This window comes from Serratia sp. AKBS12, from assembly GCF_024793895.1.
Taxonomy (GTDB): Bacteria; Pseudomonadota; Gammaproteobacteria; order Enterobacterales; family Enterobacteriaceae; genus Serratia_F.
Genome location: NZ_JANUSB010000015.1, coordinates 1660943 through 1891628 on the forward strand (window position 1 = coordinate 1660943; position 230686 = coordinate 1891628).

217 protein-coding genes and 5 tRNA genes (2 of these 222 cut by a window edge) are annotated in these 230686 nt (G+C 55.3%); 108 read left to right on the plus strand and 114 right to left on the minus strand.

The annotated features are described in order from the left end of the window. The 3 genes from mnmA to purB form a co-directional block, all read left to right on the plus strand. On the plus strand, positions 1 to 242 hold the end of the coding sequence (mnmA, locus tag NYE85_RS17685) for a tRNA 2-thiouridine(34) synthase MnmA (RefSeq protein WP_259006023.1). The gene continues 871 nt to the left of window position 1, outside the view; the window shows 242 of its 1113 coding nt (coding positions 872–1113); its start codon lies off the left edge, out of view; its stop codon occupies positions 240 to 242. A gap of 262 nt (positions 243 to 504) precedes the next feature. Continuing rightward, entirely contained in the window at positions 505 to 1131 is a 627-nt protein-coding gene (hflD, locus tag NYE85_RS17690) for a high frequency lysogenization protein HflD (protein WP_259006024.1), read from the plus strand. A 22-nt stretch (positions 1132 to 1153) separates the two neighbouring features. Continuing rightward, positions 1154 to 2524, plus strand: a complete 1371-nt coding sequence (gene purB, locus NYE85_RS17695; protein WP_259006025.1) for an adenylosuccinate lyase — start codon at positions 1154 to 1156, stop codon at positions 2522 to 2524. Positions 2525 to 2637: 113 nt separating this feature from the next. On the opposite strand, the gene NYE85_RS17700 is transcribed toward purB, so the two are convergent. The 3 genes from NYE85_RS17700 to NYE85_RS17710 form a co-directional block, all read right to left on the minus strand. Beyond that, positions 2638 to 3339 (minus strand): GNAT family N-acetyltransferase, encoded by a 702-nt coding sequence (locus tag NYE85_RS17700; protein WP_259006026.1) that lies wholly within the window; start codon positions 3337 to 3339, stop codon positions 2638 to 2640. A gap of 20 nt (positions 3340 to 3359) precedes the next feature. Next, on the minus strand, positions 3360 to 3812 hold the full coding sequence (locus tag NYE85_RS17705; protein ID WP_259006027.1) for a GNAT family N-acetyltransferase: 453 nt from the start codon (positions 3810 to 3812) through the stop codon (positions 3360 to 3362). A 98-nt stretch (positions 3813 to 3910) separates the two neighbouring features. After that, a complete protein-coding gene (locus tag NYE85_RS17710) occupies positions 3911 to 5452 on the minus strand; it encodes a PLP-dependent aminotransferase family protein (RefSeq protein ID WP_405050682.1) in 1542 nt (513 codons plus the stop codon). Positions 5453 to 5656: 204 nt separating this feature from the next. Here NYE85_RS17710 and NYE85_RS17715 point away from each other — a divergent pair, with 204 nt between their 5' ends. Beyond that, complete coding sequence (locus tag NYE85_RS17715) at positions 5657 to 6421, plus strand: GntR family transcriptional regulator (protein WP_259006028.1); 765 nt, start codon at positions 5657 to 5659, stop codon at positions 6419 to 6421. On the opposite strand, the gene NYE85_RS17720 is transcribed toward NYE85_RS17715, so the two are convergent. The 3 genes from NYE85_RS17720 to NYE85_RS17730 are packed head-to-tail and all read right to left on the minus strand — an operon-like array spanning position 6418 to position 9704. Further along, on the minus strand, positions 6418 to 7383 hold the full coding sequence (locus NYE85_RS17720; RefSeq protein WP_259006029.1) for a PfkB family carbohydrate kinase: 966 nt from the start codon (positions 7381 to 7383) through the stop codon (positions 6418 to 6420). The two genes, NYE85_RS17715 and NYE85_RS17720, sit on opposite strands and share 4 nt — an antisense overlap. Next, a complete protein-coding gene (locus NYE85_RS17725) occupies positions 7380 to 8399 on the minus strand; it encodes an ADP-ribosylglycohydrolase family protein (RefSeq protein ID WP_259006030.1) in 1020 nt (339 codons plus the stop codon). Before NYE85_RS17725 ends, NYE85_RS17720 begins: the two co-directional genes overlap by 4 nt. 54 nt (positions 8400 to 8453) lie before the next feature. Continuing rightward, a complete protein-coding gene (locus NYE85_RS17730) occupies positions 8454 to 9704 on the minus strand; it encodes a nucleoside permease (protein WP_259006031.1) in 1251 nt (416 codons plus the stop codon). 307 nt (positions 9705 to 10011) lie between these two features. Between NYE85_RS17730 and phoP the strand changes: the two genes are divergently transcribed. The 3 genes from phoP to NYE85_RS17745 all read left to right on the plus strand — a co-directional run bounded on the left by phoP (position 10012) and on the right by NYE85_RS17745 (position 13352). Continuing rightward, on the plus strand, positions 10012 to 10683 hold the full coding sequence (gene phoP / locus NYE85_RS17735) for a two-component system response regulator PhoP (RefSeq protein ID WP_259006032.1): 672 nt from the start codon (positions 10012 to 10014) through the stop codon (positions 10681 to 10683). A 5-nt stretch (positions 10684 to 10688) separates the two neighbouring features. Beyond that, a complete protein-coding gene (gene phoQ, locus NYE85_RS17740; RefSeq protein ID WP_259006033.1) occupies positions 10689 to 12146 on the plus strand; it encodes a two-component system sensor histidine kinase PhoQ in 1458 nt (485 codons plus the stop codon). A gap of 84 nt (positions 12147 to 12230) precedes the next feature. After that, positions 12231 to 13352, plus strand: coding sequence for a cupin domain-containing protein (locus NYE85_RS17745; RefSeq protein WP_259006034.1), 1122 nt, complete (start codon positions 12231 to 12233; stop codon positions 13350 to 13352). A 44-nt stretch (positions 13353 to 13396) separates the two neighbouring features. Here NYE85_RS17745 and NYE85_RS17750 read toward each other — a convergent pair whose 3' ends face one another. After that, positions 13397 to 14494, minus strand: coding sequence for a malate/lactate/ureidoglycolate dehydrogenase (locus NYE85_RS17750; RefSeq protein ID WP_259006035.1), 1098 nt, complete (start codon positions 14492 to 14494; stop codon positions 13397 to 13399). Positions 14495 to 14569: 75 nt separating this feature from the next. Then, positions 14570 to 15802: a peptidase T gene (pepT, locus tag NYE85_RS17755; protein WP_259006036.1), complete on the minus strand. Its 1233-nt coding sequence runs from the start codon at positions 15800 to 15802 to the stop codon at positions 14570 to 14572. 439 nt (positions 15803 to 16241) lie between these two features. Between pepT and potA the strand changes: the two genes are divergently transcribed. The 5 genes from potA (at position 16242) to NYE85_RS17780 (ending at position 22257) form a co-directional block, all read left to right on the plus strand. After that, positions 16242 to 17357 carry a spermidine/putrescine ABC transporter ATP-binding protein PotA gene (gene potA, locus NYE85_RS17760; protein WP_259006037.1) on the plus strand — a complete coding sequence of 372 codons (1116 nt, stop codon included), beginning with the start codon at positions 16242 to 16244 and terminating at the stop codon, positions 17355 to 17357. Beyond that, positions 17341 to 18201: a spermidine/putrescine ABC transporter permease PotB gene (potB, locus tag NYE85_RS17765; RefSeq protein ID WP_259006038.1), complete on the plus strand. Its 861-nt coding sequence runs from the start codon at positions 17341 to 17343 to the stop codon at positions 18199 to 18201. Before potA ends, potB begins: the two co-directional genes overlap by 17 nt. Next, entirely contained in the window at positions 18198 to 18980 is a 783-nt protein-coding gene (gene potC, locus NYE85_RS17770) for a spermidine/putrescine ABC transporter permease PotC (protein WP_259006039.1), read from the plus strand. The genes potB and potC overlap by 4 nt, the downstream gene beginning before the upstream one ends. A 310-nt stretch (positions 18981 to 19290) precedes the next feature. Beyond that, positions 19291 to 20850, plus strand: coding sequence for a PTS transporter subunit EIIC (locus tag NYE85_RS17775; RefSeq protein ID WP_259006040.1), 1560 nt, complete (start codon positions 19291 to 19293; stop codon positions 20848 to 20850). A 21-nt stretch (positions 20851 to 20871) separates the two neighbouring features. Beyond that, positions 20872 to 22257 (plus strand): glycoside hydrolase, encoded by a 1386-nt coding sequence (locus tag NYE85_RS17780; RefSeq protein ID WP_259006041.1) that lies wholly within the window; start codon positions 20872 to 20874, stop codon positions 22255 to 22257. 18 nt (positions 22258 to 22275) lie between these two features. Here NYE85_RS17780 and NYE85_RS17785 read toward each other — a convergent pair whose 3' ends face one another. Next, complete coding sequence (locus NYE85_RS17785; protein WP_259006042.1) at positions 22276 to 22989, minus strand: MurR/RpiR family transcriptional regulator; 714 nt, start codon at positions 22987 to 22989, stop codon at positions 22276 to 22278. Positions 22990 to 23198: 209 nt separating this feature from the next. On the opposite strand from NYE85_RS17785, the gene potD reads away from it, so the two are divergent. Beyond that, the gene (potD, locus tag NYE85_RS17790; RefSeq protein WP_259006043.1) at positions 23199 to 24245 is read left to right on the plus strand and encodes a spermidine/putrescine ABC transporter substrate-binding protein PotD; all 1047 of its coding nucleotides are present in this window, start codon (positions 23199 to 23201) and stop codon (positions 24243 to 24245) included. A gap of 79 nt (positions 24246 to 24324) precedes the next feature. Here the strand turns inward: potD and cobB are convergent, their stop codons facing one another. Genes cobB through lolC form a run of 5 tightly spaced genes read right to left on the minus strand, consistent with a single transcriptional unit; the run spans position 24325 to position 29294 of the window. Next, the gene (cobB, locus tag NYE85_RS17795; protein ID WP_259006044.1) at positions 24325 to 25161 is read right to left on the minus strand and encodes a Sir2 family NAD+-dependent deacetylase; all 837 of its coding nucleotides are present in this window, start codon (positions 25159 to 25161) and stop codon (positions 24325 to 24327) included. Between the two features lie 9 nt (positions 25162 to 25170). After that, positions 25171 to 26091, minus strand: coding sequence for an N-acetylglucosamine kinase (gene nagK / locus NYE85_RS17800; RefSeq protein ID WP_259006045.1), 921 nt, complete (start codon positions 26089 to 26091; stop codon positions 25171 to 25173). Between the two features lie 56 nt (positions 26092 to 26147). After that, on the minus strand, positions 26148 to 27395 hold the full coding sequence (gene lolE / locus NYE85_RS17805; RefSeq protein ID WP_259006046.1) for a lipoprotein-releasing ABC transporter permease subunit LolE: 1248 nt from the start codon (positions 27393 to 27395) through the stop codon (positions 26148 to 26150). After that, positions 27395 to 28099, minus strand: a complete 705-nt coding sequence (gene lolD / locus NYE85_RS17810; RefSeq protein ID WP_259006047.1) for a lipoprotein-releasing ABC transporter ATP-binding protein LolD — start codon at positions 28097 to 28099, stop codon at positions 27395 to 27397. Before lolD ends, lolE begins: the two co-directional genes overlap by 1 nt. Further along, complete coding sequence (gene lolC / locus NYE85_RS17815; protein ID WP_259006048.1) at positions 28092 to 29294, minus strand: lipoprotein-releasing ABC transporter permease subunit LolC; 1203 nt, start codon at positions 29292 to 29294, stop codon at positions 28092 to 28094. The genes lolD and lolC overlap by 8 nt, the downstream gene beginning before the upstream one ends. Positions 29295 to 29531: 237 nt before the next feature. Between lolC and mfd the strand changes: the two genes are divergently transcribed. Next, complete coding sequence (gene mfd / locus NYE85_RS17820) at positions 29532 to 33011, plus strand: transcription-repair coupling factor (protein ID WP_259006049.1); 3480 nt, start codon at positions 29532 to 29534, stop codon at positions 33009 to 33011. Positions 33012 to 33218: 207 nt separating this feature from the next. Here the strand turns inward: mfd and NYE85_RS17825 are convergent, their stop codons facing one another. From NYE85_RS17825 to NYE85_RS17865, 9 genes are all read right to left on the minus strand, one after another. Next, positions 33219 to 33773: a glycine zipper 2TM domain-containing protein gene (locus NYE85_RS17825; protein WP_167535636.1), complete on the minus strand. Its 555-nt coding sequence runs from the start codon at positions 33771 to 33773 to the stop codon at positions 33219 to 33221. A 516-nt stretch (positions 33774 to 34289) separates the two neighbouring features. Next, positions 34290 to 35594, minus strand: coding sequence for an NAD(P)/FAD-dependent oxidoreductase (locus NYE85_RS17830; protein WP_259006050.1), 1305 nt, complete (start codon positions 35592 to 35594; stop codon positions 34290 to 34292). 331 nt (positions 35595 to 35925) lie between these two features. Next, the gene (gene ycfP, locus NYE85_RS17835; protein ID WP_259006051.1) at positions 35926 to 36468 is read right to left on the minus strand and encodes an alpha/beta hydrolase YcfP; all 543 of its coding nucleotides are present in this window, start codon (positions 36466 to 36468) and stop codon (positions 35926 to 35928) included. Between the two features lie 68 nt (positions 36469 to 36536). Then, on the minus strand, positions 36537 to 37562 hold the full coding sequence (gene nagZ, locus NYE85_RS17840) for a beta-N-acetylhexosaminidase (protein ID WP_259006052.1): 1026 nt from the start codon (positions 37560 to 37562) through the stop codon (positions 36537 to 36539). Between the two features lie 32 nt (positions 37563 to 37594). Further along, entirely contained in the window at positions 37595 to 38464 is an 870-nt protein-coding gene (locus NYE85_RS17845; protein ID WP_259006053.1) for a phosphotransferase, read from the minus strand. Beyond that, on the minus strand, positions 38445 to 39032 hold the full coding sequence (lpoB, locus tag NYE85_RS17850) for a penicillin-binding protein activator LpoB (RefSeq protein ID WP_259006054.1): 588 nt from the start codon (positions 39030 to 39032) through the stop codon (positions 38445 to 38447). The genes NYE85_RS17845 and lpoB overlap by 20 nt, the downstream gene beginning before the upstream one ends. Before the next feature lie 30 nt (positions 39033 to 39062). After that, entirely contained in the window at positions 39063 to 39452 is a 390-nt protein-coding gene (locus NYE85_RS17855; RefSeq protein ID WP_259006055.1) for a YcfL family protein, read from the minus strand. A gap of 17 nt (positions 39453 to 39469) precedes the next feature. Next, the gene (gene hinT / locus NYE85_RS17860; protein WP_004964244.1) at positions 39470 to 39820 is read right to left on the minus strand and encodes a purine nucleoside phosphoramidase; all 351 of its coding nucleotides are present in this window, start codon (positions 39818 to 39820) and stop codon (positions 39470 to 39472) included. Between the two features lie 194 nt (positions 39821 to 40014). Next, positions 40015 to 40326 (minus strand): helix-turn-helix domain-containing protein, encoded by a 312-nt coding sequence (locus NYE85_RS17865; protein WP_259006366.1) that lies wholly within the window; start codon positions 40324 to 40326, stop codon positions 40015 to 40017. 174 nt (positions 40327 to 40500) lie between these two features. Between NYE85_RS17865 and NYE85_RS17870 the strand changes: the two genes are divergently transcribed. After that, complete coding sequence (locus NYE85_RS17870; protein WP_259006056.1) at positions 40501 to 41247, plus strand: SDR family oxidoreductase; 747 nt, start codon at positions 40501 to 40503, stop codon at positions 41245 to 41247. 67 nt (positions 41248 to 41314) lie between these two features. Here NYE85_RS17870 and ptsG read toward each other — a convergent pair whose 3' ends face one another. From ptsG to yceD, 14 genes are all read right to left on the minus strand, one after another. Further along, positions 41315 to 42748: a PTS glucose transporter subunit IIBC gene (gene ptsG / locus NYE85_RS17875; protein WP_004964251.1), complete on the minus strand. Its 1434-nt coding sequence runs from the start codon at positions 42746 to 42748 to the stop codon at positions 41315 to 41317. A gap of 328 nt (positions 42749 to 43076) precedes the next feature. After that, entirely contained in the window at positions 43077 to 43865 is a 789-nt protein-coding gene (locus tag NYE85_RS17880) for a metal-dependent hydrolase (protein ID WP_259006057.1), read from the minus strand. Between the two features lie 14 nt (positions 43866 to 43879). Further along, positions 43880 to 44887, minus strand: a complete 1008-nt coding sequence (gene holB, locus NYE85_RS17885) for a DNA polymerase III subunit delta' (RefSeq protein ID WP_259006058.1) — start codon at positions 44885 to 44887, stop codon at positions 43880 to 43882. Further along, complete coding sequence (gene tmk, locus NYE85_RS17890) at positions 44887 to 45525, minus strand: dTMP kinase (RefSeq protein ID WP_259006059.1); 639 nt, start codon at positions 45523 to 45525, stop codon at positions 44887 to 44889. The genes holB and tmk overlap by 1 nt, the downstream gene beginning before the upstream one ends. Continuing rightward, complete coding sequence (gene mltG, locus NYE85_RS17895) at positions 45515 to 46540, minus strand: endolytic transglycosylase MltG (RefSeq protein WP_259006060.1); 1026 nt, start codon at positions 46538 to 46540, stop codon at positions 45515 to 45517. Before mltG ends, tmk begins: the two co-directional genes overlap by 11 nt. 13 nt (positions 46541 to 46553) lie before the next feature. Next, the gene (gene pabC, locus NYE85_RS17900) at positions 46554 to 47351 is read right to left on the minus strand and encodes an aminodeoxychorismate lyase (RefSeq protein ID WP_259006061.1); all 798 of its coding nucleotides are present in this window, start codon (positions 47349 to 47351) and stop codon (positions 46554 to 46556) included. A 121-nt stretch (positions 47352 to 47472) separates the two neighbouring features. Then, positions 47473 to 48714 (minus strand): beta-ketoacyl-ACP synthase II, encoded by a 1242-nt coding sequence (gene fabF / locus NYE85_RS17905; RefSeq protein ID WP_259006062.1) that lies wholly within the window; start codon positions 48712 to 48714, stop codon positions 47473 to 47475. A gap of 81 nt (positions 48715 to 48795) precedes the next feature. Further along, on the minus strand, positions 48796 to 49032 hold the full coding sequence (acpP, locus tag NYE85_RS17910; RefSeq protein ID WP_259006063.1) for an acyl carrier protein: 237 nt from the start codon (positions 49030 to 49032) through the stop codon (positions 48796 to 48798). 154 nt (positions 49033 to 49186) lie between these two features. After that, positions 49187 to 49921, minus strand: a complete 735-nt coding sequence (fabG, locus tag NYE85_RS17915) for a 3-oxoacyl-ACP reductase FabG (RefSeq protein ID WP_259006064.1) — start codon at positions 49919 to 49921, stop codon at positions 49187 to 49189. Between the two features lie 11 nt (positions 49922 to 49932). Next, positions 49933 to 50862: an ACP S-malonyltransferase gene (gene fabD, locus NYE85_RS17920; RefSeq protein WP_259006065.1), complete on the minus strand. Its 930-nt coding sequence runs from the start codon at positions 50860 to 50862 to the stop codon at positions 49933 to 49935. A gap of 17 nt (positions 50863 to 50879) precedes the next feature. Next, positions 50880 to 51833 carry a beta-ketoacyl-ACP synthase III gene (locus NYE85_RS17925; RefSeq protein ID WP_259006066.1) on the minus strand — a complete coding sequence of 318 codons (954 nt, stop codon included), beginning with the start codon at positions 51831 to 51833 and terminating at the stop codon, positions 50880 to 50882. Positions 51834 to 51839: 6 nt separating this feature from the next. Then, entirely contained in the window at positions 51840 to 52874 is a 1035-nt protein-coding gene (gene plsX / locus NYE85_RS17930; RefSeq protein ID WP_259006067.1) for a phosphate acyltransferase PlsX, read from the minus strand. 11 nt (positions 52875 to 52885) lie between these two features. After that, the gene (gene rpmF / locus NYE85_RS17935) at positions 52886 to 53053 is read right to left on the minus strand and encodes a 50S ribosomal protein L32 (RefSeq protein WP_004927778.1); all 168 of its coding nucleotides are present in this window, start codon (positions 53051 to 53053) and stop codon (positions 52886 to 52888) included. Positions 53054 to 53065: 12 nt separating this feature from the next. Beyond that, a complete protein-coding gene (yceD, locus tag NYE85_RS17940; RefSeq protein WP_259006068.1) occupies positions 53066 to 53590 on the minus strand; it encodes a 23S rRNA accumulation protein YceD in 525 nt (174 codons plus the stop codon). A 141-nt stretch (positions 53591 to 53731) separates the two neighbouring features. On the opposite strand from yceD, the gene NYE85_RS17945 reads away from it, so the two are divergent. Further along, positions 53732 to 54313, plus strand: coding sequence for a nucleoside triphosphate pyrophosphatase (locus tag NYE85_RS17945; protein WP_259006069.1), 582 nt, complete (start codon positions 53732 to 53734; stop codon positions 54311 to 54313). Between the two features lie 9 nt (positions 54314 to 54322). Here the strand turns inward: NYE85_RS17945 and rluC are convergent, their stop codons facing one another. After that, on the minus strand, positions 54323 to 55282 hold the full coding sequence (rluC, locus tag NYE85_RS17950; protein WP_004964280.1) for a 23S rRNA pseudouridine(955/2504/2580) synthase RluC: 960 nt from the start codon (positions 55280 to 55282) through the stop codon (positions 54323 to 54325). Positions 55283 to 55960: 678 nt separating this feature from the next. Between rluC and rne the strand changes: the two genes are divergently transcribed. Continuing rightward, a complete protein-coding gene (gene rne / locus NYE85_RS17955) occupies positions 55961 to 59407 on the plus strand; it encodes a ribonuclease E (RefSeq protein WP_259006070.1) in 3447 nt (1148 codons plus the stop codon). 62 nt (positions 59408 to 59469) lie between these two features. Here the strand turns inward: rne and NYE85_RS17960 are convergent, their stop codons facing one another. Then, positions 59470 to 59757: a putative quinol monooxygenase gene (locus NYE85_RS17960; protein ID WP_259006071.1), complete on the minus strand. Its 288-nt coding sequence runs from the start codon at positions 59755 to 59757 to the stop codon at positions 59470 to 59472. A gap of 223 nt (positions 59758 to 59980) precedes the next feature. Here NYE85_RS17960 and pyrC point away from each other — a divergent pair, with 223 nt between their 5' ends. The 6 genes from pyrC to NYE85_RS17990 all read left to right on the plus strand — a co-directional run bounded on the left by pyrC (position 59981) and on the right by NYE85_RS17990 (position 64342). After that, positions 59981 to 61030, plus strand: a complete 1050-nt coding sequence (gene pyrC / locus NYE85_RS17965) for a dihydroorotase (RefSeq protein ID WP_259006072.1) — start codon at positions 59981 to 59983, stop codon at positions 61028 to 61030. 75 nt (positions 61031 to 61105) lie between these two features. Next, positions 61106 to 61345: a DNA damage-inducible protein I gene (gene dinI / locus NYE85_RS17970; protein ID WP_039992209.1), complete on the plus strand. Its 240-nt coding sequence runs from the start codon at positions 61106 to 61108 to the stop codon at positions 61343 to 61345. A 148-nt stretch (positions 61346 to 61493) separates the two neighbouring features. Further along, positions 61494 to 61778 (plus strand): hypothetical protein, encoded by a 285-nt coding sequence (locus NYE85_RS17975; protein WP_259006073.1) that lies wholly within the window; start codon positions 61494 to 61496, stop codon positions 61776 to 61778. A gap of 214 nt (positions 61779 to 61992) precedes the next feature. Then, complete coding sequence (gene bssS, locus NYE85_RS17980) at positions 61993 to 62247, plus strand: biofilm formation regulator BssS (RefSeq protein ID WP_259006074.1); 255 nt, start codon at positions 61993 to 61995, stop codon at positions 62245 to 62247. Positions 62248 to 62389: 142 nt separating this feature from the next. Next, complete coding sequence (gene solA / locus NYE85_RS17985) at positions 62390 to 63511, plus strand: N-methyl-L-tryptophan oxidase (RefSeq protein WP_259006075.1); 1122 nt, start codon at positions 62390 to 62392, stop codon at positions 63509 to 63511. A gap of 207 nt (positions 63512 to 63718) precedes the next feature. Then, positions 63719 to 64342, plus strand: coding sequence for a LuxR C-terminal-related transcriptional regulator (locus tag NYE85_RS17990; RefSeq protein ID WP_259006076.1), 624 nt, complete (start codon positions 63719 to 63721; stop codon positions 64340 to 64342). Positions 64343 to 64352: 10 nt separating this feature from the next. Here the strand turns inward: NYE85_RS17990 and NYE85_RS17995 are convergent, their stop codons facing one another. Continuing rightward, the gene (locus tag NYE85_RS17995; RefSeq protein ID WP_259006077.1) at positions 64353 to 65414 is read right to left on the minus strand and encodes an AI-2E family transporter; all 1062 of its coding nucleotides are present in this window, start codon (positions 65412 to 65414) and stop codon (positions 64353 to 64355) included. A 454-nt stretch (positions 65415 to 65868) separates the two neighbouring features. Between NYE85_RS17995 and NYE85_RS18000 the strand changes: the two genes are divergently transcribed. Beyond that, the gene (locus tag NYE85_RS18000) at positions 65869 to 66423 is read left to right on the plus strand and encodes a cytochrome b (protein WP_259006078.1); all 555 of its coding nucleotides are present in this window, start codon (positions 65869 to 65871) and stop codon (positions 66421 to 66423) included. A 24-nt stretch (positions 66424 to 66447) separates the two neighbouring features. Then, on the plus strand, positions 66448 to 67026 hold the full coding sequence (locus tag NYE85_RS18005; RefSeq protein WP_259006079.1) for a YceI family protein: 579 nt from the start codon (positions 66448 to 66450) through the stop codon (positions 67024 to 67026). A 53-nt stretch (positions 67027 to 67079) separates the two neighbouring features. Here the strand turns inward: NYE85_RS18005 and NYE85_RS18010 are convergent, their stop codons facing one another. Further along, entirely contained in the window at positions 67080 to 68135 is a 1056-nt protein-coding gene (locus NYE85_RS18010) for a rhodanese-related sulfurtransferase (protein ID WP_259006080.1), read from the minus strand. 207 nt (positions 68136 to 68342) lie between these two features. Between NYE85_RS18010 and NYE85_RS18015 the strand changes: the two genes are divergently transcribed. Continuing rightward, entirely contained in the window at positions 68343 to 69440 is a 1098-nt protein-coding gene (locus tag NYE85_RS18015; RefSeq protein ID WP_259006081.1) for an NADH:flavin oxidoreductase/NADH oxidase, read from the plus strand. Positions 69441 to 69459: 19 nt separating this feature from the next. Here the strand turns inward: NYE85_RS18015 and NYE85_RS18020 are convergent, their stop codons facing one another. Then, on the minus strand, positions 69460 to 69621 hold the full coding sequence (locus tag NYE85_RS18020) for a histidine kinase (RefSeq protein ID WP_259006082.1): 162 nt from the start codon (positions 69619 to 69621) through the stop codon (positions 69460 to 69462). 282 nt (positions 69622 to 69903) lie between these two features. Between NYE85_RS18020 and NYE85_RS18025 the strand changes: the two genes are divergently transcribed. From NYE85_RS18025 to NYE85_RS18040, 4 genes are all read left to right on the plus strand, one after another. Beyond that, positions 69904 to 70824, plus strand: coding sequence for a Kdo(2)-lipid IV(A) acyltransferase (locus NYE85_RS18025; protein ID WP_259006083.1), 921 nt, complete (start codon positions 69904 to 69906; stop codon positions 70822 to 70824). A gap of 100 nt (positions 70825 to 70924) precedes the next feature. Further along, on the plus strand, positions 70925 to 71209 hold the full coding sequence (locus tag NYE85_RS18030) for a YciI family protein (RefSeq protein WP_259006084.1): 285 nt from the start codon (positions 70925 to 70927) through the stop codon (positions 71207 to 71209). 188 nt (positions 71210 to 71397) lie between these two features. After that, complete coding sequence (mdtG, locus tag NYE85_RS18035; RefSeq protein WP_259006085.1) at positions 71398 to 72639, plus strand: multidrug efflux MFS transporter MdtG; 1242 nt, start codon at positions 71398 to 71400, stop codon at positions 72637 to 72639. A 469-nt stretch (positions 72640 to 73108) separates the two neighbouring features. Beyond that, complete coding sequence (locus tag NYE85_RS18040) at positions 73109 to 74659, plus strand: peptide MFS transporter (protein WP_259006086.1); 1551 nt, start codon at positions 73109 to 73111, stop codon at positions 74657 to 74659. A 47-nt stretch (positions 74660 to 74706) separates the two neighbouring features. On the opposite strand, the gene NYE85_RS18045 is transcribed toward NYE85_RS18040, so the two are convergent. Beyond that, entirely contained in the window at positions 74707 to 75105 is a 399-nt protein-coding gene (locus tag NYE85_RS18045; protein ID WP_259006087.1) for a VOC family protein, read from the minus strand. Between the two features lie 175 nt (positions 75106 to 75280). Here NYE85_RS18045 and NYE85_RS18050 point away from each other — a divergent pair, with 175 nt between their 5' ends. Next, positions 75281 to 76081, plus strand: coding sequence for a helix-turn-helix transcriptional regulator (locus NYE85_RS18050; protein WP_259006088.1), 801 nt, complete (start codon positions 75281 to 75283; stop codon positions 76079 to 76081). On the opposite strand, the gene leuA is transcribed toward NYE85_RS18050, so the two are convergent. After that, positions 76032 to 77720 carry a 2-isopropylmalate synthase gene (gene leuA, locus NYE85_RS18055; protein WP_259006367.1) on the minus strand — a complete coding sequence of 563 codons (1689 nt, stop codon included), beginning with the start codon at positions 77718 to 77720 and terminating at the stop codon, positions 76032 to 76034. The genes NYE85_RS18050 and leuA overlap by 50 nt on opposite strands. Positions 77721 to 77930: 210 nt before the next feature. On the opposite strand from leuA, the gene NYE85_RS18060 reads away from it, so the two are divergent. Beyond that, positions 77931 to 78308: a MysB family protein gene (locus NYE85_RS18060; protein ID WP_259006089.1), complete on the plus strand. Its 378-nt coding sequence runs from the start codon at positions 77931 to 77933 to the stop codon at positions 78306 to 78308. Between the two features lie 83 nt (positions 78309 to 78391). Continuing rightward, positions 78392 to 78940 carry a GNAT family N-acetyltransferase gene (locus NYE85_RS18065; protein WP_259006368.1) on the plus strand — a complete coding sequence of 183 codons (549 nt, stop codon included), beginning with the start codon at positions 78392 to 78394 and terminating at the stop codon, positions 78938 to 78940. Between the two features lie 4 nt (positions 78941 to 78944). Here the strand turns inward: NYE85_RS18065 and NYE85_RS18070 are convergent, their stop codons facing one another. From NYE85_RS18070 to NYE85_RS18080, 3 genes are all read right to left on the minus strand, one after another. Next, complete coding sequence (locus NYE85_RS18070; protein ID WP_259006090.1) at positions 78945 to 79190, minus strand: YceK/YidQ family lipoprotein; 246 nt, start codon at positions 79188 to 79190, stop codon at positions 78945 to 78947. A gap of 149 nt (positions 79191 to 79339) precedes the next feature. Further along, positions 79340 to 81901, minus strand: coding sequence for a glucans biosynthesis glucosyltransferase MdoH (mdoH, locus tag NYE85_RS18075; RefSeq protein ID WP_259006091.1), 2562 nt, complete (start codon positions 81899 to 81901; stop codon positions 79340 to 79342). Beyond that, complete coding sequence (locus tag NYE85_RS18080) at positions 81894 to 83465, minus strand: glucan biosynthesis protein G (RefSeq protein WP_259006092.1); 1572 nt, start codon at positions 83463 to 83465, stop codon at positions 81894 to 81896. Before NYE85_RS18080 ends, mdoH begins: the two co-directional genes overlap by 8 nt. Positions 83466 to 83725: 260 nt before the next feature. Between NYE85_RS18080 and mdoC the strand changes: the two genes are divergently transcribed. From mdoC to NYE85_RS18095, 3 genes are all read left to right on the plus strand, one after another. Next, positions 83726 to 84856, plus strand: coding sequence for a glucans biosynthesis protein MdoC (gene mdoC / locus NYE85_RS18085; RefSeq protein WP_259006093.1), 1131 nt, complete (start codon positions 83726 to 83728; stop codon positions 84854 to 84856). 529 nt (positions 84857 to 85385) lie between these two features. Next, positions 85386 to 85610 carry a hypothetical protein gene (locus NYE85_RS18090; protein WP_259006094.1) on the plus strand — a complete coding sequence of 75 codons (225 nt, stop codon included), beginning with the start codon at positions 85386 to 85388 and terminating at the stop codon, positions 85608 to 85610. Between the two features lie 288 nt (positions 85611 to 85898). Next, positions 85899 to 87620 carry a potassium/proton antiporter gene (locus tag NYE85_RS18095; protein ID WP_259006095.1) on the plus strand — a complete coding sequence of 574 codons (1722 nt, stop codon included), beginning with the start codon at positions 85899 to 85901 and terminating at the stop codon, positions 87618 to 87620. Between the two features lie 567 nt (positions 87621 to 88187). On the opposite strand, the gene NYE85_RS18100 is transcribed toward NYE85_RS18095, so the two are convergent. The 6 genes from NYE85_RS18100 to NYE85_RS18125 all read right to left on the minus strand — a co-directional run bounded on the left by NYE85_RS18100 (position 88188) and on the right by NYE85_RS18125 (position 91245). Then, positions 88188 to 88319, minus strand: a complete 132-nt coding sequence (locus tag NYE85_RS18100) for a hypothetical protein (RefSeq protein ID WP_004964351.1) — start codon at positions 88317 to 88319, stop codon at positions 88188 to 88190. A 70-nt stretch (positions 88320 to 88389) separates the two neighbouring features. Next, positions 88390 to 88893 carry a YlaC family protein gene (locus NYE85_RS18105; RefSeq protein WP_259006096.1) on the minus strand — a complete coding sequence of 168 codons (504 nt, stop codon included), beginning with the start codon at positions 88891 to 88893 and terminating at the stop codon, positions 88390 to 88392. A gap of 119 nt (positions 88894 to 89012) precedes the next feature. Next, the gene (locus NYE85_RS18110) at positions 89013 to 89312 is read right to left on the minus strand and encodes a sigma-S stabilization anti-adapter protein IraP (RefSeq protein ID WP_004964355.1); all 300 of its coding nucleotides are present in this window, start codon (positions 89310 to 89312) and stop codon (positions 89013 to 89015) included. A gap of 176 nt (positions 89313 to 89488) precedes the next feature. Beyond that, positions 89489 to 89583, minus strand: a tRNA-OTHER gene (locus NYE85_RS18115). Between the two features lie 113 nt (positions 89584 to 89696). Continuing rightward, positions 89697 to 90548, minus strand: a complete 852-nt coding sequence (gene cho, locus NYE85_RS18120) for an excinuclease Cho (protein ID WP_259006097.1) — start codon at positions 90546 to 90548, stop codon at positions 89697 to 89699. Between the two features lie 88 nt (positions 90549 to 90636). Further along, the gene (locus tag NYE85_RS18125) at positions 90637 to 91245 is read right to left on the minus strand and encodes a hypothetical protein (RefSeq protein WP_259006098.1); all 609 of its coding nucleotides are present in this window, start codon (positions 91243 to 91245) and stop codon (positions 90637 to 90639) included. Between the two features lie 365 nt (positions 91246 to 91610). On the opposite strand from NYE85_RS18125, the gene proP reads away from it, so the two are divergent. After that, on the plus strand, positions 91611 to 93134 hold the full coding sequence (proP, locus tag NYE85_RS18130; RefSeq protein ID WP_259006099.1) for a glycine betaine/L-proline transporter ProP: 1524 nt from the start codon (positions 91611 to 91613) through the stop codon (positions 93132 to 93134). A gap of 118 nt (positions 93135 to 93252) precedes the next feature. Here the strand turns inward: proP and NYE85_RS18135 are convergent, their stop codons facing one another. Further along, entirely contained in the window at positions 93253 to 93747 is a 495-nt protein-coding gene (locus NYE85_RS18135; protein WP_259006100.1) for a CinA family protein, read from the minus strand. Between the two features lie 301 nt (positions 93748 to 94048). Between NYE85_RS18135 and NYE85_RS18140 the strand changes: the two genes are divergently transcribed. Continuing rightward, positions 94049 to 94489 (plus strand): hypothetical protein, encoded by a 441-nt coding sequence (locus NYE85_RS18140; protein ID WP_259006101.1) that lies wholly within the window; start codon positions 94049 to 94051, stop codon positions 94487 to 94489. 94 nt (positions 94490 to 94583) lie between these two features. Here the strand turns inward: NYE85_RS18140 and NYE85_RS18145 are convergent, their stop codons facing one another. Beyond that, positions 94584 to 94811: a biofilm development regulator YmgB/AriR family protein gene (locus NYE85_RS18145; protein WP_259006102.1), complete on the minus strand. Its 228-nt coding sequence runs from the start codon at positions 94809 to 94811 to the stop codon at positions 94584 to 94586. A 399-nt stretch (positions 94812 to 95210) separates the two neighbouring features. On the opposite strand from NYE85_RS18145, the gene NYE85_RS18150 reads away from it, so the two are divergent. Continuing rightward, positions 95211 to 95429 carry a hypothetical protein gene (locus NYE85_RS18150; protein ID WP_259006103.1) on the plus strand — a complete coding sequence of 73 codons (219 nt, stop codon included), beginning with the start codon at positions 95211 to 95213 and terminating at the stop codon, positions 95427 to 95429. Positions 95430 to 95594: 165 nt separating this feature from the next. Continuing rightward, on the plus strand, positions 95595 to 97280 hold the full coding sequence (dgcQ, locus tag NYE85_RS18155) for a cellulose biosynthesis regulator diguanylate cyclase DgcQ (protein ID WP_259006104.1): 1686 nt from the start codon (positions 95595 to 95597) through the stop codon (positions 97278 to 97280). A gap of 5 nt (positions 97281 to 97285) precedes the next feature. On the opposite strand, the gene narI is transcribed toward dgcQ, so the two are convergent. From narI to NYE85_RS18175, 4 genes are read right to left on the minus strand one after another with little or no spacing between them, the layout of a single operon-like run. Continuing rightward, complete coding sequence (gene narI, locus NYE85_RS18160; protein WP_259006369.1) at positions 97286 to 97966, minus strand: respiratory nitrate reductase subunit gamma; 681 nt, start codon at positions 97964 to 97966, stop codon at positions 97286 to 97288. Then, the gene (gene narJ / locus NYE85_RS18165; RefSeq protein ID WP_259006105.1) at positions 97966 to 98694 is read right to left on the minus strand and encodes a nitrate reductase molybdenum cofactor assembly chaperone; all 729 of its coding nucleotides are present in this window, start codon (positions 98692 to 98694) and stop codon (positions 97966 to 97968) included. The genes narI and narJ overlap by 1 nt, the downstream gene beginning before the upstream one ends. Then, a complete protein-coding gene (gene narH / locus NYE85_RS18170) occupies positions 98691 to 100229 on the minus strand; it encodes a nitrate reductase subunit beta (protein WP_259006106.1) in 1539 nt (512 codons plus the stop codon). The genes narJ and narH overlap by 4 nt, the downstream gene beginning before the upstream one ends. Continuing rightward, positions 100226 to 104014 carry a nitrate reductase subunit alpha gene (locus NYE85_RS18175; protein ID WP_259006107.1) on the minus strand — a complete coding sequence of 1263 codons (3789 nt, stop codon included), beginning with the start codon at positions 104012 to 104014 and terminating at the stop codon, positions 100226 to 100228. Before NYE85_RS18175 ends, narH begins: the two co-directional genes overlap by 4 nt. A gap of 260 nt (positions 104015 to 104274) precedes the next feature. Here NYE85_RS18175 and NYE85_RS18180 point away from each other — a divergent pair, with 260 nt between their 5' ends. Further along, entirely contained in the window at positions 104275 to 105678 is a 1404-nt protein-coding gene (locus NYE85_RS18180) for a NarK family nitrate/nitrite MFS transporter (RefSeq protein ID WP_259006108.1), read from the plus strand. 47 nt (positions 105679 to 105725) lie between these two features. On the opposite strand, the gene NYE85_RS18185 is transcribed toward NYE85_RS18180, so the two are convergent. From NYE85_RS18185 to norV, 3 genes are read right to left on the minus strand one after another with little or no spacing between them, the layout of a single operon-like run. Beyond that, positions 105726 to 106079, minus strand: coding sequence for a DUF1971 domain-containing protein (locus NYE85_RS18185; protein ID WP_259006370.1), 354 nt, complete (start codon positions 106077 to 106079; stop codon positions 105726 to 105728). Between the two features lie 45 nt (positions 106080 to 106124). Further along, positions 106125 to 107258: an NADH:flavorubredoxin reductase NorW gene (norW, locus tag NYE85_RS18190; protein ID WP_259006109.1), complete on the minus strand. Its 1134-nt coding sequence runs from the start codon at positions 107256 to 107258 to the stop codon at positions 106125 to 106127. Continuing rightward, positions 107255 to 108733 (minus strand): anaerobic nitric oxide reductase flavorubredoxin, encoded by a 1479-nt coding sequence (norV, locus tag NYE85_RS18195; RefSeq protein ID WP_259006110.1) that lies wholly within the window; start codon positions 108731 to 108733, stop codon positions 107255 to 107257. The genes norW and norV overlap by 4 nt, the downstream gene beginning before the upstream one ends. A 164-nt stretch (positions 108734 to 108897) precedes the next feature. On the opposite strand from norV, the gene norR reads away from it, so the two are divergent. The 11 genes from norR to NYE85_RS18250 all read left to right on the plus strand — a co-directional run bounded on the left by norR (position 108898) and on the right by NYE85_RS18250 (position 122158). Next, positions 108898 to 110418, plus strand: a complete 1521-nt coding sequence (gene norR, locus NYE85_RS18200) for a nitric oxide reductase transcriptional regulator NorR (protein WP_259006111.1) — start codon at positions 108898 to 108900, stop codon at positions 110416 to 110418. A 375-nt stretch (positions 110419 to 110793) separates the two neighbouring features. Next, on the plus strand, positions 110794 to 111984 hold the full coding sequence (locus NYE85_RS18205) for an OmpP1/FadL family transporter (RefSeq protein WP_259006112.1): 1191 nt from the start codon (positions 110794 to 110796) through the stop codon (positions 111982 to 111984). A 408-nt stretch (positions 111985 to 112392) separates the two neighbouring features. Beyond that, on the plus strand, positions 112393 to 113970 hold the full coding sequence (locus NYE85_RS18210) for an arylsulfatase (RefSeq protein WP_259006113.1): 1578 nt from the start codon (positions 112393 to 112395) through the stop codon (positions 113968 to 113970). 50 nt (positions 113971 to 114020) lie between these two features. Then, complete coding sequence (locus NYE85_RS18215) at positions 114021 to 115316, plus strand: anaerobic sulfatase maturase (protein WP_259006114.1); 1296 nt, start codon at positions 114021 to 114023, stop codon at positions 115314 to 115316. After that, positions 115313 to 116311: a MoxR family ATPase gene (locus tag NYE85_RS18220; RefSeq protein ID WP_259006115.1), complete on the plus strand. Its 999-nt coding sequence runs from the start codon at positions 115313 to 115315 to the stop codon at positions 116309 to 116311. The genes NYE85_RS18215 and NYE85_RS18220 overlap by 4 nt, the downstream gene beginning before the upstream one ends. Further along, entirely contained in the window at positions 116311 to 117216 is a 906-nt protein-coding gene (locus NYE85_RS18225; RefSeq protein ID WP_259006116.1) for a DUF58 domain-containing protein, read from the plus strand. The genes NYE85_RS18220 and NYE85_RS18225 overlap by 1 nt, the downstream gene beginning before the upstream one ends. Then, on the plus strand, positions 117217 to 117657 hold the full coding sequence (locus tag NYE85_RS18230; protein WP_259006117.1) for a DUF4381 domain-containing protein: 441 nt from the start codon (positions 117217 to 117219) through the stop codon (positions 117655 to 117657). Then, entirely contained in the window at positions 117650 to 118627 is a 978-nt protein-coding gene (locus NYE85_RS18235; RefSeq protein ID WP_259006118.1) for a VWA domain-containing protein, read from the plus strand. The genes NYE85_RS18230 and NYE85_RS18235 overlap by 8 nt, the downstream gene beginning before the upstream one ends. Beyond that, positions 118624 to 120147: a tetratricopeptide repeat protein gene (locus tag NYE85_RS18240; protein ID WP_259006119.1), complete on the plus strand. Its 1524-nt coding sequence runs from the start codon at positions 118624 to 118626 to the stop codon at positions 120145 to 120147. Before NYE85_RS18235 ends, NYE85_RS18240 begins: the two co-directional genes overlap by 4 nt. Further along, positions 120144 to 121160: an oxygen tolerance domain protein gene (locus NYE85_RS18245; RefSeq protein ID WP_259006120.1), complete on the plus strand. Its 1017-nt coding sequence runs from the start codon at positions 120144 to 120146 to the stop codon at positions 121158 to 121160. The genes NYE85_RS18240 and NYE85_RS18245 overlap by 4 nt, the downstream gene beginning before the upstream one ends. Beyond that, the gene (locus NYE85_RS18250; RefSeq protein WP_259006121.1) at positions 121157 to 122158 is read left to right on the plus strand and encodes an HAD family phosphatase; all 1002 of its coding nucleotides are present in this window, start codon (positions 121157 to 121159) and stop codon (positions 122156 to 122158) included. The genes NYE85_RS18245 and NYE85_RS18250 overlap by 4 nt, the downstream gene beginning before the upstream one ends. A gap of 28 nt (positions 122159 to 122186) precedes the next feature. Here the strand turns inward: NYE85_RS18250 and NYE85_RS18255 are convergent, their stop codons facing one another. Next, positions 122187 to 122387 carry a hypothetical protein gene (locus NYE85_RS18255; RefSeq protein ID WP_039992224.1) on the minus strand — a complete coding sequence of 67 codons (201 nt, stop codon included), beginning with the start codon at positions 122385 to 122387 and terminating at the stop codon, positions 122187 to 122189. A gap of 725 nt (positions 122388 to 123112) precedes the next feature. On the opposite strand from NYE85_RS18255, the gene NYE85_RS18260 reads away from it, so the two are divergent. The 3 genes from NYE85_RS18260 to NYE85_RS18270 all read left to right on the plus strand — a co-directional run bounded on the left by NYE85_RS18260 (position 123113) and on the right by NYE85_RS18270 (position 126928). Beyond that, entirely contained in the window at positions 123113 to 124447 is a 1335-nt protein-coding gene (locus NYE85_RS18260) for a glycoside-pentoside-hexuronide (GPH):cation symporter (protein WP_259006122.1), read from the plus strand. A 15-nt stretch (positions 124448 to 124462) separates the two neighbouring features. Beyond that, positions 124463 to 126502 carry a TIM-barrel domain-containing protein gene (locus tag NYE85_RS18265; protein ID WP_259006123.1) on the plus strand — a complete coding sequence of 680 codons (2040 nt, stop codon included), beginning with the start codon at positions 124463 to 124465 and terminating at the stop codon, positions 126500 to 126502. A 177-nt stretch (positions 126503 to 126679) separates the two neighbouring features. After that, positions 126680 to 126928 (plus strand): hypothetical protein, encoded by a 249-nt coding sequence (locus NYE85_RS18270; RefSeq protein WP_259006124.1) that lies wholly within the window; start codon positions 126680 to 126682, stop codon positions 126926 to 126928. A 40-nt stretch (positions 126929 to 126968) separates the two neighbouring features. On the opposite strand, the gene NYE85_RS18275 is transcribed toward NYE85_RS18270, so the two are convergent. The 9 genes from NYE85_RS18275 to uvrY all read right to left on the minus strand — a co-directional run bounded on the left by NYE85_RS18275 (position 126969) and on the right by uvrY (position 133224). Beyond that, positions 126969 to 127280: a cupin gene (locus NYE85_RS18275; protein ID WP_259006125.1), complete on the minus strand. Its 312-nt coding sequence runs from the start codon at positions 127278 to 127280 to the stop codon at positions 126969 to 126971. 172 nt (positions 127281 to 127452) lie between these two features. Then, entirely contained in the window at positions 127453 to 127590 is a 138-nt protein-coding gene (locus NYE85_RS18280) for a hypothetical protein (RefSeq protein ID WP_259006126.1), read from the minus strand. A gap of 842 nt (positions 127591 to 128432) precedes the next feature. Next, a complete protein-coding gene (locus NYE85_RS18285; protein ID WP_259006127.1) occupies positions 128433 to 128663 on the minus strand; it encodes a hypothetical protein in 231 nt (76 codons plus the stop codon). A gap of 1026 nt (positions 128664 to 129689) precedes the next feature. Further along, positions 129690 to 129775, minus strand: a tRNA-Leu gene (locus NYE85_RS18290). Between the two features lie 10 nt (positions 129776 to 129785). Then, a tRNA-Cys gene (locus NYE85_RS18295) sits at positions 129786 to 129859 on the minus strand. A 56-nt stretch (positions 129860 to 129915) separates the two neighbouring features. Next, positions 129916 to 129991 (minus strand) — tRNA-Gly (locus NYE85_RS18300). A 144-nt stretch (positions 129992 to 130135) separates the two neighbouring features. Further along, a complete protein-coding gene (gene pgsA, locus NYE85_RS18305) occupies positions 130136 to 130684 on the minus strand; it encodes a CDP-diacylglycerol--glycerol-3-phosphate 3-phosphatidyltransferase (RefSeq protein ID WP_004964461.1) in 549 nt (182 codons plus the stop codon). Between the two features lie 58 nt (positions 130685 to 130742). Beyond that, entirely contained in the window at positions 130743 to 132575 is a 1833-nt protein-coding gene (gene uvrC, locus NYE85_RS18310; protein ID WP_259006128.1) for an excinuclease ABC subunit UvrC, read from the minus strand. Further along, positions 132568 to 133224, minus strand: a complete 657-nt coding sequence (gene uvrY / locus NYE85_RS18315) for a UvrY/SirA/GacA family response regulator transcription factor (protein WP_039992225.1) — start codon at positions 133222 to 133224, stop codon at positions 132568 to 132570. The genes uvrC and uvrY overlap by 8 nt, the downstream gene beginning before the upstream one ends. Positions 133225 to 133825: 601 nt before the next feature. Here uvrY and NYE85_RS18320 point away from each other — a divergent pair. Next, positions 133826 to 134050, plus strand: coding sequence for a DUF2594 family protein (locus NYE85_RS18320; RefSeq protein ID WP_004964465.1), 225 nt, complete (start codon positions 133826 to 133828; stop codon positions 134048 to 134050). Between the two features lie 76 nt (positions 134051 to 134126). Here NYE85_RS18320 and NYE85_RS18325 read toward each other — a convergent pair whose 3' ends face one another. Both NYE85_RS18325 and NYE85_RS18330 read right to left on the minus strand, forming a co-directional pair. Beyond that, positions 134127 to 134558, minus strand: coding sequence for a hypothetical protein (locus NYE85_RS18325; RefSeq protein ID WP_259006129.1), 432 nt, complete (start codon positions 134556 to 134558; stop codon positions 134127 to 134129). A gap of 276 nt (positions 134559 to 134834) precedes the next feature. After that, complete coding sequence (locus tag NYE85_RS18330; protein WP_259006130.1) at positions 134835 to 135533, minus strand: extensin family protein; 699 nt, start codon at positions 135531 to 135533, stop codon at positions 134835 to 134837. 182 nt (positions 135534 to 135715) lie between these two features. Between NYE85_RS18330 and NYE85_RS18335 the strand changes: the two genes are divergently transcribed. Continuing rightward, positions 135716 to 136075: a hypothetical protein gene (locus NYE85_RS18335; RefSeq protein ID WP_259006131.1), complete on the plus strand. Its 360-nt coding sequence runs from the start codon at positions 135716 to 135718 to the stop codon at positions 136073 to 136075. Positions 136076 to 136089: 14 nt separating this feature from the next. Here NYE85_RS18335 and NYE85_RS18340 read toward each other — a convergent pair whose 3' ends face one another. Further along, positions 136090 to 136245 carry a hypothetical protein gene (locus tag NYE85_RS18340; RefSeq protein ID WP_259006132.1) on the minus strand — a complete coding sequence of 52 codons (156 nt, stop codon included), beginning with the start codon at positions 136243 to 136245 and terminating at the stop codon, positions 136090 to 136092. A 109-nt stretch (positions 136246 to 136354) separates the two neighbouring features. Continuing rightward, the gene (locus NYE85_RS18345) at positions 136355 to 136783 is read right to left on the minus strand and encodes a universal stress protein (RefSeq protein ID WP_259006133.1); all 429 of its coding nucleotides are present in this window, start codon (positions 136781 to 136783) and stop codon (positions 136355 to 136357) included. Positions 136784 to 137016: 233 nt separating this feature from the next. On the opposite strand from NYE85_RS18345, the gene NYE85_RS18350 reads away from it, so the two are divergent. After that, entirely contained in the window at positions 137017 to 137238 is a 222-nt protein-coding gene (locus tag NYE85_RS18350; RefSeq protein WP_004964500.1) for a hypothetical protein, read from the plus strand. Between the two features lie 59 nt (positions 137239 to 137297). Here the strand turns inward: NYE85_RS18350 and NYE85_RS18355 are convergent, their stop codons facing one another. After that, the gene (locus NYE85_RS18355) at positions 137298 to 138128 is read right to left on the minus strand and encodes an alpha/beta fold hydrolase (protein WP_259006134.1); all 831 of its coding nucleotides are present in this window, start codon (positions 138126 to 138128) and stop codon (positions 137298 to 137300) included. Between the two features lie 766 nt (positions 138129 to 138894). Here NYE85_RS18355 and cycA point away from each other — a divergent pair. Continuing rightward, positions 138895 to 140295: a D-serine/D-alanine/glycine transporter gene (cycA, locus tag NYE85_RS18360; RefSeq protein ID WP_259006135.1), complete on the plus strand. Its 1401-nt coding sequence runs from the start codon at positions 138895 to 138897 to the stop codon at positions 140293 to 140295. A 50-nt stretch (positions 140296 to 140345) separates the two neighbouring features. Here cycA and NYE85_RS18365 read toward each other — a convergent pair whose 3' ends face one another. Further along, positions 140346 to 141266, minus strand: coding sequence for a DMT family transporter (locus NYE85_RS18365; RefSeq protein ID WP_259006371.1), 921 nt, complete (start codon positions 141264 to 141266; stop codon positions 140346 to 140348). Between the two features lie 67 nt (positions 141267 to 141333). Between NYE85_RS18365 and NYE85_RS18370 the strand changes: the two genes are divergently transcribed. Then, on the plus strand, positions 141334 to 141909 hold the full coding sequence (locus tag NYE85_RS18370) for a helix-turn-helix domain-containing protein (protein ID WP_259006136.1): 576 nt from the start codon (positions 141334 to 141336) through the stop codon (positions 141907 to 141909). On the opposite strand, the gene NYE85_RS18375 is transcribed toward NYE85_RS18370, so the two are convergent. Then, positions 141906 to 142082: a hypothetical protein gene (locus NYE85_RS18375; protein ID WP_259006137.1), complete on the minus strand. Its 177-nt coding sequence runs from the start codon at positions 142080 to 142082 to the stop codon at positions 141906 to 141908. The genes NYE85_RS18370 and NYE85_RS18375 overlap by 4 nt on opposite strands. An 85-nt stretch (positions 142083 to 142167) precedes the next feature. Next, positions 142168 to 143082, minus strand: a complete 915-nt coding sequence (locus NYE85_RS18380) for a LysR family transcriptional regulator (protein WP_259006138.1) — start codon at positions 143080 to 143082, stop codon at positions 142168 to 142170. 66 nt (positions 143083 to 143148) lie between these two features. Here NYE85_RS18380 and NYE85_RS18385 point away from each other — a divergent pair, with 66 nt between their 5' ends. The 6 genes from NYE85_RS18385 to NYE85_RS18410 all read left to right on the plus strand — a co-directional run bounded on the left by NYE85_RS18385 (position 143149) and on the right by NYE85_RS18410 (position 149868). Beyond that, positions 143149 to 143766, plus strand: a complete 618-nt coding sequence (locus tag NYE85_RS18385) for a LysE family transporter (protein WP_259006139.1) — start codon at positions 143149 to 143151, stop codon at positions 143764 to 143766. A gap of 76 nt (positions 143767 to 143842) precedes the next feature. Then, complete coding sequence (gene wrbA / locus NYE85_RS18390; protein ID WP_259006140.1) at positions 143843 to 144442, plus strand: NAD(P)H:quinone oxidoreductase; 600 nt, start codon at positions 143843 to 143845, stop codon at positions 144440 to 144442. 234 nt (positions 144443 to 144676) lie between these two features. Next, the gene (locus tag NYE85_RS18395) at positions 144677 to 144988 is read left to right on the plus strand and encodes a hypothetical protein (RefSeq protein WP_259006372.1); all 312 of its coding nucleotides are present in this window, start codon (positions 144677 to 144679) and stop codon (positions 144986 to 144988) included. 127 nt (positions 144989 to 145115) lie between these two features. Next, positions 145116 to 146576, plus strand: coding sequence for a TrkH family potassium uptake protein (locus NYE85_RS18400; RefSeq protein WP_259006141.1), 1461 nt, complete (start codon positions 145116 to 145118; stop codon positions 146574 to 146576). 273 nt (positions 146577 to 146849) lie between these two features. Then, positions 146850 to 148844 (plus strand): choline BCCT transporter BetT, encoded by a 1995-nt coding sequence (locus NYE85_RS18405; RefSeq protein ID WP_259006142.1) that lies wholly within the window; start codon positions 146850 to 146852, stop codon positions 148842 to 148844. A gap of 226 nt (positions 148845 to 149070) precedes the next feature. Beyond that, complete coding sequence (locus NYE85_RS18410; RefSeq protein WP_259006143.1) at positions 149071 to 149868, plus strand: DNA/RNA non-specific endonuclease; 798 nt, start codon at positions 149071 to 149073, stop codon at positions 149866 to 149868. Between the two features lie 44 nt (positions 149869 to 149912). Here NYE85_RS18410 and rhaM read toward each other — a convergent pair whose 3' ends face one another. The 4 genes from rhaM to rhaB form a co-directional block, all read right to left on the minus strand. After that, positions 149913 to 150227 (minus strand): L-rhamnose mutarotase, encoded by a 315-nt coding sequence (rhaM, locus tag NYE85_RS18415; protein WP_259006144.1) that lies wholly within the window; start codon positions 150225 to 150227, stop codon positions 149913 to 149915. A 64-nt stretch (positions 150228 to 150291) separates the two neighbouring features. Beyond that, positions 150292 to 151119, minus strand: coding sequence for a rhamnulose-1-phosphate aldolase (gene rhaD, locus NYE85_RS18420; protein WP_259006145.1), 828 nt, complete (start codon positions 151117 to 151119; stop codon positions 150292 to 150294). Positions 151120 to 151130: 11 nt separating this feature from the next. Continuing rightward, positions 151131 to 152387 (minus strand): L-rhamnose isomerase, encoded by a 1257-nt coding sequence (locus tag NYE85_RS18425; RefSeq protein ID WP_259006146.1) that lies wholly within the window; start codon positions 152385 to 152387, stop codon positions 151131 to 151133. Next, positions 152384 to 153853 carry a rhamnulokinase gene (gene rhaB / locus NYE85_RS18430; RefSeq protein WP_259006147.1) on the minus strand — a complete coding sequence of 490 codons (1470 nt, stop codon included), beginning with the start codon at positions 153851 to 153853 and terminating at the stop codon, positions 152384 to 152386. The genes NYE85_RS18425 and rhaB overlap by 4 nt, the downstream gene beginning before the upstream one ends. A 221-nt stretch (positions 153854 to 154074) precedes the next feature. Here rhaB and NYE85_RS18435 point away from each other — a divergent pair, with 221 nt between their 5' ends. Beyond that, the gene (locus tag NYE85_RS18435; protein ID WP_259006148.1) at positions 154075 to 154242 is read left to right on the plus strand and encodes a hypothetical protein; all 168 of its coding nucleotides are present in this window, start codon (positions 154075 to 154077) and stop codon (positions 154240 to 154242) included. A gap of 22 nt (positions 154243 to 154264) precedes the next feature. Here NYE85_RS18435 and cbl read toward each other — a convergent pair whose 3' ends face one another. The 3 genes from cbl to chaB form a co-directional block, all read right to left on the minus strand. After that, positions 154265 to 155218 carry an HTH-type transcriptional regulator Cbl gene (gene cbl / locus NYE85_RS18440; protein ID WP_259006149.1) on the minus strand — a complete coding sequence of 318 codons (954 nt, stop codon included), beginning with the start codon at positions 155216 to 155218 and terminating at the stop codon, positions 154265 to 154267. A gap of 332 nt (positions 155219 to 155550) precedes the next feature. Continuing rightward, positions 155551 to 156246: a gamma-glutamylcyclotransferase gene (locus tag NYE85_RS18445; protein ID WP_259006150.1), complete on the minus strand. Its 696-nt coding sequence runs from the start codon at positions 156244 to 156246 to the stop codon at positions 155551 to 155553. A gap of 295 nt (positions 156247 to 156541) precedes the next feature. Next, positions 156542 to 156769: a putative cation transport regulator ChaB gene (chaB, locus tag NYE85_RS18450; RefSeq protein ID WP_259006151.1), complete on the minus strand. Its 228-nt coding sequence runs from the start codon at positions 156767 to 156769 to the stop codon at positions 156542 to 156544. 128 nt (positions 156770 to 156897) lie between these two features. Here chaB and NYE85_RS18455 point away from each other — a divergent pair, with 128 nt between their 5' ends. Continuing rightward, a complete protein-coding gene (locus NYE85_RS18455) occupies positions 156898 to 157716 on the plus strand; it encodes a siderophore-interacting protein (RefSeq protein ID WP_259006152.1) in 819 nt (272 codons plus the stop codon). A gap of 311 nt (positions 157717 to 158027) precedes the next feature. Beyond that, entirely contained in the window at positions 158028 to 159128 is a 1101-nt protein-coding gene (chaA, locus tag NYE85_RS18460; RefSeq protein ID WP_259006153.1) for a sodium-potassium/proton antiporter ChaA, read from the plus strand. 43 nt (positions 159129 to 159171) lie between these two features. Here the strand turns inward: chaA and lpxO are convergent, their stop codons facing one another. The 3 genes from lpxO to pqqU form a co-directional block, all read right to left on the minus strand. Continuing rightward, positions 159172 to 160074 (minus strand): lipid A hydroxylase LpxO, encoded by a 903-nt coding sequence (gene lpxO / locus NYE85_RS18465; protein WP_259006154.1) that lies wholly within the window; start codon positions 160072 to 160074, stop codon positions 159172 to 159174. A gap of 197 nt (positions 160075 to 160271) precedes the next feature. Beyond that, positions 160272 to 161060 (minus strand): phosphate starvation-inducible protein PhoH, encoded by a 789-nt coding sequence (phoH, locus tag NYE85_RS18470; protein ID WP_259006155.1) that lies wholly within the window; start codon positions 161058 to 161060, stop codon positions 160272 to 160274. 648 nt (positions 161061 to 161708) lie between these two features. Next, entirely contained in the window at positions 161709 to 163853 is a 2145-nt protein-coding gene (gene pqqU / locus NYE85_RS18475) for a TonB-dependent receptor PqqU (protein WP_259006156.1), read from the minus strand. A gap of 324 nt (positions 163854 to 164177) precedes the next feature. Here pqqU and rhaS point away from each other — a divergent pair, with 324 nt between their 5' ends. Further along, the gene (gene rhaS, locus NYE85_RS18480; RefSeq protein ID WP_259006157.1) at positions 164178 to 164999 is read left to right on the plus strand and encodes an HTH-type transcriptional activator RhaS; all 822 of its coding nucleotides are present in this window, start codon (positions 164178 to 164180) and stop codon (positions 164997 to 164999) included. 84 nt (positions 165000 to 165083) lie between these two features. After that, the gene (gene rhaR / locus NYE85_RS18485; RefSeq protein ID WP_259006373.1) at positions 165084 to 165941 is read left to right on the plus strand and encodes an HTH-type transcriptional activator RhaR; all 858 of its coding nucleotides are present in this window, start codon (positions 165084 to 165086) and stop codon (positions 165939 to 165941) included. 20 nt (positions 165942 to 165961) lie between these two features. On the opposite strand, the gene rhaT is transcribed toward rhaR, so the two are convergent. The 3 genes from rhaT to NYE85_RS18500 all read right to left on the minus strand — a co-directional run bounded on the left by rhaT (position 165962) and on the right by NYE85_RS18500 (position 169969). After that, the gene (gene rhaT, locus NYE85_RS18490; RefSeq protein WP_259006158.1) at positions 165962 to 166996 is read right to left on the minus strand and encodes an L-rhamnose/proton symporter RhaT; all 1035 of its coding nucleotides are present in this window, start codon (positions 166994 to 166996) and stop codon (positions 165962 to 165964) included. A 223-nt stretch (positions 166997 to 167219) separates the two neighbouring features. After that, positions 167220 to 168359, minus strand: a complete 1140-nt coding sequence (locus NYE85_RS18495; protein ID WP_259006159.1) for a glycoside hydrolase family 105 protein — start codon at positions 168357 to 168359, stop codon at positions 167220 to 167222. 23 nt (positions 168360 to 168382) lie between these two features. Further along, positions 168383 to 169969, minus strand: coding sequence for an MFS transporter (locus tag NYE85_RS18500; RefSeq protein ID WP_259006160.1), 1587 nt, complete (start codon positions 169967 to 169969; stop codon positions 168383 to 168385). A gap of 545 nt (positions 169970 to 170514) precedes the next feature. Here NYE85_RS18500 and NYE85_RS18505 point away from each other — a divergent pair. Then, positions 170515 to 172707, plus strand: a complete 2193-nt coding sequence (locus NYE85_RS18505) for a DUF4401 domain-containing protein (RefSeq protein WP_259006161.1) — start codon at positions 170515 to 170517, stop codon at positions 172705 to 172707. After that, complete coding sequence (locus NYE85_RS18510) at positions 172694 to 173236, plus strand: GDYXXLXY domain-containing protein (RefSeq protein WP_259006162.1); 543 nt, start codon at positions 172694 to 172696, stop codon at positions 173234 to 173236. Before NYE85_RS18505 ends, NYE85_RS18510 begins: the two co-directional genes overlap by 14 nt. A 70-nt stretch (positions 173237 to 173306) precedes the next feature. Here the strand turns inward: NYE85_RS18510 and gspS are convergent, their stop codons facing one another. After that, a complete protein-coding gene (gene gspS, locus NYE85_RS18515) occupies positions 173307 to 173690 on the minus strand; it encodes a type II secretion system pilot lipoprotein GspS (RefSeq protein WP_259006374.1) in 384 nt (127 codons plus the stop codon). 405 nt (positions 173691 to 174095) lie between these two features. Here gspS and NYE85_RS18520 point away from each other — a divergent pair, with 405 nt between their 5' ends. Continuing rightward, positions 174096 to 175577 carry a lytic polysaccharide monooxygenase gene (locus NYE85_RS18520; RefSeq protein WP_259006163.1) on the plus strand — a complete coding sequence of 494 codons (1482 nt, stop codon included), beginning with the start codon at positions 174096 to 174098 and terminating at the stop codon, positions 175575 to 175577. A 316-nt stretch (positions 175578 to 175893) separates the two neighbouring features. Here NYE85_RS18520 and NYE85_RS18525 read toward each other — a convergent pair whose 3' ends face one another. The 5 genes from NYE85_RS18525 to NYE85_RS18545 all read right to left on the minus strand — a co-directional run bounded on the left by NYE85_RS18525 (position 175894) and on the right by NYE85_RS18545 (position 182028). Next, complete coding sequence (locus NYE85_RS18525) at positions 175894 to 177438, minus strand: DUF1996 domain-containing protein (RefSeq protein ID WP_259006164.1); 1545 nt, start codon at positions 177436 to 177438, stop codon at positions 175894 to 175896. A 487-nt stretch (positions 177439 to 177925) separates the two neighbouring features. Continuing rightward, positions 177926 to 178204, minus strand: a complete 279-nt coding sequence (locus NYE85_RS18530; protein ID WP_259006165.1) for an Hpt domain-containing protein — start codon at positions 178202 to 178204, stop codon at positions 177926 to 177928. Then, the gene (locus tag NYE85_RS18535; RefSeq protein ID WP_309600879.1) at positions 178197 to 180581 is read right to left on the minus strand and encodes an ATP-binding protein; all 2385 of its coding nucleotides are present in this window, start codon (positions 180579 to 180581) and stop codon (positions 178197 to 178199) included. The genes NYE85_RS18530 and NYE85_RS18535 overlap by 8 nt, the downstream gene beginning before the upstream one ends. Further along, positions 180541 to 181236: a response regulator transcription factor gene (locus tag NYE85_RS18540; protein WP_259006166.1), complete on the minus strand. Its 696-nt coding sequence runs from the start codon at positions 181234 to 181236 to the stop codon at positions 180541 to 180543. Before NYE85_RS18540 ends, NYE85_RS18535 begins: the two co-directional genes overlap by 41 nt. Before the next feature lie 321 nt (positions 181237 to 181557). Further along, positions 181558 to 182028, minus strand: coding sequence for a hypothetical protein (locus NYE85_RS18545; protein WP_259006167.1), 471 nt, complete (start codon positions 182026 to 182028; stop codon positions 181558 to 181560). Between the two features lie 585 nt (positions 182029 to 182613). Between NYE85_RS18545 and NYE85_RS18550 the strand changes: the two genes are divergently transcribed. Genes NYE85_RS18550 through NYE85_RS18615 form a run of 14 tightly spaced genes read left to right on the plus strand, consistent with a single transcriptional unit; the run spans position 182614 to position 194228 of the window. Then, positions 182614 to 183129: a cytochrome b gene (locus NYE85_RS18550; RefSeq protein WP_259006168.1), complete on the plus strand. Its 516-nt coding sequence runs from the start codon at positions 182614 to 182616 to the stop codon at positions 183127 to 183129. Between the two features lie 34 nt (positions 183130 to 183163). Beyond that, positions 183164 to 183673: a hypothetical protein gene (locus tag NYE85_RS18555; RefSeq protein ID WP_259006169.1), complete on the plus strand. Its 510-nt coding sequence runs from the start codon at positions 183164 to 183166 to the stop codon at positions 183671 to 183673. A gap of 41 nt (positions 183674 to 183714) precedes the next feature. Continuing rightward, entirely contained in the window at positions 183715 to 184182 is a 468-nt protein-coding gene (locus NYE85_RS18560) for a type II secretion system protein N (protein ID WP_259006170.1), read from the plus strand. Positions 184183 to 184213: 31 nt separating this feature from the next. After that, positions 184214 to 186160: a type II secretion system secretin GspD gene (gene gspD / locus NYE85_RS18565; protein ID WP_259006171.1), complete on the plus strand. Its 1947-nt coding sequence runs from the start codon at positions 184214 to 184216 to the stop codon at positions 186158 to 186160. After that, positions 186157 to 187632, plus strand: a complete 1476-nt coding sequence (gene gspE, locus NYE85_RS18570; protein ID WP_259006172.1) for a type II secretion system ATPase GspE — start codon at positions 186157 to 186159, stop codon at positions 187630 to 187632. Before gspD ends, gspE begins: the two co-directional genes overlap by 4 nt. Continuing rightward, positions 187629 to 188843: a type II secretion system inner membrane protein GspF gene (gene gspF, locus NYE85_RS18575; RefSeq protein WP_259006173.1), complete on the plus strand. Its 1215-nt coding sequence runs from the start codon at positions 187629 to 187631 to the stop codon at positions 188841 to 188843. Before gspE ends, gspF begins: the two co-directional genes overlap by 4 nt. Before the next feature lie 28 nt (positions 188844 to 188871). Continuing rightward, positions 188872 to 189342, plus strand: coding sequence for a type II secretion system major pseudopilin GspG (gene gspG / locus NYE85_RS18580; RefSeq protein WP_259006174.1), 471 nt, complete (start codon positions 188872 to 188874; stop codon positions 189340 to 189342). After that, positions 189342 to 189872: a prepilin-type N-terminal cleavage/methylation domain-containing protein gene (locus tag NYE85_RS18585; protein ID WP_259006175.1), complete on the plus strand. Its 531-nt coding sequence runs from the start codon at positions 189342 to 189344 to the stop codon at positions 189870 to 189872. The genes gspG and NYE85_RS18585 overlap by 1 nt, the downstream gene beginning before the upstream one ends. Continuing rightward, positions 189869 to 190246 (plus strand): type II secretion system minor pseudopilin GspI, encoded by a 378-nt coding sequence (gene gspI, locus NYE85_RS18590; RefSeq protein WP_259006176.1) that lies wholly within the window; start codon positions 189869 to 189871, stop codon positions 190244 to 190246. The genes NYE85_RS18585 and gspI overlap by 4 nt, the downstream gene beginning before the upstream one ends. After that, the gene (gene gspJ / locus NYE85_RS18595; RefSeq protein ID WP_259006177.1) at positions 190239 to 190814 is read left to right on the plus strand and encodes a type II secretion system minor pseudopilin GspJ; all 576 of its coding nucleotides are present in this window, start codon (positions 190239 to 190241) and stop codon (positions 190812 to 190814) included. Before gspI ends, gspJ begins: the two co-directional genes overlap by 8 nt. Beyond that, positions 190811 to 191758, plus strand: a complete 948-nt coding sequence (gene gspK, locus NYE85_RS18600; protein WP_259006178.1) for a type II secretion system minor pseudopilin GspK — start codon at positions 190811 to 190813, stop codon at positions 191756 to 191758. The genes gspJ and gspK overlap by 4 nt, the downstream gene beginning before the upstream one ends. A gap of 7 nt (positions 191759 to 191765) precedes the next feature. Further along, on the plus strand, positions 191766 to 192938 hold the full coding sequence (gene gspL / locus NYE85_RS18605; protein WP_259006179.1) for a type II secretion system protein GspL: 1173 nt from the start codon (positions 191766 to 191768) through the stop codon (positions 192936 to 192938). Further along, entirely contained in the window at positions 192935 to 193414 is a 480-nt protein-coding gene (locus NYE85_RS18610; RefSeq protein ID WP_259006180.1) for a type II secretion system protein M, read from the plus strand. Before gspL ends, NYE85_RS18610 begins: the two co-directional genes overlap by 4 nt. Before the next feature lie 40 nt (positions 193415 to 193454). After that, a complete protein-coding gene (locus NYE85_RS18615) occupies positions 193455 to 194228 on the plus strand; it encodes an A24 family peptidase (RefSeq protein WP_309600880.1) in 774 nt (257 codons plus the stop codon). Between the two features lie 217 nt (positions 194229 to 194445). On the opposite strand, the gene NYE85_RS18620 is transcribed toward NYE85_RS18615, so the two are convergent. Further along, positions 194446 to 194533, minus strand: a tRNA-Ser gene (locus tag NYE85_RS18620). A 226-nt stretch (positions 194534 to 194759) separates the two neighbouring features. Here NYE85_RS18620 and yccA point away from each other — a divergent pair. Together yccA and tusE are read left to right on the plus strand one after the other, a co-directional pair. Next, positions 194760 to 195416, plus strand: coding sequence for an FtsH protease modulator YccA (gene yccA / locus NYE85_RS18625; RefSeq protein WP_004964637.1), 657 nt, complete (start codon positions 194760 to 194762; stop codon positions 195414 to 195416). Between the two features lie 112 nt (positions 195417 to 195528). Then, entirely contained in the window at positions 195529 to 195858 is a 330-nt protein-coding gene (gene tusE, locus NYE85_RS18630) for a sulfurtransferase TusE (protein WP_004964640.1), read from the plus strand. A 4-nt stretch (positions 195859 to 195862) separates the two neighbouring features. Here tusE and yccX read toward each other — a convergent pair whose 3' ends face one another. Continuing rightward, the gene (gene yccX / locus NYE85_RS18635) at positions 195863 to 196141 is read right to left on the minus strand and encodes an acylphosphatase (protein WP_259006181.1); all 279 of its coding nucleotides are present in this window, start codon (positions 196139 to 196141) and stop codon (positions 195863 to 195865) included. Between the two features lie 92 nt (positions 196142 to 196233). On the opposite strand from yccX, the gene rlmI reads away from it, so the two are divergent. Both rlmI and hspQ read left to right on the plus strand, forming a co-directional pair. Continuing rightward, complete coding sequence (gene rlmI / locus NYE85_RS18640) at positions 196234 to 197424, plus strand: 23S rRNA (cytosine(1962)-C(5))-methyltransferase RlmI (protein ID WP_259006182.1); 1191 nt, start codon at positions 196234 to 196236, stop codon at positions 197422 to 197424. A gap of 70 nt (positions 197425 to 197494) precedes the next feature. After that, positions 197495 to 197812, plus strand: a complete 318-nt coding sequence (hspQ, locus tag NYE85_RS18645) for a heat shock protein HspQ (protein ID WP_039992239.1) — start codon at positions 197495 to 197497, stop codon at positions 197810 to 197812. 51 nt (positions 197813 to 197863) lie between these two features. Here the strand turns inward: hspQ and NYE85_RS18650 are convergent, their stop codons facing one another. Continuing rightward, positions 197864 to 198277 (minus strand): CoA-binding protein, encoded by a 414-nt coding sequence (locus NYE85_RS18650; protein ID WP_259006183.1) that lies wholly within the window; start codon positions 198275 to 198277, stop codon positions 197864 to 197866. Positions 198278 to 198519: 242 nt separating this feature from the next. Between NYE85_RS18650 and NYE85_RS18655 the strand changes: the two genes are divergently transcribed. Continuing rightward, positions 198520 to 199185, plus strand: a complete 666-nt coding sequence (locus NYE85_RS18655) for a DUF2057 family protein (RefSeq protein WP_259006184.1) — start codon at positions 198520 to 198522, stop codon at positions 199183 to 199185. Positions 199186 to 199301: 116 nt separating this feature from the next. Beyond that, positions 199302 to 199760, plus strand: a complete 459-nt coding sequence (locus tag NYE85_RS18660; RefSeq protein WP_259006185.1) for a methylglyoxal synthase — start codon at positions 199302 to 199304, stop codon at positions 199758 to 199760. Between the two features lie 34 nt (positions 199761 to 199794). Here NYE85_RS18660 and helD read toward each other — a convergent pair whose 3' ends face one another. Continuing rightward, positions 199795 to 201849, minus strand: coding sequence for a DNA helicase IV (helD, locus tag NYE85_RS18665; RefSeq protein ID WP_259006186.1), 2055 nt, complete (start codon positions 201847 to 201849; stop codon positions 199795 to 199797). A 159-nt stretch (positions 201850 to 202008) separates the two neighbouring features. Between helD and NYE85_RS18670 the strand changes: the two genes are divergently transcribed. Further along, entirely contained in the window at positions 202009 to 202461 is a 453-nt protein-coding gene (locus NYE85_RS18670; RefSeq protein WP_259006187.1) for a YccF domain-containing protein, read from the plus strand. Between the two features lie 25 nt (positions 202462 to 202486). Then, the gene (gene yccS, locus NYE85_RS18675) at positions 202487 to 204622 is read left to right on the plus strand and encodes a YccS family putative transporter (protein WP_259006188.1); all 2136 of its coding nucleotides are present in this window, start codon (positions 202487 to 202489) and stop codon (positions 204620 to 204622) included. Between the two features lie 9 nt (positions 204623 to 204631). On the opposite strand, the gene NYE85_RS18680 is transcribed toward yccS, so the two are convergent. After that, positions 204632 to 205276: a TfoX/Sxy family DNA transformation protein gene (locus NYE85_RS18680; RefSeq protein ID WP_259006189.1), complete on the minus strand. Its 645-nt coding sequence runs from the start codon at positions 205274 to 205276 to the stop codon at positions 204632 to 204634. Positions 205277 to 205507: 231 nt separating this feature from the next. Here NYE85_RS18680 and sulA point away from each other — a divergent pair, with 231 nt between their 5' ends. Together sulA and ompA are read left to right on the plus strand one after the other, a co-directional pair. Next, a complete protein-coding gene (gene sulA, locus NYE85_RS18685) occupies positions 205508 to 206014 on the plus strand; it encodes an SOS-induced cell division inhibitor SulA (RefSeq protein WP_259006190.1) in 507 nt (168 codons plus the stop codon). A gap of 360 nt (positions 206015 to 206374) precedes the next feature. Then, positions 206375 to 207451, plus strand: coding sequence for a porin OmpA (ompA, locus tag NYE85_RS18690; protein WP_039992242.1), 1077 nt, complete (start codon positions 206375 to 206377; stop codon positions 207449 to 207451). A gap of 123 nt (positions 207452 to 207574) precedes the next feature. On the opposite strand, the gene matP is transcribed toward ompA, so the two are convergent. Next, complete coding sequence (gene matP, locus NYE85_RS18695; RefSeq protein ID WP_259006191.1) at positions 207575 to 208033, minus strand: macrodomain Ter protein MatP; 459 nt, start codon at positions 208031 to 208033, stop codon at positions 207575 to 207577. A 209-nt stretch (positions 208034 to 208242) separates the two neighbouring features. Here matP and NYE85_RS18700 point away from each other — a divergent pair, with 209 nt between their 5' ends. The 4 genes from NYE85_RS18700 (at position 208243) to fabF (NYE85_RS18715) (ending at position 212495) form a co-directional block, all read left to right on the plus strand. Further along, positions 208243 to 209988, plus strand: coding sequence for a Lon protease family protein (locus NYE85_RS18700; RefSeq protein ID WP_259006192.1), 1746 nt, complete (start codon positions 208243 to 208245; stop codon positions 209986 to 209988). 68 nt (positions 209989 to 210056) lie between these two features. Then, positions 210057 to 210575 carry a bifunctional 3-hydroxydecanoyl-ACP dehydratase/trans-2-decenoyl-ACP isomerase gene (gene fabA, locus NYE85_RS18705; protein ID WP_004964696.1) on the plus strand — a complete coding sequence of 173 codons (519 nt, stop codon included), beginning with the start codon at positions 210057 to 210059 and terminating at the stop codon, positions 210573 to 210575. A 124-nt stretch (positions 210576 to 210699) separates the two neighbouring features. Then, on the plus strand, positions 210700 to 211227 hold the full coding sequence (locus NYE85_RS18710; RefSeq protein ID WP_259006193.1) for a helix-turn-helix domain-containing protein: 528 nt from the start codon (positions 210700 to 210702) through the stop codon (positions 211225 to 211227). After that, complete coding sequence (gene fabF, locus NYE85_RS18715) at positions 211224 to 212495, plus strand: beta-ketoacyl-ACP synthase II (protein ID WP_259006194.1); 1272 nt, start codon at positions 211224 to 211226, stop codon at positions 212493 to 212495. Before NYE85_RS18710 ends, fabF (NYE85_RS18715) begins: the two co-directional genes overlap by 4 nt. Before the next feature lie 68 nt (positions 212496 to 212563). Here the strand turns inward: fabF (NYE85_RS18715) and rmf are convergent, their stop codons facing one another. The 6 genes from rmf to rlmKL all read right to left on the minus strand — a co-directional run bounded on the left by rmf (position 212564) and on the right by rlmKL (position 220654). Continuing rightward, the gene (gene rmf / locus NYE85_RS18720; RefSeq protein WP_004964703.1) at positions 212564 to 212731 is read right to left on the minus strand and encodes a ribosome modulation factor; all 168 of its coding nucleotides are present in this window, start codon (positions 212729 to 212731) and stop codon (positions 212564 to 212566) included. A 319-nt stretch (positions 212732 to 213050) separates the two neighbouring features. Further along, positions 213051 to 213608, minus strand: a complete 558-nt coding sequence (gene pqiC, locus NYE85_RS18725) for a membrane integrity-associated transporter subunit PqiC (protein WP_259006195.1) — start codon at positions 213606 to 213608, stop codon at positions 213051 to 213053. Beyond that, on the minus strand, positions 213605 to 215251 hold the full coding sequence (gene pqiB / locus NYE85_RS18730) for an intermembrane transport protein PqiB (protein WP_259006196.1): 1647 nt from the start codon (positions 215249 to 215251) through the stop codon (positions 213605 to 213607). Before pqiB ends, pqiC begins: the two co-directional genes overlap by 4 nt. Further along, complete coding sequence (pqiA, locus tag NYE85_RS18735; protein ID WP_259006197.1) at positions 215238 to 216530, minus strand: membrane integrity-associated transporter subunit PqiA; 1293 nt, start codon at positions 216528 to 216530, stop codon at positions 215238 to 215240. Before pqiA ends, pqiB begins: the two co-directional genes overlap by 14 nt. A gap of 93 nt (positions 216531 to 216623) precedes the next feature. Next, positions 216624 to 218528 carry an ABC transporter ATP-binding protein gene (locus tag NYE85_RS18740; RefSeq protein WP_259006198.1) on the minus strand — a complete coding sequence of 635 codons (1905 nt, stop codon included), beginning with the start codon at positions 218526 to 218528 and terminating at the stop codon, positions 216624 to 216626. Between the two features lie 5 nt (positions 218529 to 218533). Beyond that, entirely contained in the window at positions 218534 to 220654 is a 2121-nt protein-coding gene (rlmKL, locus tag NYE85_RS18745; protein ID WP_259006199.1) for a bifunctional 23S rRNA (guanine(2069)-N(7))-methyltransferase RlmK/23S rRNA (guanine(2445)-N(2))-methyltransferase RlmL, read from the minus strand. A 235-nt stretch (positions 220655 to 220889) separates the two neighbouring features. On the opposite strand from rlmKL, the gene NYE85_RS18750 reads away from it, so the two are divergent. Further along, the gene (locus NYE85_RS18750; protein WP_259006200.1) at positions 220890 to 221993 is read left to right on the plus strand and encodes a YcbX family protein; all 1104 of its coding nucleotides are present in this window, start codon (positions 220890 to 220892) and stop codon (positions 221991 to 221993) included. Here the strand turns inward: NYE85_RS18750 and NYE85_RS18755 are convergent, their stop codons facing one another. Together NYE85_RS18755 and pyrD are read right to left on the minus strand one after the other, a co-directional pair. Beyond that, positions 221994 to 222542 carry a cell division protein ZapC gene (locus NYE85_RS18755; RefSeq protein WP_004964723.1) on the minus strand — a complete coding sequence of 183 codons (549 nt, stop codon included), beginning with the start codon at positions 222540 to 222542 and terminating at the stop codon, positions 221994 to 221996. A 177-nt stretch (positions 222543 to 222719) separates the two neighbouring features. After that, complete coding sequence (gene pyrD / locus NYE85_RS18760; RefSeq protein WP_259006201.1) at positions 222720 to 223730, minus strand: quinone-dependent dihydroorotate dehydrogenase; 1011 nt, start codon at positions 223728 to 223730, stop codon at positions 222720 to 222722. A 335-nt stretch (positions 223731 to 224065) separates the two neighbouring features. Between pyrD and ssuE the strand changes: the two genes are divergently transcribed. Genes ssuE through ssuB form a run of 5 tightly spaced genes read left to right on the plus strand, consistent with a single transcriptional unit; the run spans position 224066 to position 228391 of the window. Further along, positions 224066 to 224644: an NADPH-dependent FMN reductase gene (ssuE, locus tag NYE85_RS18765; RefSeq protein ID WP_259006202.1), complete on the plus strand. Its 579-nt coding sequence runs from the start codon at positions 224066 to 224068 to the stop codon at positions 224642 to 224644. A 26-nt stretch (positions 224645 to 224670) separates the two neighbouring features. Beyond that, positions 224671 to 225645, plus strand: a complete 975-nt coding sequence (locus NYE85_RS18770) for a sulfonate ABC transporter substrate-binding protein (protein ID WP_259006203.1) — start codon at positions 224671 to 224673, stop codon at positions 225643 to 225645. 16 nt (positions 225646 to 225661) lie between these two features. Then, a complete protein-coding gene (gene ssuD, locus NYE85_RS18775; RefSeq protein WP_259006204.1) occupies positions 225662 to 226810 on the plus strand; it encodes an FMNH2-dependent alkanesulfonate monooxygenase in 1149 nt (382 codons plus the stop codon). Between the two features lie 10 nt (positions 226811 to 226820). Beyond that, positions 226821 to 227615: an aliphatic sulfonate ABC transporter permease SsuC gene (gene ssuC, locus NYE85_RS18780; protein ID WP_259006205.1), complete on the plus strand. Its 795-nt coding sequence runs from the start codon at positions 226821 to 226823 to the stop codon at positions 227613 to 227615. Continuing rightward, positions 227612 to 228391, plus strand: a complete 780-nt coding sequence (gene ssuB / locus NYE85_RS18785) for an aliphatic sulfonates ABC transporter ATP-binding protein (protein ID WP_259006206.1) — start codon at positions 227612 to 227614, stop codon at positions 228389 to 228391. Before ssuC ends, ssuB begins: the two co-directional genes overlap by 4 nt. Before the next feature lie 89 nt (positions 228392 to 228480). Here ssuB and pepN read toward each other — a convergent pair whose 3' ends face one another. Further along, positions 228481 to 230686: the 3' portion of an aminopeptidase N gene (gene pepN, locus NYE85_RS18790; protein WP_259006207.1), read on the minus strand. It continues 410 nt past the right edge of the window; only the last 2206 of its 2616 coding nucleotides appear in the window; its start codon lies off the right edge, out of view; the stop codon is at positions 228481 to 228483.

Consider the following 230686-nt stretch of genomic DNA (forward strand, 5'->3'; position numbering starts at 1 on the left):
AACAACTGCACTGGGTCGATCGCCAGCCGTTAACCGGACCGCTGCGCTGCACGGTGAAAACCCGCTATCGCCAACAGGATTTGGCATGCACCGTAACGCCGATCGACGCCGAGCGCATCGAAGTGCGTTTCGACGAGCCGGTCGCCGCCGTCACCCCGGGCCAGTCTGCGGTGTTCTACCTGGGTGAAATCTGCCTGGGCGGCGGCATCATCGAACAGCGCCTGCCACTGCCTCAAGCGTAACCGTCCCGTCAACAGGTGCCGACAGGCACCTGTTTTGCCTACTATTCAACCACCCTTACGCCCCCCGAGGTCGATGCATCGCAGCCTGCGTATTGGCACTGGGTTTAACCGGCGTTTTGTGGCATGATCCGTGACATTCGTTGTCATCGTTGTTACTGCTGCGGCCAGCCGTTATGGCCCCGAGCCCGCGGCCTCGTTTCCCGATACACAAAACCCTTGAGCCGTAAGCCATGTACCGTTAACAGCGTTTACAGGAGTATTCGTGGCGAAGAATTATTATGACATTACGCTGGCAATGGCCGGGATCAGCCAGGCCGCGCGTCTGGTGCAGCAGTTGGCACATGAAGGCCAGTGTGACCGCGACGCGTTGCATACCTCGCTGAACAGTCTGTTGCAAATGAACCCGTCCTCGACCCTGGCGGTATTCGGCGGTGAAGAGCGTAACCTGAAGGTTGGGCTTGAAACGCTGATGGGCGTGCTGAATGCCAATAATAAAGGCCCTGGCGCGGAACTGACGCGCTACACCATCAGCCTGATGGTGCTTGAGCGCAAACTCAACGCCAATAAGCAGGCCATGAACACGTTGGGCGAACGTCTCGATCAGCTGGAACGCCAACTGGCGCATTTTGATTTGGAATCCGAAACCATTGTCAGCGCCCTGGCCGGCATTTATGTCGACGTGGTCAGCCCGCTGGGGCCGCGCATCCAGGTCACCGGTTCACCGGCCATTCTGCAAAACACCCAGGTGCAGGCCAAGGTTCGCGCTACGCTACTGGCCGGCATTCGCGCCGCGGTACTGTGGCAGCAGGTCGGCGGCAGCCGCCTGCAATTAATGTTTTCTCGTAATCGTCTGTTCAAACAGGCGCAAAATATCGTTGCTCATTGTTAATCGATCCCAGGAGTTGCTACCGATGGAATTATCCTCACTGACCGCCGTTTCACCCGTTGACGGACGCTACGGTGATAAAGTCAGCGCACTGCGCACTATTTTCAGCGAATTCGGCTTGCTGAAATTCCGCGTACAGGTTGAAGTACGTTGGCTGCAAAAACTGGCAGCCTGCGCAGAAATCAAGGAAGTTCCCGCTTTTGACGCCGACGCAAACGCTTACCTCGACCAGATCGTCGCCGAATTCAGCGAAGAAGATGCGCAGCGCATCAAGACTATCGAACGCACCACCAATCACGATGTGAAAGCGGTAGAGTATTTCCTGAAGGAAAAGGTGGCGGCAGTGCCCGCGCTGCATGCTGTCTCTGAATTCATTCACTTCGCCTGCACCTCGGAAGACATCAACAACCTGTCCCACGCGCTGATGCTCAACACCGCACGTCAGGATGTGGTACTGCCGTTCTGGCGCAAGATCATCGACGCGATCAAAGGTCTGGCGCAGGAATATCGCGATATTCCCCTGCTGTCTCGCACCCATGGTCAGCCGGCTACGCCGTCCACCGTTGGTAAAGAGCTGGCCAACGTTGCCTACCGCATGGACCGCCAGTTCCGTCAGTTGGAGCAGGTCGAGATCCTCGGCAAAATCAACGGCGCGGTCGGTAATTACAATGCACACATCGTGGCCTATCCGGAAGTGGACTGGCACCGTTTCAGTGAAGAGTTCGTCACTTCGCTGGGCATTAGCTGGAACCCGTACACCACGCAGATTGAACCGCATGACTATATTGCCGAGCTGTTCGATTGCGTCGCGCGCTTCAACACCATTCTGATCGACTTCGACCGCGACATCTGGGGTTACATTGCGCTGAATCACTTCAAGCAAAAAACCATTGCCGGCGAAATCGGTTCCTCCACCATGCCGCACAAGGTTAACCCAATCGACTTCGAAAACTCCGAAGGCAACCTGGGCCTGGCCAATGCCGTGATGGGACACCTGGCAAGCAAATTGCCGGTTTCGCGCTGGCAGCGTGACCTGACCGACTCCACCGTGCTGCGTAACCTTGGTGTCGGCCTGGGCTATGCGTTGATCGCCTATCAGGCGACCATGAAAGGTATCAGCAAGCTGGAAGTCAACCAGGCGCACCTGCTGGATGAACTGGATCATAACTGGGAAGTGCTGGCCGAGCCGATCCAGACCGTTATGCGCCGTTACGGCATTGAAAAGCCTTATGAAAAGCTGAAAGAGTTAACGCGAGGCAAACGCGTTGATGCCGCTGGCATGCAGGCGTTCATCGACGGTCTGGAACTGCCTGAAGCAGAAAAAACTCGTCTGAAGGCCATGACGCCGGCCAATTACATCGGTCGCGCCACCACCATGGTGGATGAACTGAAGTAAATAGCCCGCCAACAGACAGAAGCGACCCCTTCGGGTCGCTTTTTTTATGCCCGCATCATACCAGCCAGCCCCCCGTTGCCGGCAAACGGTCGCACGAGAGATAAGTCAGCGGGCTAATCGAAAAAAGCCTGCAACCGCGTCTTCTGCTGCCCGTCCGGCGTAAAATTGTCCGCCGCCAGCCAGCGCTCAAACCCGCGTTCGATGGTTGGCCAGCGGTCGCGCGTGATGGCAAACCAGTCGGTATCACGGTTGCGCCCCTTGATCACGATCGCGCATCTGAACTGCCCTTCATAGACAAAACCAAAACGCAGTGCCGCCCGTCGCGACGGCGCGTTAAGACTGTCGCATTTCCATTCACAGCGTCGATAACCTAGCTGATTGAAGGCGTAGCGCAGCAGCAGGAAAATGGCTTCGCTGGCGCTGGGGCGCTGTTTCATCGCCGGAGACCAATTGACATAACCAATTTCCAGTACGCCATTGGCGGGATCGATACGCATCAATGCCACCGTACCCAGCGCTTCGCCGCTGACGGGATCAAATACCGTATAAGACACCAACGACGGATTCGATTGCAGCGCCTGCAAATATTCCAGCATCGCTTGCGGGCTGTCCGGCCGTTCCGCCGGTAAATAGGTCCAGTCGCGGTCATCCGCAGCCCGTTGATAAACATCGAATAATCCGCGGTAGTCACGCTGTGCATCCAGCGCTACCAATCGGCAAAAAGCCCCATTTAGTACCAGCGCGTCAGGCCTGTTCGCGGCTTGCCAGTCGGTTAGCGCCTCGCCTATCGGCTGGCCATAATGATTAATTGTCATCCGTATCGCTTCCCCTGCCGTTAGCGGTTATAAACCACGAATGAACTGCGATTGCCCACTTTGTCGTACAGCGAGCGCGCCGGCGCATTATATTCCTGAGTCATCCAGTAAACGCGGCCACACTGATGCCGATCCGCTAATCGATACGCCTGTTCGAACAGCTGTTCAGACACCTTTTGTCCACGCGCGGAGGGTGAAACATATAAATCTTCGATATAGCAATATCCCTGCGAACTCCAGGTCGACGGGTGGAAGATCAGATTCATCAATCCCAATAATCTGCCGTCCCGATCCTGCGCTACCAGACCATAAACCTGCTCCTCGCGGGTCAGGCGGAAAAATGTCTCTTCGCTGACGGCGTCGGTAATCTCTGCACGATAAAAATGCAGATAGCCTTGCCATAAAGCCAACCACTGCGACCGATCGTCATGGTGAACTCTGCGTATTTGTACTGCCCGATCTGTTGAACTCATTGTCACTCCGCTTACATAACGTCCGTTGAATAAGCGCAGAGTACACCGGCGGCCAGGGGCAGAATACCGACCAATCCATCACGGCGAGCAGACCAATTTTAGCGGTTTTCCGTCGCGGGCAAGACGGCAAAAATCTGTGCCAGCCGTTTGATAAACTGTACAATTTCATTCGGCGTATAGGCGGCAAAACCCAGCACCAGCGCCCCTTTGCCAGGAGTGTCGGTATAAAAATCCGCCAGACCATACAACCGGATCCCCTGAGCGGCACCGGCGGCCACCAGCCTGCGCTCGGTTGCCGCGTCGGCCAACGGGCAGACCAGCTGTAACCCCCCTTGCGGCAAATGCGGCTGTGTCCATTCGGCGAGGTATTGATTAACCGCGGTAAATAAAATCTCCAGGCGGGCTTTATACAACCGGCGCATATTTCTTAAATGCTCGGTATAACCATCCGCTCGCAAGAACGCGTACAGCGTAGCCTGCGACAGCGTCGCGGTGCAGCCGTCCTGCAGCTGCTTGGCCGCTACCATCGGAATAATCAAGGAGGGCGGCACAATGATAAAACCCAGCCGTAAACCCGGAAACAGGGTCTTGCTGAAGGTGCCGATATACAGGGTGCGCTGATGCTGATCCAGACCCTGCAACGAGGCCGTCGGCATGCCGTGATAGGTAAATTCGGCATCGTAGTCGTCTTCGATAATCCAGGCATTTTCCTGGCGCGCCCATGCCAGCAAGCGTAATCGACGCTCGATATCGAGCGAGTGTCCCAGCGGATAATGGTGCGAAGGGGTCACATACACCCCGCGGCCACTCGGCCGGGTTGCCACCAAGCGGTCGACGTTGATCCCCCGCTGGTCCACCTCAATCGGAATGGTACGCAGACCGGCAGCGCGCACCAGCTTTTTTGCCCCCTGATAGCCCGGTTCCTCCACGAACACCGCGTCGCCGGCGTTGAACAACACCTGCGTGCATAATGACAGTGCCTGCTGCGAACTGCTGACGATCACCACCTGCTCCGCCGTGGCTTTTACGCCTCGTTCTCGCCGGAGATAGTCGACGATTTCACTCCGTAACGCCACCAGCCCTTGAGGATCGCCATAGCCCAAAAGCTGTTCGGTGTGATGTCGCACCGCCGACTTTTCCAGCTGCAACCAGCTGTCGATCGGGAACTGCCGCAGATCCGGCGCCGACGGAGTCAGCGCACCAACGCGGCCGGTATGAGGCGTATAACCGGTAACCAGCAGTGCCCGGCCGCTGGCGCTCAGCTCCTGTTCGGCCAGGCAAGCCTGAACGGTCGCGTCGGCGGCCAACAGCTCGCGGCCAATCAGCGGGCTATTGCGGTAACTGACAAAACTGCCGCGCCCCACCGTGCGGGCCAGATACCCTTCGGCTTCCAACTGGGCATAAGTCACTTCGACCGTATCGCGCGATATGCTCAGTGCGCTTGCCAGTCGGCGGCTAGGGGGTAACCGGCTCAGCGTTTTCAGTTCACCTGCGGTTATCAATTGTTTGATGGCCAGATGCAACGCCGCTTTCAACGTCATTCGCTGCCGACGCAGGCGTGTGAGCAGCGGTTTAATCTTTGCCGTTACCAGTTCACTCTCGCTGGCGGTGCCCAACGCACCATGTTCGGTCTGCTTCATGTTATCGGTCTCAAAGCGCAGGCCAATACCGGCGCAGCATCAATCTGTTAGGGACATTTTCCCGTGACGCGCATCAACTTACCAGTGCTGCCGCCGTTTTGCGCGGATCCTCGCCACGTTTCGCCGATGCTGGCTGTTGCGCCTCGGGGTAAAATCACCTTAAATAAGACATATCGTATTGAGGCAACAGGATTTCGGCCAGTTATGAGCATGGAAACCAACCAGCGTCTGCTGGATAAATTACAGCAGGATCTGAGCAGCGCGGGCGCCATGCCGCTCTATCTGCGTTTTAACGCGTCAATACGCCAGGCGATTGAACAGGGTGTGCTGAACGAAGGGGATTTCTTACCCAGCGAGCGTCATTTTACCGATCGTCTGGGCATTTCACGCATCACCGTGCGCAAGGCGCTGGCCTGCCTGGAGGAAGACGGCATTATTGGTCGCTCACGTGGTTACGGCACCTTTATCCGCCAAACCATGTCGCCGACCAAGTTGGCCTATTCGCTGGCTGATGTGAAAGGCTTTTCACGCGAGGTGATGTTGCAAGGGCGGCGGCCTGATACGGTGTGGATCAGCCGTGAACGCGTGATTGCCGATCGCCAACTGGCGGCAAAGCTGGAGCTGGCAGAAAATACCGCCGTTTATAAACTCAAACGCATTCACTTTATCGACGGGAAACCGATGTCGCTGGCGGTGTCTTATGTGGTGGCGGAGGCTATCGCCAACGTAGAAGACATCGGCCTGTCGCTGTATGACTATTTCCGCCTCAACAACGTCGAAATGGGTTCGCTGCGCAGCCAGGTCAGCGCGGCAATGACCGATGAGGAAACCCAGCACACCCTGCAATTGAAAGATCCCATGCCGCTGTTGATCATCAAGCAAACGCTGTTTGACCGGCAAAAAAAACCGATTGAATATAGCGAGAGCTTTTGCCGCAGCGACATGTACGAGTTTATCAGCGAGGATTAACCGACTTCGCTGGCCAGCAGTTGCACCAGCGTCGGCGCACAGTCTCCACCGGGGCGTGAAACCACGTAGCCGGCAATGCTGTTGGCCAGCAGCATGGTTTGCTGCGGTGTCAGCCCCAATGCCAAGCCGGCCAGCAAACCGGCGGTATGGCTGTCGCCCGCGCCAATGCTGTCGACCACCGTCACCGCCCGGGCCGCAACCCAGCCGCATTCGCCCGGTTCGGCATAATAGTATCCCCCTTGGCCACCAAAACGCACCACCACCCATTGTCCGGTACGTTGCCACAACTGCCGGCAGAACCCTTCAATATCCTCCCCCATCCCCAACAGTTGCGCTTCACGCTGGTTCAGCGTCAACAGCACGCCGGGGCGAATCAGGCATTGCAGCAAATCGTCCGGCATCACATCAATGCGCGGGCCAATATCCAGTACTACCCGCACCGTGGCAGGCAATTGCTGCATCCACTGCAGCAGTACCGCGCCGCACGCCGACCCCAACTGATAGCCGGAAAGGTATACCAGCCCGCCGTCCGGCGCAGCGTCCTGCAGCCATGCCGTTTGCCAACGGTTTTCTATGCCGTCGATGGAAATGAACGTACGCTCGCCATCCGGCTCCACCAGCGCCATACACCAGCCGTTATCCTCGCCGCCAACCGCCAGATCGGAGCGTACTCCGCGCTGTGCCATTTCGGCACGCAGCCGATCGGCCCATATACCCTCGCCCAGCGGCAGCAGGTTACGGCTGGCAATGCCCAGTTGCTTCAGCGCTACGGCGATGTTTAACGCGCAGCCGCCCAGATGGAACCCCTGCAACTGCGCCGCAACGTCGCCACCGCGCTGCGGCAGCGCCTCGGCGCTGACCACCATGTCCATCACCGCCGCACCGATCAGCGTCACCGGAGATTGCTGATGCCACCCCCCCTGCGTCAGCGTCAACAGTAAATCGTGCCGTGCCCTGTTCATTCGCCCTCCTGCCAACCCTGGCGCAACCGCAGCAGCGCCTGCGCATAAGCGGGGATATCCAGCGTATTCACCTGTTTCAATTGCGCCAACAGGCGTTGATCAAATGCGTCAATGCCGTTCAGCGCACCGCAAATGGCGGTGGCCATCGCGCCAATAGTGTCAGTGTCGCCCCCCAGATTGGCGCAGAGGATCGCGCACTGGTTGGGATCGGTATCCGCCAAGGCCACCATCGCCAACGCCGCCGGCACCGACTCGATGGTACTGACGCCGGCGCCGATCAATTGATAAATGCGCTCGGACGCCTGCTCGGTGCCGGTCGAACGATCGACCACCTGCAAGGCCAGTTCAATGCGAGCCGCCAGTGAAGCGCTGAAGGTGGTGCTGTGGCGGCGCTGGGCGTAATCCGCAACCCCCGGCAATGCCAGGCGAATCTCCGCCCAGCTGACGCCCTCGACCGCCTTGGCAATCGCCCAGGCAATCACCACCGCACCAGCAACGGCAATGTCGGATTTATGCGTCGGACTGGAGGCCAGCCATACCTGCTGACAAAAGCGTGCCAGCGGCGCTGAAGGCAACACGCAGCCCAGAGGTGAAATCCGCATCGCGGCGCCATTGGTAACGCCGTTGTTTTTCAGTTCGCTAATCGGCGTGCCCTTTTTCTGTGCGCCTAATGCCAGTTTGGAACTGGGCCCGAGAATGTTTTTATTGAATGCGTCAAAATCGTCGACCCAGCGGATCACGTTGCGGGCAATCAGTTCCGGCACTACCTCGCCGTCAGCCTCGATCAGCGCGTCGGCCAACGCCAGCGCCATTGAGGTGTCGTCGGTATATTGTGCCGCCCGGAAATAGCAGGCGGCGCTATTTTCCGCCGGACCATCAAGAAAACCGTCAATCCAGCCAAAATGCTGCTTTACCCGTTCACGCGGCCACAGCTCTGACGGCATGCCGAGCGCGTCGCCCAACATCTGTCCATAAAGCGCGCCTTCGACGCGTTGTTGCGGGGTTAATGGCTTCATTGGTTGTTGCTCCTGAATCGTTGTCATCGCCGGGCATCAGGCCCGGCCGGTGGTTTAAGGCTGGGTTATGTTGATCGGCGTGATGCTGTGGTTGCGCTCGCGGAAAAACAGCAGGAACAGCAGCATCACCGCCACCACCATCGCCGCTCCCACGCCCCACACCGCAAACCAGTCGAAGGTCATGCCGTTACGCGGCTGTTGCAGCGCAAAGGTGGTCATCGCCTGCCCTCCTAGCCAGTTGCCGATAAAACTGCCCAGCCCCTGACAGATCAGCGTGATTAACCCCTGCGCCGCGGTACGCATATGCGCCGGCGCCTTTTTATCCACATAGATGTAGCCGGTGACGAAATAGAAATCGTAGCTGACGCCATGCAACAAGATGCCGAGGAACAGCATGCTGTATGCCCATACGTCAGCGGTGCCGCCATAGATAAAGAACAGGTAGCGGATCGCGGCGGTAATGAACCCCAGCATCAGCACCTTTTTAATGCCGTAACGTTTAAGTAGCAGCGGCAAGGCCAGCATGGCGAAAATTTCGGATACCTGCCCCAGCGTCATCCAGCCGGTGGCATCGGGCAACCCTACCTGGGTCAGATAGCCATTGGCGAACTGGTAATAAAACGCCAACGGCATGCAAAACAGAAACGAGCACAGCGCAAAGGTAGCGAACGAGCGATCTTTCAACAATCCCAGCGCATTCAGCCCCAGTAGCGCTTTGACATCCACCGGCCCGGTGCCGCGTGCCGGCGTATTCGGCAGCAGGAAACTGTACAGCCCAAGGCAGATAGCGGCGATGCCGGTAACGATCAGTGGCTGATTGGTGTCGGAGATATTGCCCATACCCAGCAGCGGCGGCAGCAAAAAGCCGATCACCAGACCGGAGGCAATCCAGCCGAGGGTACCCAGCACCCGAATGCGTGGAAACTCTTTCTCGGCATCGCCGATATTGGCGAAGGCGATGCTGTTGGTCAGCGCCACGGTGGGCATATAGGTAATGGCATACACCACCAGCAGCGGGAAGAAGCGGGAAAATTCAGTCTGCCAGGCGATGATGAGCATCAGAATGCCGCCGGCCAGATGCAACCAGCCCAGCACTTTCTGCGCGGCGAAATAGCGATCGGCAATCACCCCGACCAGCACCGGCGAAACAATCGCCGCAATCGCCGTGCTGCTGTAGGACCAGGCGATTTCACCCGGCGTAAAGCCCAGTTTGTTGAGGTATTGCCATAGCGGGACGAACCATGCGCCCCAGATGAACCATTCGATAAACATCATGACAGACAGCTTCAGGTGAGGACGTTTCATTATTATATCCTTACTGGCTAACTGGCCTTGCCGCATGCAAGCGGGCGGCGGTGAAATACCCTGGTGTCGGCATCAATAAGATACCTATGAAATACCTTAGTAATACCTTTGGGGTTTTTCAACGATCTTGCTCACATTTCAAACAGCAGAGTGTTATTTAAGTTTGGTTTACATTAGCGCTCAAACTGTTTATCAAACGTTTATCGGTTATTGCAGATAATCAGGCAGTAAAAGCATGCTTAAATGCGTGATACCTTTATAATTTAGACGACGGAGCTTCACCCGCGCGTAAACAGGAGTCTGCTCTATGCGAGTATTGGTTGTTGAAGATAACGGTCTACTGCGCCATCACCTTTCAGTACAAATGCGCGAAATGGGCCATCAGGTTGACGCCGCCGAGGATGCCAAAGAAGCGGATTACTTTCTGCAGGAACATGCGCCGGACATTGCGATTGTCGACCTCGGCCTGCCCGGCGAAGACGGCATGAGCCTGATCCGCCGCTGGCGTGCACATCAGGTGAAACTGCCGATCCTGGTGCTCACCGCCCGTGAAAGCTGGCAGGACAAGGTCGCCGTGCTGGAAGCCGGCGCCGATGACTATGTCACCAAGCCCTTCCACCTGGAAGAGGTGATCGCGCGCATGCAGGCGCTGATGCGCCGCAACAGCGGCCTGGCGTCGCAGGTGATCGTGATGCCGCCGTTCCAGATCGATCTGTCGCGGCGTGAGCTGAGCGTCAACGATCGGCCGATCAAGCTGACCGCGTTCGAATACACCATTATCGAAACGCTGATCCGCAACGCCGGTAAAGTGGTCAGCAAAGATTCACTGATGCTGCAACTGTATCCGGACGCCGAACTGCGTGAAAGCCACACCATCGACGTACTGATGGGGCGTCTACGCAAGAAATTACAGGCTGAATATCCGCAGGAAGTCATCACTACGGTGCGCGGTCAGGGTTATCGTTTCGATACCAAGTGAGCATAATGTTCAACAAGGATAAAAAACCGTTCTCGCTGCGCGCGCGTTTCCTGATGGCGACCGCCGGGGTCATTCTGGCGCTGTCGCTGTCCTATGGCCTGGTGGCCGTGGTCGGCTATATCGTCAGCTTCGACAAGACCGCGTTCCGCCTGCTGCGCGGCGAGAGCAATTTATTCTTCAGTCTGGCGCAGTGGAAAGATCAGAAACTGACCATCACCATACCGCCGGATATCGACATCAATTCGCCGACGCTGGTGTTCATCTATGATGAACAGGGCAAACTGCTGTGGAGCCAGCGCAAGGTGCCGGAACTGGAAAAACTGATCCAGCGCGACTGGCTGAAGGAACAGGGGTTTTATGAAATAGACACCGATACGCACGTCAGTAGCGAAGTGCTCGGCGATAACCCCAAGGCCCAGGATCAGCTGAAACGTTATGACGACAACGACCAGAACGCGCTGACGCACTCGGTGGCGGTCAATAAATACGCGGCAACCACGCGTCTGCCCGCACTGACCATCGTGGTGGTGGATTCCATTCCGCAGGAACTGCAACGCTCTGACGTGGTATGGGAATGGTTCAGCTACGTACTATTGGCCAACCTGCTGCTGGTGGTGCCATTGCTGTGGCTGGCGGCCTACTGGAGCCTGCGGCCGATTAAGGCGCTGATCAATCAGGTCAGCGAACTGGAAAACGGTGCACGCGAACAGTTGGATGAAAACCCGCCCAGCGAACTGCGCGGACTGGTGCGCAACCTGAACATTCTGGTGCGTAACGAACGCCAGCGCTATACCAAGTATCGCACCACCCTATCCGACCTCACTCATAGTCTGAAAACGCCGCTGGCGGTATTGCAGACCACGTTGCGTTCGCTGCGCTCCGGTAAGCAAACTACCATCGAAGAAGCCGAACCCATCATGCTGGAGCAAATCAGCCGTATTTCGCAACAGATCGGCTATTATCTGCACCGCGCCAGCATCAACTCGGGTCAGACGGTGCTGACGCGCGAAATCCATTCGGTATCCGCGCTGCTCGACGGCCTGACGGTGGCGCTGAACAAGGTTTATCAACGTAAAGGCGTAGCGATCACGCTGGATATCTCGCCGGAAATCACCTTTGTCGGCGAGAAAAACGATTTTATGGAAGTGATGGGCAACATACTGGAAAATGCCTGCAAATACTGTCTCGAATTTGTCGAAATAACCTCGCTCCACTCTGACAAAAACCTTACCATCGTCATCGACGACGACGGCCCCGGCATTCCGGAAAGCAAACGCAGCCTGATATTCCAACGTGGCCAGCGCGTCGATACCCTGCGTCCCGGCCAGGGCCTTGGGCTGTCAGTGGCAGCGGAAATCATTGAACAATACGATGGCAGCATTACCATCAGCGACAGCCCTCTCGGCGGCGCGCGCATGATGGTCACCTTCGCTCGCCAGCACGATTCCCACCACAACGAATGAATTCTGTTGCTCAGGCCCCGATCCAACGGGCCTGACTTCCGTTATAATCCCTGTCACGCTCACTCCTCTATCCTGGAATAGACTATGGATTATCAACTAGATTTGGACTGGAACGACTTTTTGCAACGTTATTGGCAAAAGCGTCCGGTAATTCTGAAGCGCGGCTTCAAAAACTTTATCGATCCGATCTCCCCGGATGAGCTGGCTGGGCTGGCAATGGAAAACGAAGTGGATAGCCGTTTGGTCAGCCATCAAGACGGGCGCTGGCAGGTGGCACACGGGCCGTTCGAAAGTTATGACCATTTGGGCGAAAACAACTGGTCGCTGCTGGTACAGGCGGTCGACCACTGGCACGAGCCTTCCAGCGCGTTGATGCGGCCGTTCCGTCAACTGCCAGACTGGCGCATGGACGACCTGATGATCTCCTTCTCGGTACCCGGCGGCGGCGTGGGGCCACATCTCGATCAATACGACGTGTTTATCATTCAGGGCACCGGCCGCCGCCGCTGGCGCGTGGGCGAAAAAGTGCCGATGAAACAGCACTGTCCACACCCCGATCTACTCCAGGTGGCACCGTTTGACGCGATCATCGACGAAGAAATGGAACCGGGTGATATTCTGTACATTCCACCGGGCTTCCCGCATGAAGGCTACGCGCTGGAGAACGCGCTGAACTATTCCGTCGGCTTCCGCGCCCCCAACGGCCGTGAACTGGTGAGTGGCTTTGCCGATTATGTACTGGCGCGTGAACTCGGCAGCCAGCGCTACAGCGATCCTGACATCACGCTGCGCGATCAACCGGCAACGGTATTGCCGCAGGAAGTGGACTCGCTGCGCAAGATGATGCTGGATCTGGTGCAACAGCCAGAACATTTCGAAAAGTGGTTTGGTGAATTCATTTCGCAATCGCGCCATGAACTGGACGTTGCGCCGCCAGAGCCGCCGTATCAGGCCGGCGACATCTACGAGCTACTGCAACAGGGCGAAGCGCTACAACGCCTGGGCGGGCTGCGCGTACTGCGCGTTGGCGATCGCTGCTTCGTCAACGGGGAGTTGATTGACACCGAACAGCAGCAGGCCGCTGACGCGCTGTGCCAACACTTTTGCGTCGATGCCGCCATGCTCGGCGGGGCGATCGACGATCCGTCATTCCTGGCATTGCTGACCACGCTGGTTAACAGCGGCTACTGGTACTTCAACGATTGACCAAATGCCCCTCGCAGTATGCCGAGGGGCGTTTCTCTACACCATCAGTGTGGTTCTTGGCTTGCCAACCCCCGATAATGCTCCAACTCGTCCAGCGGCATGCCGGCCTGATGCGCTGCGGCGCAAATCTGCTGCCAGGTGTTGCCGTCAATCGGGATGCCGTCAGCCAGCCGCGCTGCACGGTTAGCCTGTTCCCATTCCCCCGGTACCTGAATCGGGACATCGCTACTTTCCGGCGAGGCTTTCACCCAGTCGATAAAGGCTTCCGCTTCAGCCTGCATCTGCGGTGCGGCAAAAGCGTCCGGATTGAGGATCAGCGTCGTCATGCAGTTGGTAATTGCCTCGTTACCCGCAGCCTTCAGCGTCTCGTCATGGGTCGTACGCCCACCGGACAGCGCTCCACCGAGGATTTCACACATCGTTGCCAGCGCATAGCCCTTATGGGCGCCAAAGGCCAACAGCGAACCGAACGGCGCTTCATGCATCACCTTCGGCTCGGTGGTCGGCCGCCCTTGCTCATCGATCAGATAGCCAGGCGCAACCGTCAAGCTCTTGTTGTACGCCACACGGGTTTTGCCAAAGGCAATGCCGCTGGTGGCAAAATCCAGCAGCAACGGTGTCTTGCCCGGTCGCGGGAAGATGACGCAAAATGGATTGGTGCCAAATCGCCGATCGCTGCCACCAAAGGGCGCCACCATCGGATCACCCACCACATTGACAAAATGGATGGAAATAAAGCCGGCCGCCGCGCACTGCTCCGCCCAATGGCCAATGCGGCCAACGTGATGGGCATTGTGCAATGCCACCGCCGCCAGCCCCAGCTGCCGCGCGCGTTCAATACCCTGCTCCATCGCTTCGCTGGCCACCACCTGACCAAACCCCTTGCCGCCGTCAAACGTTAACACTGCGCCAGCGTCTTTCACCTGCCTGGCGTGCGCGTTCAGTTGCAGTTGGCCTTGCCCGAGCGACGCCATGTAACTTGGGATCATGCCGACGCCGTGCGAATCATGGCCGGCGAGATTGGCCTGCACCAGATGTTCTGCCACCAGTTCGGCCTCACGCGCGCTGCTGCCGGCGTGACGCCAGATAGTCTGTACAAACTGCCCCAATCGGTCGCTGTTGATACGGTAATCAGTGCTCATTACCAAGTCCTTGTGCCTAAAATGGTAACCACAACCCTAGGCACAAAAGCAGCATGCGGCAAGTGAGTACTTTATTTACCCCTTGGCACGCTCCGCGGTCAGCGCCGCAATGCGCATAATCACCGCCACCGCCTGCTCCATGCCTTCCAAGGTAATGAACTCATGCTTGCCGTGAAAATTATAGCCGCCGGTAAACAGGTTCGGACACGGCAGGCCTTTAAAGGAGAGCTGCGCACCGTCGGTGCCACCCCGGATAGGTTTCATCACCGGTTCAATACCGCAATCGCGCATCGCCTGCTGCGCCAGCGCAATCACATGCGGATGGCTAGCCACCTGCTCACGCATGTTGTAGTAGCTGTCCTCAATGGTGAGGTCAATGCTGCAATCGCGCGGCAGGCCTTTACCCAGTTGCTGGACGATAGCGATCATTTGGCGCTTGCGCGCTTCAAAGCCGTCACGTTCAAAATCGCGCAGTATGTAGTGCATTTCGGCACGTTCAACATGTCCCTTGATGCTAGTGAGATGGTAAAACCCCTGATAGCCTTCGGTGGTTTCCGGCGTTTGGTTAGCGGGCAACGCCTGATGCAGCCGAGTCGCCAATGACAGCGCATTGACCATCACGCCTTTGGCGCTGCCGGGGTGGACATTGTTACCAACAATCTTCACCGTTACCGATGCCGCATTGAAGTTTTCACCTTCCAGTTCGCCCACGCCGCCGCCGTCGACGGTGTATGCCCATTCGGCGTCAAATGCCTCTACGTCAAAGTAATGCGCGCCCTTGCCCACTTCTTCGTCTGGTGTGAAGGCGACGCGAATGTCGCCGTGCGGGATCTGGCTGTGCTTTAACCGCACCATGGCGGTAATGATTTCTGCAATACCGGCCTTGTCATCGGCACCGAGCAGGGTTTTACCGTCGGTGGTGATCAGCGTCTGCCCCAGCATTTGGTGCAGCACCGGGAACATCACCGGTGACAGCACTTCATCACCGATGCCAAGGGCGATATCGCCGCCGCGGTAGTTTTCCACAATCTGCGGATTAACATGTTTGCTGTTAAAGTCCGGTGAGGTATCCAGATGAGCAATGAAACCGATGGCCGGCACCGGCCAGGCCACGTTACTCGGCAGCGTGCCGATCACACAGCCTTGTTCGCTGAGCGATACCTGTTCAAATCCCAGTCCGATCAGGTCGCGCTGCAAGGCACGCGCCAGCTTCAACTGGCCGTCTGTGCTCGGCACATGCTTGACGTTCGCTTTGGATTGCGTGTCGAAAGTGACGTAGTGAAAAAAACGATCAAGTAGTTTGTCCATGGTTCCACCCTCAGAATGTCGCGTTTCATTATGCGCAACCGCTGCTGGCCGAATATTGAGACAGGTCAGTTTAAGCCGCGTTAACTAAAATCATTAATTACCGTGATGTTTCGCTAATATGCGTATGAAGCTACGCCAGGGGATAACACCACGTGCCGACGTTCTGATTCGGTTTACACGCAGAGCGCACGCTGACACTGCGCGAGATTGATAGACAATCAGCGCATAAAATTGCAGCATTGTGTCGCTATAATGGTGAAAATCAGCGCGTTGGCTTTCATTTCGCTCGCTCAGCGTCTATCATGCGCGCTCTAAAAATTTCAAGCGGCGTCGCTGGTTTTGAGCTTAATTGTTAATACGGGGTAACCCCGCAGCTCTCGCAGTCTTTTCCAGCGGCGGTTCTATCTGCATCACCCCACGGGATAGAGTGACACCATAAATGACTGAGAAATCTTCTCTGACACCACTCGTTGAACTGAAGGCACTAAGCAAAGGTTTCGACGGCAAGGCAATCATCGCCGATCTCGCGCTCACCATTAACCACGGCGAATTCCTGACCATTCTTGGCCCATCCGGCTGCGGCAAGACCACGGTGCTACGGTTGATTGCCGGCCTGGAAGACGCCGACAGCGGCCAGATCGTGCTCGATGGTCAGGACATCACCGACATTCCCGCCGAGCATCGCCACGTCAATACCGTGTTTCAGAGCTACGCCCTGTTCCCGCATATGACGGTGTTTGAAAATGTGGCGTTTGGCCTGCGCATGCAAAAAACCCCGGCGGCGGATATCACCCCTCGGGTGGAAGAAGCGCTGCGTATGGTCCAGCTCGACACCTTTGCCCAGCGACGGCCGAGCCAGCTTTCTGGCGGTCAGCAACAGCGTGTCGCCATCGCCCGGGCGGTGGTCAACAAACCCAAGGTGCTGCTGCTGGACGAATCGCTCTCCGCGCTGGACTACAAGTTGCGCAAGCAGATGCAGAACGAACTGAAGGCGTTGCAGCGCAAACTCGGCATAACCTTCGTGTTCGTCACTCACGATCAGGAAGAAGCGCTGACGATGTCAGATCGCATCGTGGTGATGCGTGACGGCCGCATTGAACAGGACGGCACGCCGCGCGAGATCTACGAAGAGCCGCGTAATCTGTTCGTCGCCAGCTTTATCGGCGAGATCAACATTTTTGATGCTACCGTGTTGCAACGCATCGACCCCCAGCGGGTGCGCGCCAACGTGGAAGGACGCGAATGCGACATTTACGTCAGCCAGCCGGTTAGCGCAGGCCAGCAACTCAAGGTACTGCTGAGGCCGGAAGATCTGCGGGTAGAGGAAATCAACGGCGCTGAGCAGGTCGACGGCCTGATTGGCCATGTGCGTGAACGAAACTACAAGGGCATGACGCTGGAATCGGTCGTCGAGCTGGAAAACGGCAAGATGGTGATGGTCAGCGAATTTTTTAACGAGGACGATCCGGACGTCGACCATTCGCTGAACCAGAAAATGGCGGTGACCTGGGTTGAAAGCTGGGAGGTGGTACTGGCCGATGAAAACCTCGCGTAAGCTGTTCCAGAATGTGGTGATTGTCGGCGTGGTCGCCTGGCTGCTGCTGTTCGTGTTCATGCCGAACCTGATGATCATCGCGACCAGTTTCCTGACGCGCGACGACGCCAATCTGGTGCAGATGGTGTTTACGCTGGACAACTACACCCGGCTGTTCGACCCATTGTACGCCGACGTGCTGTTGCACTCGCTGAACATGGCCGCGATAGCCACCCTGTGCTGTCTGATCATCGGCTATCCCTTCGCCTTTATCCTGGCGCGCCTGCCGCAAAAGATACGACCGCTGTTGCTATTCCTGTTGATCGTGCCCTTTTGGACCAACTCACTGATTCGCATTTATGGCTTGAAGCTGTTTCTCAGCACCCGCGGCTATTTAAACGATTTTCTGCTATGGCTGGGACTTGTCGACAAACCATTTCGCATTATGTATACCTCCGAAGCGGTGATCCTCGGACTGATCTACATTCTGCTGCCGTTTATGGTGATGCCGCTGTATTCCAGCATCGAAAAACTGGATAAATCCTGCCTGGAAGCGGCGCGCGATCTGGGCGCCAGCAAGCTGCAAACCTTTATTCGCATCATCATTCCATTGACCATGCCGGGCATCATCGCCGGCTGTCTGCTGGTACTGCTGCCGGCGATGGGGCTGTTCTTCGTGGCGGATCTGATGGGCGGTGCCAAAAATCTGTTAATCGGTAACGTCATCAAGAGCCAGTTCCTGAACATTCGTGACTGGCCATTTGGCGCGGCCACCAGCATCTGCCTGACGCTGGTAATGGGCCTGATGCTGCTGGTGTATTATCGTGCGGCCAAGTTGTTGAACAAGAAGGTGGAACTGGAATGATCGGACGCCTGCTTCGCGGTGGTTTCATGACCATCATTTATGCCTATCTGTACATCCCGATTGTGATTCTGATCGTTAACTCGTTCAACGCTTCACGCTTCGGCATTAACTGGCAGGGATTTACCACCGACTGGTACAGTACGCTGTTGAATAACGACAGCCTGTTGCAGGCGGCCGGCCATTCACTGACCATGGCGGTGCTGTCGGCCACCTTCGCCACGCTGATCGGCTCACTGACCGCCGTGGCGCTGTATCGCTACCGTTTTCGTGGCAAACCGTTCGTCAATGGCATGCTGTTTGTGGTGATGATGTCGCCGGACATCGTGATGGCCATTTCGCTGTTGGTGCTGTTTATGCTGCTGGGGATTTCACTCGGCTTCTGGTCGCTGCTGTTTTCGCACATCACCTTCTGCCTGCCGTTCGTGGTGGTGACCGTCTATTCACGCCTGAAAGGCTTTGACGTCAAAATGCTGGAAGCAGCGCGCGATCTCGGCGCCGGCGAAGTGACCATTCTACGCAAGATCATTTTGCCGTTGGCAATGCCGGCAGTGGCAGCCGGTTGGCTGCTGAGCTTCACCCTGTCGATGGATGACGTGGTGGTATCATCGTTCGTGACCGGCCCGAGTTATGAGATTTTACCCTTAAAGATTTACTCGATGGTAAAAGTCGGCGTGTCGCCAGAGGTGAATGCGCTGGCCACCATTCTGCTGATGCTGTCGCTGATATTGGTACTCGCCAGCCAGTTGATTCTGCGCGACCGCAGCGTCAAATCGACCTAACCGCGTCGGGGGCCAGGGAACGGCCGCTACATACCCACTACCCGGCAGCTGACTCACGACAGAACAACGCCGGGCATCGCCGCGCGCCTATTGGCGCCGGTAAAAAAACCCTTCATTGTGAACTGCTTCACATTTGGCACCGGTTGTCAGCCATTGACCACCGGTGCCTATTTCCCTGCAACCATTGCCCTGCGCGCATAATAATTTTATAACCGATCGCAGGCAGGGTTCGCCTGATTATCCATCTATTATTTCACCCGTGCACGGAGAGTCGTCAGCAACGTCGTCCTACAATAATAAGGGTACTGCCATGAAAGGGTTTAGCGATAATATCTTAAGCAAGCTACAGCTTTTCTCCAAAGCCATGATGGGACCAATATTTTTTCTGCCGGTAATTGGTTTAATTCTGGCATTAAGTTCTATTCTTACCAACGCCAGCCTGATTAATGAAGGCAGTCTGTTATCCCAAAGTGGAAAATTGATCGGGGATACCTTTTGGCCTCTCTTTGGCAATTTGGGGTTGATTTTTTGTATAGGCATTACTTATGGCCTGGCGAAGGATAAAAAAAGTGAAGCCGCGCTGGTGGCAGTTATGTGCTTTATTATGTTCCTTGGCGCCAACCATGCTTATCTTGAACTCAGTGGCCGAGTGGCAGAAAAGATCAATGGTGAATATTACGGCACCGGGCAAACCGAACTGCTGGGCTTCACCGTGGTTGATATGGGGATTTTTCTTGGCCTGATCCTCGGCGTGACGATTGCCTGGGTGCATAATCGCCTGTGCAATATCGAACTGAACGGCGTATTTTCAGTCTATGGCGGTGCCAAACTGGTGCTGATCGCCATGACTCCCATTATCATCGCGCTGGCCATAGGCTTTAGCTACCTATGGCCTGCTATCTCGCACGGCCTGACCGCGCTGACCGGTTTTATGAAGGGTGCCGGCTCTCTCGGGGTGTTTGTCTACGGCTTCTTTGAGAAATTCCTGATCCCAACCGGGCTGCATCATTTCATCTGGTCGCCCTTCCAACTGACCAGCATTGGCGGCACCATCGTGCAGGACGGTCATACCATAGCCGGTTCTCAAGCCATTTTTCTTGCCTACATGCGCGAACCGGGCCTTTCCCCGCTGATGAACGAAGCGTTGCGCTTTTCACAGCAGGGGATGGTCACCATTTTTGGGCTATCCGGAGCTGCGCTGGCGTTTTACCACACGGCAAAGCCGGCAAAGAAACAGCTGGCGAAAGCTATTTTGATCCCGGCCATCACCACATCAATACTGGTTGGCATCACCGAGCCGATTGAATTCACCTTCCTGTTTGTTTCACCGCTGTTATGGGTGATCCACGCGCTGTTGACCGCACTTTCACAGGTGGCCTGCAATCTGTTTCAGGTTCGTCCATGGGGGCCAAGCGGTCTGATTGAATTTTTGGTGTATAACCTGCCGCTACCAGTATCACTCACACGTTGGCCGCTATTTATCGTCATCGGCCTGGTGCAGTTTGCGGTGTATTACCTGGTCTTTAAAACGCTGGTGCTGAGGCTGAATTTAAAAACGCCAGGGCGTGAAGATGACGACAATGTCAAACTGTATTCCAAGCAGGAATACTTCGAGGATAAAAAACGGTCAGGTGAAGTGAGCGCTATGATTATTGACGCTCTGGGCGGTAAGGAAAATATTGTTTCCGTTGATAATTGCTTTACCCGTTTGCGGGTAGAAATAAAGGACATGCGATTAATCGACGAGGCAATATTAAAGCTGACCGGTGCCAAAGGAATAGTCAGAAACCGCAGTGAAGTTCAGGTTATTTACGGCCTCAGCGTCGGGAAAGTAAAAAATCAGCTAGAGAAACAGTTGGCCATTTCATAATTTTCAATTGGGAGATAAACCATGAAATTAACCGTATTGGGCGGCGGCGGCGTGCGCTCACCGTTCCTGGCCAAGTCGATTGCTTATAATGCTCACCGCATTGGCATCAGCGAAGTGGTATTCCTGGATAACGACAGTGAAAAGCTGGCCGTTTACGGTGCCATTGCCCAGGGGGTGTTTGCACGCATTCGTGGCGATATCCACCTGCGCCTTACCGACGATGCTCAAGAGGCGTTACGCGATGCCAATTACATCATTACCACGCTGCGTATAGGCGGCGAGGCCGGCCGCATTGACGACGAACGCATCGCCCTCAATCATCAGGTTCTGGGGCAGGAAACCACCGGTGCTGGCGGCTTCGCCATGGCGATGCGCTCGATCCCGGCCATTCTGGACTATTGCCGCCTGATCGAGCAAATTTCCGCTCCTGACGCCGTATTGTTCAACTTTACCAACCCTTCCGGCATGGTGACCGAGGCGATTATCAAGTCCGGTTTCACCCGGCGGGTATATGGCATTTGCGATGCGCCGAGCGAATTCATTCGCGAGCTGGCCGAACTGCTGGAGTGCACTGAAAACGAACTGAGCGTCGACTGTTATGGCCTCAACCACCTTTCCTGGTTCCGCAACGTGCAAGTGAACGGCAAAGACGTCATGCCGCAACTCTTGTCCAACCCGCGCCTGTATCGGGATACCTGCATGAAATATTTTTCGCCGGAGTTGGTGGCTCTTTCGGATAATCAGCTACTCAACGAGTACCTCTATTACTACTATTATCGCGAGCAGGCGATTGCCGCCATTTTAGCTGCCGGCGAAACCCGGGGTGAACAAATTGCCACCATCAATCAGCGTATGCTGGCGGACCTGTCGGCAATGGATATTCCCAACCAGTTGGAACAAGCATTCGCGGTCTATTTTGCCCATTACCTGGCGCGTGAAAACTCATACATGCAGCGCGAATCCAGTCAGGGGAAAGTGAAACAGCGGGAAATGCTGACATTGCAGCAGTTTATCGAACAACCGGATACCGGCGGCTATGCCGGCGTGGCCATCGATATTCTAGAAGCGGTCAGCAGCGGCCAGAACAAGCGGGTGGTGGTATCGATGCAGAATAATGACACGCTTGATTTCCTGCATCCGGAAGATGTTATCGAGATCGGTTGCGAGCTCAACAGCGAGGGGATCCATCCGATAAAGATGCGCAATATACCCGATACGCAAAAAAACCTGATCGCCCGCGTTAAAGAATATGAACGGCTGGCGGTAGCTGCGATCCTGCACGGGGATCGCATGCTGGCAATCAAAGCACTGATGGTGCATCCGCTGGTCAACTCTTTTTCATTGGCAACAACGCTGGTGGACGAGTATTTGCAGGCGCATCGCCAATATACTGGCCACTGGCGCTAACCTCCGGGTGGCGCTCGTTCACCCGGTATGCCGTTCAAACCAGGCTTTCACCAGATTTTCAAACCCCAACAGGCAATGGCCAAAAAACGGATTGGGGTAATAGATGTCGTGATCGTACTTTTGCCGATCTTCAAAGATAAAGGTCATATCGGCCCGCTGCGCCAGCGGGCTGTCGCCATCGCCGCAAAAGGCCGCCAGTTGGATGTGATTGCGCTTCACCGCATCGCCCCAGCTCAACGCCGAGCCGCTATTACCAGATTTGGAAATCACGATCACCATGTCGAAACGAAAGCGCATCTTTTGATCGAGAATGTCAAAGTCGGGCCACAGCGATAAATAGCTGTCGATGCCCAATGTCATGAATTTATTGTACATATATTGCGCCACCAGTTGCGAAAAGCCGCTACCGTGGATAAGGATCTTGCCGTGATCCAGCAGTTCGAGAAAGCGCGTCTGCTGTTGCATACTGCTGGCGACGCCGCTCTCCAGCGGAGTCTGCCCGGCTGGCGACACCACCAGCTTAAATTTGATGAAATACACCAGTTCCAGATAACCGCGAAAACCGAGCTTCTTTGCCAAACGCACCACGGTAGAAGGCGAACTGTAACAGCGTGCCGATACGGCGCGAATACCATCATCAATACATAGTTCAGGAAATTGATAGATATAATCGAGCACCATAAGATCCGTTTTGCTCAGCTCCACCTGACTGAATATCTGTTTGAAATTCATTACGTCTCCCAATAATCATCGGTGCCATGGTTTATCTTACCCGGTACGGCTTTCCAACGCGGCATAAAAAATTGCTGATTTGCCAACGGGATAAGCATCTTTACCCTGCCGGAATCGCCCCCTATAATGGCCGCTCTCTGGGGTATAGCGCACTGAGGGATCGGCAAGCCTATACTGTGTAATGCGACAACTGCCAAAGGAAACGCTGCATGAAAAAGTGGTCACATCTGCTCGCCGCCGGGATGATGGCACTGAGCATCGGCTCTTCAGCCGCCGCTGACGAGGGCAAAACCCTCTATTTCTATAACTGGACTGAATATGTGCCACCAGGCCTGCTGGAACAGTTCACCAAAGAAACCGGTATCAAGGTGATTTACTCCACCTATGAATCCAACGAAAGCATGTATGCCAAGCTGAAGACCTACAAGGACGGCGCGTACGATCTGGTGGTGCCGTCCACCTATTTCATCGCCAAGATGAGCAAGGAAGGCATGCTGCAGAAGATCGACAAAAGCAAGCTGAGCCACTTCAACGATCTCGATCCCAACCTGCTGAACAAACCGTTTGACCCGCACAACGATTATTCGATCCCGTATATTTGGGGCGCCACCGCGATTGGCGTCAACAGTGAAGAGATCGATCCGCAGAGCGTAACCTCCTGGGCCGATCTGTGGAAACCGCAATATGCCAGCAGCCTGCTGCTGACCGACGATGCGCGTGAAGTGTTCCAGATGGCTCTGCGCAAGCTGGGATATTCGGGCAACACCACCAATCCGCAGGAAATCGAAGCGGCATACCACGAACTGCAAAAACTGATGCCGAACGTACTGGCCTTCAATTCGGACAATCCGGGTAATCCCTTTATGGAAGGCGAAGTCAATTTGGGCATGGTATGGAACGGTTCGGCATTTGTAGCGCGTCAGGCAGGGACGCCACTCGACATCGTGTGGCCGAAAGAAGGCGGCATTTTCTGGATGGACAGCCTGGCGATCCCGGCCAATGCCAAGAACGTGGCAGGCGCGCATAAGCTGATCGACTTCCTGCTACGGCCGGAAATCGCAGTTCAGGTGGCCAAAACCATCGGTTACCCGACGCCAAACCTGGCAGCCAAAAAACTGCTGCCGAAGGAGATCGCCAATGACAAGTCTCTGTACCCTGACGAAGCGGTGATCAAAAACGGCGAATGGCAAAACGACGTTGGCGACGCCAGTACGTTGTACGAAACCTACTTCCAGAAGCTGAAAGCCGGTCGTTGATTCCCCGGCCGGGCATGCTCGGTCATGGCAGCGCGACGAACAGCATCAAGGCGCGGCAAGCGCCTTGATTGCTAATCCGCTAAGGCCGATCGGCTCGTTCTACCTTCCCCACCAGGAACTTATGCACAAAACGCGGCACCACTTCGCTGGCCGGCCCGTAGTGCTTTTCATCAAACTGGCTTTCCACCTGGCTCGGTTCAAGATTGAGCTCCATGGTATGCGCCCCGCTCAAACGCGCTTCGTGCACGAAACCTGCCGCGGGATAAACATGGCCGGAGGTGCCGATGGCAACGAAGAAATCCGCCTTGGCCAGCGCCTGATAGATTTCATCCATGCCCAGCGGCATCTCGCCAAACCACACCACATGTGGCCGCAGCGGCGCCGGGAACTGGCAGCAATGGCAGCGGTCGTCAACGCTGAGATCGCCTGGCCAGGCAAACACCTGACCGGAACTGGTACAGCGCACCTTAAGCAGTTCTCCGTGCATATGCAGCACCCGCTGACTACCGGCGCGTTCATGCAGGTTGTCGATGTTCTGCGTTACCAGCAGGAAGTTATCACCCAGCCACTCTTCCAGGCTGGCCAGGGCGCGGTGCGCCGCGTTGGGCACAATGTCTTCCTGTTGCAGCTGACGGCGACGCGCATTGTAAAACGCCTGCACCAGCGCCGGGTCGCGCTGGTAACCCTCTGGCGTTGCGACGTCTTCCACCTTGTGTTCTTCCCACAGCCCATCGGCCGCACGGAAGGTGCGGATACCGGACTCGGCAGAGATGCCGGCACCGGTCAGCACCACCACAAATGGTTTCTTCAATTCTGCCGCTGCCATGGTATCGCGGTGAAAAATCCGCGAACGGAAGCGTTGATGCAACACATGTTTGCTTTTGCGAAACTGGCATAATCGATGACGCGTGTGCATACCCTCTCCTTATCTAATAACATCCACCACATTGAGGAACGCAGCCCCACGAACGCCGCCGGCATCGCCGTAGCGCGCCTTTTCGATACGTGGCAATCTGGCCACCCGCAACAGGCTTTTCGGCAAGCGTGGTGGCAACGCCTGATAGATCGCGTCAAAATTCGACAACCCACCGCCAATTACCACCAAATGCGGATCGATAATGGTCAGTAAATTACCCAGGCAAACCGCCAATACGTCCAGGAAACGCGTAACGTGCTCCATAGCCTGCGGCTCGCCTGCCTGATAATGCGCAATGATCTGCGTAGCCGGCAAGTGTCGTTGATAAAAGTGGGCGTACATCCACTCGAAACCACGACCCGATATGTAATTCTCGATGCAACCATGATGGCCGCAGCCACAGGCAACGCGAGGTATATCACGGCCCAACACCTCAAGTGCGTCCACCGGCAGGCGAAAATGCCCAAACTCGCCGGCAATATAATTGCGCCCCGAAACCACCTTACCATCAACGATTAGCCCGCCGCCAACCCCGGTACCCAGTATCAGCCCCAGTACCACCGGATAACGGCGAAACTCGTCGTCCCACGCCTCGGACAAGGCAAAGCAGTTGGCATCGTTGTCGATACGCACCTCACGGCCAATCAAGGCCGCCAAATCCTGCGGCAGCGGTTTACCCATCGCCGCCGGTACATTGGCCGTAAACAGCGTGCCGTCGTCGGCGTTAGGCAAACCAGGAATACCGATGCCCACCGTTCCCTGGCAGCCGCAAAACGCATCGGCTTCCAGGGTTAAATCGCGCAGCGTGGCCAGCAGTTGCCGATAATCATCGCGTGGCGTGATGACCCTTTTTTGCCAAATGCGTTGCAGTTTGTCGTCGAACACGCCCAGTTCAATCTTGGTGCCGCCCATGTCGAAACCGTAATACATTGCCTACCTCATGTTAAAAAAATGGGGCTGCATCGCTGCGCCCCAGTTTTTGACAATCATTGCCCGCTGAGCACCCGCGCCGGATCGATGCGACTGGCACGACGTGCCGGATACCAGCTGGCGAGCAGGCTGAGCACGATGGCGGTCGCCAGCACGATCAGCACATCCAGCCAGTGCAGCTCCGATGGCAGAAAATCGATGAAATAAATATCGCCGGACAGGAAAGAGTGACCGATCAGCTTTTCTATCCCCTTGATGATATTGGTCAACTGGTATGAGGCGAAGACGCCTACTACCACACCGCTGACGCTGCCCACCAGCCCGGCCAGTAATCCATACCAGACGAAAATGGCGCGAATGAAGCCGTCTTTGGCTCCCAGCGTACGCAGCACCGCAATGTCGCCACTTTTATCCTTCACCGCCATCACCAGCGTGGAGACGATATTGAAGCAGGCCACGCCGATCACCAGCACCATCGCCAGATACATAATGGCGCGGATCATCTGGATATCGCGGTACATATAGCCGTACTTGCCAATCCAGCTTTTGATATACACGTAGGAATTGGTCACTTCGCCGGCGTCGCGCACCAGCTTGTTGGCGGCAAACACGTCGTTGACCTTGATGGCGATGCCAGTGACGCTGTCACCCATATCGAGATACTGCTGCGCATCGGCCAGCGGCACCATCGCCAGACTGTGATCCAGCTGGCCGCTGAGCTGTAAAATGCCGCTCACGTGCAGACGAATGCGCTTCGGCTGCAACAGCTTCATTTGCGGGTCGCTGTTGGGGATCATCACCGTCACAAACGAGCCCTGTTTTACCCCCAGCGCATCGGCAACGCCTTTCCCCAGGATGACCTGCTGCTCGCCGCTGCGGAAGTTGGCCCAGGCGCTGCCCTGAACGTATTTCGGCAAGGCGCTGAGTTGGTTTTCCTGCTGCGGATCCACGCCCTTCAGCTGTACCGCGCGCAGCTGCGCGCCATTTTCCATCAGGCCGGTAAAGTTGATATACGGCGCCGCCGCCAGAATGCCGGGCACTTTTTCGACCCGTTGCAAAATTTGCGGCCAGCCGTTGAACGGCTGCTTGACCGGTTCGATTTCACCGTGTGGCACGACAGCCAGCACGCGGTTTTGCAGTTCGCGTTCAAAGCCGTTCATCGCACTGAGGCCGACAATCAATACCGCCACGCCGAGCGCAATGCCAATGGTGGAAATCACCGAAATCAATGAAACCATGCCGCCGCGCCGCCGGCCGCGGCTAAAGCGTAGCGCCATCAGCAATGACAGAGGCGAAGCGCTCATTACTCGGCCCCCAGCAACGTCAACTGCGCCTGTAAATGGCCGTCACGCATCTCTAATTGACGGTTCAGACGCTTCGCCAATTGCAGATCGTGCGTCACAACCAGGAACGCCGTGCCCTGTCGCACGTTCAATTCGCCCAGCAGATCAAAAATGCTGTCGGCAGTGCGCTGGTCCAGGTTGCCGGTAGGTTCGTCTGCCAGCACCAGCGACGGGTTGTTGACCAGCGCTCGGGCAATCGCCACCCGCTGGCGTTCCCCGCCGGACAGCTCCGACGGACGGTGTTTGCTGCGTTTTTCCAGCCCTACCGCGGCCAGCATCTCCAGCGCTTTTTCCTGCGCCTGCGCCGGTTTCATGCCGCCAATCAGCAACGGCATCGCGGCATTCTCCAGCGCGGTGAAATCAGGCAGCAAATGGTGAAACTGATAGATGAAGCCCAGCTCGCGATTACGCAGTTCGGCCTTGGCGGCTGAGGTCATGCCGTTCATCGCCTGCCCTTTGAACACCACGCTGCCGGTGGTCGGCGAATCGAGGCCGCCCAACAGATGCAGCAAAGTACTTTTACCGGAACCCGAACTGCCGACAATCGCCATCATTTCGCCCGGCTGCATGGCAAAACTGACATTGCGCAGCACGTCGGTATGCAGATTGCCTTCCTGATAGGTCTTGCACAGGTTGTCACACTGCAACAAAAGATGGTTACTCATAACGTAAAGCCTCAGCGGGTTGTACGGCGGCAGCGCGCCATGAAGGATAAAGCGTGGACAACAGCGAAACGGCCATCGCCGCGATGGCAATGATCGTGACCTGCAGCGGATCGACCGCCACCGGCAGCGACGCACCATCAATCAAGGCGCCAAGCACCGGCATCAGATTATTCAGATTGAGCGCCAGCAACACGCCAAGCAGGGTGCCAAGCAGCGAACCGATAATGCCGGCGCTGGCACCCTGGGTCATAAATACCGCCATAATCTGCCGGCGGGTCAGCCCCTGGGTTTGCAATATCGCCACTTCGCCCTGCTTTTCCATCACCAGCAGGCCAAGAGAGGTAATGATATTGAACGCCGCCACCGCCACGATCAGGCTCAGCAACAGCCCCATCATGTTTTTCTCCATGCGCACCGCCTGGAACAGTTCACCCTTGCGCTCACGCCAGTCTTTCCACGTGCTGCCTTGCGGCAGCGTTTGCTGGCTGAGGGTATCCACCGCCAGTGGCTGTTGCAGAAACAGTCGCCAGCCGGTGATATTGCCCGCCGGGTAGCGCATCAGGCGTGACGCATCCTGCTGGTTGACCAGCAGTTGATATTCATCGACGTCGCTGTTGGCATGGAAGGTACCGACAATGGTGAACACTCGCTGGCTCGGGATACGCCCCATTGGCGTAAACTGGCTGGCGCTCGGCACCATCAGGCGCAGTTTATCGCCGCGCTTGACGCCCAGTTTTCCCGCCATGACCTCGCCGAGAATAATGTTATATTCCCCTGGCTGTAGCTGCCGTTGCTTGACGTTGACCAAAAACGGCGTCAGCGGATCCGCTTCGTCAGGATTGACGCCAAGCATCACGCCGACCGCGACGCTGCGCGCGCTTTGCAGCACCACATCGCCGGTGGTTAGCGGCGCGACGCGGTTAACGCCTTGCAGCCCCTGAACCGCGGTAGCCGGGAGTTGTTGAGGATTGATCGACCCTTGCGGGCTGGTGATTAGCGCCTGCGGCATCAGACCCAGAATGTTGTTCTCCAGATCCTTTTCAAAGCCGTTCATCACCGACAATACGGTGACCAGCGCCATCACACCCAGCGTAATGCCGATGGTGGAAAGCCAGGAAACAAACCGACCGAAGCGGTCTGAAGCCCGCCCGCGCATGTAGCGCAGGCCAATGAATAACGCGACAGGTTGATACATGAAATCCGTTTTGTTGCCTTAGCTTAAGCAAAGTAACCATGGATAATAAAGGCTCTACCCTGATTAGGGAACCACCCGGCGCGTTTTATTCACCGCGCGCGCGCCCAGGCTGAGCATTTAACCGCCATCGCGCCTTTTGCCTATGTCAGTTTGCCACCCGCTGGGCTAGTATAAGAACAAAGAAAGGCACCCGTAACCACGCCTGACCACTTTCAATTTAAGATCAAAGATACCTGAATGAGCAATTCTGATAATCGTAGCCGTTCCGCGTCCGACTCTTCCCGTTACACCCTGCCCGAGCGTGCGGGCGATCTGCGCCAACTGGGGCAGTTGACCGGCTCGGCCTGCGCGGTCGAATGCGCGGAAATTATCGAGCGCCATAGCGGTCCGGTAATGCTGATCGCGCCGGATATGCAAAATGCCCTGCGCCTGCGCGACGAAATTCAGCAGTTCACCGACCAGATGGTCAGTACGCTGTCGGATTGGGAAACGCTGCCGTACGATAGCTTCTCGCCGCATCAGGAAATCATCTCGGCGCGCCTGTCCAGCCTGTATCATCTGCCTACCATGGCACGCGGTGTGATCATTCTCCCAGTGAATACGCTGATGCAGCGCGTCTGCCCGCATGAGTTTCTGCATGGCCATGCGCTGGTGATGCAAAAAGGCCAACGCCTGTCGCGCAACAAACTACGCGCTCAGTTGGAACAGGCCGGCTATCGCAGCGTCGATCAGGTCATGGAGCACGGGGAGTTCGCTACCCGCGGCGCTCTGCTGGATTTATACCCGATGGGCAGCGAAGAGCCTTACCGCATTGATTTCTTTGATGACGAAATCGACAGCCTGCGCATCTTCGACGTTGACAGCCAACGCACGCTGAGCGAGGTTGAGGCGATCAATCTGCTGCCGGCTCACGAATTCCCCACCGACAAAAACGCCATCGAACTGTTCCGCAGCCAGTGGCGCGAACGGTTCGAGGTGCGCCGTGACGCCGAACACATCTATCAGCAGGTTAGCAAAGGCACCTGGCCGGCCGGCATCGAGTATTGGCAGCCGCTGTTCTTCAGTCAGCCACTGCCGTCGCTGTTCAGTTACCTGCCGGACAATACTCTGATCGTCAACACCGGCAATCTGGAAAGCGCCGCCGAGCGTTTCTGGCAGGACGTCAATCAGCGTTATGAAAGCCGACGCGTTGACCCGATGCGCCCGCTGGTGGCGCCGGAAAGCCTGTGGCTGCGGGTAGACAGCCTGTTTGCCGAACTGAAGGCCTGGCCGCGCATCGCGCTGAAAACCGAAGAGCTGCCCAAAAAAGCCGGCAATACCAATCTGGACTATCAGACGCTGCCGGATCTGGCGGTTCAGGCGCAGCAAAAGGCGCCGCTGGACAATTTGCGTCGCTTTATCGAAGGCTTCGACGGCAGCGTGATTTTTTCGGTGGAAAGCGAGGGGCGGCGCGAAACGCTGCAAGACCTGCTCGGCCGCATCAAGCTCAACGCCAGCCTGATACACAGGCTCGAACAGGCTGAACCGGCGGGCCGCTATATGATGGTCGGCGCATCCGAACGCGGGTTCCTTGACGGCCTGCGCCAGCGGGCGCTGATCTGTGAGAGCGATTTGCTCGGCGAACGCGTCAACCGTCGTCGTCAGGACAATCGCCGCACCATCAATACCGATACGCTGATCCGTAACCTGGCGGAGCTACACCCGGGGCAGCCGGTGGTGCATCTGGAACACGGCGTCGGGCGCTATGTCGGCCTGACAACGCTGGAAGCCGGCGGCATCAAGGCCGAATACCTGATTCTATCCTATGCCGGCGACGACAAGCTGTATGTGCCGGTATCGTCGTTACATCTGATCAGTCGCTATGCCGGCGGTGCCGATGAAAGCGCACCGCTGCATAAACTGGGGGGTGATGCCTGGGCACGCGCACGACAGAAAGCGGCGGAAAAAGTGCGCGACGTGGCCGCCGAGCTGCTGGATATTTATGCCCAGCGCGCGGCGAAGAGCGGCTATGCCTTCAAGCATGACCGCGAACAGTATCAGCTGTTCTGCCAGACCTTCCCGTTCGAAACCACCCCGGATCAGGAGCAGGCAATCAATGCAGTACTGAGCGACATGTGCCAGCCGCTGGCCATGGATCGCCTGGTGTGTGGCGACGTCGGTTTCGGCAAGACCGAAGTGGCGATGCGTGCCGCCTTCCTGGCGGTAGAGAACGGCAAACAGGTGGCGGTATTGGTGCCAACCACGCTGCTGGCGCAACAGCACTTCGATAACTTCCGCGATCGCTTCGCCACCTGGCCAATCCGCATTGAAATGATGTCGCGTTTCCGCAGCGCCAAAGAGCAGCAGCAGGTGCTGGATGACGCCGCCGACGGCAAGGTCGATATCGTTATCGGCACCCATAAACTGTTGCAGAACGATTTGCGCTGGAAAGATCTTGGCCTGTTAATCGTCGACGAAGAACACCGTTTTGGCGTGCGCCATAAAGAGCGCATCAAGGCAATGCGCGCCGACGTCGATATCCTGACGCTGACCGCCACACCAATCCCACGCACCCTGAATATGGCGATGAGCGGCATGCGCGATCTGTCGATCATCGCGACGCCGCCGGCACGCCGTCTGGCCGTGAAGACCTTCGTGCGCGAATACGATAGCCTGGTGGTACGTGAGGCGATTCTGCGCGAAGTGCTGCGTGGCGGGCAGGTTTATTATCTGTACAACGACGTTGAGAACATTGACAAGGCCGCACAACGGCTGGCGGAGCTGGTGCCGGAAGCGCGTATTGCCATTGGCCATGGCCAGATGCGCGAACGCGATCTGGAACGGGTGATGAACGACTTCCACCACCAGCGTTTCAACGTGCTGGTCTGCACTACCATTATTGAAACCGGTATCGATATTCCCAGCGCCAATACCATCATCATCGAGCGTGCCGACCGTTTCGGGCTGGCGCAATTGCACCAGCTACGTGGCCGCGTTGGGCGCTCGCATCACCAGGCCTACGCCTACCTGCTGACACCGAATCCAAAGGCGATGAGCGCCGACGCGCACAAGCGACTGGAAGCGATCGCCACCCTGGAAGACCTCGGTGCCGGCTTTGCACTGGCGACCCACGATCTGGAAATCCGCGGGGCCGGCGAGCTGCTGGGCGAAGATCAGAGTGGCCAGATGACCACCATCGGCTTTTCGTTGTATATGGAACTGCTGGAAAGCGCGGTGGATGCGCTAAAACACGGCCGCGAACCGTCACTGGAAGATTTGACCAGTAGCCAGACCGAAGTGGAACTGCGCATGCCGGCGTTGTTGCCGGATGATTTCATCCCTGACGTAAATACCCGACTGTCATTCTATAAGCGTGTTGCCAGTGCGAAAAACGAAGGGGAACTGGAAGAGCTGAAAGTCGAGCTGATCGACCGCTTCGGCAAGCTGCCAGACGCGGCGCGCAACCTGTTGCACAGCGCGGCGTTGCGCCAGCGTGCGCAAAACCTGGGTATCAAGCGAATCGAAGGCAACGAACGCGGTGGTTTTATCGAGTTTGGCGACAAAAACCGCGTCGACCCCGGCTACTTGATTGGCCTGTTGCAAAGCAAACCGCAGGTTTACCGTCTGGATGGCCCCACCAAGCTGAAGTTTATGCTCGACCTGACCGATCGCAGCAAGCGGTTGACCTTTATCGACGAGTTACTGACGGCGTTCCGCGAGCATACGCTGGCGGTCTGATGGCGCGTTGACCGTGGTCCTGCCGAGGCTAGCGGCAGGACGCACCTTCAGCGGCGTGGTTCAACAATCGAGTGCCGCGTCACTATGGCCTGGCCGGCGCGGCGAGCAGAATGGCGGGCAAATAGAAACCCGCGTCAATGTTAATGCCACTCGCTCAACGTATTGAGCGATCAGAGCTAACACTGGCCGCGGGTTTAATTCTTGTCGTTACGCCTGGGTCGTGGTTGGCTTGTTCAACACCAGCTGGCCACTTTTATCCAATGGGATTTGCGTACCCGGATCGTGATCCATACGGATCTTGCCCTGCTGGTCGCCGATCTTGTAGGTCACATCGTAACCCAGCGTTTTCTGTGATTTGTCATACACCGTTTTACAGCGCTGCTGTGTACTGGTGGTGGTGTCGTTGTTCTGCATCGAGCCCTGGATCTGGTTACCGGCGTAGCCGCCGCCCAGCGCACCGACCACGGTGGCGACATCACGGCCGCGTCCACCGCCGAACTGATGACCAATCACCCCACCGGCAACTGCCCCCAACACCGAACCGGCAATGCGGTTTTCATCCTGCACCGGCGCACGGTGCGTCACCGTGACATTGCGGCATTCCCGGCGCGGCGTCTTGATGGTTTCCTTGATTGGTGTTGCATTGAGCACCTGTGCGTACTGTGGGGCGGAAGAGAAAACGTTCATACCACCGGCGACGGCCGCAATGCCCAGCGCCGCTGCTACGCCAATTCCTACACCCGCTAACATTGACTTGTTCACAGGAAATCCTCCTGAAAGTGTTACCACGCATTTTGCACCGGGGAAGACTACCAACGTTGCACCGCGCTTATTATTTTGCGCATTGGCGGCACGCGATCTCCCGGTTTACGGCGTGCGCGCTGCGCCGTCTGTAAACACGATAAAGTCTGCACAAGGATTGTTGTTGCTGCAATAAGACGATGTGACCAAAGATGCGGGAAATCATGCCAATCGGCGTTGTTTAGGACGAATCTTAACTATCCACGCGTAAATAATAACATTTTATACTGCCAGGTCGGTTGTCGCCGTCCCAATATGGCGGTGCAGTTAAAAAACCCCGCCGTTGCGGCGTGGTCAGACTGATGACAAACCGCATTCCTGCACAGAGCGAGTAGAGGCCAATAAATAAAAATCATGAAACTCAATTTATTGATTTCCGGCTGTTCACCACAAAGCAGGAAAAACCACGCTTTTTCCTGCTTTGTCAGCAAGCTAACCACGCCGTTGCGGCGTGGTTTTGGACTGACATGTAAACGCTTAGTGCATCTTCAGGCGCGGGCGAATCACGCGGTTAATACCGCCCACCAGCATCATCAGACCGGTTTTGATGTAACCGTGTAATGCCACCTGGTGCATACGGTACAGCGAGATATACACCACGCGGGCAATCCGCCCTTCTACCATCATCGAGCCGCGCATCAGGTTGCCCATCAGGCTGCCGACGGTGCTAAAACGCGAAAGCGATACCAGCGAGCCGTGGTCTTTATACACATACGGCTTCAGCGTTTGGCCGTTGATCAGCGCCAGAATATTGCTGAAGCAGCGCGAGGCCATCTGGTGCGCCGATTGCGCGCGCGGTGGCACAAAACCACCGCCTTCTTTCGGGCAGGATGCGCAGTCGCCGATGGCGAAAATGTTCGGGTCACGGGTGGTTTGCAGCGTCGGCTCAACCATTAGCTGGTTGATACGGTTGGTTTCCAGGCCGCCGATATCCTTCATAAAGTCCGGTGCCTTGATGCCCGCCGCCCAGACCATCAGATCGGCGTCAATGAACTCGCCCCCCTTGGTGTTCAGGCCGTTTTCATCGGCGCTGGTCACCATGGTGTTGGTCAACACCCGCACCCCCAGTTTGTTCAGCTCCTGATGCGCCGCAGCGGAAATACGCGGCGGTAACGCCGGCAAGATGCGTTCACCCGCCTCAACCAGCGTGACGTTCAGCGCGCTGTTGTCCAACCCTTCAAAACCGTAGCTGTGCAGCTGTTTCACCGCGTTATGCAGTTCCGCGGACAGTTCAACCCCGGTGGCACCGCCGCCAACAATGGCGATGTTCACCCGTTCTTTGTCGCCCGGTTGCGCCGAGAACTTGAGGAACAGGTTCAGCATTTCATTATGGAAACGTCGTGCCTGATGCGGGTTATCCAGGAAGATGCAGTGATCTTTCACCCCCGGCGTGCCGAAGTCGTTCGAAGTGCTGCCCAATGCCATGACCAGAATGTCATAGGTCAATTCGCGGGCCGGCACCAATTCCTCACCCTGCTCATCGCAGATCTGCGCCAGGTGCAGCTTTTTTGTCTCGCGATCGATGTTGATCAGCGAACCAAGCTGGAAGCTGAAGTGATGATTGCGGGCATGCGCCAGATAGCTCAGCGCATCCACACCGTCATCCAGAGAGCCGGTTGCCACCTCATGCAGTAACGGTTTCCACAGGTGACTATGGTTGCGATCCACCAACGTGATCTCTGCCTTGTGCTTGCGACCAAGTTTATGGCCCAGGCTGGTAGCCAGTTCCAGGCCGCCGGCGCCGCCACCTACAATGACGATTTTCTTGATTGGCATTGTCAAAATAACCCTCTAAATGTGAACCAATTGTTATCCAAGGGTAAACAAATAATATCCTTAGAATACATGGGGTTCGCTTAAAATAAACCTGCTGTCTGAGGCCAGAATAGCATGGGAGGTTATTTGGTCATACCAAAATTGATGTAGGTCAATTTCTTTTGGTTAAAGGCTGGACGTGCGGGGATTTTGACGATTGTGATTCAAATAGTTAGCGCCAGATCACATTTTTGTCTTTTACATTCGGCTGCCGATTTATTTGCTCTCATAGCAAATAAAACCGCCAATTATCGACATAATGACAATAATGGCGGCCATCGAACAGGTTATAGAACTGTTACGCCAGGACCTTGAACGCCTTGATACGTTGCAGATGCGGTGAAATATCTTTGAATTTATGCGTCTGCCGTTCATCCCAGACGATTTCATAATATTTATGCAACAGTGACGCACTGCGCTGGTTGTCCAATACTTCGTCCTGTCGCGACAACAGCACCAGACAGCGATTGCGGTTTTTTTCGCGAAAATCCTCGACGCACTTGGTGGCGATATCGCGATACTCTTCCGGACGATCGATCTTGCCATGCATGTGCTCTTCCGGGAACAGATTGGGATTGATCGCCACTTGGCGGATACCACACAGAAAACCGATACGCTCGGCCCAGAAGCCCCCCAGGCCTACGCCGCAAATCAGCGCCTGCTGCCCACCTGACTGCTGCAATGCCTTGTCCACCTCTTTCAACAGATGCTGCATATCATGGCGTGGATGCAAGGTGCTGTAACTGATAAAACGCACGTCCGGATCGATAAACTGCAACTGCAGCACTTTTTCATGATTGCCGGGGCTGGTGGAATCAAAACCGTGCAAATAGATAATCATAAGGATCCTCGCAACAAGCCGGGGGGCCGCAGCGCGGCCCTCATCATTTAACGCCGCAATACGACGCGCTACGGCTTCACCTCGCCGCGCTGTTTGTGCTCTTCCCAACGTTCGCTGAGCGCCGTCAACTGCTGATGTGCCAGCTTCCAGCGTGCGGAATCACGCAATTCCTGGCGGGTAAACCGACCTTGATGATACAGCCGCTGCAACTTCTCTGTTTTGACCGGGGACAGGTTATCCAGCACGCTAACGGCACCGGTCCGGTTGTTGCACACCAGAATCATGTCACAACCGGCATCCAGCGCGGCCTGTCCTCGTTCGGCATAGCTGCCCATGATCGCCGCGCCTTCCATCGATAGGTCATCGGAGAAAATGATACCGTCAAAGCCCAGTTCTTCACGCAGGATCTGCTTGAGCCAGTACGGGGAACCGCTGGCCGGACGTGAGTCTGCTTCAGTATAGATGACGTGTGCCGGCATCACCGCGTCCAGCAGTTGGCGGCTGATAAGCTCACGGAAGATCCGCATGTCATGCTCGCGGATCTGCGCCAGCGGTCGCGGATCGCGCGGGGTTTCCTTATGCGAGTCAGCGCTGACCGCACCGTGTCCCGGGAAGTGCTTGCCGGTGGTTTTCATCCCGGCGGAGTGCATCCCCTGGATAAAGCACTCCGCCATCGCCAATGCCTGCACCGGATCGCTGTGGAATGAACGTTCACCAATCGCCGCGCTGGAATGACCGATGTCGAGTACCGGCGCGAAGCTGATGTCGATATCCTGAGCAATCATTTCCGCCGCCATCAGCCAGCCGGCCTCCTGCGCCAGGCGAGCGGCTTCCTCCGCCTCATGCAGCGCAGCAAATGACTGCGCCGCCGGCAGGCGGGTAAAGCCCTGATGAAACCGCTGAACCCGCCCGCCTTCCTGATCGACCGCCACCACCAGCCGTTGATGCGAGGCGGCGCGAATTTGCCGCACCAGTTCGCCTAACTGCGCCACGTCATGGAAATTGCGGCTAAACAGGATCAACCCGCCGACCAGCGGGTGCTGCAAAATTTCACGCTCTTCGGCATCCAGCTCGAAGCTGGCGACATCTAACATTACTGGGCCCACGGCCACCTCACTTCATTGATTCATACGGAACGGGGTAATGATAAACAAAATCGCTGGCGCAACGCTGCGGCCCAGCGCAAAAACTCACTCTCGCCGCTTTGCTGCCAGCGGACTTCAAACCACATCAGCATCAGATAATCTACCCACGGCAACCAGCGCGATACCTGCGATACCAGCCGGCGCGCATCGTGGTAGCCGTACTGTACATACTGTTCAATAAATTGCCGGCATTGCTCGCCGGACCAGGCGTTGAATCGAAACATCGCCGCCAGTTCAAGCGCAACGTCACCGTCGGCGGCGTACTCCCAGTCAATCAACCGCATGCGCCGAGGTTGGGCAATCATGTTGTCCGGGTGGATATCCATATGCAACGGTGCCAGCTTGAGCGGCTGCGGCACAGCCGCATGCACAAAGCGTTGCTGTAATCGCAGCCAGGCCGGCGTGAGGCGCCGCCGGTCGATATGCTGCCAATAATGCCGGTACCGCCGCGGCAGATCCAGCCGATAACCGCTGAGCGGCCGCTGATGCAAATCTGCCGTCAAACGCGCCAGCCCGCCGTTTTGCCGAAGCTGGTCGAACGCCGCTTCAGTGACAACGTCACCATCGAGCCACTCGACAATAATCCAGTGCGCATTCTGGGCAACCACCCTCGGGCCAAGCGTAATGGCGCTGCGTCGTAATAACCGCGCCTCCCGCTGACGGCTGACGCCCAGCACTGACTTGTCCGGCGTCTGCTGACGCGCCAGCAGACTAATGCCCTCGCCCTCGATACGCCAGCTTTCCCCCGTCAGCCCCTGTACCGGGCTGAAACGACAACCGGCGGTTTTCACCGCCGGCAGTCTGGTTTGCAACAGTGTTCGCAGTTGCGCGTTAGCGTTTGACGTCGCCATTGCCCGACCAGACAATTTCACCGCTTTGCGCCAACATCAGCTGCATGTCCATTTGCGGTGATTTTACGTCACCGCTGACGTCGCTGTACAAGACATACTGCGCGCCGACGATACGTGCCAGACCGATGGCCTTGCTGCGCGAGCCAAGACTGTCGTCCGCCGACAGGCCGAGCGTTTGTTTGGCGCTGGCCAGTTGCGTTTCCGGCACCACGCGGAAGGTCTGATTCGAGGCCAACGCCTTATGCAGCGCAGCAGTGGCTTTGCCGGTCTGCAGCGCTCCGTTGGTGTTGTTTTTCACGCTGTCCAGCAGCAGCACGCTACCCGGCGTCACGCCATCGGCTTTCAGCATCTGGCTTACCAGCGGTTGTACGCTGCCCAGCCAATTGAAACTCTGAATTTTCGGCGGCTGCGGTACCGGCTCGGAGACTGGCGGCTCCGGCTGCTGAGGAACGTCAGGCGTCGGGGTTACCGGTTCAATGGTCACCGGCGGTTGCGGTTGTTCCGGTGGGCGTTGCAGACAGCCGGTCAACACCAGCGCAGCCAAAGCCACAAATAGATACTTTTTCATCATTCTCTCCAACGGGGCCAAGCGCATGGCTTATAAAAAGATGTACAGACGCGCACGCCTGGCTTCCAGATTGCCATTAATGGAATAGATCTGGGCATCTGAATTCGGCGCAACGGTGATTTCACGCGGTTTTTCGAACGGTCGGATATCCAGCCCCTGATCGTCATACCAGAAGAAACGGTAATGCACGGTGACCGGGGTTGGCTGGGTGTTGCTCAGCACCGAGGTAGCGATCATCCGCCCCGAAGCGTCGTTAACCACCGGGCGGTCGGCCAGTATGCCGGCGGTCAGCACCGGCGAATCCATCACTACCGTTTGGCGTTCGTTCACCGCAATGCCTTCCGGGCTGCTGCAGCCCATCAGCAGCGCAGCGGGTAACACCAGCGCCATCAAGCAACGCAGCGGTTTGGTATAGCGCATGGCATCCCTCGCAATAATCAGTAAGACAGCATCGGGCCAAGCGAACAACCGCCAACCAGATGCATATGAATATGATAGACCTCTTGGCCGCCATGGCGATTGCAGTTGATGATCAGCCGATAACCGTCTTCAGCAATGCCCTCCTGGGCAGCAATCTTCGCCGCGACGGTCACCATACGCCCCAATGCGGCTTCATGCTCGCGGGTAACGTCATTCGCCGTCGGGATCAGCACGTTGGGCACAATCAGAATATGTGTAGGTGCTTTCGGCGAGATATCACGAAAGGCGGTGACCAGTTCGTCCTGATAAACCACATCAGCGGGAATTTCTTTACGAATAATTTTACTGAAAATAGTTTCTTCGGCCATCTGGAATTCCTTGTTAGCTAGAAAGAAGGTTTACGCAGTATGAGTGACAAATTCTACTGCTTTCAACCTGATTGCGCACTTTCTGCGTTGAGTGGTGCAGAATCAGCCAGCCTCGCCGGTGATGGCGGCGTTTAGCGCCAGTTTACCTGCCGGGCACGCGTACTTGCTCGGCATCGACCGCCCGCTGTTGAACATCAACAATCAGCGCCGATCAACTGCGGCGCGTGGCGATGCATCCAGTCGGCCAGGCTGTCCAGCGTTGGCCGCAGCGTCTTGCCCAGTTCGGTAATCTGATATTCCACCCGCGGCGGCACTTGCGGAAAAATATGCCGCGTCACCAACCCTCGCTGTTCAAACTGGCGCAGTTGCCGCGTTAGCTCTTTTTGCGCGATCGGTGCCACGGCGCGTTGCAGTTCACCAAATCGCACCGGTGCATCAATAATCATCAGCCGGTATAAAATCGGTATTGCCCACTTCCCCGACAGCAGATTGACAAAATCAACCATCGGACAGGGTTGCCCGGCGCTGGGTAACCGGGCCAAATTTTTTTCTTCCGGACATGCCGCGCTATTGGTCATTTGTTTCCTCCCGCCCCTTTAGTATCCAAATGGTACCTACTATGCAAAGGATACTACAACGCAAATAATGAGGCTATCACGCACCAAACCAGAGGAAAGATCGTGTCACGATTGCAAAACAAATACGCCTTGATTACCGGCGGCACCAGCGGCATTGGGCTGGAAACCGCCCGCCGGTTTATCGCCGAAGGCGCCACGGTAGCGATTACCGGCCGCAGCCACAGTGGGCTGGAAGCGGCAAAACGTCAATTGGGCGAGGTAGTTACGCTACTGAGCGATGCCGGCGACGTAGCGCAACAACGCCAGCTGGCACAGCAGTTGGCACTGCACTGGCCACGTCTGGACGTGCTGTTTGTCAACGCCGGCGACGTCACTCACCATGCGCTGGAAGAATGGAACGAAGCAGACTATGACCGTCTGATGAACACTAACCTCAAAGGGCCGTTCTTCCTGATTCAGGCGCTGCTGCCAATGCTGGCCAACCCTGCCTCCGTCATTCTGTGTGGCTCGGTCAGCGCGCATATCGGCCTGCCGCAAAGTAATGCCTACGCGGCCAGCAAGGCCGCTTTGCTTTCATTGGCACGCACGTTGTCGGGTGAGCTGCATCCACGCGGTATTCGCGTCAATGGCCTCAGCCCTGGCCCGACGGAAACTCCAGCCTTTGGCAAGCTCGGCTTGCAGGACAAGGACCGGGAGACGCTGAAGCAGGAAATTCGCGCGCTGGTGCCGATTGGCCGCATGGGCAGCGCACTGGAACTGGCGCACGCAGCGGTATTCCTGGCCTCGGACGAATCGGCGTTTATGGTCGGCGCCGAACTGCAAATGGACGGCGGCGTGGGTAATCTATAACCGGCGAGGCGGGGCCTGGCAATAAAAAAGGGAGGCTTTCGCCTCCCTCAAAACTCCCCTACCTGAATCAGTTGTTACGGATGTATTCATCCATATCGGTTTTCAGGTTATCAGACTTGGTACCGAAGATAGCCTGGACGCCAGAGCCGGCAACCACTACGCCCGCTGCACCCAGTTTCTTCAGACCGGCCTGGTCCACTTTCGACACGTCGGCCACGCTGACGCGCAGACGAGTGATGCAAGCATCCAGGTTGGTGATGTTTTCTTTGCCGCCGAAGGCCTGAACCAGCGCCGCGGACATTTCTGAACCGCCCTGCGCGCTCTGTTCGGCAGCGTTATCTTCACGACCTGGGGTTTTCAGATCCAGTTTGGCGATCAGCACGCGGAAGATGGTGTAGTACACCAGACCGTAGATGATACCAACGATTGGGAACAGCCAGATTTTGCTGCTGTTGCCGCTCAGAACGATAAAGTCGATCAGACCGTGCGAGAAGCTGGTGCCATCACGCATGCCCAACAGAATACAGATTGGGAACGCCAGGCCAGCCAGAATGGCGTGGATCACATACAGGATCGGTGCCACGAACATGAACGAGAACTCGATCGGTTCGGTGATACCGGTCAGGAACGAGGTCAACGCGGCGGAGATCATGATACCGCCCACTTTTGCGCGGTTCTCTGGTTTGGCCGAGTGCCAGATGGCAATCGCCGCGGCCGGCAGACCGTACATTTTGAACAGGAAACCACCGGACAGTTTGCCCGCGGTCGGATCGCCCGCCATGTAGCGTGGGATATCGCCGTGGAAGACCTGACCTGCCGCGTTGGTGAATTCACCGATTTGCATCTGGAAAGGTACGTTCCAGATATGGTGCAGACCGAACGGCACCAGAGAACGCTCAACCACGCCGTAGATGCCAAACGCCACTACCGGGTTCTGATAGGCAGCCCACTGTGAGAAGGTCTGGATGGCAGTACCGATAGGTGGCCAGATAAAGGACAGGATCACACCAAGGAAGATCGCCGCCAGGCCGGAAATAATCGGCACAAAACGCTTACCGGCAAAGAAGCCGAGGTATTCCGGCAACTGGATGCGGAAGAAACGGTTAAACATGTAGGCAGCGATCGAGCCGGAGATAATCCCCCCCAGCACGCCGGTATCCGCCAGGTGTTTGGCTGCGATCTCTTCGGCAGGCAAATGCAATACCAAAGGCGCGACCACCGCCATGGTTTTCACCATGATGCCGTAGGCTACCACGGCGGCCAACGCAGAGACGCCGTCGTTATTGGTGAAGCCGAGCGCCACACCGATAGCGAAAATCAACGGCATATTGGCGAATACAGACCCGCCCGCTTCCGCCATCACGTGGGAGACTACCGCCGGTAGCCAGCTAAAATTGGCGGAACCGACGCCCAGCAGAATACCTGCGATAGGCAGTACGGATACCGGCAGCATTAGCGATTTACCTACTTTTTGCAGGTTTGCAAATGCGTTCTTGAACATAGTTGAGTGTGCTCCTGAGTAATAGTGCTTTGCTACTTCTTCGCGCGAATTTTCGCGTTGCAAGGGGGGGAGAAAATCCCCTGCAATTCAGGGTGTCTGAGCACCCCTTGAATTTTTACGCAGAGTAAAATAAATAGCCTGCGCAATGTTTGATGACAGTCACGTTTCGCCCAATCAGACGCGGAATTTTCCTTAAAAGCGCATTTATTTGTAAAAAAAGATGAAAAAATGCCCATTGCCCGGCCTGAAACGGCGATGAACATTACCCGTTTCAGCCATTAATTACGAGCTTAAAAAAAAAGACGCGACCTGTAGTTGTTCCCTAAGCCTAGGCCAAGGATGAGAGTTCGATGTGAAATAAGCGTGAAAAATTGGCGCTGGTGGTCTCTGCCAGCGTCTCAAGGCTCACGCCTTTCAAAACCGCAAGATATTCAGCTACATCACGCACATACGCGGGTTGGTTTTCTTTGCCACGGTGCGGTACCGGCGCCAGGTAGGGAGAGTCTGTTTCCACCAGCATACGATCCAGCGGCACATAACGCGCCGCGTCACGCAGTTGCTCGGCGTTGCGGAAAGTGACAATACCGGAGAAAGAAATATAGAAACCGAGATCCAGCAGCGCTTCCGCCGTTGCCCGATCTTCGGTAAAGCAGTGCAGCACGCCACCACACTGCTGGGCTTGCTCTTCTCGCAGGATACGTAGCGTATCTTCACGCGCATCACGCGTATGGACGATCACCGGTTTATTCAGATCGCGGCCAATACGAATATGTTGACGAAAAGACTCCTGTTGCAGCGCCCAGTTGTCTTTTTGATAAAAATAATCCAGCCCGGTTTCTCCCAGAGCCACCACCTGCTGCGCCGCCGCCAACTGACGCAGTTCGTCGTAATCGTAGCCGTCCTCCAAATTCAGCGGATGTACCCCGCAGGAAAACGCCACATCGGCGCGCGGGCCGATCAGATCGGTCATTGCCCGATAACCCGGCAAGGTGGTGGCCACCGCCAGGAAAAAACCAACGTCACGCGCTTTGGCCTTTGCCAGCGCGTCGTCCACATTTTGGTGCAGCGTTTGGTAGTCCAGGCTATCAAGATGGCAATGAGAATCTACTAACAACATAATATTTAACTCTTTTACAGCGAATGAGGTTGAGAATAGCCGGCAGAGGCAAACATCTGCTCCCAGCTGAGTAACCGTTCGGTCAGCAGCAGTTCGCGGTTAACGCCAACCACGCTGAGCAACTGATGTCGGCAATGCAACCATTGTTGAACGATGTGTTGCAACGACGCAGCGCTAAGCCGCGTGGCCAGTTGCTGTACCAACGGCAACCGATCCTGATTGAGCACAAAACTCGCCGCGTCCTGCTGCCATTTCATGGCATCGATCAGTAAGCTACACAGCCAGTGTAGACGCTCCGCCACGTTGTCGTGATTCAGCACCGGCAACAGCACCAGCATGTCCTGGCCAAGCAGCGCATCATGCAGCACGTCGCACAGCGCACTGCGTTGTTGCCAACGTTCCGGTTGCAGCAATTGCTCGGCGGCAATAGGCGCGCCGTCGTGCAGCCGCAGCGCCGTCAGACAGTCGGTCGGGTTGGCCACTACCTGCCGATTCAACCATTGCAGACCGAGCTGCTCGTCGGGGCTGGTGAGGTGCCAGTAAAAGCAGCGGCTGCGCAGCGTGGCCAGCAGGCGCGAAGGCTCCCGGCAACCCAACAGGAAATAGGTATTGGCCGGTGGTTCTTCCAGGGTTTTCAACAGCGCATTGGCGGCCGCTTCGGTCAAGGATTCGGCCTGCGCCAACCAGACAACCTTGGCGCCACCTTGCTGCGCATGCGAATATAGCGTTTCAATAACCTGGCGGATCGGTTCGATCCCCAGACTGCTTTTGCCCTTTTCCGGCGCCAGCACATGATAATCCGGGTGATTGCCCGCCAGCATCAGCCGACATGCATGGCATGTGCCGCAGCTTTTTTCGCCGTTGCGTTGCTGGCAAATCAGCCAGCGGCTAATGCCATAGACCAGCGCCTCATCGCCATTGCCTGCCGCTGCATGCAGCAGCAGCGCATGATGCCCGCGCCCAGCGGCATATTGAGCGATCAGTTGACGGTAAGGCGCATTCAGCCACGGATACCAATTCATCAGGCGTGTTCCTGTTGTTGCAACCACGCGGCAACGCAACGGCCAATGTCGCCCGTCACCTGCTCGAGCGGCTGTGCCGCATCAATGGTGACTATCGTTGCATCCGCCGCCGCCAGCTGCTGATAGCGAGCGCGAGTACGTTCAAAGAATGGCAAGGCTTCCTGTTCGATACGATCCAGCGCACCGCGCGCCTGTGCCCGCTGTAGCCCGACCAGCGGCGGTAAATCAAGGTAAAGCGTTAAATCGGGGCGGAAATCACCCAATACGGTATCGCGCAACGATGCCATCAGGCGCTGATCTACGCCGCGGCCACCGCCCTGGTAGGCCTGTGACGACAGATCGTGCCGATCGCCGACCACCCAGGCGCCGCGTGCCAACGCCGGCTTGATCACCGTTTCCACCAGTTGCACACGCGCGGCGTACAGCATCAGCACTTCAGCCTTGATGGTCGGCAGCTCACCTTGGTAACCGCGCTTGAACAGATCGCGCAGCTTTTCCGCCAGCGGCGTACCGCCCGGCTCGCGGGTGAAAACGATGTCGTTGATACCGTGCTGGCGCAATACATCGACCACGGTGTTGCGCGCAGTGGTTTTGCCCGCACCTTCCAGTCCTTCAATAACCACGAATTTACTGTTCATTCTTTTCCTTCAACGCCTGACGGTAAAGGCGCACCGCCTTATTGTGGTTCGCCAGGTTAGTGGTAAAGGTATGACCACCCTTGCCGTCGGCAACAAAATACAGATAAGGGGTTTTTGCCGGGTGTGCGGCGGCTTCCAGCGAAGCCTGACTCGGCATGGCGATCGGCGTTGGCGGCAGTCCATTGATCACATAGGTATTATAAGGTGTCGGCGTTTCCAGATCCTTGCGACTGATGTTGCCATTATATCCTTCTCCCATGCCATAAATGACCGTCGGATCGGTTTGCAGCCGCATGCCGATACGCAAACGGTTGACGAACACCGACGCTACCTTGGTACGCTCTTCCGGCACGGCGGTTTCTTTTTCAACGATCGACGCCATGGTCAGCAGCTGTTCGGGGGTTTTGTAGGGCAACGACGTGTCACGCCCCTGCCATGCATCTTCCAGGGCTTTTACCATGCGTAAATGTGCTCGTTTGAGCAAGGCGATATCGGTCATGCCAGCGGTGTAGGCATAGGTGTCGGGATATAAGTACCCTTCTGGCTGAACGCCTGCCGGCAGGCCGAGCGCCTCGGCGATTTGCGCCTCACTCTTGCCTGCCAGCGTGTGTTTCAGGTATTGGGATTGCTGCAAAACCAGCAGCCAGTCACGCAGACGAGAGCCTTCAATAAAGCGGGCGCTGAATTGCGCTTCCTTGCCACTGGCCAACAGCTCCAGCATCTGGCGCACCGTCATGCCCGGCGTAAAGCGATAAGTACCGGCCTTGAATTCAGCCAGTTCAGGATCAAGCTTCAGCAACCAGGGGAACCATTTTCCGCTACGGATCAATTTGTCACGTACCAGCAAGCCTTCCAGCGCCACGCGGCCAGTACCGGCAGGCAGTTTGAAGATCGCTTCCTGCTGAATCGCCAACGGCGTATCGGCAAAGCGCTCAACCTTCTGGTAACCCCAAAACAGCAGGGCCAATACCAGAACAACTACTAACGAAACAATCTTCAGTTTTTTTCTCTTCATCAATCAGCCATGGTCAACAGTGTGGGCTTAAAAAATCGTATAACCGGCGCGAGTGATAATGCCACTGATGCGCCATATTAACCGGCAGCAAAGGCATCAGTGCATTGCTCACCAACACCTCGTCGGCGTCGGCCAGGGTAGCAAGCGGCTCGCTGACGCAATACAGCGCATACTCGCTGCCCGCCAGCAGCTCCATCACCCGGCGCCGCATCAGGCCAGTTACGCCCGCCTGGCCAAGATCCGGCGTGTAGACCGCCTTTCCCTTACGCCAGAACAAATTAGCCGCACAGCATTCCACCAGCAACCCGGCAGTGTCAAGCACCAGCGCCTCGTCGGCGTCAGTCTGGTCAAGATGCGCGCGAATCAGCACCTGCTCCAGACGATTAAGGTGCTTCAGACCGGCCAGCAGCGGGTTGCGCGCCAATGGCACCGGGCTGAGCGCCAACCGGATCCCCTGTTCACGCAGGCGAAGATAATGCTGTGGATAGGCGCTGCGCGACACAATGCGCTTCGGATGACTACACCCTTGCGGGCTGTAACCCCGCCCGCCGCTGCCGCGCGTCAGTATCGCTTTGACCACGCCTAGCGGGATAGATTCTGCCGCCTGGCGCATTTCCTGCTCCAGGGCCGGCCAATCGGTATGCGGCAACATCAACCGCTGCGCCGCCTGCTGCATTCGTTCGATATGCCAGGGCAACAGGTCGATTTGCCCGTCAACCACCCGTGCTGTGGTGAAACAACCGTCACCAAACTGCAGGCCACGGTCGCTTGGCGCCAGCGCATCATGTTGTTGCCCATTAATCCAGTACATATCTCCCCCAGAGGGTTTCGGTTTTGATTACAGAATAACAGGCACGGCAGCCGGTTGGCCTGGCGTGGCATAAAAAAAGCCCGGTTCAAGACCGGGCTTCCAAAGACAGACCAAACGATGTTTAAACGCGACGGAAAATCAGCGAGCCGTTGGTGCCGCCAAAACCGAAGGAGTTACACAGGGTATATTCCAAATCGGTTACCTGACGCGCTTCATGCGGTACAAAGTCCAGATCGCAACCTTCATCCGGGTTATCCAGGTTGATGGTCGGCGGAACCGCCCGATCGCGCAGTGCCAGTACGGTGAAGATCGATTCAATCGCACCCGCAGCCCCCAACAGGTGGCCGGTCATCGATTTGGTCGAGCTGACCATCACCCGTGCCGCATCGGCACCAAACACCGATTTGACCGCTTCTGCTTCCGCTTTATCACCGGCCGGCGTTGAGGTACCGTGCGCATTGATATAACCAACCTGTGACGTTGTCACACCCGCATCTTTCAACGCGTGCTCCATCGCCAATGCCGCACCTGCGCCGTTTTCCGGCGGTGAGGTCATATGGTAGGCATCGCTGCTCATACCAAAACCGACAACTTCTGCGTAAATTTTTGCACCGCGCTTTTTGGCGTGTTCGTACTCTTCGAGCACCATCATACCTGCGCCGTCGCCCAGTACGAAACCGTCACGGTCTTTGTCCCATGGACGGCTTGCCGCCTGCGGGTTGTCGTTGCGGGTGGACAGCGCGCGCGCTGCGCCGAAACCGCCAACGCCCAATGGGGTACTGGCTTTTTCTGCCCCACCGGCCAGCATAACGTCAGCATCATTGTAAGCAATGATACGCGCGGCATGGCCAATGTTATGCACGCCTGAGGTGCAGGCGGTGGCAATCGAAATACTCGGCCCACGCATGCCATACATGATGGTCAGGTGCCCGGCAATCATGTTGACGATGGTGGACGGCACGAAGAACGGGCTTATTTTCCGCGGGCCACCGTTGACCAGCGAACTGTGATTTTCTTCAATCAGACCCAAACCGCCGATGCCGGAGCCAATAGCGGCGCCAATGCGGCCGGCGTTGGCCTCGGTGATATCCAGCCCGGCGTCCTGCATGGCCTGCATGCCGGCGGCGATGCCGTACTGAATGAAGAGGTCCATCTTGCGCGCATCTTTGCGAGAGATGAAATCCTCAACGTTAAAATTCTTTACCAAGCCAGCAAAACGCGTTGCATAGGCAGTAGTATCGAAATGTTCGATCAGGCTGATGCCACTCTGACCGGCAAGAAGAGCGTTCCATGTGGACTCTACCGTATTGCCGACAGGAGACAACATGCCCAGTCCGGTCACAACTACTCGACGCTTAGACACGTTTGTCCTCCAAGGAGGGAAAATATGACACTAGAGATAGAAAAAACTTAGGCGGTCGAGTGACCGCCTAGATATGTTCGCTTACTGCTGGTTCTGGTTGATGAAATCAATAGCTGCCTGAACAGTAGTGATTTTCTCAGCTTCTTCGTCTGGAATTTCGGTGTCGAATTCTTCTTCCAGCGCCATTACCAACTCAACAGTGTCAAGAGAATCAGCACCCAGATCTTCAACGAAAGAAGCAGTGTTTACCACTTCCTCCTGTTTAACACCCAGTTGCTCAACAATGATTTTCTTAACGCGTTCTTCGATAGTGCTCATACTCTTAAATTTCCTATCAAAACTCGCTTTCGCGATGGTTTTCGTAGTGTATAAAATGTTGAAAAAGATGCAACTAAATCCCGGCTGGTCAAACCACGATTTTACGCTATTTTGCGGTTTTTACCCCAAATAACGCAAATAGTTTTCGCATTTTTTAAATCATGTACATGCCGCCATTGACATGCAATGTTTCACCGGTGATATAGCCAGCCTCATCAGAGGCTAAAAATGCAACAGCGCTGGCGATTTCTTTAGCATCACCCAGCCGATTGGCTGGAACCGATGTCAAAATGCCTGCACGTTGATCTTCTGTCAACGCCCGTGTCATGTCCGTCTCAATAAAGCCAGGAGCCACGACGTTGACCGTAATGCCACGAGAAGCAACTTCACGTGCCAAAGATTTGCTAAAACCAATCAAGCCGGCTTTAGCCGCCGCGTAGTTAGCCTGCCCTGCATTGCCCATGGTTCCAACAACGGAACCGATAGTGATGATCCGGCCAAACCGCTTTTTCATCATAGCTCGCATTACCGCTTTTGACAGACGGAATACGGAAGTCAGATTAGTATCAAGAATATCCTGCCACTCATCGTCTTTCATACGCATCAGCAGGTTATCACGCGTAATGCCGGCATTATTCACTAAAATGTCGATTTCGCCAAATTCCGCACGAATCGATGCCAGCACGCTGTCGATAGATTGAGCATCAACAACGTTTAACATAAACCCTTTACCGTTTGTGCCCAGATAGTCGCTGATGGCTTCTGCGCCCTTTTCACTGGTCGCGGTACCGATAACTTTTGCGCCACGCGCAACAAACGATTCTGCAATAGCCCGGCCAATACCGCGGCTTGCGCCGGTGACCAGAACAACTTTTCCTTCGAAGCTCATTGTTTTCCTCTTTATTGTTCAAGCGCCGCTGACAGGCTGGCTGGGTCGTTAACCGCTGATGCCGTCATGGTATCGACAATGCGTTTGGTCAGACCGGTGAGCACTTTGCCCGGACCGACCTCCAGCAGCGAGCCGACGCCCTGCGCCGCAATGAATTCTACGCTTTCGGTCCAGCGTACCGGGCTGAACAATTGGCGAACCAGCGCGCTGCGGATCGCCTGCGGATCGGTTTCGCTGCGCACATCGACGTTGTTGACCACCGGTATCTGTGGTGCATTGAAGTCGATCTCTTTCAACGCCTCGGCCAGCTTGTCCGCCGCCGGTTTCATCAGTGCGCAATGCGAAGGCACGCTGACCGGTAACGGCAGCGCACGCTTGGCGCCAGCGGCCTTACAGGCGGCACCGGCACGCTCAACCGCGTCCTTGTTGCCAGCAATCACCACCTGGCCAGGTGAGTTGAAGTTCACCGGAGCAACCACTTCGCCCTGTGCGGATTCTTCGCACGCTTTGGCGATGGCGTCGTTATCCAGGCCGATAATGGCGTACATGGCGCCAGTGCCCGCCGGCACCGCTTCCTGCATCAGTTTGCCGCGCAGCTCGACCAGGCGGATTGCCGCCTGGAAATCCAGCACGCCCGCACACACCAGCGCGGAATATTCACCCAGGCTATGGCCAGCCATAAACGCTGGCATTTTCCCATCCTGCTGCTGCCAAACGCGGAAAATGGCGACCGACGCCGCCAGCAGCGCAGGCTGCGTCTGCCAGGTTTTATTCAGTTCTTCGGCCGGCCCCTGCTGCACCAGTTGCCACAGGTCATAGCCCAGGGCAGCAGACGCCTCGGCGAAGGTCTGTTCAACCACAGGATACTCGGCGGCCAACTCGGCCAGCATGCCAACGGTCTGCGACCCCTGGCCAGGAAATACCATTGCAAATTGCGTCATTTTATCTTCCTGTCAATTCAGAAACGAACCAGCGCCGAGCCCCAGGTAAAGCCGCCGCCAAATGCTTCAAGCAACACCAGTTGACCGCGTTGGATCCGCCCGTCACGCACCGCTTCATCCAGCGCTGCGGGTACCGAGGCGGCAGAGGTATTGCCGTGACGATCGAGGGTCACCACCACCTTGTCCATCTCCATACCCAGTTTTCTTGCCGTCGCGCTGATAATGCGCAGATTGGCCTGATGCGGCACCAACCAGTCCAGCTCGCTACGGTCCAGATTGTTGGCCGCGAGCGTTTCATCAACGATATGCGCCAGTTCCGTAACCGCAACCTTAAAGACTTCATTGCCCGCCATGGTGACGTAGGCCGGCTTTTCCTGCTGCTGGCGATCTTTATACGGCAGCGTCAACAACCCGCCGTAACTGCCGTCGGCATGCAGGTGAGTAGACAAAATACCCGGTTGTTCGCAAGCTCCCAGCAAGACCGCCCCGGCGCCATCACCAAACAGGATGATGGTGCCGCGATCGTCAGGATCGAGGGTGCGTGACAGCACGTCGGCGCCGATCACCAGCGCATGCTTCACCGCACCGTTCTTGATGTATTGATCGGCCACGCTCAACGCATAGGTAAAACCGGCGCAAGCCGCGGCCAAATCGAAGGCCGCACAGTCCTTGACGCCCAGCATTTGCTGAATCTGGCAGGCTGAACTTGGGAAAGCATGGCTCGAGGTAGTGGTCGCAACAATGATCAGACCAAGATCTTCTTTCGCCACGCCGGCCATTTCCAGCGCATGTTTTGCTGCCTCGAAGCCCATGGTCGCAACCGTTTCGTCTGCGGCTGCGATACGGCGTTCACGGATACCGGTACGCGTGACGATCCACTCGTCAGAGGTATCCACCATTTTTTCCAAATCAGCATTGGTGCGTACTTGTACGGGTAAATAACTCCCCGTACCGAGAATCTTTGTATACATGTACGATCAGTCACTCTTGGGTAATACAGCCTCAAGGCGCGCCGCAATCCTGTCAGGGACTTGCCGCTGCACCGCCTGCACAGCCTGTTCGATGGCGACCGCGAACGCACGTTGGTTCGCCGCGCCGTGGCTCTTGATTACGGTGCCCCGCAATCCTAACAGACATGCACCATTATACTGGTCGGGGTTCAAGTGACCGAAACGCCTGGTCACTCTTTTTTGTAACCAACGGCCCAACAATTTCAACCACCACGCCTGCTTACCGCCGTCGCCGGAGGATTTCAGCAAAGATAAAAACAGCCTTATCACACCTTCCATCGTCTTCAGCGTGACGTTGCCAACAAAGCCGTCGCAGACCATGACATCGGTTTTACCGGTGAGCAGATCGTTTCCTTCCAGATAACCAATATAGTTGATTGTCGAAGTTTTTCTTAAAACAGCGGCCGCTTCGCGGATATTATCCAGACCTTTGGTCTCTTCTTCGCCGATGTTCAGCAGCGCCACGCGCGGTTGCGCTATGCCTACCACTTCTTCCGCCATTACGGCGCCCATCACGGCGAACTGCACCAGCATGGTGCTGTCGCACTCCACGTTGGCGCCCAGATCCAGCACCACCGTCTTGCTGCGCTGCTGGTTGGGAATGACCGTCATCAACGCCGGCCGTTCGATGCCGTCCAGCGGCTTGATCAACATCTTGGCCAACCCCATCAGCGCTCCGGTATTGCCCGCACTGACACACGCCTGCGCCTCGCCCTGCTTAATCAGCTCCAGCGCGATGCGCATGGAGGTGCCGCGGCTGGCGCGTATCGCTTGTGAAGGCTTGGCGTCGCCGGCAATGACTGACTCGGCGGGCACGACTTGCAGACGTTCCAAAAGAATCGGATCGGCTTTGGCAAGTAAGGGGGAGATGGCGTCGGGATCGCCGACCAGCAGGAGATGAAGCTGTAAATTAGAGGCCAGTGCCTGCAATGAAGCAGGCACTGTGACGCAGGGACCGAAGTCCCCGCCCATTGCATCTAACGCCAGGGTTAGACGAGTCAAGGTACCGCTACTTAGCCGATAACCTTGCGACCGCGGTAGAAACCGTCGGCAGTGATGTGGTGACGACGGTGAGTTTCACCGGATACTTTGTCTACAGACAAAGTAGTCGTGGTCAGCGCATCGTGTGAACGACGCATGCCACGCTTGGAACGGGTTGGTTTGTTCTGTTGTACGGCCATGGACCTTACTCCTCAATTACTTTTCTTTAAACTGGCTAATACGGCAAACGGATTCGGTTTCTCCGCCTCTTCAGGCAGTTTGCCAAATACCATGTCCGCTTCGGACACTTCACAGTGTTCAGATTCATGTACCGGAACGACTGGCAGCGAAAGAATAATTTCATCTTCAATCATTGCCAACAGATCGACTTCGCCAAATTCGTCAACTTCGATCGGTTCGTACGCTTCCGGTAATGCCTCAGCCTGCTCATCATTGACGACCGGGCTAAAACAATACGTTGTGTGAACGTGATGTTCAAACGGGACTCCACAGCGCTGGCACATCAGCGTTACCGCGACGTCCGCTTGCCCTGTAATCACCGCCAGGCGTTGGTTGTCAATATCAAACGACAACGATACCTGAACATCACTATCCACACTGACCACGGAGTCGGCAACACGTGTAACCTGCTCAGGCGCATAGACACCAACATAGTCCAGGCGTTTCTGAGCGGTACGTACCGCATCAATGGTCAAGGGTAATTTTACCTTTTGCATAGGGCGCGCATATTAACTTTGTAACGACGTAGAGTCAAAGAAAAAGGCCGTAAAACGGCACCTTTCACCAATATTCGCTTCCACAGCGGCCGACAGTTTAAGATGCCGCTACCAAATACGCTATGGTTTACGAAAAAATTTATGCAGAGATTACTGTTAGCCTCAACTTCCCCCTACCGCAAACTGCTGCTGGAGAAGCTGCAACTGCCTTTTATATGCGCCGCGCCGCAGGTTGATGAAAGCCCGTTGGCAGGCGAAAGCGCCGAAGCACTGGTGCTGCGCCTGGCCGCGGCTAAGGCACAGGCGTTGTCGTCCGCCTACCCGGACCATTTGATCATCGGTTCCGATCAGGTGTGCGTACTGGATGGCCGCATTAGCGGCAAGCCACACAGCGAAGACAATGCTCGTGCGCAATTGCGTCAGGCCAGCGGCAAGCGCGTCACCTTTTATACCGGTCTGGCACTGTACAACAGTCGCAGTGGGCATCTGCAGGCGTTATGCGAACCGTTTCATGTCCATTTCCGTACGCTCGCAGAGGCGGAAATCGCCACTTACGTGCAACGCGAGCAGCCGCTCAACTGCGCCGGCAGCTTTAAAAGCGAAGGATTAGGCATTGCCTTGTTTGACCGGTTGGAAGGCCGAGACCCGAACACGCTGGTCGGTCTGCCGCTGATCGCACTGCTGGAGATGCTGCGGGCCGAAGGACTCAACCCGCTGGGATAAGCTTGATGGTTACTTCTGTGCCTGCTTGCGCAGCACTTGCAGGCAATGACGCAGTTCGTCATCCATCGGCGCTTCGATACGTAGCGTTTCGCCGGTGCCGGGATGCTCAAAACGCAACGCCGCCGCATGCAGGAATAGACGCTTGAGGCCGGTGCCGGCCAACTGCCGGTCGAACTCGCGATCGCCATAACGATCGTCAAAGGCAATGGGATGACCGGCATGCAGAGTATGAACGCGTATCTGATGGGTGCGACCGGTAATCGGGCTGGCCTTCACCAAGGTGGCATGTTCAAACCGCTCTTCCACCTTAAAGCGGGTTTCCGACGGTTTACCTTCGCTGCTGACGCGCACTATGCGCTCACCGCTTTGCAGAATGTTCTTCAGCAACGGCGCCTGCACCGCTTTGCAATGCGATTGCCACTGACCGCGTACCAACGCCAGATAATCCTTTTGCATGCCCTTCAGCCGCAGTTGCTCATGCAGCGAACGCAGCGCCGAGCGCTTCTTCGCCACCAGCAATACGCCGGAGGTATCGCGATCCAGCCGGTGCACCAGCTCCAGAAAGCGCGCTTCCGGTCGCAGGGCACGCAACCCTTCGATGACGCCGAAGCTCAAGCCGCTGCCGCCGTGCACGGCTGTGCCGGAGGGTTTGTTCAGCAGTAACAGATGGTCGTCTTCGTACAGGATGCAATTGGCCAGCGCCGCCACTTTATCCAGTTTGGCGGACACCGGCGCCTCTTCGCGTTCGGCTACCCGCACCGGTGGCACACGAACCACGTCGCCGGCTGCCAGCTTGTATTCCGCCTTGATGCGGCCTTTGTTCACCCGCACCTCGCCCTTGCGCACGATGCGGTAAATCATACTCTTCGGCACGCCTTTCAGACGAGCAAGGAGAAAGTTGTCGATTCGCTGACCCGCTTCATCGTCAGAAATCGTGATCAGTTGTACTGCGGGATTGTTCGTTTTCATGGGGCGAGATTCTAAATACAGCGCGTAAATAGCGCCACCTCTTTTTATGTGCTTAACTGTCACTTTGACGGTGGAATTGATCGTGGCGAACAATAAGGCAGCAAGCCGGTTTGATCGTTTGCGATTTCTTCCGCAGTTAAGAAAAAGTCACCTTGCTATAACGGTATCAGCAGTGGAATAATGAGGTCACTTTCCGCCTTGATTCTCGTTATAACAAGGGAAATTGCGGAATTATAAAGTTTGTCTGGTTGCACAAAAACGCAGCAATGGCGTAAGACGTAATGTGAAATCAAACAATTAGCGGGCTGCGGGTTGCAGCTTGGCCGGTAAAATGGAATCAGATCTGTCGACGTAAATCAGAGACTATTCCCTGACTCAAAAGCGCTGCTTTCACAAAGAAACGCAGGCTTACCGAGATAATGCGCCCCTATGCAGGCGACAACCGTGAGGTTGACGGCTTTGCGAGAAGACACGGGGCTTTCGGTTTAACCCGGCCATGAGGTTATACCCTTAATAATTCAGGTTGCATAAAGGCGGCAACTAAACGAGTCTCCAGGCGCATCGACACCGGTGCGACGGGGATGAGAAAGCGCCGTCAATGCAGAAACTGCCTGAAGTATGACGGATATTTTTGCCCGCAGCTCTGTCGATAATGTAAAAAATAACGAGTAAGTTAAGATGAAAAGAATGTTGATTAACGCGACTCAGCAGGAAGAGTTGCGTGTTGCCCTAGTAGATGGACAGCGGCTGTATGATTTGGACATTGAAAGCCCAGGTCATGAACAGAAAAAGGCGAATATTTACAAAGGCAAAATCACCCGCATTGAACCAAGTCTTGAAGCCGCGTTCGTAGATTACGGCGCAGAACGACATGGTTTCCTCCCCCTTAAAGAAATCGCCCGCGAATACTTCCCTAGCAATTATTCCTCTCATGGCCGTCCTAACATCAAAGATGTGCTGCGCGAAGGCCAGGAAGTGATCGTACAGGTTGATAAAGAAGAACGTGGTAACAAAGGCGCCGCCTTGACCACCTTCATCAGCCTGGCAGGCAGTTACCTGGTGTTGATGCCGAACAACCCGCGAGCCGGCGGTATTTCTCGCCGTATCGAAGGTGATGACCGCACCGAACTGAAAGAGGCGTTGTCCTCGCTGCAATTACCCGACGGCATGGGTCTGATTGTCCGCACTGCGGGCGTCGGCAAATCTGCCGAAGCGCTGCAATGGGATCTGTCATTCCGCCTGAAGCACTGGGATGCCATCAAGAAAGCCGCCGAAGGTCGCCCGGCTCCCTTCCTGATCCATCAGGAAAGCAACGTTATCGTGCGTGCATTCCGCGATTATCTGCGCCCGGACATCGGCGAAATCCTGATCGACAACCCGAAAATTCTCGACCTGGCGAAAGAGCACATTGCCGCGCTGGGCCGTCCTGATTTCAGCAGCAAAATCAAACTTTACAGTGGTGAAATCCCCCTGTTCAGCCATTACCAGATTGAATCGCAAATTGAGTCCGCCTTCCAGCGTGAAGTGCGTCTGCCTTCCGGCGGGTCGATTGTTATCGATACCACCGAAGCACTGACCGCCATCGATATCAACTCCGCACGTGCAACCCGCGGTGGCGATATTGAAGAAACCGCTTTCAATACCAACCTGGAAGCGGCTGATGAAATCGCTCGCCAGTTGCGCTTGCGTGACCTCGGTGGCCTGATCGTTATCGACTTTATTGACATGACCCCGGTACGCCACCAGCGTGAAGTGGAAAACCGTCTGCGCGACGCCGTCCGTCAGGACCGTGCACGTATCCAGATCGGCCGCATCTCCCGCTTTGGCCTGCTTGAGATGTCCCGTCAACGCCTCAGCCCATCGCTTGGCGAATCCAGCCATCACGTCTGCCCGCGCTGTAACGGCACCGGTACCGTGCGTGACAACGAATCGTTGGCACTCTCTATTCTGCGCCTGATCGAAGAAGAAGCGCTGAAGGAAAACACCAAAGAAGTTCATGCTATCGTGCCGGTCCAGGTGGCATCTTACCTGCTGAACGAAAAGCGTGAGTCCGTCAGCGCCATTGAAAAGCGTCAGGGCGGCGTCAAAGCCATCATCGTGCCAAACGATCAGATGCAAACGCCACATTATTCGGTATTGCGCGTGCGCAAAGGCGAAGAAACCCCAACCCTGAGCTACCTGCTGCCGAAACTGCACGAAGAAGAGATGGCACAGCCGCTGGAAGATGCGCCAATGGAGCGCAAACGTCCAGAACAACCGGCGCTGGCCTCCTTCTCTCTGGCTGCCGATGCCCCACCGCCGGCGCAAGAAACCGTGGCAGTGGCCAAACCTGTCGCGGTCGCCAAATCAACGGCGCCGGCTGCTGCCAAGCCAGGCCTGCTGGGTCGTCTGTTCGGTGGTCTGAAAGCACTGTTCGCGGCGGATGAACAACCGGCGGTAGAAGAAAAGCCGGCTGAAACGCCGAAAGCTGAAAACAGCGAAAACCGTCGTCAGGATCGTCGTGGCCAACGCCGTCAAGGCGCCGGCCGCAAAGATCGCGGCGAACGTGGTGACCGTAACGAACGCGGTGACCGTAACGAGCGTGGTGAACGTAGCGATCGCGGTGAGCGTCCAGAACGTGGCGAACGTAGAGAACGTGGTGAAGGCCGCGATAATCGCGAAGCACGCGAACCTCGCGAGTCCCGTGACGAGCAGCGCCGTAACCGTCGCAACGCAGCGCAAAACGCGCCGGTTGCCGCCGAAGCTCAGTCGGAAGAAGCCGCCAAGGCGCAGCGTGAAGAACAGCAGCAACGCCGTGAACAGCGTGCCGAACGCCAACGTCGCCGTCAGGAAGAAAAACGTCAGGCTCAGCAGGAAGTGAAGGCGCTGGAAAGCGTTGAAGCACCTGTGGCAGCAGCAGCCGATGAAGATCAAGACGATCGTCATCAGCAGCCGGCACAGCGCCGTCAACGTCGTCAGTTGTCGCAACGTGTCCGCATTCAGTCTGCCGAAGAAGAACTGCAGAGCGCGGCGGAAGAACTGTTGGCACCCAAAATGCCGGCGGCGAAAACCGAAGCAGTGAAGCAAGCCTCGACTGCGGAAGACGGCGTCAAACTGCTGCCGGAAGCCGTCGCCACCTCCCCTGAAGATGATGTACAGGGTGAGGCCCGCAATGGTGAAAACGGTATGCCGCGTCGTTCACGCCGCTCACCACGCCATCTGCGCGTCAGTGGCCAGCGTCGTCGCCGTTACCGTGACGAACGCTACCCAACCCAGTCGCCAATGCCGCTGGCGGGCGCTTTCGTCTCACCAGAAATGGCCTCTGGTAAAGTATGGGTAAGTTACCCTGTCACACAAGCGGCTCCAGCGGTAGAAGAAGCCGAAGTCGCTGCCGAAGCGACCGATATTGCCGCTGAAAACGTCATGACAACCGAAGCCGTAGCCGCAGCCAGCGTTGCTGCTCCGTTGTTGACCGACGCAAGCGAGCAAGTTCAGGCCACGCCTGTTCAACCAGCCGTTGAAACCGAACCGACGCCATCGGCACCGGTTCAGACTGCTGACGAACCGGCAACTGACGAACCGGTAATCAATAGCCAACTGGCCGAAGACGTGGCGGAAACCGCTGAGACCCCGGTTAAAGAGGCAGAAACCAACGCTGAAGATAGCGTACCGGCCGCAGCGCCAGAGCTCATCGAATCTGACGACGCTCAGCCTGCACCAGTGGCTGAGACTGAGATGGCCCCGGTGGTTGAAACCGCAGCGGCCGCTCCGGCAGAAGAGGCGACGGATAAAACCGTTACCGACACCGCGGTTGAAGCGGCGGTTGAACCCGCACCGCAACCGGTGAGCGAACCGGTGGTTGCCCAACCGGAGGATGTGACAGTTGAAGCGGCTGCGGTTGCCGAACCTGTTGTCGCAGCCGCTCCGGTGGTGGTTAACGAAACGCAAGGCGCTACGCTGTACAAGCATATCGCCAGTGCTCCAATGACCAAGGCACCAGCGCCGGCTTATCAGCCAGAAGCACCGAAGCAAAGCGACTGGCACCGCCCTGCCTTCAACTTCGAAGGTAAAGGCTCTGCCGGTGGGCATGCCGCAGCCACCACGGCTACGGCACCAGCCACCAAACCGCAACCGATTAACGACTAAGTTAATCCAAGTGATAAAAAAACCCGCAATCTGCGGGTTTTTTATCGCTTGCGGCCCATATCTCAGGCAATTTTCGCCACTCGCTTGATATCCAGCAACTCGAGTTTGCCATCAATCTGACCGACGAACTGCTTGAAGTGCGCAGTGGCATTGTGTTTTTCCAGTGCATCGGCGCTAGCCCAGCGTTCAAAGAAGACAAAGGTGCCCGGCTTGTCCAGATCCCGGTGCAGATCGTACTGCAAATTACCCTGTTCCTGGCGGCTGGCCTCGACGATCTGATGCACCGCATCATTTACTGCATCAATAAATTCACTCTTCGCTTGCAGGGTAGCGATCACACGAACTTCCATTTCAATCTCCCATTGTTACTTAATAACTTGATAGCCAACCACACCGTTGGCAAAAACAGTTGGAACATCATTACTATGCGCCTGTTAGCCGATTGTTTTCAACTTGCGATGAACAAACAGATGCATCGCAGCCGCTTTCCGCTTATCCTTACACCCCGGCGTGAATAACATCCTCATTATTCGCTTTTACCTGACGTATTTCTGACCGCCGGAGTTTTGCAACATGACCGCACACCCTCAAGCCCTGAAAATTCGCCGCCCTGACGACTGGCATATCCACCTGCGTGACGATGACATGCTGAAAACGGTTCTGCCCTATACCAGTCAGGTATTTGGCCGGGCGATTGTGATGCCGAATCTGGCGCCGCCGATTACCACAATTGCAGCTGCGCAACACTACCGCGAACGTATTTTGGCAGCCGTACCGCAGGGCCATAACTTCACCCCATTGATGACCTGTTACCTGACCGATTCACTGAACGCCTCGGTACTGGTCGATGGGTTTGCCCAAGGCGTGTTCACCGCCGCCAAGCTGTATCCGGCCAATGCCACCACCAACTCCAACCATGGCGTCAGCGATGTGAAAGGCATCTACCCGCTGCTGGAGCAAATGCAGAAGATTGGTATGCCGCTGTTGATTCACGGCGAAGTGACCGATGCTGGCGTCGATATTTTTGACCGTGAAGCACGCTTCATTGACAGCGTCATGGAACCGATTCGCCACAACTTCCCGGAACTGAAAATTGTTTTCGAGCATATCACTACCAAAGAAGCCGCTCAGTACGTGCAAGAAGGCAATCGTTTCCTTGGTGCGACCATTACCCCGCAACACCTGATGTTCAACCGTAACCATATGCTGGTAGGTGGCATTCGCCCCCATCTGTTCTGCCTGCCAATTCTAAAGCGCAACATTCACCAGGAAGCGCTGCGCAATGCCGTAGCCAGCGGTTCGGATCGCTTCTTCTTGGGCACCGATTCCGCGCCACATGCCAAGCATCGTAAAGAGTCGAGCTGCGGCTGTGCCGGCGTGTTCAACGCCCCAAGCGCCATGCCGGCCTATGCCACGGTGTTTGAGCAACTTGGCGCGCTACAGCACCTGGAAGCCTTCTGTTCACTGAACGGCCCGCGCTTCTATGGTTTGCCGGTCAACGAAGATTTTATCGAACTACAGCGTGTGACAATAACCCAGCCGGAAGAGATTGCATTAGGCAACGAATCCATCGTGCCATTCCTCGCCGGGGAAAGCATTAACTGGTCAGTCACTGCCTGCTGATTTTTTTATCATGCCCTCTTGCTCCCGCAGGATATTGACTGTATAAATACACAGTAAATGACTTCGGGGGCAATGATGCGTGTTGAAGTAACCATAGATAAAACCAGACCGCTGCCGCCAGGGGCGATTGAAGCCTTGAGCGGTGAATTGGGCAAACGGCTAAACCGACAGTTCCCGGACGCAGTGGTACAGGTGAGATATGCCGGCGCCAACGGGCTCTCCGTGCTCGGTGGCGTCAAAACGGACAAGGATCTGATCGCCGAAATTCTACAGGAAACCTGGGAAAGCGCGGACGATTGGTTCACCGCAGAATAACACTGCAATGCTGTTTTTGCCGGGGGTCGCTCTCCGGCTTTTTTGTCTCTGCGCCACGCCACAAATCCCGCCAGTCGGCTGGAATAAACCTGATATCTGAACTGTAATTAAACATGGTATCTGGTGACGTTTAACAGGAGTGTGTTGCATGGCCCCGGACAAAGAAAAACCCGAAGAAGCGATGACCTTCGGCGAACTGTTGGCATTGATAGCCGATCAAAAACGCCGTTTGAGCGCGCTGGAAGTGGCATTCTCCTATCTGGCGTTTGGTCTGGACACCAAAGCCAACCAGCTGTTGATTCATAGTTTAAAACTCGAATCACAAAATCAGAATCGAGATAGCGAAACGCAAAAGCACTTCGCCCACCTGGCAGCCGAACTGGAAAAACACGTCCAGCCGCCGACCACCCTACCGCCAGAAGAAGCTCCCTGAGCTCTGCGTCAGCTGGCATTGCAGTCAAATCGCGCTACGCCGCCCACCGCACTTTCGCTTTTTTTTGCGCAAACGAGCATTTTTTTACAAAAAAACGCAGGAAAAGCCACACCCTACAGATGGGATGCGTATACTGTAAATGCTCCTCATGATGATGAGCCGCATCGATCCTCGTTAGTTACTCATGCTAGTTACTACTCAATAAGGGGTCTTTATGGACAGAAATGATGAAGTAATTCAGACGCACCCGCTTGTTGGTTGGGATATCAGTACTGTCGACGTCTATGACGCCATGATGATACGCCTTCATTACCTGTCTTCACTAGACCAAACGCCCGAAGAAGCCCAAGTAGACAGAACGCTTTGGCTGACCACCGATGTCGCCCGACAACTTATTAACATTCTAGAGGCCGGCATCGCCAAAATCGAATCGACGGATTACCAGGACATTGATCGTAAAAAACACTAATGCATTCACCACTCTCATCTAAAGCGCCGGTGCACACGCCCGGCGCTTTTTCTTTGGCTGTTGCCGCAACAACGGATGCATTGATAAGAGCAACCTTTTATTATGAAGCGATAAGCAACGCGCAACAGAGAGGAAGGGTGACGTGGAATATGACTTGATCGTGGTGGGCAGTGGTTCGGTAGGCGCCGCCGCGGGGTATTACGCAACGCAGGCCGGATTAAAGGTATTGATGATCGACAGTGCCATTCCGCCACACAGCAACGGTAGCCATCACGGCGATACGCGGATTATTCGCCACGCCTATGGCGAGGGTGAAAAGTATGTACCGTTGGTGCTGCGCGCACAGGCGTTGTGGAACGGACTGGCCCTGACCAGCGGTGAACAGCTGTTCCATGCCTGCGGCGTGCTGAATATCGGCCCGCACGATGCCGAATTTATCACCAACGCGCGCCACAGCGCCCACGCTTTCCGCCTCAATAGCCAATTGCTGACCGCCGATGAGATCCAGCAACGCTGGCCGGAATTCAGCGTACCGCAAAACTACGTGGCGGTGTTTGAACCCGATGCCGGTTTCCTGCGCGCCGAACTGGCGATAGCTCAATATATCAAACTCGCCAAGGACGCTGGCTGCAGCCAGCTGTTTAACTGTGCGGTGACATCGGTTGCGGCCATTGATGGCGGGGTTGAAGTTACCACGCCGGAAGGCCGTTTCCAGGCGCGCAAGGCCGTGGTTGCAGCGGGCACCTGGGTGAAGAAATTGCTACCGCAGCTACCGGTGACGCCATTGCGTAAAGTCTTTTCCTGGCATCAGGCAGATGGCCGTTATAGTGAAACCAACCGCTTCCCGGCGTTTACGGTGGAAGCGCAAGATGGCTGTCATTATTATGGTTTCCCGGCGGATAACGACGGTTTGAAAGTCGGCAAACATGAGGGAGGCCAGCCGATCGACGATCCCGCCCAGCGCACGCCTTTTGGCAGTATTGCCAGCGACGGCAGTGAAGTATTCAACTTCCTGCGCCAGCATTTAGCGGGCGTAGGCGTCTGTCTGCATGGCAAAGCCTGCACCTACGACATGAGCCCCGATGAAGACTTCATTATCGATACCGTGCCCGATTGCGCGAATATGATGGTTATTAGCGGGTTGAGTGGCCATGGTTTCAAGTTTGCCAGCGTGTTGGGCGAAATTGCCGCATTGTACGCCCAGGATAAAACCATTCCGTTCGACATATCGCCGTTTGCGCTGCGCCGTTTCAATCACCACTGATTTGGTTTATCGTCGCCTGCGCCCCCCTGGCGCAGGCTGATCCCGCTCTCGTTCGTCGGCCCCTGCGACCCGCTATACGTTCTGCGGTTGCTTTGCCACGGAAAAAGCTTGCACTGTAGTCCGGATTTCCGAGTTGTAGAGCGCTGGCATTCCCCCTATTTTACAGATGTAATGCCCGATGTTTTGCTTTATCACAAGGATGTCACCATGAAACTACTTGTCGTGGACGAATGCGGCTACACCTGCCTGGGGATTGCCGGCTATTTTACCCCCAATGCTTTCAGCAGTATAAAATGCGCTAGCGGCCTGGCATCTGCCCTCCCGCTGCTGGCCAGCTTCAAACCCACCCACATCTTGCTGAACCTGACCAACGACTGTCGGCATAACCTGGTTGACGCCCAGCTACAGCGCTTTATCGATGACAGTCATTACGCCACGCTGTTCATTTACCTGGATACCCCCTATCCCTACAGCGATAACCCAATACGTATCGCCGATAACGCGTTTCTGTTCAGCAAGTCGATCTTGTCCACGGCCTTACGCACCTTGCGTGACGAGCCGGTTATACCGCAGGAAAATCGGACGCATTCATTGTTCAGCCCGCAAGAACTGATCGTCATGCGATTCTGGATGGCTGAAATGCCAAACTACCGTATCGCGCGCAAACTGCAGATCAGCTCACACACCGTTTATGTGCATAAACGCCATATCACTGAAAAGATCCACGTTCGCAACCGACTGGAGTTCTATTCGTTATATAATGTGCTGCGCTATTTTTACCCACCGGCCGCACCGCTCCATGGCGCCTATCTCACGCAGTTGGCAGTGTAGGACTATTTTCTCACTCGGGTGGCGTAGCCTGCTGCTGGCGTTGTTCCCGGCCATCGCCGAGGATCACCGCCAGCCGATGTCCGCCATCGCTGGCTTCCAGCGCTATGCGCGCAATGATAGTCAGCGGAACCGACAGCAGCATACCGACAGGCCCCATCAGCCAGCCCCAGAATATCAGCGACAAGAACACAACCAGCGTCGAGAGTCCCAGCCCGCGCCCCATCACGCGTGGCTCAAGCATATTGCCAACCACCATATTGACCAGTACAAATCCGCCAGCCACCGCCACTGCATCGCCCACACCATTAAATAACAACGCCTGGATCAACGGCGGAATAGCGGCGATCACCGAACCAATGTTGGGAATATAGTTTAATAAAAATGCCAGCAGGCCCCAGATAAAGGCGAAACGCACCTCCAGTAACGCCAGGAATATCCAGACGATCACCCCTGTAGCCAGGCTGATAACCGTTTTAATCACCAGATAATGGGTGACGCCTTGCACCGCACGCTGAATATTGGCAATGCCCTCAAGCGGTTTATCCAGCGCCTGCTGCAGTTTGTAAGGTAGCAGCGGCACTTCAAACAGCATAAACACCACGGTCATCAACAACAGAAAGATATTGCTCATCGCGCCGGAAAAGTGACTCAGCAAGCGCGTCACCAGATTCATCGCGGCCGCGGGATCGATATAATGTGCAATGGCCTCAAGGGAAATGGTGATATTGAAACGGTCGGCATAATACTGCAGCTGACGCATTTTCTCCGCCATCATGCCGCGATATTGTGGCAACGAGCGGGCAAATTCATTGAGTGAAGCTCCCAGCATACCGATAAACAGCACCAGTACCACCACCACCGCTGCCACCAATAGCGCGACGCCCAGAGCGCGTGGAATATGCCAACGCTCAAGCAGCACCACCAGCGGGTTAAGCACGATAGCAAAAAAAACCGCCAGTAAGAACGGTACGACAATGTCGGAAGCGGCTTTGACGCCAGCCAGGATCACCACAATCATTGCCAGCAATAACGCCAGGCGCAGCGTGCGATCGGTCAAGATAGTTCTTCCCATTATGATTTCCTTGGTATCCCTGAAGACAGATGACCAAACCGGCCTTTTGACGCCCCGTATTTTTAGCAAAAACCGTGAGCAAAAACCGTACCTGGACAACAGATTTACACAGCGCCAATACTGATGAATTATGGTATCAAAAGTGGCTGGCGTTTTTCTCTACCGCACGATGGCACCTGAAAACGGTCGTTTTTACTCAATTATGTCGATTATCTTTACGTAAGCTTACAAAAACCACGACGGCCAGATTAAATCTATATAATTCAATAAACAACCATAAAATCTGGCGCCAACCCCCAATACTGTTAAACGATATCTTTGACCAACTAAGCCAGATTAAAACAAATTATTTGATTGAGATAAATAAGAAGTAACATAGATAAATTAATTATTGATTTTATGTTTTTGAATGTTTAATTATTGCAACCGGTCATAAGGAAAGTAAGGAAGTCCGATGCTCTGGAAAAACACCGCAGACCGCTTTGGTCATATTTCGATTTTGCTTCATTGGCTGGTCGCGCTGACCGTGTATGGCATGTTTGCTCTCGGACTATGGATGGTCACCCTGGGCTATTATGACGCCTGGTATCACCAGGCACCGGAAATTCACAAAAGTATCGGCGTGATACTATTTTGCGTGATGGTGGTGCGGGTGATTTGGCGCTTCATATCGCCTCCTCCCAAGCCGCTGGCCAGCTACGGCCGTTTCACCCGCATCAGCGCAATATTGGCGCACCTGGCGCTGTATGTGGTCCTGTTTAGCATTCTGATCAGCGGCTACCTGATATCTACCGCAGACGGACAGCCAGTTAGCGTATTCGGCTGGTTCGACGTTCCAGCGACGGCAACCGGTATGGCCAATCAGGCCGACACCGCCGGTACTGTTCATCTTTATCTGGCCTGGGCCGTGGTCGTACTGTCAGTGCTACACGCTCTGGCCGCGCTTAAACATCACTTTGTTGATGGTGATGTCACTTTGAAACGGATGCTGGGTCGCAGCACCGATTAACCTCATGGATTTATGGAGATTGTTATGTTGAAAAAGACCGTATTGGGCCTGACCGCCGGCGCACTGTTGCTGAGCGCCGGCTCCGCCCTGGCCGCCGACTATAAGATTGACAAGCAGGGGCAGCATGCCTTTATTGAATTCCGCATTCAGCACCTGGGTTATAGCTGGCTGTACGGCAGCTTCAAAGACTTCGACGGTGGCTTCACCTTCGACGAGAACGATCCTTCCAAGGACAAAGTGAACGTCACCATCAATACCGCCAGCGTTGATACCAATCACGCCGAACGTGACAAACACCTGCGCAGCGCCGAGTTCCTTAACGTCGAGAAAAACAAACAGGCCACGTTTGTCTCCACCGACGTGAAGAAAAACGGTGACGGCTATGCGGTGGTGGGCAACCTGACACTGAACGGCGTGACCAAGCCAGTGACGCTGGACGCCAAACTGTTGGGCCAGGGCAAGGACCCATGGGGTGGTTACCGCGCCGGTTTTGAAGCCAACGGCAAGATCAAGCTGAAAGACTTCGGCATTACCACCGATCTTGGCCCGGCGTCGCAGGATGTCGAGCTGATCATCTCGGTAGAAGGCGTACGCGAGAAATAATCAAAAGGGGCGGTCATCGCTGCCGCCCCTTTATCCCTGCTGCCTTACCGGCGTTACTTCTCTTTCGGTGCCGGAATATGCATGGTCGTCTGCAACAAGCCTTTTGATTTATTAAAGATTTTGATGCCGTTTTCACGACCGGCGCGGCGTGCGCGCTGCTCTTCGCGCGGCAGTTTAAGCTCTTCGCGGCAAATCTCACTGCAACAGCCTTCAAACTTGGTCGCACAGCTCGGGCACTGAATAAACAGCAAATGACAGCCGTCATTCTTGCAGTTGGTGTGAGTATCACACGGCTCGCCGCACTGGTGGCAGTGGGCAATCACGTCATCAGAAATGCGCTCGCCCATACGCTCGTCGAACACAAAATTCTTGCCGATAAACTTCAACGGCAGACCCTGTTCTTTTGCCCGTCGCGCGTATTCGATAATGCCGCCTTCCACGTGATAAACGTTCTTGAAGCCATTGTGGCGCATATAGGCGCTGGCTTTTTCACAGCGAATACCGCCGGTGCAGTACATGACGATCTTTTTGTCTTTATTGTCCTGCAACATGTCGACGGCCATCGGCAACTGATCGCGGAAGGTGTCGGAAGGCACTTCAATGGCGTTTTCGAAATGACCAACTTCGTATTCGTAGTGATTGCGCATATCGACGAACAGGGTATCCGGATCGTCGATCATTTCGTTGACCCGATCGGCCTTCAGGTATTCACCGACGTCAGCCGGATTGAAGCTGGCGTCATCAATGCCGTCGGCCACGATGCGATCGCGCACCTTCAGGCGCAATACCCAGAACGATTTACCGTCATCTTCCAGCGCAATGTTCAGACGCACCTGATCCAACGCCGGATGGCTGGCAAATAACGAGGCTTTGAAAGCCTCAAAGTTGCTCTGTGGCACGCTGATTTGCGCATTGATGCCCTCTTTCGCCACATAAATACGGCCGAAGACCTTCAGTTTTTCGAACTGAAGATACAGGCTGTCGCGAAATGCCTTGGGATCGTCGAGCGTGAAGTATTTATAAAAAGAAACTGTGGTGCGCGGCTCGGTTTCGGCCAGCATGCGCGCCTTCAGTTCCTCATTAGAAATTCGGTTATGTAACACTGGCATGGTGTACGTTCCTGTCTTTCGGAGGTGACTGATTAACATGCGCGCCGGCCTACCACCCGCGCGCGGCGCACATGATACCCGAAAACAGCACGTAACACAGCATTAACGGCGTGGTGCCGCCCCAAGCCAAAAACTTGACGAATATCACAAATCCGGATATGCCTGTGATTAGCACGCGATTCATTAATAACGCACCACGAGGATATTATGAGCCAGCTATTCCAACCGATTACCCTCGGCAAACTGACCTTGCCCAACCGCATCATCATCGCACCGATGTGCCAATATTCCGCCGAGCATGGCTGCGCCAGTGAATGGCATACCATGCACCTGGGGCATTTGGCGATGTCCGGCGCTGGACTGCTGATTGTTGAAGCAACCGCAGTGGCGGAGGAAGGGCGAATCTCACCGGACGATCTGGGCCTATGGGACGATAAAACCGAACAGGCACTGGCGAGGGTGATACAGGCGGTGAAAAAACACGCCACTCTGCCGCTGGGCATCCAGCTTGGTCACGCCGGACGCAAAGCATCCTGCGCGGTGCCCTGGGCCGGCGGCGCGCAAATCAGCCAGTCCAGCGGTGGCTGGCAAACCATCGCGCCTTCCGAAGTGCCATTCCACCCTCATGACGAAGCGCCGCAAGCCATGAGCCTGGAGCGTATCGCAACGCTTAAACGGCAGTTTGTTGAAGCCGCAAAACGTGCCGACCGGTTGGGTTTCGAGCTGATTGAACTGCACGGCGCGCATGGTTACCTGCTGCATCAGTTTTTATCGCCGCTGGCTAATCAGCGCACTGACCAGTATGGCGGCTCATTGCAAAACCGCATGCGCCTGCTGCTGGAGATTTTCAGTGAAGTGCGCGCAGTATTCGCGGCCAATAAAGCCGTCGGCGTACGCATTTCTGCCAGTGACTGGGTGGATGGCGGCTGGGATGAACAACAGTCGGTGATCTTGGCCAAAGAACTGAAGGAACTGGGATGCGATTATATTCACGTTTCCAGCGGTGGTTTATCACCGCAGCAGAAAATCCCGGTCGGGCCAGGCTATCAGGTGCCGCTCGCAACAACCATCAAACGCGAAGTCGGCATGCCAACCATCGCCGTCGGCCTGATTACCGAACCGGAACAGGCAGAGACCATTATCGCCAGCGGACAGGCCGATATGGTGGCATTGGCGCGTGGCATACTTTATAACCCTCGTTGGCCATGGCATGCGGCAGCCAGGCTGGGCGAGCGTGTCAGTGCGCCGCCACAGTACTGGCGTAGTGAACCACATGTGATCAAAGGGCTGTTCAAAAACGATTAATCACCAGGGTGGGCGCCGTTCAGCGCCCACCTTGACGCTCGGTAAATGCGGAGATCGCCACGCCCGCCAATAGCACCACGCCAGCCACCGCCAGCAGCGGGTTCCATTGCCAATGGGCGGCCAGGCTGCCCAACAGTACGCCCGCCATCAACAACCCCGCGCTTAACCATGAAAACAACATAATTAACTCCTGAATATTTATGCTGCTATGATACTGGCAGTGAATGTTTCATCGCAGCCCTTTTTATGGCAACACAATCTGCAACTGGCTATTGATCCGTTAAGATCGTAGCTGGGCAAATGATGATTTAATGCGGTCGGTTTTCCAGTTCTGCCGAAAAACTGTCACAATATAGCGCTATAACCGGCAGAAAATGAAATGCGTGCCACAGGTCCCTTGGGCGAATGAACATGCTAATTATCTGTTTTTACTATTAAATGACTGCTTCTAAGCTGAGAACACATGACGCAAGTTCCCTCTTTTAATCGATCTTTATTGCATCCTCGTTACTGGCTGACCTGGTTTGGCATTGGCCTGTTATACCTGCTGGTTTTGCTGCCTTACCCGGTAATTTATCAGTTGGGCACCTCTTTGGGCCGCTTCTCCATGCGCTTTTTAAAACGTCGGGTAGAAATCGCCGATCGCAATCTGACGTTATGTTTCCCCGACATGCCGCAAGCGGAACGCGAAGCTTTAGTGGTGAAAAATTTTGAGTCGGTGGGTATGGGGCTGTTTGAAACCGGTATGGCCTGGTTCTGGCCAAACTGGCGTATTGAACGCTGGTTTACCGTAAGTGGGCTGGAGCATATACAGAAAGCGCGCGATAACCAGCAAGGGGTGTTGCTGATCGGATTGCATTTTCTGACGCTGGAATTGGGCGCGCGTATCTTTGGCATTCATAATCCGGGTATTGGCGTTTATCGCCCACATGACAATAAACTAATGGATTGGCTACAGACCTGGGGCCGCATGCGCTCCAACAAATCCATGCTGGATCGTAAAGACGTCAAGGGCATGATCCGCGCGCTGAAACAGGGCGATATCATCTGGTACGCACCAGATCATGACTACGGCCCGCGCAGCAGCGTGTTCGCTCCGCTGTTTGCCGTCGACAAGGCCGCTACCACCACCGGCAGCTACGTGTTGGTGCGCATGGGCAAACCGGCGATCATACCGTTTACTCCACGCCGCCTGCCGGATGGCAAAGGCTATGAGCTGATCATGCAACCGGCGGTGGAAAACTTCCCGTTGGACAACGAACTGGACGCCGCGGCCTTTATGAACAAGGTGGTCGAAAAAGAGATCCTGATGGCGCCGGATCAATATATGTGGCTGCATCGCCGCTTCAAAACCCGCCCGGAAGGCGAACCGTCGCTGTATTGATCGCAAACCCGCCGCTGGCGGGTTTTTTTATCACAACCTCTTGATCGTCCGTAATAACGGTGTGATGTTATTTGCCTACTTTCGCGTTTTCGGAGCCATTATGTTCATTGTCAGCCTGACCTACCACCGCCCTATCGAAGAGGTCGACAGCCTGCTCGACGGGCATATCATCTGGTTGAAAAAATACTTTGCGCAAGGTGATTTCATCGCCGCAGGCCGCAAGACCCCCCGCACCGGCGGCGTGATTCTGGTCAAGAACATGGAACGTAGCCAGTTGGAGCACATTCTCGCGCAAGACCCTTTCACCGCAGTGGCGGACTATGATGTTACCGAAATGGCGGTCACCACTACCGGCAGCGGCTTTGACGCGCTGAACGGCCTATAGCCGTTCCCTGCCGTAGGATCTGCGCGGCACGTCATCCCGGTCGCGCATTTTAAAACTTCTTTTCATTTCCTGCATTATTGCCATCGCTGATTTGCCGCCCACGTTTTTACAGCGCATACTTACCACGCTAACTTTCTGCTTTGCCAATGCATCACGGCAAAACCTGACACCTTCTTTAGCGGTATTGTATGGCTCCTGCATCTGCACCCATAAACTGGAAACGCAATCTGTTCGTCACCTGGCTCGGCTGCTTTCTGACTGGCGCCGCGTTCAGTCTGATCATGCCGTTCCTGCCGCTATATGTGGAAACCCTCGGCGTCACAGGCCACCAGGCGTTGAATATGTGGTCAGGGCTGGTATTCAGTATCACCTTTTTGTTTTCTGCCATTGCCTCGCCGTTTTGGGGCGACCTGGCCGATCGCCGCGGGCGCAAACTGATGCTGCTGCGATCGGCGCTGGGTATGGCCATCGTGATGGTCCTGATGGGTATGGCGCAGAACATCTGGCAATTCTTGGCGTTGCGCGCGCTGTTGGGCCTGTTGGGAGGATTCATCCCTAACGCCAATGCGCTGATCGCCACCCAGGTGCCTCGTAACCGCAGCGGTTGGGCGCTGGGCACCCTATCGACCGGCGGCGTCAGCGGCGCACTGCTCGGGCCGCTGATCGGCGGTTTGCTGGCAGACAGCTACGGATTACGACCGGTGTTTTACATTACCGCAGCGGTGCTGTTGGTGTGCTTTATCCTGACGCTGTTTTTCGTTAAAGAGCGGTTCACGCCGGTGTTAAAGAAAGACATGCTACATGCACGGCAAGTTTTTTCCTCACTCAAAAACCCCAGGTTGATTCTGGCGCTGTTCGTTACCACGATGATTATTCAGGTCGCCAGCGGATCGATAGCACCGATCCTCACGCTGTATGTGCGCGATCTGGCCGGGGATATTCCTAATCTGGCATTTGTCAGCGGTTTGATCGCTTCCGTCCCGGGCGTTGCCGCGCTGCTCAGCGCGCCAAGGCTGGGCAAGCTGGGCGACAGAATCGGCCCGGAGCGCATTTTGGTCTGCATGCTGATATTTTCGGTATTGCTGCTGATCCCGATGGCGCTGGTACAGACGCCGTGGCAACTCGGCGTGTTGCGCTTTTTGCTTGGCGCCGCGGACGGTGCTCTACTGCCTGCAGTACAAACCCTGCTGATCTATAACTGCACCAATCAGGTCGCCGGCAGGATTTTCAGTTATAACCAATCCTTCCGTGACGTCGGCAACGTCACCGGTCCATTGCTCGGCGCGGCAGTTTCCGCCAGTTACGGCTTTAGGGCGGTATTCTGCGTAACGGCCGCCGTGGTGTTGTTCAATGCGATTTACTCGTGGTGGTGTCTACAGCGCCGCCGCCCGCAGCGCCTTGAGGGTGACAGCTCCCAGCAAGAACCTTAACGTTGATTATCACCACCGATGGCGTTTTTTCCGCCATGAGCGCCATTTTCCTATCTTTATTCCGCCCCGACCTGCGGCGTCACGCGAGCCACAGAGCATGACCATAAAAAACATAACCAATTGTTTTATATTTAATTAAATAAAAAAATGCTCATATTCGGCTGTCAATAGCATTTCTCCTCAAGCCAACATAAAAACCAAAAAACTAGACGTTTGTCGACTTTTCATCTTATAAATGTCAGACAAGGGCTAGACAAAACCAGCATCAGGTTATCAAATGGTTAAATAATATCACGCCAATGCGCAGCATTTGGCCAAGTGAAGAAATGACCGCCTTGCTTTCCATAGTTATCAGGCACTGCGGCTGGAGTTTTGTCGAGTAATCCGCTTCATGCAGATTACTTTCCTTAAAACACATATATCACAAGTATAAGCCGTGTCACCGCGGCACATTTCATTGGGAATAGTTATGCAATCCTCTAACAATACTGAAAGCCGCACCTTTTTCGGCCATCCCTATCCGCTCGGTTCGCTGTTCTTCACCGAAATGTGGGAGCGCTTCTCGTTCTATGGTATTCGACCGTTACTGATTCTGTTTATGGCTGCCACGGTCTATGACGGCGGTATGGGTCTGGCACGCGAAAACGCGTCGGCGATCGTCGGCATTTTTGCCGGCAGCATGTATCTGGCGGCGCTGCCCGGCGGTTGGCTGGCGGACAACTGGCTCGGTCAGCAAAAGGCGGTGTGGTACGGTTCGATCCTGATCGCCCTTGGTCACCTGTCGATCGCCCTGTCGGCGATCATGGGCAACAATCTGTTCTTTATCGGCCTGATGTTCATCGTACTGGGTTCCGGCCTGTTCAAGACCTGCATTTCGGTGATGGTCGGTACGCTGTACAAAAAAGGCGATGCACGCCGCGACGGCGGTTTTTCGCTGTTCTACATGGGCATCAATATGGGCTCATTTATTGCGCCGTTGATTTCCGGCTGGCTGATTCGCTCCCACGGTTGGCATTGGGGCTTTGGCATCGGCGGTATCGGCATGCTGGTGGCCTTGGTTATCTTCCGTACCTTCGCGGTACCGGCCATGAAACGCTATGACAGCGAAGTAGGCCTGGACTCGACCTGGAACAGCCCGGTTGCGAAGAAAAAAGGCGTTGGCGCCTGGCTGGCGGTGATTGCCGTTGCCGTTGCCGCCATCGTTGCGCTGATTGCCTACGGCATCGTGGTGGTGAACCCGGTAGCCGTAGCCAGCGCGCTGGTTTACGTTATCGCCGCCTCGGTAACGCTGTATTTTGTCTATCTATTCATGTTCGCCGGCCTGAACCGCAAAGAACGCGCTCGGCTGCTGGTTTGCTTTATCCTGTTGATTTCGGCGGCCTTCTTCTGGTCGGCGTTTGAACAGAAGCCAACCTCGTTCAACCTGTTCGCCAACGATTACACCAATCGCACCATCGGCAACTTTGAAATCCCGGCGGTCTGGTTCCAGTCTATCAACGCCCTGTTTATCATCCTGCTGGCACCGCTGTTCAGCTGGCTGTGGCCGGCGCTGGCTCGCAACAAGGTACGCCTGAGCAGTATTACCAAATTCGTGATCGGCATTCTGTTTGCCGCCGCAGGCTTCGGCCTGATGATGATGGCCGCACAGCACGTGCTGAACAACGACGGTGCCGGCGTTTCACCGCTGTGGCTGGTGGGCAGCATTCTGATGCTGACGCTCGGTGAGCTGTGTCTGAGCCCGATAGGCCTGGCGACCATGACATTGCTGGCGCCGGAAAGAATGCGCGGCCAGATGATGGGTCTGTGGTTCTGTGCCAGCGCCCTGGGCAACCTGGCCGCCGGCCTGATCGGCGGTCACGTGAAGGCTGACCAGCTGGAAATGCTGCCGAACCTGTTCGCCCGTTGCTCCATCGCCCTGCTGATTTGCGCAGCGGTACTGATTCTGTTGATCGTCCCTATTCGCCGTATGCTGGAAAATACCCAAGGCAAAAAACCGCAGACCTTGGCGACCGACAACTGATCGCCAATACATTTCACTGCCAGCCGACGCCCCGCGCGTCGGCTTTTTTATTCCTGCCATGGCCGTTGTTGCAGCACTACGCGATAACCATCAAAATCCTCAAAGGTGACGCCATTGACTTGCCAGTAGGGATTGTACGCGACGACCTGACGAAAGCCGGCGGCCAACATCTGCTGACAGCGCTCGCGCCACAGCGTCTCGTCAGGCAGATAGAACACCAGCAAATTGTCCTGCGTCGGCGCTCGCCCCACCCGTACGCCGTGATGATGGGTAAACTCAAGGTGATAGGCATGCTGCGGATGGCCGACCATAATACCGTCAAACCCCTGATGATCGAAAAACTCACCCAGCCGGCGAAACCCCAGTCCCTGGCAATACAGATCGGCGATAGCCTCAAGCTGGTCGGTTGGCCGCGCAATGCGCAGCACGGCATGATGTGTGGTCATATTACTCTCCCATGTCACTCGGTGTCGGCAAACCTGACGCGGTCAGCCATCGCCAGCTAACATAGCCGTGATCCCCTGTCTGCCTCCTGCCAAGAAATGCGCTTCAGCACTGGCATGAAAATGGACTGCATGGCATGCTGCCAGATATCCTCCAGCCACCAGACCGGGCGTAGTAATGCTTTATCACCATGATTACCTACCGGAAAATCAAGCCATTGTGCCCTTCGCCAAGGACTACCAGCACGGTGACGTCGAACCCGATCACCACCATAACTGCGCACAGTTAATCCACTGCCTGAGCGGCGTGGTGCAGATCAATACCCGTCTCGGCAGTTGGGTGGTGCCTCCTGGCCGTGGAGTATGGCTGCCGGCGCGGGTTGAACACAACCTGCGCTTTACCGGCAAGGTGGCGGTCAGAACGCTGTTTGTCGATCCGTTGGCGCGCGCCGATCTGCCCGCCCAGTGTCAGGTAGTACAGATCTCGCCGCTGCTGCGCGAACTGATCGTCAGCGCATTGGACATTCCCGCCAACTATGCGTCCGGCGGACGCGAAGAACGCATTATGGAGTTGATTCTGGATGAGCTGCGCATGCTGCCCATTTTACCGCTGCATCTACCCGAGCCCGACGATCGGGCCTTGCTGACGCTGTGTCAGTATATTCAGCGCACGCTGGCGCAACCTTGGACATTGGAACAGGCAGCAGGACATCTCAACGTCAGCGCCCGCACTTTGGCACGTCGTTTTCAACGTGAAACCGGCCTGCGTTACGGCGATTGGCTGCGCCGCGCACGCCTGTTGACCGCACTCAACGCGTTGGCCAGCGGGCGCTCGGTACTGTCGGTAGCGCTGGATCTTGGCTACGACAGCCCGAGTGCCTTCAGCGCAATGTTCCGTCGCCAACTGGGTGTCGCGCCCAGCGTTTATTTCAGCCAGCCGCAGCCGGTGGTGGCGCCAGATAGCGACCCGCCACGTTGAACAGCGCCTGTAACGACGCGCTGGCAGAATCGGCATCAATACCGACACCATAAGCCATATCGCTGCCTGGCGCAGTACAGCGAATGTAGGCCACCGCCCGGCTGTGGCTTTGATGCCCCAACGTGTGCTCATGATAATCGGCAATCGCCAGCTGAATGCCAAACCGCTGGCGTAGCGCATCGACGGCACTGGACAACAGGCCATTGCCTACACCGGCAAGCGGCTGTGGTTCACCGTCGACCATCACGCTGGCCTGGAAGCTGTAGGCGTGGTCGCCACGACTTTCGGTCTGATAGCTCACCAGCTGCAACCGCGGTTGTTCCACCAGGCCATACTGATTGCGGAACAGTCGCCACAGCTCGGCGCTGGTCATTTCCTTGCCGTGGCCATCCGTTTGCTGCTGCACCACCTGGCTAAAATCAATCTGCAGCCCGCGCGGCAACGCCAAGCCGTGATTCTGTTCCAGCAGCCATGCGGCGCCGCTTTTACCCGACTGACTGTTGACCCGGATCACCGCTTCGTAACTGCAACCAACGTCGGCCGGATCGAGCGGCAGGTAAGGCACCTGCCAGCGTCCATCTTGCCGTTCGGCCTGGGCGGCGAAGCCTTTTTTGATGGCGTCCTGATGGGAGCCGGAAAAGGCGGTAAACACCAGTTCACCGGCATAGGGATGCCGCGGATGTACCGGCAGTTGATTGCACTGCTCTACCACTTCCACTACCTGTTGCAGACGGCTGAAGTCCAACCCCGGTGCGATACCCTGGGTATACAGATTCAGCGCCAGCGTCACCAGATCGACATTACCGGTACGTTCGCCGTTGCCAAACAGACAACCTTCGACGCGATCGGCTCCCGCCAGCATCGCCAGCTCCGCGCAGGCTACGCCGGTACCGCGATCGTTATGCGGATGCACGCTGATGGTCACCCGCTCCCGCTGGCTGAAATGACGACAGAACCATTCGATCTGATCGGCATAGACATTCGGCGTACTGACTTCCACCGTCGCCGGCAGATTGACGATCATCGGCCGTTGCTCGCTCGGCTGCCACACCTCGGCCACCGCTTCGCAAATCTCCAGGGCAAACGGCAATTCGGTAAAACAAAAGGTTTCCGGCGAATATTCAAACGTCCAGTCGGTCTCCGGCTGCCGCTCGCAAAGCTGCCGAATACGCCGAGCACCATTGACCGCCAGCGCGATGGTGGCAGCCTTGTCTTGCCGGAATACGATGTCGCGGAACAGCGGCGCAGTAGCGTTATACAGGTGTACAATCGCTCGAGGCACGCCGCGCAGCGCCTCAAAGGTGCGATCGATCAGATCGTCGCGCGACTGGGTCAGTACCTGAATGGTTACGTCATCCGGGATCTGCCGTTCGTCGATCAAGTAACGAACAAAATCAAAGTCGGTTTGCGACGCCGAGGGAAAGGCTACCTCGATTTCGCTAAAGCCGCATTGCAGCAACAGCTGATAAAACATCTGTTTGCGCTCCCTGTCCATCGGCTCCGCCAACGCCTGATTGCCGTCGCGCAAATCACTGGAACACCAGCGCGGCGCTCGCTGCTGCGTGCGCGCCGGCCACTGGCGATCCGGCAGTGCGACCGGTGGAAAGGGATGATATTTGGTTTGTGGATTAGGCAACATCATGGGCTCCTGAGCGTTGATCGATGATGTGTCATTATTCTTCGCCGCTGGCGCCGTTTCGCCGGCTTAAGCGACAACCTTCGTCGCAAAATGGACAATAAAAAAATTTGCATCCTGCGTGACTGCGACAACAATTACTTTTGACGTTTGTCACGACGCTTCAGCAGTCCTGAAGTTTGCTCATTAACCGCACTGTTACCGGAGACGATCATGAGCCTATATGCCACTTTGGAAGAAGCAATTGATGCAGCGCGCGAAGAGTTTATTGAGTCCGCCGAAGGCGGTAATGATGAAGAACCGCCTGTGCCACAACAGTTCAATCTGCAAAAATACGTGATGCTGGACGGTGATATCATGTGGCAGGCTGAATTTTTTGAAGAAGAAGGCGAGTCGGTTGAATGCCTGACGTTGCGCAGCGGCGCGGCGGCTCAGGCGATATTCGACGGCGATTATGACGACGTGGAAATTAATGAAGAATGGCTGGGTGAAAATACCCTGTATGAATGGGAAGAAGGCGATTTTCAACTGGATCCGCCGCTCGATACCGAAGAGGGCGAAACGGCCGCCGATGAGTGGGATGAGCGTTAATCTCCTCGGGCGGGTCAGGCCACGGCCCGCCCAACGGCCAGCAGCAATGCGCTGCTGCCCAACACTTATTGAAGGAATCGATGATGCTTATCCGCCAGGCGCGTGCCAGCGACTACCCCGCCATTTTGACGCTGCAACGGCTAAATACGCCGGAAAATCTCAGCAGCGCCCAGCAGCAGCAAGGTTTTATCGTCTCAACGATGGATGAGGCGCAGTTGGCCAGCCTCAACCACGACCTCGGCATATTGGTGGCGGAACACGACGGCCAACTGGCCGGCTTTGTCTGCCTGTCCCAGCCGGCCGCACAGCCACGCCCGCCGGTGGTCGACGCGCTGGTCGAGACCCTGACCAGCCTGACGTTCGGCGGACGGCCAGTGGCCGAGCAGCGGATATTTTTATACGGCCCGGTGTGTCTGGCGGCGCAATGGCGAGGAAAAGGCGTGTTAAAACAGCTGTTCGCGGCGGTAAAAGCCCATACTCGCGAAAAATTTGATCTCGGCGTGCTGTTTATTGACCAGCGCAACCCGCATTCGTTGGCTGCGCACGTTGACGGCTTGGGGATGCACGCACTGACTACGTTTGACTGCCAGGGGAAACGTTATTGGCTATTGGCGTTCGCCACCAATGGTTGAGCGATTATTCATACGGTCCGTGTCGCATATCAAACGGCAGCATAAAGGTGTCCACCACCATCGACAACGGCACGTCAATCACCGTTAGATAACGCCACGGCGTATCGCGCAAATCCCACTGCACGCCCGGATAATATTGATTGCCGTGCCCTGCCCCCGGCACCGTCCGGCTGATGATGCTGCCGCAGCCGGACAAGGTGACCACCCCGAGCGTCAGCAATGCCAAACGGAGATAAAAACCTATCTTCACCCAATACACCTATCTGCATGGTTGTTCGGTATAAACAACCCCCCGCGCAATTTTAACATAGTTCTTGCCAAGCCCAGGTTCAGCATTGCGTAAGTAGCAACGAAAAAGGGATGCGCCATGCGCATCCCTTGCTACCGAACGTTCAGCGGTTAACGCTGAGCGCGTGGGTGTGCCAGAGCGTTGTATGGCAGTTGCTGATAGTACTCACGCCAGCTTTCGCCCTCCGGCCGTAACCAGACGCGCTGGTGCAGCCGCGACAGCGCGACCGGGTCGCTCAACAGTTCCAGGCGTTTCGGCTTGGCCAGGGCGGCGGGGCCGACCTGCAACGCTTCGTTGACCCGTTCTTCACGCACCCGTTCGATGGCGGCGCGCAGATGATGGCGGGCGGTAGCCATGGCCGTAGCCAGCGCATTGAAGGATGGATTGACCACCGCATGCAGGAAACCGTCACGCAACGCGCGGTCGCGGTTCAACTGCAGGTATTCTTCCGTGGCCACCAGCTCGCGTGGCGGCGAGTACTCTTCCGGGATCAGGAACAGTTTCGCACGTTTGCTCTTCAGGCCCAGCGTCGCCCGGCTGGACAGCACCGACACGAACGGCGACAGGATCAACGAGAAGACAATCGGTGCCAGCCACCACAGGAAGCGCAGATCCAGCCAGGCCATACCGCCAGCCCATACCAGCCCCAGCAGCATCTGCGAACCGTGGCGCTTGAACGCCTCGCCCCATGGCGTATCGTCGTCATCACGCTGTGGCGAGTTCCACACCACTTCCCAACCGAGGAAGGCACTGACCACGAACACCGTATGGAACAGCATGCGCACCGGCGCCAGCAGCACCGAGAACAGCATCTCCATCAGCATCGAGATCAGCAGGCGGAACGCGCCACCGTATTCTTTGGCACCCTTGGCCCAGATCAGCACGATGCTGAGCAGCTTCGGCAGGAACAACAGCACCAGCGTGGTGGAGAACAACGCTATTGCCAGTTCGGGACGCCACTGTGGCCATACCGGGAACAATTGCCGTGGCTGCAGGAAGTACTGCGGTTCCATCAGCGTATGCACCACCTGAAGCGCGGTGGATAACGCCAGGAACATAAACCACAGCGGTGCCGACAGGTAAGACATGACGCCGGTCAGGAACACCGCACGGTGTACCGGGTGCATGCCCTTGACCAGGAACAGGCGGAAGTTCATCAGGTTGCCATGGCACCAACGGCGGTCACGCTTCAATTCATCCAGCAGGTTGGGCGGTAGCTCTTCGTAACTGCCCGGCAGATCGTAGGCAATCCACACTCCCCAACCGGCACGGCGCATCAGCGCAGCTTCGACGAAGTCGTGTGACAGAATAGACCCGGCGAACGAGCCTTCTCCTGGCAACGGTGCCAGTGCGCAGTGCTCGATGAACGGTTTCACGCGGATGATGGCGTTGTGCCCCCAGTAGTGGGATTCGCCCAATTGCCAGAAGTGCAGGCCGGCGGTAAACAGCGGGCCGTAAACCCGGGTGGCAAACTGCTGCACGCGAGCATACAGCGTATCCATGCCCGACGCTTTTGGCGCAGACTGGATGATACCGGCGTTAGGATTGGCTTCCATCAGGCGAACCAGACCGGTCAGACACTCACCGCTCATGACGCTGTCCGCGTCAAGGATCACCATGTAGCTGTATTCACCGCCCCAACGACGACAGAAGTCATCAATATTACCGCTTTTGCGTTTAACGCGACGGCGGCGGCGGCGATAGAAGATACGGCCATGGCCATCGACATCGCGGCACAGTTCCATCCAGGCCTTCTGTTCCGCCATGCAAATATCAGGATCGTAGCTATCGCTCAGCACATAAATATCAAAGTGTTCCAGTTGACCGGTGGCTGCTACCGATTCATAGGTGGCACGCAGGCCGGCGAAGACACGCTCAACATCTTCGTTGCAGATCGGCATGATCAACGCGGTGCGATGTTGCGGATTGATCGGTTCATCGCCCTTGATGGTGGAGGATATACTGTATTTATCCTTGCCAATCAGCAATTGCAAAAAGCCCATCAGCGCGGTCCAGAATCCGGCCGACACCCAGCAGAACAGGATGGCAAACAGGATCAGGATGCCGGTTTGCAGCACATACGGCAGCAGTTGCAACACCGACTGCATCAGATCCTGATCCAGCATGGCGATAGGATCGATCAGCGCCCAGCCCTGATACGGCAAAATGGTTTTCATGTACCAGGTGGCAATACCGGTCTGTACCAGCATCAGGACCAGCAACACATAGCGACGCATCGAACCGACGGTACGCCAGCGGTTTTCCGCGTCGGCATCTTCCTTGCTGGCATGTCGGTTATGCGGCGCACGCCCCAGCAGCGAATCCCAAAAACGGGCGACCGGGTTGGTGCGCCAGGCTTCAGGAAACATGCTGGTGCGCTTGATCGGCGGCGTGGCTTGCAAAATGGTGCGCCCTTCGGCATCCGTATCGAAGCTGTCGTCGCCGACCGCATCCGGCCAGGCGGACTGGATACGGCTTTTGACTGACGCCAGCGCCACATCGTCATCCGATAGCGCGCCGACATTGGCATCGGCAGCGCCCATCTGACGGTGCAGCGTAACCAGCGCCGGCTCATCACCGGCGTCAAGTTGTTGGTTGAGCGCCCCTGACAGCGCATCGGTCAGGGGCATTGCCGCAAGATAATCCTGGGCAGATTGAGTCGTCTTATTCATTGGCAGGCAGCTGATTGCTCCAGGTTTCCGACAGGGTCTTATCACCATTGACCAGCGCGGCACGCATTTCTACCGGCTTCTTGTCGTCTTTCACTTTAAGGCGCAACGTTAAACGCCAGCCTTTGGTGACTGGATTATAGCGTACATTGTTTTCCACCAGCTCGCCGTTGTCGCCGACGCTGACTTGCGAAGCAACCGGCGTATTGGCATCAAGACCAGCCAGCACAGGGCCAACAAAGTCCACCAGGAACGCCACGCTGCCGTCCGGTTCACGAATCAGGTTAGACTGCTTCACGTCGCCGGTAGAGCGCATGGTCTGACTCACGTAGGCAATATCCTGCGAATGCAGCTTGTCTTCGTCGCGAGTGAAATGCAGACGGTAATTCAGCGCCAGCGGCGTTTTCGCATCCGGCAGCACGTCTGGAGTCCAGAATGCCACAATGTTGTCGTTGGTTTCGTCCGCCGTCGGGATTTCCACCAGCTCGACCTTACCCTTGCCCCAATCGCCGCGTGGTTCTACCCAGGCGCTTGGACGCTGGTCGTAGCGATCGTCCAGATCTTCATAATCCTTGAAGTTGCGGCCGCGTTGCAGCAGACCGAAGCCTTTTGGATGTTCGATGGTGTAGGTGCTGACCGAAAGATGTTTCGGGTTGTTCAGCGGACGCCAGATCCATTCGCCGTTGCCGGCATGAATCGACAGGCCGTTGGAGTCATGCAGCGCCGGACGGTAGTTCAACGTTGGCGACGGCTGGTTCGGGCCAAACAGGAACATGCTGGTTAATGGTGCAATGCCCAGTTTGCCCACTTTGTCGCGCAAGAACACTTTGGACTGTACGTCGACCACGGAGTCTCGGCCCGGGTAAACCACAAAGCGATAGGCACCGGTGGCACGCGGCGAATCCAGCAGCGCATAGATGACCAAATGCTTGTCGCCGGCTTTAGGGCGCTCAATCCAGTATTCGCGGAAACGCGGGAATTCCTCACCGGATGGCAAGGCGGTGTCGATCGCCAGGCCGCGTGCGGAAAGTCCGTAGACCTGGCCCTTGCCGACCACGCGGAAGTAGCTGGCGCCCAGCATGCTCATGATTTCATCGTTTTTGTCTGCGCTGTTGATCGGATACAGCACTTTGAAACCGGCAAAGCCCAGGTTTTTCACCGATTCAGGATCGTGCTTGACCGAACCGAAGTTGAAATAATCTGCGCTGTATTTGATTTGCTTGACGGTATTGGCGGTGACTTCGTTGATCTTCACCGGCGTGTCGAAGTACATCCCTTGATGATAAAACTCAAGCTTGAAAGGGGTTTTCAGCTTGTTCCAATAGGCTTTATCGTGATTGAACTGGATTTGCTGGTAATCCGCGAACTTCATGTCACGGAATTGAGAAGGAAGGTTGCTCTTCGGGGCTTCAAACCCCTTACCCGCCAGTTGCTGCGCCTGCTTGGCCACATCATCGATGGAAAAGGCCCATGCCTGCGCGGAAAACAGCGTGAACAATACGGTCGTAGCACCTAACCAACGGACGCTCTTGGCGCGTGGTTGCCTGGATAAATTATTAACTAGCACATCCCCCCCTATTCGTGTGCTCAAATCATTTAAAATCCATATTAATGGATTATTCAGCTTTCCGACAACATGAGAAATGAATGGTTCATGTTTATGGCTCAGAGTTTAGGCAGCTGAAGAATCCCCAGCGTACCAAGCCCGGCAGCAAGACGCTATGGAAAATTATGAATCGGTATAGTAGGGTTTGGGCTGCGATTTAACTCATGCTGACTTAATAAGCAGGTTAATGACGGTTCAATAAAAATTATCAGCGGTAATCTATGACAAACGGCAGCAACCAACGCGAGTTTTTTCTTGATTCAATCCGAGCGTATTTAATGTTGCTCGGCGTGCCTTTTCATCTTTCTCTGATTTACTCCAGCCACGGTTGGGCAGTCAACAGCGCCAGCCCGTCGTTCTCACTGACGGTGCTGAACGACGTGATCCACGCCTTTCGCATGCAGGTGTTCTTTATCATTTCCGGCTACTTTTCCTTTATGCTGTACCAGCGCTATGAACGCCGCCGCTGGCTGAAGGTACGGTTGGAACGCGTGGTCATTCCACTACTGAGCTCGATACCATTAATAACCATTCCACAGTTCTTTATGCTGAAATACTTCACGGATAAATTAAACGGCTGGAATGAGTTTTCTCTTTACGAAAAAATAAATGTAACAATTTGGGAGTTGGTTTCACATCTGTGGTTTTTATTAACCCTGGCGTTGTTAACCTGCGTTTGCTTTTATCTGTTTCGTCGAATTAAAGCGATCGCCACGCCCATTGCGCCGTACCCCATCAATCGCATGACTAATTTAGGAAAGATCTTACTTTACTTCCTGCTTTATGCGCTGCTCTATTCGACGGCACACCGGATTATTTTAACCTTCGCGCCGCAGATCCTGCCCAACGCGGTGTTTAACTTCGTAGTGATGGAAACCCTGTTCTATCTGCCGTTCTTCGTCCTTGGTGCCTACGCCTTCAAGTACGCATGGCTTAAAGACCTATTCCTCAAGCCATCGCCGTGGGCAGTGCTGGGGTCACTGCTGTTGTTCATCGCCTATATGCTGAACCAGAAACTGCTGGCGCACAGCGACTTTATGTTTGAAATTGAAATCATCATCAAGGCGCTATTAGGTATCCTGATGACCAACGTGGTGTTTTCATTTGGCCATGCGCTACTGAACCAGCATTCGCCGCGCATTACTTATCTGGTCAATGCCTCACTGTTCATCTATTTGGTGCACCACCCACTGACGCTGGTATATGGCGCTTTTATCACGCCCTGTATTGGCAATAATCTGCTGGGCTTCGCCCTGGGGCTGGCGTTTGTCTTTGGCCTGGCCTTTACATTATATGAAGCGCACAAACGCGTGCCGTTACTGCGCTTTCTATTTTCCGGTAAACCACAATAGACGTGTCGTACAAGATAAGGGGAAGCGTGCTTCCCCTTACCTTTCGCCAATCGGTGAACGACGCCAGCCATAACAGGCGATCTACAGTTTACTCCTGCCGCTGTTTGGTCTGATAACCCCCGTTATTGCCTACTACGTCATTACTCGCCTGCATCTTACCTTTCTGCTTGAACGACCGCCTGTCTCGTGGCCACAGCGCAAGGTCAAAACACCGTAATGGATTAACCAGGGGCGGTCTCCCGCCCCTGGCTTCCCTGCCGCAAAATTCCACAAACCCGATATAATCTATTTTCGCTTCCAATATTATTCAGGCCGACAAAGCACGCATTGCACATCCCAATGTGTGTAACTGCGGCAAAGTTATCCTGGAGCATATGGCAGCGAGTTGTTATAACTGCTTTGCATAAGTGGAAATCCACATCCCTGCCTTACGGTAGCGATTGGGCTCAATGAACCCTAAGGGACGACGGCGTCGCGCAATCGGCGGTGCTGGCAGCAGTGCCCTTCCGTCACGACAGAGAGGATTTTTATGACCGACACCAACACCGAAGCACAGCAAGCCGAACCGGCCAACACCACACTGTTAAAGATTCTGGCCAGGCTGCTGTCAGCATTGGACGCGTCCATCAGCGGCAAAGATCGCAGCATTCTGGTGCACGACCTGGCCAACTTTAATCTAGACGGCGTTTCAGAAGGCGAACGCAAGCTGGCCTCTGAGTTGATCAGGCGGGCCCTGCAGTCCCTCGATCACTGAGCAGCCATTTCTGCCAACCATTAAATCCCCTACGGGGTTTAATGGTTTTACCCCGCGGCCAATCGACATCATTTTTCCCCACATTAATTTTCAACCCTCTGATATAAATAAATAAACAAACAAACAACGCTACTTTTAACGCTCTTATCGATGTTTTCCTGCCACAGTGACAATAAAAGTCAAAAGCTGGCCAAATCAGCCTTGGCGTTTTACCCGGAAAACAGGCTATCATTAGCAGGCCGAGGCGCGACCGCGCACCGCTTTAACCAGCCAAAGGAGAAGGTCATTTTGGATGCCAGTACGATCAACAGTTTGTTTATTATCGGCGCCGTGCTGGTAGGAGCCAGTATCCTTCTCAGCTCTTTCTCATCGCGTCTTGGCATCCCCATTCTGGTTATCTTCCTGGCAATCGGCATGTTGGCCGGCGTTGACGGCATTGGCGGCATTCCTTTTGACAACTACCCCGTCGCCTATCTGGTCAGCAACCTGGCGCTGGCGGTGATTCTGCTTGACGGTGGCATGCGTACGCGCGTCAGCTCTTTCCGCGTGGCCTTATGGCCGGCTCTGTCATTGGCCACGGTCGGCGTGGTTATCACCGCCGGGCTAACCGGTCTGGCAGCCGCCTGGTTATTTAATATCGATCTGATCCAAGGCCTGTTGATCGGTGCCATTATCGGTTCAACCGACGCCGCGGCAGTATTCTCGCTGTTGGGGGGCAAAGGGCTAAACGAACGCGTCGGGGCTACGCTGGAAATCGAGTCCGGCAGTAACGACCCGATGGCGGTTTTTCTGACCATTACGCTGATCGCGATGATTTCGGCTGGAGAAACAACGCTCAGCTGGAGCTTCCCGCTGCATTTATTGCAACAGTTCGGCATGGGGATCATTTTTGGTCTTGGCGGCGGCTGGTTGCTGATGGCGCTGATTAACCGCATCAAATTGCCAGAAGGGCTGCACCCCTTGCTAGCAGTCAGCGGTGGTATCTTGATCTTTGCACTGACCACCGCGTTAAACGGCAGCGGCATTCTGGCGGTGTACCTGTGCGGACTGATGCTCGGCAATCGGCCGATTCGCAACCGCCATGGTATCGTGCAAACGTTTGATGGCCTGGCCTGGCTGAGCCAAATCGCCATGTTCCTGGTGCTCGGTTTGTTGCTGACGCCAAGCAATCTGCTACCGATTGCCGTGCCAGCTCTGCTGCTGTCGTTGTGGATGATCCTGTTCGCCCGCCCCATTTCGGTGTTCCTGGGTCTGCTGCCGTTTCGCAACTTTACCCTGCGTGAAAGGGTATTTATTTCCTGGGTTGGCCTGCGCGGTGCAGTACCCGTCATTTTGGCGGTATTTCCGATGATGGCCGGCTTGCCAAACGCCCACCTGTTCTTTAACGTCGCCTTTTTCGTGGTGCTGGTTTCACTGTTGCTGCAAGGTACCACGCTGGCTTTCGCCGCCAGGAAAGCCAAAGTGGTGGTACCGCCGGCGTTGACGCCCATTTCACGCGTTGGCCTGGATATCCACCCGGAAAACCAGTGGGAGCAGTTTATCTATCAACTGTCAGCCGACAACTGGTGCGTGGGTGCCGCGCTGCGCGAATTGAAAATGCCACCGGGTACCCGCATCGCCGCGCTGTTTCGCGGTAAGGAACTGCTGCACCCAAGCGGCAGCACCCGCCTGCGAGAACAGGATATTCTATGTGTCATCGGCCATGAGCATGACTTGCCAACGCTAGGCAAGCTGTTCAGCCATGCGCCACCGGTAACGCTTGACGCCCGCTTCTTCGGCGACTTTATTTTGCAATCAGATGCCCGCCTGAGCGATATTTCGCAGATTTATGGTTTGAATCTGCAGCAAGGCGTTGATGAGCAGCAAACGCTGGGGCAGTTCGTTCTACAGATGATTGGTGGTGAACCGGTGGTAGGTGACCATATCGAATGGGACGGTCTTACCTGGACCATCGCCGAAATGGAAGGCAATCAGGTCAGCAAGATCGGTGTAAAAATCGGCGACGATTAACCACTGTTACCATCGAGGCTGCCGCCGTCACCTAACCCGGCGAGCAGCCCGTCAAACCTTCAGCAGCCTTGCGGCCCAGCCTGGTTCAGTTCTCCCCGATGCCGCCCCGACCGTTGCCGGGCTAAAGCCGCTTCCGCCGCCGCAAGGCAAACAACGCGAACAGTTCTGGAACTTATGGCAATAGGAAAACTCATAATACTGGCAATAATAAAACGCCAACCTTATCTCGGTAAAAATGCGCTGGGAAGTCGACCCAGCCCCGGGAAATACGCATGTAAATAGGTATTCGTTTGAATAACAGCAAAAAATTTATCGTCATAATGATAGCCGCAGTGGCAATACTGATCGGCGTTAATCTTGGCGTTGCCGATTTAATTCATAAAATTCTGGTTGGATGACGTAACGTGACGCAGCGTAAGCATGATGGAGACTTACTGGGGAAAATCTTGATCACCGTTTCGGCACTTTGCGTGCTGATCGTAGCGGGATTATTGATCTGGGGATTTGTTCTGGACTGAGCAGCAGGCATAAAAAAACCGCCGCGGCGGTTTTTTTGGCGATTCACGATCAGATTTTACAGCCTTCGCAGTCCGCTTCGTCTTCAAGCATTTCGGGAACTTCTTTGGCTTTCTCGGCCGCTTTTTGTTCAGCTTTGGCTAACTCTGCATCGATATCAAAATCGAAAATATCATCACTCATCGCAATTTCCTTACACTTAACGGGCTTCAAACGCTGAGTATAAACGACATCCTGGCAGGCGCAAAACCCTTCAGTTGACCAGCGCAACCGGCGTGCCGGGGTTATGCAGCTTCTTGCCGTATGCCAGATCATAAACGTCATAGAAATCAATTTCGCCTTTGTTGGCGAGAATTTCCTGCACGCGAGCCTTCAGCGCCATACCGATCGTCGGTTCTGCCAACAGCTCTGCCACCGCCTGCGCCGATAATGCCCGGGTAAAATACCATTCGCCGTTATAGCAAACCCGCAGATCAAGCACGCCGATATCCTCAAAACGGTAAACGGGTTTGATCTCCACCAGCAGCATGGCAAACATGAATAGCACAAAGGCGGTAAAACCGATCAATGACCATAGTCCCAGGTAGGGAACCGGGTACATCACGGCGATCACCGCAAAATAGCCGGCAAACATTGCCAGACACAGATAACGATGGGTACGCGCAAATTCGCTGTTGAAGCGCGGCTTGCCGTCACGCCCTTCTTGCTGGTTAATGTGATCGATTTCTTGCAGCAGAATGTTTTTAATCGCGTCCATCTCGGCAACCTTGGCAGGAAAATATTATTGCTATCAATAATTACGCCTCAAACTAACATAAGTACAGTTTGCCGAGGTAGATCAGTTCAGCAATTAAAAAAAGGCAACTGTTATAGTCTTCAACGCGACTGCGACGCTTGCCCCTGGGCGAACATGAACATACGCTGGGCGACGTCATCCGCCTGCTTGATCTTGTTCTGTTGGCAACCATTGCCACGTTGAATGGCACGTGCGTAGGCAATCTCATGCGCTTTATCGATCATGGCAATCACGTCATCACGCAGCGACTTGTCCAGATTACCCAACAAGGTAGTGATGATAGCCTGATAGGCATTGGACTCTGCCGTCAGCGCTTTTTCACGGGCTTCCAGCGCGGCGACGCGTTGCAGCAATTCTTGCAGTTGGGCAGATTCAGACATATCGACCTCCGGTTGCCGGGCAGAAAATCTGCCTTATTACAGTCTAGCAAAGGATCGATCTTTGAGGAGGAGTGACGCTGGCAGGGTAAAGCGCACCCGCAAATCCCAACGAGGAGCCGATAGTGCAAATCAACCCGGGTGCGCTTTACCCTACCGCTGCGTAGAGTTCAGGAAGCTGGTGCGCTATGCAGGACTCGAACCCGCGTCTATCAATTTTGTAGCCAAAAAAGCATGGTAAAACCAATCACTCTGCCAACTGAGTTAATAGCGCATTCCTTCGCTTCGGCGGTTATTATCCATATCAACCCTAAGGAGACAAGACAAAATTCCGCTACAGCAACCAATTACAGATAAATCCCACCACCTATAGGCTGTTTGTACCCATTATTCACTGAGATCGATAATCGGATAATTGCCGTTCAGCAGCGGCCGGCACAGGATTTTGTAGCCATCGCTGTCAAAATGACTGGCGCTGCGCTGCAGGCTCGCCACCTGATCCAGCGCGCTGACCGTCCCCAGGTAAAACCAGTTATGAATAATGTGATACTGGTTAAAATCGCCACGCTGCTCATGCAATGCCACCCTGCCAGCGTAAGGCCAGCAGTGGATATGCAACTGTTCCAGCGCCTGCTCCAGCCGTTGCTGATGCTGCTCCTCGCTTTGCTTGCCGCAACAGACGCCGGCGCATTTGCGCAGGCTATGGCGAAAACACGCTCGGCCAGGCGGCAATGCTTCCAAACCCAGCCTGCTGTAACACAGCTGTTGTTGATCGGCGATACTACGCAGTTTCTCCATAGCAGCAGTACGGTTGGCAAACAGGCCATACAACGCCGGCGTCAGCGCGAAATCAATCTCCTTGGCATACACAATCTCCAGTCGCTGCGTCTGCAAATGCAACGAACATAGCTGGCGCGAACGGCGCAGCCGCTTATTGAACAGCGGCTGCAGCTTTTTGATCATCTGCGCTTCGATCAGCAATGCGCCCAGTTCGCCGGCGGTTTCTGTAAAAGTGATACGCTGCGTTTGCCGCAGTAGCTTGCCTTCGTCTTTGCAGCGGAAATGCGCCATGACCCGACTACGGATATTGACGCTTTTACCGATATACAGCGGCATGCCGTCACGCTCACCGTGAAACACGTACACTCCCGGCGCCTTCGGCAGCGTCGCCAGACAGGCACGCAAATGCTCCGGATATTGATAAATGTCGAACTCTGGCTCTAATCGCTTGGGCAACATGGCAACGAATGTACTCTCAGACCAATACAATAACTGTTTTTATATACAGTATAGAGCTAAACGCCGCCATTGCCTAGCGTTTGCCAACTCACGTTTTGTCGCCATCGATCAGATAGCGGTAGCTGGCAAACAGGCAGAACGCATATCCCACCAGTTCACAGCCCTCTTCCACCATGTTTTTAACCACCCGGTCATAGCCGTCCAGCATCAGCCCTTGCCACAATTGATGCATACCAAACAAGCGCGAAAATACCAGAATACACAGCAAACCGGCGCACATCATGCCATAACTGGGATGAGCAAAAAAATGCGCCAGACCATTGACGGTGGCTTCAGGCCGGCATAGCGCATACGCCAGGCACCCTATCGCGGTCAGCAGGGCAAACCATACCCAGGCACCGTGATGCAGATAGTCAAAGGCAAAGTCCATTTCGCGAATCAGCATACAGAGGAAAAAACCGCCGATCAGCACGCGCGCTGGCTGGTGCGGCCGTTGCCGCCAGGCAGAAATAAAAAAGCCCAGCGCTATCGCCAACAGCAGCACTTCCTGCATCAGTTCCGTCAGCGAGGTTTCGTAGACAAAATTGTGTAGCCAATGCACATCGATAAATATCAACCCGACCAGAGCGGCCAACATCGCGGCCTGCAAGACAAAGGAGATAATTTTCTTAACAATAAGGTATAGCCGATCCTGCATAGTAACGCCCGTTATTATATTCATGGCGCGTATACTAGCGATTCAGGCTGTAATTTACCTTGGCAATTCATGCGCTTGTTATCAGTTTTCCGCCGGGCGGCGCCAGTAAATCCTTGATAAGCCGGCCTTCATAATTTGATCGCCGTCACATATAACGTTAAGCTATAGCGAAAATAATATTATTCACATTAAGGAAATAACCCCCGATTATTACATTACAAAGGGCAAACGGTGCCGCAGGCTGAATGATGATTTTCACTAAAGCTGCTGGAGCGCGCTAAGATTAAAGATACTGATATCTGGGCAGATAAACGTGAACGAGGATAACGAATTCACGCTCGACCAATGGATTAAGGGATGATGCTATGAAGCTAAGAAAAAAACGCCATAAACCCATGCATATTAACGATATAACCATTATCGACGACAGCAAGCTCAAGAAGGCGATTACTGCCGCCTCACTGGGTAACGCGATGGAATGGTTCGACTTCGGTGTTTACGGTTTTGTCGCCTACGCACTGGGGCAGGTATTTTTCCCCGGCGCCTCTCCTGGTATACAAATGATTGCCGCGCTGGCCACCTTCTCGGTGCCGTTCCTGGTACGCCCGTTGGGCGGTGTGTTCTTCGGGGCCATGGGTGACAAGTTCGGCAGACAGAAAGTGCTCTCCATCACCATCATCATCATGGCGCTCAGCACCTTCTGTATCGGCTTGATCCCCTCCTACGCCACGATTGGTATCTGGGCACCGATTTTGCTGCTGTTGGCAAAATTGGCACAGGGCTTCTCGGTGGGCGGTGAATATTCCGGCGCCGCGATCTTCGTGGCCGAATATTCGCCAGACCGCAAGCGCGGCTTTATGGGCAGCTGGCTGGACTTCGGTTCCATTGCCGGCTTCGTGCTCGGTGCCGGAGTGGTGGTCCTGATTTCAAGCATTGTTGGTGAAGCCAACTTCCTTGACTGGGGTTGGCGTATTCCGTTCTTCCTGGCGGCGCCGCTCGGCATTATCGGCCTGTATCTGCGCCATGCGCTGGAAGAAACCCCAGCGTTTCAACAACACGTTGATAAAATGGAAAAAGGCGATCGCGAAGCGATCCAAAACCCACCGCGCACCTCGTTCAAAGAGATTGCCACTAAATACTGGCGTAGCCTGCTGGTGTGCGTAGGGTTGGTCATTGCCACCAATGTGACCTATTACATGCTGCTGACCTATATGCCAAGCTATCTGTCGCATAATCTGCATTACTCGGAAAGCCACGGCGTATTGATCATCATTGCCATTATGATCGGCATGCTGTTCGTACAACCGGTTATCGGCCTGACCAGCGACCGCATCGGCCGCAAGCCGTTCGTTATCGGCGGTAGTATCGGTCTGCTGCTGCTGGCGGTACCGTGTTTTATTCTGATCAACAGTAACGTTATCGGCCTGATCTTCCTCGGCCTGTTGATTCTGGCAGTACTGCTTAACTCATTTACCGGCGTTATGGCTTCTACCCTGCCGGCGATGTTCCCAACCCATATTCGCTACAGCGCGCTGGCGATCTCGTTCAACATCTCGGTGCTGATTGCCGGCGCCACTCCAACCATCGCCGCCTGGCTGGTGGAGTCGAGCGGCAACCTGTATATGCCGGCCTATTATCTGATGGTGGTGGCGATCATTGGCCTGATTACCGGTCTGTACATGAAGGAAACGGCTAACAAGCCGCTGCGTGGTGCCACACCGGCCGCATCCGATCCTAGCGAAGCCAAGGAGCTGCTCCAGGAAACGTACGATAACATCGAGCAAAAAGTAGAAAATATCAGCGATGAAATCACCGATCTGGAAGCCCAGATCCAGGCGTTGGAGAAGAAAAAACAGATGCTGATTGACCAGCATCCAAAACTGGATTGATTGGCTTCGGATAATCCATCAAGCCCCACTACTGAACTGCACCCTAAAAGTTGGACACCCGACGATTAAGGGTGCAGTTCATTTATCGGCGGCTGTTTTTGTCGCCTTCCGCCTGGTATCAACCAGCAGCCTGCAACAATTGCGTCAGGCGGGTTAACGCAAACAGCGCAGCCTGATGGATCACGCTTTCACTATCGCCGTCAAAATGCCGTTTCTCCGCGCTCAGGCCAATGGCCTTGCCTCCCCAGGCAAACCACACGCTGCCGGCTGGCGTCCCGTCTGGCCCCCCTTCCGGTCCCGCATAGCCGCTGATGGCCAGTGCCACCTGTTCACCTGACGCCGCGAGCGCCCCCTGCACCATCTCGCACACCACCAGCTCACTGACTGCCGTATGCCGCTCCAGCGTTGTCGGCTTTACCCGTAACAAACGCATTTTGGCGCTGTTGGTATAGGTGATAAATCCGCTGGTAAAGAAATCGCCGCTGTCGCCGGCGGCGCACAACGCCATGCTCACCCAGCCACCGGTACAGGATTCGGCGGTAGACAATTTTAACCCTTTGGCCTTCAACGCATTACCGGCCTGCTTTGCCATGGCTACCAATTGTTGATCCATTATTCCTCCTGTCGCTACAAGATAAATAATTATTAGAACCCCTGCGCTGCCTATCACCAGTATAGATAGGGGGAAAAATAAAATGAAAATAGTCTAATCCTTGCCAGTACCCACTAAAAAAACACGGACATTACTATCAGGTTGGACCAGAATATCCGATCTTTTTTTAACGCATTTATTTCATCAAGTTAGTTAAGACAACAGGCAATTAACCGCCGCAGCTGGTTGATTTTCCCCTCTCATGGTTAGGTAAACAACGCTTATATAAATTTCACCGATTTCATTGACAGTTTTTTAATACGTGAACTATAAATTTTTAACCGGCAGAAAACCGGTGAAATTAACATGGTTGAAAGTAAAAAATAATATTCTTATCTCTGGAGGTTATATGGCTTTGAACTTAGGTGGTTTGACTGGTTTATTAGGTGGATTGACCGGGATTGTCAGCGGTGTAATTGGTACCGTCGCCGGTGCTATTGGTGCCGTTAGCGGTGTGGTTGGCGGTATTGCTGATACGGTAACGTCGGTGGTCGATGGTATTCTGGATAAAATCGGCGACGTCACTGGCGGCATTACCGATCCGGTAACGGACGTGGTCGATGGCGTAACTTCCGGTAATCTAAGCACTGATGATTTAATTGCGGTCCTGAATAACAGCGCTGACGTCGCGCAAGACGGTGTGACTCAGGCAGCGGTTGAGATCAGCGGTGTGGCTCATACGGCAGTGGACGCCGTGGCTTAAGCGTAGCAACAGCTAAAATATGCACGCGTAATTTAGCCGCCGGGCTGTCTACGACGGCTAAATTATTTGCGATAAACAAGCAAAAAATAAAGCACTACCTGGCGTGTACGCCGATAGTTTCCAGAGCGGCACGATAATATTTTTGCATCTCGTCAGGCTGCCGCTCAATTTCGTTAATCAGATGCTTAAGAATATTGTCCTTATTAATCGCTCTCTGGTCCATGAGTAAATGAAAAATGCTATCACCAAGAATAGCACTCAGCTTTTCACGATAAAGCTGTGCGTCCTCATGCCGCAACCCGTACAGACTGTAGTCGATCATTGTCCCGAAACTTCCCTAATAATGAAAGGCCGCGATGCCAAGGGCTTTTCAACATTTCAATCATTGTGATAATGAACAGAAACTATTCTTATCGTAATTATTACAATAAGATTTTTCTTATCCCCAGGCAAGTAAGATGCCCGTCACAGCGCATGTTTAGGAATTTTCGCACCACACATTTTTTTTAAGGTTATTTGATGTTTGCTACCAGATATATTTGATATTGTCCTACTTCCTTCCTCGGATGCTTAAGCATTATTAGCAAACTATAAATGCGAAGCAGATCACGTTTTTGCCCCAAGGAGATATTTTAACTTGCGCGTGGACGTCCAGAAAGCTAGTTTGCTAAAGCCGACTTGGTCAGCGATTACTTTTAACACTTTGAAATAAAAGGTTATTATGTCCATTACAGTTAAAAGCAAGAAAGAAGCTAAAGTTGCCATCTCGACAGGGAAAGTAAAGAGAATAAAGCTCGATTATCCCGTCAGTGCCGATGATATTAGCGAACTGACAACCCTTTGCCGTGCTAAAGGGGCAAATATTATCAAGGATAATGGTGCGTTTATCATTTCCATCAGCAGTCCGACCATTCCAAAAGTCGCCAGTTTTCCTTCCTGACCATTCGGTCATGCCAACGCCCCATCCTGGGGCGCTATTGCTGCACCAAATAACGCCTACCCCATAGACGCCCCACCCTGCCCTGTACTAGCATTAACACAGCACCTCATGCTCAAATCGGTAGCCTTACGCTACAATTTATCTGTAGCACCAAGGAACCCGCTGATGATTTTCGATAAGTTACTGCCCTCGCAGCTAAACATGAAGAATCCGCAGAAAGTGGTTAACTTGTCTTTTATGTTTATGGTGCTGATTTTTACTCTTCTTTCCTGGCGTGAAGCGATAATCATCAATGAGTCATACACCGAAGACCAACGTAATAAACTGCTGAGCATCGCCACTGCCCTGGACAATCGGCTCCAATATAGCCTCAACCAACTCGCTTTTTACCAAAGCATCATGGAGCAAGCACTGGAAACGCCGTTGGTAACCGATAAAACCCGTGCGGTACAGCAGCGTTTTGACCAGATCCGCCAACGAACGGCATGGCAGGTAGAAGTGGATCTGGCACGTGGCATGCCGATCAACGGCGTTTCTGATGCCCTCCACGGTCAATTCCCGCTACTGCACCGCCTGCCTGTCGGCACGTTGCATAAAGAGCTGGCGGCAGCGCTGGAGTTCAGTTTTATTTTGCATCTGCGTGATGAGCTCAAAGAGCTGCAAAAACGTACCTACTATATTTCACGCTCCGGATTTTATGTTTCCTCTGCGCCACCGCAGAACCGCAAGGAACAGATTGTCAGCTGGCGTAGGATGATGACGCACAACTATTTTACCAATGGCCAGCCGAGCGGGAATCCGCAGCGCAAGCTAACCTGGACCGAAGTGTATAACGGTATTCTAAACGAAGGGCCGACCATCACCGCCAGCGTGCCGATTGATCTCCATACAGAATGGTTTGGCGTTATCGCGATGGATTTTTCTACCCGGGACATCCATCAATACCTGAGCAATTCGCGGCCCAGCCAGAACGACGGCACGCTGCTTGTCCTGGACAAAAAGCTCAACGTTATTGCCAGTACTCAGCCAGCGGCCGCCGCCGCGGCGTTGACCCCGACAGCGCGGCGACAGCTCGCTACGGCATTGGCTAATGAAGATTTCGGCACCTTGCGTATGGGCACGCGTTTCATTACCTATTCCGCGCTAAAAAACCTGGATGGCACTCTGGTTAACGCCCATTCGCTGTCCGAAGGCATGCGCGGCGAATACGGCCGTATTATCAGCGTGTTGCTAATCATGTGGCTATTGTTCAGCTGCGCGTTGCTGCTGGCTTATCAGGTTATTCTGCGTCTGGTACGCCGTATGAGTGACCTTCAGGGCAACCTGGCGATCCGCGCCAGTTACGATACGTTGACCCGACTGTATAATCGCGGCACCTTCTTTGAAAAAGCGTATGCCATCGTCGAAAAATGTCAGGCAATCAGCCGGCCTTACTCCGTCATTCAGATCGATCTGGATAACTTTAAATTCGTCAACGATCGCTACGGCCATCTTACCGGTGACCGCACGCTGGCAACTGCCGCCAAAGTGGTGCTGGGGGCGTTACGCCCGCACGATGTGGTCGGGCGGGTCGGCGGTGAAGAATTTTGTGTGATATTGCCGGGCACGACCAAAAGCGGCGCCAGGCAGATTGCCGAACGGATCCGTGCATCGCTCGAACGCGCGATGATATTAACCGACGATAACGCACCGATCGGCGTAACCGCCTCGCTGGGGGTGGCCTGCGCCGAAGAAGATGGCAGCACTGCCCTCAACGACCTGCGCATGATCGCCGATCGGCGGTTATACACGGCAAAGAAAAACGGTCGTAATCAGGTGAGCAGTGACGATGCACCGTCCACTGGCGCATAATGCCGTCAACGTCTTTTTCTCACCAACTGTGGTCGCCGTGTCAGATATTCCAGTGGGATGCTCCACACGTGTACCAGACGGGTAAAGGGGAACAGCAGGAACAGCGTCATACCCAGCACCAAATGGATCCGATAGATTGGCGCCACCCCCTGCAGGAACTCAGAGGCACCAAAGCGGAACGTCACCACGTGCTGCGCCCAGTTGACCAGCTTCAGCATTTCGCTACCGTCAGGGTGTTGTGCGGAAAACGGAATGGTGCCCAGCCCCAGCGAGACCTGCACCAGCAGGAGTACCAGGATCAGGATATCCGCACCGCTGGATATCGCCCGTACCCGTGGGTTGAACAATCGACGGTACAGCAGCATCAGACCGCCAACCAGCATCAGCACGCCGCAGGCTCCGCCCATCAACATCGCCATTTGCTGTTTCACCGGCATTGGCAACCAGGATTGATATACCCAGTGCGGCGTCAGCATGCCAAACGCATGGCCAACCAGAACCCCAAGCACGCCGACATGAAACAGATTGGATGCCACCCGCATCCAACGCTTGTCCATGATCTGACTGGAGCCGGCACGCCAGCTATACTGGCCGTAGTCATAGCGTAGCAGGCTGCCTAGCAAAAAAACCGTACCGGCAATGTACGGGTAGATATCGAAGAAAAACACCGTCAGGAAATGCGCCATCACTCACTCCTCCTGCCCTGTGGCGCCGCAGCGCCAACGTCAAGATATTGCGGCGCCACCGAACCAGTGAAGCGGCGCTGGTGCTGTTTGGCCGCTTCGTCACTGCAGCCGCCCTGCTCAACCATAAATCGCACCTGCTCCTCCTCCCATACCGCATCCAGTGCGGCCGGAGTGTCGTCACGCGCTTCCTCGCACACTTTCGGCAACAGATTCTGACTGCGCGCCTGGCTGCCGGAAAGCTGAGTCAACAGATCGAACAGCGGAGCATATCCGCTGTTGCGTTGATGCAGCCGCGCCCCCAGCAGTGCCAGGATTGGCGCAATACTTGCCAACCACTCTTGCGCATCCTTAGGCGATGACATCGACAAAAAATCCAGGAACAGCGGCAAATGGTCGGGCAGCTCATAGCTATCCAACTGCAACCCGGCCTGCCGATAATGCTCAAGCAGGTTGATCATCGCCTGGCCGCGATCGCGCGACTCTCCGTGCACATGCTCAAACAGCAACAGCGAGGTTGAACGGCCGCGATCAAACAGCCCGGTGTACTCGGCCTGCGCATCCAGCAGCCGCCCGGCGCAACGCCAGCGGATTACCGCCCCCAACGCCATCTGCTGCGTAGGAGAAAGTTCGCTTGCCTCGCTCAATGCCGCCAGCAGTTCCGCCTTCCCTTGCCACAGCGCTTCGTCGGGATATTCCAGCAAACGTGAAATTATGCGCAGTGAAATCATAGTTTCTGCCCCCCAGTTTTCGCGCCAACATCAATGGCATCAATACGCTTGGAGTTGAACAGATCAAACTTGCTGTCGCTGCCGTGGCAACCGTCGCCAAAGCTGAAACCGCAACCGTTGCGCTCAGGGAACGCGTCGCGTGCCAGTTCTCGGTGGCTGCTCGGGATGACAAACCGGTCTTCATAATTGGCTATCGCCAGATAGCGATACATTTCCTGCACCTGGGCCTCCGTCAGCCCCACCTCATCCAGCGCGCTGGTATCGTGTACGCCTTCCACCGTTTCCATCCGCTTGTAATGGCGCATCGCCAGTATGCGCTTTAGCGAACGGGCTACCGGCGCAGTATCGCCGGCGGTAAACAGATTGGCCAAATATTGCAGCGGGATGCGCAGCGCTTCGATGTCCGGCAATACCCCCTTGTGCGGCAATACCCCGGCGTCCGCCGCCGACTGTATCGGCGACAACGGCGGCACGTACCACACCATCGGCAGAGTGCGATACTCCGGGTGCAGCGGCAGCGCCAGCTTCCAGTCCATCGCCAGTTTATACACCGGCGAACGCTGGGCAGCATCGATCACATTCATCGGCACGCCGTCCCGCAACGCCTGTTCGATAACCGCCGGATCGTGCGGATTGAGAAACACCGCCAGCTGGCGCTCGTACAGATCCTGGTCGCTTTCCACCGATGCCGCCTGTTCGATGGCATCGGCGTCATACAGCACTACGCCGAGATAGCGAATACGCCCAACGCAGGTTTCTGAACAAATGGTTGGCAATCCGGCTTCAAGACGCGGATAACACAGGATGCATTTTTCCGATTTGCCGCTTTTCCAGTTGAAGTAGATCTTTTTATACGGACAACCGCTGACGCACATGCGCCAGCCGCGGCACTTGTCTTCGTCGATCAGCACGATGCCATCTTCCTCGCGTTTGTATATCGCGCCGCTCGGGCAGCTTGATACGCACGCCGGATTCAGACAGTGTTCGCACAGGCGTGGCAGATACATCATGAAGGTACTTTCGAACTGGCCATACATCTCTTTTTGCACGTTTTCAAAGTTCTTGTCCTGCGAACGTTTGGCGAATTCACCGCCCAGATCGTCTTCCCAGTTGGCACTGCCGGTGATTTTGTCCATCCGCTTGCCGGTCAACAGCGAACGCGGTCGCGCCACCGGTTGCACCTTGCCGTCGGCGGCGGTGTGCAAATGTTGATAGTCGAAGTCGAAAGGCTCGTAATAATCGTCAATCTGCGGCATGTGCGGGTTGGCAAAGATGTTCGCCAACACCGCAAAACGCCCGCCCTGACGCGGTTTCAGGCGCCCATTGATCTTGCGGATCCAGCCCCCTCGCCATTTGTCCTGGTCTTCCCAGTTCAGCGGATAGCCCAGCCCGGGCTTGGTTTCAACGTTGTTGAACCAGGCATATTCCGTGCCTTCACGGCTGGTCCAGACATTTTTGCAGGTGACCGAACAGGTATGACAGCCAATGCATTTATCGAGATTCATCACCATGCCGACTTGTGAACGTATTTTCATTTTGCCGCCCCCCGGCCGCCGGCCACTGCTGCCGGTTGCTCGCTGTCATGCCCTTCATTGTCCAGCCAGTCGATGCGCCGCATTTTGCGTACGATGACAAACTCGTCGCGGTTGGAACCCACCGTGCCGTAATAGTTGAATCCATAGGCCAATTGAGCATAGCCGCCGATCATATGGGTGGGTTTCGGGCTGACTCGGGTCACCGAATTGTGGATCCCCCCACGCTGACCGGTGATTTCCGAACCGGGTACGTTGATGGTGCGCTCTTGCGCGTGATACATCATCACCATACCGGCCTGCACCCGCTGGCTGACCACCGCACGCGCCGACAGGGCACCGTTGACGTTGAAGGCTTCAATCCAGTCATTGTCTTCAATGCCCAGCTCTTTGGCGTCGGTTTCGCTGATCCACACCAGCGGCCCGCCGCGCGCCAACGTCAACATCAGCAGATTGTCGCTATAGGTCGAGTGAATGCCCCATTTCTGGTGTGGCGTCAGGAAATTCAGCGCCTTTTCCGGGTTGCCGTTGGAGCGTTGGTTAAACAGTGGACGCGTGGTTCGCGTATCGATCGGCGGCCGGTACACCAGCAGGCTTTCACCAAAGGCGCGCATCCACGGATGATCCTGGTACAGCTGTTGCCGGCCGCTGAGGGTACGCCATGGGATCAGCTCATGTACGTTGGTATAACCGGCATTGTACGATACGTGATCGTCCTCAAGCCCTGACCAGGTTGGGCTGGAAATGATTTTGCGCGGTTGCGCCTGCAGATCGCTGAAACGGATTTTCACATCCTGCTTGGGCAATGCCAGGTGAGTGTGCTCGCGGCCGGTCAATTCTCCCAGCGCGCGCCAGGCTTTCACCGCCACTTCACCGTTGGTTTCTGGCGCCAGCGACAGCACCACTTCCGCCGCCTGCCGAGCGGTATCAATCACCGGGCGTCCATCGGCATGGCCGCCGCTGTGTCGGCGATTCAGCCGACCGAGCAGCTCTATCTCGGCCTGCGTTTCCCAGTTGATGCCCTTGCTCCCATTACCCAACGTGTCCAGCAGCGGCCCCAGCGCGGTAAAGCGCGCATGGGTGTTCGGATAATCACGCTTTACCACCGCGATCGACGGCGCGGTTTTGCCTGGGATCAGCTCGCATTCGCCCAGCTTCCAGTCGAGCACGTCCAACGGTTGCGCCAGTTCTCCCGGCGAATCGTGCAGTATCGGTACCAGCACCACATCGGTTTCTTCCCCCAGGTGACCAACGCAGACACGGGAAAAACTCGCCGCCAGTCCTTTGTAGATTTCCCAGTCGCTGCGTGACTGCCAGCACGGATCCACGGCAGCGGAAAGCGGATGAATAAACGGATGCATATCCGAGGTATTCATGTCGTCTTTCTCATACCAGGTGGCGGTCGGCAGGATGATGTCGGAATACAGACAGGTGGTCGACATGCGGAAATCAAGCGTCACCACCAGATCCAGCTTACCTTCACGTGCCTGTTCGCACCATTCCACCTCCTGCGGCTTTTGTTGCCCTTGCTGACCCAGATCGTGCTGCTGAATGCCGTGTTCGGTTCCGAGCAGGTACTTGAGCATGTATTCATGCCCCTTGCCGGAAGAACCCAACAGATTCGAACGCCAGATAAAGAGGTTCTTCGGACTGTTTTGCGGCGCATCGGGCTGTTCGGCAGCAAAACGCAGGCTGCCGGACTTCAACCCCTCGACCACAAACTCCTGCGGCGTTTTCCCCTGTTGCTCAGCCTGGCGGGCGATGTCCAGCGGATTGACGTTAAGCTGCGGCGCGGAAGGCAGCCAGCCCATCCGTTCTGCACGCACGTTAAAATCAATCAGGCTGCCGCCAAAGCGAGATTTGTCGGCCAGCGGCGACAACAGATCGTCGGTATTCAGCGTTTCATAACGCCACTGGCTGGAATGGTTGTAGAAGAAAGACGTGGTGTTCATCTGACGCGGCGGACGCGTCCAGTCCAGAGCGAACGCCAATGGCAGCCAGCCGGTCTGCGGGCGCAGTTTTTCTTGCCCGACGTAGTGCGCCCAGCCGCCTCCGGTCTGACCGACACAGCCACAAAACACCAGCAGATTAATCAACCCACGGTAGTTCATGTCCATGTGATACCAGTGGTTGATCCCCGCGCCAACGATGATCATCGAACGCCCATGGGTTTTGTCGGCGTTGTCGGCAAACTCGCGGGCGATACGGATAATATTGGCGCGCGGCACGCCGGTAATCTGCTCCGCCCAGGCAGGTGTATAAGCCTTGATGTCGTTGTAATCACTGGCCGCCAGCGAATTGTCAACCTGCACCGTCCCCCAGTCGCGGGCAATGCCATAATTGGCAATGGTCAGGTCATAAACGCTGGTCACAAATGCCTGCGAACCATCAGCCAGGGTAATTTTTTTTGCCGGTACCGGGTGATGCAATACCTCTTGCAATGCCACCGGACGGAACTGTTCGCTTTCGATGCCGCCAAAATACGGGAAGGCCACCGACACCACCGTATCCTGCTGCCCCAGCAGACTCAGCTGCAATCGGACTTCGCGCTGCGCCTGTCCGGCGGTTTGCGTCAGGTTCCACTTGCCCTTTTCCCCCCAGCGAAAACCTATCGAGCCCAGAGGAGCCACCAGATCGCCACTCAACCGATCGATGGCCACGGTCTTCCATTCGGGGTTGTTCTCCTCCCCCAGGCCATCCACCAGATCGGCCGCCCGCAGCTGCCGGCCAGCGGCATAGCTGCCGTCTTCGAGCGGCTCCAGCAACACCAGCATCGGCAAGTCACTGTAGCGCGAGGCATAATCGGTAAAATACTGGCTCGGTTTGTGCAGATAGAACTCTTTGAGGATCACATGCCCCATCGCCAGCGCAATGGCGCTGTCGGTACCCTGTTTCGGTGCCAGCCACTGGTCGCACAGCTTGACGATTTCCGCATAATCGGGAGTAATCGCCACCGTTTTCGTGCCTTTATACCGAACTTCGGTGAAGAAGTGCGCGTCTGGCGTACGGGTTTGCGGCACGTTGGATCCCCAGGCGATCAAATACGACGAGTTGTACCAATCCGCCGATTCGGGAACGTCGGTCTGCTCGCCCCAGGTCATCGGCGAGGCCGGCGGTAAATCGCAATACCAGTCATAAAAACTCAGGCAGGTGCCGCCAATCAGCGACAGATAACGCGCGCCGGCAGCATAGGACACCATCGACATCGCCGGAATCGGCGAAAAGCCGGTAACCCGGTCCGGGCCGAAGGTTTTGGTGGTATACACATTGGCTGCGGCAATCAGTTCATTCAATTCATCCCATCCGGCACGTACCAGCCCGCCGCGGCCGCGCGCCTGCTTGTAACGCCGGCTTTTTTGCTCATCTTCGACGATCGCCGCCCAGGCATCCACCGGATCGTCATGCACCTGACGCGCCTCGCGCCACATTTCCAGCAGATGCAGACGTATCAGCGGATGTTTCAGGCGATTGGCGCTGTAGAGATACCACGAATAGCTGGCACCGCGTGGGCAACCTCGCGGTTCATGGTTGGGCAAATCGGGGCGGGTTTCCGGGTAGTCGGTTTGTTGCGTTTCCCAGGTCACCAGACCGTTTTTCACGTAGATCTTCCAGCTGCACGACCCGGTACAGTTCACGCCATGGGTCGATCGCACAATCTTGTCATGTTGCCATCGCTGACGATAGCTGTCTTCCCAATCGCGGTTGGTGTCGAGCGTTTGGCCGAAACCATTCGAAAACGAATCATCCAGCTCCTTGAAATACCGGAACCGGTCTAGAAATTTGCTCATCGACATTCTCCATCAAGCCGCCAGCCGAAACTGTCGTCGCAGGTGAATAATATTTTTATTTTATAAACATATAATTAGATGATTTCATTGCTGACCAACCGCTGACATTACGCGGCGTCACTTTCCTCAGAATAGACAAGAACCCCGACTTTGCCGTGGTTGATGACAGAAAAATCGTTGAATTAAACCGCATATTTGCAGTTGCCGGATCTGTCGACCAGACTAATGGCAGCGATTTTGCACATTGAGGAGCCGCAGCTATGTCGCAACTGCCAAAGACTGACGATCGCGCCGAAAAAGGCGTTTTATCCACCTGGAATCCCGAAGATCCCCAATTTTGGCAGCACACTGGTCAAGGTATAGCCCGGCGTAATTTATGGATTTCCATTCCCAGTCTGTTGTTGGCCTTCTGCGTCTGGATGCTGTTCAGCGCCGTTGCCATCAACCTCAACCGGGTTGGTTTCTCATTTACCACCGATGAGCTGTTTATGTTGACCGCCTTGCCTTCATTAGCCGGCGCCTTTATGCGCGTGCCCTATTCATTTGTCATTCCCATTTTCGGCGGCCGTCGCTGGACCGCGTTCAGCACGCTGATCCTGGTGATCCCCTGCCTGTGGTTGGGCTTTGCAGTGCAAAATCCCGCCACACCGTATTGGGTGTTTGTGGTGATTTCCTTGATGTGCGGCGTCGCCGGTGCCAATTTCGCTTCCAGCATGGCCAATATCAGTTTTTTCTTTCCGAAAAACCGCCAAGGTGGCGCGCTGGGCTTGAACGGCGGACTGGGTAATCTGGGGGTCAGCGTTATGCAACTGGTCGCACCGCTGGTGGTGACCAGCGCTATTTTCGGCACCTTCGCCGGCGGTGGTCACGCCGCACCGGAAGGTGAAACGCTGTGGCTACAAAATGCGGCCTTTGTCTGGGTGCTGCCGTTGGCGATATTTGCCGTTGCCGCCTGGTTCGGCATGAACGACATTGCAGCGGCCAAAGCCTCCCTCGGTGAGCAGTTGCCGGTGCTAAAACGCCTGCATATGTGGGTCATGGCGCTGTTGTATCTGGCGACCTTCGGCTCGTTCATCGGCTTTTCCGCCGGCTTCGCCATGCTGACCAAAACCCAGTTCCCGGAGGTGTCGATCGCGCATTACGCCTTCTGGGGACCGATGATCGGCGCATTGGCGCGACCGGTCGGCGGTGCGCTTGCCGACCGGTTTGGCGGCGCACGCGTTACCGTTCTCAACTTTGCGATGATGAGTATATTCGCGGCACTGATCTTTCTGACCCTGCCCGGCCCCCACGGTGGTGGTTCGTTCCTGGCATTCTTTCTGGTGTTTCTCGGCCTGTTCCTGACGGCCGGCCTGGGCAGCGGCTCGACCTTCCAGATGATTTCCATCATTTTTCGTTTCGATACCACCCGCCGCGTGAAGGCCAATGGCGGCAGCGATGAGGAGGCCGCCCACGAAGCCGCCACCGATTCCGCCGCTGCGCTCGGCTTTATCTCGGCCATCGGCGCGGTTGGCGGGTTCTTCATTCCCAAGGCGTTCGGCACCTCGCTGGCGCTGACCGGTGCGGCAGACAGCGCGATGAAAGTGTTTTTGATATTTTATGTGGTCTGCACCCTGGTGACCTGGTGGTTTTATATACGTACCCACATCGACAGCCGAAAATAACCGCTTGAGCGCCTCGCCTTCTCCAGCGCGAGGCGCTGTCCGTATCATTAACGCGGACTATTGACCACCTGGGAGAACCCTTGCCCTTTCAATTCAATATCAGGCGCAGCGAAGAAATCCAGGTTGAAATAGGTGTCCGGTGTCAATAACTCAATACGGTGCCAATATTCGGGTGGACTAACGCCAAACTGCCCCGCAGAAATAATCACTTCCATTTCTGGCTCACCGTCATGTTCGGCGCTAAAACCGATGTACTTCACCGCGCCACGCATCACCGACAGGCGACCATACACGCCCTTTTTCGTGTTGTGGTGGGTTAACAACGCGTTCGGTACGGTGTCAATATTCCAAAAGGGCGTAGAACGCGTATGCTTATATTCGGCGGGAATACGGTATTTCATCATGACTCTCCAGATAACAGAGACGACTCGCGCCCCGTGGTTAGGTTAATGACCTAAGGCTTTCAGCAAACCGAAGGCCTGTTTCATATGATCTTCACTGACGATAAATGCACGCAGCCGTTGCTGCTGGTCAAAACCTTTGGCGATCATACCGTGTGGTTGTGCAGTTATCGTCCAGCTCAGATCCTTGCGCTGCGTTTCGCCAGCCAGATGCAATGGCAGCTCGGGAGTTTTGACCTTGACCAACATCGGCGGCAGTTGCACTGCAACGTCGTCCCCCAACAGATTTTTTGCCAGTGCCATGGCACTGAACTGGATCGGTTGCAGGAACGGCAACAACCTGCCGTCGATCTCGGCACAGTCTCCCAGCGCATAAACATCCGCAGCGGAAGTCCGCATGCGCGCATCCACCTGGATACCGCGATTGATCTGTAAATTAGCCTGCTGCGCCAACCCCAGCTTCGGCCGGAGGCCAATCGCTGAAATAACCGCATCTACCTGCAATAGACGACCATTGCCCAGCGTTGCCATCAGGCCTTCTTCGCTTGGTTCCAACGCTGCTAGCCATTGATTAAAGACCAGTTCGACACCCATCTGTTGCAACCGATGCTGCAAACGGCTGCTGACTTCGACAGGCATTAGCGATGACAATAGGCTGCACGCCTTATCCACCACCGTAACCTGTTTACCGGCCCGGCACATATCCATTGACAATTCACTGCCGATCAACCCGCCGCCGAGGATCAGTACCCGCTTCGCTTGCCGTAGAGTGCTTTCAGCCCGTTGATATTCTTGCTGGCTGTTCAGCGTCAATATATATTCCTGCCCGGGCACCGTCGGCACAACGGCCGAAGCGCCGACGGCCATCACCAGTTTGTCGTAGTGCCAGCATTGCTCCGCGCTACTTAGCGTTTTTTGCCGGGTATCGATGTCGATAATATGGGTATTGGGATGCAGCATCAGCTGATACTGTTCGGCAAAACTATGCGACGTTTGTCGCGTCAATGCCGCAGCCGTCTGGTTCTGGCTGATAACATGACTTAATTCCGGTTTGTTGTATTCATCACAACCATCAGCAGCAATCAGCCGAATCGGCACATCGCCATGTTGCTTGCGCAAGTTTTTCACCAGCTGACGCGCGGCAAAACCCGAACCAATGATAACGATCCCGTATTTCATTTTGCCTCCGTCGCCAGTGGTTCGAAGACATCTTTGCCCATTGCACATTCCGGACACAGGAAATCATCCGGCACATCCTGCCAAGCCGTACCGGGAGCTACATTCTGCAACGGTTCCCCTTGTAGCGGATCGTAAATCCACAGACAAACGCTGCACTGCATACGCGCTCCCGCATCGCCATTGTCAGTGCATGCCGGTGGCTGGGGCTGAGCGAGCGATACCGCCGCAACCTCTGGTTGTAATGGCTGCGACACGGTGGAGCGCGCATTGACCGGCGTCGTCAACGCCCATTGCCGCGCCAGATCACGGCCGTGTTGACGGCATATTTCCAGCGTATCCCGATCGGGGCGCCATTTGGCCTTCAGCGCCAACGTGGTTTCAAACCCGCAATCCATCAAGCGCGTCTGAATCCGGTCAACCGCCCCGCCATTCCATCCATAACTACCAAACGCCGAGGCTTTCTTGTTGCGAAAACGCAGCCCGGTCATTTCTTCCAACAGCCCCGCCACCTTCGGCATCATGACATTATTCATGGTCGAAGATCCCACCAGCACCCCTTTGGAACGGAACACGTTAGTGATAATTTCGTTCTTATCATGGCGCGCAACGTTGAAGATCTTCACCGCTACGCGCGGGTCGACTTCGTTGATACCCTGCGCAATAGCATCTGCCATCAGGCGCGTATTATTGGACATGGTGTCATAGAAAATCGTGATACGATCCTCCTGATAATCCGCCGCCCATGCCAGATAATGCTGCACTATCTGCGTTGGGTTGTCGCGCCACACGACGCCGTGCGAGGTGGCGATCATGTCTAACGGCAGGTTGAAGCCCAGAATTTCATTGATTTTCGGCGTGACCAATCGGCTAAACGGCGTCAGGATATTGGCGTAATAGCGCTGACACTGCTCGAACAGTTCGTTTTGGTCGACTTCGTCATTGAACAGATGCTCATCGCAATAGTGTTGACCAAATGCATCATTGCTGAACAAAACCGCATCGCCGGTCATATAGGTCATCATACTGTCGGGCCAGTGCAGCATCGGGGTTTCCACGAAAACCAGTTGCTTGCCGTTGCCGATATCCAGACTGTCGCCGGTATGCACTACGTGAAACTTCCATTCCGGATGGTGGTGGTGCCCGTTAATCGAATCAATGCCATTTTCGGTACAGTAAATAGGCGTATCTGGTATCAGTGCCATCAGTTCACTAAGAGCCCCAGCGTGGTCCTCTTCGGCATGATTGATAACGATACAGTCCAGCGTATTGAGATCGATTTCCAACGCCAGGTTCTGCACAAACTCACGGCTGAATTTATGGTCCACCGTGTCTATCAATACCGTTTTTTCTTCACGAATCAAATAGCTGTTATAGCTGCTACCTTTCAGCGTTTTGTATTCCGTACCATGAAAATCACGCACTTCCCAATCACGTTGTCCGACCCAATGAATGTTGTTTTTTACCTGAATAGCCATGCTGATGCCCTTTTGGTTCATTACGTATCAATGCTCACCGTATAATTAGCAAAAGGCATGCCAGAATTTATATAATTGATTTTGTTTAACTTTTAAAAAATTGATGTCATAAAGACATCAGCATACAATTGTCTTTATGACTATTTCGTGTCGGAAAGACAATCATGCAGCTCTCCATACAGTCCCTCGCCGCCATTGCTATCGACCTGCAAAGTGGATTGAGTCAACGCGATCGTTTTCAACGCCTGATTAACAGCCTGCGGCAATTGTTGAGCTGTGACGCAGCCGCCCTGTTGCGCTTTGAAGGACAGCAATTTACGCCATTGGCAATTGACGGTTTGACGCAGGACGTACTGGGTCGCCGGTTCGCCCTGGGTGACCACCCCCGCCTGGAAGCGATTGCCCGCGCCGGCAACGTGGTGCGTTTTCCCGCCACCAGCGATCTACCGGATCCATATGATGGCCTGATACCCGACCATGGCAGTTTAAAGGTTCATGCCTGTATCGGGCTGCCGCTGTTTGCCGAACAGGACCTGATTGGAGCACTGACCTTTGATAGCCTAAACCCGATGCAATTCGATCGCTTTAGTAACGAAGAACTGAGGCTGATTGGCGTTCTGGCGGCCGGCGCGCTGAACAATGCGCTATTGTTGGAAATGCTGGAGCAGCAGTCCTTCACGCCGCTGACGACCACCTCGGCGAACAGCACAGGCGCCCCGGAGGAAATGATAGGGCTGTCACCGTTGATGCAGCAATTAAAACGGGAGATCAACATCGTTGCCGCTTCTGACCTTAACGTGTTGATCACCGGTGAAACCGGCGTAGGCAAGGAGCTGGTGACGCGCGCCATCCATCAAAAATCATCCCGGGCGTCAAAGCCACTGGTTTATCTCAACTGTGCCGCGCTACCGGAAAGCGTTGCTGAAAGTGAACTATTCGGACATGTAAAAGGTGCATTTACTGGAGCAATCCAGCATCGCATCGGTAAATTTGAGTTGGCGGATAACGGCACGTTGTTTCTCGATGAAATTGGCGAGCTTTCATTATCGTTACAGGCAAAGTTGTTGCGCGTCATTCAGTATGGCGATCTGCAACGCGTTGGTGATGACCATAACAAGCGGGTAAACGTGCGTATTTTAGCCGCCACCAACAGCGATCTTAAACAAGCGGTTGTTGATGGTCTGTTCCGTGCAGATTTATATCATCGCCTCAGCGTATTCCCTATCGTCGTACCGCCGCTGCGCGAACGAGTTAGTGATATTGCGCTGCTGGCCGGCTTCTTTTGCGAGCGGTGTCGCATCAAGCTTGGTTTATCGCAGTTAACGTTGCCCCCGGCAACTTTGGCAAGGCTGGAACACTACGCCTGGCCTGGCAATATACGCGAACTAGAGCATGCCGTTTATCGAGCGGCCATTTTGGCGCGCGCCACACAAAATAGTACCGAGCTGGAACTGCTGCCGGCACATTTCAACTTACAGGCAGAGTCACTACCGGACACCGTGAATACTGCATTGCCAGAGACTATTATCCAGGCCGACCTCGCCACAATGACGCAACATTTCCAGCGCAATGTAATTTATAAAACGCTGGCGGAATGCGATATGAACTGGGCGGCGGCGGCCCGCAGATTACATATCGACAGCGGTAACCTGCACAGATTGGCGAAACGATTAGGTTTAAAATAGCGTACCCAGGCCGGATGGAAAAATGCATCACCACAATGAATTTTTGCATCACATTTTTTATTAAACTCTCGTCTCAAAAACCTTACAATACCTACGATTAATAACCGATTTCCCTGGTGTTGTTGTATGTTGCCCCTCGTCTGGAGGGGCTTTTTTTTTGCCCCAGTATTACCGGTCCGCACCGTAACACCACAGGCTAATGGATGGCGATTCAATCTGTTAGTACGCCCTGCTGCCCCAATCCCACCCATCACTCTCGCCGACAACAACCACATTATCCAATAATAAATCAGCGCAGAAAGGCGTCTCATCACTTTTCTTGCTAAGATTTTTATTACAAAAAACATGCCGATATATTTTTCCGCTAGGTGGCTCATGCAAAAAACCGCTTTGATTTGTTCTGGCCTGCTTTATTGTTCGTTTTCTCACGCCAGCGCGCTCTACTTCTATGAGATTGCGACCGAAGACACCGCGCTGGCGGGTGCTGGCCAGGCGGCACGCGCACAGGATGCCTCGACCATTGTCACCAACCCGGCCGGCATGACTCGCCTGTCCCAGCCTACCTTTACCGGTGGCTTGCAGGTAATGGGAGGGGATATCGATTACCAATTGGATAATTCAGGTAAGCAAAGTCCCGGCAATGTCATGAACCTGTTCCCCAACGCCAGTGGGTTTTACAGCCAGAAAATCAGCGATAATCTGTTTGCTGGCCTTGGACTCTACGGCAACTACGGGCTGGGGATTGATTTCGGCAATTGGGCCGGCGATCGCCTGATCGACAAAAGCACCATGGTTGCGATGACCCTCAGCCCGTCCATGGCATGGCAAGTGAACCAACGCCTTTCGGTCGGCGCTTCCATCAATCTCAATTACGGTTTTCTGTCGCTGACGCGCAATGTCAATGACAATGACAATGATGAAACAGAGAAAGATCACGACTGGGCAATGAGCTACCGCCTCGGTCTGTTAATGCAGCTTACCGATCAGACTCGGGCAGGAATTACCTGGAACAGTAAAACCGACTATGACTTCAACATCGACGCCAAAGCGCGTTTGCCTACGGAGCCAAACCAGGAATATCACCTGCCGCTTTCCGCCCAGGTGCGCGCACCACAGCAAATCATGCTAAGCCTGGTGCATGACATCAATAAACAATGGTCGGTGATGGGAGATGTTGGCTGGCAAGACTGGAGTCAGTTTGGCGCGCCGCGCATTGTGGTCGCCGATCGCAAGCTAGATAACAACAGCCGCATGAAAGATACCTGGCACACGGCGCTCGGAATACAGTATCGGCCAACGGATCTGTGGCGTTTGAATGCCGGCATCGCCTTCGACAGCTCACCCTACCGCGATCAGAGCGACGTGGCGGTTACCCTGCCAACCGGAGACGAATGGCGTTTTGCCAGCGGAGCGCAATATCAGCTCAGCGCAGCAAGCAATATCGGCGTTGCCGTGGAATACCTGCATATGCAGTCATCCAAAGTGCAATCACCGGCAGCGTTGGCAGGGAGCTATGATAGTCCCTCGCTGTGGTTTGCCAGCGTAAATTACAGTTATCAATTTTGAATTACCTGAGCATGCCGTCCAGACACCGAGGTAATAGTTAAACAATATTAATAATTGCACACCTATCGGCCACGACTTTCGCCCAGAATTGATGGTGGAATGATGAAAAAATAAATTACATTGCCGCATCACGGCATTCTATTTTTCATCGCATGCAGACTATTTAAATTTAAACTTAAATTTATTTCATTAATTACTGTTCATCCACTAGCATTGCACGGCGTGAATTATATTTCTGAAAAGTGGCAGTGTTCACAATCTACATAGAATCTGACCCCTCACTGGAAATTTAAACACAACATATTGTAAGTATTTGATTTTTATCCAATTCAATTTAATGAGAAATGTAACGTTAAATATTATTTGTTTACTATACTCATTTTGCCCTCTCATAAACGGAGCTCCATAATGTCTATAAACGCCCCATTCAAAAGGACCATGATTGCCAGTATGCTGACGTTGGCGTCTGGTGCGGTTTCTACCGCTTATGCTGCTAACGCGGCAACCGACACCACAAAACAGGATGCATCGAAACCCAACATCGTGGTTATTTTTGGTGACGATGTAGGTTATTGGAATCTTAGTACTTATAACCAGGGAATGATGGGTTATAAGACGCCAAATATCGACAGTATCGCCAGTGAAGGTGCAAAGTTCACTTCATATTATGCTGAACAGAGCTCCACCGCCGGACGCTCATCATTTATTACCGGCCAGATGCCATTTCGTACCGGCATGAGCAAGGTCGGCATGCCTGGCGCACCACAGGGATTGAGTAAAGACGATCCGACCATCGCCAATATTCTCAAGAATCTGGGTTATGCCACCGGCCAATTTGGCAAAAACCACCTTGGCGACCGCGACGAGTTTCTGCCAACCGCCCACGGTTTTGATGAATTCCTTGGTAATCTTTACCATCTTAATGCCGAAGAAGAGCCCGAAAACCCGGACTATCCGAAAGACCCCGAATACCGCAAACAGTTTGGCCCACGCGGCGTTATCAAAAGCAGTGCCGACGGTAAAATTGAAGATACTGGCCCACTCACCATCAAACGCATGGGCACCGTTGACGAAGAAACGCTGGCTGCGAACAACGACTTTATGGAACGCCAGGTGAAAGCCGGCAAACCATTCTTTACCTGGTACAACACCACCCGCATGCACAACAAAACCCACCTGAAGGATGCCAGTGTCGGTGCTACCGGGCTTGGCAACTACGCCGATGGTATGGTTGAACATGACAAAACGGTCGGTGAAGTACTGAAAAAGGTGAAAGATCTTGGCATTGAAGACAACACCATCATTATCTACACCACCGATAACGGGCCGATGATCGCCACCTGGCCTGATTCCGGCATGACGCCATTCCGCGGCGAGAAAAACACCGGCTGGGAAGGCGGTTTCCGCGTGCCCGCCATGATCAAGTGGCCGGGACATATCAAACCTGGCACGGTGATCAACGATATCTTCGCCAGCAACGACTGGTTCCCGACGCTGGTAGCCGCAGCCGGCGTTACCGATATCAAACAGCAGCTGCTGAAAGGTTATAAAACGTCGTCAATGACCTACAAAGTTCATCTGGACGGCTATAACCAGCTGGACTTCCTGCAAGGTAAAGGTGAAGACCCGCGTAAAGAATTCTTCTACTGGAGCGACGACGGCGATCTATTGGCCATCCGCTATGGCCGCTGGAAGGCACACTTTATGATCCAGGAACACAGCGGTATGGATGTGTGGCGCTACCCGTTCGTCAAACTGCGCGTACCGATGCTGTTCGATCTGGAGATTGATCCACTGGAGCGAGGCGATACCGGCATGGACTACAATAACTGGTTCTACAGCCGTCTGTTCCTGCTGGGTGGCGCGCAAAAATACGTTGGCGAAATGCTGCAAAGTTTCCAGGAGTTCCCTCCTCGCCAAAAACCCGGCTCATTCACGGTTTCGGACGTTCAGCAACTGATCGAGCAAGGTGCGAAAAGCAATTAATCAAACCATTAACCGGGTGGGTAACCACCCGGCATATTCAGGGGTGAGCGATGAAGTACAGCACCACATTACCGGTTAAAGCGTTACCGTCAGCAGAAAAATATGACGGCAAAGGGCCGGCATACAAAAGACGCTTCCATGTGATGGCCAAGCCTACGGGTTCAACCTGTAATCTCGATTGCTCCTACTGTTTCTATCTACACAAAGAACAATTGTTGCAGCAGGATCGCCACACCGGCATGAGTGACGAAGTGCTGGAAAACTTCATTCGCCAATACATTGATGGCCAGGATGGCGAACAGGTGGTTTTTTCATGGCAAGGGGGAGAACCCACTCTGATGGGACTGGAGTTTTTCCACAAGGTGGTGGAATACCAGCAACGCTACAAAAAGCCGGGCCAACGGATAGAAAATGACCTGCAAACCAACGGCGTACTGATTAATGACAAATGGGCCGAGTTTCTTAAACAACACCATTTCCTGGTTGGTTTGTCCATCGACGGTCCGCGTGAACTGCACGATCGTTATCGTGTCACCCGCAGCGGAAAGCCCACCTTTGATAAAGTGATGCAGGGCGTTGCCGCGTTGAAAAGACATCAGGTCCCCTTCAATGCGCTGGTGACGGTGAATCGCACCAACGCCCGTTTTCCGCTGGAGGTTTACCGCTTTGTCACCGGCGAGTTGGGCGCTACCTACATTCAGTTCAATCCCTGCGTTGAACCGGTCGATTTTAAAGAGACTGCCCCACAGTTCTGGCACGAAGACGCCATTCCGGTGACCGGTTCGCGCCGTGCCAAACCGGGCGATCTGGATTCGATAGTCACCGACTGGTCGGTCGATCCGGATGACTGGGGCCATTTCCTTACCGCGGTGTTCGAAGAATGGGTCAACAACGATCTGGGCCGCGTTCAGGTCAATCTGTTCGAAACTGCGGTGGCGCAGACCATGGGAATGCCAGCGCAAATTTGTACCGCATCGGAGTTTTGCGGCAAGGGCCTGGCGGTTGAGAAAAACGGCGATACCTACTCATGCGACCACTACGTTTATCCGGAATATCAGTTAGGCAATATTGAAGACACCAAACTTGCCCATATGGCCTTTTCGCAGCGCCAGCAAGCTTTTGGTCTGGGTAAAAAAGACACCCTGCCGACATACTGCAAAAAATGCCCATACCTGAAACTGTGCTGGGGCGAGTGTCCAAAGAACCGTCTGGTGCGTACCCCGGATGGCGAGCCAGGCCTCAATTACCTGTGCCCGGGCATCAAAGCCTTTTTCAACTACGCGCAACCGATCCTGGTGGGTATCGCCACGCTGTTGCAACCGGATGCTGCGGGAGAACGTAAATGAATAACCGCGAAAAACTGCTGGCTCTTGAACAGCGTATCAATCAGCAGGTTCTGGGGCAGGAATCGCTGGTACGCATGCTGATTGTTGCCCTGCTTTGCGACGGGCATGTGCTGCTCGAAGGCTTGCCCGGACTGGCAAAAACCCGTGCTGTCCGTGAACTGGCCAGCCATATTGAAGGGGAGTTCCGCCGCATCCAGTTTACCCCGGACCTGTTGCCCTCTGACATCACCGGCAGTGAAATTTACCAGCAAAACGCCACGCGCGAGGAAGATCAGTTCCGCTTTCGTCCCGGTCCGGTATTTGGCAACGTGATCCTTGCCGATGAAATCAACCGCGCTTCAGCCCGGGTTCAGTCCGCCCTGCTCGAAGCCATGGAAGAGCGTCACGTTACCGTGGCTGGCAAAACCTGGCCACTACCCGGCATTTTCATGGTGCTGGCCACGCAAAACCCGGTCGATCAGGAAGGTACCTGGCCATTACCTGAAGCCCAGCTCGACCGTTTCCTGATGAAGCTGCTGGTGAATTATCCAGCCAAAGAGCACGAAAAAAAGGTGATGCAATTGGTTCGTGCGGAGCAACAACAAAAATATCAGTCAGTTGCCGCCTCTCCAGCTGCTGGCGCATCGCCGCCGTTAATGCTGTCGCAACAGGAGATCGCCGCCAGTTGGCAGGAGATCGCCGCGGTTTACGTCGCGCCCACCGTCGAAGATTACATCATCAATCTGGTGGATATCACTCGCCACCCGCAGGCCGTCAGCGACACACTGGCCAGCTACATTACCTTTGGCGCCAGCCCGCGTGGCGCTCTGGCTCTGGACCGCTGTGGCCGCGCGCTGGCCTGGCTTGAAGGCCGCGATGCGGTACTGCCGCAAGACATTCAGCAGGTGGCTCCTGCGGTATTGCGCCACCGGCTGATACTGAGCTACCAGGCCAACGCGGATAATTGTTCACCGGACGACGCGATCCGCATGCTGCTCGACGCAGTGGTCGCCTGATGAATAGCGTACTGCAGATCGATCGCAACACGCTGATGGCGCTCGCGGCCGACGCCCGCCTGCTGGCTAATCCGCCGGGGCAGATTCCCCCTGGCGCGCTCGCCGGTGAGCGCGTTTCCCGCCAGCAGGGTCGCGGCCTCAACTTTGACAGCCTGCGCCGCTATCAGCCCGGCGACGACGTGCGGTTAATCGACTGGCAAGCGACGGCACGTCTGCGCTCCCCCTGGATCCGGCTGTATAATGAAGAGCGTGAGCGGCCGGTTTTCCTGATTGTCGATCAACGTCTGGATATGTTTTTCGCCACCCGTGGGCAAGTCAAATCCGTCGCCGCCGCGAAAATTGCCGCGCTGCTAGCCTGGCGCAGTTGGCATGATGGCGATCGCATCGGCAGCGCAGTTTTCAGCGATACCGCATGCAGCCTGCAAAAATGCCGTTCCCCCGCCACCAGCCTCCCCAGGGTGCTGGAGGATGTGCTGCACTACAACCAACAATTGCCCGCACGCTATCCTGATGAAAGTTCGGCCACCGTGTCCCTGGCAGGGGTTTTGCAAAGGGCCAGCCATGCCATCCCCAGCGGCGCCTGGCTGGCTCTGCTCAGCGATTTTCACGATCTTGACGGGCGCTGCGAAGCGTTATTGGCTTCACTCAGGCGGCGTTGCGACATCAGTGCGTTCGTCATCCTCGACGACCTCCATCTGACGCTGCCAAAACAGGGGAGCCTGTCAGCCAGTTACCAGGGACGCCACGCGACGGTATCCCTTACGCCAACGCTGACAGACCAAGTCCGGCAACATATTACCGCACGCCTGGCCGAGCAGAAAAATCGTCTCACCCGAATTGGCGTCCGCGTGAACCAGATAGTGGTTGCGCAGGATCTGGTCAAGCAGCTGCAAAAGGGAGTCTGAATGCTGGAAAAAGGATTTAGCGTACCGGAACTTCTGCAACCTGCGCTACCGCCGAGTGTTTCCTGGTTCCCTCTGCCGCCAGGATGGTATCTGCTGGGCGGTATGTTGCTGATCTGTCTGCTGGTGTGGCTGTTATTTCGACTTGCTCGCTGGCGACGCAATCAATGGCGGCGCCAGGCAATAGCCGCGTTGCCCAGCCAAGATAGTGCTGACGGTTGGCTGGCCTTGATAAAACGCGTATTGCTTATCCATCAGCCGCGCAGCGCCGTCAGCCGCTCGCTGACGGCAGAACAGTTGCTGCAACAGGTTGATATTGACTCTGATTTGCGCATTTCGATCGGTGAAAAATATTGTCAGCCTGACAATCAACTTGACGCTGCCGCCAACGCCCGTCTGCAATCGCAATTGAAAGACTGGCTTGAGAGATTGCCCTATGTCTGAACTATTGACCCAGGTGGATTTCGCCTGGCCCTGGGCCTGGCTGCTAATGCTGCTGCCTCTGGCCGGCCGCTATCTGTTACCGCGCCAGCACGCCGTCAGGGAGCATGTGCGTGTCCCCTTCCTGCCGCGTCTGATTGACGAACTGCAACTTGATAGCAGGCCGGTACGCAGCGGCAAGCTGGCCAGCGCCATGTTCTGGCTGGTTTGGCTGCTGTTGGTCGCCGCTGTCGCCCGCCCAGAGTATCTGACGCCGCCGCAATATATCCAAAAGCCCATGCGCGATCTGGTGCTGATTCTGGATGTGTCGGGTTCAATGTCGAAAAATGACGTTCCCGGCGGCATCACTCGCTTGCAGGCGGTGAAAAACTCGGTCAGCAAATTCGTGGCGGCACGGCAATCCGATCGCATTGGTCTGGTCATTTTTGCCAACCAGGCCTGGCCATTCGCCCCGGTTAGCGAAGACAAGCAGGCGTTGCAAACGCGTATTACCCAACTGTCCCCCGGTATGGTTGGCGAGCAGACGGCGATAGGCGACGCGCTTGGCGTAGGAGTAAAACTGCTCGACAGCAGCGCCAACCAGGACGCCAGCAAACTGGCGATTTTACTCACCGACGGTAACGACACCGCATCGCAATTGGCTCCGCCGCTGGCTGCGCAATTGGCGGTGGCGCATCACGTTCAGGTACATACCATCGCCTTCGGCGATATCAATAGTAGCGGTAGCGACCACGTCGACCTCTCGCAGTTGCAGGAGATTGCGCGCATTACCGGCGGCAAATCATGGACCGCCGCCAATTCCGGCGCCTCATTGGACAGCGTATGGCAGGAAATCGACGCCATCACGCCAGTTCAGGTGAAAGCCATAGGTTGGTCCTGGCATCTGCCGTTATTCCAATGGCCACTGCTGCTCGCACTGGCGCTGTTGATCGCCTACGCGCTGTTGCAGGTTGTTCGAGAGAAAGCCACATGAGTGATTTCCACTTTATTTATCCCTGGCGCCTGCTCGGCCTGGCAATCTGTGTGCTGCTGTGGTTTATCCGCGCAGGTCAAGGCAGTGTCTGGCAGCGAATCATGGACAAACCGCTGGCCAAAGCGCTGATCATCCAGCGGCAGAATACCCTCACGCAACTACTGCCATGGCTGCTGGCGCTTGGCGTTTTCGCGCTCGCCGGCCCCAGTTGGCAACGGGATGTGCCCGCCGCGCTGACTCGGCAAAGCAATGTGATGGTCGTTTTGCAGCAGGATCCGGCGATGTATGCCCAGGATCTGACGCCCAACCGCCACCAGCGCATGCAGAACAAGATCATGGCATTAATGGCGCGATCGCCGGGTACGCGCTTTGGTCTGGTGGTCTACCATACGGGCGCTTATCTGACCACGCCATTAACGCTGGACAGCGCGTTCTATTCGTTATTCCTGCATGCTCAGCAGCCCGACTTGCTGCCACAGGGGGAAGGTTCCGGTCTGCAACAGGGGATCGCCCTGGCGCTGAAAAACATGGAGAATACCACTCAGACGCCGCATAACATCCTGCTGGTTGCCGATACCCTTTCCGCTCAGGATGCCAGCTGGCTGGCGCAGCTCGACGCGCCGATCCAGATTTGGGTGCCCGGCACGGCGCGCGGCGGACAATTACCCGAAAGCTACGCGCAACGCGGCATTGATACACGGCTCGACGTTGCGCGGTTTAGCCAACTGCGCGACAGCGGGATGCCGGTTACGCTGGTCACTAGCGACGACAGCGACTTATCGGCGATCGTCGCTCACCTGAGCCAGTCGGTAAGCGCGCAAAACAACGCACGCGGCGATCTGCACTGGCTTAACGCCGGTTATCTGTTGGTGATAGCGATGCTGTTGTTGCTGCTGTTTGGTCGGCATCAGCTGTTCTGCCGGCTGATTGTACTACTCCCGTTGTTTTATCTGCCTCATGGTCAGGCGGCCTGGAAAGATGCCTGGATCAGCCCGGATATGCAGGGCCAACTGGCTTTCAACCAAGGCCATTATCAACGGGCGGCAGAACGTTTCCAACAGCCACTATGGCAGGGCATTGCCTACTACCGCGCCGGGGATTTTACCGCCGCTGCATCGGCGTTTCGCCAGGCGACGCCTACGGCGGAAACCCTGTTATGGCTGGGTAACAGTTACGCCCAGCAAAAGCAGTGGCAACAGGCGATCAATAGCTATGACCGTGCATTGAGTCTCCAGCCAGACTGGCAAGTTGCGCGGCATAATCGGGCAGAAATCGCCAAAATCATCATGAAACTGCGGCAACAGGAACGTGACCGCCAGTCTGCGCAAGGCAAAGAACAAGACTACAAACCGGACGCAATCAAACATGATCTAGGCAAAGACCAAGGTGTCAATCAGCTGGATATGCAACCTACAGCCAGCAGCAGCCCGCAGGTTGAACAGTGGTTTGACAACCTGGAAATGTCACCATCCGGGCTGTTGGAAAACCTCTACCGTAACCAGACCGAGGCGACACCATGAGGGCCGTACTATTATTGCTGCTGGCGCTCGTCATCCCTGCCCATGCGGCAATGGATATCACACGCGAACTTATCGCGCCGCAGCAGGTGGTTCCCGGCCAACCGTTGCGCATTGCCGTGACTTACTGGACCGACAGCTGGTTTAACCCACCGCCGGAATGGCCGGCCTTCAAGCTAGAAAACGGCTCGTTGTTGACGACTCCGCTGCCAAACCAGCTCCTTAGCCGCCGCAAGAATGGCATTAGCTGGAGCGGCATCCGTCAGGAAAGGCAGGTCATCGCCTGGGATCAGGGCTGGCTAAACCTGCCTGCAACAGAAGTTACACTGTCCTCGGCCAATCAGCCGCCGGTCACCGTGACGCTGCCGGCGCTTAAAACAGCCGTCTCCTGGCCTGCCGGGCTGGAACAGCCGGACCGTTTCCTGCCGGCAGAGCACCTGACGCTAAGCCAGAAAATTCGCCAGTTTCACGCCGTCAATGACGGTCAACTGCATGCAGGCGATGTGGTCGAGCGCATCGTCACCGTCAAGGCTGGCGGCGTTATTGCGACGCAGATCCCACAGTTGCTCTATGCCATTCCTGGTACCGAGACGCAGCGTCTGGCGCCAATAAATACCCTGTTGAAAACTGGCCGGGGCGACATCGGCGACGCCCAGCGCATAGAAACGCTGCGCTATTTACCGTCGCAGGCCGGCAGCGTTACTCTCCCGCCGATCGTATTGCGCTGGTGGGATACTACCCGCCAGCAATGGCAAGTCGCCCAGTTGCCCGGAGCCTCACTACCGGTTGCCAGCACACGTGCCGCCGGCAGTGAGTCGGTGTTGCGCGGCACCTCGGCTCGCGGCCAATGGCAGGCGGCTATCGGCGGTGTTTCGCTGTCGCTGATAGCATTATTGCTCTGGTTGGCGCGTCGTCCACTCTGGCGCAGCCTGAAATATTGCCACCACGGATGGCGGCGCTTCTGGCAACCGATCCCGTTAGCCCAACTGACTCCCAGTAAAAGAGGTAAACGATGAAATACTCTCTACCGCTCGGTGCCCTGTTACTGAGTTATGCCTGCGCATCTCACGCCGAGCCACTTGCCGCCTGGCAAGACACGGCTGCCAAACAGGCCATTATGCAATGGGTGCAGGATGCCACCAGTGAAGAGCGCGCAACATATATTCCCCCGGACAAGCGTTACGTGGTATTTGATAACGACGGCACGCTATGGCCGGAAGCGCCGCTGACGTTTCAATTGCAGTTCGCACTTGATGAAGTGAAACGCCTGGCACCTGAACATCCGGAGTGGCGAAAGGACCCACTGGTCAGCGCGGTATTGCAGGATGATATAGCCACCGTCGCCGCGTCGGGTGAGAAAGGATTGATGCAGCTTTTGACCCTGACCCATAGCAATGTCACTACTGAAGCATTTGCACAACGTGTCGGCAACTGGGTTGAAAGTCACCGTGATAAGCGTTTTGACTGTCGTTACGATCGCATGGGTTATCAGCCTATGCGCCAGTTGCTCGATTATTTACGGGCCAACGGTTTTAAAACCTGGATCGTCTCCGGTGGCGGCATAGACTTCATGCGCGTGCTGGCACAGCGTATGTACGGCATTCCTCCTGAACAGGTGGTGGGGTCGTTCGCGTTGAGTGAATTTGCCCTCACCAACGACGGTTCGCAATTGCGTAAGACAATGAAAGGCGCGTTTTACGATGACGCAGCCGCCAAATCGGTGGCTATTCACCTGTTTATCGGCCAGCGCCCGGTTGCCGCCTTTGGCAATAGCGACGGCGATGTGGCAATGATGCAATACACGTCGGCCAATCCCGCGTTCAAAACCTTTGGTTTACTGGTGCACCATACCGATGCCGAACGTGAATATGCCTACGATAGCCACCCACCCGCAAGCGGCAAGCTGGTCGACGGGTTGAAGCTGGCACCGGCCAAAGGGTGGACCATTGTCGATATAAAGCGGGATTGGAAAACGGTATTTGATCCGGCGTTATGCCCCGCCAAACCCAAATAGCCGGGCCTAACAGAACGCTTGAGGGTTTTTAACGCCGACCCCGGCTGACTTTGGTCGCCTTGGCAGGGTTACCCGCAACGAACTCCAGCGTTGGTGAGTAGTAGAACGGTAGCCAGGCGTTATAGCCGCCCTCCCATTCCCATTTTACCGGGCAGGGCCACAGCATATCTTCATGTAAAATATAATAGACCCATCGTCCTGGTGGACGGCGTGGTTTACGTGTTTTCATAACGCATTCAGACATTGCCCAGCGGTTATAAGACAGGGGTTACCGCTGTATTTTACCGCGATTTAGCACTGACGAACACCCTGCCGACACCACGCGCATACCAAGGTTGGAGCAGCGCATTCCGCGCCTGGCCTGTGCCACAATGACACCGAGTAATGGTCATAAGTCACACATTACCCCAGGATAAGATAAAAGCGCTTGTCTCTGGCATCGTGATAGGCTAGTGTCGCCAATTGACGACAGAATAGCCTCAATCGTCAACAACGAAAGGATTCATGCAACATCATCCATTCATCCCGCCATAGCGCGGGATTTTTTTATGAGCGTTATCCCAGATTTGCTGACCGGCATGGCATGTTGTTTGCTCTTTTTTTGGATCACTCTTATTTTGATAAAGGTCCGTACGGGTTCGCAATCCCTGACGGCACCCTTGTAATAATTGGCTCACTTGGGAATAACTCGGATAGCCCACCGTTGTGGGCTTTTTTCCTCCAGCCGGCCAAGGCGCCCCTCAACGATAAAATGCCCCAACATCGCTGTATGCCCACTACTCCTCTGATTTTTATGTAATTACCCAGCCCTCGCACCGCGTTTTGTTACCGGTATCACGAAAAGTAGTTTCCGTAACGCCAATGCCAAATCTCGCAATTGTGAAGCTGGGCAGGTGAATTACCCTTACAGCCAGCATACCTCTGAGTATAACCGTACAACGACAGGTAACTAACATGAGTCAACAGATCACCCGTAAAGAGAAAATCAGTTATGGGTTGGGCGATATGGCAAGCCATGTGGGGCTGGATAACGTCATCATATTCCTGACCTTCTATTACACAGACGTGGTGGGGTTACCGGCGGCGTTTGTCGGCACCATGTTTTTACTGGCGCGCACGGCGGACGCCATCATCGATCCGGCGATGGGCTACCTGGCAGACCGTACCCGCACCCGCTGGGGTAAGTTCCGCCCGTGGATGCTGTGGCTGGCGCTGCCTTTCGGCGCCAGCTGTCTGCTCACCTATGCAGTGCCCGAATCACTGAGCCTGAACGGCAAAATGATCTTTGCTACCGTCAGTTATACCCTGATGATGCTGATGTATACCGCCATCAACATTCCCTATTGCTCAATGGGTGCGGTGATCACCCCCAATAACGAGCAGCGTATTTCCCTACAGTCGTACCGCTTCTTTCTAGCCACGCTGGGCGGCGCCATGTCGACGTTCTTTATGATGCCGCTGGCAGAATATCTCGGCGGCGACGACAAGCTGATGGGCTACCGCGCGGCGATGGCAATTATGGCGACTGCGGCGGTGATCATGTTCTGGATCTGTTTTGCCAACACCCGCGAACGCATCAATGCTCCAGCTACCCACAACAACTATCTGAGCGAACTGCGCGATCTGTTACGCAACGACCAGTGGCGCGTGGTGTCTGTACTGGTGATCACCAACATCGGTTTTGGGGTAATTCGCCTTGGGGCGATGATGTATTTCGTCACCTATTATCTAGGCAATGCCGGTTATTTCATGTGGATGCTGGGCGCGCATATTCTCGGCAAGGCCGCAGGCAGCGCACTGGCCAAGCGCTTGACGCGCAACGTCGGCAAAGTGCAAATGTTCGGTTACTGCTCCGTGCTGGCCGGCGTGATCAGCATCGCGCTGTTCTTCGCGCCGAAATCCATTCTGCTACTGGTACCGCTCACTTTTATTATTTCTACCCTTTATCAAGCCACTACCACCCTGATGTGGGTGATGATGGCCGACGTTGCCGACTACGGCGAATGGTTACAGGGCAAACGCATGGATGGCGTGGTGTTTTCCACCTTCCTGGCGGTGCTGAAGCTCGGCATGGCAATCAGCGGTGCGATTGTCGGCTGGACCCTGGGCCTTAGCGGCTACGTGGCCAACGCCACCGAACAAACCTCCACCGCAATGTATTGCATTGTCGCCCTGTTCACCATCGTGCCGGGTCTGCTGTCGCTGTGCGCCTTCGCGACGTTGCACTGGTACAAGCTGGACGATGGCACGATGAAATCCATCAACCCTGCCAAACAAAGTCTTTCATAAAGGATATGGTTACTGATGAGCGAACTTATTCAACGCGCCAACGGTATTGAGTGGCGATTCGAACGCCAAATTTTGCGCGTAGAGCCCTGGGGCCAAAACAGCCTGCGCGTACGTGCCACCTGTAGCCCGGAATTCGGCGATCGGTTACACGCCCTGCTGCCGGCCGAGCCCGTTACGGCGAACGTTCGCACCGAGGCGGAAACCCTGACGCTGCATAATGGCAACATCACCGCGGTACTTAATCTGAAGGGCCAGTTGGCCTTCTACAACCAGCACGGCGAACTGCTGCTGGAAGAAATGTGGCGACAGCGCTCCACCGTCGGCATCGGCGCCAGCGAAAAGAGCCAAGATAAGTATGTTAGCGCCCTCAAGCTTGACGGGCGCGAGTTCAAGCCGTTGCCGGGGGGGAAATACCAACTCACCGTACGCTTTGAAGCCCAGGCTGGTGAGCGGATTTACGGCATGGGACAATACCAGCAGCCCTGGCTGGATCTGAAAGGTTGCGCACTCGAACTGGCGCAGCGCAATTCGCAGGCCAGCGTACCGTTTATGCAATCCAGCCTCGGTTACGGCCTGCTGTGGAACAATCCGGCCATCGGTGAAGCGACATTTGCCAAAAACCACACCGAGTGGCGCGCGCAGGTCACGCAGGAAATGGACTACTGGATCACCGCCGCCGATACCCTGCCGCAAATTACGCGGCAATACGCGCGGGCCACCGGTACACCGCCCCCTGCGCCGGCGTTTATCAGCGGCCTGTGGCAGTGCAAACTGCGTTACCGCAACCAGCAGGAAGTGCTGGAGGTGGCGCGTGAATACCGTCGTCGCCAGTTGCCACTGTCGGTGATGGTGATCGATTTCTTCCACTGGCCTAATCAGGGCACCTGGTGTTTTGATCCCGTCGACTGGCCGGATCCCAAAGCGATGGTCGACGAGTTAAAGGCGATGGGCATTGAACTGATGGTGTCGGTGTGGCCGACGGTAGAAGCCAGAAGCCCGCTCTACCCACAGATGAAGGCCAAAGGCTGGCTGGTGACCAGCGATCGCGGTGTGCAAGTCAATCTCGATTTTATGGGCAATACCACCTTTTTTGACGCCACGCATCCGGACGCTCGCGCCTTTGTTTGGCAAACGGTGAAGAAAAACTACTACGATCTGGGGATTAAATTATTCTGGCTCGACGAGGCGGAGCCGGAATACCGCGCCTATGATTTTGATAATTATCGCTATCATGCCGGCCCGGTGCTGGAGGTCGGCAACCAGTATCCACGAGATTTTGCTCAGGGATTTTATGACGGCCTGCAAGCCAACGGCGAAACTGAGGTAGTCAATCTGGTCCGCTGTTCATGGGCCGGTAGCCAACGTTTTGGCGTTCTGGCCTGGTCCGGCGATGTACACTCCTCGTTCCATGCGTTTCGTAACCAGCTGGCGGCCGGGTTGAACATGGGCATGGCGGGTATTCCGTGGTGGACCACCGATATTGGCGGCTTTCAAGGCGGCAATATCCACGATCCGGCGTTTCACGAACTATTGATTCGCTGGTTCCAATGGGCGGTATTTTGCCCGGTGCTACGCATGCATGGCTATCGCGAACCACAGATCCAGCCGCCGGAGAGCTACCGCAATGGCATCCCGCAGTGCAACAGCGGATCGCCCAACGAGTTGTGGAGCTACGGCGAAGAGAATTATGCCATCATGCAGCACTGGTTGGCGATACGTGAAAAATTGCGTCCTTACATCGATGCGCTGTTTGATCATGCCCACCGCCATGGCGACCCGCTGATGCGCCCGCTGTTCTGGCATTATCCCGATGAACCGCAGAGTTGGCAGGTGGAAGATCAATATCTGTTTGGCGAGGAGTTGCTGGTGGCACCGGTGATGCATGCCGGTGCGCGTCAGCGTGAAGTCTGGCTGCCCGGTAACCACGACTGGATTGCGCTCGACGGTGAGCGTTATCGTGGGCAACAGCGTTTAACCGTCCGTGCCGAGCTGGACAGTATCCCGCTATTCATACGTGAAGGGAGTGAGCTGGTGGCGCGACTGACCGCCGGCTAAGGGCGCCTAACGCCCCAACGGTTCGCTAAACCATGCCTGCCTCTTTGCCAATGCTTTCTCAGGCAAAGGGGCTATTTTGTCCTAACCTATAGGATACACGCGCCAGTCACCGGCGTTGATTACTGCCGGTAACTCGTCCGCGGTTCAGCCTGTATATCGGTATTTTCGAGGTCAACCATGACAATCACAGCAGACCAACTGCAACAGCTGGTCAATGCCAGTGGGGTAACCGGCGCGCTGGCGCAGGAACTGCTGGCCGCTCGCCGGCGCATTGAACAACTGGAGGAGCGCTTGGCCGTGCCCGTTCGTTTGCCCTACTGCAGTTCCAGCCCGGTGTGTGAAATAGCGTCAGGGTATGCCGCCGGCGTAAACGACAGTAAACAGGCGATACGGCAGGCGGGCTATCCGATAGCAGGCGACGAATAGCGGATTGATACTGATAGGCCGACATCTGAGGATAATGAGCTTAAACCGAGCCTTCTTTTTCAATCACCAGGATCCGCGCTTCGCCTTGTGGATGAGCCACGTGCTCACAGCCCACGTTGGCATAAAATATATCCCCCGCGTTGAGCAGCACCTGGCGTACTTCTCCCTGCTCTTTGTAGCGCATCTCGACGCTTCCATCCATAACGGCAAAAACCTCTTGCCCATCATTGATGTGCCACTTATAAGGTTTGTCCGTCCAGTGCAGGCGTACCGATGTACCATCAAAGTTGGCGATGTCGATAGCTCCCCAGGCTCGCTCCGCAGTAAACGCTTTACCGATATATGTTTTCATTTATAACCTATGTTTTATAACAATATAAAACATCACTTTACTCTTTTTAGCGATGGAGTAAATCGGCCTTTACACCGACTGACAGTGAGAATGTTCTCTCTGGCGCAACCCGTTAACGATGGGTGACCGGCCTAATTATTTTTATTCTTTATTATCCCTGGTGAATACTTATTTATCTGATCGGGAAAGGCCAGGGACGATCGACCCCATCAAGCGACAATCCTACCGTAACGATAAAGTACGCGATCGCCACACCAAACGCGATGATGACCAGCTTTTCCATCAGACTAAGGCGCTTCTCATCTGTCATTTCCAATCTCTCCTCATTCCAACCCACTGACAAGTCCTTATAAAACATAGGCAACGACCTCTTCGGTATCAATAGCCACACATAAAATGTAACATTATAGATAAGTCATTTTTATACATTAGGCCATCCCTCAACCTATGCTGAACCGCAAGATAACCGCCCCTATTCTGACAGATGCAAGTTGGGGCCGGTGACGACGCGCGCCCACGGCAGGCGCAGCTACGGCTTGTTATGCGGGTTCCTTGTCATCAGCCGTGCACGCTCCCCGCCCGGCGAGCACTGAAACTCATTCCACGAGATGCTGCTTAGCCGACCAGGCGCCCTCGACTGCTTAACCAGACGGCTGGATATGACATTGCCACCGCTATGGAACTTCACCCGTCGATATCGTTGTCGCAGCGACGCTTGCGCGATGGGAACCGGCGTTTAACGGACACGCCTGGTTGCCCTGCCAATGGTTAATTAATCATATTTATCAGGATTCGAAATAAGTATTAGAGATTCCATCTATGTAATAATGATTATGCCATATTAATAATGTTTCCCATGGAATTTGACTTATGGAAAACCTCATCAGTTAGCCATTAACGAACTCGGCTCCCGCATAAATAATACCACTGACCGACACTCTTTATTGTTAAACGAAAAATACGGATTATTTATAGGAAAACACGATATTTAACAAAAGATTGTATTATTAGAGCACAAAAAAACGACCAATTAATTTAATGACATTCAACGTCGCTATCTTTTTCTCGAACTAATTTTACATGCCAACAATACCAATCCAACAATACCGATAATGACCACAATAGCAGCCATTAATAATGTAATGGCGATTTTCAATTTTCATTTCCTTTTGGCGCCTCACCCAATAGTCGCGATCGTTTCTCATCTTTTGACATCGGATCAGAATCAACTGGTGGAATACCGTTATCGCCCGTAAGGCATGCGCTGTAATCGACTCCCGGGTCTATCGTCCATGACTCTGGGTCGCAGTCTGCCTGCGTTGGCGGTCTTAAATCGGCAAAAGCCATAGAACTGACGAATACCAAGGCCAGTGTAATAATCATTTTTATATACTTCATATTTCCCTTTATAAGAATAACGACGGGTCAATGCTAACAACCATTAATTATGATTGCATTTAGCATTAACACATCAATTTATTAACATTATAGGCACTGCGGCACGTAGCTTAAAAATCAACCTTAGAGGTAATATAAAATTATTGATCGCAACAAAGGCTCGGTCAAGCTATGCCTACTATTTTTCCTAAATCGGCAATCGCGGAGCCGCCAACCGTTAATCACTCAGCGCCTCAATCAATATTGACTGCAATTATTAGAACAATTTAAATGGACGGGCAATAATCAATAGGTTGCTAACCAATTAGCAATTGGATTCTAGCAGCGCCGCTGCGCTGAAAAAAGCAAAGAAATTTATTCATATTCACGGTAGTTATATTAACTGAAAAAATTTTTGGCTTGAAAATAATCACTCAACTCCCAATTATCGGTGTCGCTGCCATAAATATAAATGCCTTTTACCGGGCACCGTGTCTGGCAGGCGAGCCTGTGTCACTGCACAGATGAACGTCGTCATCCGCCGTGTCACGTATGCCAAAAGACGCCAAGCCATGCATCCAGGCGGTTTAACAGCTAAATCCCGTTACGTCCCCCTACCTTGCAACGCATAGCACCATCACCGCTTGTCGCCAGCCACCATTGCTCCGTCAATTCTGCCAGATCGTGCTTATCTATCTGACATCGCCAGCGTTGATGTCCATGACGGTTTTAATTCCGCAGCTTAACGGCCAAGACATTGCTTTTAGGCTTGCGCCTTGTCTGCCCCGATTGCGCGTTAAAGCAAAACCAGAGCTCTGCACTAGAGACGCTCTATACGCTTGCCGTAGCGGCCGGCCATAGATCATTAAGAAAATTGAGAAGCGCGCCCAAAAAAACCATTGTTACGGTTATCAGAGAACGGTGAGAATGAGGAAAGATGTTCTGAAGCGTGATTTCAGACACAAAAAAACCGCCTTGCGGCGGCTTACGACATTACTACTATTGCTTTGATTATTCGGTATTTTTATTCCCTGGTACCCGGGGCGGGACTTGAACCCGCACAGCCATAAGCCGAGGGATTTTAAATCCCTTGTGTCTACCGATTTCACCACCCGGGCTCGGGAAAATTGGAGGCGCGTTCCGGAGTCGAACCGGACTAGACGGATTTGCAATCCGCTACATAACCGCTTTGTTAACGCGCCGTAATGCTGTTTGCCTTTACAGGCTCAAGGCTCGTGAAACACCAGCCTGATTAATTTGGAGCGGGAAACGAGGCTCGAACTCGCGACCTCAACCTTGGCAAGGTTGCGCTCTACCAACTGAGCTATTCCCGCATTATCAGAACTCACTGATTTTTTTGCTAACTTTCTGCAAATCGTCGCTGCCGTCTGATGCGATGCATTCTACTTACCTGACGTGATGAGTCAATAAAATTGTTGGCTCATCACGATCGTTTGACGATTTTTGCAGCGCATTGATCACGGTTCCAGCAAATCGTTACGTGCCGCATTCAAATATTGGAACATCGACCAGAATGTCAGCACCGCCGCGATGTATAACAAACCGATCGCCGCATATTCGACGCTGCGATCTGGGCGCCACAGCAAGCCAACCAGTGACATCATCTGTGCGGTGGTTTTCACTTTGCCGATCCATGATACCGCAACGCTGCTGCGCTTGCCGATCTCGGCCATCCATTCGCGCAAGGAGGAAATAATGATTTCACGTGCGATCATGGTGGCAGCCGGCAAGGTGATCCACCATGCATGGTAATGCTCCGCTACCAGCACCAGCGCCATCGCTACCATTACCTTGTCGGCAACCGGGTCAAGGAACGCGCCAAAGCGGGTAGTTTGTTTCCAGCGCCGGGCTAAAAAGCCGTCAAACCAGTCGGTTACCGCAGCAAACACGAAGATGGTGGCGCAAACCATTGGGGCCCAAGTGAACGGCAGATAAAATGCCAGGACAAAAAATGGGATCAGAACTACACGAAACAGGGTAAGCCACGTCGGTATATTCAATTGCATAATGCTACGGTAACTATCTGGCTGGAGTGGAAATTAAGAGTATGTTGCTACATTGCCCTCAGTGTTTCAATGCATTGTGGATCTTTTCTGCCAATGCTTGTGAAATACCCGGCACTTTTGCAATTTCCTCAACGCTGGCATTCAATAATGGTTGAAGTCCGCCCATATACTTCAACAGCATCTGACGCCGTTTTGGCCCAACGCCCTCAATCGACTCCAAGGCGCTGGTATTCTTGACCTTCGCCCGTTTCTGGCGATGGCCGGTTATCGCATGATTATGGGAATCATCACGAATATGTTGAATCACGTGCAACGCCGGCGAATCAGACGGCAGGGAGATCCCCTCACCTTCCGGCACGAAAAATAGCGTTTCCAAACCGGCTTTGCGGTCGGCTCCCTTGGCGATGCCAATCAGTAACGGTTTGTTTTTGTCCCACGCCACGTCCAGCGAGTTAAAGACTTCCATCGCCATACCGAGCTGGCCCTTGCCGCCGTCAATAAAGATCACATCCGGGATTTTGTTCTCTTCCAGCGCTTTACCGTAACGGCGACGCAGCACCTGCGCCATCGCCGCGTAATCATCGCCCGGCGTGATACCGGTGATGTTATAGCGCCGGTACTCCGCGCGCTGCGGGCCGTTTCCATCAAATACCACGCAGGACGCGATGGTTTGTTCGCCCATAGTATGGCTAATATCAAAGCATTCCATGCGATTAATTTCGGCCAAATGAAGCGTTTTTGCCAATTCGGCCATGCGTTGATGGATGGTCGACTGCTGCGCCAGTTTGGTGGTCAACGCCGTAGCGGCATTGGTGCGCGCCAGTTTCAGATAGCGTGCGCGATCGCCACGCGGCTTGCTTTGAATGGCAATTTTGCGCCCAGCCAATTCCGACAACGATTCCGCCAATAGCGTTTTGTCCGGCAGCGTGAAGTCCAACAGGATTTCGCCAGGCAGCGTTCGTGCCTGACTACCCTGCAAATAAAACTGCCCGACGAAGGTTTGCACCACTTCAGCGATATCGGTGCCGCCCGGCACTTTCGGGAAATAGCTGCGGCTGCCAAGCACCTTGCCCTGGCGAATAAACAGTACGTGCAGGCAGGCCATTGCGGATTTAAACGACACGCCGATAACGTCCAGATCGTCACCGCTACCGGAAACGAACTGCCGCTCGGTCACGCGCCGCACCGCCTGGATCTGATCGCGCACTCGTGCGGCCTCTTCAAAATTCAGCCCCTTGCTGGCGCTTTCCATTCGCTCAATCAACTGATGCAGAACCTGCTGATCTTTACCGGCCAGAAACAGCCGGACGTATTCGACCTGCCGCTGATACTCGTCTTCGCTCACCAGGCCGGCCACGCATGGCCCCAGGCAGCGGCCAATCTGGTATTGCAGACAGGGACGCGAGCGGTTGCGGTATACGCTGTTTTCGCATTGGCGAATCGGGAACAACTTTTGCAGCAGCGCCAGCGTTTCACGCACCGCATAGGAGTTAGGGAATGGCCCGAAATATTCACCTTTGGCGTGTTTGGCGCCCCGATGAATAGCCAACCGAGGATGGGTATCACCACTGAGAAAAATCAGCGGATAAGATTTATCGTCACGCAAAAGAACATTATATCGTGGTTGATATAATTTAATGTAATTATGCTCCAATAATAGGGCTTCTGTTTCGGTATGCGTAACAGTAACGTCTATTTGCGCGATATTTTTAACCAGGGTTTCTGTTTTACGGCTGCCGACCAGCAGGCGAAAGTAACTCGCGAGACGCTTTTTCAGGTCTTTGGCTTTACCGACATAAATAACCGTGCCAGTGGCGTCGTACATACGATAGACGCCGGGCTGGCTGGTTACGGTTTTAAGGAATGCCTTCGCATCAAAACGATCACTCACCGCTTAACAAGGTCTCCGCATTGAACAATCCATGTCGGATAGCCAAATGGGTCAACTCCACGTCGCCGCTAATGTTCAGTTTGCTGAACATGCGGTAACGGTAGCTGTTGACCGTCTTGGGGCTAAGATTCAACTGTTCTGAAATCTCGTTGACCTTTTTCCCTTTGGTAATCATCAACATAATTTGCAGTTCACGTTCAGATAAACAATTGAACGGTGTTTCTGTCTGCGGTTCCAACTGGCTGAGCGCCATCTGTTGCGCAATGTCCGAGGCAATATACCGTTGACCGGCATGTACCGAGCGAATGGCGTTCACCACATCCTGTGGTGCCGCACCTTTGCTCAGGTAGCCGGCGGCCCCCGCCTGCATCACCTTGGCGGGCAATGGGTTCTCGGTATGGATAGTCAACATGATGACCTTGATGTCGGGTACGTAGCGCACAATTTTTCGCGTGGCTTCCAGCCCCCCGATACCCGGCATGTTCATGTCCATCAGCACGACATCTACCGCGTTGCCGCGGCACCATTTCACGGCATCTTCACCGCACTGGGCCTCGCCGACAACTTTTATGCCTTTGATATCTTCAAGAATGCGTCGTATCCCTGCGCGCACCAGTTCGTGGTCATCAACAAGAAGAACGCTAATCAAGGAAAAATCTCCAAAAAAAGGGGAGTACGCAATCAGCCTCTGTAATCGCAACTGATATTACTTGTTTTTCAGCAAAGAATGAATACAGATTAATACGTACGTCCGAATTACTTTGCGCAGTAGGCCTAATTTTACCTATTTTCTTGGTGGTACAGCCGATTTGGCCGTTTTGCTGCGGATAAGCGCAATCGCAGGCAAAGAGACGTCTAGCCGTAAAGCAATCATACCGCATAAATCGGCACAATCGGCGAATTTGTATTTATAAATAAGCGGTGATTACATTCAATAACATGCGCATCGAATACCTATTAACCATTTGGAAATAGCTATGCATAATATTGTTTGCCGCGGTACGCCGATAACTATTCATTAAACGGCACGGCGCAAAAAAGATAATTTCCGTTGCAGATTAACCGCAGCGTGCAGCAGGCCGTGGGTGAGAAAGAAAACACTCGGTGGAACGTTACACGTGACCGCTCAGTGCTATGCTATACTCCGCGCCCAGAAAACTGCACTGCCGTGCGCCACGGTGAATTGGATCGCCGCTGGAGTGCATTAAACCGCATTTATTCGGGCTACGGCCTCAAAATCAGGAGATAAAATGAGCAACGTTGATTTCACTACCTCCGCAGATCCACAGACGCTGGCAACGGAAGTCGCCTGCCTGAAAGCCACCCTGACGCTGATTCTGAAATCGATCGGTCAGGCGGATGCCGGGAAAGTCATTATCAATCTGGAGCGGTTTATTGCGCAGATTGAAGATCCTGCGCAAGCGGAAGTGTTTAAGAACAGCCTGTTACAGATTAAGCACGCTTACCGCCAATAATTCTGGCAGGTGATCGCCTGCGGCTTGCCAGGCCCGCCATCGCGTCGCGGGCCTGTTTCTTCTATCGTACAACGGGCTAAGCACGCCCTGGTTGCAAAATAAAACCGCGCCGCATATCGCCGCCAATACGAAAATAGCGCACTTCTCCCGCTCGCAGAGTCATCGGCTGCTGGCCGCTGGTATCACGCCAGATGCACAAATCGTTTTCTATCATATCCTGGCCAATACCAAGCGTATTATTGCCTACCGGTACGCGAAACTCGGCTTTTTCCTTGCTGGCCAACGACGCGGCAAACTCACCGTTCAAATAAACCCCGGTGCGGCACGAGCCGGCCAACATGCCACTATCACGCACGATGATTATCGTGGCATAAGGGGTCGTCGGCAGATTTTGATAAAGCATCAGGCGGCTCGGCGGCGCTGATTTTGCCTGTTGTGGCGGAACGGCCTGCGTGGCACAGCCTGATAACAGCACGGTGGTAATAAGTAACGCTGCGTAGTGCTTCATCCTGAACTCCTCGAAAAAACAAGCCCTAATAATAGCAAGATAAACGACTGCTTCCCCAGTTGAAAGCAGCAAGTGATGAAAAATAGGACTAGTTCCCAACATGCAGATGGCATGCCACCTGCATGCTCATTGCACCCGAGCGGACCAACTAATAGCGCATCTCGCTGAGCGACAAACCTGCCCAAAAATAAGCGTTAGGATCGAGAAAAATAACGTTCACCGCACCGATAGTTACAACTTAAGATTATTCTCAGGCTTGGGTAAATTTACGTTTATTTATCCGCAACTCCCCAAACCGCGCATTGCCAGATGAAAATGATTGGCATGCGCAGCGTTATATTCCGGTCCGAGCGCATTGCCAAAAAATCCACAACCGTCATTGAACACCGTGCGTAAATATATGCCGCTGTCGGTTGGTTTCGACCACTGTTTTTCTATTCTCAGCCGTTGGCCATTCGCCATGCGAAACCCTGAAACATCCCAGGCATCTGCCGTCGCATGTTCACTCAGACGCCCGGCAGGGCGATGATAAATATTGCGGCAGGCATAACTGCCAAGATGATCGATGCGCGTCAGGCGAGTCCCTAATTGCCGTTGCGCCAGCGGTGCGGCGACCTGGGTAACAAACATGGTGCTGCTCAGCGCCAGCGGGCAACTGGCCAGGAAGCTTGAACTGAGCTTGACCTGACCAAAGCTCTGGACGCGTATCGGTGCCACGAGCGGACAGTCACCAGTAACATCGGCGACCTGCCGAAACGCCACGTAGCCGGCATCCCGTGCCTGCGCCAACGCCCTTATGCACGCCTGCGGATCGTCCGCCAGCCGTTGCAGCTTCAGTCGGGTCATAAACGTCGGCGGATCGTTGACCGACAGCGGCGAAAACGGGTTATAACCTGGCGGCAATTGCCGTAGCCACCACGGCGCACTGCCCGCTATCACCAACACGATCAGAATAACCATCCCCCACCGCTGCATAATTACCCTCACCAAGGTTAAAATTTGAGTATAGGTGATGACGACGCCGCGCTACCCTTAACGGAACGCAAACAATAACCATTCTCACTTTTATTTTAACCACACTTTGGTTAGAATCCTCGCCGCTCAGGATAGGATTAATCCGAGCCTCAATCATGGAAAAGTGAACAGATAGGGATGCGATGAAGACCTACGGATTGTTAATTTTATTGCCAATTGCCACATTAACCGGCTGTAGTCGATGGGAACGGCCCGGCGCCAATGATGTCTCCCGCCAGGCAGATTACGCAGCATGCGAAGCACGTGGGTTTGACCGCTTTCCGCCGGATGTGGTGCGGGATATCGAATTTGATTACGGCGACAAATACGTCACCTGCGAGAAAAACAAGAAAACCTGCCCGAACGGTTATCGCTACGAGCCGCGACCGTCGTTGCGCACGGTGCAGAGCGATCGCAACCAGAATGCCCGCACGGCAACTATCGACGCCTGCATGTACGGCAAAGGCTGGCACGAAAAAACCTATTATTGGCCACAGTGGTAAACCACGCCTGGCGGTTATTCGTCATCACCGTGCGGCATACCGGTTTTCGGCCTGGATTTATCTTCCTCGTGCGGCTTGTTTTTCGCCGTTGATAACGCTTTGCCGATCAACCACAGCAGTAATGGCATTAACAACAGGCATATTCCCAACGTAATCAGTGCGTTTGTCATCCTTCTTTCGCCTGTTCTGCGGACATTACGCCTGAGTGTAGCATTTTGAACCGCTGCCGGCATTGCGTTAGCCGGTAACAGGCCGGCAATCGCCGGCCTGGATTGGCAGTTAGCGGATCACCATTACCGAGGTTTTCGCGTGTCGCACGATGGCGGCGGCGTTCGAGCCAAGCAGGTAGGTTTTGACGCTGGGCCGACGAGAGCCGATGACGATCAGATCGGCATCTATCTCTTCGGCCAGTTGCAGCACTTCGTCACGCGGTGAGCCAAAACTGATGCTATACGCGAGCCGCTCCAGGGGAATATCCATTTCAGAGATTATTTTCTTTAGCTTATCAATGGCCTGGATTTCTGCCTGGTTTTCAAACTCTTTGATGCCGAACGAATAGGCGGTAACAAAAGCAGACGCATCCGGCAACGCATGGAAGAAATGCACCTTGGCACCAGAGGCTTTTGCCAGATACTCCACGTGTTTAAGCGCGTTTTCCGTCAGCTTTTCTTCATCAATATCTACTGGCACTAATATTGTCTTGTACATATTCAGCCCCTTATTGAATCGCTCAACTGAGCCTAGCTTACCGCTCTGCCAGTATAAGGGGGAATCCGTTTGGCGTTTTTGTGATCGGCCAGCAATTCTAAATAACCGCTTGAAAATATTTAACAATAAATCAACAACGATAGCCGGGTTATCATCCCGACGCCCCCGACCGCCACAGAACAAGACGGGCCCGCTATGCTTACTGTTACTTCACCATAAAGGAAGCTTGAGCGATGAAACTGACTCCTGCCGTTATCAAGAAAGCACATTTGGCGATGTCGTTTTTATGGATCATTTTGGCAATACCGTCCGTCATCTGGTGGAAGAACAGCGTTCTGTGGGTAATTATCATCAGCATTTATGCCAACGTGGTCGGGCATCTGGCGGGCTATACCGCAGCCAGAGCAGACGAAGCAGCAGAGGCCGGCGAAGCGGAGCAACGGCAAAAGCGCTAGTTATCCGTTAAGCATGCAAGAAAACAGAAGCCCGCAGGCTTCTGTGCCGGCGTGATGTTTCAGCGTTGAATGAAGTCCAGCAGATCCTGGTTGATCTGCGCCTTGTGCGTGCTGCACAAGCCGTGCGATGCGCCGGGATAGATCTTTTCCTGCGCGTTCGGTAACAGTTTCAGCGCGGCCTGGCTGGAGGAGATCGGCGGTACTATCTGATCGTCATCACCATAAATAACCAGGGTAGGAATGGTCATGCGCTGCAAATCCTCCCGCTGATCGGTGGCGGAGAATGCTGCAACACAGTCATACAGCGCCTTGATGGAACCCTGCATGCCCTGCCGCCAGAAACCGTCACGCAACCCTTGCGATGGCTGCGAGCTCGAGCGGTTGAAGCCATAGAAGGTCTCGGAAAGATCCTTGAAGAATTGCGAACGGTCGTTGATCACGCCCTCGCGTATACCGTCAAATACCGACAGCGGCAAACCGTTCGGGTTAAAATCGGTCTTCAGCATAATCGGCGGCACGGCGCCAATCAGCACCGCCTTGGCCACCCGTTCGGTACCGTGGCGGGCAATGTAGCGCGCCACTTCACCGCCGCCGGTGGAATGGCCGACATGCACCGCATTCTGCAAATCCAGCGCCGCCGTCAACTCCGCCAGATCGTCGGCATACTGGTCCATATTATGGCCATCCCACGGCTGCGAAGAACGTCCATGCCCGCGACGGTCATGCGCAATCACCCGATAGCCGTGTGAAGCGAGGAACAGCATTTGATCTTCAAAAGCGTCCCCTGACAGCGGCCAGCCGTGACTGAACACTATCGGTTGGCCTTCACCCCAATCTTTATAATAAAGCAGGGTGCCATCTTTCAGCTTGAGCATTGTGCTATTGGTCATCGTTATACCCCATGTAGTGACGGGAAAACATCGTTCGCGTTCAGCTTGCTACCGTAACGTGACAAACGAATGTCATTCAGTATGGACTAGCGAATGGCACTCTGCGTAGCCTGCCACGCCAGCAGAGACTCCGGCGTCCACGCTCGACGCATTTAGCCGCATGATTTCCATGATCTGTTTTGCAGGTCAATTGTCGCCGCACGGCATGAATTTTGTCTGTCGATGCGTGGCTGACGCGCCAGATGGGCTTACCAATCCCACTAATACGGCCGACGCATGATTAATTTTCAGGGCATATATCAGCAACGGCAAACCACCTGCCAGCGCAGACTGAAAAAGCTAAGCAAATGATTTTGCTGTCAGCTGGCCGGCACTGCTGAGCGTAGCCGCAGCGCCGTTTGCCGCCCGTCGCCGTTTTTCGCTCCCCCGTCGATAACCACCGATAGCAACGTAGCTGGCGATATGGCTTATACAATCCTGCATTAGTTTTTCTCATGTGATTTTTTAAGCCGTTGTTTTATCAAAGGGATTACCTCGCCAAGGACTGTTAATTTTCCGTAACCAGGAGTAACCTTGCGCCCCCTGAACCCCCGGCCGGCCTGGCTGGAGTCATTATCGCAATAGTTTCAATGCACGCTGAGGTTATGCGCTGATGAAAATATTGCACTATCTTAAAAAGCCGGCACCGCCGGGAGAAACGTATAAAAAACAGCCACAATAGAGCTGCTAACTCCATTCATGACAGGTAAAAACAGGACATCATCAGATGGTCGATCACGCTAAAAATACCGACAATGCCAACGCTGCGTCAGAAGATAGCCTCCGAAGAAACCTTTCCAACCGCCATATACAACTGATCGCCATCGGCGGCGCTATCGGCACCGGCCTGTTTATGGGCTCAGGGAAAACCATCAGTCTGGCTGGCCCTTCGATCATTTTCGTCTATATGATCATTGGCTTTATGCTGTTTTTTGTCATGCGCGCGATGGGTGAATTGCTGCTGTCGAACTTGCAGTACAAATCCTTTAGCGACTTCGCCGCCGATCTGCTCGGTCCATGGGCCGGATTCTTCACCGGTTGGACCTATTGGTTCTGCTGGGTGGTTACCGGTATTGCCGACGTAGTGGCGATCACCGCCTACGCCCAATTCTGGTTCCCCGAGCTTTCGCAATGGATAGCTTCGCTGCTGTGCGTCCTGTTGTTGCTCAGTCTTAACCTGGCCACGGTGAAAATGTTTGGTGAAATGGAATTCTGGTTCGCAATGATTAAAATCGTTGCGATAGTCGGCCTGATCGTTGCCGGTCTGGTGATGATTGCCACCCATTACCCTTCTCCGAGCGGTACGGTGGCCTCGTTCTCCCACCTGTGGAATGACGGTGGCATGTTCCCAAAAGGCATCAGCGGCTTCTTCGCCGGCTTTCAGATCGCGGTTTTCGCCTTTGTCGGCATCGAACTGGTGGGCACCACGGCAGCTGAAACCAAAAACCCGGAAAAAGTACTGCCACGCGCCATCAACGCCATTCCACTGCGCATCATCATGTTTTACGTCTGTTCGCTGATCGTTATCATGTCGGTAACGCCATGGAGCTCGGTGGTGGCGGACAAGAGCCCGTTCGTTGAGCTGTTCGTGCTGATTGGCCTGCCTGCGGCGGCCAGCGTGATCAATTTTGTGGTGCTGACCTCTGCCGCCTCATCTGCCAACAGCGGCGTGTTTTCTACCAGCCGCATGCTGTATGGCCTGGCGCAACAAGGTGACGCGCCGTCCCCCTTCGCCAAGCTGTCCAAACGCGCGGTGCCGGCCAACGGCCTGACATTTTCCTGCATTTGCCTGCTGGGCGGCGTGGTACTGATTTATCTGATCCCAAACGTAGTGACGGTATTTACGCTGGTCACCACCGTTTCAGCGATTCTGTTCATGTTCGTCTGGAGCATCATTCTGTGCTCATACCTGGTTTACCGTAAGCGACGCCCGGAACTGCATCAGAAATCGGTCTATAAAATGCCGGCCGGCAAACTGATGTGCTGGGTCTGCATGGCGTTCTTCGCCTTTGTGCTGGTATTGCTGACGTTGCAAAGCGACACTCGCCAGGCACTGATGGTAACGCCACTGTGGTTCGTGGTGCTGGGCATCGGCTACTGGCTGGCGCGCAACAAAAAACGCGCCTGATGCGGGCTCAGGGGATACCTGATATCCCCTGCTCGCTTCACCTCGACGCCTTAACCTTCGGTTAGCGCATCCGGCTTGGCCCTGCGCCGGATGCGCAGTTCGCTGACGATCACCCCAATGACGATCAACGCACCGCCAAGCAGCGCAATGCCCGGTAAACGCTCACCGGCCACGCGCCCGACAATCCCCGCCCATACCGGTTCGCCGGCATAAATCACCGTGGCGCGCGTCGGCGACACGCTACGCTGGGCCCAGTTCATGGTGACTTGGATCAGCGCGCTGGCGATGCCCAGCCCAACCGCGCTGTACAGCAGATAGTTGGAATATGCCGGTATGGATTCCCCGGTGGGCGCCATCATCAAAAACGACAGCAGCGACGCGGTAGCCAACTGCACCAGGGTGACGCGTTTGACGTTTACCTTACCGGCGTAGGCACCGATCAGGATGATTTCAGCCGCGATCGCCAGCGTACTGACCAGCGTCAGGATCTCGCCCAGTGACAGCGTCATTTCATTACTGCCCGGGCCGGCCATCAGCATCAGGCCGGTAAAGGCCAGCAGCACGCCAAGCCACGACATGATGCCGGGAAAGCGCCCCAGTACCAGCCATTGCAACAATGGCACTATCGGCACGTACATCGCGGTGATAAAAGCGGACTGACTGCTACTGATGGTTTGTAACCCAACGGTCTGCAAACCATAGCCAAACATGATGGAAAGACCAATAAACGCGCCGGCCTTGAATTCGTACCAGGTCAGGCCGCGCAGGCTACCCAGTGAAAACAGCGCCAGCGCCAAGGTGGCGGTGCCAAATCGTAGCCCGACAAAGAAAAACGGGCCACTGACCATCATCGCGTGGTGCACCGCCAAAAAGGTGCCACCCCAGATCATGGTGATGAAAATAAGTATCGCCTCCTGAGGCTTTATCTTCAGAAACAGGCGAGAGAAAAAGGATTTTTTGACCGATGACACCGACTTGCCCTTCATGCTGAGTGCAATATAATGCACAGATCCTGCCAGTATGAGGCATCACCAGACAATGAGCAATATAGTGCACAATGGAAAACCCGACGCGCTGCGGGTGCTGCAATACCTCAGCAGCAATGTACGGGGATACCGCCAACAGGCCGGTCTGAGCCAGGTGGCGCTGGCCGAGCTCTCGGGCGTCAGCCGGCGGATGCTGGCGGGGATAGAGGCTGGCGATCGCAACGTCAGCCTGGCAGTGCTGGACAAACTGGCGGCAGCGCTTGAGGTATCATTTACCGATTTGATTCAGGCACCTGACGCGCGCGGCAATCACCTGATTGGAGAGTTGGCCTGGCAAGGTAGCCAACCGCAGAGCCAGGCCATTCTTGCCGCCAGCGTACCGGCCCGGCAGCGCGTGGAACTGTGGCTGTGGACCCTGATGCCCGGCGAGCACTATGATTCGCTGCCGGATGCCCAGGGCTGGCACGAAATCATTTACGTGGTCAGCGGCAGCATGACGCTGACCTTGACGCAACAGACGCTGACCCTGTGCGCCGGCGAGACCCAGGTGTTCAACAGCGATCAACACTATGCCTATGCCAATCGCGGCACCGAACCGCTACGGTTTATCCGCAACGTGACGTTTTAGTCGTCGTTGTCGGCCCGCTGTTCAGGCAACTCCTCCAGCGGTGGCTGAATGCCTTCCGAGATATAATCCTTGGCGGCAAAAGCGCGCTGATTGCCAAGGCGATCCTCGACCACAACGTGCTTTATGGCGCCACTCGCCAATAAAATTCGCTTGATACCACGACACTGCTCCATCGGGGCTGCTCCAACCGTTGCACATCTCTTCAGTGTATACCCAAAATGACGCTGCTACCGCTGATGCTGCCGGCTAGCGTTGATGTTATTGCTGTTGCAGCCAACGCTGCAACTGTTCGACGGCGCTGCCGGGCGTGATGGGCTGCGGCGTCAACAGGCAGTAACTGCTGCCGTCCTGCTGAAATCCAAACGGTGCCACCAGCAGGCCGGCGTCAATATCGTCGCGCACCTGCCGCCACGGACCGATGGCGATACCGAGGCCGGCAGTCGCAGCCTGCAGGCTGAAATAGAAGTGGTCAAAACGCTGTTGCGCCTGCCCGTCGAGCGTCACCCCCTGCGCTTGCGCCCAATCGTCCCACGCCGCCGGTCGCGTAGCGCTATGCAGCAGCACCGCATCGCGGCGCAGGCATAGATCGCTGCCACTGCCCTCGACAAAACGCGCGAGCGCTTCCGGTTTGCAGACCGGTCCTACCTTCTCGGCAAATAGCACGCTACTGTAAATATGGCGCTCCCAGGCAAAGTCATTGCGGCGAATCGCCAGCGTAATGCCGTCGTGAAACACCACTGGACCGCCGCCGGCTACCAGTTGCACGTTGATTTCCGGGTGTGCCTGCTGAAACGACGGTAAACGCGGGATCAACCAGCGCATTAGCAAGGTGGGCTCGCAGGACAGCACGATAGGCGCCTGCTGCGCCTGGCGATACAACCCCTGCACGGCGTGCTCAAGTATGCCAAACGCCTGCTCGGTGGCGTGGAGCAAGGTGCTGCCGGCGGCAGTGAGATATACCCGCCGATGACGTCGTTCAAACAGTGCCAGCCCCAACTCGTCCTCCAACGCACGCACCGCTCGACTGACCGCGCCGTGCGTCAGGTTCAGCGAGCTTGCCGCCTGGGTAAAACTTTCCAACCGAGCAGCGGCCGCAAAACAGCGTAATCCGCCCAACGCAATCTGCCGGCCGATTTTATGTGAGATTTTCTCACTGATATCGTCAGTTTTCATCGTTTGTCTCGCAACTGCCTTTTCGCCACAATCCAGTTTCTCTTACGCTCATCAAGCAGGGCAACTATGACCGAATTTATCGCCGTCGTCACCATTACCTTATTCGCCGTAATCAGTCCGGGGCCGGACTTCGCCATGGTATCGCGCAACAGTTTGTTGAACTCCCGGCGCAGTGGGATCCTTACCGCCGTTGGCATCGGCTCTGGTGTATTGTTACATGTCGGTTATACGCTGATTGGCGTGGGGGTGCTGATACAGCAGTCACTGTGGCTGTTTAACCTGCTGAAACTCATCGGTGCTGCTTATCTTGTCTATCTTGGCATAGGCATGCTGCGACACGCCGCCGCCCCGTCGGCAAATGCCGGCCGCTCCGCTAACCCCATCGGTGACTGGAGCGCACTTAAAACCGGTTTCCTGACCAACCTGTTGAATCCCAAAACCACCATTTTTATCGTCAGCCTGTTTATGCAGGTGGTGAACCCGCATACCTCGCTCGGTATTCAGATCGCCTACGGCCTGTTTATTGCCATTGCGCATGTCATCTGGTTCAGTTTGGTCGCGCTGCTGTTTTCAACGCCGCGGATCAATGCGCAGTTCCTGCGTTTGCGTAGCGGCATCGATCGGCTGTTCGGCAGCCTGCTGATTGCCTTTGGCGGTTTACTGGCGTTAACCGGGATCCGTTAACGCCGTACGCGCCAATTTGCCGGTTAGCTTCTATGCTTAGCGATGAGGTTTTATTCAGCAACGCAGGAGAGGCAAAATGGCGAAACTATTGGTGCTTTACTACTCGATGTACGGGCATATTGAAACGCTGGCACAGGCGGTTGCCGAAGGGGCCGGCAAAGTCGACGGTATTGAGGTTAGCGTGAAACGGGTAGCGGAAACCATGCCGGCCGAGGCCTTTGCCAAAGCCGGTGGCAAAACCGATCAGCCGGCACCGGTTGCCAGCCCGCAAGAGCTGGCAGATTACGATGCGATTATCATCGGTACGCCAACCCGCTTTGGCAATATGTCCGGCCAGATGCGTACCTTCTTCGATCAGACCGGCGGGTTGTGGGCGTCCGGCGCATTGCACGGCAAAATTGCCAGCGTATTTTCCTCTACCGGCACCGGCGGCGGTCAGGAGCACACCATTTCGTCGACCTGGACCACGCTGGCACACCACGGCATGATCATCGTGCCCATCGGTTACAAAATGCCGGAGCTGTTTGACGTATCAAAAACCCGTGGCGGCACGCCGTATGGCGCAACCACCATTGCCGGTGCCGATGGCTCGCGCCAGCCCAGTCAGGAAGAACTCAACATCGCGCGCTATCAGGGCGAATACGTCGCCAGCCTGACCGCCAAGCTGAAAAACTGAACATTCACCGTACTAATATTCCCAGGGGCCGGACAGCCACCGGCCCCGATCTTGTTGCGGCGTCGCGCCGGCGCTAAAATGCGGCCAACCTGCCATTCATTCGCTGAACGTCACGGTCGAAATTCGTCCTGCTTGGCCGCTCGGCCTCCTGCCCTGCGGCAGGCGTTGTGTATTTTGCGCATTGCAAAGGGAAATAAGTCAGTGTCTAAAGATTTTGATGAACTAATAAGAGACATGGATCTTATTATTGAAAATGTAGACCATTTCAAGGCTATGGCCCCGCGTGCGGATGTGCCGCCGGTCGCGCCCCCCGCGGCCCATCACTATGATTCATTTTGCGAAACCGTGGCGTTAAAAATGGTGCTCAAGGTTTTGCTGTCATCGGTGGATAAAATCGTCAAGGTTCAGATCGCCAACAAGGTTGAGCAGGAAATTTCGCAAATCGAACGGCAGGTGGTTAAAGCCGGCGGCGGGCCGGTCTCGGCCGACGATTTAGCGCAAATGACGCAGTACGTGCGCCATACGGTGAAGACCTTGCTTGAATAAGCGTCAAAAAACGGGCCAACGCTGGCGGGCGTGATCAATTTTTACGAAATTTTTATATTGCCCGCTTTATTCTTTATGCATTGTCTGACTAACTGGACCTATTGCCAACTGCGGCTTGGGCGCAAGCATGGTTAAAACAAAACAGATTCTTATTGTTGTCCACCTGTGTAGTTTTTTGGTTGTTCTCTACAGTCTTTCAATGATCCCACCGTTGCTGATGGCACTGTTGTACAAGGAAAAAAGCGTTTTTTCCTTCTTTTACACGCTGGCGATCGTCGGTTCGCTCGGCGGACTGGGCTGGTTCAGTAGCCGGCAAGCCAAGGTTCAGCTGCGCACACAGGACGGTTTTCTGATTATCGTTTTGTTTTGGCTGCTGTTTTCTTTGATCAGCGCCATGCCGTTATGGTTGGATGACAGCCTCAATATCAGCCTGGTCGACGCGGTATTCGAGGGCGTTTCCGGCATCACAACCACTGGCGCATCGGTGTTGAACGACGTTTCCGGCGTGCCTAAATCGGTACTCTATTACCGTTCCCAGCTTAACTTTATCGGAGGTTTGGGGGTTATCGTACTGGCGGTGGCGGTGTTGCCGCTGCTGGGGATCGGTGGAGCCAAACTGTACCAGTCGGAAATGCCCGGTCCGTTCAAGGAAGAGCGGCTGACGCCGCGTCTGGCCGATACCTCCAAAAACCTGTGGCTGATTTATCTGGCATTGGGCCTGTTATGCACCGTAGCGTTTCACTTTGCCGGCATGCCGTGGTTCGACGCGCTGTGTCACGGGCTATCCACCGTTTCGCTCGGCGGTTTTTCGACCCGCAATGAAAGCCTCGGTTATTTTGACAGTTCGGCAGTGGAAATGGTCGGCGGTATTTTTTCCATCCTGGCGGCGGTCAACTTTACGCTGTATTTCGTTGCCGTCGGCAGGCGCAGCTTCAGGCCGCTATACCGCAATCCGGAACTGAGGTTCTTTTTGCTGATCCTGTCGATCGTCGTCGCGATTGTGGTAGTCGAACTTTACCGTGCCGGCATGTACGGCGCCAAGGACGCCTTTGTCCACGGCTTTTTCCTCACCAGTTCGATGATGACCGATAACGGCCTGGCCACCGCCGACTACGCACAGATGCCCTCGCATACCATCATGCTATTGCTGGCCGCCAGCTTCTTTGGCGGCTGCGTCGGCTCAACCTGCGGCGGCATCAAGGCGTTACGCTTTTTGATCATGTACAAGCAGAGCCGCCACGAAGTGAACCAACTGGTGCACCCGAACGCGATCTTCACCATCAAGGTCGGTAACGCCCCGATCCACGATCGGGTGCTGCGTTCGGTGTGGAGCTTTTTCTTCCTGTACGTTTTTTTCAGTTGCCTCTTTATTTGGACGCTGAATCTGATGGGATACGACTTCATGACGTCGTTCGCTACCGTCGCCGCCTGTATCAACAACATGGGGTTGGGCTTCGGTGAAACCGCCGCCGGTTTTGGCACCCTGAGCGACCCGGCCAAGTGGTTAATGTGCGCCGCCATGCTGTTTGGTCGTCTGGAAATTTACCCTATCCTGATTTTGTGTTCCCGCGCATTTTGGCGCTTCTGATAGCGCTTTCCTGCTACGCTTAACTCGTGGATCCTGACGCCGGTGCTACTGAACGCACCGGCGTCAGCTTGCCGCTTGGCGCGTGCTTTTCATATAGTCAAAAGTTCTAAAAGAACAATTAATAATAGCTGTTCTAACCAGAAGCCTGAAAAATGGAGCCATTTTAAGGTATACTGCCTCGGCACACTGTTTCGGGCGTTGCTGCGCCCGTGTTTTATGGGGTTGTTAAAACAATTAGCCTAACTCCCTAACGGACTAGCTAAAAGGTATTCTATGAGCCAAAACGACACTGAAAACGTGGCACGTCGTAGCCATATCAATCCTCCGGTATTTTATATTTCCGCCATCTTGATTTTTGTCCTGGTGGCATTTGCCGCCTTTTACCCCGAATTGGCGGATCGCAAATTCAAAGCGTTACAACAGGGTATTTTCACCAACGCCAGCTGGTTCTACATTTTGGCGGTGGCGCTGATTCTGCTGAGCGTCACCTTTTTAGGCTTGTCGCGTTACGGCAATATCAAACTCGGGCCGGATCATGCCCAGCCAGACTTCAGCTACGTGTCCTGGTTTGCGATGCTGTTTTCTGCCGGTATGGGTATCGGCCTGATGTTCTTTGGCGTCGCCGAGCCGGTGATGCACTATCTTTCGCCACCGGTCGGCACGCCGGAAACAGTGGAAGCGGCTAAACAGGCCATGCGCCTGACCTTCTTCCACTGGGGCCTGCATGCCTGGGCGATTTATGCCATCGTGGCGCTGATCCTGGCCTTTTTCAGCTATCGTCACGGCCTGCCGCTGACGCTGCGCTCGGCGCTATACCCGATTATCGGCGATCGTATCTACGGGCCGATTGGCCATGCGGTAGACATTTTTGCGGTTATCGGTACCGTGTTTGGCGTCGCGACCTCGCTAGGCTATGGCGTCTTGCAGGTTAATGCCGGGCTGAATCACCTGTTCGGCTTGCCGATCAACGAAACGGTGCAGGTGGTATTGATCGTGGTGATCACCGCATTGGCCACGCTATCGGTAGTGTCCGGACTGGACAAGGGCATTCGCATTCTGTCCGAACTGAACCTGGGCCTGGCAGTGCTGCTGCTGGTGATGGTCGGGGTGCTCGGCCCAACGGTACTGCTGCTGAAATCCTTTGTGGAAAACACCGGCGGTTATCTGTCTGAAATCGTCAGTAAAACCTTTAACCTGTACGCCTACGAGCCAAAGTCCAGCAACTGGCTGGGGGGCTGGACCCTGCTGTACTGGGGGTGGTGGCTGTCGTGGTCGCCGTTCGTCGGCATGTTTATCGCGCGCGTTTCTCGCGGCCGCACCATCCGCGAATTCGTTACCGGCGTACTGTTTGTTCCTGCCGGCTTCACGCTGCTGTGGATGACCTTCTTCGGCAACAGCGCCATTCACCTGATTATGGATGAAGGCGCTCGCGATCTGGCCAGCACGGTGCAGAACGACGTCTCGCTGGCGCTGTTCAACTTCCTGGAACACTTCCCGTTCTCCAATATTCTGTCGTTCATTGCCATGGCGATGGTGGTGGTGTTCTTTGTTACCTCTGCCGACTCGGGCGCAATGGTGGTTGATACGCTGGCCTCCGGCGGCAATGACCAAACGCCGGTCTGGCAGCGCATCTTCTGGGCCGCGTTGATGGGCGTGGTGGCGATAGCCCTGCTGCTTGCCGGCGGCCTGAGCGCGTTGCAAACCGTGACCATTGCCAGCGCCCTGCCGTTCTCAATCATTCTGCTGGTGTCTATCTACGGTCTGCTAAAGGCGCTGCGGGTCGATGCCTACAAGCGTGACAGTCAGATGATGACGACCATTGCGCCCACCGCCGCCCGCAACCCGATCTCGTGGCAGCGACGTTTGCGCAATATTGCCTATTTCCCGAAACGCTCGCAGGTGAAACGCTTTGTCAGCGAAGTGGTACAACCGGCAATGACGTTGGTAGAGGCGGAACTGGCCAAGCAGAGCACCGTTTCCTCGATTGACGATTCGCAAGACGACCGCATCCGTTTTGAAGTGGATCTGGGCGAGGATCTGAACTTTGTCTATGAAGTGCGCCTGCGTGCCTACATTCAGCCGGCCTTTGCCCTCATCGGGTTGAAAGATGAGCAACGTGACGAGGAACATAAATACTACCGCGGCGAAGTGCACCTGAAGGAAGGCGGTCAGGATTATGACGTGATGGGCTGGACACAAGAGCAGATCATTCACGATATTCTCGATCAGTACGAGAAACACCTGCACTTCTTGCATCTGGTGCGCTAACTCACCCTGCGCAACAGGCCGGCCACCCCACCAGGCAACGCCGGATTGTCCTTATTCTCACCGCCCCGTTTGGGGCGGTTTTGTTTTAGATATTTTATTTATCTATGTATCAACTCTGACACATTCAAGAAACTAGGGTACTGCATTGTTGTATCCGCATGGCTGCGATAAGTTCAAACAACTGTATATGAGTACAGTATTTTGCTAACTTATTAAGGATATCACCATGCGCTTGTCCCAAATTATTGCCCTCTCCACATTGCTGCTGGCAGCCCAGGCCGGCGCCGCCACGCTGGAATCCATCGACAACTGCGCGGTTGGTTGCCCGACCGGCGGCAGCTCCAACCTGTCAATTGTTCGCCATGCCTATACGCTGAATAACAACGGCGACACCAAGTTTGCCAATTGGGTCGCCTACCACATCACCAAAGATACGCTGGCCAGCGGCAAATCCCGCACCTGGCGCACCGATCCGGCGCTGGATCCGGCACAGACGCTGGCACCAGCCGACTACACCGGCGCCAACGCCGCGCTGCAGGTGGACCGGGGACACCAGGCACCTCTGGCCTCACTGGCCAACGTCTCGGACTGGGAGGCGCTGAATTATCTGTCCAACATTACGCCGCAAAAATCCGATCTTAACCAGGGTTCATGGGCCGCGCTGGAAGATCAGGAACGCAAGCTGATCGCTCGCGCCGACATCAGCTCGGTCTACACCGTGACCGGGCCGCTGTACGAACGTGATATGGGCAAACTGCCGGGAACCACCAAAAGCCACACCATCCCCAGCGGTTACTGGAAAGTGATTTTCATCAATAACAGCCCGGCGGTGAATCATTACGCCGCGTTTATCTTCGACCAAAATACGCCACGCGGCGCTGACTTCTGCCAGTTCCGCGTGACGGTTGACGAGGTAGAAAAACGCACTGGCCTGATCCTATGGGCCGGCCTGCCTGACGACGTGCAAGCCACGCTGAAACAAAAGCCAGGCGTACTGCCCGAACTGATGGGTTGCCAGCGCTGAGCACGGTTCAGCGCCAGCAGGGGCGACAACCGCGCCCCTGCTGATTACTTCAGATAAAACACCTCGCGTAGCGAGGTGGTCACCGGGCTGGAATCGGCATTGCTGGGCATCACCTCGCTCATATATCGCCACCAGCGCTGACAGACCTCGGTCTGCGCCACCGCATCCCACTGTGCCTGCGATTCTATTTCCACCACGCCAAACAGCAAATGCCGCGTTTCGTCGAGAAAAATCGAATAATGGTGCGCGCCATGGGCCTTCAACACCTGCGCCAACTCCGGCCAGATCGGATCGTGCCGCCGCTGGTATTCGGCATGCGCCTCGGGGTTTACCTGCATGACAAAAGCCTGGCGTATCATTGTCCACTTCCTCCATCTTGACGCCGACCAAACGGCGGCACCGCGATCTGAGCGCGCGCCGGCATTATTGCACTTCCAGCGCGGCGCTCATCGGTGTAACGCCAAAACGCGCGGCCAGCGCGATAAACTGCTCGGTGGAGATGGTTTGCCGCTTACCGCCCATCGCAATCACTTTCACCATGATTTCGGCAGATTTCTCGGCAGTGTCGATCAGACCAAACGCCTCGTCCAGCGTCGGGCCGGTGGCGAAAATGCCATGGAACGGCCACAATACCAGGCTGTGATGGTGCATCTGTTCGGCGGTTTTCACGCCAATGCCGTCGGTGCCCGGCACCATCCACGGCACAATGCCGATACCGTCCGGGAACACCACCAGGCATTCGGTGCTCCCCTCCCACAGCAAGCGGGTGAAGCTGGCGCTTTCCAGTTTTTCGACAAAGCTGAGCGCGATAAGATTGGTGGCATGGCAATGCATAATCACCCGATCCTGACCGCCGCTGAGCTGCATGCGTACAATGTGCGACTGAAAATGCGACGCCAGTTCAGAAGTCGGCAGACCGCCCTGCGACAGTCCCCAGTGAATATGATAGGCCGTGCCGTTATGGTTGACCTGCAGCAGCACCAGGCTTTCCTCCGGCGCCAACGGCACATTGCGGAAGAACTTGCCGGAGCCGGTAACCAGGAACCAGCAATTGGCCAGTTCAGTCGCCGGCTGGCTGAGCTCTTCACAGCGCGGTTCAGCGACGAAATCGGCTCGGTACGGCGCCACGTCGTCATCGGTCAAACGCAGGCTGATATTGCCGCCGTTGCGTTCATCCCAACCTTTCAGCCACATGTCGCCGGTGGCCTTAATCATGCCCTGGACGAACCAGGAAGAAATTATGCGTTGCATTGCGCTAGTCCTTAACGTTGGCTGAGAATCTGTTGTTCATAATTACGTACCGCGTCAAGCCAGCGGGCATCGGCCGGCACATCGTGTCGCTGGCAATAGGTTTCCCACACTGCCTGCCACGGCAGCGACTTTTGCTCTTCCAGCAAAGCCAGGCGCGCGGTGTAATCCCCCTGCTGTTCACGCTGCCGCAGCATTTCGGTCGGCTCCAGCAGGGCGCGCAGCAGCGCTTTCTTCATATTGCGGGTGCCAATCACCCAGGCGGCGATACGGTTGATCGAGGCATCAAAGAAATCCAGCCCGATATGCACCCGGTCAGCCAACTGATGACGCACGATCTCGCTGGCGATGGCCTGCGTTTCATCATCCAGCAGCACCACGTGATCGCTGTCCCAGCGTACCGGGCGGCTGACGTGCAGCAGCAGTCGCGGTACGTACAGCATGGCGCTGGAGATCTTGTCGGAAATCACTTCGGTGGGATGGAAATGCCCCGCATCCAGGCACAGCGCGGTCTGGCGACTGGCGGCGTAACCAAGATAAAATTCATTGGAACCGACGGTGTAACTTTCTGAGCCAATGCCAAACAGCTTGCTTTCCACTGCGTCAATGTGGTGCGCCGGGTCGAGCTTTTCCGCCAGCACCTCATCCAGCGCGCTAACCAGACGCTGACGTGGTGCCAGACGATCGACCGGCGTATCTTTCATGCCGTCCGGGATCCAGATATTCATCACCGATGCGCTGCCTAACTGCTCACCAAAATAGGCGGAAACCCTGCGGCTGGCCTGACAGTGTTCAATCCAGAATCGACGAACCTGCGGATCGGCGCTGGACAGCGTAAAACCGTCGGCGCTCAGCGGATGCGAGAAACAGGACGGATTGAAGTCCAGTCCCAGATCGTGCTGTTTGGCCCAGTCAACCCAGTGCTTAAAATGGCGCGGCTCAATTTCATTGCGCGCAACCGGGGTATCCGACTCCAGATAAATGGCATGCAGATTTAACCGGTTCGGGCCGGGGATCAGCGCCAGCGCCTGCTCCAGATCGGCGCGCAGTTCCGCAGCGTTGCGTGCCTTACCAGGATAATTGCCGGTGGCCTGGATGCCGCCGGTTAACAACCCCTGCGGGTTTTCAAAACCGGCGACATCATCGCCCTGCCAGCAGTGTATCGATACCGGCAGCCGGTCCAGCGTTTGCAGGGCGGCGTCAACATCCACGCCAATGTCGGCAAAACGTCGTTTGGCCAGTTCCCAGGCCTGTTCAATCGGGCTCGTCATACGCAAAATTCCTTAGAGGATTGGCTCAGCGACTGAAATTGCGGCCAGTGGGCGGCAAAATCCGGGTTGTCGTGAGGAGTGAAATGTTGCAACGGAAAGTTGGCGACTACTACCTGGCGGAAGTGCTCGATATCATCCACTGCCCCCAGAGCCATCAGTTGTGCACCAACATTGCCGAGGGTGGAGGCTTCAATCGGGCCTGCGCTGACCGCCAAACCGGTAGCATCGGCACAAAGCTGGTTAAGCAACGCGTTCTGGCTACCGCCGCCGACGATATGCAGACGGCTTAACGGTCGCCCATGCAGATCGGCCAACTGCTGTGCCACCTGGCGATAAAGCATCGCCAGGCTATCGAAAATGCAGCGCACCAGCTGTGCCGGCGTTTCCGGCACCGGCATGCCCCGTTCACGACAGCTGTCCTGAATGGTTTGCCGCATGCTGACCGGGTTGATAAAGCGCGGATCGTTGGGGTTGACCAACCAGCGGCACGCCGGTTGTTGCGCCGCCTGCGCGATAAGCGTCGGCAAATCATCCAGCGCCAGTTCGCGGGTGATGCGTTGCAGTAACCAGAGCCCCATGATGTTTTTCAGCACCCGGTAGCCGGTCGCTCCGCCTTCATTGGTAATATTCGCCGCCAACGCCGCGTCATTCACCAGCGCCAATGGGCTTTCAATGCCCATCAATGACCAGGTGCCAGAGCTCAAATAAGCCGCATCGACATCCTGCAACGGGGTGGCCAGTACCGCACTGGCAGTATCATGGGTAGCGACGGCGATCACCGGCACCTGGCGACCGCTCGGGCTACACCAGTCACCGACACGATTGCCTGGCGGCGTCGGCTTGCCAAACCACTCGACGGGCACGCCGGCCCAAGCCAGCAGTTCGGTATCCCAGCCATCGCTGGTGATATTCAGCAGTTGCGTGGTGCTGGCGTTGGTATATTCCCAATTAAGCTGACCGGTCAGACGATAGTGCAGATAATCGGGGATCAGCAGCAGGTGCGCGACGCGCTCGACCAGCTCGGGTTGTTGCTGGCTCAGCGCTCGCAACTGGTACAAGGTATTGAACGGCAGATACTGAATGCCGGTGCGGCGGTAGATTTCATCAGCGCCGAATTCACGCTGCGCCTGCGCCATCACCCCCTGGGTGCGGGCATCTCGGTACGAAACCGCCTGACCGACGCGTTCGCCGTGTGCATCCAGCAACACAAAATCAACGCCCCAGGTGTCGATGCCAATGCCGTCGAGCCGGATATTCTCCCCATCCAGATCGCACAGCGCCTGGCAGATATGCTGTTCCAGAGCCTCCAGGTCCCAACACTGCTGGCCGTTACGCTGTTGCAGGCCATTGCTGAAACGGCTGACCTCCCGCAGCGTCAGACGCTGCGATGCCGAATGATAACTTGCCAGCATGACGCGCCCGCTGGAGGCGCCAAGATCGATGGCGGCAATATGATGAATGGTCATGACACAAGCCCGTCGTTACAAGATGCAGGCAGTGTAGAAAGTTGGCGCTGCGGCAGCCTTCTCATCACTGCCAGCGCGCCCTGCCGACTGGCAAAATGCCAAAGATGAATGTGAAACGGATCACGCTTTGCTGGATGGGTTAACGCGCAGGGCGATAACGTTCCCCGTCGGCGACAGGGAACGGTATGGGGGGACGCTCAGCGGCTGGTCGACGAGCGTCCGTGAGCGATCGTCACCGCGTGGTCGCCTATATGGTCGATGACGTTGACATCGTGGTTGACCAGCACCCTATCGCCGGCAATTTACAGGGTGGGATCGATCGCTGCCAAAGGGAAAGCACGAACATGAACATGAGTAATGGATTATGCGGTGAACAGCGGCAGGCTTGACCAGGCATTCCCGCCACCGCCGTCAGATTTGATAATCGATAACCGGATCCAGTTGTGCAGCAAAAACCTGCTCCTTGATTTCCGTCAGGGTTAATGTCGGGTTGCACAGCTGGATAAATCGCCAGGTATAGTTACGCTGTAACTGACTGCGCTTCAGCCCCAGCCATACGGTGTTCGGCTCGAACAGGTGCTCGGCATTCAGGCTGACCAATCCGACATCGCGCGCTTTTTCGTACGACATGTCGGCCAGAATGCCCACTCCCAAACCCAGTTCGACATAGGTTTTGATCACGTCGGAATCCTGGGCGCTGAGCGCAATGTCCGGCGTGAAACCGGCGGCCTTGAACGCGGCATCCAGTCGCGAGCGACCGGTAATGCCCTGGCGATAGGTAATCAGCGGTAGCGTGCTGAGCATTTCCAGCGTGACTTTGGGTTCACGGATCAAGGGATGGTCTTGCGGCACCAGTATAGTATGGTGCCAACGGTAATAGGGGAATGCCGCCAGCGATTCATCATTGATCAACCGCTCGCTGGCGATGCCGATATCGGCCTCCCCCGACGCCAGCATCGACACGATCTCTTCCGGGCTGCCCTGATTCAGCACTACCCGGACGCGCGGATATAACGCGCGAAATTCCTTAATTACGCCAGGCAAGCTGTAACGCGCCTGCGTATGGGTAGTTGCGATATGCAATTGTCCAGCATCGTTACTGCTGAACACATCCGCCAGCCGGCGAATATTATTGGCGTCATTAAGAATGCGCTCGGCCATCACCAGTAATTCTTTGCCCGGCTCGGTCATCCCCAACAGGCGTTTGCCGCGACGTATGAATATCTCAATGCCCAATTCCTCTTCCAGCTCGCGAATATGTCGACTGACCCCCGACTGCGAGGTAAATAACGTGTTGGCCACCTCGGTAAGATTGTAATTGCGACGTGCCGACTCGCGAATAATTTTTAATTGTTGAAAGTTCATCTGCTCCCCCATTGTCCCGAACGTTTTACTATTGATACGGAGACAGCGGGTCACTCACAAATAAGAAATTGCCGTTAGTTATGCTTTTTGATGCTAAGCGTTTTTTTAAGCGACACCAACCGGGCATTGCAGGATAGTATTGGCTAAAAGATGGGGAAATTAGGCAGATAAATACCCACCATTAAAACATGGTTAAGTGGCCTGACGCTAATCGGTTATTAAATAGAGAAAAGAGGTATAACGTCTGGCAGGCAGAAACGATAAAGGCGCAATAATTTGCGCCTGTGGGGAGACTAAATAAGGATGGTAACCTGAGCGACAGCCGGCCCGCGTCAGGCCGATGCGCTTTCACCGCAAGAACCTGTGGCATTTTGCTGTAACCATTCACGCACAGTATTCACCAGCTCGCCGATACGCTCATCTTGCATGCCGTGGTTCTTCAATTCGTTGTCGAGCGCAAACAGATATTGCGCGTTAGACCCCAGCGGGCCACTGGCGCAGGCGATCAGCGGCGCAATGACCTGATGATTGGTGTCTTCCTCAAACAGCGGATGCTGCGGATCCATGACAAATGCCAGCGCGGTAACGAGCTGCCCATTATCCAGCGTCAATTCGCACCAGGTAGGCAAATAGCAACCGGTGAGCATTTCACGCTTCCATAATAATTCCAGCTCTTCACGCAGTTTGTCTTCCGGCAGACGAAATGCCAGGCCGGTGGTCTGCCCGCCCTCTTGCAGCGCCAGCATTCGCCCGGGCTGCAGTTGCGTTCCGCGCCCGGCGGTTAATCGCAGGCAAAAGGCACGATGCCAGCCTTGCAGCGTGGCCGGCCGCACCTCTTCGGATTCGAACACCGGGTTCCACATCAACGAACCATAGCCGAAAATCCATACCGGACTGTTATCCGGCCGCCGCGCCAGCGCACACTCCAGTGAAGCCAAACGCTGTTCCGACGTCAGTAACAACGACTCCTCTATCGTGCCGAAGGCAGTTTTGCAATCTGCATTGCGCAGAAAATCTCGCGTTAACACCTGCTGCAACCTCCCGAGCGGCGGATTAAGCCGCCCTTTACGCCACTGAATCTTTGAAAATACCTTTTTCTGCCACGGAGTTTTATTAGTTCAATATTTAATCCACGGTAGAAAAGACATTATTCTTTTCTCTGAGAGTAAGCAAGTCTATCCCGCGTTTTATCCCGCAAAAGTATTTTCCCCTGGCGGCAATAATAGTAGTCATGCAAAAGTACGGCATAAAAATGCGTACCAGACCGGTTCATTGCAGGCGTAATAACAGATTATAGGCGGTACTCCCTGTGCCGCCTACACCTTATTTTTTGTGCCAATGGTCATCATCGCCTTTGCGATAACTTTGTTTGACCGCCGACCATGCGACCTTATGCGCCGTTTCCTCCCGTGAGTCATCGCCGCGTCGTTCATCTTTATCCTTATATTGCTCCCATGCGCTGTTAAACGCCTCTTTATAAATTTCCTGCGCATGGTCGGGTAATACATTCTTTACGTTGTCGGGTAGATCGCTGTTACTTTTGTAAGGCATAACTCTCCTCCGTCGCGGTTGTTAAATAGACAAGTTTAGCTGAACATGCCTACGCCCTCCATTGGCAAACGATTCTCATTATCAATCAACGTGATATACTGCGACATAAAGATGAACAGGAGAACACCGTGACCACTGAAGCCCCTCGCAACCGAGCCCCTTATCTGATCAGCGTCGCCGGCGTGCAAGACATCACGCCGCACCTGCGTCGCATCACTTTTCATGCAGAGGATTTACAGTTCTATCCGGCCAACGCCGCCGCTGCGCATATCAAGGTGTTCCTGCCACGCGAAGGGCAAACGCAGCCGGATTTACCACGTCTGACCCCCAACGGTCCGCAATGGGCTGACGATGCCGTCCGCCCGTTGGTACGCACCTATTCGGTACGCGCGGTACGCCCGGAACTGCGGGAAATAGACATCGAGTTTGCCCTGCACGCTCACCATGGCCCGGCGGTACAATTTGCTCGCGCCGCCAAGGCCGGTGATAAAATCGGCATCAGCAACCCCGGCGGGCCAAAGCCAATGCTGCCGGAGGCCGACTTTTACTGTCTGGCCGGCGACCCCTCCTCACTGCCGGCGATTGCCGCGCTGTTGGAAAACCTCGCGCCGCGCGCACAAGGCCATGCCTTTATCCGCGTAGACAGTACCGCTGATGTGATCGATCTGAAAAAACCGGCGGGTTTTGAGTTGAGCTGGATTATCGGCGGAACCGAAAAAACCGCCGAATTGATTACCCAGTTCTGCGCGCTGCCACTGCCGCAAAGCGCGACGCACTTCTGGCTGGCTGGCGAAGACCAACTGGTGGTCGAACTGCGCCGTTACCTGCGCCGGGAACGCCAGTGTGAGCGTAATCAGCTTTATGCTGTTCCTTACTGGCGTGAAGGGTTAAATGAAGAGGGATATCATGAAAAACGCCATGAAATAATGGATAACATTGATGACTAAGCAAGATAATCATCATTAATTACCAATGGCATGCAGAGTTTGTCGCATTTTTTTAGCGTATAGATAAAAAAAATGCCATAGGTTGCGTAAAAGTAAGTAAATAAAACCGCCTCAATGGCGGTTTTTTTGTTATTCTGAACGCATAAAGCCGCACAGGCCCAGCCAGTAAAATCAGAATTTCACAACACCACGACACGCAGCCCACCGGATGTGTTCTATTATGAAGTACTTTCTGGATACGCAACATCGCCGACTATGCAGGCGTTCGGTGCGGCCGGGAGCCTGCAGTTTAAGAAAGGAGATACACCAAAATGAAGTCGCAACACGACCCAGGCCGCTCAAAATCACGCCACAGTGAATATTCCCTATTGTTCCCGATTGCCGCACTGGTCGTTTTAAATCTGTGGAGCAGCACCAGCAATTTCCCCTTGATCGTCGCCATCAACGTTCTGGCGCTGATCGGTATCCTGAGCAGCGCGTTCAGCGTGGTACGCCATGCCGACGTGCTGGCCCACCGTCTGGGTGAACCGTACGGCTCGCTGATACTCAGCCTGTCGGTAGTCATCCTTGAAGTCAGCCTGATTTCCGCTCTGATGGCCACCGGCGATGCCGCACCGGCGCTGATGCGCGACACGCTGTACTCGATCATCATGATCGTAACCGCCGGCCTGGTGGGCGTTGCCCTGCTGCTGGGCGGCAGAAAGTTCGCGACCCAATACGTCAATCTGGGTGGTATCAAACAGTACCTGATGGCCATTTTCCCACTGGCGGTGATCGTGCTGGTACTGCCGAGCGCCTTGCCGGGTGGCAATTTCAGCATCGGTCAATCGCTGCTGGTAGCGATTATTTCGGCTGCCATGTACGGCGTTTTCCTGCTGATCCAAACCAAAACGCACCAGAGCCTGTTTGTTTATGAGCATGAAGACGACGATGGCGACCCGCACCACGGCAAACCCTCCTCGCACAGCAGCCTATGGCATGCCAGCTGGCTGATCGTACATCTGGTCGCGGTTATCGCAGTCACCAAATTCAACGCCGGACCGCTGGAAGGACTGCTGACCAAACTGAATGCGCCAACGCAGTTCACCGGTTTCCTGGTGGCGTTGCTTATCCTGTCCCCGGAAGGCCTCGGTGCCCTGCGCGCAGTGCTCAACAACCAGGTCCAACGCGCCATGAACCTGTTCTTTGGCTCAGTGCTGGCGACCATTTCCCTCACCGTGCCAGCGGTGACTATCATTGCCACCCTGACGGGCCAGACGCTGATTTTCGGCCTGCAACCGCCGCATATGGTGGTGATGCTGACGGTGCTGATCCTGTGCCAGATTTCGTTTTCGACCGGACGTACCAACGTTCTTAACGGTACTGCGCATCTGGCGCTGTTCGCCGCTTATATGATGACCATCTTCGCCTGACGCTCAGCCGACATGGTGTGGGCGCACGCCGTGCGCCCCGCTATTACAACGCGAAGAAAATCCCGGCAGCAATACCGCCAAACAGCAGCCATTTAATGATGTAGTACAGCGTTTTGTTCCATGCTTTAAGGCGCTTGCCAATCTTGCGAATGGCATAGATGTATTTAAATATCTTGTTGACGCCGCCGGTACGATCGCCCGGTTCGTTGGGGGCCGTGGCGGCGCTCATCAGGTTACGTCCAAGCCAATGGTTAACCCGCTGCGCCCAACGATAGCGCATTGGTCGCTCAATATCGCAAAACAGTATCAAACGGTTTTGGCCGCTTTTATTTTCCGCATAGTGCAAATAGGTTTCGTCGAACATCACCCCTTCACCATCGCGCCAGCTATATCGCTCACCATCGACTTCAATAAAACAGCGATCGTCGTTGGGCGTAATCAAACCCAGATGGTAACGCAACGAACCGGCATAGGGATCGCGGTGGCGCGGTAAACGACTGCCGTCCGGCAATTCGGCAAACATCGCCGCCTTCACTGACGGCAGGCCACGCAGCAATGCCGTGGTCTGCGGGCACAGCGTCATGGCCGACGGATGACTGTCTTCATACCATTTCAGATAAAAACGCTTCCAACCGGTTTTGAAAAACGAATTGAAACCCGCATCGTTATACTGGTCAGACGCCTTGATCTGCTGTACCGCCAATAGCTGCTGCCCCTCTGCGCGAATAGTCTGCCAATGCTCGTGCAGCACCGCCAATTCGGGAAACTGCTCCACGGACAGGTATGGCGTGGTCGGCACGCGAGAGAACAGATACATAAAAACGTTCAGCGGCGCCGTGAAGGTTGAATGATCGGCAAGCTGGCGCCAAAAACCATAGCGTACCCGTCCGCGATAATGAATATAAACAACGCATAAAATAAATAAAATCAGCAGGATATATTTCATTTTTGCATCAATAAAATTATAGCCAATATTCCGTATGCCGGTAGCGGCATCCGCCCTGCGATAATATTTAACGGAGAATAAACCTGATTTCTACACAAAAAACCACAAAAGATTACACAACGCCTCAACAACCCGGCGATAGCAGGCAGCGATAAAAAAGGCCGCCGCGGCGACCTTTTCATTAGGCGATAGGGAGGTTAACTGTAGGCATGAAGCGTACGTTGGCACAAAGCAGAACGCACGCAGTCTTGTTTATCAAAACGAATAATACCGACCATCTCATCCTCTTCGAAACGCTCCAGCGCATCGCTAAGCCCGGATTTCACCCCGCGCGGCAAATCACACTGGGTGACGTCGCCGTTGACGATCACCGTGACGTTTTCACCCAGACGGGTCAAAAACATCTTCATTTGGCTGGCGGTCACGTTCTGTGCTTCGTCCAGAATAACCACCGCATTTTCAAAGGTGCGTCCGCGCATATAGGCAAACGGTGCAATTTCCACTTTACCGATTTCCGGCCGCAGACAATATTGCATAAATGAAGAGCCTAAGCGGCGGAGCAGAATGTCGTATACCGGCCGGAAATACGGAGCGAATTTTTCAGAGATATCCCCCGGCAGGAAACCGAGATCTTCATCCGCCTGTAATACCGGACGCGTAACGATAATCCGATCGATTTCTTTGTGTATAAGGGCTTCTGCCGCCTTAGCGGCGCTGATGAAGGTTTTGCCACAGCCGGCTTCACCGGTGGCAAAAATCAACTGCTTATTTTCTATGGCTGATAAGTAATGACCCTGAGCTTCGGTTCGTGCCTCGATGGGGGAGCTATCGCGCTTGTCTCGCGCCATGCCGATAGACTCAACACCACCCATTTGTACCAGCGAGGTTACAGACTCTTCTTCAAGCTGGCGATGACTACGAGCGTCACGACGAATTACGCGTTTCGCTTCACGACGTGCTTTGATCACTGCTTTCTGTCTTCCCATAGTGGCACCTTACAGTTTGTTTCACCTACCGCATCGGCTACTGCCGCGCGATTAATGTTTCACACACGTATTAGGTTTTGGCCTCCTTCGAGCCAATATAAGCCAATGAATGAAGTGAACGCACGGCAACATTGCTGTGCCGAGTTTCACCGGACGGAGAGAGAATAAAATGTGCTGCGGACAAAACGGAGTAGTAACGAAAACGCTGAAGGAAAAGGTGACTAACTGCGAGAAATTGAGAGTCGGAGAGAGAACCCTCGTTACAACGAGAAATCAGGGGGGTGAGATTATTTTTTACCATTCGCCCAAACAAGGACTTTACCATTAGCGATCCCCGCAGTGTTATTTACAGCTTCAGCTGTGCACCGTGTAAAACTACCGCCAGATGATTACAGTATAATGACATTTAAACCTAGCGCGTTACTAAAATGTAAATATTTCTAATCTACATTGTTTCTCAGCGGCGTAATTGCACTATATCACGCGCATCAACGTTAACAACAAAATTTTATTTTTCAATTTTTTTCAATCAATTAGCTTTAAAAAGGCCAGATGACATTTTTATATATCGGCTAAATTATGTGCAACCAAAGGCGGGGTACCCCCGCCTGGCTTAATTGATCTCACCGGCAGCGCTGACAATGGCTGTTATTCAAAGCTATAGGCAACGCTGAGCCCTGCGCCCCAATTTCTACCCGGTGCCGGTTCGTAATAACGGCCATTGCCTTCATTAACGATAACCGAGCCGACATACTCGCGATCAAACAGGTTGTCCACCCGACCAAATAGGTTAAACATCCAGTTGCCCAGCGGATAGCGGTAGCCGGTATTCACGCCAACCGTGGTATACGACGGCGCCTGCTCGCTGTTTTGATCGTTGACCTGAATATCGCTCATGTAGCGCACTTCTGCCCCGGCGTACCAACCTTCCGGCGGTGCCCAGCCCAGCGACGCATAGCCCATGTTACGTGCAATGCCCGGCATACGATTGCCATCGGGGATGGTTTTATCGCCGGAACACTGCGCATCGCCACATATCGGATTGCGATAGCGCGCATCCAGCAGCGTCCAGGCCATTTTTAACTGCCAGGCGTCGCCAAACTGTTGGTCGAGCGCCAGTTCAAGCCCACGGCGCCGCGTCTGCCCGGCATTTTTATAGCTGCTGCGTCCGTTACTGCTTTCGGCCACGACTATCTCGTTTTTGGTGTCGGTCTGGAACAGCGCTGCGCTCAACAAGCCATTGCCAATGCGGGCTTTACTGCCAAGCTCTATCGAGTCGCTGGTTGCCGGTTTCAAGCCGAAATTCATCCCCGGCTCACCATCCGGGCGATAAGACAGTTCATTGATGGTTGGCGTTTCGAAGCCGCGACCGGCGGACACATAGGCATTCCAGCCATCCGTCAGCGTGTAACGCAGCGAGCCGGCCGGCAACCACTGGTGGTAGCGTGCGCTGCCGCTGTCATCGCCATTGCCGGCAGTAATGTAATGGTCATTGGAGTCAAAATTGACGCTGCTGAAACGCACGCCGGCGTCCAGCGTCAGGCGCGGCGTCAATTGCCATGAGGTTTGCAGATAGGGATCCAGATTCCACATCAGGTTGCGTTCATCACGCCGCAAATTCCCCTTGGTCCCCAATTCGGTTACCCCATTGACCATACTGAAGTTTTCATAGCCTTTGCGGTTTTCACTCATGGTTTCATAGTTCAAGCCGCCGGTCAGGCTATAAGGCACTGCGGAAATCTGACCACGATGCGTCCAGCGCGTATCGATACCCTGATAATGCCGTGCCAGTTCGATCACCCCGCCTGGGTGCTGGGGGCTGCGTTGCTGCACCGCCAGCGGAATCGATTGATATTGTGTGGTTTCGCGCTCGCCGGCATACATCATCACGCTGAGATCGTCATCGGCGCCGATCTGTCGCTGATAATGCAACCCGGCCTGCGTCTGCGACAGGGTTTTTCGCGTATTGTACTGTTCGGCACGCGGCGCCTGGCGTGGGTTTTCATGCCATTCGGCGGCGGTAAGACCACCGGGATCGTTGGCCTGGAGGTCGACGCTGTTGAACAGCAGCGTCAAGGTGCTGGCATCGTCGATGCGCACCCCCAGCTTGGCATTGCCGAGGTTTTTGCGAGCCCCGCTATGATCGCGATAGCCCTGGGTGGTGAAGCGGGTCCCGGAAACGGCGTAATTCACATCGCCGGCCTGGCTACCGTCACCGGTGGCGCCGGTAGCCTTGACACCATAACGCCAGGTGCCGTCGCTACCGGTGTACATGCCGCTTTCTACCCGGTTTGGCTGGCGGCCGGTTTGCGTTTCGACGTTCAGCATGCCGCCGGAAGCGTTGCCGTACAGCGCGGAAAACGGCCCGCGCAGCACTTCAACCTTGTCGACCGAGTTGAGATCGATGTTCGACGTTTGCCCCTGCCCATCAGGCATGGTGGCCGGGATACCGTCGACATAAATCCGCACGCCGCGTACGCCATAGGTGGAACGGGCGCCAAAACCGCGTATCGACAGTTGCAGATCCTGTGCGTAGTTCTGGCGATTTTGTATCTGCAGGCCCGGCACGCTACCCAGGCTTTCCGACAGGTTGATTTGCGGCCGGGCATCGCGCATCTGCTCGCCATTAACCACGCTGACCGCTGCCGGCGTACTCAGTTCGGACAGCCCGTCACGCTTGGCTGAAACCACCAGCGTGCTTTCCTGCTCTGACGAACTCTGTGCCGCGTGCCCTGTGGTCGTCAAGATAACCGGTAACACCAAGGCCGAAGCCACCACCATTTTTTTCTGCATGAGTTTATTCTACAGTCCCGATCACGTTGGAAATATTTTGTACCAGCTGGAACGAAGATGCGACAAGTTATTACTAATAACAATAGATTGGAACACTGGTCGCTGCATTTTTAGCTGTTTCCCCTGGTCGACAATCCGCTTCTGGCATTAAGCGGCTGTGACCTTGCACACATTTTTAAACATTCCTGTAACCTTCTTGAAAAAGCGACCGCCTAAGCGTCATTTCCGGTCAAAACTTTAAGGTTCTTGTGCGAGGCATCTCATACACTCGCTGGGTAACATCGTGCGGCAATTGTGCTGCACGTTTTTATTCAGGAGGGCAAGATGACGCTTTTGCACAGCCGTGATTTTTTCCCTTCCGGCTATCAGCCGGTGGCAATTGAACCGCGCGCACCCCAACCGGCGTTTCCAGAGCATCACCATGAATTTTATGAAATCGTCATCGTTGAGCAAGGCGCCGGCGTGCACGTTTTCAATGGGCACCCGTATACGCTCAACAGCGGCAGCGTGTGCTTTGTCCGCGATCATGATCGCCATCTGTTTGAGCATACCAACGGTTTATTCCTGACTAACGTGCTGTTCCGCGCGCCTGACGCCTTTCGATTTTTATCCGGCGTGGAACATTTCCTGCCGCGGGAATGCAATGGCGTCTACCCGGCGCACTGGCGCATCGGCCAACAGGTATTGCAACAGATCAAGCCATTGATCAACCGCCTGACGGTGCCCCCACAGCAAGAGTGCAACGAAGAGATCGCCCTGCATGAAAGCCTGTTCATGCAACTGTTGGTGCAATTGCGTCAAGGGTGCATGGCGGCACGCGGCGACGATCAGCAAGGGCGTCTGCACCGGTTGCTCGATTGGCTCCAGACACACTACGCCGAGCCGATTGACTGGAGTGAACTGGCGGAGCGCTTCGGTATTCCGTTACGCACCTTGCACCGCCAGCTCAAGAATCACACCAACATGACGCCCCAGCGCTACCTGACGCATTTACGCCTGTTGCAGGCGCGTCATCTGCTATGCCATAGCGACACCAGCGTCACCGATATTGCGTTTTGCTGCGGGTTTGGTGACAGCAATCATTTTTCCACCCTGTTCAAACGCGAATTTTCCTGCCCGCCCCGCACCTTGCGCGGTCAGCGGTGAAAATTAAAAAATACGTCGCTCATCAACCTATTGCCTGCGATTTCAAGTAATAATGTTCCCCCCCTTTCGATGGTGAGAACGCCGATCATGCGACCACTGCTGCTAGAAAGCCGTGATTATCTGATATCGCCGCAAATGCCGGTGGCGGTGGCGGAACGTTACCCGCAGCAAGGGTTCGCGCCGCACACCCATCAGTTCTATGAAGTGGTCATTGTCTGGCGCGGCAACGGCCTGCACGTGCTGAACGATCACCCCTATCGCATTACCTGCGGTGACATCTTTTACATTCAGGCCAGCGACTGCCACAGTTATGAATCGGTGAACGATCTGGTGCTGGATAATATTATCTATTGCCCGGAACGGCTGCGCTTCGGCGCACAGTGGGATCACCTGCTGCCACCGTTCGACCCGCAAAATGAACGCTACTGGCGGCTGACCACCCAGGGCATGAACCTGGCGCGGCCGATCGTCGCCCAGCTTTCGCAGGAGAGCCGCAAAACCGATACGCTGTCGATTCAGCTCACCGAAGCGCTGTTGCTGCAACTGGCCATCGTCCTGAAACGTTATCGCTATGCGGTCGACGACGCCCATCTGTTGCCGGATGGCGAGCAGCTGGATTTACTGATGGCGGCGCTGCAAAATGGCATTGAGGATCATTTCGACCTGGCGGCATTTTGCGCACGGCACCAGTTGGCCGAACGGGCTTTGAAGCTGCTGTTTCGCCAGCAAACCGGCATGACCATCAGCCACTATCTGCGTCAGCTACGGTTGTGTCAGGCCAAGCGCCTGCTACGACGCAGCGATTACCTGATCGGCGAAGTGGCCGCGCGCTGCGGTTTTGAAGACAGTAATTACTTTTCGGTGGTGTTCGCCCGCGAAGCCGGTATGACCCCAAGGGAATATCGCCAGCAGTTTATCGCCGCCGGCGTCTGCCCAAGGTAACTCGTCATGCTGCGCTCGCTTCAGTACGCCATACCCAACCCGACGATATTGGCGGCCAGAATGATGATCAATCCCCCCAGTACCAGCACTCGCAACGGTTTGCTGCCGGCGGCGCGCCACTCTTGCAGCAGCAGGCCGACAATACCGCCGCACAGCACATAGAAACTCATATGCAGCATCCAGCTCATATAGTCATATTGGGCTGGAATGCGCGCGTGTCCCCAGGCGTAAAAAAAGAATTGCAGATACCACATCAGGCCGCCCAGGGCCGAAAGTAGCAGATTGGCCAGCAGCAACGGTTTGGCCAGCGAGAAATCAGCCCGCAGCGACAGCTCCTTTTTGCACGCCAGGCGCACCAGGCAATAACCGAGGTTGATCACCGCCCCGCCGCCCATGATGACCACGTAGCTCGGCAGTGCCACATATAACGGGCTGATGCCGACCGCCGCCGCGGCGTGATGCATCGGCTTGGCGGCGTCCATGGCGAACGACATGCCGGCAGAGAAAATACCGCACATCACCGCCAGCACCAGGCCTTTCTTCAGGTTGAACTCTTCGGCGCGTATGCCTAGCGCCCGCTCTTTCAACAGACCGGCATAGCTGACCACGCTGACGCCAATTAACGCCACCAGCACCCCCAGCAATGTCAGCAGCCCTCCAGGGGTACCGAACAGCTGTATGAAACGCCCCTGCAACAGCGGCGTCATCAGGGTACCGACGATCAGCGTAATGCCAATGGCGATGCCAATGCCCATCGACATGCCGAGATAGCGCATCGTCAGACCGTAATTGACGTTGCCGATCCCCCACATGGCGCCAAACAGAAATACCGGCAACAGCGTCGCCGCGCTAAAGGAGCCGTAATAGTGCCAAAAATCCGGCAGCAGCCAATAGCTGATGCTCCACGGCAGGATCAGCCAGGACACCAGCCCGCCGATCGACCACATGGTTTCCCAGGACCAGCGTTTGACCTGTTTGAACGGCGCGTAAAAACATGCGGCGCTGGCCGCGCCAACCAGATGCCAGAGTATTCCCAACCAAATCGCGTTATTCATCCTGCGCTCCTCTTTCTTTTGTCGCGCGGCGCTGGTCGGAACGATAGGGCCGCAGATGAAACGCGAGTCTAGAAAGTCTGGGCAACGCTGACCTTCGGTTGAGTGCCGGGAGATAAATGACGCTGGCAAAATTCAGCAGATGCGGATGAGAACGATCACAGAATTGGAAGCGCTGGATAAACCCACGCGCGCCGGTCAGCGCACGCGGTTCTAGCAGTGGCGGTTACAGATAAACGCGCAGATATTCACTCAGGCACAGGATCGCCATCGCCTGGCCGTAAGGCATCGAGGTCAGCGGTACCTGGCGATAATAGGCCAGATCCTTGCCCATTGCGGTGCCGAACGACACCTGCAACAATTCCCCCTCACCATTGATCTGCTCAATGACGCCTTTTACCGCCTTGGCCGCTATCTCGGCATACTGCTCGCCAATGTAGCGTTTGCGCACCGCCTTCAGCATGCCGAACGCGAAGCCGGCGGTGGCCGAAGCTTCCAGATACGAATGCGGATCGTCCAGCAGCGTATGCCATAAGCCGCTGTCATGCTGACAGCTGGCCAGCGCCGCCACCTGATCCTGCAATACCTGCTGCAGGAAGCGACGCGTCGCGTCATGTTCCGGCAAATCCAGCAGTTCGAGGAACTCGGGGATGACGATGGTCAGCCAGCTGTTGCCGCGAGCCCAGCGCGCCTTGGCGAAGTTGTGTTTACCGTCGAAGGTCCAGCCATGGAACCACAGCCCGGTTTCACGCTCCATCAGATGCTGGGTGTGGATCAGAAACTGATATTTCGCCTCTTCGATATATGCCGGGCGGTTCAGCAAGCGGCCGATTTTGGCCAGCGGCAACACCGTCATCATCAGCGTGTCGTCCCACAGCTGTTGATGATTTTCCTCTGCCAGCGTCACATGCTGCATGCCGCCGCGCTCGGTGCGTGGCATTTCGTACATAGCCCATTCGGCCCAGCGCTCCAGATACGGTAACCAGCGCGAATCACCGGTTTCTTCGTAGCGGTAAGCCAAGGTCAGGAGCGGACAGACGGTATTGACATTTTTGGTCGGCGTCCCTTCGGCAAAGCGCGCGCTGAACCAGTCGTCAATAATGGCACGCATTTTATCGTCGCCGGTCTGTTGATAGTACTGGAGGATACCATACAGACCAACGCCGTGAGTCCACTCCCACCCGGCCCAGCCCTTGGTATCAATTACCCGGCCGTCATCCAGCCGCAGCAGGAATTCGCCATCCACATCGGTGATGTTCACCAGATTATCCACCAGACGACCGATCAGCGCATGCAACGTATCACGGCTGATGAAACGCTCCGGCTGACGCAATAACGGACTGTGTTTTACGGGATAGACCAACATAACGTAATCCTCAAAAATCATCATTACTTGTAGTGAGTCAAGCCGGTGATGCCACGCGCGGTGGGCCGTGGCGGCAGCGCTGCGGCAGCCGGCTTGTTGCGGTTGAGATAGCCGATGTTGTTGTTGCCCCACAGCGACTCGTAAGGCATCCCCGCCAGCGTCTCGATAATCTCTCGCGCCTGCGGGCGAATGTTTTCCGGTACCACGCCGCCGGCAAGACGCATTTTTACCGTTTCCTCGCGTAACACCCGGTGGGTGTCCAGATTCAGTGTGAAACGCAGGGAGATCAGGAAACCGATGCTCAATACCAGCACGGTACCAAAACACAGCACCATTAAAATGGTGTGGCTCACTTCCGGCCGCTGGACGCTACTGCCGGAAACAAAGCCGGAATATTGCAGCATGATACCAACCAGCATCACCGCCCCGGCCTGGGACGCCTTGCGCGACAGCGTCATGATGCCGGCAAAAATGCCCTCACGGCGCTGTCCGGTGATCGCTTCGTCAACGTCGGCGATGTAGGTATAAATATTCCACGGTACGTAGTTGATGCCGCCGCGCCCGAGACCGGCGAGCGCCGACACCAGCAGCAACAGCGAGAACACATCGTTGAGATTGGCATAGTACAACAGCGCATACGACAGGGCGCTCAGGCCGAACAGTATCACCACCATGCGGTAGCTGGGCGCCGGGCCAAAGCGAATGCACAGTGGGATCATGGCAATTACGGCAATAAACTGCATGATGGCCATGGTGCCCATCAGATTGGAGGCCACCGAAGCGCTTTGCATCAGCACAAACACCACGTAATAGGTAAACACCGCGTTGAACACGTCCTGGGCGATATAGCCGCCAAGATACATGCCGAGATGCTGACGAAAGATGCGAATGCGCAAAGTGGAGCTCAGTTCGATCCCCAGTCGACGCAGGCTCTGCCACAGCGTCAGTTTCTGCCGCTCGGCTTCCAGCGCCGCAGCGGACTTCTTCTCTGGCGGCCGCTCCCAGGTAAAACAGTAGACCAGCGTCAATACCAGCGCACAGATCGCTGAAAACACCAGGCCGGCATAGAAGAACGAGATCGGATTGTCTTTACCAAAGTAGCTCAGCAGCATACCCGGCAGAAACGCGGCCAGGATGGCGGAAAGCTGCGCCAACGCAATGCGCGCGCCGGAGAACTTGGTTTTCTGTTTGAAATCATCGGTCATTTCCGGCACCAGCGTTTCGTAAGGCACCAGAATCGAGGTATACACCACGTCAAAAAACAGGTAGGTCAGCAGATAATAGCCATAACTCATATCGCCAACCCACATCAGGCTATAACTGAATACCAGCGGTATGCCGAGCAGAATGAAGAATTTGCGGCGACCAAAGCGCCGACCGAGCCAGGTCGAGCCAAAATGGTCGGTCAGGTAACCCATCAACGGGCTGACCAGCGCATCCAGCACTCTAGCCATGGCGAAAATAAACGTTGCCTCTATCGGACTGAGCCCGCAAAAGGTGGTGTAAAAGTACAGCAGCCAGGCCGCAGTCAGCGCGGTGGTGCCCGCTCCCAGAAAATCCCCCGAGCCGTAGGCAAGATAATTTTTCAACCCTATCTGGCGAGTGTTCATTGCTGCCATCCTCATTGCCACATGACGGAAAACTTCCCGTGGTGCTACGGAGCCTGTTGGTAAAATAGGGAGATGATCGCAGCAAAACCTTGCCATTTTTGCCAGCACGCCGTACCGAGTGGCAGTGACGAAAAGATGGCAGCGATCAACTTCTCTATTTTTATAAAACACGGTTTTGATTATAATGAATCACAGTATCCATTTATGTGAGGATGGCGTGTTTTTGCGCTTACGCGATGAGCTATTTACTGGGAATTCAGCCCCCTGACGGATGGAAGCAGGCGCTTTCATAGGCGTCACCGTTTTTGTCCTGGAAGTGACAGCGGGTTCTGATAAAGAACGCTTAACCTGCTAGCGCTATTCGATCGTTGGCCACCAATACCGGCTAAAATGTGGCGTTTCTCGCATCAATAACGGCATCGTCACGGTCGCTACCGACAGCATAAGGATACGCCGCTACCGACGTTTTTAGCCCATGCCGTGTTACGATAAAAGGTATCACTGAGCTACTCCAGGCTTAACGTTATCTCGGCAAGGAAGTCTATATGGCCCCGTCGCATCATCATCGAGTCATGCCGACCATGGCTGCACAACAGCTGTGTCGTAACCTGCCGGCATTGCTGACAACCTCGCCGGCCAGCGCCCGGCTGTCTGCCGGCAACTATCAGCACATTCTTGCTTATTGTAACGTACGGCCCGATCTTGCCGGCTGGCGTAACTTTCTTACCCTGGCACTGACGGTATTGGGCTTGCTGGCGCTGGTGGCTGGCAGCGTGTTTTTCATCGCCGGCAACTGGCAGGCCATGTCGGTATTCGTCAGATTCGCGCTGGTTGAACTGCTGATCCTGGCGCTGGCGACGATAGTTTGGCAACGATGGTACGATGCCGTGGCGCGCACGGCGCTCCTGGCGTTGGGATTGAGCTTCGGTGGTTTATTCGCGCTGTACGGACAGGTTTATCAAACCGGTGCCGACGCTTGGCAACTGTTCTTCAGCTGGGCGTGCGTGCTGTTGCCGCTGGCGTTGATTGGTCGCCAGAATGGCCTGTGGCTCAGCACCTGGGCGGTAGCCAGTCTGGCATTCCAGCTGTACTACGCCAGTTGGACGGCGAATGTCGTGGACCCACTATGGTGGGCCAACGGCGACAGCGTGCTGCTCGGTTATCTGCTGGTGCAAACGCTATGCCTGATAGTACGTGAAGCGTTAGCGGCACGTGCGGCACCGTCCTCCTGGCTAGCGCGCCGATGGCCATCGTGGATGATGGCAGGATATGTATTGCTGATGCTGACGCTGCGATTGATTGAGGTGATTTCCGACTGGCGCTTCGTCGCCTCAGGCGCGGTGACGATGGCGCTGTGGGGGCTGCTACTGCTGGGAGGATATGCCTATTATCGCCAGCGCGCTGCCGATCTCTGCATGCTGACGCTGGGCGTAACCAGCATTATGCTGGTCGGCTGTGCGTTGATTTATCGCGTGGCAGGTCGTTCATGGGAGGTAGGGCCGCTCTTCGCGATGTGCGCATTGATGACGCTGTGGCTGCTGGCCTGCGGAGCGCTGTTGCTGCGTTGGCGGCGTACGCTGGCGCAATCCGCCATATCGGGCGTAACGCACCACCAGTGGCTCGAGCTATTGGCGCAGTTGCGTCAGCGGCAATGGCTGACCACGGCCCAGAGCGAACAGCTGATGCACTGCAATCCGCCAGGCGGGCTACCGTGGTACCTGCACATCGCGCTGGCCATCAGCGGCTGGCTAGCGGCAATGATCATATTATTACTATTGGCGCTGCTGCTTTACGTCAGTGGCTTGCTGGATTCGCTGGATGGCGGATCGCTGATGCTGTTTTCGCTGTTTATTGCCATTCCCGCCGCCGTGCTGTTACGCAAACCCGGTATCGGCATACGGCAGATCGGCCTGGCGTGGGCCATCGCCGCCAGCTGCGGTTTATCTGTCGGCATTTACTTGTTGGATGAAACACGCTGGCTGCCGGCCGATATCGGCCGCGCGCTGTGGTTGCTGCCGGTACTGGGCGGGATGGCGTGGCTAATGCCCGATCGCAGCTATCGGTTTATGGCCAGTGCCGCCTCAACGCTCATCCTGCTGTTGCCAACCGTCTACCTTGCCGAGCACCATTGGTCATCCAGCGCCAGCTCGGCGTTGCTACTGGCAATAAGCGCCACGGTCACGTTCGTCTGGCTGTCTTTGCTGCATCGACAACAACGATATCCGGCGGTTGCCGGCCACGACATGCTCGGCTCGCTGGGCTACGGCATACCGGCAGGGCTGGCGCTGTCGTGTCTTGCCAGCATTCACGCCGACATCTTCAACGGTATCTTCTGGCACAACGCCACCCCGACCAACCTGCCGCTGATGCTGGGCATCGGCATCGCCATCGGCCTGATCGCGGCGGCATGGTTATGGGCGCAGAAAACCGCTGCGCCAGCCACGCCGGTTCTGCTGCCGGCCGCCGTTATCTGTGGTTCAATCGCCGTTTTTGCGCCGGGCATCGGCTTTGGGCTGGCACTGCTTTTGCTGGCTCGTTATCAGGGACGCAGCGCGTCATTGGTCGCTGCCGCGGCCTTCCTGCTGTTATATCTGATCGACTGGTACTATTTTCTTGGCATTAGCTTGCTGCAAAAATCGCTGTTGCTGGTGGTCAGCGGGTTAATGTTGCTGGCGTTGCTGGCCGTAGTGAGGAAAACGCTGCCGCCGGCGTCAGGAGACCGTCATGTTCATGAATAAGCTGCTGAAATGGCTGTTTGCCGTGGTGGTGTTACTGAGCCTGGCCGGCGTTAATCATGCAATTTATCAACGACAGCAGACGCTAAAACAGGGCACGGTGGTGATCCTGGCGCTGGCGCCGGTAGACCCGCGCTCATTGATGCAGGGAGACTATATGGCGCTGGACTATGCGCTGGGTCGTCAGTTGCAACGCAGCATTGACCAGCGTCGTCAGGCCTGCCGCGGCAAGGCCAATTGCACGGCACCCGCCGCCAGCGGGCAAGTCGTGGTGATGCTCGACGCCCGGCATCACGCCATTGCCGCCACGTTTGATCGGCAGCAGCCGTTACAACCGGGACAGGTATTGATGAAGTATCGTCTTGCCGCCAACCGTCTGCACATTGGCACGCCGAGCTATTTCTTCGAGGAGGGTCAGGCCGAGCGTTTCGCAAAAGCGCGCTACGGTGAATTCAGAGTCGCTCGAGACGGCACTGCCCTGCTGACTCACCTACTTGATGAACAAGGCGTGCGCATAACCACCGCGCCTTGAACGGCGAGAAATGAAGCAGCACAAACGGCGTTTTGACCTCGAGCGCCGCTGCACGGCAGCGGCCGGTAAATCAGGCCGTTTTGCTGCTGCGAGCCGCATGTAAAAAGTCGATTAACAGCAAATTCAAGCGTGAGCATGGCCTGCTCTCTGCTGTATCTTCAGCAATCAGTTCGTCATAACGCGCCCGGCTCTGTTCGGCCAACAGCGCATAGGCCGGCGCCTGGGTATCCCATCCTCGCCGTTGAGCGCTGGCCAATGCGGTATTCAACAGCCGATCCTCATCGGGAATATTCTCGATTTTACATTGCTGTCGTAAATAATGGCTACCGGCTACCAGAGCAGAGAGCTGCTTTATTTGCTGATTGGCAACCAACGGGGAATATTTATTCGCGGGCTGCGCACACCCTGTCAGAAATAAAACTGGCAAAAGCCAGGAAATATAATGAGACAACATGACTTCCTTATGGTGACGTCCGTATGGTTTGGCAAGCCGGCAGATGCTACCCCATCTATGGCAAAATCCGGCTATCACCTGTTCTTATAAACGTGGAAAAGCTTCACTTCCAACGCCCGACGTTTATGGAAATTTATTACTCAAACTGAATCCTACTGACCACGTCGGCATGCCACCTGCAAAAATACTGCTTATCTCGCTGTTTTAAAAAAAGAAATAAATAACAAAAATTAACCGACAGGGTAACGGCAACAATAATAGGGATTCCGAATCTTAAGCGAGATGATTGTTTTACAGTGGGTACCGCAAAATCACTGAAGAGGAAATATATCCGGTAACAGCACGCATTCCACGCCTGAATTCACTCACAGGTTTAACATGGATTATTCATAGGGACCGTAAGTAATGAAATTAAATAACGTCACGCTAGCCCTGGTAGCTCTCTCCATCAGCGGCGGTGCACTGGCACATGGCTATGTGCAATCCCCTGAGTCACGTAATTTTATGTGCAGCAATAAAGGCCCCGCCAATACCAATAGTGACTGCGGTAACATTCGCTATGAGCCACAAAGTGCCGGCGAATTTGCCAAAGGCTTCCCAACCACCGGCGCTATTGATGGTCAGTTGATGAGCGCAGGCGCCGATCGCTTAAACACCCACATCAACCTGCAAACGGCCGACCGCTGGACCAAGAATCAAGTCAAGGCGGGCAAACAGACGTTCACCTGGGCCTTTACTGCCGCACACCCCGCAACCAAGTTCGAATATTACATTACCAAGCCGGGCTGGAACCCCAACCAGCCGCTGACCCGTGAGTCTTTGGATCTGGTTCCCTTCTGCGTCGCCGACGGCAGCGGCTACCAGCCCGTCCCCGCAACCGGTTTCCATTCCGATATCAATACCATCGTCAGACATCACTGTGTCCTGCCGGAGCGTACCGGTTATCATATTGTCTATGCCGTATGGGAAGTCGCGGATACCGCCAACGCCTTCCACAATGCCATCGATGTGATGTACGCAGGCGACAACGAAAATGCCGGCGATGAAACGCCAATCGACTCCGCATGGGCTATCGAGGTGGGGAGCATTCTGCCAACCCTCGATCTGGCCGCGGGTGACGGTGTCAAGCTGCGCGTTTTTACTGCGGCGGGTGAAAGCCCGAGCTTGAGCGGTAGCCAAATCACCATTAAGGACGATCGGTCCGGTAAAAAAGAGGTCTGGGCTCATGCGCTAGCCAGCAAGATCAATGCCGAACGCAACGACCTGCGTGCCGGTAGCAAAAGTGCGGAAGGTATTATCAATGCCATCTACGGTAAAAATACCCTTTACACCCAGGCGGCCAGCGGCATTGTACGGGTTGAAATCGAAATTCAGCAGGCCGACGATGAAACCGCAGCAACCGCCAGCTTCACAGCCAGCGGGTTGAAAGCCAGCTACCCCCTGGTGGCCGGCGCAACCACGGTCAACCTCGAGCTGGCAACTCAAGGCAAAATGGATCTGGTCGTCAAGATTTTTGACCAGAACAGCCTGGTCAAAGGCTATCACACGCTCACCCTGGAAGACCGCGCTGAAAGCATCGCCATCCCTATGAACAACCTGAAGGCCGGCCAATTCTCTCTGGTGGTCATTGGCACCGACGCCAAAGGAAAAACGCAGCAGCAGAGCTTCCAGTTCACCGTCAAAGGTGACGAAAAGCCGCCGGTACCGGGCGCGATCCCCGCCTGGGACCCAACGGCCACCTATGGCGATGCCTGTACCAAGGTCACCTATAAAGGCAAAATCTGGATCAACGGCTGGTGGACGCAAAACAACGCGCCGGATGCTGGCGGCGAGTGGGGCATATGGCGCGAGGAAGGCAGCAAGAACATGCACACCCAGTGCCTGTAACCTCCCCGACGCAACATAAACCGCGTGGCAGTTCCCCGCGGTTTTCTTGTTCATCGGGCTAAAGAGGGGCAATTACGGAGCGCCGCAAGCACTATCAGGGAGCAATTCTGGCTTGCCACAGGATAGCCGGTAGCAAAAAAGGAGAGCCTTTCATCCAGGCTCTCCTTATGCGTCATTATGATAGGGTCGATTTCAACGAGTGCGTTTACCGACAGGCTCTGCGAGCGGCCACCTGATGCACCGCTGGCCATGGATTACCTTTGGTCCACCGGTCGTTGAGCCGTTTTCCACAGCAATATCGGCCCCTACGCCCCCATTAGAGACTATAGTGAGGGTTTTCATCGGATACTGGCTGCTGTTCTTCTGCTTCACCCGCAGGCACGGCGTTACTTTCTGCACCGGCCGCAGTAGTCGCCGCGCGGTCCAACCCCGGGCTCGTCATCTTTTGGTGGCCGGTAAAGAATAGAAATGCGGGCAGACCACTTTCGCGCGTGCCCAAAACGGTTTCAATATTATTGCCATCCGTCATGACACAGAATGCAACCTCTTTATCCCCCCGTTGCCATGCCTTTTGGATCACCTTGGCAATGCTTTCGGTATTGCGATACATCGGCCGCCCGTTATGGGACATCCAGGCGCGGGCAATATAGGATCCTCCGCAGCTAGCCGCCTCATCGGCAGAAAGCCGGTATTCATCCCAGTCGCTCGCGGCCTCATAAAAATAGAGCATATGCTCCGTACTTTTTTCTGCATTTTGTGCGTAGAAACTAATAGCGATATCGATATAATTCGTTTGTTTTGCTTCACTTTCCTCAGGCAGCGGGAATTTAATGTAGGCCGTTTTCCGATCTTCAGGCGCAAGCCCCTTGCCTCTCAAGATAAACGCCTGTGTCGCATGTCCATAATTCTCCGCTGAATATATGCCGCCACGGGTATAGCTGTCGCCGCTGGCGGCAACGCTGTATGTCGGTAGCGCTTTGTTACAGCCCCAATTCTGGTTGAGACAGTAATCGACCGCATAAGCGAGCACGTCTTCCGGCCAGCCGTTAAAGAAGTCAGCATGCGCGGTATACAGACTCCCCCAGCGTGGCGTCAATTTCCCGCCTTCCATTTCCGGATTCATGGATAACCGCAATCTCTCCAGAGGGATGACGCCTGGCAATTTATATTCCAGATTGAACTGAAGCTGAGGTATTTTAACCGGATAGTCTGCCGGACAGCGGCCATCGATATCGTAAACGGCATTGCGTGGGCCATGATGCGGCGGTTTAAGATTTACGCCATCCCAGCAGTTGGGAAAATCGAAGGCCAGATTAAACTGCACCTTTTCTGTTGTGCCGCTTTGATAAAGTGGGCAGGATTTCGGTACTTCTTTGCTATACCCCACTCCCTGACAGAAATAGAACACCCCCTTTTTCGGACCGTTACTGACATGTTCGCCAACCATCAATTGCAGCCCTTTGGGAAAGGGAACGACCGGGTAGCGCGTGTCGGTATTGCGATAATAGGTCTTCATGAATACGGGTTGAATAACCTCCCCACTGTGGCTATCCAATAGCTGAGGCGCCCAATAAGCAGAGGCATCTGCGCGGGCGGTACAGGTGGTTTCCTTGTCGGCTAGCAGCAGATCTGCCGTAGTCCAAGCATCCGTGTGGCGATTGCCGAAGAACTCATGCACCATGGAGGCTCCCGGCTTGCCGAATGCCATCATGGGATCGTCCGGCAAGGTATGGGAAAGCCCACATTCGACATTAAATTGCCCCCATCCTTTTTCTTTGCGCTCCAGGTCTTCAGCTAATGCGCTTTGGCTGACGCACAGCGTACCGAGTAATATGAGTTTTAAAAAAGTTACTCTTTCCATAAATTAATCATTTCCTTTCAGGTTTTGAGATTTTCTTTTAAGCCCATATAAATGCTAACCATCAGCATTGGTACCTGCCAGGTTAAATAAAGGGAATGGATAACGAGTAAAAAAAAGTGCATTTATTAATGCAAGTCAGAAAATTGCCAATGTCATTCACAAAAAAATGCCATACAAAAAAACCGGATTGCTATTTTAACCCGTACCTTATGGCCCTTTGGGAACGTTATTCCGACGAGGTAAGTCAAATTCCATTGACAAAAACTCAGCACATAGCGCATCAGCCGATTTACACGCCATAAACCGAGCTTTATGCGAGCAATGACGGCCCGCCAGGTCGACAATAGCCCCTGGCTGAAGGCGATGGGTGGCTCAACCAACACTCTCGGTAAAACCATCGGCATACAATTTGTGCCCGGCTGATCCAATATTGAAGCTGATGCCGGGCCAGTGACATCGCTCTGGCTCAGAAAACGGCTACAGGTCGCTAACGGGCGGGTTCGCCAATGCTGGAATCTTTGTCGCTGGCAATTTGCGCACGCAGGATGATAAGCACAGGCTTGATAACCGCCCATGTTTCTGCGGCTTCCAGCGCTTCACACAGGCTAACCTGCGCTGGAGTGCCAAATAATTGACATAGCCCCAGCATTTTATGGCCCAATTTCCGCATGGCGGCCAGATCGCCGGTTAACGCAGCCTGTTCCAGCTGCTGGAGATAGTCCTCCAGGCTGGCGTAAAAGCGGGAGATAAAACTTGGGTCAGACAAGGGTAGCCACCTGAGTGGTAAAATAATCGTGAATCAACTGCTGCCACCGTTCGCGCGAAATCGGTTTTTGTAATAGATAATCCATACCCACTTCACGCGCCAACTGGCTGTCCTCCGCTTTCAGCGCGGCGGATTGGCCGATGATCAACGCAGGCGTGGTGTCCTTTTGCATCAGTTTGCGTAAATGACGTACCAACTCAAAACCATTGCTTTCGTCCAGTCGGCAATCCGTAACGATAATCGTGTGGCGGTGTTGTAACCAGCGCTGATAAGCCTGCTGGGCGTCGGTGGCAGTATCCACCTGAAATCCGATGCTGGTGAACAGCTCCTGTTGTACCTCGAGTAGCAATGGTTCATCCTCCACCAGCAGCAGGCGCCGCTGCGCGCCAGACTCGCTGGCGTCAGGCGCGCTGGCGGGTTCGGCAATGGTGACGTCGTCAACCATACTCTCTTCATGGCATAAATCGGTGACTGCAAGATAAAACGCCGAGGCATAAGGAGGGCGTGAAAGCGCCACGCTTCTCCCACACTGATTATTCAATAACCACAAATCCCGACCATGACTGAAGCGTAACGACAGCACCGGCTCACGCGTTGTTGCCGGCGGGTTTTCTGGCTTATCACCGTAGGGTATTTCGAGACGGGTAATGATTGGCAGCACCTCATTGAGAGGTGCGCAACCGTCTGGCACCAGTTTTATACGCAGCCCGTCCGGCAACGGCTTTTCAATGGCATAGTGGGCAGGAATTACGGGGAACACGATCTTGACCCGAGAACCAACCCCCTTCTGGCTGGTCAATACCAGATGTCCGCCCATCAACTGCATATTCTTGTTTGCAACAAACAGCCCCAGCCCGGTGCCTTTAGCATGTCTCTCGGCAATAGCCCGATCGTCGCCGCCCTGATAAAAGGGTTGCGCCAGGCGTTTGAGCACATTCTCTGGCATGCCGATACCGGTGTCGGTAACTTCGATACAGAACATATTCTTGCCGTCCACCTGGAGAAGCGAACATTCGATCAGCACCATCCCGCCATGGGTGTGCTTGATGGCATTATTGACGATGTTATTCAGCGCCTGGCCCAGCAACGCACTGTCAACCAGATGCGGAAGAAAGCACTGCTTGGAATGGTAACGCACGTGCAGCGTAGTGCCATGGGTTTGCGCAAAGCTGGTAAAGAGCCTGACCGTGGTATCACAAAGCTCTGCCAGCAGATGGGGTTGCGGATGCTGTTGTACCGAACCGGCAGTGATTTTGGCGTAATCCAGCGACAGATCAAGATTATCCAACATTCCGCGGCTGACATGAATAATATTGGCCAGGCGCTCCCGTTGGGCGGAGGAAGAAAGCTTGTCGAGTAAACTTTCGCTCGCCGTCAGGATGCCAATCAGAGGAGTGCGCAGTTCATGAGAAATAACCGATAATTCCAGACTATTGCGTGAACCCTGTTGGGCTATTTGTTTTTTTAACCGTCGGTTGTAATAGACCACCACTACCAGCAGCAACAGCACGGTAAAGGTGATCAGAAAAAGCACTGTTCTTAGCGGCGAATCGATCGCTGACGTCTGGCTTTCTGCAACGATCCATTTTGCGGCAATATTACCTTGCTGGAGTGGCGTAACGGAAACCAGCACCTTATTAATAATATCGATAAGTACCTTATCTTCCTGCCGAGCGCTCATCACCAGCGGGATCTTCGCCATATGGGGGCGCGACATTTTTAACTGTCCCGGATACACGATATTCATGTAGTAAGCGGCCGTGGGAGACAGCACCACCCCCGCAATGGCCTGCCCGTTTACCACGCTTTGGATGGTTTTCTCCGGTGACGGTAGTGCCCGATAGTCCGCGCCGGGAAAGCGTTTTCCAAACCACTGAATGAGTGAAAGATAATCGGTAATTGTAACGTAACCCTCATCAATATCATCGGCGGTGGTGATACTGCGAGTGGTTTTACGGGTCACCGTGACAGGCCAGGTGGAAAAGAACGTCATGCTTCTGGCCAGGCCATGCTCATCGGCAAAAGCGGCGGAAGTGCTGGTAAGCAACGCTACCCGCCGCTGTTTGAGATTCATAAAGGACGCATTGCCGCTGTTACTGGGCACCAACTGAAAACGCATGCCGGTAGCATGGGCAATCAGATCGATATAATCCCTGGTCAGTCCGATATGCTCTCCAAAACCATTAGTTGTTTCAATGGGATAGAACTGGGGGAAGATGCCATACTCAATGAGCGGGTGGGACTCGATATAGCGTTGTTCTTCAGCGTTAAATTTTACATTATTACTCGCATGCCCCACTCCGACAAAAAACAATAGCAGAAAAATCAATAGGAGGTTAAATAGGTAACTCATGGGCATATTTGAAAAATTCGGCATTGGAATTAAGCCCCAGCTTTTTGAACGCGCGAGTTTTGGTGTTGGAAACGGTTTTAAAACTGATATTAAGACGCTCGCCAATTTCATTCTGATTGAAACCATTCAATAAAAGGCGCAATACCTCGGTCTCTCGGGGGGAGAGCCTATCCCAGGCTTCCTGCGGTGAAAGGGTTGCCAGTTCAATAGGGAAGAACTTCCTGCCACTGGCGATATAGGAGATGGCAAAAAAAAGCTCCTGAATATTACTGTTTTTTTGCACAATACCCCATGCGCCTGCCTGCCACGCGAGGCGGGCAATAGCCAGACTTTTGTGCGCCGTATAGACAATAATCTTTATTGCTGGCCATTGTTGAAGCACGCGTTTTATCAGCAGCGCGCCATCTTGCCCGATGGCACCGGCCACGTCTTCGTCATGAGAGGTGAGTGAATAATCCAGCAGCAGCATCTGAATGCTGGAATTATACTCGAGCAATGCCATAAGCTCGGCGGCGTTGCTGGCACAACCGGCAACCTGTAACGAAACTTCACTATAAATAAGCTGTTGTTCGGATTTGTTATAAAAATAAGGATAATGTTGTAAAATATCCTTTATCGCAAATAGGCAAAATGGTTCATCATCAACGATCGCGATGTTTATATTGTTGGTACCTGCCATTAATTCCCCTGCTCGACGAGCAACCTGTTAGCTGACTTTGCCTGACGATATCATTCTTACACCGGGTGACGGTGGTAGGAGTGCCATGATATCACCCATTATAGTCAGCGCCCCTGTTTTTTATCTTGTGCCGGGCGAACAATGGGCGCAACCGTGAGTACGCTGGGCATTGCCAAGGGAGCCAGCAGCGAACGTACAAGGTCAGCCATCAATACCCCATTAAAATTCTATTTCCATTTCCTCAGCAAAGCGTCGCCTGCCCGGCAGCAGCAACGGTAATGGCAATGCAGGGCAATATTACAAAACAGACGGTTTTAGCAGTTATTCCATAATAACCGCTTTTGAAATAAAACCTATGCTACCTATCAGGATTATAATAATTGATACCAAGGGCCTACTCTTTAGCAACCTCCAATTAAATCTATTTTTAGGTGCATTCGGTGTTGCCATGCTTTTTGTTCCAGTATACAAAATACCAATGCGGGGTAACGTCATGATCAGCTTTTCGTCTAATTCTATTTTTATAAAGGACAGTCTTAATTGGCGCACCAGTTTGTAATAACTGCTATCGGTGACTATAACGCCACGTTTTTCCCAAATCTCATACATGATCTCTCTCTTGGAACAGGTTTTTTCCAACAGCATCCGCAACAGACAGGCTTCATTTTCAGTCAAGGCAACGGTCACGTTGCCTCGCTTCAGCGTACGCTTTAATGGGGTAAAGATAACGTTCTCAGCTAATATGATAAGGGCCGCGGAGGACAACTGTTCCGCTGTCATACTATTTTCCATGATTAGTATCTCTTTTAGATCCGGGGGAGATATCCTGTCATGGGGAAAGCAGTGCTTCAACAGCGATCTTGATTACCGGAACTCTCACACGCCACATCGAGACAATCCCTTAGCGCAAGCAGGGGTTATCTCCACGCCGATGGAGAGAACTCTCCATCGGTAATAGAGAATAATTGTTATAAAAGAACATCAATACGAACAGGACTAGGCTAGCGCCGGATACGCTGGCGTTATCAGGCGCCTCACCGCAGGGCAAATATCGGTTGCCCGATTAGGTGCCAGCCCGTGCTTCGACATAGCTAAGCACATCGCGGCGTTTATCGCCGCAGAATTACGCTTAATGTTTGTGAATCAGTCGAGCCGTCCGTCTGGCGGTGCCGTTTCCTGATTATTCCAACGCGTCAGTCAGGGCGAACCAGGCCGATGCTCCCTTTACCGGGCTGACTCTTTCTTACTCCGCCATGACCAGGCATGACCTCCGCCAGGTTCTAAAGCCTATATTCGCGGGTCATAACGTTTCACAAGCCTGCCCGCCAGTCTCCTTGTAAAGTGCCTTACCCTTATAAGATATAGGACATAGAATTGATGCATCTCCGCCTTAAATACTCGCGACCACAAATAATTCTGCACTGGCTATCGGCCGCCATTATCATCTGGGCCACGTTGTCCGGCTTTTACGTTGCCATTGTTGGTGTTGCTGACCCAGTGAGCGATGCTATCGGTTTTTTTAATGTCTCCATAACGACCGTTTTCATTCCGCTGTTTATATTGCGTTGCTACTACTTTCTGTCCGCGCCTAAACCGACAGATGCCAACGCCAACCCATGGCTGAATTTTATCGCTCATGCCACGCATCTGTTGTTATACGTAACGATCCTCGTGGTATTGATAACCGGCGTATTAATGATGGAGCGCGCCATTAATGTCTTCCATCTTTTCACCTTGCCGCAGCCGCTACATGACCCCTGGCTGACAGGATTATTTAACCGTATCCACATTATCTCCTGTGCCGTTTTGGCAGCACTGATCGCGCTGCATATTGCCGCCGTTATCAAGCACGAGTGGCAAAATAAGCAGTTGCTGAAAAGAATGCTTCCATAACGGTATTCAGCACATTTCATTCCATGAGGCCATGATGCAAAAGCAGCAACTTTCACCGGAGCAATGCAAAGAGATCTACAGCGAACGCCTATTGCATTGCGGGAATATTCTGACCCTACATTGCCCAATTAACCAGCTGGTGATTCACCCCAATCAAGCGGTGATGACGCTGAGCGAGACCCAGAAAAGGCTCATGGCCGCATTAATAAAAAACATTACCTGCAAACGCCAGCTCATTAATATTGTCTGGCATGAAAACCATCGGCAGGTCAGGGATAATAATTATCACCAACTGGTATTTCAGCTGCGTAATGTATTCCAGCGGCATAACGTTCCCGTCAGGCTGATAGAAACCATTCCCCATTACGGCCTGCGGCTCAACGCCGCGTCGCTCGAGGAAGCGTTTAACAATCCGACACAGCGGTCATTGCCAAAATCACGCGCTGGGCACGCCAACACCGAGCGTGGTTTTGCTACGTTTCGCCAGCGGTTGAAACGTTTTTTTCGCTCTTTCCTGGCTCTTTCTCTGCTGGTTATCGTGTAATGCGACGGCTCCGGTCTGCTTTCCCCCATTGGCAGGGCGCCGTGAACTCGCCGCAGGGCTACCGCGCGCTAACGCTGGCGCTCACCGCGTTGATCGCCTGGCGAGTCTGGTTTGCTATTGTCCCTGCCTGGCAGCTTGCCCCCAGCGGCAACGTGCAGCAAAGCGCCCCGGCGGTGATGCCCACGCCCGAAAAGCAGGATTTCGCATCGCTGCCGTTATTTGGCCCGGTTCAGAACGCGCCGTCTTCACCTTTCAGTACGCAATTGCTGCACGCTCAGGACCCCGGAATTTTTTACGCGCCGCGTAGCGCATTGCCGCTGCGCGTCACGGGGCTGGTGATCGGTGCCGGAGAACAACAGAGCATGGCCATTATTGAACACAACGCCCGCCAGGCCAGTTACCTTCAGGGCGATCTGTTACTCGATGGCCAGGCGCGCCTGGTACGCCTGTTCCCCGATCGGGTCATTATCGATCATCAGGGGAACTATGAATCCCTGCTATTTCCCTGAACGTTTTATTGATCAACCAGAAGGCCAAGCTATGATGCTCCCTAACCTGCCTTTTTCTTCCGGCCGACTCACCACTTTGCTGCTGATCTGGCTGTTCAATCCGCTGTGCCTTCCCGCCGCCCAGGCGGCCGGCTGGTCCGCCAGTTTCCAGAACACCGACATTCACGAATTCATTAACACCGTCAGCAAGAACCTCAATAAAACCATCATTATAGAGCCGTCGGTTAAAGGCAATATCAGCGTACGCAGTTACCAGGCGCTGGATGACGAACGTTACTACGCCTTTTTTCTGAGCGTGCTGGAAGTCTATGGTTTTAGCGCGGTTACCATGCCTGACGGGGTGCTCAAGGTCATTCCGTCAAAAAAAACCAAAGGCGCGGCCATTCCGCTGGTAGAGGGCGCTAACGCTGGCCATGGCGGCGATGAGGTGATTATGCGCATGGTGCCGCTGCACAATGTGACCGGCAAGGATCTGGCTCCGTTACTGCGTCAACTGAATGACGCCTCCTCTGGCACGGTGGTGCATTACGATCCCTCCAACGTCCTGCTGCTGACCGGCCGAGCCGCACTGGTCGATCAACTGGTGGCAATTGTCGGCAACGTCGATAAAGCAGGCGACCATACGGTAGAAACCGTGCCCCTGCGCTACGCCTCCGCGGGGGAAGTGGCGCGCATTGCCGATACGTTGCTAAAGGGCGATCGCAAAAGCGCAGGTAGCCGCCCCACTGTCAGCATCGTTGCCGACGAGCGCACCAACGCGGTGGTGATAAGCGGCGAGGAACAGGCACGTAAACGCATGATCGCCACCGTGCACAAACTGGACGTACAAGGAAGCAGCCAGGGCAATACCAAAGTCATCTATCTTCAACATGCCAAGGCAGAGAATCTGCTGAGCGTGTTGAGCGGCGTCAGCAGCGGCCTGCAAAACGAGAGCGGTGCCAATTCGGCGGTTCCCGCCATCGCCATGATGAAGAATGTGGTGATCAAGGCGGATGCCCAAACCAACGCGCTGATTATTCATGCGGCGCCCGACATGCTGCGCGATCTGGAACAGGTGATTGAGCGGCTGGATATCCGCCGCGCGCAAGTGCTGGTCGAGGCGATAGTGGTGGAGGTCCAGGACGCCGACGGGCTGAATCTGGGGGTGCAATGGTTCAATCAGCGGCATGGCGGTAGCCAGTTCCCCGACACCGGCAGCGCGGTGACCTCGCTGACCTCCAACAACCTGGCGAAGGTATTGAAAAACAGCACCGGCCTTGCCGCCGGCTTTTACCAGGGCAACTGGAGCGGTCTGCTTACGGCGCTCGCCACCAACAGCCAAAACGATATTCTGGCGACCCCCAGCATTGTCACACTCGACAATATGGAAGCCGAATTTAACGTTGGTCAGGACGTGCCCATTCTCACCGGCTCACAAACCACCTCCGGCGACAACGTGTTCAGCACCGTGGCACGCAAAAGCGTGGGCATCAAATTGAAGGTAAAACCCCAGATCAATAAAGGCGATACCGTACTGCTGGAAATTGAACAGGAGGTGTCCAGCGTGGCGGAAAAAGCCGCCGACGGCACCGGTGACCTGGGAGCCACCTTCAATACCCGCACGGTAAAAAATGCGGTGCTGGTTAATAGCCACAACACCGTGGTGATTGGCGGGCTGCTGGATCGCAGCAGCCACGATATCACCAGCAAGGTGCCTTGGCTTGGCGACCTTCCCGGCATCGGTTTCCTGTTCCGCTCCACCGGACAGAAAACGGTGAAGCGCAATCTGATGTTGTTTATTCGCCCGAGCATCATCCGCCAACAGCAGGATTACAACCGCACCAGTCAACAGCAGCGGGCGCATTTTGGTGAGCAGCAAGACCGTGGGGAGGCCACGCAACGACTGGATAAAAATCTGGACGCCGCGCTTGGCCCACGGCCGGCAATGACGACCCTACAGGCGGACATCACCCGCTTCTGGCAACAGGCGGCACCATGAGTACGCCAGCCCTGCCCTTTAGCTGGGTACAGCAGCACGGAGTGCTGCGCATTCAGCACCCCGAACGCGGCACCTTGTTGCTGTTCCGCGCCCATGCCACGTCACAGGCGCTGTTGGAGGCACGCCGTCTTTATCCCGACGGCGCGCTGCAAGCGGTAGATGATGAAACCTTCGCCGCTGCGGTGATGCAAGGCTATCAACAGGACGGCAACGAAGCGCGCAAGATGATGGAAAATCTGGGTAGCGAAATCGATTTTTATCAGTTGGTCGAGGCGCTGCCCCAGGATAACGATCTGCTGGCCAGCGACGACGACGCGCCGATTATCCGGCTGATTAATGCCATGCTGAGCGAAGCAATAAAAGAGGGCGCCTCGGATGTGCATATCGAACCTTTTGAACGCAGCCTGAAAATCCGCTTTCGCATTGACGGCGTGCTAAAAGAAATCCTGACGCCGCCACAGCAACTGGCGGCGCTGCTGGTATCGCGCATCAAGGTGATGGCCAAGCTGGACATTGCCGAAAAGCGCCTCCCCCAGGACGGACGTATCGCGCTGCGTCTGGCCGGCCGGGCCATCGACGTGCGCGTCTCGACGCTGCCCACCAGCCACGGGGAGCGCGTGGTGCTGCGCCTGCTGGATAAAAACGCGCTGCGCCTCGACTTGGCCAGTACCGGCATGCTGGAGCAGGTTCACCAGCGCCTGGTCGGCCTGCTCCAGCACCCCCACGGCATTCTGCTGATCACCGGGCCAACTGGCTCGGGGAAAAGCACCACGCTCTATTCGGCGCTGCAGCTCATCAACAGTCAGACGCGCAACATCATGACCGTTGAAGATCCGGTGGAATACGATCTGGACGGCGTTGGCCAAACGCAGGTCAATCCCAGAGTGGACATGACCTTTGCCCGCGGGCTGCGGGCCATTTTGCGCCAGGATCCCGACGTGGTCATGATTGGCGAAATCCGCGACGCCGAAACGGCGCAGATTGCGGTGCAGGCCTCACTGACCGGCCACCTTGTGCTCTCCACCCTGCACACCAACAGCGCCAGCGGTGCCATCGGACGCCTGCGGGATATGGGCGTTGAACCGTTTTTGCTCGCCAGTTCATTAACCGGCGTTCTGGCTCAGCGCCTGGTTCGCATCCTCTGCCGCCACTGCCGCCGCGCGGAATGCCTCGACGGTGAAACGCTGCGTCAGCTCGGGTTTGCCGGGCTGGGAGAAGAAAAGCTCAGCCTCTTCCAGCCAGTCGGCTGCGAGCGTTGCAACTTTAGCGGCTACCGCGGGCGTACCGGCATTCACGAGCTGTTGTGCGTCGATGATACCTTGCGTGCGGCCATTGCCCGTGGTGACAGCGACGTCGAACTCGAAAAATACACGCGTGGGCAAACCCTGCGCCATGACGGGCTGGCGAAAATACGCTCCGGCATTACCAGCCTTGAGGAAGTGATACGCGTCACGCGGGAGGTCGGCTCATGACACGTTGGCGTTATCATGCTCTTGATCACCAGGGGATGCCCTGCCGGGGAGAAGTTCAGGCGGATAACGCGCGTGCGGCGCGCGCGCAATTGCAACAGCAACGTCTGATCCCGCTACGGCTGCGCGAGGTGCAGACCAGAACCGGCGGGCTGCCGGACTGGCTACACCAACGCAGCGCGTTGAATGGCAAAGCGCTGGTATTGTTCACTCGCCAGCTCGCAACGCTGATCGGTGCCGCGCTGCCGCTGGAGGAAGCCCTGAATACGCTGGCAGAACAGTGCGAAAAGCCCGGCCAGCGCACGCTGCTGGCTCAGTTGCATCACCATATTCTGGAGGGGATGTCTTTTTCTGACGCGCTGGCGGGCCACCCGCGCACCTTTCCGCCGCTGTTTCGCGCCACGGTGGCGGCAGGCGAGGCGTCGGGGCATCTTGATCAGGTCTTGCAACGGCTGGCAGATAACCTGGAACAACGTCAGCAGGTCAACGGTAAATTGTTACAGGCGCTGCTCTACCCGCTGATACTGACGGTTATCGCCATCGGCGTGGTGACGCTGTTACTCACCGCCGTGGTACCGGGCATCGTAGCGCAGTTCGTTCACATGCAGCAGGCGCTGCCGCTGAGCACCCGCCTTTTGATGGCCGGCAGCTCGGCGCTGCAAATTGCCGCGCCGTGGCTTGCCGGGGGCGTTGGCCTGCTGCTGTTCGGTTTGAGACTCTGGCTGAAAAAACCCCGCCACCGCCTGCACTGGCACCGTTTGCAGCTCAGGCTGCCGCTTGCCGGCCCGGTCATTCGCGAGCTGAACCTGGCCCGCTACGCCCGCACCCTGAGCATTCTTCACACCAGCGCGGTGCCGCTGCTGGACGCCATGCACATCAGCGCTGGCGTGCTGGCCAATAGCTATGCCCGCCAACAATTATTGCAGGCGCGTGAGCAGGTACGCGAAGGCAGCACGCTGATCGCCGCGCTCACCCAGACCGGCCTGCTCTCGCCGATGATGCGTAATCTGATCGGTTCCGGCGAGCGCAGCGGCGAGCTGGGCAACATGCTGGCGCACACCGCCGATATCCAGGAGAACGCCTTCTTCAGCAGGATGGCGCTGACCGTCGCACTGTTCGAACCTTTGCTTATCGTCACCATGGCAGGGGTCGTGCTGTTTATCATCCTGGCGATTCTTCAACCCATTCTCCAGCTCAACACCATGGTGAGCTGAATTGTTACTTTGATTAGAAGGAAAAATAATGAACACGCAATGCGACCGCACTTCCCGGCGTTTACATCCGCAACGCGGTTTTACCCTGCTGGAAATCATGGTGGTCATCGTGATTCTGGGCGTATTGGCAAGCCTGGTGGTGCCGAATCTGATGAGCAACAAAGAGCGCGCCGATCGGCAAAAAGCGCTGAGCGATATTGCCGCGCTGGAAAATGCACTGGACATGTACAAGCTGGATAATAACCGCTACCCGACGACCGAACAGGGGCTAATGGCCCTGGTCAAAGCGCCGACCGTCGCCCCGCTGCCGCGTTATTACAACCCCGCGGGCTATTTGCGCCGTCTTCCTGCCGATCCGTGGGGCCAGCCTTATCAGCTCATGTCTCCGGGTGAAAAAAACCCGATTGATATTTTCTCTGGCGGTCCCGATGGCGTCGCCGGCACCGACGATGACATCGGCAACTGGCATCTCAGCCTCAACCACGAGGAACAGCCCTGATGCCCGGCTTTACCTCCGTTCGGCAGCAAGGATTCACCTTGCTGGAAATGATGCTGGTGGTGCTGTTGATCGGCGCCATCGTCCTGACGGTTAAAATTTTTGTTGCCGATAATCCGTTGCGCCAGGAAACGCAGCGCCTCACGACGGCTCTACGATGGGCGGCTCAGCAGACGGAGCGAGACGGGCGGATTTACGGCCTGTCTCCCGCACAGAAATCCTGGCAGTTGATGGTTCTTACTCGCCAGCCTAATGGCCAACGCCCCAGCTATTACTGGCCGGGCTATTACTGGCATCCGCTCAAGGCATCACCGCTGAAGTTCCGCTCTTTGTCCGCCGCGTTGAGCCTGCAGCTGACGCAGACTGGCACCCCCGTCGAACTGCCTGTCGGCCAGGACGAAGCGCGGTGGCAGGATCCCAAAGTACTGCTGTTTCCCGGCGGTGAATACAGCGCCGCCGAACTGAGCCTGCTCGATGAAAATGGCGTTCAGCACCACGTCTGGCCGCCGTTACCGGACCCCGTTATGCCATGAGCCGTCTATCGCACTGCCGCGGAATGACATTGCTGGAGGTGCTGGTCGCGCTGGCCATACTCGCCGGCGCGGGCATCGCCGGGCTTAACGTGAGCAGCGAGCAGGTACGCCATACCGAACGGCTGCAACAGCGGCAACTGGCCAGTTGGCTAGCGGAAAATCAGCTAACGACGCTCTTTTTGCAGCGGGTCTGGCCGCCGGAAAACTGGCAGATAGAGACGCGAGAGATGGCCGGCCATCACTGGCACCTGCGCTGGCGTGGCGTCGCAACCACCGACCCCGGCCTGCGCGCCCTGGAAGTCGAAGTCAGTCTGCACGGCGATTTTACCGCTCCGCTGGCGCTATTAAGGAGCTATCGCATCGCTGATGAATGATCGTCAAAAGGGGTTTACCTTGCTTGAAATGCTGGTGGCTATCGCCCTGTTTGCCCTGCTGAGCCTGATGGGCTATCAGATACTGTACGGCGTCAGCCAGAACCAGCAAGTTACTCATCGGCATAACCAACGCCTCGGTGAAGTACAGTGGCTGTTTCGCCTGCTGGAGCATGACCTGGCCAATGCCCGCCTTCGCTCCGAACGCACCGCCGACCTCCAGTTGCTGAACGATGGGCAATCTACCACGCTGACGCTGCTCAAAAACCACTGGCGCAACCCCGGCGGCTGGTTCGCCCGCTCGGAACTGGAAAAGGTGCGCTGGCAATTCGCCGATGGCTGCCTGGAACGCATCAGCCTGCATCAACCGGAGGGCACGCCAGCGACGTTACGCCCGCCGCGCGCGCAGCTGGAGCATGTTCAGGGCATTCGTTGGCGTTTCTGGTCTCAGGGACAGTGGGTTACGCAATGGCCGTTCCCCGACCGCTTGCCTGAGGGGGTCGAACTGAGGCTGGAGACACGCGATCTGGGCGTTTTAACCCGGCAATTTTTCGTGCAGGAGGCGTCATGACCCCTCGTCCTGCACGTGGTATGGCGCTGCTTATCGTGTTGCTTATCACCGCGATGATCTCGCTGATCGTCAGCCGGATGCAAACCGACTGGCAACTGCGCTATCAGCAAACTCGGCAAAACGTTGATGCACAGCAGGCCAAATGGCTGCTGCTGGGTAGCGAAGCGGTTATTCAACGCCGGCAGCAGGCGAGCTTGCCGTCATCGCCACCGCCCAGCGGCCTGCAACAGCTACGGCTGGACGACGTGCCAATCCATTACCAGATAAGCGACGGGCAGAGCTGCTATAACCTGAATGCCATTACCGCGAGCACGTCCCCGGCCGCGCCGCAAGCCTACACCTATTCCCAACGCGTTTTCTTCACTTTACTACAACAACTTGGGGTGGAGGACGCGCGGGCAGACACGCTCACTCAGGCATTGACCGACTGGGTAGACCCCGACGTCCCTACCGTCAATAACCCGCCCGAAGCGCAGGCGTACCAGCATCATCAGCCAGCGCTGACGCCCGCCAACCGTATGCTGCTGGACGTCAGTGAAATCCGCATACTCAACAGCATGGATCGGGATCTGTATCAGCGGCTCACGCCCTTGGTGTGCGCATTGCCGGATAAACAGCTGCGCGTGAACCTTAATGCCCTGACCCGCGCGCAGCTGCCACTGTTGCAGGCTTTGTTGCTCGGCGAGATAACGGCGCAGCAGGCCGCCTCGCTGCTGGCAGCCCGCCCGGACGCAGGCTGGGGTGACGATCGGCCACTGCCGCCGTTGCCGGCACTGAGCCAGCGCACCCGCGTCGACGCCAGCAGCGCCATCGTCTGGCAGAGTGAGTATTTTTATCTGGACCAATGGTTGGGCGAAACGCTGCCACGCCATCAGTTGCGAACGTTCTGGCAACATCGTGCACAACGCCTGTCGGTGCTGAATAGACACTATACTTTTGAGTAACTGAGCGATGAGAAAACCAACACCGCCCGATGAGCTTTTTATTCATCTTCATGACCGTCCGGGCCAGTCGGTAGCCTGGTATTATCGTCCGGCGTCGGCCCCCGCAGAAGAAGGGACGCTGGCAGATGAAAACCAGCTGGCAATATTGCAGCCGCGGGCCCTAGGCAGCCGCGTTACCGTGCTGCTCGGCGCCCGCGCCTTTTTGTTTCACCGCGCGACCTTTGGCAAAAAAGTGCGCCCTGGCCATCACGCCGCCCTGGCCTGGCAACTGGAAACCATCACCCCCGGAGACGTGACGCAATTGCACCTGACCGTCCTGGATCAGCGGGGGCAGGACGTGTGGTTGGCGGCCGTCGATAAAGCCCAGTTGCAACGCTGGGTCGACTGGCTGAGCGACGCCGGTATCACCGCCGGGCAAGCACTACCGGACGTTCTGGCATTGCCCGACGCGTCGCAACGCTGGCAGGCACTACGGCTGCAACGCCAGTGGCTGGTTCGCCAGTCTCGTTATGCCGGTTTTAACGCCGTGGATGAAGAGGAGCTGGCGTTGATTTTCAGCCGTTTTGACCCCGACCCCGCGCCGCTTAGCCACTCTCCGCCGCCTGGCTGCTTCAGCCAGTGGCCTACCGTAGCGTCTGACAGCGCCATGCCGCTACTGGCTGCCGGCGCCAGGCAAACCCAGGTCAATGTGCTTCAGCACTTGGCAGGCAGCAAACGCGCCGCCAGCCGGCGATGGCGTCATCTGCTGCCCGTTCTCGGCGGGCTGTACCTGGCTACGTTTGCCCTGCCCCCGTTAATCAGCGGTTACCGCATCGGCCAACAGGCAGACCGGTTACAGACGCAGACGCTGGCTCGCTACTGGCAGTATTTCCCACAACAGCGTGGAAACGCCCCCTCGGCCCAACGACTGGCTGAACAAAAAGCCAAACTGTTGCAACAACTGCCGCGTGACGGCCTGCTGACATTGCTCAACGATTTGCGGCCTTTTCTTGATGGGCTGGGGGACGAGCGCCCGCAGCGGCTTCACTGGCAGGACAATCGGCTGGAGCTGGTCTTCGCGACCCCGCCGGACACGTTAAAAGCGCGCCAGTCGGCCATTCCCCCCGCGTTGGAATTACATTGGCTCGGCGACGGCGAAAATCAGACCCGTTTACAGATCACGCGCAGGGACGCCTTATGAATAAACTTATCGTTTTCTGGCGCCAGCGCCCGGTACGCGAGCGCTGGCTGGCGGCTTTTGCCACCGTGCTGACGCTGGCACAGTTGGTGAACGGGCTGGTTTTGTCGCCGCTGAAAGCCTACCCGCAGCACCAGAGCGCCCGGCTGAGCGAAATGCAGCGCTACCGCGCCACGCTGGACCATCACCTGCCCATGCTGTTGCAACTTAAACGACAACTGCCGGCACAGCGGCAGGCCCCGGTTAGCGATGTGCTGGCCGAGGTTGCCGCCGCTCATCACCTGACCCTCAGTCAGACGGCCGAGAATGGAGGGCTGACTCTGGCGCCGTTCAGCATTCGTTTCTCCCAGTTGATGGTATTGCTGCAACAGCTTGAACAACAGGCCGCCATCCAGGTGCTGCAAATACAGATAACCCGGCAGTCCGCTACCGACGATCGGGTTCTCGTCAGCCGGATGGTATTAAGTCGCCATGATTAACATAAACACCATGAGTCAATTAAATACTTCCGCTGTGGCGATGCCTTTCAGCGGGTGGCTGCTGATAGCCCTGCTGGGATTGTCCGTTGGCAGCTTTTTAAACGTGGTTATCTGGCGTCTGCCACTGATGCTGATGGCCCCTTGCAAAGGGTTCAACCTGTGTCTGCCCGCCTCACGGTGTCGGCATTGCGAGCGCCCTCTACGCCTGTGGGATAACCTCCCGCTACTTGGCTGGATATGGCTGCGTGGCCGTTGCCGCCACTGCCGCCAGGCGATTTCCCGCCGCTATCCGCTGGTGGAGCTATTCACCGCGCTGACCACGTTATGGCTGGCCTGGCACTATCCGCCGGGGATCACATTGCTGGCGCTTTGGCTGTTTAGCTGGACGTTAATCGCCCTGTCTTTTATTGATTACGATCATCAACTGTTGCCGGATAACCTGACACAGCCGTTGTTATGGGGCGGATTACTGTTCCATCTGCTGCAATCCCCTCTCGCCCCAGGCGATGCCATAGCCGGCGCCATGGTGGGTTATCTGTTTTTCTGGAGTCTGTACTGGTTAAGCCGTTGGCTGTTAAAGCGCGAAGCGCTGGGTTACGGCGATGCCAAACTGCTGGCGGCGCTGGGCGCCTGGGGGGGCTGGACGATACTGCCGGAGCTGCTGCTGTATGCCTCGGGCGCGGGTATTGCCGTCACGCTGGCGGCTCGTTGCTGCTACGGCCGCCCGCTCGACAGACCGCTGCCCTTTGGGCCGTTTTTGGCACTGGCAGGTTGGTTTTGCGTTGTCGGTATCATTGACACCCTTCCGCCCTGAAGGATGGAAACAGCCGGTGGGCAGGCTATCGCAATACAAGGCCGGTTCAGACTGCACTGAGGATTTAACCAACGTTGCCGAGGTCGTTCGGCGAAAGAAAAATGGGCGCAACAGGGCCTGGCTTCACCGATTTTTAGGGTGATGCGGCGCTCTGGATGACAATGGGATATTGACGTTGGTACTGGTACATCCTGATAAATCACGATGTAAGAGAAGATGGCGGAGGAGCAGAGATTCGAACTCTGGAACGGTTTCCCGTCGACGGTTTTCAAGACCGTTGCCTTCAGCCACTCGGCCACCCCTCCGCAATGAGCCGCACTATAAACACAGTGGATCCGCTTGTAAAGCCCGCCACGACGCGATCGCGCGAAAAACCGGCACGCGGCGGCCGAGCGTTGAATAAAGCAGCAATTCGCGCACTGTTGCAGCAATGATAACTGACAGTAAAGATTGGTAAACAAACTTTAATCAAACGCTTGCGCTGCCTATCATCGTGATTAATTTTGTGATGACCTGATAAGAGAGATCATTATGGACCGCATTGTCGTCTCATCCTCGCGCGATTCGTTGCTCAGCACGCATAAAGTGTTGCGTAATACCTATTTTCTGCTGTCGCTGACGCTCGGCTTCTCCGCCTTGACTGCCACCGCCAGCACCATGCTGGGCCTGCCGGCTCCGGGTCTGCTGTTGATGCTGGTCGGCTTCTATGGCCTGATGTTTCTGACCCACAAGCTGGCCAACAGCCCGGCGGGCATCCTGGCGGCGTTTGCGTTGACCGGTTTTATGGGTTATACCCTGGGGCCGATTCTTAGCTCGTTTCTCAATGCTGGCGCCGGTGACCTGATCATGCTGGCGTTGGGCGGTACTGCTCTGGTGTTCTTCTGCTGTTCTGCCTATGTGCTGACCACGCGTAAGGACATGTCGTTCCTGTCAGGCATGATGATGGCGGGCTTTGTGGTTCTGCTGGTCGCGGTAATCGCCAACCTGTTCCTGCAAATCCCGGCCCTGCACCTGGCGATCAGCGCGCTGTTTATCCTGTTCTCAGCCGGCGCCATTCTGTGGGAAACCAGCAACATCATTCATGGCGGCGAAACCAACTACATTCGCGCAACGGTTGGCCTGTACGTTTCGCTGTACAATATGTTCATCAGCCTGTTGAGCATTCTGGGCTTTGCCCGCAGTAACTGATAATCGCAGCTAGTCACGACCTCCAGCCCCGCTTATGCGGGGCTTTGTTTTTGATGGCGACAAAAATTTGCTAAACTGCGCGGCGTGATGAATTACCGATTATCGAGGCTGTATGTTGGAGTTTGAAGGTCAGGTTATCGACACTGACGCGCAAGGATACTTGAAGAACAGTGACGACTGGCATGAAAGCCTGGCGCCCCTGTTGGCCGCACAGGAAGAGATTGTTCTGACCGACGCCCACTGGGAAGTGGTGCGTTTTGTGCGCGCCTTTTATCAGGAATTTAATACCTCGCCGGCTATTCGTATGCTGGTCAAGGCCATGGCGCAAAAGTACGGCGAAGAAAAAGGCAATAGCCGCTATTTATACCGACTGTTTCCCAAGGGACCAGCCAAGCAGGCCACCAAAATTGCCGGTCTGCCAAAGCCGGTGAAATGCATCTAAACACTCAATAGCGGATGCCAAACCCGCCAAAATCTTCAACGCCTCGAGGCTCGACCAGGACGCGCTCAACGCGCGCGCTACCAGGGCCTCCGGCTTTCAACCAGTCCACCAGCGCGTCGATCTGTTGCTGCTGACCGCAGGCCAGCACTTCCACGCTACCGTCATCCAGATTGCGCGCATAGCCGGTCAGCCCCAATGCATTGGCCTTGCGCTGTGTGTTATAGCGGAAGCCTACGCCCTGCACTACGCCATAGACATACGCCGCGATACAAATCTGTGTCATAATTAGCTCCTTATTGCATTCGTTATGGCATTTTCCGCACCCTGCGCAGAGAGTGTCGCTTTTCCTATTTAGCTGGCAGCATACTTAATATTATGACCGTACGCTTATATCTCGCCAAAGGACGTGAAAAGTCCTTGCTTCGTCGCCACCCCTGGGTTTTCTCTGGTGCTGTTCAACGCATTGAAGGCAAACCGCTTTCTGGCGAAACCATCGACATTCACGACTGCCAGGGCAAATGGCTGGCGCGCGGTGCCTATTCTCCAGAATCACAGATCCGCGCGCGCGTATGGAGTTTCCAGCAGGATGAAGACATCAATATCGCCTTCTTTGTTCGCCGCTTGCAACAGGCACAGCGCTGGCGCGACTGGATCGCCAAACGCGATGGATTGGATGGCTATCGCCTGATCGCCGGTGAGTCAGACGGCATGCCGGGCATTACCATCGACCGTTTCCAGAACTTTTTGGTATTGCAATTGCTGTCGGCCGGTGCGGAATACCAACGTGCGGCGCTGATTTCTGCGCTGCAACAGTGTTATCCGCAATGCGCCATTTACGATCGCTCGGATGTGGCGGTGCGTAAAAAAGAGGGCCTGCCGCTGGCACAGGGACCAGTTCTGGGCGATATGCCGCCGGCTTTGCTGCCGATCCGCGAACATGGTATGCAGTTATTGGTAGATATCCAGCACGGTCACAAAACCGGCTTTTACCTTGACCAGCGCGACAGCCGCCTGGCCGCGCGCAACTTTGCCGCCGGCCGCCGCGTACTCAACTGCTTCTCCTACACCGGTGCTTTTGCAGTAGCCGCATTGATGGGCGGTTGCGAGCAGGTGATCAGTGTAGATACCTCACAGGCAGCGCTGGATATTGCCAAGCAGAACGTTGAGCTGAACAAGCTCGACATCAGCAAAGCCGAATTCGTCCGCGATGACGTATTCCAGCTATTGCGCAACTACCGTGCGCAAGGCGAAAAATTCGACCTGATCGTGATGGATCCACCGAAGTTCGTCGAAAACAAAAACCAGCTGGCCAGCGCCTGCCGTGGCTATAAAGACATCAATATGTTGGCACTGCAGCTGTTGAACCCTGGCGGCATCTTGCTGAGTTTCTCGTGCTCGGGGCTGATGCCTACCGATTTGTTCCAGAAAATCCTGGCCGATGCCGCTGTCGACGCCGGTTGTGATGTACAATTTATAGAGCAGTACCGGCAGGCTGCCGATCATCCGGTCATTGCCACCTACCCCGAGGGGCTGTATCTGAAAGGGTTTGCATGCCGGGTGATGTAACTTGAAATACGTAGTTTTGCCCTCATATCTAGATAATATTGGGCAAAACACGGTTTCTCAGGAGGTCATCATGATTGCCAGCAAATTCGGTATCGGACAACAGGTTCGACATAAGCTGCTGGGGTATTTGGGCGTTGTTATCGATATCGACCCTGAATATTCTTTGGAACAACCTAAAGCCGACGAGATAGCAGCAAACGACGAGCTGCGCTTCGCCCCGTGGTATCACGTGGTGATGGAGGACGAAGAAGGACAACCGGTTCACACGTATCTGGCGGAAGCACAGCTGGCAGGTGAAGAGCAGGACGCTCATCCTGAACAACCTTCGTTGGACGAGTTGGCGGAATCCATTCGCCATCAGCTTCAGGCTCCTCGCCTGCGCAATTGACAGTAAACCTGAGAAACGGCATCAGGGCCTGGCATCACGCCAGGCCCTGTTTTATTTTTCCAGCCCCAGGCGTGGAATATCAATTTTCGGGCAACGATCCATCACCACCTGCAACCCGGCCTCGTTCGCCAAGTCTGCCGCCTGCTGATTAATCACGCCAATTTGCAGCCAGAGCGCTTTAGCGCCGATGGCAATGGCTTCCTGTGCAACGCCGTAAGCCGCCTCGGCATTGCGGAACACGTCAACCATATCGATAGCGTGCGGAATCTCCGCCAGGCTGGCGTACACCGGCTGCCCCAGCAGGGTTTGTCCCGCCAATTTTGGGCTGACCGGCGTAACCTGATACCCCTGCGACAGTAAATAGGCCATTACGCCGTAGCTTGGCCGCGACGTCTTGTCGCTGGCGCCCACCAGCGCGATGGTTTTTACCTGCTGTAATAGCGCTGCTATTTCACGGTCTTGCATAATCCCCTCCTGTTAGCCGCCATAAAATACCCTACGTTAAGTGTAACCGAACAGCCAAAACGCGCGTTAATGCAACGTGTCTGCGTTATCGTGGTCTGAACACCTATCGGCGCCACCGCCAGTCATAGCGAAAGCGGCAAACAGATGTCTAAATGTAAATGCAGCCGCCGAATGGAAAAACTTTGACACACTGTGCCAGCTCCTCAACAATATTAGCTATGACTGATTATAAGGAGATAACAATGAAATTTGGTCTGATGGTTACGGGGCTACTCAGCGCCTGCCTGAGCCTGCCCGCCGTAGCTACGACCCTGAAACTTTCTCCGGATATCGATCTGCTGGTTGTTGACGGCAAAAAAATGACCGGCTCGCTACTGAAGGGCGCAGACAGCCTCGAACTGGACGGCGGGCAGCATCAATTGCTGTTCCAGGTTACCAGACTGCTGGCCGATGGTTCGCATCCCCAGGCGCTCTACACCTCCCCTCCCTTGATTGTGGCGTTCAGTACGCAAAACGTCAGCGCGGTTGAATTTCAATTGCCACGCATCGACAACCAGCGTGACGGGCAGCGCTTCGAGAAACTGCATAACTACCAGGTAGTCGACAATAACGGCACCCCCTTGGTGATAAAAAAGGATGTGTTGCGCCCCGACGAACGGATCACCGAGGAACGTCTGGAAAAGACCGTGGCTGATTACAACGCGCAACGTCGTCCCGCATCGGTGCCGGCTTTTGTCCATTTGCACACCAGTAAACAGTCGCTATCCTCCGCCAAAAGCGTGCCGCAGCAACTCGCCCCGCTTAAAGAAACGGACGTTTCGGAGCGCATGCTGCACTACTGGTTCCAACAGGCCGACAGCGAAACTCAGCGGCGCTTTTTACTGTGGGCCAAGCAACACGCAAACTGAGCTGCCGACGTGACCAGCGTGGCGGTTTTACCGCTAATTTATTGATAAACGCTAGGCAGTGAAAAACAGTTTCAGTAATCTGTTACGCATCTTCTGCGTAGATCAAGGATCTCAACATGGAAATGACCACCCGCACCATCGCGAAACGTAAGCACATCGCCCTGGTTGCACACGATCACTGTAAACAGGCGTTGCTGCAATGGGTAGAAACCCATAAAACGCTATTGGCGCAACATCAGCTGTATGCGACCGGCACTACCGGCAATCTTATCCAGCGCGCCAGCGGCATTGCAGTACAAAGCATGATGAGCGGACCTATGGGCGGCGATCAGCAGGTTGGTGCCATGATCGCCGAAGGCAAGATAGACTTGATGATTTTCTTCTGGGACCCGCTCAACGCGGTACCGCACGACCCGGACGTCAAGGCATTGCTGCGTCTGGCGACGGTATGGAATATCCCGGTGGCCACCAACCGTTCTACCGCCGATTTCCTGATCGGTTCTGCGCTGTTTGACAGCGAAGTGGAGATAGCCATTCCCGATTACCAGCGTTACCTGCAAGATCGCCTCAACTAAGCCAGACGGCCTGATTGGTTATCAGGCCCCGGTTCTAGGGTTTCTTTTGTATCGGCACGCCAAGATCGTGCAGCTGCTCGACAAACACCGACGGGCGCTCACGATCCTGCAATAGCCAAACCTGGTGCTTCGCCCGGGTCAATGCGACATACAGCAGCCGTCGCTCTTCGGCATCGGGAAAATCTTCCGGCTGTGGCAACAGTACATCTTCCAGAATCGATTCACGCGCCAGCGCCGGGAAGCCGTCGTGTCCCTGATGCAGGCCGACAATAATCACATATTCAGCCTGCTGCCCCTTGCTGGCATGTATGGTCATAAATTCCAGGTTGAGCTTCGGCCAGCGGGTAGCCGCTTTTTGCAATGCCTCCGGCTGCAAATGGTGGTAACGCGCCAACAGCAGAATACGCTCATCCGGTTTGGCATAACCGCTGAGCTTGTCCAACAGCGCCTCAATCTGCTCCTGCGGCAGGATCGCCACCGATTTTTTATTGCCTTTGCTCAGGCTGTTCAGCGGTTTCTTCAACTGATGCGGGTTCTGCTGCACAAAGCGGTTGGCAATCTCGCCGATGCGTTCATTAAAGCGGTAAGTAGTGTCCAGCGCACATTGCGCACCTTCGCCAAAGTTGTCGGCAAAGGCGGTGGTCAGCGCCATTTCAGCGCCGCTAAACCGATATATTGCCTGCCAGTCATCACCCACCGCAAACAGACAGGTCTGTTTATTCTGTTTACGCAATGCGGCCAACAGCTGCGCGCGCTGCGGCGAGATATCCTGAAACTCATCCACCAGAATATGTTTCCATGGGCTGACAAAGCGCCCCTTGGCCAAAATATTCACCGCCTGGTGAATCAGCCCGGAGAAGTCCACCGCGCCCTCATCCTTCAGCGCACCTTTCCAGGCTTTCAACAGTGGGGCCATCAGGCGAATGCGTTTGGCAAACAGATCGCGCACTTCCTCATTGGCCTGTTCAATCATTTCCGCCTGGCTGCCTCCGTGCATGCGCATCAGACCCAGCCAGCGTTCAAGCCGACCGGCCAGCCGCTCCGCCAGCCGCTTGTCCTGCCAAAAATCGCCGTCCGGCACGTCCCATGCCAACTCGTCGATCAGCCATTGTCGCCAGCCTTTGGCCTGCGCTTTTTTCTCGCCACATTGCTGCTGCCAGGTTTTTACCAACAGTTCTCGCCGCGCCTTGCTGTCGGTTTCGAGTTTGCTGATCGCCGGAGCCTTGCGGCTGCCCTGCTGAATGATGTGCAGCGCCAGCGCATGAAACGTCTTCGCCTGAATATCGCTGCTGCCCAGCCGCTCGCTGATACGCTGATTCATTTCTTCTGCCGCCTGCCGGCCAAACGCCAGTAACAGGATCTGCCCGGGCTCCGCCTCCTGACGCCGCAACAACCAACCGGCGCGGGCCACCAGCACCGAGGTTTTGCCGCTGCCGGCGCCGGCTAACACCAGCACCGCATCTTCACCGTTGACCACCGCCCGGCTCTGCGATGCATTCAGCGGCGAGGTTTCCACCGTCTGGAAGAAATCCGCGTGCTGTTCCAGCATGCGCTCGGTCCAGTTATGGTTGCGTTCGGCAACGCTTCGCGCGCCCTGTTGCAGCCATTGCAGGCACAAATGGTAGTCGGCACGGCAGTTATCAAAGGCCTCCAGCCGGGTCACCGGCATTGGCAATGCCTCAAACGCCTGGCGGATCTGCTGTTGCAGCTTGCCCAATTGCGACCGTTTGAACCAATTATCCTGCTGTTCGATACGGTGAATACTCTGCACCTGCTGCTGCAAAACACCGGCGCTGACGTCGCTCATCTCAACGCTCCAGCTTTGCCAGGCCTGCTGCAGATAGTGGTAGAAACGCTGCGTTTCCTGCCATTCGGTGCCGTGCAAACGCACCACTTTTTCGTCCGGCAGTTCGAACTCCAGTTCGCCCCAGACGATGCCGCGCTTGCATCTGACTTCGATCAGCTGATTGAAAGGGATCAAGTATTGGTGTTTTTCACCGCTCACCTCAACCCCGGCATGCAACAACCGCACACGGTTGTAAGGATGCTGAGCCAGGTGTTTCCCCAGCGATGTCGCTTTAAGTTCCATATTGGCGCGCCATGACTATGTTGAGATTGGATGTTTGCCAGTTTACCTGCGATAAGCAGTGGCACTCTAGCGCTAAAAAAAGGGTAGAATAGATTTTGCGTTTTGATAGCAAACGCAGCCGCTTAGCGGTTTGGCCATTATTAGAGCAGACTGACGACTATGCGTACTGTACTGAATATTCTTAATTTTGTGTTAGGGGGCTTTTTTACCACCCTCGCCTGGCTGTTCGCCACCCTGGTCAGCATCGTGCTGATTTTCACCCTGCCGCTCACCCGTTCCTGCTGGGAAATCACCAAGCTGTCGTTTCTGCCCTATGGCAATGAAGCCATCCACGTGAACGAGCTGTACCCGGAGAAAAGCAACGCGCTGATTTCCGCCGGCGGTTCACTGCTGAATATCGTTTGGCTGATCCTGTTCGGCTGGTGGCTGTGCCTGTCGCACATCGCCGCAGGCATCGCGCAGTGTATTTCCATTATCGGTATTCCGGTTGGCATCGCCAACTTTAAAATCGCCGCCATCGCCCTGTGGCCGGTCGGGCGCCGCGTCGTGTCTGTTGAAATGGCGCAGCAGGCGCGCAGCGAAAACGCGCGTCGCAACTACCAGCAACGCTAATTGTTTTAACGCCCGAGGATTTTTTGTGCGCGCTTTTGCACCGGCCATACGTCGCTATGCCTATAACGGTAATCTGCTTTATAACCTGCGCATATTGATTGCGCTAACCGGCACGGCGGCCGTACCGTGGTGGCTGGGCATGGAGAAACTCACCATCCCACTGACGCTTGGCGTGGTCGCCGCCGCCTTGACCGACCTGGACGATCGGCTGGCCGGCCGGCTGCGCAACCTGCTGATCACCCTGGTGTGTTTTTTTGTCGCCTCGGCATCAATTGAACTGTTGTTTCCCCACCCCTGGCTGTTCGCCATTGGGCTGACCAGCTCAACCTGCGCGTTCATTCTGCTGGGCGCCCTGGGGCAACGCTACGCCACCATCGCCTTTGGCGCATTGCTGATTGCGGTATATACCATGCTCGGCGCCTCGATGTATGAAGCCTGGTATCAGCAACCCATGCTGTTGATTTTCGGTGCCGTATGGTACAACCTGCTGACGCTGATCGGTCATCTGCTGTTCCCGATCCGCCCGTTACAGGAAAATCTGGCGCGTTGCTATCAACAATTGGCGAACTATCTCGATGCCAAGGCCAATCTGTTTGACCCCGACGCCGAACGGGACGCCGATCTGCCGTGGATGGATGTGGCGATGGCCAACAGCGCACTGGTCAGCACCTTGAATCAAACCAAGGTTTCTCTGCTTACCCGTCTGAAAGGCGACCGCGGCCAGCGCGGTACCCGCCGTACCCTGCATTATTACTTCGTCGCGCAAGATATTCACGAGCGCGCCAGCTCATCCCATGTGCAATACCAGGCGCTGAGCAAGCAGTTTCGCCATAGCGACATTCTGTTTCGCTTCCAGCGTTTGCTCAGCATGCAGGCGCGTGCCTGTCAGCAACTGGCGCAATCAATCCTGCTACGGCAGAAATATCAGCATAATAACCGCTTCGAACCGGCGTTCCAGCGCATTGAAGAGGCATTGTCGCACCTGACGTTTGTCACGGAGAACCGCGAACTGACCAAGGCGCTGTCGCACCTGTTGACCAATTTACGTGCCATCGATGCCCAATTGGCCAATATCGAATCGGAACAGGCACTCGCCAATGGCCAGGCGGAAGAAAACAGCCTGTCTGACGATCGCCTCACCGGTTGGAGTGACATCCGCCTGCGCATCAGCCGCCATTTGACCCCGCAGTCAGCGCTGTTCCGCCATGCAATTCGCATGTCGTTGGTGCTGTGCGTCGGTTATGCGTTTATCCAGTTTACCGGCATGCAGCACGGCTACTGGATCCTGCTCACCAGCCTGTTTGTCTGCCAGCCCAACTATAATGCTACCCGCCGCAGGCTGGCATTGCGCATCGTCGGTACGCTGGCCGGGATTTTGGTCGGCCTGCCGATTCTGTATTTTGTGCCTTCGATTGAAGGACAATTGATACTGATCGTGATCAGTGGCGTGCTGTTTTTTGCCTTCCGTACCGTGCAATACGCCCACGCAACGATGTTTATCACCCTGCTGGTATTGCTGTGCTTTAATCTGCTCGGCGAGGGGTTTGAAGTAGCGGCACCACGCGTCTACGACACGCTGCTGGGCTGTGCCATTGCCTGGGCGGCGGTAACGTTTATTTGGCCCGACTGGCAGTTCCGCCAACTGCCTGCCATCGTCAGCAAAACGCTGAATGCCGATTGCCGTTATCTGGACGCGATTATGGTGCAATACCACCAGGGTAAAGACAATGGCCTGCAGTACCGGATCGCTCGGCGAGATGCCCATAACAGCGATGCAGAGCTGGCATCGGTGATCTCCAATATGTCGGCCGATGCCAAAGCAGATAAACCCCCCCAGGAAGCCGCCTTCCGGCTGTTGTGCCTCAATCATACCTTGTTAAGCTATATTTCCGCGCTGGGCGCTCACCGGGAACGGCTCGCCAGTACCGAGGTACTGGAACTGCTTAATGATGCGGTGTGTTATGTCGACGGTGCGCTGCATCAGGAAGCGCAGGACGGTAAACGCATCACGCAGGCGCTTGAATCGCTGTCCGCCCGTATCAACCAGCTAACGCCCGAACCGGAAAGCAAGGAACAGCTGGTATTGCAGCAGATAGGATTGGTGCTTGCCCTGCTGCCGGAACTGACCGCGCTCAATGCACAGATCGGCGGCAGCCACTGATGGGTTATGTTACGCGTAGCGGTGCGGGCAAAGACTGTTTTGCGTCGGTGGCATGATGACAGCGTTGAACCATGCCAGCAGCTCAGCGCGCAGTTCTGTCGGCAAGGCGGCATGATGATAACCGGCCAACGCGCCGGCCAGTGACAACAGCACCTTCTGGCCCAGGCGGTGCTGTTCTTGCTGCAATCTCAGGAACGTCTCTTTCGGCCCTTGCAGACGCAGATCGTAAACACCACAGATCCCCGTACGCCAGAGCAGACGCTCCAACGCGGCGTCGATATTCGGCAAATCCTTCAACCGTTCATGGCTCTGGTTTTTTACCTCGACTTCTCTGCGTGCCTCACGCATCGCCTCCCAGGCCAGGGCAAACAGTTCTTGCCGCTGCTGCCATAACGCCTCGTCGACATAGTAGTAACGCATCACGATTGGCGCACCGCGCTTCGAATACACCATATTTGCCATGCCGCGCGCGCGGAACACGCTCTCGAGGCTGCGGGTGGCGCGTAGATACATTTCGCCTTCGGCGACCACGGCAAACATGATGCCGTCGGCCAGCAATCCATAGCCGCCAAACTGTGAGCGGGTGGTAATTCGGCCCAAGGCGGAAAAACAGGCTTTAGCCTGGGTTACTCTGGCGATCGTTCTTCCTTGCATTAGGTTCTCCCTCGGTCATTTGCGGCAAGCCATTGCCTGTATCAATAGAATAAAAGTAACGGGAACAAGTAATTAGAAAAAATACGCATTAAGCCCGACGGTGCCAACGAGAAAAGCTGCCAGCTCAAAAAATGATCGCAAATCTGCGAGGCGTTACGAAAAATTGGGTTGATCTTCTGACCGACCGCATGTACTGTATATGCATACAGTAACACTACGGCGGGATACTTTATGCGTACTCAATCACTCTACCAAACCCATTTCAGCCATAGCGCGCGTGCAATGAATCCTTCGGCCCCGGTTTCCGGCACGAACAACGAAAATGGTCTTATCAGTGAACTTGTTTACAACGAGCATCAACCCGCAGTAGCACAACTGTTACTGCCGCTATTACAGCAACTTGGCATGCAATCGCGCTGGCTATTGTGGCTGACTCCACAGCAGAAACTGAGCAAACGCTGGCTGCAGCAGTCTGGCTTGCCGATCGATAAAGTGGTGCAACTGAGCCAAATCAGCCCGCTAAATACGGTAGAAGCCATGGAAAAAGCGTTGTTGACGGGAAATTACAGCGTGGTTTTAGGTTGGTTGCCTGACCTGACGGATGAAGATAGGCTAAAATTACGTCGTGCTGCCGAGTTGGGAAATGCCTACGGCTTTATCATGCGTCCTCAACCCGTCACAAACTCGAACCAAGGACAGTGTTCGACCTTAAAAATTCACTCTTCTTTGTATCATTGAGTGAATTTAGGACTTTTCTCATTATTTTTCTTCCTCAGTAGCGGAACCTTCTAGAGATCAGTCACAAAACGAGAGTGGCTGCGGTTCCGCACCGCGTTTCGCCACACGACAAGGTGAAAAAATAAGCAGAAAATGTTAGCAAATATGTACAATTCTGCGTTTTTTTTTAGAGCTTTATCACATCACACTTGTAACTTTCGCGCCACGTTGTAGACTTTACATCGCCAAGGTTGCTCTATAACGCCAGAAAAACTGGCAGAGTAACAAACGAGGGCATAAACCTTGGCGAAGGAATTTAACCAAGGGCTTAAAAATTAGCTTTAAAGCTCATTGCCTATTTGGATGATAACGAGGCGCAAAATGAAAAAGACAGCTATCGCATTAGCAGTGGCACTGGCTGGTTTCGCTACCGTAGCGCAAGCCGCCCCAAAAGATAACACCTGGTACACCGGTGCCAAACTGGGCTGGTCCCAGTATCACGACGTAGGTTTCTACGGCAACGGTTATGAGAAAGGCATCGGTAACGGTCCTACTCATGAAAGCCAACTGGGTGCTGGTGCGTTCTTGGGTTACCAAGCGAACCAATACCTGGGCTTCGAGCTGGGCTATGACTGGCTTGGCCGTATGCCTTACAAAGGCAGCGTGAACAACGGTGCTTTCAAAGCGCAGGGCGTTCAATTGGCAGCTAAACTGAGCTACCCAATTGCTGACGACCTGGACATCTACACCCGTCTGGGTGGCATGATCTGGCGTGCAGACTCTAAAGCTAACTACGGCCGTACTGGCGAGCGTCTGAGCAACCACGACACCGGCGTTTCTCCGCTGGCTGCCGTTGGTGTTGAATACGCACTGACCAAAAACTGGGCTACTCGCCTGGATTACCAGTTCGTTAGCAACATCGGCGACGCAGGTACCGTTGGCGCGCGTCCAGACAACACCATGCTGAGCCTGGGCGTTTCTTACCGCTTTGGCCAGGACGATGTTGTTGCTCCGGCACCAGCACCAGCTCCGGCTCCAGTTGTTGAAACCAAGCGTTTCACTCTGAAGTCTGACGTTCTGTTCAACTTCGGTAAATCCTCTCTGAAACCAGAAGGCCAGCAGGCTCTGGATCAGCTGTACACCCAACTGAGCTCCATGGATCCTAAAGACGGTTCCGTAGTTGTTCTGGGCTACACTGACCCAGTTGGTAAAGATGCAGCGAACCAGAAACTGTCTGAAGCTCGTGCTCGCAGCGTAGTAGATTACCTGGTATCTAAAGGTATCCCTGCTGACAAGATCTCTGCACGTGGCATGGGCGAAGCTGACCAGGTTACCGACAGCTGTGGCTACAAAAACGGTCGTGCTACCAAAGCACAGATCGAATGCCTGGCGCCTAACCGTCGCGTAGAAATCGAAGTTAAAGGTATCAAAGACGTTGTAACTCAGCCACAGGCTTAAGTTACCGCTTCTTAATAAAAAACCCCGCTCTGCGGGGTTTTTTTTCGCTTTGACATCCGTCGGCACACAATAAAAAACCCGGCTAATCACTTACCGGGCCGATTTATCAAACTGAACGCGTCGCTATTCCTCGTCTTTACCCAGGATTGCTTTCAAATCCTGTTTCAACAATGACATTTGACTGGCGTATTTTTCTTTGCGTTCAGCATCTTCAATCAGCTGCACCACGGTTTCGGACAGCGTTACGCCACGCCTACGGGCCAGTGCCGCCAACCGTTGCCAAACTAAAAATTCCAAATCGATGGATTTTTTACGCGTATGCTGATGTTCTGCGTTAAAATGACGTTTACGTCGGGCGCGGATGGTTTGCTTCATCCGATTGTCCAGCGCCGGATTCATATGAGCATTGATCCAGGCCAGCACCTTGACCGGTTCATTTTCCAGCTTCAGCAGCTCGTCAACGGCTTCCTGCGCAGCGCTGTTTTCAATGTAGCGGGTAATTGCTTCCCCTTCCCGGTGCTTTTTCACCAGGTACTTCCATTTCCAGCCGCTCTCTAGATTTTCCAGTTGCTGATATTTCATCGTGAGCTCTTCAGTGACCGCGTAACGTTAATAAGCATAACAGCTTTGCGCCAAATTTCCCCGCCAATTACGTTTCCATTTAGTCTGTTTTTTGCACAGTCGTCGCGTGATGTCAAACTCCCTGACCGCAACTGACACTCTGCTTGTATCAAGCTGGCGTTATTCTTGTATAATCGCCCTTTCCCTTTTTGACGATTGCATCTAACACTTTGACCAATAACCGACTTGAATGGCAATCTTTGTTGCCTGCCGTTACGCCTTATCAGGCGATATTCGATTCCGCCGCTCAGTTGGCACCTGTCGCCTTTGCCGCTATTCAACCCCGGTTGGAAAACGCGCTGACGGTATTTTGCCACCCGCGTTCTCAACCGCGTTTCATGCTATTGAAGGCCCAGGAAACACGCGAATATCTGGCGTTGATTGCCGACGCGGTAAAACAGCTGCAGCCACAATCTAGCAGCCCTGGTAGCAACTATATCGTACAAAACGGCCAGGTTCGCGTGGAACCGGCGACCAGCGGCGATGAACCCTTTGCCGCCACCGGCGCCTGCCAGTTTGCCGAATGGGTGGAACCGGAGCAGCTGTTCGGTTGCGTACGCCTTTATCAGAACGATGTCTCTCTCGAACCGGGCCTGGTGCACCAGGCTAACGGCGGTGTGCTGGTCCTGTCTGCGCGGACATTACTGGCACAACCGCTGCTGTGGTTGCGCTTAAAGCAGATGATCACCCAGCGTCAATTCCATTGGTTTTCCCCGGACGAAACGCGACCGTTGCCGGTAAGCATCCCGCCGATGCCGCTGGATTTGCGACTGATTGTCGTCGGCGATCGCCACGGACTGGCGGATTTCCATGATATGGAGCCGGAAGTCTGCGAACAGGCGGTGTATGGCGAATACGAAGACGACCTGCAACTGACCGATACCGATGACGTGGCGCAATGGTGTGGCTACGTCAATACGCTGGTTAGCGAGCAGCAATTGCCACCGCTGGCCGTTGACGCCTGGCAACCATTGATGATGCAGGCAGTGCGTTACAGCGGCGATCAGGGCAGTTTACCGCTATCGCCTACCTGGCTGAGCCAGCAACTCTCGGAAGCATCACTGTATGCCGAACAGGGCCAGATCACCGCCAAAGCGCTGGAAGCCGCGTTGACCGCCCGTGAATGGCGCGAAAGCTATCTGGCAGAGCGCATGCAGGACGAAATCGAACTTGGCCAGATCCTGATTCAAACCGAAGGGGAAGTCATTGGTCAGATTAATGGATTATCAGTTTTAGATTATCCAGGCCACCCACGCGGTTTCGGTGAACCGTCGCGTATCAGCTGTGTCGTCCACCTTGGCGATGGCGAATTTACTGACGTTGAACGAAAAGCTGAACTTGGCGGCAATCTGCATGCCAAAGGCATGATGATTATGCAGGCGTTTCTGATTTCCGAATTGGAACTGGATCAGCAACTGCCCTTCTCCGCCTCGATTGTGTTTGAACAATCCTATGGCGAAGTCGATGGTGACAGCGCCTCGTTGGCCGAACTGTGTGCCTTGATCAGCGCACTGTCGATGCAGCCGATTACCCAGCAGATTGCCGTTACCGGCTCTGTCGACCAATTCGGCAACGTACAGCCCATTGGCGGGGTCAACGAAAAAATCGAAGGTTTCTTTGAGGTCTGTCTGCGCCGCGGCCTGACAGGCAAGCAGGGCGTGATTCTACCGTCTACCAACGTGCGGCACCTGTGTCTGCGCCAGGATGTGGTGGATGCGGTTCGCGACGGGCAGTTCCATCTGTGGGCGGTGGACAACGCGGCGGAAGCCCTGCCATTATTGACAGGTTACCCCTACTCCGATGAACAGCAGCCGAACCTGCTGGCTGCAATTCAGGAGCGGATTGCTCAGGTGAGCGCACCTGAACGCCGTCGCCCGTGGCTTTTCCGCTGGCTCAACTGGTTCAACCAGGGCTGATCGGACTTGTTCAGCGTACACGTGTTAGCTAATCTGCGTCCTTCATTAAAATAAGGCTTACTGAGAACATGGTAGATAAACGCGACTCCTATACGAAAGAAGACCTCGAAGCATCCGGCCGTGGCGAGCTGTTTGGCGCCGGTGGCCCGCCGTTGCCGGCAGGTAACATGTTGATGATGGACCGCGTGGTCAAAATGTCAGAAGACGGTGGTACCCACGGCAAAGGCTACGTAGAAGCAGAACTGGATATCAATCCCGACCTGTGGTTCTTCGCCTGTCATTTCATCGGCGATCCGGTGATGCCTGGCTGTCTGGGCCTGGATGCCATGTGGCAGCTGGTTGGGTTCTACCTGGGCTGGCTGGGCGGCGAAGGCAAAGGCCGTGCGCTGGGCGTGGGTGAAGTCAAATTCACCGGGCAGGTGCTGCCAACCGCCAAAAAAGTCACCTATCGTATTAACTTCAAGCGCGTTATCACCCGTAAACTGATTATGGGTGTGGCCGACGGTGAAGTGCTGGTCGATGGCGAAGTGATTTACACCGCCAGCGATCTGAAAGTGGGCCTGTTCAAGGACACTACTGCCTTCTAACGGCAGTCACGACGGTCGGTGACGGCCGTCGTGAGTTTCCCCCCTGATTACCGTTACCAGCGTGCCGCATGCGCTGACGTTTGCAACCTAGTGACTACAATTATTGTAGTAATTGAGGATGATGATGAAAAAGACGCGTTTCGATAGTCAACAGTGCCCGATCGCCCGCTCGCTGGATCGCATTGGCGAATGGTGGAGCATGTTAATCATTCGCGATGCCTTCCATGGACTGTCGAAATTTGACGAATTCCAGCAAAGCCTCGGATTGTCGCCAACCATCCTCACCCGCCGACTCAAATTTCTGGTTGAGAGCGGCATTTTTTGCAAGCAGGCTTATCAGCAACGGCCGTTACGCTATCAGTACCTGCTGACCGAACGCGGCGCTGAGCTGTTCCCGGTGCTGGCAACGCTGCTGCAATGGGGTAACACCCATCTGGCGCCGGAAGGCATCGCCGCCCAGTTGGTCGATCGGCGCAGCGGTTTGCCTATCACCCCGCGGTTAATCGACAGCGTTAGCCAACAACCGATAACCCATCAAAATATCACGCTGGCTGCGGGTCCCGCTGCCGGTGCCGCCATGCGCCAGCGCGCCACGCGAATGCAGCAATCATCATCAGCTACACTTATTGAATCACCCCAGGAGAATGTATGAACAGTCGTCGTATCGTTATTACCGGTATGGGTGCAGTATCCCCTCTGGGCAGTGGCGTCGAAGCCATATGGCAACGTTTGCTGGCCGGGCAGAGCGGTATCCGCCCCCTGCCCGAAGATATTGTAGCCGATCTGCCGGTCAAGGTCGGCGGTCAGGTGCCAACCTTGCAACAGGATAGCGAGGCCGGGTTTGATGCCGATGCCTCGGTCGCCCCCAAGGATCAAAAGAAAATGGACCGCTTTATCCTGTTTGCCATGGCGGCAGCCGACGAAGCCATCCGCCAGGCCGGTTGGGTCGCCGACACTGATGAAAAACAGGAGCGCACCGCCACCGTCGTGGCCTCCGGCATCGGTGGCTTCCCGGCCATCGCCAATGCGGTGCGCACCACCGACAGCCGCGGCGCAAAACGGCTGTCGCCGTTCACCATTCCGTCGTTCCTGGTGAATCTGGCCGCTGGCCATATCTCGATCAAGCACCACTTCAAAGGGCCTATCGGTGCCCCGGTCACCGCCTGCGCCGCCGGGGTACAGGCCATTGGCGATGCGGTACGCATGATTCGCAACGACGAGGCCGACATCGCACTATGTGGAGGCACCGAAGCTGCTATCGATACCGTCAGCCTGGGGGGATTTGCCGCAGCACGTGCCATGTCCAGCGCACCAGCCGAAGACGCAGCCATCGCTTCTCGCCCATTCGACAGCGCGCGTAGCGGTTTCGTTATGGGTGAAGGCGCGGGCATGCTGGTAATTGAAACGCTGGAACACGCACTGGCGCGCGGTGCCACGCCGCTGGCCGAGATCGTCGGTTATGGCACCAGCGCAGACGCCTATCATATGACCTCCGGCGCGGAAGACGGCGATGGCGCCTACCGCGCGATGAAAATAGCTCTCCGCCAGGCCGGCGTGAAACCGGAACAAATTCAGCATCTCAATGCGCATGCCACTTCTACGCCGGTCGGCGACCTGGGTGAAATCAACGCCATTCGTCACCTGTTTGGCGATCACCCTGTGGCGGTAACCTCGACCAAATCAGCCACCGGCCACCTGCTGGGGGCCGCAGGCGGTCTGGAAACCATCTTTACCGCGCTGGCGTTACGCGATCAGGTAGCGCCGGCCACGCTGAACCTGGATCGGCCGGATCCGGCTGCGGCAGGCTTGCATCTGGTGGCCAAACGGGCAGAGCCAATGGCGATAACCTATGCATTGTCTAATGGTTTTGGCTTTGGCGGGGTAAATGCCAGCATTCTGCTCAAGCGCTGGCAAGCGTAAACGGTGGGATAAAAACGAAAACCTCCGCGCATTGGCGGAGGTCATTCCTCTTGATGACAGAGAGCCGCTTAAGCGGTCACAGCCCTGTCTTCCATGGCTTGTCGCCAACCTCCCAGCCAATTGGCCCGGGCATCCAATGATTGATAGGGACAAAGTTCCCTGGAACGCCCTGAAAGACCTGCTTGATAACCACGGGATTGTGCCCGTTCCAGACGATCTCGCTTCTGTCTCTTCATGCCTCGTTTCCCTCATTTCTTGGTCTGCTGGAAAGAAAACAATGGCCACTTTTTGCGCAGCCACGCATAAGCAATAGCGCTAATCGCAGGGAAGATCAATACGCAAAATTCACGCCAATGTCATATTTGTGAGCTACGCACGCAGAAAATGCTAAGTGGCTGATAACGCGAGGAACAGGTTAATTATCTGAAAAATAGTGATAAAAAAGCCGGTGAGACGACGTCAATCTTTCTCACCGGCATGCCGTTAGACCGTTTTAGAACAGGTTATACGCTCCGTAGGGCACCTGGCGAGGATGCCCGGCCCGGGGAATAACCACTACAGGCGTCCGGCCTGAACGGCTATCTGCTGCGCCTCTTGCTGCCAGCCGGTAGCCAAAGCGCGTACCAGTGCATCGTAGCCGTCTTCCTGCTGCGCCAACTCCAGATTGAACGGCCGCTTGATCACTCGATCCTGATGTTTCAGCACCCATTCGCCGCGAATAATGGCTTTGCCGTCATAACGCCCGTGGAAACCGGTGATGGTGACGTTCAGCACATCCTGATCGCTGTTCATCGGTTGTGATGACACCAGCCAACCCGGTAATGCGTTGCTGAGATTGGTGACCAGCGATTGCTGCAATTGCTGATCCAGCGGGCTGGCCCACAGATTGTTCTGGCCAATGACGTACTGCACGTCATTGGTCTGATACACCACGCCATTCTGCGCCAGATAATCCGCCACGCTGACGTGCTCCAGCCACAGCTGGCGCGATGCGGTGGTCGCGCTGACCTGCGCCGGCGCCGCCAGCGCCGGCAGCTGATAGTAGGTTTTCTGTGGCGTACTGCTACAGGCGCCGAGTAACAGCGCCAGGGCTACGGGAATCCATTTCATCATTTTTTGGCCTTCTTCGGCTGAGGATCGTCGCTCGTCGCGGCTTCAAATACCAACGCGTTGCTCTTTTCATTCAAGGTGCGCAGCACCGGCTGCAGTTCACGCAATACCTGATCCAGACGCTGCATATCGCCAACCATCTTATTGTAGGCAGGAGAGCCAGGCTGGAAACCTTTCATGCTGCGATTCAGTTCCTGCAATGTTTTTTGCATATCCTGCGGCAGATCTTTCATCGCCTTACTGGCAATGATGTCATTGAGCGACTTCATGGTCTGCTGCGTCTCACGCATGGTGCGTTGGCTTTCCGACAGCGTTTTGGTCGCTTCATTGATCATTGGGTTCAGCGGCATCGCATTGATCTTGTCCAGCGTCTGCATCAGTTTCTGCTGTATCTGCGCCAGCCCACCGCTGGTAGTTGGCAACAGCGGATAACCGAACAATTCACGCGGCCCTTTCCAGGCGCTTTGCTGTGGATAGAAATCCAGATCGATATACAGCGAGCCGGTCAGCAGGTTGGCAGACTTCAACGCAGCGCGCATACCACGCGCTTCGGCGTCTTTCAGGTGCTTTTCCATGTCGAAGTTTTCGCCGAGCTGCTTCTGGAAGCGATCCGGTTCAATGCGGATCAGCACCGGAATGCGGTAATCGCTGTCCAGACGCTGCTCCATCCCCGGTTTATAGAACGGTACCTGCGCCACGGTGCCCAGACGGATGCCGCGGAATTCAACTGGTGCCCCCGGTTGCAGGCCACGAACCGAATCAGAGAAGAACAACAGGTAATCTTTATGCACGGTGTACAGCGAATCCTGAATGCTGCGCTGGCTGTCGTACAGCTGATATTCTGCCTTTTCCTGCGCCTTGACGCCACGTTCCCAGCCGTCCGGTACGTCAAAGCTGACGCCACCGCTGAACAGCGTCGCCAACGAGCCCATTTCAACCCGCATGCCCTGCGCCGACATGTCGAATGCCACGCCGCTGTCCTTCCAGAAGCGCACGTTGCTGGTCACCAGTTGATCGTAAGGCGCGGTGATAAACAGCTGATAACGCATCGCGCGCAGTTTGGGATCGAAATAGCTGGTTTCTACCGAGCCGACGCGATAGCCGCGGAACAGTACCGGATCGCCGGCATTCAACTGACCGGACTTGTCACTGTCCAGTACGATGCGCAGCCCTTTGGCATCAGGCGACGCCAACGGCGGTGCATCCAGCAGTTGGTATTCCTCTTTACCCTCTTTGCCTTTGCTGCCCGGTTGCAACTCGATATAGGCGCCGGACAACAAAGTGCCAAGGCCGGAAACCCCTTCCCGGCCTATTTGCGGCTTCACCACCCAGAAGGCGGAATCCTGCCGCAGCAGTTTTTCCATGCCGGAGTTCAAGCGAGCCTGAATCAGCACCTTGCTCAAATCCTCGCTCAGCGTCACGCTTTCTACCGTACCGACGTCGACGCTGCGGCTTTTGATTCGGGTTTTACCGGCTTCCAGCCCTTCTGCGGTGGTGGTGTACAACGTCACCACCGGCCCCTGGTGGCTAAAGTGATAAAACAGGATCCATGCGCCAATCAGCGCCGTGACGATGGGAATAATCCACACCGGCGACCAGCGTTTGATCTTTTCAATATCCGCGACGCTATGATTATTTTCCGTCACCTTGCGGCTCCTTCTTTATTGTTTCATTTACGCGATCCCAGGTCAGCCGGGGATCAAACGTCATGGCAGCAAACATAGTGAGGATCACCACCATGGCGAACAGCAACGCGCCAGTAGCAGGATAAATACTCATCAATTGTCCCATACGTACCAATGCCGACAACACGGCAATCACAAACACGTCGATCATTGACCAGCGGCCAACGAACTCAACAACTTCATAAATCAGATGCATCCGTTCGCTGTCAGCCCGCGGTTTGCCCTGGCGATTGGCGTCCCAGCACAGCCAGCCGATAGCAACCATTTTCAGCGTCGGTACCATGATACTGGCGATGAAGATCACCATCGCCACCGGGTAGGAACCTTCGCCCCACAGCAGGATCACCCCAGCCATCACCGTCGACGGCATTTTGTTGCCCAGCGCCTCGGTCACCATGATCGGCAACAGCATCGCCGGCACGTAGAGAATCAGCGAGGTAAACAACAGCGCCAGCGTCCATTGCAGACTGTGCTGCCGACGGACATGGCCATTGGTATGGCAGCGTGGGCATTGCAACTGTTCAGCCGGCAAAATCGCGGTGCAGCAGGAACAGGAGCGTAGCCCCTGGCCAATGCCTGCCTGGCCGACGGACACCGACCGCGTTATCTGCGGCGCCGGCTCGATATCCTGCCACAGCCAGCGGCGATCGACGCACTGGAAGGCGCGCACCTGCAACAGACAGAACAGGCAATAGGGTATAAAACTGCTGCCAACGCCGATATCGCCATACGCCATCAGTTTGACGAAACTCACCAGCACGCCGGCGAGGAAAATTTCCACCATGCACCAGGTTTTGAACTGGAACAGCACCTTGGCCATCCAGATTTTCAGGCGCACCGGCATCCGCACCCTGGCGCACAGCAAGATAATCGCCAACATGCAAAACGCCGGGATCAGTTGGACAAACACCATAAACAACGTGGCCATGCTGGCGTAATCTTCGGCCACCATCACCTGCGGGATCTGGATCAGTTTGATTTCGTTGCCGATGCCGGCAACGCGCATATTCACGAAGGGAAATATATTGGCTAACAGCAGCATAAACAGGGCGCTGAGGGCGTAGCCGATAGGACGTTTGCGCGGCTCTTCCCAACGGGCGCTGAGCGTCGTTTTGCAACGCGGACACACCGCCTTGCTGCCATAGGTCAACGGCGGCAAGGCCACCAGCATGTCGCACTGCGGGCATAACATCAGGCCCTCCTGCGGCTGCTCGCCGTTGCTCGCATGACTATGCTGCATATGATTTTGCTGGGAACACACCCTATTCCTCCCCCGACCTCAGGTCGATAGCACAAAATAGCCCGCAGCAGCGTGCGGGCACATTTATTTGTCTCAGGCGTTTTTCATCGCTTCCAGCTCTTCCCAGCGCGCAAAGGCTTCTTCCAGACGCCCTTCCGCCGCCGCCAAATCGGTCAATACCCGTTGCGTCTCCGCATGCGGCCGCGAGAAGAAGCTTGCATCGCCAACCTGCGCCTGCAATGCCTCAATCTCGGCTTCCAGCTGTTCCAGGCGTTGCGGTAATTGTTCCAGCTCGCGTAACAGGTTATAGCTCAGTTTGGCAGCAGGTTTCTTCGGTTGCTCGGTTTTTTTCTCTACCGGTTTGTTCTGACTCACCGGCGCGGCCTGACGAATCGGCTTGGCGGTCGCGCGCTGATGATGCGCATCGTAATAACCGCCGACGAAGGTACCGATCTCACCGTTGCCTTCGAAGATCCAGCACTCGGTAACAGAGTTATCAACGAACTGGCGATCGTGGCTGACCAGCAGCACCGTCCCCTGATAGCCGTCAATCAGCTCTTCCAACAGTTCCAGCGTTTCGACGTCCAAATCGTTGGTAGGTTCATCGAGGATCAGCAGATTGCTTGGTTTAAGGAACAGACGAGCCAGCAGCAGGCGATTGCGCTCGCCGCCGGACAGCGCCTTCACCGGCGTCATGGCGCGTTTCGGGTGGAACAGAAAGTCTTGCAGATAGCCCAGCACGTGTCGCGAGCGACCATTGACCATCACTTCCTGCTTGCCTTCGGCCAGGTTGTCCATCACCGTCCGCTCCGGATCCAGTTCGGCACGGTGCTGATCGAAGTAGGCCACTTCCAGTTTGGTGCCGCAGTGCACGCGGCCGCTGTCGGCTTTCAGCTGACCAAGCATCAGTTTCAGCAAGGTAGTTTTACCGCAGCCGTTCGGGCCAACCAGGGCAATTTTATCGCCGCGCTGCACCTGCGCAGAAAAATTGCGCACCAGCACTTTGCCGCCAACCTGATAATTGACGTCTTCCAGGTCAAACACAATCTTGCCGGAACGCACCGCTTCTTCCACCTGCATTTTGGCGGTACCCATCACTTCACGGCGTGCAGAGCGTTCGTTACGCAGCGCCTTCAGTGCGCGCACGCGCCCTTCGTTGCGGGTACGACGCGCCTTGATCCCCTGACGGATCCACACTTCTTCCTGCGCCAGCTTGCGATCGAACTCGGCGTTTTGCAGCTCCTCCACCCGTAGCGCTTCTTCTTTGCTGGTCAGATAGAGGTCATAGTCGCCCGGCCAGGAAACCAGTTTGCCGCGATCCAGATCGACAATGCGCGTCGCCATGTTGCGAATAAAGGAACGGTCGTGCGAAATAAACACAATGCTGCCCTGGAATTCCTTCAGGAAACCTTCCAGCCAGTCGATGGTTTCAATGTCCAGGTGGTTGGTCGGCTCATCCAGCAACAGCACGCGCGGAGAACTCACCAGCGCCCGACCCAATGCCGCCTTGCGCAGCCAGCCGCCGGACAGCGAGGAAAGCTGCGCATCGCCGTTCAGGCCCAGTTGAGCCAGCACTTCACCGATGCGGCTGTCGAGCTGCCACAGCCCCTGGTGATCGAGAATTTCCATAATCTGCGCCATGCGCGCCAGGTTCTTCTCGCTCGGATCGGTTTCCACCAGGTGCGAAATGGCGTGATAGGCTTTCAGATGTTCGGCCTGTTCCGCCACCCCTTCGGCAACGAAATCGAACACCGTACCACCAATGTTGCGCGGCGGATCCTGCTGCAGACGCGCCACGATCAGATCCTGCTCGTAAATCACCCGGCCGTCATCCAGCGGGATTTCCTTGCCAAGGATCTTGAGTAAAGTCGATTTGCCGGCGCCATTGCGCCCGACCAGACAAACGCGTTCGTTGTCTTCAATGTGAATTTCGGTGTTATCCAAAAGCGGCGCGTCGCTGAAAGACAGCCAGGCGCTGGACATGCTAATTAACGACATAGTAATTATTTTCCTTCGCCGGCATGGGTCACCAGCCAGCAGTTGTGAATCTGACGGTTGCGGGCAAAGTCCTGCGACAGCGTCTGGGCGGTAATTTCCTTCGCTTCCAGCCCCAGCGCCTGCAAACCGGCCTGATCCATCTGGAAACCGCGCTTGTTGTTCGAGAACATGATGGTCCCGTTGCGACGCAGCAACCGTTTCAAATCTTTCATCAGCGCGAGATGATCGCGCTGAACGTCAAAGGTGTTCTCCATACGCTTGGAGTTGGAGAACGTCGGCGGATCGATAAAGATCACGTCGAACTGTTCGTCGGCATTATGTAACCAAGACAGGCAATCGGCCTGTATCAAACGGTGCTGTCGCCCGGTCAGGCCATTGGCACGCAGGTTTTTCTCTGCCCACTCCAGATAGGTGCGCGACATATCCACCGTGGTGGTGCTGCGCGCGCCGCCCAGGCCGGCGTGCACGCTGGCGGTGCCGGTATAGGCGAACAGATTGAGGAAGTCCTTGCCCTTGCTCATCTCGCCGAGCATGCGGCGGGCAATACGGTGATCGAGGAACAGGCCAGTGTCAAGATAGTCGGTCAGGTTGACCCACAGCTTGGCGTTGTACTCTTCCACCAGCAAAAACTCTCCTTTCTGCGCCAGTTTTTCATACTGGTTTTTGCCCTTCTGCCGCTCGCGGGTTTTCAGCACCAGTTGGTTAGACGGCAAATCGAGCACCGCCAGCGTGGCGTTAATCACATCGAACAGACGCTGACGCGCCTTCTGCGCATCGACGGTTTTTGGCGGCGCGTACTCCTGCACCACCACTTTGCTGCCGTAGCGATCCACCGCCACGTTGTATTCCGGCAAATCGGCGTCATACAGGCGATAGCATTCAATGCCCTGCTGCCGCGCCCATTTATCCAGTTTCTTGAGATTTTTGCGCAAGCGGTTGGCGAAGTCCTCGGCCACCTGTAGGCCGCCGTTGCCCTGCGGATTGGCCGCCAGCTGGTAGTTCTTCTGCACGCAGTCCAACGGGCCATTTTTGGCCTTGAACTGGCGTTCGGCACGCAATTGCAGACAGCTCAACAGCTCTGGCGACGCACTGAACAACGACAGTTGCCAACCGCCAAAGGCGCTTTTCATAATGCGGCCAAGCATGTTGTGCAACGCAATCAATGCCGGTTCGCTTTCCAGACGTTCGCCGTAAGGCGGGTTGCTGACCACGGTACCGAACGGGCCTTCCGGCAGCGGATTGGTTACTTTGCTGACGTCGTTAACGTTAAAGGTGATCAATTCAGCGACGCCGGCACGCCGGGCGTTGGCGCGCGCCATCTCGATTACCCGACGGTCAATATCCGAACCAAAGAAGCGCGAGGTGGTATCTTGCAGGCCGCGCCGCGCGCGTACCTGGGCTTCAGTCACCGCTTCGCGCCACAGATCCGGCTTGTGGCCATGCCAGGCGCTGAACCCCCAGTGCTGACGGTGCAGACCAGGGGCACGATCCGCCGCGATCATCGCCGCTTCAATCAGCAGAGTGCCAGAACCGCACATCGGATCGAGCATTGGCGTTCCCGGCTGCCAACCGGAGCGCTGTACAATGGCGGCGGCGAGGTTTTCCTTCAGCGGCGCCTGGCCGGTGAGATCGCGGTAACCGCGCTGATGCAGGCCTTCACCACTCAGATCGAGCGCCACGCTGGCCATATCGCGCTGCAGGAACACGTTAATGCGGATGTCCGGCTGTTGCTTTGCCACCGTCGGACGACGGTCAATTTTGCGCGTGAAGCTGTCAACAATGGCATCTTTCACTTTCAGCGCCCCGTACTGGCTATTGCGGATCTCTTCGTTGACGCCGCTAAAATGCACGGCGAAGGTGCTTTCAACGTCAAAGATTTCCGTCCAGTCGATCGCCTGAACGCCAAGATAAAGGTCCAGATCGCTGTGCACGCGGAATTCATTCAGCGGCAGCAGAATGCGCGAAGCCAGGCGGCTCCACAGTAAACTTTGGTACAGAAGACGATCGTCACCCTGAAAATGTACCCCACCCTGCACCACTTTGCAGCCGTGAGCGCCAAGCCGTTCGAGTTCGCTTTTTAACAGTTCTTCCAGTCCACGCGCCGTGCTGGCAAACAGAGAGTTCATATCGTACTTATCACCAAAAAGAAAATTGTCGCGCATTATACCCTAAATAATCCGCGTTGCATTGAGGCGGCAGGGATGGGTGCGCCTATTACGCCAGCGCTTGACGCTGTCAGGAGGAGATGCGCCGGCGCTTCACCGCTCGCAAAGCTGCCGCTGGTTGCATAATCGCTATGGCTAAACCCCATCGCTTGTCATAAAGTTGCCTTTTTCCCTAATTAACAATAGGCAGATTAGGATGATCACGCTATCCAGGCTTTATATACATCCGGTTAAATCCATGCGTAGCTTACGGCTGTCGCATGCGCAGGTTGCCAGCCATGGCCTGGCGTTTGACCGCAGCTTTATGATCACCACGCCCGATGGCACCTTTATTACCGCCCGCCAATATCCGCAGATGGTGCTGTTCACGCCGGCCCTGCTGGCCGACGGTCTCTACCTGGCCGCGCCGGACGGCGCAAGTGCCACCGTTCGTTTCAGCGATTTCAGTGACGATGGGCAACCGACCGAAGTCTGGGGCAACCACTTTACTGCGCCCATTGCGCCGCCTGCGATCAACCAATGGCTCAGCGGCTATTTCCAGCGCGACGTACAGCTGCGCTGGCTGGGGCCGCAACTTAGCCGTCGGGTAAAAAAACACCCGGAAATCCCGCTGTCATTCGCCGACGGCTATCCGTTCCTGCTGATTAATGAAGGCTCATTCCACGATCTGCAGCAACGCTGCCCCGGCAGTATCAGACTGGAGCAGTTTCGCCCCAATCTGGTGGTCAGCGGCGCCAGCCCGTGGGCCGAAGACGGCTGGCAGGTGATCCGCGTTGGCGAGGTGATGTTCGATCTGGTCAAACCGTGCAGTCGCTGCGTATTGACCACCGTCAGCACCGAGCGTGGGCGCAGGCACCCGAGTGGTGAACCCTTGAGTACGCTGCAACAATTCCGCACGGCGGATAACGGTGATGTCGATTTCGGTCAAAACATGATTGCGCGCAACAGTGGCGTGATTCGCGTTGGCGACGCGCTAGAAGTATTATCAAGCAAACCGCCACGCCCGTATGGTGCAGGTGCGGTGGTCGAAAGCGTACAGGCGCCGCAGGACAATGCGCGGCAGGTGACCATTGACTACCAGGGAACGGTGTTCAGCGGGAATAATCAGCAAATTCTGTTGGAGCAGTTGGAACAGCAAGGGCTGCATATACCCTATTCTTGCCGGGCGGGTATCTGCGGCAGCTGTCGGTTGAAGCTGATCGGTGGCGAAGTGGCACCGCTGAAGAAAAGCGCGGTGGCGAATAACGGCACCATACTGTCTTGCAGCTGTATTCCTAAAACCGATGTCAAGCTAGCGTAATCATACCGCCCGATCGTAGGCAGGCGCGGCTGCGTTATCCTGCGAGCAGGGCTTGAGGCGATCGTGCATCACCTTGATGGCATCGCCAAGCACCATGGTACGGCCAGCCACTGACAGCTGATATTGCGCCAGCAGACACAGGCTGGCGTTGTCGCCGGCTTCCACCACCAGCAGGCGAGCGTCTTCGCCGCTTTCCATCACTTTGACCGCCGCCAGCTCGCCGTTTTTCGGCTGTAACGGAAAATGCTGCTGGGCGAAATGCCAGCTCTTGGGCATCAGGGGTTTTAGAAAACGGTACGCCACCAACGCATTTAGTACCAGCTCGGCCCGTTGTTCGTGACTGAGTTTGATTTGCTTACACTGTTCTTCATAAGTGAAATACAGTGCGGCGTCATCAACGCAAAATGCGCATTCGGCGAACGCGTCCGGGGTTAGCATTTTGGCCGGAAAGCGTGAACGAAAGATCATCCCATTGGCCAAATCGAGCATCAGCCGATCGTGTTCGGCGTCAAAATACCAACGCCAATTATCGTCAGGTTTTATCTTCATCGTTTATCCCTTTTCGCCACAAGCCAACGCCGTATTTACCCCAAAAGATGATTTTATCACCATAAAAGCCACTTAAACATCGGATAAATCTGCGAACGATATTTATGCTAACGGACAAAATATAGACGAGCCGGGGGAAGAAATAAACCCCCCCGGCAACAAATGAAAGGAAAAATATTAGATATGCGTAACGATATCTTTAATCAAACGTGGGCCGTGAAAGATAAATCCGGAATAAATTTGCACCAGCGTTGCCCCGGCCGCTATTTTTTCTCGTGCCGCGGTCAGAGAATCAATCCCGCCGACGCCGATAATAGGCAGCTTGCCTTGCAACTCCTGTGACAGTCGGCGGATCACTTCGGTACTGCGCGACTGTAAAGGACGGCCACTCAAGCCCCCCATTTGCTCACAGTAATTCAAGCCCTGCACCAGTTTGCGATCCAGCGTGGTATTGGTGGCAATAACGCCGTCAATATTATGGCGCAGCAAACTGTCTGCTATTTGGATCAATTCTTCTTCAGTAAGATCCGGCGCGATCTTTACCGCCACCGGCACATATTTGTGATGGCGCGCATGTAATTCTGCCTGCTTATTTTTAACTGCGGCTAAAAGATCGTCCAGCGCTTCACCATACTGCAAGGATCGTAGCCCTGGCGTATTTGGCGAGGAAATGTTGATCGCAATATAACCGGCATACGGATAAACTTTATCCATGCAGATCAGATAATCGTCTTTGCCCTGTTCAACCGGCGTATCTTTATTCTTGCCGATATTAATCCCCAGAATGCCACCAAAATGGGAACGTTTGACGTTTTCAACCAGGTTATCCACGCCGCGGTTGTTGAACCCCATGCGGTTGATCAGCCCTTCGGCCTCAACGATGCGGAACAGGCGCGGCTTGTCATTGCCCGACTGCGGGCGCGGCGTTACGGTCCCGACTTCGATAAAGCCAAATCCCATCGCGCCCAGGGCATCTATACATTCACCGTCTTTATCCAGACCGGCAGCCAAGCCCAACGGATTTTTAAACGACAGCCCCATGCAGCTCACCGGCTTGGTCGGCACCGATTGGCGGACCAGAAATGCTAATGGACTGCCGGTTACACGACGCAGCTGGCGAAAGGTCAATTCATGTGCTCGCTCTGGATCGAGCTGGAACAACGCTTTCCTGATGAGGGGGTAGTACATGTACGCTCCTGATTTCCCGGTGATGACCAGCATGCTTCACGCTGTGTGTTTGTTGGTCGCCCACCCTACCCGCGTCGCCTGCCTGCGGTTGGGTAGCGTTGCAAACCGGGGGCGTATTATCCGGGATCCCCTGGGTAATTGGAATTGATTAAACGCAAAAAAGGTCTTTTTTACGCAACCGTTTCCCTGCCGCCGTAGGTTGCGCCGCCAATGCACATTTGCGCATAACAAAAGCAAAAAATGAGATTTAAACAACGCGCGTCTTTGCTGTTAGTTTTAGAACGCTTACCGATAATTTATTAATTAAACCTAACTTTTAGTTATAAGGAGTGGTCATGCGCGTTATATCACTGGCTGGCAGCCCACGCATTCCATCACGTTCTGCGGCGTTGCTGGCGCTCAGCCAGCATTGGTTACAACAACAAGGCGTGGACGTCGTCGCGTATAACCTGCATGACTTTGACGCCGACGATCTGCTGTATGCCAACTTCGCCAGCCCGGCGGTAAAGGCCTTTGCCGAACAGCTGGCGCAAGCTGACGGCCTGTTGATCGCCACGCCGGTGTACAAAGCCTCATTCTCCGGCGCGTTGAAAACCCTGCTGGATCTGCTGCCTGAGCGTGCACTTGAGCACAAGGTGGTATTGCCACTGGCCACCGGCGGCTCGGTTGGCCACATGCTGGCAGTGGACTATGCGCTCAAGCCGGTACTGGCGGCGCTGAAAGCACAGGAAGTGCTGCATGGGGTATTCGCCGATGACAGCCAGATCGCGCTGAACGGCAGTGAGGCAACGCTGACAGCAAGCGTTTCCCTGCGGCTGGAAGAAGCGCTGGAGAGTTTTTATCTGGCGCTAGGCCGCCGCAAGCCGCCCACGCTCAAGGCCAAGTCGGCGTTACTGACCGGGCAAACCGCATAAAGCCGATACAATAATCAGGAGTAATGATGAAGCGATTTTCTTCCCTACGCCGCTGGCTTGGCGGCGCCCCCCTGGCCGGGCTGCTGGCACTGGCAACAACCAGCTTCGCGGCCGCAGCACCGCAAAATGAACCGCAGCAGTTGCGTATCGGTTACCAAAAGGGCTCGGTTAGCCTGGTATTGGCCAAAACCCACCAGATGCTTGAGCAGCGTTTCCCCAAGGTCAACATCAGTTGGGTAGAATTCCCCGCAGGCCCGCAAATGCTTGAAGCATTGAACGTTGGCAGCATCGATTTGGGCAGCACCGGCGATATACCGCCGATCTTTGCCCAGGCGGCCGGCGCCGATCTGCTGTACGTCGGCGTCGAGCCGGCAAAACCGAAGGCAGAAGTGATTCTGGTGCCGGAAAACAGCCCAATCAAAGACGTCGCCGAACTGAAGGGCCGCAAGGTTGCCTTCCAGAAAGGCTCCAGCTCGCACAATCTGCTGCTACGGGCGTTACAGCGCGCCGGCCTGAAGTTCACCGATATTCAGCCGGTGTATCTGACGCCGGCCGATGCTCGCGCCGCCTTCCAGCAAGGCAACGTAGACGCCTGGGCGATTTGGGATCCCTATTATTCTGCCGCGTTATTGCAAGGCGGCGTGAAGGTACTGGTCGACGGCAGCAATCTCAACCAGACCGGTTCGTTCTATCTGGCAGCGCGTCCCTATGCCGAAGCCCATGGTTCCTTTATTCAACAGATATTGAACGTGCTGACGCAGGCCGATGCTCTCACCCGCAGCGATCGGGCACAAAGCGTCACATTGCTGTCCAGGGCGATGGGACTGCCGGAACCGGTGATTGCCACCTATCTGGAGCATCGCCCACCAACGGCGATCGCCCAGCTCAGCCCGCAAATCATCAAAGCACAACAGCAGACCGCCGATCTGTTCTATGCCAACCGTCTGGTACCGATCAAGGTCGATATTTCGCAACGCGTCTGGCTGCCCAGCGCCCAGTGATACAGGAGAATAAATCATGAGTCTGAACGTTTTCTGGTTTTTGCCCACCCACGGGGACGGCCATTATCTGGGTACTTCCGAAGGTGCCCGCAGCGTCGATTACGGTTATTTGCAGCAGATCGCCCAAGCGGCGGATCGACTGGGCTTTGGCGGGGTACTGATCCCAACAGGGCGTTCCTGCGAGGATTCTTGGCTGGTGGCCGCCTCGCTGATCCCGGTCACCCAGCGGCTGAAGTTTCTGGTGGCACTGCGCCCCGGCATTATTTCACCGACCCTGGCGGCACGTCAGGCCGCCACGCTGGATCGGCTTTCCAACGGTCGTGCGCTGTTCAATCTGGTAACCGGCGGCGATCCCGAAGAGCTGGCAGCCGAAGGGCTGCACCTGGACCATGAGCAACGCTATGAAGCTTCAGCGGAATTCACCCATATCTGGCGCAAGGTGCTGGAAGGCGAAACCGTTGATTATCAGGGCAAGCATATTCAGGTTAAGGGGGCCAAACTGCTGTTCCCGCCGGTGCAGCAGCCACGACCGCCGCTGTATTTCGGTGGATCCTCTGAGGCCGCGCAAGATCTGGCAGCCGATCAGGTTGAACTGTACCTGACCTGGGGCGAACCGCCGGCCCAGGTCAGGGAAAAACTGGAGCAGGTGCGCGCCAAAGCGGCGGCGAAAGGCCGCAAGGTACGTTTCGGCATTCGGCTGCACGTCATCGTGCGTGAAACCACCGAGGAGGCCTGGCGCGCCGCCGATCGGCTGATCGCCAATCTGGACGAACAGACCATCGCCGATGCGCAACAAGCCTTTGCCCGCTTTGACTCGGTCGGTCAACGACGCATGGCAGAACTGCACGGCGGCAAAAAAGACAATCTGGAAATCAGCCCCAATCTGTGGGCCGGCGTCGGTCTGGTTCGCGGCGGGGCAGGCACCGCACTGGTCGGCGACGGCCCGACGGTCGCGGCGCGCATACAGGAATATGCCGATCTGGGTATCGATACTTTTATTCTGTCCGGTTATCCGCATCTGGAAGAGGCCTATCGCGTCGGCGAACTGCTGTTCCCACACCTGGATTTGACCAACAACGAAGCACCAACGCCATTGCGCGCGGTCAAGGCGCAGGGTGAAGCGATTGCGAATATTTACGTGCCGCGGAAGGCGGCCCAGAGCTGAGGATCGCCCCATGGCAAACAATATACAACGTCTGCTATACCGCCTGGCACCCTGGGCACTGCCGGTAGCACTAGTCGCATTCTGGCAGCTTTCGGTCGACGTCGGCTGGCTGTCGAACCGCATTCTACCAGCCCCCAGCGCCGTGATCGGTGCCTTCTGGATGCTGACTAAAAGCGGCGAGCTATGGCAACACCTGACCATCAGCAGCTGGCGCGCGTTTATCGGCTTTAGCATCGGCGGCAGTCTTGGTCTGGTGCTGGGCTTTATTACCGGTCTGTCACGCTGGGGAGAACGGCTATTGGACAGTTCGGTGCAAATGATCCGTAACGTGCCGCATCTGGCCCTGATCCCGCTGGTGATCCTGTGGTTTGGTATTGATGAGTCCGCCAAGATTTTTCTGGTCGCGCTGGGCACCCTGTTCCCGATCTACCTGAATACCTATCACGGCATCAAAAATATCGATCGCGGCCTGCTGGAGATGGCTCGCAGTTACGGTCTCAGCGGTTTCCGGCTGTTCACCCAGGTGGTACTGCCCGGAGCCTTGCCGTCGATTATGGTTGGCGTGCGTTTTGCGCTCGGCTTTATGTGGTTGACGCTGATCGTCGCCGAAACCATTTCCGCCAATTCCGGCATTGGCTATCTGGCGATGAACGCCCGCGAGTTCCTGCAAACCGACATCGTGGTGGTGGCGATCGTGCTGTATGCCGTGCTCGGCAAACTGGCGGATCTCAGCGCCCAGTTGCTTGAGCGCGTCTGGCTGCGCTGGCACCCGGCCTATCAACTGAAACACGGAGAAGCACCATGACGACGACGCCCACCCGCATTCCCCAAGGTACGCCGGTCACACTGCAATCCATCGAGAAACGTTATGGAAACCGCACGGTATTGGAAAATGTGCAACTGCGCATTACCGCCGGGCAATTCGTCGCGGTGGTAGGACGCAGCGGCTGCGGAAAAAGCACGCTGCTACGCCTGCTGGCCGGGCTGGAAAAAGCCAGCAGCGGCGAGCTGTTGACCGGTAACAACGCCCCGCTCGACAGTGCCCGGGATGATACCCGATTAATGTTCCAGGACGCCCGGCTGCTACCGTGGAAAAAGATCATCGATAACGTCGGACTCGGTTTACACGGCGACTGGCGTGAAGATGCGCAACAGGCACTGGAAACGGTAGGACTGGCCGATCGCGCTCATGAATGGCCAGCCGCGCTGTCCGGCGGACAAAAGCAACGCGTCGCGCTGGCACGTGCGCTGATCCACCGCCCGCGTCTGCTGCTGCTGGATGAGCCTCTGGGCGCACTCGATGCATTAACGCGTATTGAAATGCAGGGACTGATCGAAAGCCTGTGGCAACAGCATGGCTTTACCGTGCTGCTGGTGACCCACGACGTCAGTGAGGCGATCGCCTTGGCCGATCGAGTGCTACTGATTGAGGAAGGCCGGATTGGGCTGGATTTGACCATCGATCTGCCGCGTCCACGCCGTAAGGGATCGGCGAAGTTGGCGGAACTCGAAGCACAGGTACTGGAACGGGTATTGTCACCGCCGGCGGCGCACCAGTTCCCGCGGCACGCAGCGAATTGAAACATCGGCCATTGTCATCAATAAAAAATGCCGTTCAGGGTTAACCGAACGGCATTTTTACTCTCAATCAGGCCACAGGGTGGCGTCGATCAGGCATCCAGCGCCTTGCTGATCTTCTCAAACAGATCGCCAGACAGGTTTGGCAGCGCCTTCAACTGCTCCAACGCCTGGCGCATCAGCGCCTCACGCCCGCTATCGTACCGCTTGAGGCGGATCAACGGTTCGATCAAACGCGCTGCCACCTGCGGATTGCGGGTGTTCAGATCGCTGAGGATTTCTACCAGGAACTGATAGCCGCTACCGTCTACGGCGTGGAACGCCGATGGATTGGCTGCGGCAAAGGCGCCCACCAGCGAACGGGTACGGTTCGGGTTGCTCAGGCTGAACGAACGATGTTGCAGCAGGCTGCGCACCGTGGCAAGTACGTTGGCGTCCGGGCTGGTAGCTTGTAGCGCAAACCATTTGTCCATTACCAGACCATCCTGATGCCAACGCTCGTCGAACGCGGCCATCAACGCATCACGACACGGTAACTGCGCCGCCACCGCCGCTGCCAGTGCCGCCAGCGAATCGGTCATGTTATCGGCGTGCTTGAACTGTTCAGCCACCAGGCTATCCGCCTGTTGCACATCACCAAAGGCCAGGTAGTGCAGACAGGTATTACGCAGCGCACGTTTGGCGATGTCGCCATGTTCGACCCGATAGCCGTCGGTCTTGTTGTGGTGATAGACCGCCAGCCATTCGTCGGCCATTTCTTGCGCCAGGCAGCGGGTTATGGCCTCATGCACCGCCGCGATCGCGCTCGGATCGATGACCGTAAACAGCTCGGCGATTTCACTTTCTGACGGCAGGGTCAGGATCTGCGCCGCCAGTGCCGGATCCAGTTTCTCATCCAGCAGCACCGCGCGGAACGCGTCGGCCACGTGCAGTGGCAAGCTGAGCGGCTGCTTCTGCTGATATTTGGCGACGTTCAGTTTGATGTAGGTGGCCAGCAGGCTCTGCGCGGCATCCCAACGGGCAAAATCGTTACGCGCATGCTGCATCAGGAAGGTCAGCTGCTTGTCGCTGTAGGTATAATCCAGCTTCACCGGCGCCGAGAATTCACGCAGCAGCGAAGGTACCGGCGGATGCTCAACGCCATCAAAGACAAAAGTCTGTTCCGCTTCGGTCACGTTCAATACATTGTTAACCGGCAGGCCATCTTTCTGCAGCGCAATCACCTGCCCTTCACTGTCATACAGTTCGATGTTCAACGGAATATGCAGCGGCAGCTTCTCAGGTTGATCGGCGGTCGGCGCCGTGTGCTGGCCGACGTGCAGACGATACTGCTGATGCTCGGCGTTGTATTCGTCCCGCACCGTCAGCGTTGGCGTGCCGGATTGGCTGTACCAACGACGGAACAGCGACAGATCGACGTTGGAGGCGTCTTCCATCGCCTGCACAAAATCATCGCAGGTGGCCGCGCTGCCATCGTGACGTTCAAAATACAGCTGCATGCCCTTTTGGAAATTCTGCTCACCCAGCAGGGTATGCATCATGCGGATCACTTCCGACCCTTTCTCATACACCGTCAGGGTGTAGAAGTTGTTCATTTCGATCACTTTGTCCGGGCGAATGGCATGTGCCATCGGGCTGGCGTCTTCGGCAAACTGCGCGCCGCGCATCACCCGCACGTTGTCGATACGGTTTACCGCCCGTGACCCCAGATCCGAACTGAACTCCTGATCGCGGAACACCGTCAGCCCCTCTTTCAGGCTGAGCTGGAACCAGTCGCGACAGGTTACCCGGTTGCCGGTCCAGTTATGGAAATACTCGTGGCCAATCACCGCTTCAATGTTCAAATAGTCCTTATCGGTGGCCGTTTCGGCCTTCGCCAGCACATATTTAGAGTTAAAAATATTTAACCCTTTGTTTTCCATCGCGCCCATATTAAAGAAATCCACCGCGACGATCATATAGATGTCGAGGTCGTATTCCAGACCGAAACGGGTTTCGTCCCATTTCATGGCGTTTTTCAGCGAAGTCATCGCCCAGTCGGCGCGATCCAGATTACCGCGATCGACAAACAGTTCCAGCGCCACCTGACGGCCGGAACGGGTAATGAAGCTGTCCTGCAGCACGTCGAAATCGCCGGCCACCAGCGCAAACAGATAGCACGGCTTGGGGAACGGATCCTGCCATTTTACCCAGTGGCGGCCGTCAGCCAGTTCGCCCTGATCGATGCGGTTGCCGTTGGACAACAGGAACGGATAACGCTGTTTGTCCGCCACGATACGGGTGGTGAAACGCGCCAAC

Coding starts and splice junctions, on each gene's coding strand:
- narI (WP_259006369.1), bottom strand. CDS start 97,966: ATGGCGCATTTCCTGACGGTGTTTTTCTTCGATATCTACCCGTACATT.
- rne (WP_259006070.1), top strand. CDS start 55,961: ATGAAAAGAATGTTGATTAACGCGACTCAGCAGGAAGAGTTGCGTGTT.
- NYE85_RS17705 (WP_259006027.1), bottom strand. CDS start 3,812: ATGAGTTCAACAGATCGGGCAGTACAAATACGCAGAGTTCACCATGAC.
- potC (WP_259006039.1), top strand. CDS start 18,198: ATGATCGGACGCCTGCTTCGCGGTGGTTTCATGACCATCATTTATGCC.
- NYE85_RS17845 (WP_259006053.1), bottom strand. CDS start 38,464: ATGGCGACGTCAAACGCTAACGCGCAACTGCGAACACTGTTGCAAACC.
- NYE85_RS17960 (WP_259006071.1), bottom strand. CDS start 59,757: ATGGAAGTTCGTGTGATCGCTACCCTGCAAGCGAAGAGTGAATTTATT.
- NYE85_RS18135 (WP_259006100.1), bottom strand. CDS start 93,747: ATGGATCAACAATTGGTAGCCATGGCAAAGCAGGCCGGTAATGCGTTG.
- pyrC (WP_259006072.1), top strand. CDS start 59,981: ATGACCGCACACCCTCAAGCCCTGAAAATTCGCCGCCCTGACGACTGG.
- rhaD (WP_259006145.1), bottom strand. CDS start 151,119: ATGCAACGCATAATTTCTTCCTGGTTCGTCCAGGGCATGATTAAGGCC.
- mdoC (WP_259006093.1), top strand. CDS start 83,726: ATGACAAACGGCAGCAACCAACGCGAGTTTTTTCTTGATTCAATCCGA.
- NYE85_RS18255 (WP_039992224.1), bottom strand. CDS start 122,387: ATGAAAACACGTAAACCACGCCGTCCACCAGGACGATGGGTCTATTAT.
- NYE85_RS18405 (WP_259006142.1), top strand. CDS start 146,850: ATGAGCCAAAACGACACTGAAAACGTGGCACGTCGTAGCCATATCAAT.
- NYE85_RS18385 (WP_259006139.1), top strand. CDS start 143,149: ATGACCGAATTTATCGCCGTCGTCACCATTACCTTATTCGCCGTAATC.
- ssuE (WP_259006202.1), top strand. CDS start 224,066: ATGCGCGTTATATCACTGGCTGGCAGCCCACGCATTCCATCACGTTCT.
- norW (WP_259006109.1), bottom strand. CDS start 107,258: ATGAAATACGGGATCGTTATCATTGGTTCGGGTTTTGCCGCGCGTCAG.
- norR (WP_259006111.1), top strand. CDS start 108,898: ATGCAGCTCTCCATACAGTCCCTCGCCGCCATTGCTATCGACCTGCAA.
- nagZ (WP_259006052.1), bottom strand. CDS start 37,562: ATGTTAGATGTCGCCAGCTTCGAGCTGGATGCCGAAGAGCGTGAAATT.
- NYE85_RS18425 (WP_259006146.1), bottom strand. CDS start 152,387: ATGACGAGCCCGATTGAACAGGCCTGGGAACTGGCCAAACGACGTTTT.
- NYE85_RS17715 (WP_259006028.1), top strand. CDS start 5,657: ATGAGCATGGAAACCAACCAGCGTCTGCTGGATAAATTACAGCAGGAT.
- mdtG (WP_259006085.1), top strand. CDS start 71,398: ATGGCTCCTGCATCTGCACCCATAAACTGGAAACGCAATCTGTTCGTC.
- NYE85_RS18495 (WP_259006159.1), bottom strand. CDS start 168,359: ATGTTGGTCTATCCCGTAAAACACAGTCCGTTATTGCGTCAGCCGGAG.
- gspK (WP_259006178.1), top strand. CDS start 190,811: ATGACCCCTCGTCCTGCACGTGGTATGGCGCTGCTTATCGTGTTGCTT.
- NYE85_RS17880 (WP_259006057.1), bottom strand. CDS start 43,865: ATGTTGTTAGTAGATTCTCATTGCCATCTTGATAGCCTGGACTACCAA.
- NYE85_RS18335 (WP_259006131.1), top strand. CDS start 135,716: ATGAAGACCTACGGATTGTTAATTTTATTGCCAATTGCCACATTAACC.
- NYE85_RS18150 (WP_259006103.1), top strand. CDS start 95,211: ATGTCCATTACAGTTAAAAGCAAGAAAGAAGCTAAAGTTGCCATCTCG.
- NYE85_RS18670 (WP_259006187.1), top strand. CDS start 202,009: ATGCGTACTGTACTGAATATTCTTAATTTTGTGTTAGGGGGCTTTTTT.
- nagK (WP_259006045.1), bottom strand. CDS start 26,091: ATGTATTACGGTTTCGACATGGGCGGCACCAAGATTGAACTGGGCGTG.
- gspI (WP_259006176.1), top strand. CDS start 189,869: ATGAGCCGTCTATCGCACTGCCGCGGAATGACATTGCTGGAGGTGCTG.
- helD (WP_259006186.1), bottom strand. CDS start 201,849: ATGGAACTTAAAGCGACATCGCTGGGGAAACACCTGGCTCAGCATCCT.
- NYE85_RS17745 (WP_259006034.1), top strand. CDS start 12,231: ATGGATTATCAACTAGATTTGGACTGGAACGACTTTTTGCAACGTTAT.
- NYE85_RS17700 (WP_259006026.1), bottom strand. CDS start 3,339: ATGACAATTAATCATTATGGCCAGCCGATAGGCGAGGCGCTAACCGAC.
- NYE85_RS17855 (WP_259006055.1), bottom strand. CDS start 39,452: ATGCGCTATACCAAACCGCTGCGTTGCTTGATGGCGCTGGTGTTACCC.
- NYE85_RS18660 (WP_259006185.1), top strand. CDS start 199,302: ATGGAAATGACCACCCGCACCATCGCGAAACGTAAGCACATCGCCCTG.
- NYE85_RS18740 (WP_259006198.1), bottom strand. CDS start 218,528: ATGTCGTTAATTAGCATGTCCAGCGCCTGGCTGTCTTTCAGCGACGCG.
- rlmKL (WP_259006199.1), bottom strand. CDS start 220,654: ATGAACTCTCTGTTTGCCAGCACGGCGCGTGGACTGGAAGAACTGTTA.
- mdoH (WP_259006091.1), bottom strand. CDS start 81,901: ATGAATAAGACGACTCAATCTGCCCAGGATTATCTTGCGGCAATGCCC.
- NYE85_RS18215 (WP_259006114.1), top strand. CDS start 114,021: ATGAAGTACAGCACCACATTACCGGTTAAAGCGTTACCGTCAGCAGAA.
- NYE85_RS18270 (WP_259006124.1), top strand. CDS start 126,680: ATGACAATCACAGCAGACCAACTGCAACAGCTGGTCAATGCCAGTGGG.
- gspF (WP_259006173.1), top strand. CDS start 187,629: ATGACACGTTGGCGTTATCATGCTCTTGATCACCAGGGGATGCCCTGC.
- NYE85_RS18505 (WP_259006161.1), top strand. CDS start 170,515: ATGGCCCCGTCGCATCATCATCGAGTCATGCCGACCATGGCTGCACAA.
- fabG (WP_259006064.1), bottom strand. CDS start 49,921: ATGAGCTTCGAAGGAAAAGTTGTTCTGGTCACCGGCGCAAGCCGCGGT.
- NYE85_RS18230 (WP_259006117.1), top strand. CDS start 117,217: ATGCTGGAAAAAGGATTTAGCGTACCGGAACTTCTGCAACCTGCGCTA.
- NYE85_RS17725 (WP_259006030.1), bottom strand. CDS start 8,399: ATGAAGCCATTAACCCCGCAACAACGCGTCGAAGGCGCGCTTTATGGA.
- NYE85_RS18355 (WP_259006134.1), bottom strand. CDS start 138,128: ATGACCAATAGCACAATGCTCAAGCTGAAAGATGGCACCCTGCTTTAT.
- NYE85_RS18110 (WP_004964355.1), bottom strand. CDS start 89,312: ATGTCTGAATCTGCCCAACTGCAAGAATTGCTGCAACGCGTCGCCGCG.
- NYE85_RS17730 (WP_259006031.1), bottom strand. CDS start 9,704: ATGAAACGTCCTCACCTGAAGCTGTCTGTCATGATGTTTATCGAATGG.
- NYE85_RS18540 (WP_259006166.1), bottom strand. CDS start 181,236: ATGGCAGGTACCAACAATATAAACATCGCGATCGTTGATGATGAACCA.
- pabC (WP_259006061.1), bottom strand. CDS start 47,351: ATGTACTGGATTAATGGGCAACAACATGATGCGCTGGCGCCAAGCGAC.
- proP (WP_259006099.1), top strand. CDS start 91,611: ATGAAGCTAAGAAAAAAACGCCATAAACCCATGCATATTAACGATATA.
- lolD (WP_259006047.1), bottom strand. CDS start 28,099: ATGAGTAACCATCTTTTGTTGCAGTGTGACAACCTGTGCAAGACCTAT.
- ssuC (WP_259006205.1), top strand. CDS start 226,821: ATGGCAAACAATATACAACGTCTGCTATACCGCCTGGCACCCTGGGCA.
- NYE85_RS18345 (WP_259006133.1), bottom strand. CDS start 136,783: ATGTACAAGACAATATTAGTGCCAGTAGATATTGATGAAGAAAAGCTG.
- NYE85_RS17975 (WP_259006073.1), top strand. CDS start 61,494: ATGGCCCCGGACAAAGAAAAACCCGAAGAAGCGATGACCTTCGGCGAA.
- NYE85_RS18500 (WP_259006160.1), bottom strand. CDS start 169,969: ATGAACACTCGCCAGATAGGGTTGAAAAATTATCTTGCCTACGGCTCG.
- NYE85_RS18245 (WP_259006120.1), top strand. CDS start 120,144: ATGAGGGCCGTACTATTATTGCTGCTGGCGCTCGTCATCCCTGCCCAT.
- NYE85_RS18535 (WP_309600879.1), bottom strand. CDS start 180,581: ATGCCGAATTTTTCAAATATGCCCATGAGTTACCTATTTAACCTCCTA.
- wrbA (WP_259006140.1), top strand. CDS start 143,843: ATGGCGAAACTATTGGTGCTTTACTACTCGATGTACGGGCATATTGAA.
- rpmF (WP_004927778.1), bottom strand. CDS start 53,053: ATGGCCGTACAACAGAACAAACCAACCCGTTCCAAGCGTGGCATGCGT.
- gspL (WP_259006179.1), top strand. CDS start 191,766: ATGAGAAAACCAACACCGCCCGATGAGCTTTTTATTCATCTTCATGAC.
- rmf (WP_004964703.1), bottom strand. CDS start 212,731: ATGAAGAGACAGAAGCGAGATCGTCTGGAACGGGCACAATCCCGTGGT.
- gspG (WP_259006174.1), top strand. CDS start 188,872: ATGAACACGCAATGCGACCGCACTTCCCGGCGTTTACATCCGCAACGC.
- NYE85_RS17780 (WP_259006041.1), top strand. CDS start 20,872: ATGAAATTAACCGTATTGGGCGGCGGCGGCGTGCGCTCACCGTTCCTG.
- yccA (WP_004964637.1), top strand. CDS start 194,760: ATGGACCGCATTGTCGTCTCATCCTCGCGCGATTCGTTGCTCAGCACG.
- lolC (WP_259006048.1), bottom strand. CDS start 29,294: ATGTATCAACCTGTCGCGTTATTCATTGGCCTGCGCTACATGCGCGGG.
- NYE85_RS18015 (WP_259006081.1), top strand. CDS start 68,343: ATGAGCCAGCTATTCCAACCGATTACCCTCGGCAAACTGACCTTGCCC.
- NYE85_RS18330 (WP_259006130.1), bottom strand. CDS start 135,533: ATGCAGCGGTGGGGGATGGTTATTCTGATCGTGTTGGTGATAGCGGGC.
- NYE85_RS17990 (WP_259006076.1), top strand. CDS start 63,719: ATGAAACTACTTGTCGTGGACGAATGCGGCTACACCTGCCTGGGGATT.
- NYE85_RS17925 (WP_259006066.1), bottom strand. CDS start 51,833: ATGTATACAAAGATTCTCGGTACGGGGAGTTATTTACCCGTACAAGTA.
- NYE85_RS18225 (WP_259006116.1), top strand. CDS start 116,311: ATGAATAGCGTACTGCAGATCGATCGCAACACGCTGATGGCGCTCGCG.
- NYE85_RS18350 (WP_004964500.1), top strand. CDS start 137,017: ATGAAACTGACTCCTGCCGTTATCAAGAAAGCACATTTGGCGATGTCG.
- potB (WP_259006038.1), top strand. CDS start 17,341: ATGAAAACCTCGCGTAAGCTGTTCCAGAATGTGGTGATTGTCGGCGTG.
- NYE85_RS18175 (WP_259006107.1), bottom strand. CDS start 104,014: ATGAGCAAATTTCTAGACCGGTTCCGGTATTTCAAGGAGCTGGATGAT.
- NYE85_RS18010 (WP_259006080.1), bottom strand. CDS start 68,135: ATGCCAGTGTTACATAACCGAATTTCTAATGAGGAACTGAAGGCGCGC.
- NYE85_RS18510 (WP_259006162.1), top strand. CDS start 172,694: ATGTTCATGAATAAGCTGCTGAAATGGCTGTTTGCCGTGGTGGTGTTA.
- NYE85_RS18610 (WP_259006180.1), top strand. CDS start 192,935: ATGAATAAACTTATCGTTTTCTGGCGCCAGCGCCCGGTACGCGAGCGC.
- cbl (WP_259006149.1), bottom strand. CDS start 155,218: ATGAACTTTCAACAATTAAAAATTATTCGCGAGTCGGCACGTCGCAAT.
- ssuB (WP_259006206.1), top strand. CDS start 227,612: ATGACGACGACGCCCACCCGCATTCCCCAAGGTACGCCGGTCACACTG.
- rhaS (WP_259006157.1), top strand. CDS start 164,178: ATGACGCTTTTGCACAGCCGTGATTTTTTCCCTTCCGGCTATCAGCCG.
- NYE85_RS18065 (WP_259006368.1), top strand. CDS start 78,392: ATGCTTATCCGCCAGGCGCGTGCCAGCGACTACCCCGCCATTTTGACG.
- rhaB (WP_259006147.1), bottom strand. CDS start 153,853: ATGACCATTCATCATATTGCCGCCATCGATCTTGGCGCCTCCAGCGGG.
- phoH (WP_259006155.1), bottom strand. CDS start 161,060: ATGGGAAGACAGAAAGCAGTGATCAAAGCACGTCGTGAAGCGAAACGC.
- NYE85_RS18250 (WP_259006121.1), top strand. CDS start 121,157: ATGAAATACTCTCTACCGCTCGGTGCCCTGTTACTGAGTTATGCCTGC.
- cycA (WP_259006135.1), top strand. CDS start 138,895: ATGGTCGATCACGCTAAAAATACCGACAATGCCAACGCTGCGTCAGAA.
- ssuD (WP_259006204.1), top strand. CDS start 225,662: ATGAGTCTGAACGTTTTCTGGTTTTTGCCCACCCACGGGGACGGCCAT.
- dgcQ (WP_259006104.1), top strand. CDS start 95,595: ATGATTTTCGATAAGTTACTGCCCTCGCAGCTAAACATGAAGAATCCG.
- pepT (WP_259006036.1), bottom strand. CDS start 15,802: ATGGACAAACTACTTGATCGTTTTTTTCACTACGTCACTTTCGACACG.
- NYE85_RS18555 (WP_259006169.1), top strand. CDS start 183,164: ATGCAAAAGCAGCAACTTTCACCGGAGCAATGCAAAGAGATCTACAGC.
- yccX (WP_259006181.1), bottom strand. CDS start 196,141: ATGACACAGATTTGTATCGCGGCGTATGTCTATGGCGTAGTGCAGGGC.
- NYE85_RS18520 (WP_259006163.1), top strand. CDS start 174,096: ATGAAATTAAATAACGTCACGCTAGCCCTGGTAGCTCTCTCCATCAGC.
- NYE85_RS18680 (WP_259006189.1), bottom strand. CDS start 205,276: ATGCAAGGAAGAACGATCGCCAGAGTAACCCAGGCTAAAGCCTGTTTT.
- lpxO (WP_259006154.1), bottom strand. CDS start 160,074: ATGAAATATATCCTGCTGATTTTATTTATTTTATGCGTTGTTTATATT.
- ptsG (WP_004964251.1), bottom strand. CDS start 42,748: ATGTTCAAGAACGCATTTGCAAACCTGCAAAAAGTAGGTAAATCGCTA.
- NYE85_RS18750 (WP_259006200.1), top strand. CDS start 220,890: ATGATCACGCTATCCAGGCTTTATATACATCCGGTTAAATCCATGCGT.
- NYE85_RS18280 (WP_259006126.1), bottom strand. CDS start 127,590: ATGACAGATGAGAAGCGCCTTAGTCTGATGGAAAAGCTGGTCATCATC.
- fabF (WP_259006194.1), top strand. CDS start 211,224: ATGAACAGTCGTCGTATCGTTATTACCGGTATGGGTGCAGTATCCCCT.
- norV (WP_259006110.1), bottom strand. CDS start 108,733: ATGGCTATTCAGGTAAAAAACAACATTCATTGGGTCGGACAACGTGAT.
- NYE85_RS17750 (WP_259006035.1), bottom strand. CDS start 14,494: ATGAGCACTGATTACCGTATCAACAGCGACCGATTGGGGCAGTTTGTA.
- NYE85_RS18410 (WP_259006143.1), top strand. CDS start 149,071: ATGCGCTTGTCCCAAATTATTGCCCTCTCCACATTGCTGCTGGCAGCC.
- holB (WP_259006058.1), bottom strand. CDS start 44,887: ATGAATTGGTATCCGTGGCTGAATGCGCCTTACCGTCAACTGATCGCT.
- NYE85_RS18045 (WP_259006087.1), bottom strand. CDS start 75,105: ATGACCACACATCATGCCGTGCTGCGCATTGCGCGGCCAACCGACCAG.
- NYE85_RS18655 (WP_259006184.1), top strand. CDS start 198,520: ATGAAATTTGGTCTGATGGTTACGGGGCTACTCAGCGCCTGCCTGAGC.
- NYE85_RS18275 (WP_259006125.1), bottom strand. CDS start 127,280: ATGAAAACATATATCGGTAAAGCGTTTACTGCGGAGCGAGCCTGGGGA.
- NYE85_RS18205 (WP_259006112.1), top strand. CDS start 110,794: ATGCAAAAAACCGCTTTGATTTGTTCTGGCCTGCTTTATTGTTCGTTT.
- leuA (WP_259006367.1), bottom strand. CDS start 77,720: ATGTTGCCTAATCCACAAACCAAATATCATCCCTTTCCACCGGTCGCA.
- NYE85_RS18380 (WP_259006138.1), bottom strand. CDS start 143,082: ATGAAAACTGACGATATCAGTGAGAAAATCTCACATAAAATCGGCCGG.
- pyrD (WP_259006201.1), bottom strand. CDS start 223,730: ATGTACTACCCCCTCATCAGGAAAGCGTTGTTCCAGCTCGATCCAGAG.
- NYE85_RS18100 (WP_004964351.1), bottom strand. CDS start 88,319: ATGAGTGATGATATTTTCGATTTTGATATCGATGCAGAGTTAGCCAAA.
- NYE85_RS18770 (WP_259006203.1), top strand. CDS start 224,671: ATGAAGCGATTTTCTTCCCTACGCCGCTGGCTTGGCGGCGCCCCCCTG.
- fabD (WP_259006065.1), bottom strand. CDS start 50,862: ATGACGCAATTTGCAATGGTATTTCCTGGCCAGGGGTCGCAGACCGTT.
- lolE (WP_259006046.1), bottom strand. CDS start 27,395: ATGAGCGCTTCGCCTCTGTCATTGCTGATGGCGCTACGCTTTAGCCGC.
- NYE85_RS18265 (WP_259006123.1), top strand. CDS start 124,463: ATGAGCGAACTTATTCAACGCGCCAACGGTATTGAGTGGCGATTCGAA.
- rlmI (WP_259006182.1), top strand. CDS start 196,234: ATGACCGTACGCTTATATCTCGCCAAAGGACGTGAAAAGTCCTTGCTT.
- NYE85_RS17945 (WP_259006069.1), top strand. CDS start 53,732: ATGCAGAGATTACTGTTAGCCTCAACTTCCCCCTACCGCAAACTGCTG.
- NYE85_RS18525 (WP_259006164.1), bottom strand. CDS start 177,438: ATGGAAAGAGTAACTTTTTTAAAACTCATATTACTCGGTACGCTGTGC.
- NYE85_RS18030 (WP_259006084.1), top strand. CDS start 70,925: ATGTTCATTGTCAGCCTGACCTACCACCGCCCTATCGAAGAGGTCGAC.
- NYE85_RS18650 (WP_259006183.1), bottom strand. CDS start 198,277: ATGCAAGACCGTGAAATAGCAGCGCTATTACAGCAGGTAAAAACCATC.
- NYE85_RS18090 (WP_259006094.1), top strand. CDS start 85,386: ATGACCGACACCAACACCGAAGCACAGCAAGCCGAACCGGCCAACACC.
- narH (WP_259006106.1), bottom strand. CDS start 100,229: ATGAAAATACGTTCACAAGTCGGCATGGTGATGAATCTCGATAAATGC.
- NYE85_RS18220 (WP_259006115.1), top strand. CDS start 115,313: ATGAATAACCGCGAAAAACTGCTGGCTCTTGAACAGCGTATCAATCAG.
- NYE85_RS18025 (WP_259006083.1), top strand. CDS start 69,904: ATGACGCAAGTTCCCTCTTTTAATCGATCTTTATTGCATCCTCGTTAC.
- NYE85_RS18285 (WP_259006127.1), bottom strand. CDS start 128,663: ATGATTATTACACTGGCCTTGGTATTCGTCAGTTCTATGGCTTTTGCC.
- NYE85_RS17710 (WP_405050682.1), bottom strand. CDS start 5,452: ATGAAGCAGACCGAACATGGTGCGTTGGGCACCGCCAGCGAGAGTGAA.
- gspS (WP_259006374.1), bottom strand. CDS start 173,690: ATGTTGTCTCATTATATTTCCTGGCTTTTGCCAGTTTTATTTCTGACA.
- NYE85_RS18395 (WP_259006372.1), top strand. CDS start 144,677: ATGGATCTTATTATTGAAAATGTAGACCATTTCAAGGCTATGGCCCCG.
- gspE (WP_259006172.1), top strand. CDS start 186,157: ATGAGTACGCCAGCCCTGCCCTTTAGCTGGGTACAGCAGCACGGAGTG.
- NYE85_RS18235 (WP_259006118.1), top strand. CDS start 117,650: ATGTCTGAACTATTGACCCAGGTGGATTTCGCCTGGCCCTGGGCCTGG.
- potD (WP_259006043.1), top strand. CDS start 23,199: ATGAAAAAGTGGTCACATCTGCTCGCCGCCGGGATGATGGCACTGAGC.
- purB (WP_259006025.1), top strand. CDS start 1,154: ATGGAATTATCCTCACTGACCGCCGTTTCACCCGTTGACGGACGCTAC.
- NYE85_RS18180 (WP_259006108.1), top strand. CDS start 104,275: ATGTCGCAACTGCCAAAGACTGACGATCGCGCCGAAAAAGGCGTTTTA.
- NYE85_RS18240 (WP_259006119.1), top strand. CDS start 118,624: ATGAGTGATTTCCACTTTATTTATCCCTGGCGCCTGCTCGGCCTGGCA.
- NYE85_RS17775 (WP_259006040.1), top strand. CDS start 19,291: ATGAAAGGGTTTAGCGATAATATCTTAAGCAAGCTACAGCTTTTCTCC.
- mfd (WP_259006049.1), top strand. CDS start 29,532: ATGAGCAATTCTGATAATCGTAGCCGTTCCGCGTCCGACTCTTCCCGT.
- NYE85_RS18710 (WP_259006193.1), top strand. CDS start 210,700: ATGAAAAAGACGCGTTTCGATAGTCAACAGTGCCCGATCGCCCGCTCG.
- NYE85_RS18370 (WP_259006136.1), top strand. CDS start 141,334: ATGAGCAATATAGTGCACAATGGAAAACCCGACGCGCTGCGGGTGCTG.
- ompA (WP_039992242.1), top strand. CDS start 206,375: ATGAAAAAGACAGCTATCGCATTAGCAGTGGCACTGGCTGGTTTCGCT.
- hspQ (WP_039992239.1), top strand. CDS start 197,495: ATGATTGCCAGCAAATTCGGTATCGGACAACAGGTTCGACATAAGCTG.
- rhaM (WP_259006144.1), bottom strand. CDS start 150,227: ATGATACGCCAGGCTTTTGTCATGCAGGTAAACCCCGAGGCGCATGCC.
- rluC (WP_004964280.1), bottom strand. CDS start 55,282: ATGAAAACGAACAATCCCGCAGTACAACTGATCACGATTTCTGACGAT.
- NYE85_RS18105 (WP_259006096.1), bottom strand. CDS start 88,893: ATGGACGCGATTAAAAACATTCTGCTGCAAGAAATCGATCACATTAAC.
- NYE85_RS18375 (WP_259006137.1), bottom strand. CDS start 142,082: ATGGAGCAGTGTCGTGGTATCAAGCGAATTTTATTGGCGAGTGGCGCC.
- tmk (WP_259006059.1), bottom strand. CDS start 45,525: ATGAACAGTAAATTCGTGGTTATTGAAGGACTGGAAGGTGCGGGCAAA.
- hinT (WP_004964244.1), bottom strand. CDS start 39,820: ATGGCCGAAGAAACTATTTTCAGTAAAATTATTCGTAAAGAAATTCCC.
- NYE85_RS18005 (WP_259006079.1), top strand. CDS start 66,448: ATGTTGAAAAAGACCGTATTGGGCCTGACCGCCGGCGCACTGTTGCTG.
- NYE85_RS18020 (WP_259006082.1), bottom strand. CDS start 69,621: ATGTTGTTTTCATGGTTAAGCGCGGGGTTGTTGATGGCGGGCGTACTG.
- tusE (WP_004964640.1), top strand. CDS start 195,529: ATGTTGGAGTTTGAAGGTCAGGTTATCGACACTGACGCGCAAGGATAC.
- NYE85_RS17865 (WP_259006366.1), bottom strand. CDS start 40,326: ATGGTTGATTTTGTCAATCTGCTGTCGGGGAAGTGGGCAATACCGATT.
- phoQ (WP_259006033.1), top strand. CDS start 10,689: ATGTTCAACAAGGATAAAAAACCGTTCTCGCTGCGCGCGCGTTTCCTG.
- cobB (WP_259006044.1), bottom strand. CDS start 25,161: ATGCACACGCGTCATCGATTATGCCAGTTTCGCAAAAGCAAACATGTG.
- phoP (WP_259006032.1), top strand. CDS start 10,012: ATGCGAGTATTGGTTGTTGAAGATAACGGTCTACTGCGCCATCACCTT.
- yceD (WP_259006068.1), bottom strand. CDS start 53,590: ATGCAAAAGGTAAAATTACCCTTGACCATTGATGCGGTACGTACCGCT.
- NYE85_RS18145 (WP_259006102.1), bottom strand. CDS start 94,811: ATGATCGACTACAGTCTGTACGGGTTGCGGCATGAGGACGCACAGCTT.
- NYE85_RS18545 (WP_259006167.1), bottom strand. CDS start 182,028: ATGGAAAATAGTATGACAGCGGAACAGTTGTCCTCCGCGGCCCTTATC.
- NYE85_RS18340 (WP_259006132.1), bottom strand. CDS start 136,245: ATGACAAACGCACTGATTACGTTGGGAATATGCCTGTTGTTAATGCCA.
- pqiC (WP_259006195.1), bottom strand. CDS start 213,608: ATGATGAAATGGATTCCCGTAGCCCTGGCGCTGTTACTCGGCGCCTGT.
- pgsA (WP_004964461.1), bottom strand. CDS start 130,684: ATGCAATTGAATATACCGACGTGGCTTACCCTGTTTCGTGTAGTTCTG.
- narJ (WP_259006105.1), bottom strand. CDS start 98,694: ATGATTTCACTGCGCATAATTTCACGTTTGCTGGAATATCCCGACGAA.
- NYE85_RS18040 (WP_259006086.1), top strand. CDS start 73,109: ATGCAATCCTCTAACAATACTGAAAGCCGCACCTTTTTCGGCCATCCC.
- mltG (WP_259006060.1), bottom strand. CDS start 46,540: ATGAAGAGAAAAAAACTGAAGATTGTTTCGTTAGTAGTTGTTCTGGTA.
- NYE85_RS18125 (WP_259006098.1), bottom strand. CDS start 91,245: ATGCAGGATCGGCTATACCTTATTGTTAAGAAAATTATCTCCTTTGTC.
- bssS (WP_259006074.1), top strand. CDS start 61,993: ATGGACAGAAATGATGAAGTAATTCAGACGCACCCGCTTGTTGGTTGG.
- NYE85_RS18050 (WP_259006088.1), top strand. CDS start 75,281: ATGCTTTATCACCATGATTACCTACCGGAAAATCAAGCCATTGTGCCC.
- NYE85_RS18585 (WP_259006175.1), top strand. CDS start 189,342: ATGCCCGGCTTTACCTCCGTTCGGCAGCAAGGATTCACCTTGCTGGAA.
- rhaT (WP_259006158.1), bottom strand. CDS start 166,996: ATGAATAACGCGATTTGGTTGGGAATACTCTGGCATCTGGTTGGCGCG.
- cho (WP_259006097.1), bottom strand. CDS start 90,548: ATGTTGCCCAAGCGATTAGAGCCAGAGTTCGACATTTATCAATATCCG.
- NYE85_RS18615 (WP_309600880.1), top strand. CDS start 193,455: ATGCCTTTCAGCGGGTGGCTGCTGATAGCCCTGCTGGGATTGTCCGTT.
- fabA (WP_004964696.1), top strand. CDS start 210,057: ATGGTAGATAAACGCGACTCCTATACGAAAGAAGACCTCGAAGCATCC.
- NYE85_RS18000 (WP_259006078.1), top strand. CDS start 65,869: ATGCTCTGGAAAAACACCGCAGACCGCTTTGGTCATATTTCGATTTTG.
- sulA (WP_259006190.1), top strand. CDS start 205,508: ATGCGTACTCAATCACTCTACCAAACCCATTTCAGCCATAGCGCGCGT.
- NYE85_RS18185 (WP_259006370.1), bottom strand. CDS start 106,079: ATGAAATACCGTATTCCCGCCGAATATAAGCATACGCGTTCTACGCCC.
- NYE85_RS17785 (WP_259006042.1), bottom strand. CDS start 22,989: ATGAATTTCAAACAGATATTCAGTCAGGTGGAGCTGAGCAAAACGGAT.
- acpP (WP_259006063.1), bottom strand. CDS start 49,032: ATGAGCACTATCGAAGAACGCGTTAAGAAAATCATTGTTGAGCAACTG.
- ycfP (WP_259006051.1), bottom strand. CDS start 36,468: ATGATTATCTATTTGCACGGTTTTGATTCCACCAGCCCCGGCAATCAT.
- chaB (WP_259006151.1), bottom strand. CDS start 156,769: ATGCCTTACAAAAGTAACAGCGATCTACCCGACAACGTAAAGAATGTA.
- dinI (WP_039992209.1), top strand. CDS start 61,106: ATGCGTGTTGAAGTAACCATAGATAAAACCAGACCGCTGCCGCCAGGG.
- NYE85_RS17995 (WP_259006077.1), bottom strand. CDS start 65,414: ATGGGAAGAACTATCTTGACCGATCGCACGCTGCGCCTGGCGTTATTG.
- pqqU (WP_259006156.1), bottom strand. CDS start 163,853: ATGCAGAAAAAAATGGTGGTGGCTTCGGCCTTGGTGTTACCGGTTATC.
- chaA (WP_259006153.1), top strand. CDS start 158,028: ATGAAGTCGCAACACGACCCAGGCCGCTCAAAATCACGCCACAGTGAA.
- NYE85_RS18210 (WP_259006113.1), top strand. CDS start 112,393: ATGTCTATAAACGCCCCATTCAAAAGGACCATGATTGCCAGTATGCTG.
- NYE85_RS17720 (WP_259006029.1), bottom strand. CDS start 7,383: ATGAACAGGGCACGGCACGATTTACTGTTGACGCTGACGCAGGGGGGG.
- NYE85_RS18400 (WP_259006141.1), top strand. CDS start 145,116: ATGGTTAAAACAAAACAGATTCTTATTGTTGTCCACCTGTGTAGTTTT.
- pqiA (WP_259006197.1), bottom strand. CDS start 216,530: ATGCAGCATAGTCATGCGAGCAACGGCGAGCAGCCGCAGGAGGGCCTG.
- matP (WP_259006191.1), bottom strand. CDS start 208,033: ATGAAATATCAGCAACTGGAAAATCTAGAGAGCGGCTGGAAATGGAAG.
- NYE85_RS18550 (WP_259006168.1), top strand. CDS start 182,614: ATGCATCTCCGCCTTAAATACTCGCGACCACAAATAATTCTGCACTGG.
- NYE85_RS18325 (WP_259006129.1), bottom strand. CDS start 134,558: ATGAAGCACTACGCAGCGTTACTTATTACCACCGTGCTGTTATCAGGC.
- lpoB (WP_259006054.1), bottom strand. CDS start 39,032: ATGAAAAAGTATCTATTTGTGGCTTTGGCTGCGCTGGTGTTGACCGGC.
- gspJ (WP_259006177.1), top strand. CDS start 190,239: ATGAATGATCGTCAAAAGGGGTTTACCTTGCTTGAAATGCTGGTGGCT.
- NYE85_RS18320 (WP_004964465.1), top strand. CDS start 133,826: ATGAGCAACGTTGATTTCACTACCTCCGCAGATCCACAGACGCTGGCA.
- potA (WP_259006037.1), top strand. CDS start 16,242: ATGACTGAGAAATCTTCTCTGACACCACTCGTTGAACTGAAGGCACTA.
- NYE85_RS18060 (WP_259006089.1), top strand. CDS start 77,931: ATGAGCCTATATGCCACTTTGGAAGAAGCAATTGATGCAGCGCGCGAA.
- NYE85_RS18755 (WP_004964723.1), bottom strand. CDS start 222,542: ATGAAGATAAAACCTGACGATAATTGGCGTTGGTATTTTGACGCCGAA.
- NYE85_RS18260 (WP_259006122.1), top strand. CDS start 123,113: ATGAGTCAACAGATCACCCGTAAAGAGAAAATCAGTTATGGGTTGGGC.
- gspD (WP_259006171.1), top strand. CDS start 184,214: ATGATGCTCCCTAACCTGCCTTTTTCTTCCGGCCGACTCACCACTTTG.